We start from the raw sequence: 189,288 nt of genomic DNA on the forward strand, positions 1-189,288 counted from the left end.
AGGTCGGCGAGCGCGTGCTGGGCACCACCACCGTGGCCCAGGACGGCACCTGGAGCGTGCAGGTCGAGAACAGCAACGCCCTGGCCACCGGCCCCAACGCCATCGTCGCCGAGGAACGCGACCCCGCGGGCAACCCCATCAACAGCGCGCCATACACGGTCACCGTCGACTCTGACGCACCGGTTCAGCCGCCGGCGCCGGAGGTCTTCGACGATCAGGGCGAAGTACAGGGCCTCCTGAGCAATGGCGACACAACGGACGACGCGCGGCCCGAATTCAGGGGTACAGGCAACGCGGGCGACACCATCACTGTCCTGGACGGCGACGTGATCATCGGCACGGCCACCGTGGATCCAGATGGCGCCTGGACCATCACGCCGACGAGCGACCTGTCGAACGGAGACCACAGCTTCACCACCGTGGTGACGGATGCCGCAGGAAATCCGAGTCAACCCAGTCAGGCAGTGGATATCACCATCGCGACTGGCCCAACCACTGCGCCACAGATCACCGGCCTTGTAGACGACATCGACCCGGTCACCGGCAGCATCGCCGCGGGTGGCGCCACCAACGACACGCAGCCACAGATCAACGGCATCGGCAATGCCGGGGAAGTCATCACGGTGCGCGAAGGCTCCGAGACTCTCGGCTCCGCCACCGTACAGCCGGATGGTACGTGGAGTGTCACGCCTGAATTCGAACTGTCAGACGGCCTGCACTCGATCACGGCGACGGCTCGAAATGCTGCAGGCAATACGAGCGAGTCCAGCGCAGCGGTCGAATTCACCGTGGATACGCAGCCGCCGCCGTCCGGCTCGGCGGCCATCACTGGCGCGCTCGACGACGTTGATCCGATCACAGGTGCGCTCAGCAGCGGCGACAGCACCAATGACACCACGCCGACATTCCAAGGCACTGCGGAGCCTGGCGACACGGTCCGTGTCTACGACGGGGGGAATTACCTCGGCGAAACTCAGGCCAGCCCGGATGGGGCGTGGACATTCACACCGCCTGAACTTGCCGAAGGGCTGCACGACATCACGATCATCGCTCTCGATGCCGCCGGCAACCCGGGGCCGGAATCGGCGCCATTCGAAGTCACCATCGACACCCAGGCACCGGCCTTTGTGTCAATCGACGACGTGTACGACGACGCAGGCCTGACGCACGGCACTGTCGCACCCGGCGGCTACACCGACGACAACACGCCCAGGATCAGTGGCTCCGGCGAGGCCGGCAGCGTTGTCGTGGTGCAGTTCAGCGACGCGGCCGGGGTTCACTCGCTCGGAAGCACCACCGTATCGGCAAACGGAAGCTGGAGTCTGCAGGTCGAGCAGGCGCTGTCGGATGGTTCGGTCCAGTTCGTGGCGATTGCCACGGACTCTGCGGGCAACCCGACCCAAAGCGCCGCGTACGCGATCAATGTGGATACTGCCGCCATCAGCGCGCAGGCCGCGATCGACCTGGACACGGCCAGCGACAACGGCGTCAACGCAACGGACAACATCACCAGCGTGACCAACCCGCTGATCAACGGCACGGTTTCCGGGTTGAATGAGGCCGACATGGCAGAGGTCAATGCTGGCTCGGTCAACGCAACGCTGTTTGATGACGTCAACAACAACGGCATGCTCGATGCGGGCGACACCGTGTTCGCTGACAACATAGCCGTCTCGGCCGCCGGCTCCAATGGCGCTACGTTCAGCCATGCGTTGCCATTGATGCCCGATGGCACATACAACCTCAAATCCGTTCTGGTCGACTCGAGCGGCAATCAGTCGGACGCCGCACTGCTGGACGACAACCCGGCCGCACGTCTGGTGATCGACCGCGATCAGGCTTCTTCGGGCGTGGGCACGCAAGCGGACGACGGCCTCGGCTGGGACATGACCTCCGCGGGCGACTTCAACGGCGACGGTTTCGAGGACTTCCTCGTGTCGGCGCCGCACATGCAGCGCGGCTCCGAGGGCGGAGGGGCGAACTCAGACTTGTATCTGGTCTACGGCGGGGTCGAGGGTCTGCCGTCGCTGTCCGACATGGACAACTTGACGCCAGACCAGGGCATCCGCATGAACAACGCGGGTGTGACCTCAGATATCGGCAAGACGGGCATCAACATCAACCAGATGGGGGACATCAACGGCGACGGCTACGACGACATCATCATCGGTGGTCACCGGGAAGATTCCGCCTACGTCCTCTTCGGCCGTGAGACGGGGACGTCGCAGATCAACCTGGGCAGCATCTTTGCATCCGGCGCCAACGCCAACGGCTTCCGCTTCGGCTGGGGCGGCGCCTGGACAGCCGACGGCGCATCAGGGGGCGACATCAACGGCGACGGCTACGCCGATATCCTCGTGACCGAATCCTCCGGCAACACCATGTATGTGCTCTACGGCAACGCCGCGGCCGCAGGTACCGGGACCTGGGCCCACAACTATGAAGTGCGAGGCGACGGCCTGTACAACCACACGACAGGCCAGAAGGTCACCAGTGGCGCGTCCTTCATCTCAAGCCCTGGCGGCAACAGCAGCTTCGCCGACCACCTGAACATGGTGGGCGACGTCAACCACGACGGCTATCAGGACTTCATCATGACGTATCCGGACCAGGCCGCCGATGGGAACACCTATGCCGGCAACGCCTACCTGGTATGGGGCTCCGCGCAGCAATTGCCCGCTTCCATGCAGCTGACGGACTATGCCAACATCGGCATCCGCATCGGCGGCGCCGAGCACGGCGAGCAACTGGGTGACATCGTGCACGACCAGGGCGGTGCGGCGCACGGCAACGGTGTGTTCGGCGCCACCAACACGGTGGCCGAACTCGGCGACATCAACGGCGACGGCATCGCCGACTTCGCCATCGGCTCGCCGGGCTGGGGCGACAACCAGAACGACGACGGCATGGCGCCGGGACGCACCTACGTGGTGTTCGGCAAGTCGGGCAGCTGGAGCGATTTCAACCTCGATTCGCTCAACGGAACCAACGGCTTCACCCTCAGCTCTTCGGGCCTGGGTACCAACCCCAACCTGGGCAACGGCGTGCGCGGGGCCGGTGACGTCAATGGCGACGGCCTGGACGACTTCCTCATGGGCGCGCCCAATGCCGACACCAAAGGCCTGACCGACAACGGCGCAACCTACCTGGTGTATGGCCGTGCCGGTGGCTACCAGGCAGACATGGATCTCGAAGCCCTGGTGGCCAGCGGCCTGGCGCGGCGCTGGGATGGGGACGCCGAGCGCGACTTCTCCGGCACCAACGCGGCCATGGGCGACTGGAACGGGGACGGCCTGGCCGACATCGGCATCTCCAGCTGGGAGAGCGATGACGGGGCGCCGGACGGCGGCCGCTATGACATCTACACCGGAGAGGTCGGCAACCTCACGCAGGCGTTCACGGTCGCAGACGACCAGATCAGCGCCACCGCGGGGGTCGACCGGCTCAGCGGCGGTGTGGGCAACGACACGCTCAGCGCCATCGGCGCGGGCGACGTCGCCTACGGAGGCGCCGGTGACGACGTGATCGGCATCGTCAGCGACGGGTTCGCCCGCGTCGATGGCGGGCTTGGCATGGACACCCTCGTGTTCAGCGGCTCGGGCATGAACGTCGACCTCTCGGCACTCGGGCTGAAGGTGCAGGGCTTCGAGAAGTTCGACCTCGGCACGGGCGCCAACCGGCTGTCACTCGACGTCACCGATGTCATCGAGCATGGCGAGCACAACCTCGCCCTGCAGGATGGCAAGGTGCAAATGCAGGTGGACGGCGATGGCGGCGTACTGAGCCTGTCGACCGCGGACGGCTGGACCAATGCCGGCACGGCGAGCGTCGACGGCGCCCAGTACAGCGTCTACACCAGCGGCAATGCCGAGTTGCTGGTCGAGGACAAGGTGCAGGTGGCAATCCTGTGACTTTCAAACGGGGAGAATGAAAAATTGGCACATACAGATATTGATATTGCCGCTGGCCTCGGGCACGTCGGCGCCGAGCTCGATTTCGACTTGTCCGGGTTGTTCGACTCGATCGGACTGGGCAGCGAAATCACCAGCGGCCCGATCGACATCACGGCAGGCGACTCCGGCTTCGATCTCGACCTGTCCGGCCTGTTCGACTCTGTCGGCCTGGGCGGCGACACCACCAGCGGCGCCGGCTCGGTTGACGTCGCAGCCGACGACGCCGGCTTCAACCTCGACCTGTCTGGCTTGTTCGACTCTGTCGGCCTCGGCGGCGACAGCACCAGCGGTGCCGGCTCGGTCGACGTCGCAGCCGACGACGCCAGCTTCAACCTCGACCTGTCCGGCCTATTCGACTCTGTCGGCCTCGGCGGCGACAGCACGGTTGATCTCGGCGCCCTCGAGGATCTGATCCCCACCGACTGCGCGTGCGCCGACGTGTTGCCGTCGCTTGGGGCGTCGGACTTCGACATCGACCTGTCCGGCCTGTTCGAAGCAGTGGGCCTGACTGGCGGAAGCACCGACAGCACCGCGGGTTCGGACTCCATGCTGTTCGACGCATCAGCCATGAGCATCGACCTGACCGCGCTCCTCGGCTCGGGCGACATCGCCATGCCCGGTGGACAGCATGCGTCGCAAGGCAGCGAGACACAGGGCAATGGCCGCGCGAGCCTGCCTTCCTGGAGCGACTGGGCCAGCTTCGGCGCAGGCTTTGCCTCTGGCACGAGTTCCGAACTGCCGGTCGAAGACACCGTCCAGTTGGCAATCCTGTAGGCCCGCCATCTCCCGGCACACGCAGGCGCCGAGGAGATGAGTGCGCCTTGCCGCGGCCCTACGGGGCCTGCGTCACCTTCCAGCGGCCCGCCGCAATTGGGTCGGCGACGAAGAACGGCAAGCTTGCTTCCCAGTGGCCATCCTGGACCGAAGAACTGTAGTCACACACCATTCGGTCCTTCTCATCCAGCACGGTCCATTGCTGAGCTTCGCCATCGGCCTTCTTGCTGGTCCCCCGAATGCGCTTGAATCCAGTGTTGCTGCCCACGTGAAACGAGTCGGTATGCCACCGAACCGGCGGATGGGCGGGAAACGGCTGGGCGTCGTGAAAGCCGAAAAGCTCGTCATGGCTCAGCAAACTCTGGCGCAAGGTCGGCCAGACTGCCTCGCGCAGGAAGATCTGATCGACAAAGCGGGTCAGGTCACGCTGCCTGGCCAACCAGCTATTCATCAACGGCAGCAACGGCGGAAGAACGCCGCGGCAACCACCCCAGAGCCCGGCGAGGATCAGCTCGGTGTGCGTGAAGTAGTCGCGCATATGGTGAAACCAGAAGTGACTTTCCGTCCATGCCTGAACCGCTGCCTGCTCGCGTTCCGAAAGCAACGCGTCCGCGTCCCTCACGAGAAAACGAGACACCCGAGGGTCGTCCGCAACCAGAAAGCGCCACATCAGCGGATGGAGGCCGCACGCCCGTTGACCAGTCATGTCAACGACCTGGGCCCCCGCATCCCGCAGGCGCCGGCGTACAGGGGCCGGTACTGTGTCGTCGAGATAGACGCGACAGCGCCAATGCGGAAACAGATCGGCGGCAACCTCCACGTTCTTCACGGCCGGCTCGCAGTAGCGCGGACTTCCGCCGAACAGCGTGTACGAGATGATGTTGCGCTCGGCAGCGTCGGCCTCGAATGGTGGCGGGGCGCGCAAGATCGGGCTGGCGGGGCCTCCCCGCAGGCGGGCGTCGGCCTGGTCGAGCGACTCCTTGCCGAAACGGCGGACATCGTCCGGCCGGTTCAGCCAGCCGCAGGTCTCCGCCAGGCCGTCCAACCAAGTTTGACCAGGCTGCACGCGACCGGCGTTCGCCGCGTAGACGCGAAGGTACACCTCGCGCGCCTCCTCGTGCCGACTCTGCCGCAGCAAGGCAAACGCATAGTCCGCCATCACGCCGATGTTGCCGGCCTGAACCTTCAGAACGGCCTCGGCCGCCTGCGCCGCCGTTGCGTAGTCTTCCCTGGCCGTCGCCTCGACAAAGCGCCGCCTGTGCATCTCGAACTCGCGTGCAAACTTCTCTGACGGCCCGACGGTCTTGCGCAAGCCGGCGCGCTTCTTCATGTGCATGCCGCCCCTCCTCCTTCGCGGCTCATCATAGGGCGCGAAGCCATCCGGTCCTCACGCTGTCTCATACAGCCATCCCCAAGGGAACAACGATGCCACACATCTCCGTGGTCATGCCCATCTACAACGGAGCGCGCTATCTCAGGGAGGCCATCGACTCCATCCTGACGCAGCACTTCAAGGACTTCGAACTCATTGCGATCGACGACGGCTCGACGGACAGATCCGCCGAGATCGTCAGCTCGATCAAGGACAGTCGCGTCAGGCTTGTCGCAATGCCCGGCAACTCGGGCACCGCGGCGGCAACCCGACGCGGGCACGAGGTTGCGCAAGGCACATACATCGCGCACATGGACCAGGACGACATCGCGCCTGCCTACCGGCTTCAGGCACAGATCGACTTCTTCCGCGCGAACCCGGGAATCAAGTTGCTCGGCGGCATGGTCGAGTGCTTTGGCACAACGCAGGCAAGGATCCTGGCACCCGAAGACGACGCCACGATCAAGGCCCAACTTCTCGTCGGCGTCCAGAACATCATCAACCCCACGGCCATGTTCCGCCGTGAGCTGGTCAAGGAGTCAGGGCTGCGCTGCGATCCGTCCAGGTGGTGGGCGTTCGACTGGAACTTCTTCGTCGACGCCATGTTTGCACACGCCAGGTTCGCCAACCTGCCGCGGCCTCTCGTGCACTACCGTCTTCACGCCGGGCAGCAGTCGAGGGACCTGATGTCCATCCGGACCATCCTTTCGGCCGTCAGGAAACGGGTGATGGCCAAGTTCTTCCCTGCGCTGAGCGAGGCCGACATGGATCTGCTCGAGCCCCTGCTGCAATGGTCGAGCCCACCGGGCGTTGCGTTCGAGCGGCTGCAGGCCGGCCTTGCGGTCATTCCGAAGGCGATGGCGTGCGGAACATCCGAGTTCGGAGAGAACACCCGGCGGGTCCGGCACTACCTCGCCGCCTGCCAGCAGCGGTGGCAGGCGGCCATGCAAAGGCATGCCGGCTGAATCCGGCGTCCTCGATCAGATCTTCCCCTTGGCCCGCAGGCGGCTCAGGGTTTCTGCGGAGAGATTCAGGTACGACGCCAGTTCCTTGCGCGGAATGCGCTCGGCCAGTTCCGGGTGCTTGCGCATGAACCGGTGCACGCGCCCGGGCGCGTCGAGCAGGTGCAGCGTGATGGTGTGGGCCATGATTTCGCTCATGCCCTTCATCACCGCGTACTCGAAGTGCTCCTTGGCGTCCGGATGGCGGTTGAGGAAGGCGATCCATTCCTTCAGCGGCAGCGTGGCCACCCGCGCCTTGGTCACGCAGACGATGCCGTAGGGCGTGGGCGTGCCCAGCCGCAGCGCGGCGTAGCTGGTCTCCATGTCGTTCTCGTCGGCGAAGCGCAGGATCATCTCCTTGCCCTCCGGGTTGCTGACCACCCGCTTGAGGATGCCGTCGAGGATGAAGTACTGGGTCATGTCGCGCACCCCCTGCAGCAGCAGGAAGTCGCCCTTGTTGCCATCCACGACTGTCAGGTGGCCTTCCAGTTCGGCGCGCTCGCTGTCGCTCAGGTCCTTGAGCACTACGTTCTCCCGGAGCTGGAGGCGAATGATGTTTTTCTCCGGGTGGTTTTCCAGCAACGTCATTTCTGTCTTACTGCCTTGCACGACGGGCCGCGGGGCGCCCGCATCGTTTTTGCGAAAGTTGACCGAGGTCAACGCCCCGAGGGGACGCCGCGAATCATAGTCGTGGCTCGGGCTTCGCCCACCCCTCGACAAGCAAGAAGGAGAGACATGTCTTCCGTCACCGACCAGCAGCCCGCGACGCTCGACCCGGCGATCGCACGCGCCATCAAGAGCATTGCCAGCGATACGCCCGAGGCCGAGACCACGGACGGGTTCCACCTGGTCCTCGATGCGCTCAAGCTCAACGACATCGACACCATCTTTGCGCTGCCCGGCATTCCGATCACCGACCTGACGCGCATGGCGCAGGCCGAGGGCTTGCGCGTCATCTCCTTCCGCCATGAGCAACATGCCGGCAACGCCGCCGCTGCGGCCGGCTTCCTGACGCAAAAGCCCGGCATCTGCCTGACGGTCTCGGCGCCGGGCTTCCTGAACGGCCTCACGGCCCTGGCCAACGCCACCACCAACTGCTTCCCGATGATCCTGATCTCGGGTTCGTCGGAGCGCGAGATCGTCGACCTGCAACAAGGCGACTACGAGGAAATGGACCAGCTGGCCATCGCCAAGCCGCTGTGCAAGGCCGCCTTCCGCGTGCTGCATGCGCAGGATATCGGCGTGGGCATCGCGCGCGCCATCCGCGCCGCGGTCTCGGGCCGGCCGGGCGGCGTCTACCTGGACCTGCCGGCCAAGCTGTTCGCCCAGACCATGGACGCCGTGGCCGGCAAGCAGTCGCTGATCAAGGTGGTCGATCCGGCCCCGCGCCAGATCCCGGCACAGGATTCGGTCAAGCGCGCCCTCGATCTGCTCAAGGGCGCCAAGCGCCCGCTGATCCTGCTGGGCAAGGGCGCCGCCTATGCCCAGGCCGACGCGGACATCCGCGCCCTGGTCGAGACCTCCGGCATCCCGTACCTGCCGATGTCGATGGCCAAGGGCCTGCTGCCCGACACGCACGCACAATCGGCCGCCGCCGCCCGCTCGTACGTGCTGCAGGAAGCCGACGTGGTCCTGCTGGTCGGTGCGCGCCTGAACTGGCTGCTCTCGCACGGCAAGGGCAAGACCTGGGGCGCCGACAAGGGCGCCAAGCAATTCATCCAGATCGACATTGCACCGACCGAGATCGACTCCAACGTGGCCATTGCCGCCCCGGTGATCGGCGACATCGGCTCGTGCGTGGCGGCGCTGGTGGCAGGCATGGGCGGCAACTGGGCCAAGCCCCCGGCCGACTGGACCGGCGCGATCGCCGAGCGCAAGGAAAAGAACCTGGCCAAGATGGCCCAGCAACTGGCGGCCCGGCCGTCGCCGATGAACTTCCACAGCGCGCTGTCGGTCATCCGCGACCAGGTCAAGGCCCGGCCGGATGCGATGTTCGTCAACGAAGGCGCCAATACGCTCGACTTCGCCCGTTCCATCGTCGACATGTATGAGCCGCGCAAGCGGCTGGACGTCGGCACCTGGGGAATCATGGGCATCGGGATGGGCTTCGCGGTGGCCGCAGCGGTGGTCACCGGCAAGCCGGTGATCGCGGTCGAGGGCGACAGCGCATTCGGCTTCTCCGGCATGGAAGTGGAGACGATCTGCCGCTACAACCTGCCGATCTGCATCATCGTGTTCAACAACAACGGCGTGTACCGCGGCACCGACGTCAACCCCAGCGGTACGCCGGACGTGGCTCCCACCGTGTTCGTCAAGGGCGCGCGCTACGACAAGATGATGGAGGCGTTCGGCGGCGTTGGCGTGCATGCCACCACCGCCGACGAGCTGCAGAAGGCCTTGGCCGAGGCCGTCGCCTCCGGTCGTCCGACGCTGATCAACGCCGTGATCGACGAGACCGCCGGCACCGAAAGCGGCCGCATCACCAGCCTGAACCCGGCCACGGCCAAGAAGAAGGCATGAGCCCGGCCCGATCCAGCATCTGATCCCGACACATACACATCCAAAGACAACCCAGGCAACCCAGGAGATACGCACATGAGCAACAAACCTCTCGACGGCATCAAGATCATCGACTTCACCCACGTGCAGGCCGGTCCGGCATGCACGCAGATGCTGGCCTGGTTCGGCGCCGACGTGATCAAGGTCGAGCGTCCGGGTGCTGGCGACGTGACCCGCAGCCAGTTGCGCGACATTCCCAACGTCGACGCGCTGTACTTCACCATGCTCAACAGCAACAAGCGCTCCATCACCCTGGACACCAAGACCAAGGAAGGCAAGGAAGTGCTGGAGAAGCTGGTGCGTGAATCCGACGTGCTGGTGGAGAACTTCGGCCCCGGCGCGCTCGACCGCATGGGCTTCACCTGGGCCCGCATCCAGGAACTGAACCCGAAGCTGATCCACGCCTCGGTCAAGGGCTTCTCGGAAGGCCACCACTACGAGGACCTGAAGGTCTACGAAAACGTTGCGCAGTGCGCCGGCGGCGCCGCCTCCACCACCGGCTGGTGGAAGGGCGAGAACTCGGTGCCGACCATCTCGGCGGCAGCGCTGGGCGACTCCAACACCGGCATGCACCTGGCCATCGGCATCCTCACGGCCATCATCGGCCGCGAGAAGACCGGCAAGGGCCAGAAGGTGGCCTGCTCGATGCAGGACGCCGTGCTCAACCTGTGCCGCGTGAAGATGCGCGACCAGCAACGCCTGGAGAAAGTCGGCTACCTGGAGGAATACCCGCAGTACCCGCACGAGATGGAAGCCTTCAAGGACAAGGTCACGCCGCGCGGCGGCAACGCCGGCGGCGGCGGCCAGCCGGGCTGGATCCTCAAGTGCAAGGGCTGGGAAACCGACCCCAACGCCTACATCTACTTCACGGTGCAAGGCCACGCCTGGGAGCCGATCTGCGACGCGCTGGGCAAGCCCGAGTGGAAGACCGATCCGGACTACACCACCGCCCAGGCCCGCCAGCCGCACATCGAGCAGATCTTCGCCACCATCGAAGACTTCATCAAGGACAAGACGAAGTTCGAAGCCGTGGACATCTTCCGCAAGTTCGACATCCCCTGCGCTCCCGTGCTGTCGATGAAGGAACTGCTTCGCGACGAGTCGCTGCGCAAGAGCGGCTCCATCGTGGAAGTGCCGCACAAGGAGCGCGGCAGCTACTTCACCATCGGCAGCCCGATCAAGTTCTCGGATCTCAAGCCCGAGGTGACCGCATCGCCCCTGCTGGGCGAGCACACCGACGACGTGCTGGCCGAACTGGGCTACAGCAAGGAACAGATCGCCAAGATGCACGAAAGCAAGATCGTCTGATCCAGTTGCGCCGGGCCCCCGGCGGCCCGGCAGGGCCGGCCGCGCGGGTAAACCCGACGCAACATTTGAGGTGAAATGTGGCCGGTAGCGCGAAGACGAGAGTCTTCGGCGCGCCGGCCATTTTTTTGCCCCCCGGAGAAGGACATGAGCGAACCCACGCAAGTCAACAACAACAAGAAGCTTCCGGCGATCGACCTCGCGCAACTGGTCGAAGGCGCAGGCGATGCGATCGTCGTGTGCGACGCACGCGGGGACATCATCCTGTGGAACCCTGCCTGCGAACGCATTTTCGGTTTCTCGCGCGAAGAGGCCATGGGCCGCTCGCTCGACCTCATCATCCCCGAGCGCCAGCGTCAGCGCCACTGGGACGGCTATGTCAAGACGATGGAGACCGGCGTCACGCGCTACGGCACCACCTTGCTGAAGGTGCCGGCGCTGCACAAGGAAGGCCGCCCGCTGTCCATCGCGTTCACCGTGTCGCTGCTGCATGGCGGCGACGGCAAAGTCAGTGCCATCGTCGCCATCGTGCGCGACGAGACCGAGCGATTCCAGGAAGAGCGCAAGTTGCGCGCCCGGGTCGCCGAAGCCGAGAAGATCATCAATTCCACAGGAGATGCTCGATGAGCAAGGCTTTGGAGGGTGTCCGCATCCTCGATTTCACGCACGTCCAGTCCGGGCCGACGTGCACCCAGTTGCTGGCCTGGTTCGGCGCCGACGTGATCAAGGTCGAACGCGCCGGCGAGGGTGACGCGACGCGCGGGCAGCTGCGCGACATCCCGGGCGCCGACAGCCTGTACTTCACCATGCTCAACCACAACAAGCGGTCGATCACGCTGGACACCAAGAAGCCCGAGGGCAAGAAGGTGCTGGACCGGCTGATCAAGACCTGCGACGTGCTGGTGGAGAACTTCGCCCCCGGCGCACTCGACCGCATGGGCATCACGTGGGAGCACATCCACGAGATCAACCCGCGCATGATCGTGGCGTCGGTCAAGGGGTTCGGTCCGGGCAAGTACGAGGACTGCAAGGTCTACGAAAACGTGGCGCAATGCGCCGGCGGCGCCGCCTCCACCACCGGCATGGAAGATGGTCCACCGATGGTGACCGGTGCACAGATCGGCGACAGCGGTACCGGCCTGCACCTGGCGCTGGGCATCGTCGCGGCGCTGTATCAGCGCACCATGACCGGCCGCGGGCAGAAGGTCCTGGCGCCGATGCAGGACGCCGTGCTCAATCTTTGCCGCGTCAAGCTGCGCGACCAGCAGCGGCTGGAGCGCACCGGCACCATGCACGAATATCCGCAGTACCCGGACGGCCGTTTCGGCGACGCCGTGCCGCGCGCGGGCAACGCGTCCGGTGGCGGCCAGCCCGGCTCCATTCTCAAGTGCAAGGGCTGGGAGACCGATCCCAATGCGTACATCTACTTCATCACCCAGGGCGCCGTGTGGCCGGCCATCTGCCGGGTGATCGGCGAAGAAGGGTGGATCGACGACGAGGCGTACGCCACACCCCAGGCCCGGCTACTGCACCTCAAGCCGATCTTCCGCCGCATCGAGCAGTGGACCATGACCAAGGACAAGTTCGAGGTCATGGAAATCCTCAACAAGCACGACATCCCTTGCGGGCCGATCCTGTCGATGAAGGAGATCGCCGCCGACGAGTCGCTGCGCGCAAGCGGCACGCTGGTCGAGGTGGACCATCCCACCCGCGGCAAGTATCTGACGGTGGGCAACCCGATCAAGCTCAGCGACAGCCCGACCGAGGTGACCCGCTCGCCGCTGCTGGGCGAGCACAACGAAGAGGTGCTGGGCCAGTTGGGGTACAGCGCCGAAGAAGTGGCCCGGTTGCGCGAACTGAGCGTCATCTGAGCCGACGCGGACGGCACGCCGGCGGATGGCCGGAGCCGTCCGCTGCGCCGGGCTGGCGCCGTGCCGAAGGCCGGGAGCCAGGGATTGCGCCGCCCGAAAATGCATCAGTAATCGTTGATGCATTGCATAAAAACATTTGACTGTTATTTATTGATCAAGGCTTCGAAGATTCCTTCCGTGCCGCCGCTTTGCCGCCTTTCCAAGGCCATCGACCACCACCCCGCGGCACCCAAGCACAAGGAAACCTGGCCATGCACAACGATCTGCCCGCCCAATACCTCGACGCCGAACTGGACCGCAATGCCTACAACGCCGCCTTCAACGAACTGGGCCTGCGCTGGCACTGGTGCGGCGACGTCTACGGCCAGCTGCTGCGCGAACGCAGCGACGCCGGCGCTCGCATCCGGCTGTACCTCGAGAGGCACCAGCCGCATCTGCTGCGCGCCTACGACGCCGATTTCCTCAGCGCCGTGATCGAGGAGAAGGCGGCGGCGCACAAGCGCCGTCTGGGCGGCACCGGCGCGATGGTGTCTCCCGCGTGGTTCGACTGGGCCGAGACGCTGGGGCGCGAGATCGGCGTGTGACGCCGGCTGCGACCGACCAACCACCTCAAGGAGACACACGCGTGCGCATCGAAGATTCCACCACCCTCGCCTCCGGCACGGCCTCGGTCCGCGCCGGCGGGCGGCCGGAGCCTGGCCCGGTGCGCCACTGGTTGCGCTTCATGCACGCCGGCCGCCAAGGCTTCGGCCAGCTGCATGGCAACACCGTCCATGAATGGCGCGGCGACATGTTCGGGGCCTGCGAGGCCACCGGCACCATCATCGCCCTGGCCGAACTGCAGCCGCTCACGCCGAGCCAGCCCAGCAAGGTCATCGCGCTGTGGAACAACTTCAAGGCGCTGGGCGAGAAGCTCTCGTTGCCGGTGCCGGCGGAGCCGCTGTACCTGCTCAAGACACCGAACAGCTATCTGCCGCACGGCCGGGCCATCCGCGCCCCGCGCTGCGCCGGCAAGGTCGTCTACGAGGGCGAACTGGGCATCGTCATCGGAAAGGCCGCCGGCGGCGTGACAGAGGACGCGGCGCTGGACCACGTGTTCGGCTACACCTGCGCCAACGACGTGACGGTGGCCGACATCCTCAACCGTGACGCCTCCTTCGCCCAGTGGGTCCGCGCCAAGGGCTTCGACACCTTCTGCCCGATGGGCCCGGTGGTCGCCACCGGGCTGGATGCCGCGCAGTTGCGCGTGGTCACCCGCCTCAACGGCGAGGTTCGCCAGGACTACCCGATCAGCGACATGCGCTTCTCCGTGGCGCAACTGGTCAGCCTGATCTCGATGGACATGACGCTGCTGCCTGGCGACGTCATCCTTTGCGGCACCTCCGTCGGTGTCGGCTCGATGAAGCCGGGCAGCCAGGTCGAGGTGGAGATCGCCGGCATCGGCTGCCTCGCCAACCCTTACGCACCCGCCGGCCCCGCGCCGGCCGCACCCGACATCAACTACCTGGAACCACCATGAAGATTGCAGTCATCGGCGCCGGCGCCATCGGAGGACTGGTCGGCGCCAAGCTGGCCCTGGCCGGAGAAGAAGTGAGCCTGCTGGTGCGAGCCCGCCACGTGGAAGCCATTCGCAGGCAGGGCTTTCGCCTGATGCACCCGGATGGCACCGAGGAGGTCGCGCGCGAGCTGCGTGTGACCGAGAGCTACGCCGAGGCCGGCGTGCAGGACGTGGTCATCCTGGCCATGAAGGCGCATCAGGTGCAGGAGGTGCTGCCGCAACTGCCGCACCTGCTGGGGCCCGATACCGTGATCGTGCCGATGCAGAACGGCATCCCCTTCTGGTATTTCAGCCGCCACGGCGGTCCGCACGAGGGCGCGGTGGTGCGCAGCGTCGACCCCGACGGCGAGCTCCTGAGCGCCATCGATCCGGCGCGCATTCTCGGCTGCGTGGTCTACCCGGCCTCTGAATTGGTCTCCCCCGGCGTGGTCAGGCACATCGAGGGCGAGCGCTTTCCGCTGGGCGAGCTCGACGGCAGTCTCAGCACGCGCGCCCAGCGCGTGTCCGACGCCTTCACGCGCGCAGGTTTCAAGTCGCCGGTCCTGGACAACATCCGGGCCGAGATCTGGCTCAAGCTGTGGGGCAACCTCACCTTCAACCCGATCAGCGCGCTGGCACACGCCACGCTGGTGGACATCTGCCAATACCCGCTCTCGCGCGAGCTGGCTGCCGACATGATGCGCGAAGCGCAGGCCGTGGCCGGCAAGCTCGGGATCGAATTCCGCGTGACGCTGGACAAGCGCATCGCGGGTGCGGAAAAGGTCGGCAAGCACAAGACGTCGATGCTGCAGGATGTCGAGGCCGGTCGGTCGCCCGAGATCGACGCGCTGGTCGGATCGGTGGTCGAGCTGGCGCGCCTGACCGACACGCCAACGCCGCATATCGACACGGTCCATGCACTGGTCAAGTTGCTGGCGCGCAGCATGGAAACCGAAAAGGGGCAGGTCAGGCTGCGCGCGGTCGCCTGAGGCAATTCCCGGCAAGAAGGTTCGCGCCGGCGCGGCAGACGCGTCGGCGCGAAATCGGGACGAAATTCGGCCATTGAAGAATGGCGCCGATGGTCAAGGCAACTACTCAGAAGTCAGCACGGGCGGCAACGCCCTCGTCCAAACAAGCATCCGCCGGCAACACGCGGTCACCAGCGTCCAGATCGACGTACACGCTGCTCGACCCGCCCTCGCGCCAGGCAACCAGGCAAACGAGCGGGGCACCCCAGCGGCGGCAGGAGCGCTCACCCCTTCTCGACAGATCCAGCGAGCGACCCAGGGCATTTCTCAACCTGGGCGGCTCGACGCGCCATGTGGACGCGGCGATCAACATTCCTGGGAAACTCGATCCATGGGGATCCGTGGCTGGCGGCGTGCTGGCCGCGTTCAGCGGCGGTCGAATCCCGAAGGCGCCGTTCGGAGCGGTTGCACGACCTCGGCCGGCCTTGTCCACGCTTGCGCCCTCGCCCTCGCCCGCACGAGCCAGTGGCGCGACTGCGCAGGGCGCCGCACAGCCCTTGTCGCAAGCCACCCGAGGCCATGGTGCGCCTGCGCCGGGTGCGGCGTCATCCGTATCACGAGGTGCAGCCAGGGCGCCCTCGCTGTCCGGATCCATCCCGCCGCGAGCGCACACGCTCGCGTCACCGCTGCGTGACGGCTATCAGCAACTGGGAGATCGGATCAGGACGCCGGCCGGCGCCGGCGCGAACCCCTTGTCGATCAGGACCGATGCGGGTCGGTGGACACCAGCGGTCAACACCTACAACCTCGAGAACGACGCCCGGCTCCACACGTTCAAGGGCGGCTACCTCGCACTCGACCCGGGGAGCGGCAAGGCGCCGCAGATCCAGGCGCCGCTTCGAGGCAACCTGGACGTGCCAAGAACGCGCGAGGCATCGCCCAAGATCTATGCCGCTGGACAAGATTGGCCCGCAAGCGCAGACAAGGTCGCGGTGCTCGGTGATGGCACGTTGCAGGCACTCAGGCAGAACTCCCGTTTCTCCCGCGAATTCGTGGACGTTGCGCCTTCGGTCCGACATGCCGCCGCAGGGGAGGCCTCGCCACCGCCAGTGCAGGCCGAACAGGAGCAGATCCGGACGGCGCCCGCCGGCTATCAGGGCCTCAAGGGCGGAGCACCTCCCGATCGCCTGCCGGACGGGCGGATTCCCGCGGAGCAGCCGTTCCCGCAGTTCAGGCCGGCCGAAAGCAGGCATCTCTACAGGCTCTACGACGAACAGATTCCCAGGGAAAGCCCGGACTCCTCCGCGGCCAGTTCCGATGAGGAAGACGCGCCGGGCATCGCTTCGTTCGGCGCGGACTTCAACAGGGAGCGCATGAACGAATCCCTTGATTTCCGGACGTACCTTGCGCTGAAAAGGTACTCCGTCTACTCGCATGCCATGAACGCGGAACTGAGCGCGGGCCAGGCAACGCCGGAAACCCGGTCCATCGCGCGGGAACTCGACCGCGCCATCGATCGGGGAATCGAGCTCGGCTACGGCAATGACGCGGGCACGGTCTACCGAGGCCAGAGCACGCCTGCCGATCAATACGGGAAAGTACAGACGGCAGCCGGGACGCCGACAGACATTGCAGCCGGAACCTACTATCGGCCTGACCAGTTCCTGAGCACTTCGCAGAATGCAAGAACGGCTGCCGCCTTCTTCGGCGAACCCGAGGAAATGGCCAGGGCTGGCAGACGCAACTATTTCCTGAGGATCCAGGCCGACAAGGACCAGGGCGTGAACCTGTCCGACATCCTGGGCGAGCGCAACAGCGAGAGCTCGGAGCGGGAGATCCTGTTTCCCCGCAACTCGCAGCTCTACGTCAAGAGCGTCTTCAAGAACCAGCGCCTGCCCAACGAAGACCGTGACATCGCGGATGTCGTGGATGCGGATATGCAGAAGTTCGAGTCGCTCTGATGCCCCGCCCGGAGCGGGGAGCGCCAAGCAAAAAGCCACCTCGGAGGTGGCTTTTGCTGGTCAGCGAACGCTGAAGAATCTGGAGCGGGAAAGGAGGCTCGAACTCCCGACCTCAACCTTGGCAAGGTTGCGCTCTACCAACTGAGCTATTCCCGCGTGAGCCTCGAATTATATGCCAAAAAAAAGGCCGCCCGGAGGCGGCTCAAAAACCCCAGCAGAAAAACTTCGCTACTCGAGCAGGCCGGCAAGTTCCAGGCCCTTGCGGCCGTCCGGATGCCGGCAGTCGATGGCCTCGAACTCGTTGACGTTGTCGATCTCCGTGCCCATGGCGATGTTGGTCACCTTCTCCAGGATCACCTCCACCACCACCGGCACCCTGTGCTTCTGTGCCAGCGTGCGGGCCTCGGCCAGCGCGCCGCCGATCTTTTCCGGGTCGGTCACGCGCAGCGCCTTGCAGCCCAGGCCTTGCGCAACCGTCAGGTGATCCACACCGTAGTGGCGCGTCACCGGATCGTCCACGTTCTGGTTGTCGAAAGCGAGCTGGACGCAGTAGTCCATGTCGAAGTTGCGCTGCGCCTGGCGGATCAGTCCCAGGTAGCTGTTGTTCACCAGCACGTGCACGTACGGCAGGTGGAACTGGGCGCCCACCGCCAGTTCCTCGATCAGGAACTGGAAGTCGTAGTCGCCCGACAGGCCCACCACGGTGCGGGTCGGGTCAGCCGCCACCACACCCAGCGCCGCCGGCAGCGTCCAGCCCAGCGGGCCGGCCTGGCCGCAGTTGATCCATTGGCGCGGGCCGTAGACATTGAGGAACTGAGCGCCCGCGATCTGCGACAGTCCGATCGTGCTGACGTACGTGGTGTCGCGGCCGAAGGCGGCATTCATCTCCTCGTAGACGCGCATCGGCTTGATCGGCGTCTCGGTGAAGTGGCTCTTGCGGCCCATCAGCCGCTTGCGCTCGGCGCAGCGGCCGGCCCAGTCGCCCCAGTCGGGCAGGCGCCCGTCGGCCCGCATCTCGGCGGCCACCTGGACGAACAGTTCGAGCGCGGCCTTGGCGTCGCTCACGATTCCCAGGTCGGGATTGAACACCCGGCCAATCTGCGTGGGCTCGATGTCCACGTGCACGAAGCGGCGGCCCTTGGTGTAGACGTCGATCGAACCGGTGTGACGGTTCGCCCAGCGGTTGCCGATGCCCAGCACGAAGTCGCTCGCCAGCATGGTGGCGTTGCCGTAGCGGTGGCTCGTCTGCAGGCCGCACATGCCGGCCATGAGCGGGTGGTCGTCCGGAATGGCACCCCACGCCATGAGCGTGGGGATCACCGGAATGCCCGTCAGTTCGGCCAGTTCCACCAGCAGGTCCGACGCGTCGGCGTTGATGATGCCGCCGCCGGCCACGATCACCGGCTTGGCCGACGTGGCCAGCATCTCCAGCGCCCGCTCGATCTGCTTGCGCGACGCCGCCGGCTTGTACACGGGCAGCGGCTCGTAGCTGTCGATGTCGAACTCGATCTCGGCCATCTGCACGTCGAAGGGCAGGTCGATCAGCACCGGCCCGGGACGGCCCGAGCGCATGAGGTGGAATGCCTGCTGGAAGGCGCGCGGCACCTGCGCCGGTTCGCGCACGGTGACGGCCCACTTGGTGACCGGCTTGGCGATGGATTCGATGTCCACCGCCTGGAAGTCTTCCTTGTACAGCCGCGCACGCGGCGCCTGGCCGGTGATGCACAGGATTGGGATGGAATCGGCCGACGCCGAGTACAGGCCGGTGATCATGTCGGTGCCGGCCGGCCCGGAAGTGCCGATGCACACGCCGATGTTGCCCGCCCGGGCGCGGGTATAGCCCTCGGCCATGTGCGAGGCCGCCTCGACGTGGCGCGCCAGGATGTGGCTGATCGACTGGCGTTCGCGCATCGCCGAGTACAACGGGTTGATTGCGGCGCCCGGCACGCCGAAGGCTTGGGACACGCCTTCCTTTTCCATCACCAGCACCGCCGCCAGGGCGGCTTTCATCTTGGCCATCGCGTGTCTCCTTGAGCAAGTTGCGTTGGAGCGGATGGTCGCGTCAGCAGCCCGGTCGCGGTAGCCGGGAGGCGCGCATAACGTCTATTCCCTGGCGGAATGGGAAGGCGGGATCAGTGCGGAAAATCCAGCGGCACGATCTGCGCGATCAGCGCCGTGCCATTGGCCAGCAGGAAGTCCTTGAAGGCCTGCGCGACCGGCGGCAGGCGCTTGGTGCGCCGGTGCACCACGTACCAGTTGCGCATCAGCGGAAAGCCCTCCACGTCGAGCACGCAGAGGCTGCCGGTGCGCAACTCCAGGCTGATGGTGTGGGCCGACATGAAGCTCAGGCCCATGCCCGCGATCACCGCCTGCTTGATGGTCTCGGTGCTGCGGATCTCCATGGCCACGCGCAGTTCGGGCAGGTGCTCGCCGAAGCCTTCCTCCATGGAGTTGCGCGTGTCGGAGCCCTTCTCTCGCACGACGAAGGGCTCGAGCATCAGCCGCGTCATCGTGACGCGGCGCTGCCCGGCCAGCGGGTGCGTCGGCGCGGCCGCGATCACGTAGGGATGCGGCGCGAACGGCTGGTTGATGGTGTCCATGTCGGTCGGCGGGCGCACCATGATCGCCAGGTCGGTCTGGTTCTCGCTGATGTGGCGCAGCAGCTCGGCCCGGTTGTGCACGGTGAAGTTGAGCGTCACGTCGCGGTGCCGCCCGGCGAACTCCACCAGCAGGCGCGGGAAGAAGTAGTCGCCCGCGCTGATCACCGCCACGTTCAGCTTGCCGCCCGAGACACCGCGGTACTGCGCCATCGCCGCCTCGGCCGCCTCGAACTGGCCGATGATCGCCCGGCTGATCGCCAGCAGTTCGCTGCCTGCCGGCGTCAGGTAGATCTTCTTGCCGAACTGCTCGAACAGCGCATTGCCCGCGTGTTCTTCCAGCTTGCCCACTTGCGTCGACACGGCCGGCTGCGTCAGGTGCAGCTCCTCGGCCGCGCGCGAAAAGCTCAGATGCCGCGCCACGGCCTCGAACACCTTCAACTGGCGCAGCGTCGCGTGCTTCACAGCGTCAGGATGGTGCAGCCGGTGGTCTTGCGGGCCTCGAGGTCGCGGTGTGCCTGCTGCACGTCTTCGAGCGCGTAGCGCTGTGCGATAGGGATATGCACCGCACCGCTGCCGACCACCTCGAACAGGTCGTTGGCCATGGCCTGCGTGCTTTCGCGCGTGGCCAGGTGGGTGAACAGCGTGGGGCGCGTCATGTAGAACGAGCCCTTGGCCAGCAGCCCCATGTCGATCGGCGGCACCGGGCCCGAGCCGTTGCCGAAGACCGCCAGCAGGCCTAGCGGGCGCAGGCAATCCATGGAGCCCTGCCAGGTGTCCTTGCCGACCGAGTCGTAGACCACCTTCACGCCCTTGCCGCCGGTGATCTCCTTGACCTGTTCCGCAAAATTCCCGGTGCTGTAGTTGATGCAGTGCGCGGCGCCGTGTTCGAGCGCCAGCTTGCACTTGGCATCGCTGCCGGCGGTGCCGATCAGCTGCAGACCCAGCGCCTTGGCCCACTGGCAGGCGATCAGCCCGACGCCGCCGGCCGCTGCGTGGAACAGGATGTGGTCGCCCGGCTGCAGGCCCTCGGCGGGCAATGTCTTCTTGAGCAGGTACTGCGCGGTCAGGCCCTTGAGCATCATCGCGGCGCCGGTCTCGAAATCGATGGCGTCGGGCAGCCGGCACACGCAGCGCGCCGGCATCACGCGCAGCTCGCAGTACGCGCCGGGCGGCTGGCTGGCGTAGGCCACGCGGTCGCCACGCTTGAGGTGGGAGACACCCTCGCCCACCGCCTCCACCTCGCCCGCGGCCTCCATGCCCAGTTGCAGCGGCAGCGGCAGCTTGTACAGGCCGCTGCGCTGGTAGGTGTCGATGAAGTTCAGGCCCACCGCGTGGTGGCGTACGCGGATCTCGCCGGGCCCGGGTTCTCCCACGTCGACCTCGACCAGCTTGAGTTCTTCCGGACCGCCGTTGCGGTCGATTCGGATGGCTTTGCTTTTCACTTCTGATATCTCCTGGCTTGGGTTCGAATGCACACAACGGAGCATCCTGCCATCAATCGGCCGCGCCCGCTGCGCACGCCGGCCGCCCGGGGCAAACCCGGCAATGCGCACGGCTGTCGCATAGGCGATACGAAATCCGGGTAACCCCGTCTGCAGCGCTGCGGCGGCGAGCCTACGCTCGGCGCGCCGCCTGCGGCCCGCCAAGTCGGGCCACGCGCAGCAGCATCCAACAAAAAAGGCAGCCACCCGACATCCGGAGAAACAACACCTTGAACAAGATCCGTCCCACTTTGATGGCGCTGGCCATCGCCTCGCTGGCCGCATGCGGCGGCGGCCATTCTTCCGCACCCGCGCCGGCACCCGCCCCGGCCCCTGCGCCCGCCCCTGCCCCCGCACCGGAGGAAAAGCGCGCCCAGGACGATCGCAGCTTCGCCCCTGCGCCGGCAGCCGCCAATGCCACCACGTTCGATGCCCTCGCGCCGGCTGCCGGCGACACCGTGGACATGAGCACCACCAGCCGCTGGGCCGGCGTGCTCGACGGCGCGCTCTACCGCGTCGAGGTGCCGGCCAACTGGAACGGCAAGCTGGTGATGTACGCGCACGGCTACGTCGGCAAGGTCAGCGAACTGGTGGTCACGAATCCGTCCATCCGCCGCCACCTGATCGAGCAGGGCTACGCCTGGGCCGCTTCGAGCTACAGCAGGAACTACTACGACGTCCGCGCCGGCATCGAGGACACCAACGCGCTGGCGCTGGCCTTCAACAATATCGCCGCAGCCAACGGACGCCCTCTCGCGGCACCTGGCAGGACCTACATCATCGGCCACTCGATGGGCGGCCACATCGCCGGCGCCGCCGTGGAGAAGGAAACGCTCGCCAACGCCAACCACAAGGTGAGCTACGCCGGCGCCGTGCCCATGTGCGGCGTGATGGGCGACACCGACCTGTTCGACTACTTCGCCGCCGCGCAGCTGACCGCGCAGGCGCTGACCGGCTACGCGTCCCGGCCAATGACCGATTGGGCAAGCATCCAGAACGCGGTGCTCGGCCAGCTGTTCGTCTTCGGCGCCGGTGGCAGCATCACCCCGGTTGCCGGTGCCGGCTACGCCTACTACGGCGTACTGCAGAACCTCACCGGAGGCCCTCGCCCGCTGTTCGATGTCGGCCTGACGCAAGGCCAGTCGTTCACGGCCCCGATCGGCGTGTTCGGCGGCGACGGGACCATCGACGGCATTCTCAACAGGAACGTGCTGGACACCAACCGCTTCGTCTACGACACCGGCGACGCCAACGCCTCGGCGCAGCTCAATGCCGGAGTGCAGAAGGTCACCGCCACGCCCGATGCGAACCGCCTGCGCACCGACGGCCTGCGCTGGATTCCCAAGGTCAACGGCGAGTTCAGCGTGCCGGTGGTCACCCTGCACACGCTGGGCGACCTGTTCGTGCCCTTCAGCATGGAACAGGTCTACCGGCAGCGCGCCCAGGCCCACGGCAGCGACGGCTGGCTGGTGCAGCGCGCCATCCGCGGCATCACGCATTGCGACTTCACCGTCGCCGAGCAGGTCAAGGCGTTCGACGACATGATCGCGTGGGAACAGAACGGCACGGCGCCCGCCGGCGACGACGTGCTCACGCCGGCGACCGTGGCAGCCCCTGCCTATGGCTGCCGGTTCAGCATCGATGCGCTGGGCCCGGACGACGTCCAGACACCCGGCGCCACGACCCGCCCGCTGATCGTGGGCGCTGGCCTGAACAACGTCTGCCGCCCGCCGGTCTGACGACGTCCGCTGCCAACGAAAAGGGCCGGTTCGCACCGGCCCTTTCTTGTTCGGCGCCCCTCCCGATCGCGGCAACGCGCGGCCCTCAGGGCTGGCTGGCAAGCGGCAAGGTGACAATCAAGCGCGCCCCGGTCCCGGCAGCATGCAGCGGCGGCGACGCCGCGTCGATCGCAATGTCACCGTGGTGCGCCTGCGCGATCGCAGCACACTCGACCAGACCGATCCCGATGGCGCCGGCCTTGGTCGACTGGAATGGCTGAAACGCGCGTTCCCGCTCCTGCGCGGTGAGGCCAGGCCCGCTGTCGCATACGGTCACGCGGCAGAACCGGGCATTGCACTCGGCCTCGATCGCCACCCGGCGCATGCCACGAGGCAGCGGCACAACGGCGTCCACCGCATTGCGCAACAGGTTGCTGAACAGCTGCTCGAGCAGCATCGCATCGGCCTGCAGGACGATCGGCTCGGACGGCAGGCGGATATCGATGACCACGCCCGCGCCTTCGAGCCGCCCGCGCTCGAGCCGGCAAACGCTGGCGATCACTTCCTGCATCGTCACGGCCTTGACCTGCATCGGCTGCTTGCGGACCAGCGTCCGCAGCCGCTGCACGAGTTCGCCGGCACGCGCGGCCTGGTCAGCCGCCGCGCGCAAGGTGGCGCGAAGGCTCGCAAGCGACTCCCGGGTTGCAGGATTGGGGTTGTCGAGCATCCGCAGTGCCGCCTGGCTGTAGCCGACGACCGCGGTCAGGGGCTGGCCCAGTTCGCGAGCGATGCCCGAGCCCAGTTCGTCGAGGCTGTGCGCGCGCGTGGCTTCGGCGCGCCGCTGCGTCGCAGCCAGGTCGCGCTCGGCCAGCGCCATGCGCTGCTGCGCCTGCCACCGCACCCTGTGCGAGCGACGCAGCGCCAGCGCGCCGGCGCCGCCGCCCCATACCAGCACCGTCCACACGGCGCTCCAGAGCAGCCACGAACCCCAGTCGAAGTCATGCCAGGCGGGACGTGCGCGCAGTTCGAGCGCGAAAGGCTGCTGCTGCGACGCCAGCGTTCGGCGCAGCGCGAGTTCGGGCAGCGGCATCTGCCAGCGCGGTCCCGGGGCCAGACGGGCAGCGTCGCCGAACTGGCCGATCAGCGACGCGCCCGCATCCTTGGCCTCGCGGTGCCGAAGCGTAAGCAGCACGGCCGGCGACATGTGCAGCCCGGCGAACAGGCGATCCGATCGAATCAGCAACGAGACCAGATGCTCCGGCCCCTGCCGTGCTGCGCTGCCGGCGCCGCCTCGCCCGCCGTCCGCCGACAACGTCAGGGCGCGCAGGAAGATGTAGCCGCGCCCGCCCTCGACAAGGTCGAACGGCAAGGTGGACGCCGACACCTTGCGCAGGTGCGACTGGTCGATCGCGCCACGAAAGCGCGCATCGTCATGGATGTCGTAGCCGATCACGTCCTGGGCCTCGGGCAGTTCGGGCGCCATGAAGCTCACGGGGTAGTAGAACGGGCGCTCGGGCGAATCGCGCCAGCGGCGACTGCCATCGAAATCGAAATCGTGGATCCGCACGGGACGCCCCATGCGTTGACTCATGACGGTCTCAAATGCGAGCCGCCGGGCCAGCGTCACGCGCGGCTGGTAGCCGATCGTGTGCACATGGTGGTAGCGCTGCAGCACCTCGTTGGCATAGCGGCGCAGTTCGACGAATTCCGCGTCACGGCTGGATCGAAGCAGGGCCACCAGGCCGTCGAGCAAGGCCTCGTTCTGATCGAGGCGCTGCGCCACCATCGCGGACGCCGCGTCGAACTCGGCCGCGAAGCGCGCATGCTCGCGCTCCACGAAGCGCGTAACCTGCCAGGCAGTGCCCAGCGCCGCGCCGACCAGCCACAAAAGCGCCGCAAAAGCGATCGACGCGATGCGTCCGCGCCGACGGAATGCACCTGCGAACCAGTCGGCGGGAAGCGGCATTGCGGGGACGGTCGTGCGGATAGGCCAGGAAGGACATTGACTGTAACCAATCCTTGCAAGCCCCGGGCGGCCCCGTATCGCGGCGGCTGTGCCTAGTACGTTCCCGGGTACGCCCCGCCATCGGCCAGCACGTTCTGGCCCGTCATGTAAGCCGCATGGACGCTGCACAGGAAGGCGCAGATGGCACCGAACTCCTCGGGCGTGCCGAAGCGGCGCGCCGGGATGGTCTTCTTGCGCGCCTCCTGGATCGCCTCGATCGGCTGACCGGTCTTCTTGGCCGCGCCGATGGCGGTGTTGCGCAGGCGATCGGTGTCGAAGGAGCCGGGCAACAGGTTGTTGATCGTCACGCCCTGGCTGGCGATGCCGCTGCGCGCCACGCCGGCGACAAAGCCGGTCAGCCCGCTGCGCGCCCCGTTCGACAGGCCGAGGATGTCGATTGGCGACTTGACCGAACTCGACGTGATGTTGACGATGCGGCCGAACCCGCGCTGCGCCATGCCGTCCACGGTCGCCTTGATCAGTTCGATGGGCGTGAGCATGTTGGCGTCGACCGCCTTGACCCAGGCATCCCGGTCCCAGTCGCGGAAGTCGCCGGGCGGCGGGCCGCCGGCGTTGGTGACCACGATGTCGAAGTCGCGCTGGACGCCGAATACCGCCGCGCGCCCGGCTTCGGTGGTGATGTCGGCCACCACGGCCTGCACCTGCGCGCCGCCGGTCGCGGCGGCGGCCAGGCGTTGCGCCGCGTCGTCCAGGGCTTCCTGCCCGCGCGCGACGACGAGGACATTCACACCCTCCTTCACCAGCGCCAGCGCGCAGCCGTAGCCCAAACCCTTGCTGGCGCCGCACACCAGCGCCGTCTTGCCTGCAATGCCCAGATCCATGTCGAATACCCCCTACAACTCGAGAATGAACAGAAGAACGAAATGCGCCGGGCTGGCCCGTGGACTCAGCGCCCGGCGCGCGTGAAAACGAAAATGCCCGCGATGACCAGCAGCGTACCCGCGGCAATCCAGGCGCTGAAAGGCTCGCCGAGGATGACCACACCCATGAGGATGGTGGACATCGGCCCGACCATGCCGGTCTGCGCCGCCATCGCCGGGCCGATGCGCTCGATCGCCATCATCACCATCAGCACCGGCACGGCCGTGCACAGGCTGGCATTGAGCACCGACAGCCACACGACCTGCGGCGCCACGTGAAGCACGCTTGCGGCCGGGCGCAACAGCAGGTACTGCGCAATGCACAACAGGCAAGCCACGCTCGTGGCCAGCCCCACCAGCCGCATCGATCCCAGGCGCTTGACGAACTCGCCGCTGCCCACCATGTAGACCGCGTAGCTCACCGCGCTCAGGAAGATCAGCAACGTGCCCCAGGCGGTCTCCCAGGTGGCGCCGGCCGTCGCCTCGTGGCCGAAGACCAGCAGCACCCCGGCATAGCTGATCGCCATGCCCAACACCTGGCCGCGCGTGATGCGCCTGCGGTAGACCACCCAGCCGAACAGCAGGACCAGCGTCGGGTTCAGGTAGAGGATGAGCCGCTCCAGGCTCGCGGTCACGTAGGCCAGCCCGGCAAAGTCCAGGAAGCTCGCCAGGTAGTAGCCCGAAAACCCGAGCCCCAGAACCCCCATCCAGTCGCGCCGGGTCAGCGCCGGCTTGCCGCGGCCGGCCCACCAGGCCATGGCCGCGAACAGCGGCAACGCGAACAGCATGCGCAGCATGATCAGCGTCACCGCGTCCACGTCGTGGCGATAGGCCAGCTTGACGATGATCGCCTTGCCGCTGAACGCGATCGCGCCGAGCGTGGCCAGTACCAGCCCGGGCCCCAGCCGCTTGCCTTCCGCCGGCGCCGGGACCGATGCCATCAATACCCTGCCGCCTGCCCGTCGCGGCGCGGATCGCTGGCCGCGACATAGCCTTCGACTGCCGGATCGCCAGCGCGCCAGATGAACTGGCCGGCACCGAAGTCCTGGTACGAGTCGTTGATGACTTCGACCTGGTGGCCCATGCCCTGGAGCGCCGCCACCGTGTCGGCGCGCATTGCCGCCTCGGCGTTGATCTCCAGCCCGGCGTTGAAGCGCCAGCGCGGCGCATCGCACGCGGCCTGCGGGTTCTGTCCATAGTCGAGCATGCGCACGAGGGTCTGCATATGGCCCTGCGGCTGCATGTTGCCGCCCATCACGCCGAAGCTCATCACAGGCTGCCCGTCCTTGGTCAGGAAAGCGGGGATGATGGTGTGGAAGGGCCGCTTGCCGGGCGCGACCTGGTTGGGCCCGGGCCTGAGGCTGAAGCCGTGGCCGCGGTTCTGCAGGCTGATGCCGAACTCGGGCTCGACACAGCCCGAGCCGAAGCCCATGAAATTGCTCTGGATGAAGCTGACCATCATGCCGCTCTCGTCGGCGGCCGTCAGGTAGATGGTGCCGCCCTTGACCGGATTGCCGGGTGCGAACGGCTGCGCCTTCTTCATGTCGATCTGGCGCGCGCGCGACGCGAGGTAGGCATCGTCGAGCATCTGTTCGGTGGTCAGCGCCATGGCCGAGCGTTCGCCCACGTGGTGGTAGACGTCGGCGAAGGCGAGTTTCATTGCCTCGATCTGCACGTGCTGGGAGGCAGCCGAATCCACCGGCATCGACGCCATGTCGAATTTCTCGACGATGCCCAGCGCGATCAGCGCGGCGATGCCCTGGCCGTTGGGCGGAATCTCGTGCAACGTGTGGCCGCGGTAGTCGCGCGAGATCGGCTCGACCCACTCGGGCTTCCAGGCCGCCAGGTCACCGGCCTTCAGGCTGCCGCCATTGGCCGCGGAGAACTTCTCCAGCGCCTGCGCGATCTCGCCGCGGTAGAACGCCTCGCCCTTGGTCGCTGCAATGGCCCGGAGCGCGCGCGCCGCCGCCGGAAAGCGGAACAGCTCGCCCACTTCGGGCGCGCGGCCCCATGGCAGGAAGGCTTCTGCAAAGCCCGGCTGCGACCGCAGCAGCGGTGTGGCCGCGGCCCACTTCTCCTGCACCACCACCGGCATCAGGTAGCCGCGCTCGGCAATGTCGATCGCCGGCGCCATCAGGTCCGCGAAAGGCAGCTTGCCGAAGCGTTCGGACAACGCCATCCAGCTGCCCACGGCGCCCGGCACGCTGACCGAGTCGATGCCGCGCTGCGGTGGCGCGCTCGCATCGTCGCCATATTTCTTGCCGAAGTACGACGGCGTCCATGCCTGCGGCGCACAACCGGAGGCATTGAGGCCGTGCAGCCGCTGGCCGTCCCACAGGATGCAGAAGGCGTCGCTGCCCAGGCCGTTGCTGACCGGCTCGACCAGCGTCATGACGGCTGCTGTGGCGATCGCTGCGTCCACCGCGTTGCCGCCTTGCTGCAGCATGCGCAGGCCGGCTTGCGCGGCCAGCGGATGGGAGGTGGACACCACGTTGCGGGCAAAGACCGGCAGCCGGGTGCTGGTGTAGGGGTTGGCGAAGTTGAAGTTCATGCTTGCGTTCTTCATTCGTTGGTGATCTTGCGATCGGTGATGATCTTCTTCCACTTGGCGGTGTCCTGCGCCTGCAGGCGCGCCAGGTCCTGCGGCGTGCCGCTGGTCGGCTCGATGCCCAGGCTGGAGAGCTTGGCCTGCATCTGCGGGTCGGCGAGGGACTCGTTGGCCGCCTTGTTCACACGGGCCACGATGTCGGCCGGCAGGCCCTTGGGCCCGTACAGGCCGAACCAGGTGTTCGACTCGAAGCCCGGCAGCGTCTCGGCGATTGCCGGGAGATCGGGTGCCAGCGGGCTGCGCTTGAGGGAGGTCACGCCCAGGGCGCGCAGCTTGCCGTCGCGCACGTGCGGCATGCCCGTGGGCAGCGAATCGAACAGCACGTCCACCTTTCCGCTGATCAGGTCGGGAATGGACAGCGCCGTGCCCTTGTACGGAATGTGCGTGACGAACACCCCGGCCTCGGACTTGAACAGTTCGGCCGTCAACTGGACGATGGTGCCGATGCCGCTGGATGCGTAGTTCAGCTTGCCCGGGTTCTTCTTGGCGTAGTCCACCCACTCGCGCACCGACCTGGCCGGCGAATCGACCGGCACCAGCATGATGCTGGGCGCGTCTCCGACGTGGGCAATGGGGGTGAAATCGGCCACCGTGTCGTACGGTGTCCTGGTGATCAGCGGGCCGATGGCGTGGGTGCTGGTGGTGGCCAGCAGCAGGGTGTAGCCGTCCGGCTGGGCGGTGGCCGCCGCCGCCGAGCCGATGGCGCCGCCGGCGCCCGGCTTGTTGTCCACCACGATGGTGGCGCCGAGCTTTTCTGACAGCTTCTGCGACAGGGTGCGGGCGAACAGGTCGGTAGCGCCACCGGCCGGAAACGGCACGACCAGCCGGATGGGGCGAGCGGGGTAGGCCTGCTGCGCCTGCACGGCCTGCAAGGGCACGGCGGCCAGCGCCGCAAGAGCGAGGGTTGCGGCGACGACACGGCGTTTGTTCATGGCGCGAATCTCTCGACTGATTGAACGATGATGGAACGAAAAAGCAGGAACGGCACCCGCTATGGGGTGCCGTTCCTGGCGACTCAATCGTAACGAAGAAAGAGGGCAGGCGCCGTCAATCCTCCACGAATGCCTCCTGGCGCTTGGCTTTCACCGCGGGGAGCAGCACGATGACCAGCAGCAGCAAGGCGGCGGCCAGCAGGCCGGCCGAGATCGGCCGCGTGACGAAAACGCCCCAGTCGCCGCGCGACAGCAGCAGCGCCCGGCGCAGGTTTTCCTCCATCATCGGCCCCAGGATGAAGCCCAGCAGCAGAGGCGCCGGCTCGCAGCCGAGCTTGTAGAACGCATAGCCCACGAAGCCGAAGATGCCCACCATCCAGATGTCGAACGTGTTGTTGTTGGTCGAGTACACGCCAATGGCGCAGAACAGCACGATCGAGGGGAACAGGAACCGGTAAGGCACCGACAGCAGCTTGATCCACAGGCCGATCAGCGGCAGGTTCAGGATCACCAGCATGGCGTTGCCCAGCCACATCGAGGCGATCAGGCCCCAGAACAGTTCGGGGTTGCTGGTCATCACCTGCGGGCCCGGCTGGATGTTGTGGATGGTCATCGCGCCCACCATCAGCGCCATCACGGCGTTGGGCGGAATGCCCAGCGTCAGCAGCGGGATGAACGAGGTCTGCGCGCCGGCGTTGTTGGCCGACTCGGGCGCGGCCACGCCGCGGATGTTGCCCTTGCCGAAGGGCACTTCGCCCGGACGCAGCTTGGTCTTCTTCTCGATGGTGTAGGCCGCGAATGCCGCCAGCAGCGCGCCGCCGCCGGGCAGGATGCCCAGCGAGGAACCCAGCGCCGTGCCGCGAAGCACCGCCGGCAGCATGTTGCGGAAGTCCTCCTTGGTCGGGAACAGGCCGGTCACCTTGGCGGTGAACACTTCGCGGTCCTCCTCGGGCTGCGACAGGTTGGCGATGATTTCGCCGTAGCCGAACACGCCCATGGCGATGGCCACGAAGCCGATGCCGTCGGTCAGCTCGGGAATGTCGAACGAGAAGCGCGCAACGCCGGAGTTGACGTCCGTGCCGACCAGCCCCATGAGCAGGCCGAGCACGATCATGGCCACTGCCTTGAGCAGCGAGCCCGACGCCAGCACCACCGCGCCGATCAGGCCCAGCACCATCAGCGAGAAGTACTCCGCCGGGCCGAACTTGAAGGCCAGCTCGGTCAGCGGGGGAGCGAAGGCGGCCAGGATCAGCGTGCCGACGCAGCCGGCGAAGAACGAGCCCAGGCCGGCGGCCGCGAGCGCGGGACCCGCCCTGCCCTTGCGCGCCATCTGGTAGCCGTCGATCACGGTGACCACGGACGACGACTCGCCGGGCAGGTTGACCAGGATGGCCGTGGTGGAGCCGCCGTACTGCGCACCGTAGTAGATGCCGGCCAGCATGATCAGCGCCGACACCGGGGGCAGCGCATACGTCGCCGGCAGCAGCATGGCGATGGTGGCGACCGGGCCGATGCCTGGCAGCACGCCGATCAGCGTGCCCAGGATGCAGCCGACCAGGCAATACAGCAAGTTGACGCCGGTGAAGGCGACGCCAAAGCCGATGGAGAGGTTGTGGATCAGTTCCATGGTGTTCGACTCAACCGGTAATGAAGGTGGGCCACACCTGGATCTGCAGCTTCAGGGCCCAGATGAAGGCGACATAGCTGCCGACGGCCAGCACCGTGGCCAGGCCGAGCACCGAGGGCAGCGCATGCTTGCTGCCGGCCTGCGCCGCGATGATCACCAGTGCATAGATGGCGATGATCAATCCCATGGCCGGCACCCCGAAGCTGGGCAGCCCGCCCAGCAGCACGCCGAAGGCCAGGTTCGCGCCCAGGATGTAGAGGACCTGCTTCCAGGCCCATTTGCCGATGGGCTCGCCGTCGTCGGTCTGGACCGTCAGGCCGGTGAACATGATGGCCAGCCCGATGATCGCCATCAGGATGCCCAGCATCAGCGGGAAGTAGCCGGGGCCCATGCGCGCTCCCGTGCCCACGTTGTAGGTGGTCGCGCCCCAGGCGAAGGCCACGCCGACCACGGTGAACATGAGGCCCGAGAAAAAGCCCTTCTGACTCTTGATTTTCACGAAAGTCTCCTCGATCGAAAGTCGAATGAAAGTCTTCGACCGAGCGGGATTCTGGGGGCTGCCCGAAGGCGCCTCGATGTGGATTCCACCTAGCGCGCAGCCAGGGTATGTCCCTAGTTCAAAACCGCGATCTCATGCTTCCAGCGGGGGCGTCGCGCCGAGCACTTCCTCGATCGTGGTCAGGCCCTCGGCCACGCGCAGGGCGCCGGCCAGCCGCAGCGGGCGCATGCCATCGGCGACCGCCTGGCGCCTCAATTCGGCCATGTCCGGCTCCTTGTGGACCTGGCTCTTGAACGCCTCGCTCACGGTGAGCAACTCGTACAGGCCCATGCGGCCGCGGTAGCCGGTCATGCGGCAGTCGACGCAGCCGACCGGACGGTAGGCGCGGACCGCGCCGGTGATCTGCCATGGCGAGACGAAGGCCTCGAGTTGCTCGCGTCCGAGTTCCTCGTCGGGCTTCTTGCATTGCGGGCACAGGGTGCGCACCAGCCGCTGCGCCAGCACGCCGAGCAAGGTGGCATTGACGAGATAGCCCGGAACGCCGAGCTCCATCAGGCGCGTGATGGCGCTGGGCGCGTCGTTGGTGTGCAGGGTGCTGAACACCAGGTGGCCGGTCAGGGCCGCCTGCACCGCCATCTCGGCCGTGGCCAGGTCGCGGATCTCGCCGACCATGATGATGTCCGGATCCTGCCGCATCAGCGCGCGCAGGCCCTCGATGAAGCCGAAGTCCAGTTGCGGCTGGACCTGCGTCTGGTTGAACGAGGGCTCGATCATCTCGATCGGGTCCTCCACGGTGCTGACGTTCACCTCTTCGGTGGCCACCCGCTTGAGCGTGGAATAGAGCGTGGTGGTCTTGCCCGAGCCGGTCGGCCCGGTCACCAGGATGATGCCGTGCGGACGCGCCACCAGTTGCTGCCAGCGCTTGGCGTCGTGCTGCACGAAGCCGAGCTCGTCCAGGCTCTTGACCGTGGTGTCGGGGTCGAAGATGCGCATGACCATCTTCTCGCCGAAGGCGGTGGGCAACGTCGACAGGCGCATCTCGACCTCGTCGCCGCGCAGGTTGCGCGTCTTGATGCGGCCGTCCAGCGGCCGGCGCTTCTCGACCACGTCCATGCGGCCGAGCAGCTTGATGCGCGCGATCATCGCGGCCATCACCCCGGGCGGCATCTGGTAGGCCGGATGCAGCACGCCGTCGATGCGAAAGCGGATCACCCCCTGGTCGCGCCGCGGCTCGAGGTGGATGTCGCTGGCCCGCTGGTCGAAGGCGTATTGCCACAGCCAGTCGACCACCTGCACCACGCTCTGGTCGTTGGCATCGAGCTGCTTGTTGCTCTTGCCCAGCTCGACCAGTTGCTCGAAGCTCGCCGACGTGGCCGCGCCGCCGGCCTTCTGCGCCGCGCGCACCGACTTGGCCAGCGCATAGAACTCGGCCGTGTAGCGCTGGATGTCGGCCGGGCTGGCCACGACCCGACGCACGCTGCGGCGCGACTGGCGTTCCACCTCGCCGACCCAGTCGGCGATGAACGGTTCGCTGGTGGCCACCACCACCTCGGTCGGCGTGACCTGCACCGGCAGCACCTTGTGGCGCTCGGCATAGGCGGCGCTCATGGTGTCGGCCACCTTGCCCACGTCGACCTTGAGCGGGTCGATGCGCAGGTAAGGCAGCCCGGCGCGCGCAGCCAGCCACTCGGTGAGCATCTCGACGTCGAGCGTCTTGCCGTCGGCCTGGCGCGTCATGGCCACGGCCGCCAGGCGCACCAGCGGCGTCTGCCGGCTTTCGGCGCGGGCGCAGCGGGCGATCGTGCGCTGCGCCTCGGCCGGCGAGATGACGCCGTCGCTGGCCAGCCACTCGATCACGCTGCGCAGCTCCAGCGGGCCGGCCGGTGCGGCGGCGGAAAGGGACGTGGCGGAGGCGCTCATTCGTGAAGGGACGCTACGGCTTCAGGGCCTTGAACACCCGCAGCCACTTGGTTGCGGGCAGGCCCCAGCGAGTCTGTATGGTTTGGGCGCGCTCGGCAAGGCCGGCACGGTCGAGCCGCAGGGGCGTGCGCTGGGCCAGCACCACCGTGTTGCCTTCGCGCGTCGGGCGGAAGGCCCACACCGCGTCTTCGCCGAATGCCGCCACGATGTGCGCCAGGCTGCGCTCGTAGCTGGCGTCGCGGCCGAACAGGTTGACCGTCATCGCGCCATCCTCGGTGAGCACCGCGCGGCAGTCCCGGTAGAACGCCTCGCTGTCCAGGACCGGCGCAGCGGCCTCGTGGTCGTAGAGGTCGACCTGCAGCGCGTCGACGCTTTCCTGCCAGCGGGCCTGGCGGATCTCGACGGCGGCATCGGCGATCACCACCTCGAGCTTGCCGTCTTCCGGCGGAAGCTTGAACCAGCCGCGGCAGGCTGCCACCACTTGCGGATTGAGCTCGACCGCGGTGGTGCGCATGCGCAACTGCTTGCGGCAGAACTTGGTCAGTGCCGCGGCGCCCAGTCCCAGCTGCATGGCGTGGCGGCGCATCACCGACGACGGCTCGACGAACAGCAGCCAGGCCATCATGCGCTGCACGTAGTCGAGCTCGATCTCGAAGGGGGCGTCCAGCTTCATCGACCCCTGCACCCATTCGGTGCCCAGGTGCAGATAGCGCACGTCTCCCCAATCGGAGAAATTGACTTCGGGAAGGATCGGTTTCATGAAGTTGGCCGCTGATAATACCGCCGCCTTGCCGACCCTCCGGCGTCGGCGCCGGCACTGCGGCCGCGGCCCGGGGGCTTCGGTCTTCCTTCAATGCACGCCGGGTCCATTCGCGATGGCGTGCCACAGGGGTACTTTCGATGATGAACACGGAAGCAATCTGGACCTTCATCACCACGCAGGGCGCCAGCTTCGGCCTGAAGGTGATCGGCGCGCTGGTCGCCTGGGTGATCGGCCGCTGGCTGATCGGCATGGCGCAGCGGCTGGTGACATCGGCGCTCACGCGCGGCGGCAAGATGGACGCCACGCTGAGCAAGTACCTGGTCTCGATCCTGGGCGTGCTGCTCAATATCGTCCTGATCCTGGCGATCCTGGACATGTTCGGCGTGCGCACCACCTCCTTCGCGGCCTTGCTCGCCGGCGCTGGCCTGGCCATCGGCACCGCGTGGGGCGGCCTGCTCACCCACTTCGCAGCCGGCGTCTTCCTGCAGGTGATGCGGCCGTACCGCGTCGGCGACTACATCTGCGCCGGCGGCGTCACCGGCACCGTTCGCGAGCTGGGACTGTTCGGCACCGTGCTCGTCACGCCCGACAACACCTTCACCCTCGTGGGCAACAACAAGGTGCTGTCGGACAACATCCAGAACTTCAGCACCCTGCCCTTCCGGCGCGTCGACGCGGTGGCCAAGGTTGCCAACGGCGTGGACGTCAACCAGGCGATCGACCTGCTCAAGGCAGAACTGGCCAGGATCCCGAACGTCTCGGCCGAGCAGCCGCCGGACGTGGAAATCCTCCAGTTCACGCCCGAAGGCCCGCTGCTGGCCGTGCGGCCCTACACGCACACCGACCATTACTGGCAGGTGTACTTCGACACCCATCGGGCGGTGGTGCGGGTGTTCGGCGCTGCCGGCTATCCGACGCCCGAGCTGCCGGTGGCGCATCGCACCATCGGGCCGGCGCAGGCGGCCTGACGCGGACGGCGCACGGCGCCCGAAAAAAAGCCCGCCGGCGGCGGGCTCCTTCCTGCGCGGGCAAGCGCCTACTGCTTGCCGGCCGCCTTGGCGGCTTCGTTCTGGGCCGTGCCGGGAATGTGCTCGCCGATCTTGTCGCCCGCCTTGCGCGTACCGTCGGCGGCCGCGCTGCCGGCTTCGCCGACGGCATGGGTCGCCTTCTTGGTCCCGCTCTTGGTGGCATCCCACGCCTTTTCGCCGGCGTTCTTCGTGGCCTTGGTGGCCTTCTTGGTGCCGCTCTTGGTCGCGTCCCAGGCGTCTTCGCTGGTGTCCTTGGTCTTGTCCCACACCTTGCCGCTCGTGTCCTTGGTGGCATCCCAGGCCTTCTCGCTGCCGCTCTTGGTGGCGTCCCAGGCCTTCTCGGCCGAGTTCTTTTCCTGTGCCACGGCGGGGGCCGCCAGCGCAGCGAGCGCACAAGCCAGGGCAATGGTGTAGCGGTGACGATGGATACGGATCATTCGGAAAGTCCTTGCTTCTATCTGATTGATGGGTGATGCGCGGCGCCCGCCCGCGGGCCGCGTCGCGCCATCCCAGACGCTAGCATGACACCGAATCGGCCCGATCTGCACCGGCCGGGCACGGCGGCACCACTGTCCTACGCCAGTTGTGGGCGATCGTCCGACAGTTCGGCCAGCGCAGCCAGTCGCGGCAGCGCGGCGCGCGCATTCGCGGTGGTGGCGCGCGCCAGAGACTCCACGGCAATGCCGCGCAGGGCGGCCACGTGCTGCGCGATGCGCGGCAGTTCCGCCGGTTCGTTGCGCCCCTGCGCACGGCCCTGGGCCCGCTGCGCCTCGGTGGCATACAGCCAATGCGGCGGAATGTCGGGCGAATCGGTCTCGAGCACCAGGGCCGACAGCGGCAGCCCGGTGGCCAGCCTGCGCAGCCGCAACGCGCGATCGAATGTCACGGCGCCGCCGAAACCCAGGTGCAGTCCCAGGTCGAGGCAGGCCTGCGCCTGTTGCTCGCTGCCGTTGAAGGCATGGGCGATGCCCTGCCAGGGCCGTCCGCCGCCGGCCTGGCGAAGCCGGCGCAGCACCGGGTCGACCGAGCGGCGCACGTGCAGCAGCACCGGCAGCCCGTGGCGGCGCGCCAGCCGCAGCTGCGCCTCGAACAGCGCCTCCTGCCGGCCCGGCGCCATGCCCTCCACGAAATAGTCCAGGCCTATTTCGCCGACGGCCACCAGGCGCGGGTCGTCGCGGCGTGCGCCGAGCTCGGCGTCGAGGCGCTCCAGGTCGCCCGGCTGCGCCTGGTCCGCGCACAGCGGATGGATGCCCAGCGCGTAGGCGTCGCCCTGCGCGTGGGCCAGTTCGCGCACGGTATCGAAGTTGAAGGCGGCCACCGCCGGAATGACGCACAGGGCAACCCCCTGGCGCGCCGCGCGCGCGCGCATCTCGGCCCGATCGGGCTCGAATTCGGGCGCGTCCAGGTGGCAATGCGTATCGACGAAGACGGCCATCCGGCAATCATGCCCGACGTGATGCATCCGCGCGCAAAGCGTGCTACCGTGAACCCCGAAAGTCGTCTTTTTCAAGCGATGGAGGTACCCGATGCGCAGGCCCGCCTTGTACAGTCGCTCGCCCCAGGCGACTGCCGCGCCGCCCGCTGGGCACGATGCATCATCCGCGCCGGATGACCAGGCGCCCCCGGGCGGGCAGACCGGCGCCGAGGCGCCCGGGAAGGCCGCCGCACCGCGTCGGCACCGCCGCTGGCTGGCACCCCTCGCCGTCGTGGTCCTGATGGCCGCCTCCGCCGGCGGCAGCTACCACTTTCTCGCGCGTCCGGCCGGGCACACGCTCACGCAAAAGGACATCGACGCGGCGGTGCTGCGCACGCTGCGCACCACCTCGCTGCCGTCCGCCGCGGCGCGCGCGGCCGACATCATCCGCCCCTCCGTGGTCGAAGTGACCGCGCTCGGCCCGCAAAGCGCGGCGCCCGAGCCCAAGGCCGGCAAGAAGGCGCGCCCCTCGGACAAGCGCGGCGCCAAGGAACGCACCGCCAAGGCGCCCCCCAAGGAGCCCCCGTCGGCCAAGGACGCTCCCAAGGAGCCGGCCGAGAACCAGCAGGCAGCCAAGGAGCCGGAGGAAGGCGAGATCGAACGCGGCGTGGGCACCGGCGTGGTCATCGTCGACAAGGGCGTGATCCTCACCAACCTGCACGTCGTGGCCGGCGCCGAGAAGATCCGCGTGACCTTCGCGGACGGGCTGGAGTCCCCCGCGACCATCATCGGCCTGCAGCCGGAGAACGACCTGGCCGTGCTGCAGGCCCAGAAGATCCCCGACGACCTGGTGGCCGCCACCATGCGGTCCACCGCCGACCTCGCCCCGGGCGACAACGTCGCCGTCGTGGGCTTTCCATTCGGCATCGGGCCGTCTGTTTCGGCCGGTGTCGTCTCCGGCCTGAACCGTTCCTTCCGCTCGCCCGAGGGCAAGCAGGAATTGAGCAACCTGATCCAGTTCGACGCCGCGGCCAACCCGGGCAATTCGGGCGGACCACTGGTCAACATGGACGGCGAGGTGCTGGGCATCGTCACCGCCATCCTCAATCCGACGCAGCAGCGCACCTTCGTCGGCATCGGCTTCGCGGTGCCCATCGAGAACGCCGCCACCGCCGCCGGCACGCCGCCGTTCTGACACCGCATCCACCGACCAGCACCCGAGAAGGCCCCGCATGAGCACAGAAGAGAACCCCAACGCCTCGTCCGCCGCCGAAGCCGCGGCCTCCGCCGCGCGCAGCAGCGAACTCGTCGAGCAGATCCTGTACGAGGTCAAGCGCGTCGTGGTCGGGCAGGACCGGTTTCTCGAGCGGGTCATGGTGGCCATGCTGGCCGAAGGCCACCTGCTGGTCGAGGGCGTGCCCGGGCTGGCCAAGACGCTGACGGTCAAGACGCTGGCGGACACCCTGCGCGGGAGCTTCAAGCGCATCCAGTTCACGCCCGACCTGGTGCCGGCCGACCTGGTCGGCACGCGCATCTACAACCAGAAGACGGGCGATTTCAGCACCTCGCTCGGCCCGGTTTTCGCCAACCTGCTGCTGGCCGACGAGATCAATCGGGCGCCGGCCAAGGTGCAGAGCGCCCTGCTCGAGGTGATGCAGGAGCGCCAGGTGACCATCGCCGGCGAGACGCACAAGGTACCGCGCCCGTTCCTGGTGATGGCCACGCAGAACCCGATCGAGACCGAGGGCACCTACCCCTTGCCGGAGGCGCAGGTCGACCGCTTCATGATGAAGGTGCTGGTGGACTACCCGACCGACGAGGAGGAATTCGTCATCGTCGAACGTGTCATCGGCCCGCCGATCATGGCCAACGCCATGGCCGATACCGTGGTCCTGGCGCAGTTGCAGGCGCACGCGCGCCGGGTCTATGTCGACCCCTCGCTGATCCAGTACGCGGTGCGGCTGGTGTCGGCCACGCGCGCGCCCGAGCGGCACGGGCTCAAGGACATGCAGCGCTACATCACCTACGGCGCCAGCCCGCGCGCCAGCATCAACCTGACCGAGGGCGCACGCGCGCTGGCGCTGCTGCGCGGGCGCAGCTATGCGCTGCCCGAGGACATGACGGCGCTGGCGCCGGACGTGCTGCGCCATCGCGTCACGCTGTCGTACGAGGGGCTGTCCGACGGGCTCACGCCGGACGGCATCATCGACCGCATCATGCGCGCCGTGCCGGCCCCGTCGAAGGTCATGGAATATGACAAGCTGGTGGCGTAGGCGCGACCGCGCCGCGAACGACGCGCAGGCGCGCGAAGCCGCGGCTGCGGCAGGGGTCGAGCATGCGTTGCGTCGCCTGGAATGGACCGTCATCCGCCGCCTCGACGGCCTGTTGCAGGGCGACTACCGCACGCTCATGCGCGGCACCGGCCTGGACCTGGCGGACCTGCGCGAATACCAGCACCACGACGACGTGCGCCACATCGACTGGAACGTCACGGCGCGGCTGCAGGTGCCGCACGTGCGGGTGTTCACCGAAGACCGCGAGATGGCCGCCTGGTTCATCCTCGACCTGAGCCGCTCGGTGGACTTCGGCTCCGGGACGCGGGCCAAGCGCGAGATCTCCGCCGGCTTCGTCGGCGTGCTGGCGCGCCTGCTCACCCGCCACGGCAACCGTGTCGGCGCCATGCTCTACGGCAACAGCGTCGAGGCGGTGATCCCCCCGCGCGTCGGCCGCCCCCACGTGCTCCACCTGATGCATTCCATACAGGCCGGCGCCGACACTGCGCAGGCGCGCGCCCGCCAACGCGGCGGCGCCGGCGGCACCACGCGGCTGGGCGACCTGCTCACTGCCGCGGGCACCGCCATGCGCAGGCGCTCGACCGTCTTCGTCGTCTCCGACTTCCTGAGCGAACCCGGCTGGGAACACCCGCTGGGCCGGCTGGCGCAGCGTCACGAAGTGGTGGCCGTGCGCCTGTTCGATCCGTTGGAGCTGGACCTGCCGGACCTTGGCCTGGTGCCCCTGACCGATGCCGAGACGGGCGAGCAGCTGTGGGTGGACACGCACGACCCCGGCTTTCGCCGGCGGTTCTCGAAGCTGGCGCGCGAACGCGAGTCGCATCTGCGCGAGGCGCTGGGCCGCGCCGGCGTGGACACGCTGGAGCTGTCCACGGCCGATGACCTGGTGCATGCCATCGTGCGCTTTGCCGACCTGCGCAAGCGCCGCGTTCGCGCCGGCTCCGTCCTTGCTACTGCGGTGGGAACATGAACTTCCTCTGGCCCCAATTCCTCTGGCTGCTGTTGGCCGTGCCGCTGCTGGTGGTGATGTACTTCTGGCTGTTGCGGCGCAAGAAGAAGATGGCGATCCGCTACGCCAGCCTTTCCATCGTGCGCGAGGCGATGGGGTCGGGTCAGGCGTTCAGGCGGCACCTGCCGCCGCTGCTGTTCCTGCTGGCCATGATCGCGATGCTCCTGGGCTCGGCGCGGCCGCTGGCGGTGGTGACGCTGCCGTCGAACCAGCAGACCATCGTGCTGGCGATCGACGTCTCGGGCAGCATGCGCGCGGCCGACGTCCAGCCCAGCCGGCTGGAGGCCGCGCAAGCGGCCGCCAAGAGCTTCATTGCCGACCTGCCGCGTACCGTCAAGGTCGGCATCGTGGCGTTTGCCGGAAGCGCGCAGGTGGCCCAGTTGCCGACCACCAACCGCGACGACCTGGTCGCGGCGATCGACTCCTTCCAATTGCAGCGCGGCACCGCCACCGGCAACGGCCTTGTGATGGCGTTGTCCACGCTGTTCCCGGACGCGGGCATCGGCATCGATGACTTCGCGCCGCAGTCCTTCAAGCGGGGCGTGCCGATCGAGCAGGCCGGCAAGGAGCCGAAGAAGGAATTCAAGCCGGTGGCGCCGGGCTCCTACACCTCGGCGGCGATCATCATGCTGACCGACGGCCAGCGCACCACCGGCGTCGACCCGTTGGACGCGGCCAAGATGGCGGCCGACCGCGGCGTGCGCGTCTATACCGTGGGCGTGGGCACGGTCGACGGCGAGACCATCGGCTTCGAAGGCTGGTCGATGCGCGTTCGGCTCGACGAGGACACGCTCAAGGCGGTGGCCAACAAGACCCAGGCCGACTACTTCTACGCGGGCACCGCGGACGACCTCAAGAAGGTCTACAACACGCTCAGCTCGCGCCTGACCGTCGAGAAGAAGGAAACCGAGGTGTCATCCCTCTTTGCGCTGGCTGCGGCCGCACTGGCGCTGCTGGCGGCGGGGCTTTCCCTGCTCTGGTTCAACCGGATTCTCTGATCCCCGGGCTGCCCTGCCTCGCAGGGCCCCTCCCTCCTGGGCGATGGCTGCGAAGAGAGTTCGTCTCGCTTGCCTCGAAGACAATCGTGCTCTGCTTTTTTCCACTTGGAGACCGGATGTTTGATCTTTCAGGGAAGGTGGCGCTGGTCACCGGCGGCAACGGCGGCATCGGCCTGGGAATGGCCGAGGGACTGGCCCGGGCGGGAGCGCGGGTGGTGGTGGCGGCACGCCATGCCGGCAAGTCGGCCGCGGCCGTCGAGGCGCTGCGCGCGCTGGGCAGCGACAGCCTGGCGCTGGGCGTGGACGTGACGGACGAAACATCCGTGGCCGCGCTGTTCGAGCAGGTCGACGCGCGCTGCGGGCGGCTCGACATCCTGGTCAACAACGCCGGCACGACGGTGCGCAAGCCGGTCGACCAGCTCGCCCTTGCCGAGTGGCACCAGGTGATGGACACCAACCTCACCAGCGCCTTCCTGTGCTGCAAGGCCGCGCATCCGCTGATGAAGCGCGGCGGCGGCGGCAAGATCATCAACATCGGCTCGATGATGTCGATCTTCGGCGCCTCCTACGCGCCGGCGTATGGCGCCAGCAAGGGCGGCGTGGTGCAACTCACGCGCGCCATGGCCGCGTCGTGGGCGGTCGACGGGATCCAGGTCAACGCCGTGCTGCCCGGCTGGATCCAGACCGAACTCACGGACGGCGCACGCGCGCAGGTCGAAGGCCTCAATGAACGGGTGCTGGCCCGCACCGCCGCCGGCCGCTGGGGCCAGCCACGGGATCTGGCGGGCATCGCGGTGTTCCTGGCCAGCGGGGCATCGGACTTCATCACCGGCACCGCCATCCCGGTGGACGGCGGGTATTCGATCGCCGCCTGACCGTTACAGCACCAGCCGATAGCCCACGGCCGTCTCGGTCAGCAGGTGGCGCGGCTGCGCTGGGTCCACCTCGAGCTTGCTGCGCAGGTGGCCCATGTAGACGCGCAGGTAGTGGCTTTGCTCGCCGTACGCCGGCCCCCAGACCGCATGGAGCAGCTGGCGCTGCGTGAGCACGCGGCCGGCGTTGGCCACCAGCACCGACAGGAGCCGGTACTCCGTGGGCGTCAGGTGGACCTCCTGGCCGGCGCGGCGAACGAGGCGCGCGCTGCGGTCCATCTCGATGGCGCCCTCGCCCTCGCCGAACCGGAACGCCGCCTCGGACGCTGCCGCGCCTTCGCCGGCCACGCGCGGCCGCCGGAGGTTGGCACGTACGCGGGCCAGCAGTTCGCCGGTGCCGAAGGGCTTGGTGAGGTAATCGTCGGCGCCGGCGTCCAGCGCGGCGATCTTGTCCGACTCGTCCGCACGGGCCGACAGGATGATGATCGGCACGGCGGACCAGCCACGCACGTCGCGGATCAGCTCCACCCCATCGCCATCGGGCAGGCCCAGGTCCAGCACCAGGAGATCGGGCTGGCGCGTGCCGGCGGCGACCAGGCCGTCGCGCAGCGTACCGGCTTCGTGCACATGCCAGCCCTCGGCCTCCAGCGCCGAACGCACGAAGCGACGGATCTGCGGCTCGTCTTCGATCACGATGGCGGTAGGTTCGCGGGCGGTCATGTGGGGTCGGGTTCAAGCGGGTCGGGCAGGGGCGGCGGCTCGCGGCGCGGCAGTGTCACCGTGAATTCTGCGCCGCCGCCCTGCGCATCGGGCTGTGCGTTCGCCGCGGCGATCTCTCCGCCATGGGCCTGGACGATGGCCTTGCAGATGGCCAGGCCCAGGCCGACGCCGGGCGTGGCGGACTCGGCCTGGCCGCGCGTGAACTTGTCGAACAGCACCTGCTCCCGCCCGCGCAGATGCGCCGGCAGCCCGGGTCCATGGTCGCGCACGCTGACCTGCAGCGCCTGCGGCAAGGCGCGGGCCGACACCACGATCGGCGGCGCGCCGTAGCGCGCGGCGTTTTCCAGCAGGTTCACCAGCACGCGTTCGACCAGCACCGCGTCGAACTCCACCAGCGGCAAGCCGGGCGGCAGGTCGGTCCGCACCGCCAGCCCGCCCAGCGCCGGCTCGGCAGCGCGGATGGCGGCGCCCACCACCTCCTCGACCGACTGCCAGTCGCGCCGGAGGTTCACCGCGCCACCCTCGAGCCGCGCCATGTCCAGCAGGTTGCCCACCAGCATGCCGAGCGCCTGGGCCTGCGCCACGATGGCGCGGGCCACGCGGGCCTGCTCATCCGACAGCGGGGGCGACAGCGCGTGCATCGACTCGGCCAGGCCGATCAGCGCCGTCAGCGGCGTGCGAACGTCGTGGGAGATCGCGCCCAGCAAGGCGTTGCGCAGGCGCTCGGACTCGATGTCCAGCACAGCCTGCTGGGCCACGTCCACGTAGTGCACGCGTTCGACGGCAATGGCGATCTGGCGCGCCAGCGTCTCCAGCTGTTGCGCCTGCTCGGGAATGAGCAGCCAGCGCGGCCGCGCCGGCCTCAGCGCCAGCACCCCGCGCACCCGCATCGGGGCGGCCAGCGGCACGTAGTGCCAGGGCTGGGCCGCCAGCGTGGCGGTGGCCAGGCCGGCGCTCTGTCCGTGGCGGAAGGCCCAGTCGGCGACGCTGAAGTCGAAGCCGGCCGGCGGATCGGCGGGCGGCGCCAGCCGGTCCTGCGCATCGGTCAGGAGCACCAGCGCCTGGCCGCCGAAATGCCGCTGCACCGCGCTCGCGCCCAGGCTCGTGACCTGACCGGCCTCGAGCGCGGCGGAAAGTTCACGCGTCAGCTCGAACAGCGACTGGGCGCGCCGTTCGCGGCTGGCCGAAACGCCGGCCGCGAAGCGCAGGCCGGCCGTGAGCTGGCCCACCAGCAGGCCCACTCCCAGCATGACGGCGAAGGTCAGCAGGTATTGCACGTCGCTGACGGCAAAGGACGACGTCGGCTGCACGAAGAAGAAATCGAACGCGATCACGTTCAGCGCCGCGGCCAGGGCGGCCGGACCGCGTCCGAAGCGCCAGGCGACCCCGACCACGCCAAGCAGGTACAGCATGACGATGTTGCTCAGTTCCAGCACGCTCGACAGCGGCGCCGCCAGCAGCGTCAGCGCCACGCTGCTGGCCACTGCGCAGGCAAAGCCGGGCCAGCGCGCCGGCGCACGCTCGTCGCCTTCCTCGGCTCCGCCGCGCGTCGGCGGCGAGCCCGGTGGCGCGGACGACAGGCGGCGCACACTGTCGGTGGGCGCGATCGAGATCAGGTCCAGCCCCGGCGCCGCCCGCGCCACCTGGCGGGCCAGGGATCGGCGGAACGGATCGAACCAGCGGCGCCATCCACGCCGGGGGACGCCGCGGCCCAGGACGAGCGTTGCGCAATTGAGCCGCTGGGCCTGCGCGGCCAGGGCGGGCGCGATCTGCTCGCCGGTGAGCACCGCCGTCTCGGCGCCCAGTTCCTGCGCCAGCCGAAGCACGGCCAGGATGCGGTCGCGCGCGGCGGCCGGCAGGCGTGCGAGGCGCGGCGTCTCCACATAGGCCGCATGCCAGCGCACGTTGAGCTGTCCGGCCAGCCGGGCGGCGGCGCGCACCGTCGTCGCGGCGCCCTCGTGCCGGCCGATGGCCACCAGGATGGCGCCGGACGTGTTCCATGCGGGCGGCGGAACCGCGTCGCCATTGCGGCCGGGCGCGCCGGACTGCTCGATGCGCCAGCCACGAACGTCGTCCTCGACATGTTCGGCCGTGCGACGCAGGGCAATCTCGCGCAGTGCGATCAGGTTCCCTTTGCGAAAGAAATTCCGGGCCGCCCGCTCGGCCTGCGGCGGCAGGTAGACCTTGCCGGCGGCGAGCCGCGCCGCCAGTTCGTCCGGCGTCGCGTCGACCAGGATGACCTCGTCGGCTGCGTCCAGCACGCCATCGGGCACGGTCTCGTGCACGCGGATGCCGGTGATGGCGCCCACATTGCCGTTGAGGCTCTCGAGGTGCTGCACGTTGAGCGCCGACCAGACGTCGATGCCGGCGGCCAGCAGTTCCTCGACGTCCTGCCAGCGCTTGGCGTGGCGCGATCCCGGCGCGTTGCTGTGGGCCAGTTCGTCGACCAGCAGCACCTGGGGATGCCGCGCCAGCGCGGCGTCGAGGTCGAATTCGTGCAGGACGCGATCGCGGTAGGGCACGTCGCGCAGCGCCAGCGCGGGCAGGCCGTCGAGCAATGCGGCAGTCTCGGCGCGCCCGTGCGTCTCGACCACGCCGATGAGCACCTCGCGGCCGGCCGCACGTTCGCGCTGCGCGGCGCTGAGCATGGCCCACGTCTTGCCGACGCCGGCGTTGGCACCGAAGTAGATGCGCAACCGGCCGCGCCGTGTCCGCGCCTCGTCCGCGCGCATCTGCGCCAGCAGCGCGTCGGGGTCTGGGCGGACGTTGTCTTGCATCGGGCGCGCAGGTTAGCGCATCGGCTGCGGCGCCGGGCGGGGGCCGCCCTGGCGCGGTTCGTCCGCCTTGGCCGCCGCATCCAGCGCCAGGTTCAGCGCCAGCACGTTCACGCGCGGCTCGCCCACCAGGCCGAACAGCAGCGGCTGCTCGGTGTGCCGCAGCACCAGGCGTTCCACCTGCTCCTGTGAAAGCCCGCGCAGCCGGGCCACGCGCGGCGCCTGGTAGAGCGCCGCGGCGGGACTGATGTGCGGATCCAGTCCACTGGCCGATGCGGTGACGAGGTCGGCCGGCACGGGCGCGTCGTTGCCGGGATCGGCCGCGCGCAGGGTCGCCACCCGCTCCTTGACCGCGTCCACCAGCGCCGGATTCAGCGGCCCGTCGTTCGAGCCCGACGATGCGGCCGCGTTGTAGGGAGTCGGCGCGGTGGCCGAGGGGCGACCCCAGAAGCGCGCCGGGTCGCGGAAGTCCTGGCCGATCAGCGCCGAGCCGACCGGCTGGCCGTCCTTCGTCACCAGGCTGCCCGCGGCCTGCGCGGGAAAGACCGTCTTCGCCACGCCGGTCACGGCCAGCGGATAGACGAGGCCCGTGAGCACGCTCAGCGCGATCAGCAAGGCGATTGCGGGCCGCAGGATGGGTGTGGTTGCGTTCATGACGCGATTCCTTTCAGGCAAGGCCTGTCGCGACGAGCAACAGGTCGATGAGCTTGATGCCGACGAACGGCACCACCAGGCCGCCCAGGCCGTAGATGGCAAGGTTTCGGCGCAGCAGCGCGGCGGCGCCCACGGGCCGGTAGCGCACGCCCTTGAGCGCAAGCGGGATGAGGAAAACGATGATCAGGGCGTTGAAGATCACCGCGCTCAGGATCGCCGACGACGGGCTGGCCAGCCGCATCACGTTGAGCTGGGCCAGTTGCGGGTAGGTGCTCACGAAGATCGCCGGGATGATGGCGAAGTACTTCGCCACGTCGTTGGCGATGGAGAAGGTGGTGAGCGAGCCGCGCGTCATCAGCAGGGCCTTGCCGGTTTCCACCACCTCCAGCAGCTTGGTCGGATCGGAGTCCAGGTCGACCATGTTGCCGGCCTCCTTGGCGGCCTGGGTGCCGCTGCCCATGGCGACCGCCACGTCGGCCTGGGCGAGCGCGGGCGCATCGTTGGTGCCGTCGCCGGTCATCGCGACCAGTCGGCCCTCGGCCTGGTACTGGCGGATCAGCTTGAGCTTGTCCTCCGGCGTGGCCTCGGCCAGGAAATCGTCCACGCCGGCCTCGGCGGCGATGGCGGCGGCCGTCAGCCGGTTGTCCCCGGTGATCATGACGGTGCGAATGCCCATGCGGCGCAACTCGGCAAAGCGCTCCCGGATGCGCGGCTTGACGATGTCCTTGAGCTCCACGATGCCGAGCACGCGCGAACCCTCGGCCACCGCAAGGGGCGTGCTGCCGCGGCGGGAGACCTCGTCGGCCGCCCGCGCCGACTCCGGCGGCAGGTGCCCGCCGAGCGCCTCGACGTGGCGACGCAGGGCGTCCACCGCGCCCTTGCGCAGCGGCACCGGCTCACCGGCCAGGTCGAGTGCGGCGGCGGGCAGGTCGGCGCCGCTCATGCGCGTCTGGGCGGTGAACGGCACGAACACGGCGCCTTCCACCGGCTTCGCTTCGAGGCCTTCGCGCCGCGCCAGCTCGACGATGCTGCGCCCCTCGGGCGTTTCGTCGGCCAGCGACGCGAGCTGGGCGGCATGCGCCAGCCGCGCCCGGCTGACGCCCGGTGCCGGCAGGAAGGCGGCGGCCTGCCGGTTGCCAAGCGTGATGGTGCCCGTCTTGTCCAGCAGCAGCACGTCCACGTCCCCGGCGGCCTCGACGGCACGGCCGGAGGTCGCGATCACGTTGGCCTGCATCATGCGGCTCATGCCCGCCACGCCCACGGCCGACAGCAGGCCGCCGATGGTGGTCGGGATCAGGCACACCAGCAGCGCCACCAGCGCGGTGAGCGAGACCACAGTGCCCGCGCCGGAGACCTCGACGCCGAACATGGAGTACGGCAGCAGCGTGGCCGTGACCACCAGGAACACGATGGTCAGTGCCACCAGCAGGATCGACAGCGCGATCTCGTTGGGCGTGCGGCTGCGCCGGGCCGCCTCGACCATGCCGATCATGCGGTCGAGGAACGACTCGCCCGGGTTCACCGCGACACGCACCACCAGCCAGTCCGACAGCACGCGCGTGCCGCCGGTGACGGCGGAGAAGTCGCCGCCCGACTCGCGCACCACCGGCGCCGATTCGCCGGTGATCGCGCTTTCGTCCACCGAGGCGACGCCCTCGATCACCTCGCCGTCGAGCGCGATCATGTCGCCGGCCTCGACCAGTACCACGTCGCCCTTGCGCAGCTCGGTCGCCTGCACCGGTACGAAGCCGGAGTCGCGATGCCCGCCCTTGAGCTTCTTGGCCCAGGTGTCCTTGCGCAGCCCGCGCAGCGACGCCGCCTGCGCCTTGCTGCGCCCTTCGGCCAGCGCCTCGGCGAAGTTGGCGAACAGAACGGTGAACCACAGCCACACGGCCACGGCCAGCACGAAGCCCGAACGCACTGCCGTGTCGGCCGGAAAGTTGAGCGAATGCACCCACAGCAGCGTAGTGAGGATGCTGCCGATGTAGACGACGAACATCACCGGGTTGCGCCACTGCACCCGCGGGCTGAGCTTGACGAACGCACCGGCCAGCGCGGGCCCGAGCAGCGCCGTGTCCAGCAGGGAAAGGGTTTTCTTCTTCGAGGTCATGCGCGCTTCACTTCCAGAGCATCAGGTGCTCGACGACAGGCCCCAGGGCCAGGGCCGGCACGTAGTTCAACAATCCCACCAGCAGCACCGTGCCGATGAGCAACAGCACGAACAGCGGCCCGTGCGTGGGCAACGTGCCCGCCGTCACCGGCACGCGCGGCTTGGCCGCCAGCGCGCCCGCCATGGCCAGTACCGGCACGATCACCGCGAAGCGGCCCAGCCACATCGCCACGCCGAGCAGTGCGTTGTAGAAAGGTGTGTTGGCCGACAGGCCTGCGAAAGCGCTGCCGTTGTTGTTGGCGGCCGAGGTCAGCGCGTAGAGGATCTCGGAGAAGCCGTGCGCCCCGGGATTGGCGATGCCCGCCCTGCCCTGCGCGGCAATCACGGCAACGGCAGTGCCCAGGAGCACCAGCAGCGGCGTCACGAGGATGATGATGGCGCTGACCTTCATCTCGTAGACCTCGATCTTCTTGCCCAGGTACTCCGGCGTGCGGCCGATCATCAGGCCGGCGATGAACACCGCCAGAACCGCGAACACCAGCATGCCGTACAGGCCCGACCCCACGCCGCCGAACACCACCTCGCCCAGCTGCATCATCACCAGCGGCACCATTCCGCCCAGCGGTGTGAACGAGTCGTGCATGGCCACCACCGCGCCGCAGGACGCGGCGGTCGTCACCACCCCGAACAGGGCCGAGGCGTTGATGCCGAAGCGAAGCTCCTTGCCTTCCATGTTGCCCATCGACGGATCGACGCCCAGCGCCACCAGCAACGGGTTGCCGGCGCTTTCCGCCCAGGTGGCAGCAACCACGGCCACAACGAAGATCAGGGTCATCGCCGCCAGGATCGCCCAGCCCTGCCGGGTGTCGCCCACCGCCCGGCCGAAAGCCAGGCACAGCGCCGCCGGGATGGCGAAGATGGCCAGCATCTGCACCAGGTTGGTCAGCGGCGTAGGGTTCTCGAAGGGATGCGCCGAGTTGGCATTGAAGAAACCCCCGCCGTTGGTGCCGAGCATCTTGATCGCCTCCTGCGAGGCCACCGGGCCCATGGGCAATTGCTGGTGGACGCCGGCAGCCAGCGTCGTCACGTCACGGTAGGGATCGAAGTTCTGGATCACGCCCTGCGAGACGAAGAACACCGCCAGCCCGAAGGCAATCGGCAGCAGCACCCACAGCGTGATGCGCGTGAGGTCGGCCCATGCATTGCCGATGGCGCCAAGGCGCGGCGCGCCGGCGCGACCTTCGCCGCGCGCGGCGAAGCCGCGGATCAGTGCAAAGGCAACCGCGATGCCGGTGGCGGCGGACAGGAAGTTCTGCACCGCCAGCCCCAGCATCTGCGTGAGGTAGCTCATGGTGCCTTCCCCTGCGTAGCCCTGCCAGTTGGTGTTGCTCACGAAGCTGATGGCCGTGTTGAACGCCGAATCCGGCGACACGGCTCCCATGCCCGCAGGATTGAGCGGCAGCACGCCCTGGGCGCGCTGCAGGGCGTAGAGCACCACGGCGCCCAGCACGTTGAAAGCCAGCAGGGCCAGCGCATAGTCGCGCCAGCCCATCGACGTGCCTGGCTGCACGCCGGCAAGCCGGTACAGCGGCGCTTCGACGCGCTGCATCCAGCGCGGCAGACGGCCGGCGATCAATGCCGCCAGGCCGCGGCCCAGCGGCCAGGCCACAAGGCCCAGCAGCAGAAGGAACAAGGCCAGGAGGCCCCAGGCGCGGGCGTCCATGGTCAGAACTCCTCGGCGCAGATCAGCGCGAACACGAGGTAGGCCAGCAGCAGAATCGCCAGCAGTGCACCCAGCCCGTAGAGAGCCTCCAAGGGAATCATGGCCGCTCTCCCCGCGGCCCGCCGAGGCGATCGAGCCCTGCTGCCAGTGCCGCGACGAGCAGCCAGAGCATTGCCAGCACGGCAATCCAGACGATATCCATTCAACTCACCTGCCATTCGAAAGAACATGGCAGCGAGTCTGCGGAGTACCGCATCAAGATGTCGCAGAGACTGGCGGCGCCGGCGTAAAGAAAGTGTCAATGCCGGCGCGGCGCCGACGCCGCGCCGACGGCAGTCAGTCCGCCAGCCGCCCCGCCGTCAGCCGCAGCACGCGGTCGCAACGCGCAGCCAGCGACTCGTCGTGGGTCACCACCACGAAGGCGGTGCCGCGCTCGTGCGCGAGCTTGAGCATCAGCGCGAACACGGTGTCGGCGGTGCTGCGGTCCAGGTTGCCGGTGGGTTCGTCGGCCAGCACGCAGTCCGGGCCGGTGACCAGGGCGCGGGCGATGGCGACGCGCTGGCGCTCTCCGCCCGACAACTCGGCAGGCCGGTGCGCCAGCCGCTCGCCCAGGCCGACCAGCGTCAGCATCCCGGCGGCCTGCTGGCGCGCCTGCGCCGTGGGCATGCGGCGGATGCGCAGCGGCATGGCGACGTTGTCCAGCGCGCTGAATTCGGGCAGCAGGTGGTGGAACTGGTAGACGAAGCCCAGGTGCAGATTGCGCAGCCGGCCCTGCTCGGCGGCGTCCTGGCGCGCCATGTCCTCGCCATGCAGCTCGACGCTGCCGGCGGTGGGACGGTCCAGGCCACCCATGAGGTGCAGCAGCGTGCTCTTGCCCGAGCCGGAGGCGCCGACGATGGCGAGCGTCTCGCCCGCATGCACGTCCAGGTCCACGCCGTGCAGCACGGTCAGGTCGATCCGTCCTTCATGGAAACGCTTGGTCAGGCCGCGCACGCGCAGGACGGCGCTGCCGCCGTGGGCCTCGGCCTGCGCCGCCGCCTGTTGCAGCATGGCTTCCTCATTCATAGCGCAGCGCCTCCGCCGGATTGACGCGGCTGGCGCGCCAGCTCGGATAGAGCGTGGCGAAGAAGGCCAGGATCAGCGAGATGACGGTGATGGGAACGATGTCCGAGGACTGCGGATCGCTGGGCATGCGGTTGATGAGGTAGATGTCCTTGGGCAGGAAGCTGGCGTGGAAAAGGCGCTCGAGCGCCGGCACGATGACGTCGATGTTGCAGGCCACCAGCAGCCCCAGGCCGAGGCCGGCCAGCGTGCCGATGACGCCCACCATCGCCCCCTGCACCACGAACACCCCCATGATGCTTTTCGGAGTGGCGCCGAGCGTGCGCAGGATGGCGATGTCGGCGCGCTTGTCGGTCACCGTCATCACCAGCGTCGAGACGAGGTTGAAGGCCGCCACCGCGACGATCAGCGTCAGGATGATGAACATCATGCGTTTTTCGACCTGGACGGCGGCGAACCAGGTCCGGTTCTGGCGCGTCCAGTCGCGGATCAGGAAGTTGCCGGGCAGCGTGCCTGCAAGTTGGTCGGCCACCTCGCGCGCCTGGTTCAGGTCCTTGAGCTTCAGGCGCACGCCGCTGGGGCCCTCCAGGCGGAACACCTTGGCCGCGTCCTGGTCGTGGATCATGGCCAGGCTCGAGTCGTATTCGTAGTGGCCCGTCTCGAAGGTGCCAACCACGGTGAACTGCTTGAGCCGGGGCACCACGCCGGCCGGCGTGACCTGCCCGCCGGGCGCGATCAGCGTGACCGTGTCGCCCTCGCGCACGAACAGCGAGCGCGCCAGGTCGCTGCCCAGCACGATGCCGAAGCCGCCGGGCACCAGGCGCGACAGGGCGCCCTTCTGCGCCGTCGTCGCCAGGTCGGTGACCTCGGGTTCGAGCGCGGGATCGATGCCTCGCACCAGTACGCCCTTCATGTCTTCGCCGCGCGCGAGCAATGCCTGCGTGGCGATGAAGGGAGCCACGCCGACCACCTGCGGGTTCTTGCGGGCGTCCTGCATGACCGCGCCGATGTCCTGCAGGGCCTGGCCGTCGGGCGAGAGGATCTCGATATGCGAGACCACGCCCAGCATGCGGTCGCGCACCTCCTTCTGGAAGCCGTTCATCACCGAGAGCACGATGATCAGCGCCGCCACGCCCAGCGCGATGCCGAGCATCGACACGCCGGAGATGAAACTGATGAAGCCATTGCGCCGCGTGGCCCGGCCGGCACGCGTGTAGCGCCAGCCGAGTTGCAGTTCGTAGGGAAGTTGCATAGAGACTGGAAATCGGCTCCGCCGGTGCAGGCCGGACGAGAGCGCGGAAGGGATCGATCGGCCGGATTGTGGCATCGAGTCGACAATAGCCCCATGTCCGTGTCAGAACCCGTCCGCCATGTCATCGTCCCCTTTGCCGGCCGCCAGTCGCCGGGATGCCGAGCGGCGCTGGCACAACTGAGCCTGCCCCGGCTTGGGAAACTGCTCGCGAGAATGCAGCCGGTGCAGGAGGATGCGCAGGACGAGGGCACCCTGTCGCCGCCGCACGAACGCGCGCTGGCCGCGGCGCTGGGCCTGCCGGCGCCGGACGGCGCCATTCCGTGGGCCGCCCGGCAGGCGCGGCTGCAGGGCCTGCCGCCCTTGCCGCCCGGCCAGGGCTGGAGCCTTGTGACCCTTTGCCATTGGCAGGTGGGCATCGATGACGTGGCGCTGGGCGATCCGCGCGCGCTGGTCATCGAGCCGGACGAGTCCGACGCGTTGCTGGCCGTCCTGCAGCCTTTTTTCGCCGAGGACGGCATCGCCCTGCATGCCGGACCCCGGCCCGGGCAGTGGCTGGCCGGCGGTGCGCTGTTCGACCACCTGCCCACGGCGTCGATCGATCGCGCCGTGGGGCGGCCGATCTCCGAGTGGTCGCCCCTGACCGACGCCGCGCGCCCGCTGCGTCGCCTGCAGAACGAAACACAGATGTTGCTCTACACCCATCCACTGAACGAGGCACGCACGCAGCGGGGCCTGCCCCCCATCAATTCCTTCTGGGCCAGCGGCACCGGCACGCTGCCGGACGACACGGCGCCCGCCGGGCCGGCGCCCGCGGTAGACGACCGGTTGCGCGGCCCCGCGCTGATCGACGACGCGCCGGGCTGGGCCGAGGCCTGGCAGGCTCTGGACTCCGACGTGATGGCGTCGCTGCTGACCGATCTGGAAGCCGGCGCGCAGGTGCGGCTGACCTTGTGCGGCGACCGCGCCGCGCGCAGCTACGCGGCGCGCCAAGGCGGCGGCCTCGGCATGCTCGCCCGCCGGCTGCTCGAGCGCCTTCCTGCGGCGGCCGCCGTGCTGGGGGACCTATGAGCCGGGAGACCGCTGCATGAGCGGCGCCATGAAGATCTCCGCGCGCGAAGTGCCGCCCCGCAGCGCCTGGGCCCTGGAGCAGGCCGGCGTCCACCCGCTGCTGGCGCGGCTGTTCGCTGCGCGCGGCGTGAACGGCCAAGACGACCTGGACGACACCCTGGCCCGCCTGCTGCCGCCGGACACCCTGCGCGGCACGCGCGAAGCCGCCGTGCTGCTGGCCGACGCCGTGGCCGCAGACCGCCGCATCTGCATCGTCGCCGACTACGACTGCGACGGCGCCACCGCCTGCGCCGTGGCGCTCCGGGGCCTGCGCCGACTCGGGGCGCGTCAGGTCACGTACCTGGTGCCCGACCGCGTGGTCGATGGCTACGGCCTGACACCGAGCATCGCCCGGCGCGTCGCCGAGCGCGGTGCCGACCTGCTCGTCACCGTCGACAACGGCATCGCCAGCGTCGACGGCGTTGCGGCCGCACAGGCGCTGGGGCTGTCGGTCCTGGTGACGGACCATCACCTGCCCGGTCCGGAGCTGCCGGCGGCCGACGTGCTGGTCAACCCGAACCATCCGGACTGCGGCTTCGGCAGCAAGTGCATCGCCGGCGTCGGCGTGATGTTCTACGTGCTGCTGGCGCTGCGCGCCGAACTGCGCGCGCGCGGCGCCTTCGACGCCGCGCCTGCCGCGCCAGCGGGCGGGACACCGGTCGCAGGCCGGCCGCAGCCGCGGCTGGACGACCTGTTGCCGCTGGTGGCGCTCGGGACCGTGGCCGACGTGGTGCGGCTGGACGCCAACAACCGCCGACTGGTGGCGCAGGGCCTGCGGCGGATCCGCGCCGGCGTGCTGCCGCCCGGGTTGGCCGCGCTGTTCAGGGTGGCCGGCCGCACGCCGGCGGCGGCCACCACCTTCGACTTCGGCTTCGCGCTGGGCCCGCGCATCAATGCCGCCGGCCGGCTGGCCGACATGACGCTGGGCATCGAATGCCTGTCCACCGACGATGCAGCGCGCGCCGAGGAACTGGCCCGCATGCTCGACGAGATCAACCGCGAGCGCCGCGGCATCGAAGGCGAAATGCGCGAACAGGCATTGCTCGTGGCCGAACGGATGTTCGCAGACGACCAGGCGCCGCCGGCGGCGATCACCGTGTTCGACCCCGAGTTCCACGAAGGCGTGGTGGGCATCGTCGCCTCGCGCATCAAGGACCGATACCACCGGCCCACCTTCGTCTTCGCCGCCAGCGGCGCCGAGGGCAAGTCCGGCGAACTGAAAGGCTCGGGCCGCTCGATCGCCGGCTTCCACATGCGCGACGCGCTCGACCTGGTGGCCAAGCGACACCCCGGGGTGCTGCTTCGCTTCGGCGGTCACGCCATGGCGGCCGGCTGTACGCTGGCGCGCGACCGGCTCGGCGAATTCCAGTCCGCATTCGCCCAGGTCGCGGCCGAATGGCTGGACGCCGCAACGCTCACCCGGCGGCTCGAAACCGACGGGCCGCTGGCCCCCGAATACCTGCGCATCGACCTGGTCGACACGCTGCAGCGCGAGGTCTGGGGCCAGGGCTTCGCGCCGCCCACCTTCAGCGAAGAGGTGGAGGTCCTGTCACAGCGCCTGCTCGGGGAAAAGCACCTGGCGCTGAAGCTGCGGCACCAGGGCCGGCCGGTCGATGGCATATGGTTCGGCCATACCGAGCCGCTGCCGCCGCGCGTGGTGCTTGCCTACAGGCTGGAGGCCGACGAATGGCAAGGCGTGCGGCGCGTGCGCTTCATGATCGAGGGCGCGGAACTGCCGGCCACCGGAACCACTCAAGGACACAAGCGATGAAGACCTTTGACACCTGCCCCGTCCATCCGCGGCGCCTGCTCCGCTCGCCCACCGCCATGGCCCTCGCTGCCGCCGCCGCGGTGGCGCTGAGCGCCTGCGGCACGAACGGCTCGCCGGCCGCGGACGCGGGCCTGGGGCCGGCGGTCCGCTTCGTCTGCAACGACACCCCGCCGTCGACGATCGTGGCGCGCTATCGCCAGCCCGACGCATCGTCGATGACGCTCAGGCGCGCCGACAGCGTCGCCGAACTGCAGCGCCAGCCGGCCGCGAGCGGCGCGCGCTACGAAGGCGCCAACGTCCAGTTCTGGGAACACCAGGGCGAAGTGCAGTTGCGCTGGGGCCCGAACGCGATGCCGCTGCGCTGCGTGCGCCAAGGCTGAGGGGCCGACATGGCAGTGGGTTGGTATTCCGTCCTCAAGATGGTCCCCTGGACCGAAGTCATCAGCAACGCGCCGCAGATTGCCGAGACCGCGAAGAAACTGTGGGGCAACGTCGCCAGGAAGGCACCGGGCACGGCCGGGGGCGGCGAGGACGCTCCGCCCCTGTCGGCGCCGCGCACGCCCGAGGCACGGCTGGCGCACCTGCAGGCCCGCCTGGACGCAAGCGACGCAGCACTGGAAGAACTCCACCGGCAGATGGTCGAGTCCACCGCCCTGATCGATACCCTGGCCAGCCAGAACGCGCTGCTCATCCGGCGCGTAGAGGCCAATCGACTCCTGGTGCGCTGGCTGCTCGGCGCCGTGCTGGTGCTCGGCATCGCCGCCGTGAGCGCGCTGTGGATGGTGCTGGCCGCCGCCGGTTGACGGCCTCAAGTGCATGCGGCGCGGCGGCCGCGCCTGTTCGTCAACGGCGCGGCGTCAGCCGCTCCCCAGGCAGCAACTCGTAGGGCGGTGTCCAGCCGGGCAGCTGCTGCTGCAAGCGGTCGAGCCATCGCGCCATGGCCGGAAAGTCGCGGCCGATGTCGTAGCCGCTCTCCTCGGCCGGAAAGTACAGGTAACCGGCCAGCGACATGTCCGCGATCGTGGGTTGCCGGCCCACCAGCCAGTCTTGCGACGCCAGGTGCTTCTCGACGATGGAGAAGGCGCTGTCGATCCGGCCCTTGAGCCAGCGCTCCACCGCCGGGTCAGGTGCCGAGGGCGCGAAGGACTTCAGAAAGCGCCAGGTCGCCAGGAAACTCGTGAACTTGTGATTGTCGAAGAACAGCCAGCGCAGCGCTTCGTCCTGCTCGTCCTCGGTCGCACCGCCGTAGGCGCCGTGCCTGCGCGCCAGGTGGACGAGGATGGCGCCGGACTGCGTGCGCCTGCGTCCGCCCTCATCCTCGAGCACCGGCACTTCGCCCATGGCGTTGTTCGCCTGGCGCCAGGCGTCGGTGCGCGTGAGCCCGCCGACGAACTCGCCGAACGGCACATGGACCGGCGTCCAGGGCTGCCCCAGGGCTTGCAGCATCATCGCCACCTTGTAGGTGTTGCCCGATTGGGCGAAGCCGTGCAGCTTGTACATCTGTTTCGTTCCTCTTCTCGTGGTCAATGGGGTTGCGGCGGTCACGCCGCCGGCGCGGACAGCTTGAGCTTCATCCCTTCGTGCGTGGCGACGAAGCCCAGCTGCTCGTAGAAACGCAGCGCGTCGGGCCGCTGCTTGTCGGTGGTCAACTGCACCAGATGGCAGCCGCGCTCGCGTGCCCGGGCGATGGCCCACTCGAACAACCGGCGGCCCACGCCGGCCGAGCGCCAGGACTCGTGCACGCGCACGCCCTCGATGGTGGCGCGCCAGCCGCCCTGGTGCGTGATGTAGGGCGTGCAGGTCAGCTGCAATACGCCCACGACCTGGCCGTCCCCGCCCTCGGCCACGACGAGCTCGTTGTTCGGATCGCGCGCGATCGCCTCGAACGCACTCAGGTAGGACGGCGGCAGCGGGTCCTCGAGACGCTCGCGCTGCGCCCCGAGCGGGTCGTTGGCCAGCATGGCGACGATGGCGGGCAGGTCGGCGGCCGTGGCGCCGCGAAAGCGAAGCGTCTGGGACAACATCCCGCGATCGTACGATCAATGCGGCCGGCGCGCGGCGAACGGCTCAGATCTCGAAACCGGGCTGCAGTTCGCGCAGCTTCCTGATGGCCACGCCGGCCGCCGCGGTGCGCGTCTCCACGCCCAGCTTGACGTACACGCGCTCGAGGTGCTTCTTGGCCGTCGCCGGGCTGCTTCCGATGATCTCGCCGATGTCGCGGTTGGTCTTTCCCTTGATCACCCAGTACAGCACCTCGGCCTCGCGCGGCGTGAGCTTGAGCGCCAGGCTCATGGTCTCGATCACCGAGCTGTCGGAGGATTCGCGCAGGATCAGCAGCCACTCGTCGTGGCCCTCGTCGTGGGCGGTCTGCTGATGCAGCCGGATGCTCAGGCTGGCGCCGCCCTGCGCCATGACCAGCGGCGGCGGCTCGAGCTGGCGCTGCACCGCGTCGTCGAGATGGCGACGCAGCCAGTCGAGCACGGCCTGCGGCGCGTCGGGCGCCTGCGTGCCGCAATAGCGCAGGAACAGGTCGCGCGCCAGGCCGGTCTGCCAGATGATGCGGCCCTGCGGCCACTGCACGGTGGCACTGGCATAGCCGAAGGCGTCCAGCGCGTTGCGCGCCTGTCCAGCCTGGCGCGCCTGCTGGCGCGACGCGCGCGCGCCCTGCAGGTGCACGTTCATGCGGGCGAGCACTTCCTTGGGCTTGATCGGCTTGGTCACGTAGTCGACACCGCCCGCCTCCAGCGCGGCCACCAGGTGCTCGGTCTCGGTCAGCCCGGTCATGAAGATGATGGGGATGGCTGCGGTGGCGGCGTCGGCCTTCAGGCGACGGGCGACCTCGAAGCCGTCCAGGCCCGGCATCATGGCGTCGAGCAGCACGATGTCCGGTCGCGCCTGCGCCGCGCGCGCCAGCGCCTGCTCCCCGTTCGTGGCCACCAGCACGGTGTAGCCCGATTCGTCCAGCGCGTCATGCAGCACGGCCAGGTTGTCGGGCACGTCGTCGACGATCAGCACCAGGTCGCCGCCGTCTGCGCTTTCGCGCAGGCTGCGGGCAAGCGACGGAGCTTCGGTGGCGGGCGGCGGGGCGTCGTGCGTCATCATCGGTGGGCGGATTCGCTGTGTTCGCCGGACTCGGCCAGCGAGCGGCTGAGCGCGTCCAGGTCGAAGCGGCGCGCCAGGGCGCGCTGGCGTTCGGTCCAGGCGACGCACTCGGGCTGGGCCCGGTCGATCTCGTCGAGCTGCGTCATGATGCCGCGCAGGTAGCCCAGTCCGACGGCTTCCTCCAGCCGGCGGATGTGGCCGGCGTCCGGGACCTGCAACGGCGCCGCCGCGGCATCCTGCGCCGAGGCGCCGGCATGCACCGGCTCGGCGGTCCAGGCCAGCGCCAGGCGCTGTTCCAGCCAGTCGAGCAGCTCGGTGTGGCGCACCGGCTTGACGAAGAAGTCTTCCGGCGTGATGCCCACGTCGTTCTCGAGCCGCTTGTCGAAGGCGTTGGCCGACACGATGGCGATTGCGGTGCGGTCGAGCCCGAGCTTGCGTGCGCGGCGGATGGTCTCCCAGCCGTCGATGCCCGGCATGGCCAGGTCGACGAACATGGCGTCCGGCCGCAGGCCGGCGGCCACCAGGTCGAGCGCGTCGTGGCCGCTCGCCGCGGTCCGGATCTCGAAACCCAGCGGCGCCAGCACGTCGACCAGCAACTGGCGGTCGGCCTCCTCGTTGTCGACCACGAGGAGTTGCCGACGCGCCCCCAGGTAGCCCAGTCGTGCCGCCGCCGTGGCCGGGCGCGACGCGCCGGGCTCGGTCGCCCGCGCGTCGTGCAGCCGCGGCAGGAACAGGCGCACGCGGAACACCGAGCCCTCGCCCGGCGTGCTGCGCAACGACATCTCGCCGCCCATCAGGTCGGTCAGCATCTTGGCGATCGTCAGGCCGAGGCCGGCGCCACCGACGGCGACACCGGCCCCGCGCGCGAATGGCTCGAACACGCGCTGGACCTCGTCGGCCGACATGCCGGGGCCGGTGTCCTCGATCTCGAGCGCCGCGAACTCGCGCGCGTAGCTCAGCCGGAACACGACATGGCCGCGCGTGGTGAACTTGATGGCGTTGCCCAGCAGGTTGATCAGGATCTGCCGCACGCGCTTCTCGTCCGCGCGCACCACTTCCGGCAGCGCGCCGGAGGGCTCGAAGCGAAAGGCCAGCCCCTTGTCCTCGGCCTGCAGCTCGAACATGTCGGCCAGTGCCTGCATGGTCTGCGCGAACGGCATGGGCCGGGCGTGCAGCGTGAGCTTGCCGGCCTCGATGTGGGCGATGTCCAGCGTGCCCTCGATCAGCTGCAACAGGTGCTCGCCGCCGCGCTTGATCACGGCCACGGCCTGGCGGCGGTGCGGGGGCACGGCCTGGTCCTCGCCCATCAGCTGGGCATAGCCCAGGATGCTGTTGAGGGGCGTGCGCAACTCGTGGCTGATGGCGCTGATATAGCGGCTCTTGGCCTGGTTGGCGGCATCGGCGGTGCGCTTGGCGGCCTGCAAGGCGCGGTCGGTCTCGCGGTGCAGCTCGATCTCGCGCATCAGCAGGAGCGTCTGCCGGTTGGATTCTTCCTGCGCCACCTTCCGGCTCTGGTGCGCCAGCACGAGCCACCAGGCGACGATGCCCGCGATCAGCAGCACCGCCATCGAAGCCTTGAGCATGCCGGCCCGCAGCGCCTGCGCCGCGATGTCCGCCGCGCCACCGTCGACCAGCGCGCGCAGCTCCTGCCGGTACAGCACGCCGAATACCGCCGCGAGCAGCGGCACGATCACCAGCATGAGCAGCAGGAAGTGCCCCAGCCCGGTGTCGAGGTAGCGCCAGCCGCCCCGCGGCAGCACCGCGCGCAGGACCGCCGACCATTGCGCCGCCAGGCTCGCATGCGGCTTGCACAGGTCGCCGCAGCGCGCGTCGAGCGTGCAGCACAGCGAGCAGATCGGCCCCTGGTAGGCCGGGCAGTGCGCCATGTCCGGGCCCTCGTACGTGCGCTCGCAGATCACGCAGCGCTGCAGGGCGCCCGGGCCCGCGCCGTTGCCACGTGGGGCCCGGTTGACCGCGACGGCGGCCGGTCGCGGATCCTCCGTCCGGGCGAGGTAGTAGCGGCCGCGCGTGGCCCACGCGATGAGCGGCGCCGCCACGAAGGCCGTCCCCAGCGCGATGAGCGCCGAGAACGCCTGCGCCAGCGGCCCGAAGGCACCGAGGTAGGCCACGATCGACAGCAGCGACGCCAGGGCCATGGCGCCCACGCCGACCGGGTTGATGTCCCACAGGTGCGCCCGCTTGAACTCGATGCCCGGCGGCGACAGGCCCAGCGGCTTGTTGACGACCAGGTCGGCCACCACCGCCATCATCCAGGCGATCGCGATGTTGGCGTACAGCCCGAGCACGTCGCCCAGCGCCTCGAACACGTCCATCTCCATCAGCATGAAGGCGATCAGCGTGTTGAAGACCACCCAGACCACGCGGCCCGGGTGGCTGTGCGTCACCCGCGAGAAGAAATTGCTCCACGCCAGCGAGCCGGCATAGGCATTGGTCACGTTGATCTTGAGCTGCGAGATGACCACGAACAACGCCGTTGCCCACACCGCCCAGGTGTAGTTGGGAAAGACGTACTCGTAGGCGGCCAGGTACATCTGGTTCGGGTCGACCGCGCGCTCGGGCGGCACCATGTGCGAGATGGCCAGGTAGGCCAGCAGCGCGCCGCCCAGCATCTTGGCCACGCCCAGCAGGACCCAGCCCGGCCCGCCGGCCAGCACGCCCAGCCACCAGCGGCCGCGGGTGGCGCGGGTTCGCGCCGGCATGAAGCGCAGGTAGTCGGCCTGCTCGCCCATCTGCGTGATCAGCGCGATGCCCACCGTGAGCGCCGCACCAAAAAGCGGCAGCTGGAAATCGGGCGAGGCGCTGTGCGCCCCGTTGTAGTGCGTGATGCCGTCGAACGCACCAGGATCGCGCAGCAGCACGTAGCAGAACGGCACCACCAGCATCAGCAGCCAGACGGGCTGTGTCCACAACTGCAGGCGGCTGATGGCCGACACGCCGTGCGTGACCAGCGGGATCACCACCAGCGCGCAGACCAGGTAGCCCCAGGCCGGCGGAATGCCCAGGGCCAGCTCCAGGGCGTAGGCCATCACCGCCGCCTCGAGCGCGAAGAAGATGAAGGTGAAGCTCGCGTAGATCAGCGAGGTGATGGTCGAGCCGATGTAGCCGAAGCCCGCCCCGCGCGTCAGCAGGTCCATGTCCACGCCGTAGCGCGCGGCATAGACGCTGATGGGCAGGCCGGCCAGGAAGATGATCAGCCCCGTGCACAGGATCGCCCAGAACGCGTTCATGAACCCGTACTGCACCAGCAGCGTGGCGCCCACCGCCTCCAGGATGAGGAACGAAGCGGCGCCGAACGCCGTGTTGGCCACGCGCCATTCGGACCACTTGCGGAAGCGCTGCGGCGTGAAGCGCAGCGCATAGTCCTCCAGCGTCTCGCTGGCCACCCAGCTGTTGTAGTCGCGCCGCACCTTCACGATGCGCTGCGGCGCCTCCGGCGCTTCGGGAGCGGCGGCCGAGCCGGGGGCGGGTGTCGAGGCGGACGTGGTCACGGTCACATTGGGTGCAACACTCGTGCCGGGCGGCATGATCGTTGCAAACTATGTGTCAACCGTTGATAGTCGAGCCCCATGGAACTGACGCCCCGAGAAAAAGACAAGCTGCTGATCTTCACCGCCGCCCTGCTGGCCGAACGCCGCCGGGCCCGCGGCCTCAAGCTCAACTATCCCGAAGCCGTGGCCCTGCTTTCGGCCGCCGTCATGGAGGGCGCGCGCGACGGCCGCAGCGTGGCCGACCTGATGAGCGAGGGCCGCACGCTGCTGTCCCGCGACGACGTGATGGAGGGCGTGCCCGAGATGCTGCCCGACATCCAGGTCGAGGCGACCTTTCCGGACGGCACCAAGCTGGTGACGGTCCATCAGCCCATTCCGTGATTTCCGCCTCCCGCCCCGCCGCGCACCGGACCGCCGGCCGGCGAGCGGGCCAGCCGCAACCTTGAACAAGCCCTGACCATGACCCACCGCACCGCATTCCGTACCCTTGCCGCGCTCGCCGGCCTCGCCGCCTCGTCGCTCGCCCTCGCCCATCCCGGCCACGGCCTCGAAGGCCCCCACTGGCATGCCACCGACGCTGCGGTCTACCTGGCCCTGGCGCTGGCGGTAGGGGCCGCCGTCTGGTTGGGCCGCAAGTGAGCGGGGCCGAACGGACATGATTCCCGGCGAACTGATCACCGACGGCGGCGAGCACACCCTGAACCGGGGCCGCCGCGTGCTGACGCTGGTGGTGCGAAACACCGCCGACCGGCCGATCCAGGTCGGCTCCCACTACCACTTCGCCGAGACCAACGGCGCGCTCGACTTCGATCGCGAGGCCGCGCACGGCATGCGGCTGAACATCGCGTCGGGCACCGCGGTGCGCTTCGAGCCCGGCCAGCAGCGCACGGTCGAACTGTGCGACTTCGGCGGCGCCCGCGTCGTCTACGGCTTTCGCGGCCTGATCCAAGGAACCCTCTGATGGCAACCATCTCCCGGCGCGCCTACGCCGAGATCTTCGGCCCCACGGTGGGCGACCGCGTCCGCCTCGCGGACACCGACCTCCTGATCGAGGTCGAGGAAGACTACACGCTGCGTGCCGGCGGCTACGGCGAAGAGGTGAAGTTCGGCGGCGGCAAGACCATCCGCGACGGCATGGCGCAGGGCCAGCGCGCCCGGTCCGAGGGCACGGCCGACACGGTCATGACGAACGCCCTGATCCTCGACCACTGGGGCATCGTCAAGGCCGACATCGGACTTCGCGACGGGCGCATCATGGCCATCGGCAAGGCCGGCAACCCGGACGTGCAGCCCGGGGTGGACATCGTCATCGGCCCCGGCACCGAGATCATCAGCTGCGAGGGCATGATCGTCACCGCCGGCGGCATCGACAGCCACATCCACTTCATCTGTCCACAGCAGATCGAGGAAGCGCTGGCCGCCGGGATCACCACCATGCTCGGCGGCGGCACCGGCCCGGCCACGGGCACCTTCGCCACCACCTGCACGCCGGGGGCCTGGCACATCGAGCGGATGCTGCAGGCGGCCGAGGCCTTCCCCATGAACCTGGGATTCCTGGGCAAGGGAAACGCCAGCCTGCCGCAGGGCCTGCACGAGCAGATCGAGGCCGGCGTGATCGGCCTGAAGCTGCACGAGGACTGGGGCACCACCCCGTCGGCCATCAGCAATTGCCTGGACGTGGCCGATGCCACCGACACCCAGGTCGCCATCCACTCCGACACGCTCAACGAATCGGGCTTCGTCGAGGACACCATCGCCGCCGTGGGCGGGCGCGCCATCTGCGCCTTTCACACCGAGGGCGCCGGCGGCGGCCACGCGCCGGACATCCTCCGGGTGGTGGGCGAGGCCAACTTCCTGCCGTCGTCGACCAACCCGACGATGCCCTACACGGTCAACACGCTGGACGAGCATGTCGACATGCTCATGGTGTGCCATCACCTGGACGCCGGCATCGCGGAAGACCTGGCATTCGCCGAGTCACGGATCCGCAAGGAGACCATCGCGGCCGAGGACATCCTGCACGACATGGGCGCGATCAGCATGATGAGCAGCGACAGCCAGGCCATGGGCCGCGTCGGCGAGGTCATCCTGCGCACCTGGCAGACGGCGCACAAGATGAAGCAGCAACGCGGCACACTGGCGGAGGACAGCGAGCGCAACGACAACTTCCGCGCCAAGCGGTACGTGGCCAAGTACACGATCAACCCCGCCATTGCCCACGGCATCGCCCACGAGGTGGGCAGCATCGAGGTCGGCAAGTGGGCCGACCTGGTGGTATGGAAGCCGGCATTCTTCGGCATCAAGCCCTTCACGATCGTCAAGGGCGGCGCCATTGCGCTGGCGGCGATGGGCGATCCGAACGCCTCGATCCCGACGCCGCAGCCGGTGCACTACCGCCCGATGTTCGGCGCCTTCGGCGGTGCGCTGGCGCGGGGGTCCCTGACGTTCGTATCGCAGGCGGGGCTGGATGCCGGCATTGGGGAGCGCTTCGGGTTGGCCAAGACCCTGAGCGCGGTGCGCAACATCCGCGGAGTGCGCAAGAAGCACATGGTGCACAACGGATTGACGCCGGCCATGGAGATCGACGCGCAGACCTACGCCGTGCGCGCCGATGGACAGTTGCTGACCTGCGAGCCGGCCAAGGTGCTGCCCATGGCGCAGCGCTACTTCCTGTTCTGAAGCCTCAGCGCTCGACGGCCGGCTGGACGATGACCTCGACCCGGCGGTTGGGCGCGTTGCACTCGATTCGCGAGCGGGTCGCGGGGCCGGCGCCGCAGTCGGTGACGGGCTCGCGGCTTCCGACGCCTTCGGCCCGGATCCACTCGGACGTGACGCCGCTGCTCACCAGCACACGCCGTACCGATTGCGCGCGTTCGCGTGAGAGTACGAGGTTGGAAGATGCGCGCCCGATAGGGTCAGCGTGGCCGCGTACCGAGATATTCAGCGGGCCTTCGGCGGCCTTCTCGCGGATCTCGGCGCCCAGGCGCCCGATTTCGGCGCGGCCTTCTGCCGTGATGGCCGCGGAGTCGCCTCTGGCAAAGTCGAACAGCACGTCGGACTTGAGCGTGTAGATGGTGCGCTCGGCCTCCGGCTCGCAGGGCATCACGGCCTGGGCCCGGTTGACCACGAAGCGAAGCTCGCGCATGTCGGCCAGCATCGGTTCCATTTTTTCGCGGCCGTAAGGCACCAGTTCGCCGGCGCCACCGTCGGAGACGGCGACGAAATAGGTGTTGCCGCCCTTGAGCTCAACCTGCGTCCTGGGATGCGCCTTGCCCGCGAAGAAGGGCTCGTCGCCGACATAGGCCTCGATGTTGTGCTGGCCCGGCGCCACGCAGAAGCGGGTGTAGGTGCCCGGCAGCAGGGCGGTGTTGAGCGAACCGTCGATATAGACATGCGCTCCCTGCCGCGCAGCCGGGTCGCCCGGCGGAAGGCTCTTGCGCATGACCACCAGCTGGGCCTGGCCTTTCGCAACCCCGGGCACGGGGTGGTATGCCGCGCCTTGGCTCAGATCGACCGCTTGCGCATGGCACAGGCCGGACGCCCCCATGCACACGGTGGCCGACGCCAGCAAGACCGCGGCCCGGGTCCGGGACGCCAGCTTTCCTGTGGACATATTGAATTTCAGCATATTTGTTAAATCCGGAGTGCCAATTGGCGACATTTATCAAAACAAATCAACCACCCATGGCGATCAATAGGCAAACAAATATATCGACTATCGGCGCAACCGGGCGTGATTCATTTCACCCAATCACGTCATTAGAATCAATTCAATGCGCAAATCAATATTGATTTTTCAAACCTGATTTCTTTGTCAAACCGACGATGGAAAGTCGGCCCGCATCGCGACCGGCGGCACGTCACGAGGACACTCCCCGATGGGCGCGGTAATTGCAGTGACAATCCGGGCAACCTCGATCACTTTCATCGTCGCGCGGCGCCGACACGCCGCCGCCCACATCACTTCGCGCTCCTGCCCATGCTCACCGCCAACAAACTCGTTCCCCAAGGTCGCGGCCTCGCCCCGGTTCTCCTCAGGCGCGCCGCCACCGTGGAACTGGACTGGGACATCCGCCAGAAGAGCCGCTTCGACTGCACCGACTCGCAAGGCCGGCGCCTGGGCGTGTTCCTGTCCCGGGGCGCCTGCGTGCGGGGCGGCGACGTGCTGGTGGCCGAAGACGGGTCGCTCGTGCGGGTGGTGTCGGCGCCTCAGCCGGTACTGGTGATCACGCACTGCCCGCAGCACGGCACGCCCTTCGACCTGACGCGCGCGGCCTATCACCTGGGCAACCGGCATGTGCCGATCGAGCTCAGGCCCGACCATCTGAAGATCGAGCCGGACCACGTGCTGGCCGACATGCTGCGCGCCATGCACCTGATCGTGCGGGAGGAAAGCGCCGCTTTCGAGCCGGAAGGCGGCGCCTACGGGGCCAGCGCCACCGGCCACGGCCACGGCCACGGCCATCAGCACGAACACGGCCACAGCCACAGCCACGATCACGGCCACGATCACAGTCATTCCCATTGACCCTTCGCGATGACTCCCGCACCCAGCGATCCCGCCAGCCTGCTGCAGCTCATCTGGTTGGCCTCGCCGGCGCTCCCGGTGGGCGGTTTCGCCTATTCGGAAGGCCTGGAATCCGCCGTTGAACTGGCCGGCGTCTCCAGCGAGTCCGCAGCCGCCGACTGGCTGGACGACCAGTTGCACCTGGGCCTGGCACGCGGTGACCTGGCGGTGCTGGCGCAGGCCATCGCCGCATGGCGCGCCGCCGACCACGCGCGCATCGCCGCCCTGAACGACTGGGTGCTGCAAACCCGCGAATCGGCCGAATTCCTGCTGCAGACACAGCAGATGGGCCGGTCCTTCGTCGAGTGGCTGAAGCTGCACCACGAGGACGCGGCCGACGTGTTCGGCGCATTGCCGGCGAGTTATCCGGTGGCTTTCGCCTTCGCCGTGGCCCGCACGAGCGCCAGCGTGCGCGACGGCTGCCTGGCCTTCGCATTCGGCTGGGCCGAGAACATGACCGGTGCCGCCGTCAAGGCGGTGCCGCTCGGGCAGGGTGCCGGCCAGCGCATCCTGGCACGCCTGGCCGCGGTCATTCCCGCTGCGGTCGAGCACGCCATGGGGCTGTCCGACGACGAGCGGCAGGCGTTCACGCCGATGCTCGCCGTGCTGTCGTCCCGGCACGAAACCCAGTATTCACGCCTTTTCAGAAGCTAGTTCCAGATCCTCCGCCACACGACCATGAGCGCCGCCCTGCACCACATTCCCCATCGCACCAAGAACCTGCCGCCGCTGCGCGTGGGCATCGGAGGCCCGGTCGGCTCGGGCAAGACCACCCTGCTCGAGATGCTGTGCAAGCGCATGCGCGAGCAGTACGACCTGGTGGCCATCACCAACGACATCTACACCAAGGAAGACCAGCGCCTGCTCACGGTGGCCGGCGCGCTGCCGGCCGAACGCATCATCGGCGTGGAAACCGGCGGCTGTCCGCACACCGCCATCCGCGAGGACGCGTCGATCAACCTCGAGGCGATCGATCGCATGCTGGCCACCTTCCCGGACGCCGACGTGGTCTTCGTCGAGAGCGGCGGCGACAACCTCGCCGCCACCTTCAGCCCCGAGCTGAGCGACCTGACCATCTACGTGATCGACGTCGCCGCCGGCGAGAAGATTCCGCGCAAGGGCGGCCCGGGCATCACCAAGAGCGACCTGTTCGTCATCAACAAGACCGACCTGGCCCCGTACGTCGGTGCCGACCTGTCGGTAATGGAAGCCGACACGCAGCGCATGCGCAAGAACCGGCCGTACGTGATGACCAACCTGAAGACGCAGGACGGGCTCGACCAGGTGATCGCGTTCATCGAGGAACGCGGCATGCTGCGCGAGTAGCGCTACAGCGGCAGGGCGGTCGTGCGCTTGATGCTCTCGAGCACGAAGCTCGTCTTGCAGTCCTGCACGCTGGGGTGCTTGAGCAGGGTGTCCATGACGAAGCGCGAGTAGTGCGCCATGTCGGCCACCATCACGCGCAGGAGATAGTCCATCTCGCCGGTGAGCGAGCTGCATTCGACCACTTCGGGCCAACCCTGCACGCTGGCGCGAAAGGCGTCCATCGGGCTGCGCTTGTGGGTTTCGGCATGCTTTTCCAGCCGGACGTTGATGTAGGCGGTCAATGCCAGGCCGACCCGTTCGGGGCGCACCAGCGCCACGTAGCGGTCGATCACGCCCGACTCCTCCAGCCGCCGCACCCGCCGCAGGGTGGCCGAAGGCGACAGGCCCACCCGCTCGGCGATCTGCTCGTAGGTGGCGCGCCCGTCCGCCTGCAGCAGTTCGAGCACGCGGAGATCCAGTCGATCGAGTTCGGTTTGTGCGTTCATTCCACTGATTTTGCAGGTTTCCTGCGCGCAGGGCCGCTCGGCAGCCGAAATATGCATCAAGCGTGCTTGAGGAATTCGTAGCATCCCATCTCATCCAACCCTCTCAATCCCCACGCTCAAGCGCCCCACCGGAGACACATATGGCCGATCTTTTCGACAACCCCATGGGCCTGCAAGGTTTCGAGTTCGTCGAGTTCGCCTCGCCCACGCCCGGCATCCTGGAGCCGATGTTCGAAGCCCTGGGCTTCTCGCTGGTGGCGCGCCACCGCTCGAAGGACGTGGTGCTCTACCGCCAGGGCGACATCAACTTCATCGTCAACCGCGAGCCGCACAGCCCGGCTGCGTATTTCGCCGCCGAGCACGGACCGTCGGCCTGCGGCCTGGCCTTCCGCGTGAAGGATTCGCACAAGGCCTACGCCCGCGCGCTCGAACTGGGCGCCCAGCCGGTCGAGATGGCCACCGGCCCCATGGAGCTGCGCCTGCCGGCGATCAAGGGCATCGGCGGCGCGCCGCTGTACCTGATCGACCGCCATGAAGACGGCAAGTCCATCTACGACATCGACTTCGAGTGGGTCGAAGGCGCCGACCGCCGCCCGCCGGGCCACGGCCTGTCGGTCATCGACCACCTGACCCACAACGTCTATCGCGGCCGCATGGCCTTCTGGGCCGGCTTCTACGAGCGGCTGTTCAACTTCCGCGAGATCCGCTACTTCGACATCCAGGGCGAATACACCGGGCTGACGTCCAAGGCGCTGACGGCGCCGGACGGCAAGATCCGCATCCCGCTGAACGAGGAATCGTCCAAGGGCTCCGGCCAGATCGAGGAGTTCCTGATGCAGTTCAACGGCGAAGGCATCCAGCACATCGCGCTGCTCACCGACGACATCCTGGGCACCATCGACAAGCTGGGCCTGGCCGGCGTGCCGCTGCTGGACGCGCCCAACGAAATCTATTACGAGATGCTGGAAACCCGCCTGCCCGGCCACGGCCAGCCGGTGGCCGAGCTGCAGGCGCGCGGCATCCTGCTCGACGGCACCACCGAAGGGGGCACGCCGCGCCTGTTGCTGCAGATCTTCTCCAAGCCCACCTTCGGACCGGTGTTCTTCGAGTTCATCCAGCGCAAGGGCGACTACCGCGACGGCTTCGGCGAAGGCAACTTCAAGGCGCTGTTCGAGTCGATCGAGCGCGACCAGATCCGCCGCGGCGTGCTGCAGACCGCCTGAGACCGAGGCTGCGCCGTGTCAACCCAGGACACCAGCGTGAGCCCCGAGGCCGGCAGCGACGCCAAGACGCTGCACGGCCTGGCCGGCGGCGCGCAGCCGGCGCGTGCCGACTGGACCATCGACCAGGGCTGGGAACGCTACACGCCCGCCGAGCACGCCGTCTGGAAGACCTTGTTCGAGCGCCAGACGAAGCTGCTGCCGGGCCGTGCCTGCGACGAGTTCGTCGCGGGCATGGAGAGCCTGCCGATCGGCCCCGAGCAGATTCCCGACTTCCGCCGCCTGTCCGACGTTCTGATGCAGCGCACCGGCTGGCAGGTGGTCGCGGTGCCCGGCCTGGTGCCCGACGAGGTGTTCTTCGACCACCTGGCCAACCGGCGCTTTCCGGCCGGGCAGTTCATCCGCAGGCCGCACGAGCTCGACTACCTGGAAGAGCCGGACGTCTTCCATGATGTGTTCGGCCACGTGCCGATGCTGATGAATCCGGTGATCGCCGACTACATCCAGGCCTACGGCCGGGGCGGCCTGCGGGCACGCGAGCTGGGCGTGCTCGACAAGCTGGCCCGGGTGTACTGGTACACGGTGGAGTTCGGCCTGGTGCAGCAGCCCGACGGCGTGCGCATCTATGGCGCCGGCATCGCATCTTCCTATACCGAGAGCGTCTTCTCTCTGGAGAGCGCTTCGCCCAACCGCATCCGCTTCGAGCTCGAGCGCGTCATGCGCACCCGCTACCGCATCGACGATTTCCAGGAAAGCTACTTCGTCATCGACAACCTCGATGCCCTGCTCGAACTGGCGCACATCGACTTCGCGCCGCTGTACGAGCGCATCGACGGACTGCCCGACCACGAGCCGGGCACGGTCCTGGAGACCGACCGGCTGGTGTCCCGCGGCACCGGCTCCTATCACAAGGCTCGCACCGCCGAGCGAAGCACGCAGGCTTGCCAATGAACAACCAGGTCGTACTCGTCACCGGCGCCGCCGGCAATCTCGGACGCGCGGTGGCGCAGGTCTTCGCCGCGCGCGGCGCGCGCCTGGCCCTGGTGGGCCGGCAGGTCGAGCGCCTCGCGTCGACCTTCGGCCCTGAAACCGATGGACAGCGATTCGTGGCCGCCGACCTGCTCGACGCACAGGACGCGCAGGCCGCCGCCGACGCGGTTCTCGAGCGATTCGGCCGCATCGACGTGCTGTGCAACCTGGCCGGCGGCTTTCGCATGGGCACGCCCGTGCACGCCACCGAGGCGCACACCTGGGACGCGATGTTCGGCCTGAACATGCGCACCATGCTCAACATGGCCCAGGCCGTCGTGCCCGTGATGCAGCAGCAAGGCGGCGGCAGGATCGTCAACGTGGGCGCGTTCGCGGCGCAGCGCGGGCTGGCGAACATGGGCGCCTACATCGCATCCAAGAGCGCGGTGATCCGCCTGACCGAGTCGATGGCCGCCGAACTTCGCAGCCAGCGCATCAACGTCAACTGCGTGCTGCCGACCATCATCGACACGCCGGAAAACCGCGCCGACATGCCCGACGCCGATCCCGCGCAATGGGTGGCGCCGGCCGACCTGGCCGAGGTGATCGCCTTCCTGGCCTCGCCCGCGGCGCGCGCCGTGCACGGCGCCGCGCTACCGGTCACCGGGCTGAGCTGAGGGGCTCGGGCGCCTTCTGCCCGGCCAGGTCGACCCAGCCGCCGCCGATCGACTTGTACAGCTGGGTCGCCTGCAGCAGCACGTCGGCTTGGCTTTGCGACAGCTGCAGCTGGGCATTGAAGAGGCTGCGCTCGGCGTCCAGCACCTCCAGGTAGCTGGTGTAGCCACCGTCATAGCGCTTGCGCGCCAGCCGCGCATAGTTGGCCAGGGCCTCGGTCTGCTGCTGCGCGGCGTCGCGCGCCAGCTGCGTCTGGCGCACGCCCGTTAGCGCATCGTCGGTCTCGCGGAAAGCCGTCTGCACCGCCTGCCGGTAGTTGGCCACCGACACGCGCTGCGCCGCTTCGGCGCTTTGCACCTGGCCGGCGATGGCGCCGGCGGTGAAGATGGGCAGGCTGATGTCCGCGCCGTACGTCCAGGTGCGGGCGCTGCCGCTCCACAGGTCCGACAGCGAACGGCTGGCCGAGCCGAAGGCCCCGGTCAGCGAGATGCTGGGGAAGTACGCCGCCTTGGCCGCGCCGATCCGCGCGTTGGCCGCCACCAGCTGCTGCTCGGCCGCGAGCAGGTCGGGGCGCCGCTCGATCACCTGCGACGGCAGCCCGAACGGCACCGGCGGCATGCGCAGCGCCTGGATCGCCAGTCCGCGCGCGATCGGCCCCGGGTTGCGGCCGACCAGCACCGACAACGCGTTTTCCTGCTGCACGGCCTGCTGCTCCAGCTGGCGCTGCGTGCGCAGCGCACTCGCGTATTCGGAGCTCGCCTGGTTGACCTCGAGGTCGGACACCACGCCGCCCTGGCGCCGGCGCTGGAACAGGCGCAGCGTGTCCTCGCGCAGCCCCACGGTGGAGCGGGCGACCTCCACCTCGCGGTCCAGGTCGCGTAGCCGCACGTAGCCGGCGATGACCGCCGCCACCACCGACAGCACCGTGGCGCGCCGGGCTGCCTCGCTGGCGTTCAGTTCGGCGGCCGCCGCCTCGGTCAGGCGACGCGTCCGCCCGAACAGGTCGATTTCCCAGCTCGCCAGCAGGCTGGCCTGGAACGCGTTGTACGGGTTGGCGCCGGGTGCCGGACTGATGGTCTGCCCGCTCGCCCGCGTGCGGGCGCCCGAGACATCGGCACCCAGCTGCGGAAAGAGCTGCGCACGGGTGGTGCCCAGCGCGCCATAGAACTGGTCGACGCGTGCCGCGGCGGCCACGACGTCCTGGTTGCCCGCCAGCGCCTCGTCGATCAGCGCATCCAGCTGCGCGTCGCCGAACTGCTGCCACCACGCGCTGTCGGCCGCGCTTGCGCTGGCTGCGCCGGCATCGGCCGCGGCACGAAAGCGATCGGGCACGGTCAGCGTCGGCCGGGCATAGTCGGGCCCCAGCGTGCAACCGCAAAGCAGCAGGGCCGCGACGAGCGCGGCGTGCACGGCCCCGACCGGGCGCCGTTGCCCGGGCCGGTCACCGCGGCGCATGGTCCGCCTCTGCATCTGCCGCCGCGTCGCCCGCAGGCCCGGCTGCCGCGCCTTTCCTTCTGGCCCCGCGCTCGCTCAGGGTCTGCAGGCCCCAGAAGAACATCGGAATGAAGAAGATCGCGATCGCCGTGGCGCCCAGCATGCCGCCGATCACGCCGGTGCCCAGCGAATGCCGGCTGGCGGACGATGCGCCGCTGGCGATCGCCAGCGGCACGCAGCCGAGGATGAACGCCAGCGACGTCATGATGATCGGCCGCAGGCGCAGCCGGGCCGCGCCGATCGCGGCGTCGTACGGCGACATGCCTTCCTTGTGCTGCAGCTCCACCGCGAACTCGAAGATCAGGATGGCGTTCTTCGCCGCCAGCGCGATCAGCACGGTCAGGCCGATCTGGAAATACACGTCGTTCTCCGTGCCGCGCAGCCAGATCGCGACGATGGCGCCGAACAGCGCGAACGGCACGGCCAGCAGCACGCCCAGCGGCAGCGTCCACTTCTCGTACTGCGCCGCCAGGATCAGGAACACCATGACCAGCGCGAAGCCGAACACCAGGCCCGCGGTCGAACCGGCCGACTTCTCCTCGTAGGCCTGGCCCGACCAGGCAAATGAAAAGCCTTCGGGCAGCACCTCGCGCGCGACCGCCTCCATCGCGTCGAGCGCCTGACCCGAGCTGTAGCCCGGCGCCGGCCCGCCCGAGATCTTGGCCGCCGGGTAGTTGTTGAACCGGGTCACCAGGTCGGCACCGACCACGTAGCGCGTGCTCGCCATCGCCTTCAGCGGCACCATCTCGCCGCCGTGGTTGCGCACGTACATGTTCTGCAGGTCTTCCGGCTTGGTGCGGTAGTCGGGCTCGGCCTGCAGGATCACCTGGAACAGCCGGCTGTTCTTCGGGAACTGGCTCACGTAGAGCGAGCCGAACAGCGTCTGCAAGGTGCTGTAGACGTCCTGCACCGGCACGCCCAGGCTCTCGGCCTTGTCGCGGTCGACGTCCACCAGCAACTGGCGCGATCGGGTGTTGATGGTGGAGTTGACGCCGCGCAGCTGCGGCCGCGCATTCGCCTTGGCGATGATCTCGCGCGTGAGTTCCTCGAGCCGCTGCAGCGGCGCGTCGCCTTCGCTCTGCACCCAGAACTCGAAGCCGCCGGTGGTGCCCAGCCCGGGGATCGAGGGCGGGTTCACCGGGATCATCACCGCTTCCTGGTCCTTGGCGAATTCGCGCGCGGCGTCGTGGATCAGGGCGTCCGCCTTGTCGGATGCCGCCTGCCGCTCGGCGAATCCCTTGAGCGCCACGAACAGGAGGCCCGCGTTGGACTTGAGCTGCGAGTCGATCAGCGAGAAACCGGGCACGGTGGCCACCGACTGGACGCCGGGCTGCTGGCTGAACCATTTCTGCGCCCGGTCGGTCGCAGCTTCGGTGCGGTCCAGGCTGGCCGCGTCCGGCAGGATGGCGGCGGTGAAGATGTAGCCCTGGTCTTCCACCGGCAGGAACGAACCCGGCACGCGCTTGAACAGGCCGAGCATGATCACCACCATGCCCGCGATCAGCAGCAGCGACACGGCCGCGCGCCGGATCGCCAGCTGCGTGCTGCGGCTGTAGCCTTCGGTCACGCGGTCGAAGCCGCGGTTGAACCAGCCGAAGAAGCCCTTCCTGCCATGCTCGCTGCCCGGCGGGTGCGGCTTGAGCAGGATGGCGGCCAGCGCCGGCGACAGCGTCAGCGCCACCACGCCAGAGAGCACCACCGACACCGCGATGGTGACCGCGAACTGCTTGTACAGCTGCCCGGTGATGCCCGACAGGAACGCCACCGGAATGAACACGGCGCACAGCACCAGCACGATCGCCACCACCGGCCCGCTCACCTCGTCCATGGCGCGCTTGGCCGCGGTCTTCGGGTCGAGCCCGAACTCGCTCATGTTGCGCTCGACGTTCTCCACCACCACGATGGCGTCGTCCACCACGATGCCGATGGCCAGGATCATGCCGAACAGCGTCAGCATGTTGATCGAGAAGCCCATGGCCGTCATGCCGATGAAGGCGCCGACGATCGACACCGGCACCGCCAGGATCGGCACGATGGTGGCCCGCAAGCTCTGCAGGAACAGGAACACCACCAGCACCACCAGCACCAATGCCTCGAAGAAGGTGTGCACCACCTCGTTGATGGACTCCTTGACGAACTCCGTCGTGTCCAGCGCGATGTCGTAGTCCAGCCCCGGCGGAAAGCTCTTCTTCATGTCCGCCAGCGCCGTGCGCACGTCGGTCGCCACCTGCAGTGCGTTGGCGCCGGGCTGCTGGTAGACGGCGATGAGCGTCGCGGTCTTGCCGTTGTAGCGCGAGCGGATCGAATAGTCCTTGGCGCCCAGTTCGGCGCGGCCGATGTCCTTGACTCGCACGATGGCGCCGGTGCCGGCCTGCGCCCGCAGGATGATATTGTCGAACTGGGCCGGCTCGGTCATTCGGCCCGATGTCGCGACCGGAAAAGTCTGCTGCACCGGCGCCGCAGTCGGCGATGCGCCGAGGCGCCCGGCCGCGTATTGCTGGTTCTGCGCCGCCACCGCCTGCTGCACGTCGGTCGCCGTCAGTCCCAGGCTGGCCATGCGGTCCGGCTTGAGCCAGAGGCGCATCGCGTAGTCGGGCGCACCGAAGATCGAACTCTGGTTGGCGCCCGGGATGCGCTTGAGCGTGTCGAGCACGCTCATGTTGGCGAAGTTGGCGACGTAGGTCGCGTCCAGGCTGCTGTCGGGCGAGTAGATCGCCACGATCATCATGAAGGCCTGCGACTTCTTGGCCACCGACACGCCCTGCTGGCTCACCGCCGAGGGCAGCGTCGGCAGCGCCAGGTTGACGCGGTTCTGTACGTCCACCTGCGCCAGCGACGGGTCGGTGCCGATCTTGAAGTACACCGACAGCGTCATGTTGCCGGTCGAACTCGAGGTCGAGTTCATGTACATCATGTTGTCGGCGCCATTGACCTGCTGCTCGATCGGCGCGGCCACGTTCTGCGCCACCACCTCGGCACTGGCGCCGGGGTAGGAGGCGGTGACCGAGATCTGCGGCGGCGTGATCTCCGGGAACTGCGCGATCGGCAGGTTGGCCATCGCCACCGCCCCGGCCAGCACCAGGATGATGGAGATCACGGCCGCGAAGACCGGCCGGTCGATGAAGAAGTGCGCGATCTTCATCAGGCCGCCGCCAGCGCGATGTCGACCCGGCGCGCCTGCACCGGTGCCTGGCCACCGGTGATGTCGGCCGGCTTTCGCAGCTCGATGCGGCCGGCCGGCACCCCGGCGGCTACCAGTGCGTCGCGCACCGCCTGTGCGCGCTGCCTGGCCAGCGCCCGGTTGCGCCGCGCGCTGCCGGTGCTGTCCGCGTAGCCCTGCAACGTGACGCGCAAGTGCGGCTTTGCCTTCAGTTCGGCGGCCAGCGCCGCCAGCACGGCGCGGCCGGTGGCGTCCACCCGGGCACGGTCGGAGTCGAAGTACACGGCGCGCGGCGCCGCGCCTGCAGGTGCGGGCGCGCCTGGGGTTGCCGCGCTTGCGCCAGTCGCGCCAGCTGCTCCAGTCCCAGTGGTCGCCGCGGGCGCGCCTCCCGAAGATCCCGCGGATGCCGTTGCCGCGGCATGCGCCGCGGTCCCCGCGCCCGCTGGTGCGGAAGCCGGCGACGCGGCGGCGGCGCCGCCGGCGGCGGGCGCGGGCAACGCCTGCGCAGGGACCTCCTTCGCCTGCACCGCCATCCCGGGCGCCAGCCGCATGAAACCATCGACCACGACGCGCTCGCCGTCCTTGAGGCCTTCGCTCACCAGCCACTGGTCACCCAGCCAGTCGCCGGCCACCACGGGCCGCTGGTTCGCCTTGCCGTCGGCATCGACCACCCAGACGAACTGGCCGCGCGGCCCTTCCTGCACGGCGCGTTGCGGCACGGCAATGGCCCCCGGTCGCGAGAAACCGATCACGTTGACGCGCACGAACTGCCCGGGACGCAGCTGGCCGTCGGGGTTTGGCAGCTCGGCACGCAGGAGGAAGGTGCCCGTCTCCTGGCTGAACGCGGCGTCGGCGAAGGTGATGCGGCCCTTGGCCGGAAACACCGAGCCGTCCGCCAGCACCAGCTCCACCCCGTAGCGGTCACCCGGCGCGGGCGTGAGCAGGCCCCTCTTCACCTCGTCCTTCACGCGCAGGCTTTCGTTTTCCGAGAGGCTGAAGTTCACCCGCATCGGGTCGAGCCGGGCCACGTAGGTCAGCAGGCTGTTGGATGCACTGACGTAAGCCCCCTCCTGCACCTTGGCGAACGAGCTGAGGCCGGCCAGCGGCGACGCGATGGTGGTGTAGCCCAGGCGAAGCTGCGAGTCGGTCACCTTGGCGTTGGCCGCCTCGACGGCCGCGGCCGCGGCCTGCGCCTGCCCCGTGGCGTCGTCGAGATCCTTCGCCGCGAGCGCGTTGTCCGCCACCAGCGGCTTGACCCGGGCCAGGTTGGCACGGGCGGTGGTCAGGCGCGCCTGCTGCTGGGCCAACTCGGCCCGGGCGGCCTGCAGGTCCGCCTCGAACGGCTTGCGGTCCATGAGGAACAGGGGCTCGCCCGGCTTGACGAAGCTGCCCTCGCGGTAGACGCGCTTTTCCAGGAAGCCGTCCACGCGCGCCCGGATCTCGACCTGCTGGGCGCTCTCTGTCTGGCCGACGAACTGGAAGGTCACCGGCAGGGTCTGCGCCTTGACCGTCAGCGCCGAGACCGCTGCCGCACCCGGCCCCGCGGCCGCAGGCGCCGGCTCCTTCGAGCACGCGGCCACCAGCACCGCCAGCAGGAGCACAGCCGTCCCCAGGACAGGCCGTGCATCGACCGCTCCGACTCCTGCGGAAAACATCATCCTGACTCCTCTCGGCCTGTACGCCGGGCTGACTCTTTCACATGATGCAAACGCTCGCGCGAGTCTAATTGTCATTTGTCCGTTCCGTGCGGGCTTGCCGCTGCGTCGGGTCGGCGCGACACACCCGCCCTCTCCGGGACTTGCCATGCGGCACCCCAACGCGTGTAATCGGCGCCAGCGATTACAGGAGAACGCCCTTGCCTGATCGATCAGCCCTGCGCGGATGGCCTGTCTGGCTCGGCCTTTCGGCCCTGGCCGGCGCCGCGCAGGCGCAAGGCAGCAGCGTCACCGTGTACGGCGTGGCAGATGCCTACCTCACTGGCATCTGGGGCGGAGCAGGCAGCATCACCCAGCTGCAGTCCGGCGGCCTGTCCGGCTCGCGCCTGGGCTTTCGCGGGCGCGAAGACCTGGGCGGCGGGCTGTACGCCAACTTCGTCCTCGAAACGGGCCTCAACATGGACGACGGCACCTACGGCCAGGGCGCCGTGTTCGGGCGCCAGTCCTTCGTCGGCGTGGGCTCGACGTCCCTGGGCGCGGTCACGCTGGGACGCCAGTACACGGGCTTCTGGCACGTCACCGACGAATTCAGCGAATTCTCCAACTCCGGCAACGGCCCGAGCAGCGCGGTCATCGGCGGCTTCGGCGGCTACGAGCCGGTGCGCGGCTCGCTCGACAGCGGCACCGGCAACGGCGGCCCGGCGCGGCTCAACAATGCCGTCAAGTACGAGTCTCCGGTATGGGCCGGCTTCCGCTTCGGCATGCAGGGCGGCTTCGGCGAGGTGGTCGACGACGCCAGCGGCAACCGCGTGCTCGACGCCTACGCGCGCTATGCGCAAGGCCCGGTCGACATCGCCGCGGCCTACGTGGACGACCGCGGCGGCAGCGTGCTGCCCGACGCCGCTCGGCGCAGCTACATCGTGGCGGCGGCCTACAGCTTCGGCAACCTGAAGGTGCGCGGCGCCTATCTCGAGGTCGATGACCGCAGCAGCTTCAACCAGGACGGTTCGGGCTGGTGGGTGGGCGCCGACTATCGCCTGGGCACCAGCCTGGTGAAGATCCAATACGTGGTCAATGCGCCCAGCTACGTCAGCGACGCGCACACCCAGGGCATCGGCCTGGGCTACGAATATTCGCTGTCCAGGCGCACCACCCTCTACACCTCGGTCAGCTATTTCAAGAACGACGTCAACGCCGGCCTGGGACGCGCCTCGTTCACCATTCCCAGCGGCCTGACCACCACCGCCGACAACGACCTGACGCAGTGGGTCGGCGGCATGCGCTTCACCTTCTAGCTTCGCCTTCCTCTTCCTGTGACTCAGCCCACGGGCCGGCAGGCGGCGCGGACGATGCGCTCGGTCGGGTTCGGACTCATGCCGCGGAACGCCATGGGCTGCGGATTGCCCCGGTAGTCCTGCTTGCGCAGGACCGCGCCCTGCCACAGCGGCGCCTCGTAGAACGCGATCTCCAGGTACTGGGCGCGCCCGGCACGGCAGTCGAAGCGCACCAGCGCATGGTAGGACCGGTAGGGCACGCCGTCCCAGCTGCGGCGCTCGTGCGCACGGTTGACGCGCAGCGCCATCACGCGCCCCTGCTCCTCGGGAGCAAAGTCGGACAACTCGACCTGCACCGTCTCGGCCCGCTCGTTGGCCGGATCGCCAGCGACGGTGAACCAGGCCGGCGGCTGTGGGGCGCCGGGCTGCGGCTGCGCCATGGCGAAACTCGCGCCGGCACAGCACGCAACCATGCCCAGCCAACCCGCGAATGCTTTGATCTTGCCGACGACCACAAATTTCCTCGCTTCTCTTGCGCCAAATTCTAGGTGGCGCCGTTTCGTTTCCTGACAGTGATTGCGGCCATTCGATGCGCAGGAACAACGATCGTCAGCCGCGCGGATCTTGCCGAAGCACGCCATGCAGCGCCAGGCGCGACTGCCGCGCCAGCGCCTGCAGGTCGGGGCGCCCGACCGCGCCGATGAAGGCATGGGCGAACATGCCGTAGAGGACGGTATGGCCGACCCGCGCCAGCTCGCGCAGCCGCGGCGGCGGCGGTGCATCGTCCGCGGCAGCCAGGGCAGCGGCCCAGGCGTCGACGAAGCGCTCGTACATGCGGCGATAGGCCTCGGCGCCCGAGAGGTGCCGCTCGAGCAGGTAATGACTGCCCCATTGCGCGGGGTGGGCGCGATGCGCCTCGACCATCGCATCGACGATCGTCCCGGCCATGGACGCCATCGACGCCCCGGCGTCGGCCTGCGCCGCGTCGCGCAGGATGGCCAGCAAGGCCTTCGAGCGCATGTGCAGGCACACCCTGGCCAGGTCTTCCTTGCTCGCAAAGTACTCGTAGAAACTGCCCAGGCCCGTCCCGGCCACCAGCGCGATCTCGCGGATGGTGATGGCGCCGTAGTCGCGCTCCTCGAGCAGGCGCACGAAGGCCTCCTGCAATGCGTGCGACGTCTGCAGAGCCCGGGACTGGCGCGGCCGGCGTCGCGCCGTGCTCGCGCTCTTCCTAGAATCGGGACCGGACTGCCGTTGCACCATGCGCGCATTCTGGACGAGGCCGGCATCCATAGCGTCCGCCCTCGTCTCGACCCACCCGAGCCGGCACGCCCCCGGACCAAGACATGACCCCATACGACAAGAACGAATCGTCCAGCGAACCCATGCCGACCGCGGTGTTCACGCGCGAGGGCGAAGACCGGTGGCAGGCCAGCGTGCTGGCCCGCGGCCCCTGGGACCCGCGCGCACAGCATGGCGGCGCCCCGTGTGCGCTGTTCGTCCACGTCGCGCAGCAGGCCATGGCCGAGCCGGGCTGGCAACTGGCCCGGCTCACGGTCGAACTGATCCGTCCAGTGCCGTTGGGCGCACTGCAGACGCGCTGCACGCCGCAGGCGGCACGCTCGACTGCCCGGGTCGGCATCGACCTGCTGGCCGGCGACACGCTGGTGGCGCGCGCCCATGTCCTCATGCTGCGCCAGCAGGACGTGCCCCTGCCCGAAAGCGCGCCCGGCTGGCAACCCGACCGGCTGCTGCCGCCGCCGGCCGGATGCACGCAGCGCCTGAGCATCCCGGGGCTGCCCGAAGGCGTGTCGTTCTACGGCAGTGTCATGGACATCCGGGTCGCGCAGGGCGATCCGCTGCAGCCCGGCCCCGGCGCGGCCTGGTTCCGCACCGTGCTGCCGCTCGTGCAGGGGCAACCCGATTCGCCCGCCATGCGCGCGGTCGCGGCGGCCGACTTCGGCAATGGACTGAGCTGGGTGCTGCCTGCCGAACGCTACGTGTTCGCCAATGCCGACATCAGCGTCCACCTGTTTCGACAGCCCGATGGCGAATGGATCGGCGTGCAGGCGCAGACGCAGATGGACGCAAGCGGCGCCGGCACGACGCTGTCCAGGCTCTACGACGAGCGAGGCAGTATCGGAGTGGCCATCCAGACCCTGGCGCTGCGCGCGCGCTGAGGCTCGGCGGGGCGCCTATAGCGGCTGGATCACCGCCAGGATGTTGCCTTCGCTGTCCTTGAACCAGGCGGCCCTGGCGCCGCCGGCGGTATAGATGCCCTGTCCGTCGTCGCCGGGCATCCCGGGATAGCGCTCCAGGGTGACGCCGCGCGCCGCCAGGTCGGCCACCTCCCGCTCGATGTCGCCCACCTCCCAGAACGCCTGGCTGGCCTTGGAAGTGCCGGCGTTCGGCGTCGGATAAAGGAAGCAGGCGGTGCCGCCGGCGAACTCGTAGGTCACGCCGCCGGCGATGTCGCGCGCGGGCTTGAGGCCCAGCTTGCCTTCATAGAAGCGGCGCGCCCGTTCGACATCCTGCGCCGGGAGGTAGGAGTACATCAATGCGTCTTGCAGCATGCGGTTCTCTCCGGTCCAAGCCCCCGAAGGGACGGCATGCCATTGTGGACGTCCGGCCGCGGCCGGCGGCGCCGGGGCGGCCAAGCCCCTTTGCCCGGTGGAGGAAGCGGCGGCGGATCAGCCGCGGCTGGGAATCACCAGGCCGCGCTGCACGGCCGGACGCGCCGCGAACACGTCCAGCACGCGGTTGACCTCGGCGAAGTCGGCGAAGCCCACCAGGTCGCCCGCGCCATAGAAGCCCACCAGGTTGCGCACCCACGGGAAGATGGCGATGTCGGCAATCGTGTAGTCATCGCCCATGACCCAGGCGCGGCCCTTGAGGTGCGCGTCCAGCACACCCAGCAGGCGGCGCGACTCGGCGACGTAGCGGTCGCGCGGGCGCTTGTCCTCGTAGTCCTTGCCGGCGAACTTGTTGAAGAAGCCCACCTGGCCGAACATCGGGCCGATGCCGCCCATCTGGAACATCAGCCACTGCACCGTCTGCCAGCGCGCCGCTGGGTCGGACGGCATGAGCCGGCCGGTCTTGTCCGCCAGGTACAGAAGGATTGCGCCCGATTCCCAAAGCGCCAGCGGCTTGCCACCCGGCCCGTCGGGATCGATCAGCGCCGGGATCCTGTTGTTCGGGTTGAGCGAGAGGAACTCGGGCGAAGTCTGGTCGTTCTTGCCGAAGTCGACCAGATGCGCCTCGTACGGAAGGCCGGTTTCCTCCAGCATGATCGACGCCTTGACGCCGTTGGGCGTGTTGAGCGAATACAGCTGCAGGCGCTCGGGATGAGCGGCGGGCCACTTGCGGGTGATGGGGAAGTCGTCGAGAGTCTTGAATGTGATGCTCATGGGCCGCATTCTGACCCACCGGCGGCGTGGCGCGCAAAATCGAAGGCACGGCGCCCACCTGGCGGCGGCCTGACCTGGGGAACGCATGCTTGTGGTTTGCGGCGAGGCACTCATGGACGTCTTCGTCGCCGGGGACACGTCCACCGGAATGGCGCTGGACGCGCGCGTCGGCGGCTCGCCCTTCAACGTGGCGATCGGGCTCGCGCGCCTGGGCCAGCCGGCAGCCTTCTTCGGCGGCCTCTCCCGCGGCGCCCTGGGCGAGCGGCTGGCGCAGGCACTGCGCGAAGAGGGCGTGCACTGCGCGTCGCTGGCGCGCCTGGACGCACCCACGACGCTGGGCCTGGTGGAACTGGACGCGCAGGGCGTACCCAGCTACAGCTTTCGCGGCCAGGCCTGCGCCGACCGCCTGCTGGAGCCGAACGCCCTGGCGCTCCTGCCCGCGTACATCAGCGCCGTGCAGGTGGGCTCGTACGCGACCGTGGTCGAGCCCATCGCGTCGACAGTACGCGCCTTGGTCTTGCGCGAGCGCGGACGCTGCCCGGTCTGCTACGACCCCAACGTGCGCCTCGACGTCGAGCCGGACATCGCGCGGTGGCGCGAGGTGCTGCACTGGATGATGCCGCGCTGCGACCTGCTCAAGCTCAGCGAGGAAGACCTGGCCCTGCTGCGGCCGGGCCTGGCGCCGACGTCCTTCGCCGGCGAGGCGCTGGCCGCCGGCGTCGGCCTCGTGGTCGTCACCAGCGGTGCCGGCGGCGCCGCCGGCTGGTCCCCGGTCGGTGAAATGCAGGTGCCGGCGCACCCGGCGGCGGTGGTCGATACCGTGGGGGCGGGCGACAGTTTCCAGGCAGCCCTGCTCGCCTGGCTGGGCGAAAGCGGCAAGCTCCAGCGCGACGAGCTGCACGCCCTCGCCTCCGCCGAGATCGGCGAGGCCCTGCGTTTCGCTGCCGCGGCTGCCGCCATCACCTGCGCGCGGCGTGGCGCCGACCTGCCGCGGCGCACGCAACTGCCCTGAATCGCCGCTGCCGGCCGATGGCCCCGCGAAGCGCCCGGCGCGCCATCAGGGCGCCGGCTCGCCCTCGAGCACGGCGGACGGCGCCGCGCCCGTTGCGTCGCCCCGCGGTTCGGCGCCGCGACGCACACGCTCGGGCGCGAAGTAGATCGCGGTCCAGCCCGCGTCGAGCTTGAACGGCTGCTCGCTCGAATAGATGCGGAATGCACCGCTTGGCGTGATGCCGCCCAGCAGCCACCAGTCCTCGCCCAGGGTGCCCATGCGCTCCTTGAACTCGTTCCAGCCCCAGGCATAGGTGAAGTTCGATGTCTGGATGGTCCAGCCCTGCCGAAGACGCCAGTCCAGCGAGTGATAGGTCGCCTCCTCGTTGAAGGCGAAGTAGCCGCGCGTCTGGATCGGCACGCGCCGCGACGCCTTGTCCGTCAGGTAGTGGATCGCCAGCTGGAACGTGCGGTGGTGTCCCACGCGCCGCCCGTGTCCCTTGCAGACGAGCGCGTTGTAGGAGTCGTTGTCGGTGGCGCACAGGACGTAGCTCAGGTGCTGCACCTCCATCACTTCCTCGGCATGTTCCGACAGGAACTCGCCATAGAACACCTCGATGCCGAGCATGCGAGCGTCCTTGAGCTGCTCGTAGTCCCGGTCGACCAGCAGCACCTCGACCTTCAGCCGCTGCAGCGCCTTGGCGAAGGCGCAGGTCCAGGGCGAGGCGCCGACGATCAGCAGGCCCGAATCGGACTTTGCAGCAAGGCCCAGCCTGCGCGCCATGCGCCCCAGCGTCAGGCCGTGCGCCAGCACCGTGACCATGACGATCAGGAACGTCGCCGGCAGCAGCTTCTGCGCGTCCGGGTAGCCGGCCTTGACCAGCGCCGGCCCGAAGATGCCGGCGGTGGCCACCGCCACGATGCCGCGCGGCGCGATCCAGGCCAGCAGCTTCTTGTCCTCGACGCGCATCGGCGCGCCCAGCGTCGCCAGGCCGATGGACAGCGGACGCACCACGAACAGGACGACCAGCACGAAGCCGACGATGCGCCAGTCGATCAGCATCAGGTCCTCGGCGAGCAGCTGGCCCGGGATGACGATGAACAGCACCGACAGCAGCACCACCGTCAGGTTCTCCTTGAAGCGCTGCAGCGACTCGCGCTCCATCAGTTCCATGTTGCCGATCACCAGGCCCATCAGCGTGACGGCGAGCAGCCCGGCCTCGTGCTGCACCCGGTTGCTCGCCCAGTAGGCGGCCAGCACCAGCACCATCAGCACCGGTGCCTTGAGATGTTCCGGCGCGCCGCCGCGCCTGTAGATCCAGCCGATCAGCCAGCCGCCCAGGCCGCCGAAGATGAGCGCCGCGCACACCGCCAGCGCCACGCCCTTGAGCGTGGCGACCATGCCGCCGCCGATGGTGAAGTACTGGAAAGCCAGCACGGCCAGCAGCACGCCGATCGGGTCGTTGACGATGCCTTCCCACTTGAGCAGCGCGGCCGACTCCTTGTTGAGCCTGGCCTGGCGCAGCAGCGGCAGGATCACGGTCGGGCCGGTCACCACCAGGATCGCGCCCAGCACGATCGCCACCGGCCAGTGCAGCCCGCCGACATAGTGCGCCGCCAGGCTGCCGAACAGCCAGGCCAGCGGCGGCCCCAGCACCGTGAGCCGCCCGATGCCGCGCCCCACGCGCCTGAACTCGTTGACCTTCAGGTCCATCCCGCCCTCGAACAGGATGATGGCCACGCCCAGCCCGATGAGTTCGCTCAGGTCCTCGGGGGCGATGGACAGCTTGACGATGCCGCCGACCGGACCGAGCAGCAGGCCGACGGCGATCAGCACGACGATGGACGGCAGGCGGACTTGCGCGGCCAGCCACTGACTGGCCAGGCCGGCACACAGGACGATCAACAACAGGGTGGCTGAATGCACGGCTTGGCTTTGTCGAGCGGTGGGGCGCCGATTGTCGCCGCTGCACGGGAAAGAAATAGACACAATCCGGCGAGAATGCGCCGAGCGTTTACCTTCGAAAGGCGGCCACGCGTGCCCGAAATCCTGCCCTGCCAGTACCAAGCCGTACCCGCCCTGCCCTTCACCGGCGCCAGGGGGGCGTTCGCCGGGCTGCGCCGGATCGTTGCGGTGGCCATGCTGCTGGCAATGCTGGTGGCGGGATGGCCGGCCCGGGCGCAGGGCGAAGGTGCGGCCGGCCAGGCCGCCTCGGCGCCGGTGCGGGCGCCGGTCCCGGCGCGGATCAGCGTGCTCAACCGCCACGTGGTCACGCTGCGCAGCGACTTCCTGGGCAACTCGCCGCAGGACAGGGCGCGGCGTGCCGAGGAAGTGATCGGGGACGTGCTCGATCGCGGCGGCCCCGGGACGGTCAGCGTGCAAGGGCAGCCGCAAGGCAAGGCCATGATGATCGACGGCAGCTTCGTGTTCCTGCTCACCCCCGGCGATGCCGATGCCGTGGGCGGGCAGACGCCGGAGGCCCAGGTCGCTTCGGCGCAGCAGGCGCTGGAGCAGGCCATTGCGGCAACGCGAGAGTCGCGCGACCGGGGGCGCCTGATGTGGGCCACGGTGCACGCGGTGACCGCCACTGTCATCTTCGCGGTGCTCGTGTGGGGCCTGATGTGGCTGCGCCGCAAGCTGGTCGTGCACACCACCCGCCTGCTGGCAGCCAAGACGGCTGGCGTGAAACTGGCCGGCCTGCCGCTGTTCCGGTTCACCCGGCTCTACGAGATGTCGAGCATCCTGGTGCGCCTGGTGGCCGGGGTGGTGCTGGCGGTGCTCAGCTACGAATGGCTGGCCTACGTGCTCAAGCGCTTTCCCGTCACGCGCCCTTGGGGCGAGCAGCTGGGCAGCTTCGTCTTCGGCGTGGCACGGCGCATCGGCGGCGGCATCGTCGACGCCCTGCCCGACCTGTGCGTGGCGCTGGTCATCTTCGCGCTTGCGCGCGGCGTGGTACTGACCATGCGGCCCGTATTCCACCGCGTCGAGCAGGGCCGCAGCGCGCTCGGCTGGCTCGACGCCGACCTGGTCGCGCCCACGCGGCGCATCTTCGAGATCGTGGTCTGGCTGTTCGCCATCGCCATGGCCTATCCGTACCTGCCGGGCTCGCAAAGCGATGCGTTCAAGGGCATCTCCGTGCTGATCGGCCTGATGGTCACGCTGGGCGGCTCCAACCTGGTGGGCCAGGCCGCCAGCGGCATGATCCTGATGTACTCGCGCACCGTGCGCGTGGGCGAGTACGTGCGCATCCAGGAACAGGAAGGCACGGTCGTCGACCTGGGCACTTTCACCACGAAGATCCGCACCGGCCTGGGCGAGGAAATCACCTTCCCCAACGCGGTGATCATGGCCAACGTGACCAAGAACTACTCGCGCACCGTGCGCGGCACAGGCTATATCCTCGACACCACCATGACGATCGGCTACGACACGCCGTGGCGCCAGGTGCAGGCCATGATGCTCGAGGCGGCGCGCCGTACCGAAGGCGTGGTGGCAGACCCCGCGCCGCAGGTCTTCCAGACCGCGCTGCAGGACTACTACGTGGAATACCGGCTGGTCTGCCAGGCCATCCCGACGCGCCCGCGTCCGCGCGCCGAAGCGCTGGCGGCGCTGCATGCCAACCTGCTGGACGTGTTCAACACGCACGGCGTGCAGATCATGTCGCCGCATTATCTCGGCGACCCGGCGGACGTGAAGGTCGTGCCGCCGGAAAACTGGTGGGCCGCACCTGCCGCCAGGCCGCCGCAGCGCGAAGGCACCAGCGCTTCGTGACGACGGACACCGCACGCTTCGTCGCCGACGTATCGACCAATCGGCACAACCGCGCCATCCTGGACCGCTGGGAAGACCTGGCATTGCCAGACGGATGGCTGGTCGCCGGCTGCCTGTTCCAGACCGTATGGAACCTGCAGGCCGGGCGCCCGCCGGAGGCCGACATCAAGGACTACGACCTCTTCTACTTCGACGCCGAAGGACTGAGCGAAGCAGCCGAGCAGCGCACCCAGGCCCGGGTTCAGGCCGTGCTGGACGACCTGGGCATTGCCGTCGAGGCGACCAACCAGGCCCGGGTGCACCTCTGGTACGAGGCGCATTTCGGCCAGCCGTACGAGCGGCCGTTGCGCAATGCGCGCGAAGGCATCGAGCGCTTCCTCGTGCCGGCCACCTGCGTGGGCATGCGGCCCGGCGAGGTGTATGCGCCGTACGGACTCGATCTGCTGTACGACGGCCGGCTGGGCATGAACCCGCTGGTGCCGCACCGCGCCCTGTTCGAGCGCAAGGTGGCGTCCTATCGGGCGCGCTGGCCGGCGCTGCAGGTGATCGCTCCGGCGGCCTGACATGCCACCGGCCCGGCCACGGCGTCAGTTCGCCGGCACGGCCTGGCCGACGGTGGCCGAAGGCGGGTCGTCCGAGGCCTGCCCCGTCGGCAGCAGGTCGCCCCACTGCGCGGCGCTTTGCGACAGGCCCTTCATGAGATCGTCGGCCATGGCTTCGAGCAGCCGCGTCTCGCGCCGGTCCAATTGGCGCGGCTCCTGGTCGAGCAGGCACAGCGTGCCCAGCACGAAGCCTGCGCTGTCGCGCAACGGCGCGCCGGCATAGAAGCGGATTCCCTTGGCGCGCAGCGCCTTGTTGCCGGCAAAGCGCAGGTCCTTGGTCACGTCGGGCACGACCATCGTGCGCATGCTGGTCACCACGTGCCCGCACAGCGACGAAGCGCGCGGCATGGCCAGGTCGTCGCCGCGCGCGCGCACGGCATGCCCCGCTTCGGTCGAACGCAGCGCGCCGTGCGCTCCGGCGACCGTCTGCGTGTCCTTCTCGATCAACGACACCATCGCAAGCGGCATGTCGAAGATGTCGGCCGCGCGCTGGGCGGCGGCGTCGAACAGCAGGCGCGCACGCGGATCCCGCGCGCCGCTGGCGTCGAGCGCGGCAAGGCGCTCGACGTCCTCCTCGGGCACGATCGCCTCGAGCACGCTGTCGCTCAGCTGCTCGCCCAGCAGCTCGGCGATCCGGACCACCGCCTCGTCGACCGAGCCGACCACGGCGTCGGCCCCGAGCAGGTCGGCATCGCCCGCCTCGGCGGCCGGCGGCGCAGCGTTCCACAATCCCAGCACCACCTTCAACTGCGGCCAGCGCCGGCGCAGACGCCGGCAGAAGCCGCGCGCAGCCACCTGCGGCTCCGGACTGAAGTACGACAGGCAGACGCACTGCACGCCGTCCAGGTCGAGGCCGGCGACGTGGTCCGCCGTGACCACGGCCGGTGGCCGGTGCGTGGAGGGATGGCCGGCCAGCGACAGCGCATGCGCGCACATGCGCGCGGCCAATCCGTCGATCTCCCATTTGCCGCCGATGCACACCACCTGCACCGGCGCACCGGCGGCGGAGTTGGCGGGAAACTGTTCCTGCATCTCGTCGATCAACGCGTCCATGCCGGTCACCACGCGGTGGCGATGCTCGGCGGTGGCCACGCTGCTGTGGTCGCTCGACGCCATGCGCAGCACACCCAGCCCGGTCTCGGCGTAGAACGCGGTGGGGTTGTCGTCGGTCACCTGCTCCACGGCGAGCTCGCTGGCTTCGTCGATGTCGCCGGCGATCAGCCGCTGGTAGAGGCGCGTGCGCAGGTCCAGCACCGGCTGGCTGCCCAGCAGCACGTCGAGAAAGCGCAGTCGCGGCAGGTGGCGGCCGAACACGAGCAGGCAGACCGTCAAGGGCGTGGACATGATCAGGCCCACCGGGCCCCACAGCGCGGTCCAGAACGTGGCGGCCACGATCAACGACATGGCCGACAGCCCGGTGCTGTGGCCGTACAGCCATGGCTCGATGATGTTGTTGCTCACCAACTCCAGCACGACGATCAGCGAGATGGTCCACAGCACCATGCTCCAGCCCGGGTCGACCGCCACCGCCAGGGTGATCGGAAAGGCCGCCGAGATGACCGGACCGAGATACGGCACGAAGCGCATGACCGCGGCGACCGCGCCCCATAGGATTGCGCCCGGCACGCCGATGAGCCACAGGCCGGCGGCCATCGGCACGCCGTACGTGAGGTTCACCACCAGCTGCATCGTCAGGTAGCGGCTGATGCGCCGGCTCGCCTCGTCCATGGCGTCGGTCGATCGGTGCAGGCTGCCGCCCAGCAGCCGCACCAGCCGGTCGCGCAGGTCCAGCCGGTCGAGCAGGATGAGCACGACGAACACCAGCACGATGCCCAGGTTCACCAGCGGCCCGCTGCCCGCCTCGATCACCCGCGCCGCCTGCTCGAATGGCGTGGGCTGGCGCGGCTCGACCTGCACCCGCTGCGGTGGCGGCGGGCCTTCGGACTTCTTCGCCGGCGGCGAGGCCTTCTCGACCTCGTGCTTGACGGTATCGATGGTCTTCATCGCGCCGTCGAACATGCCCGGACGGTCGACGCTCTCGCGCAGGTCGCGCATCTTGAGCCTGATGTTGCTCTGGTAGGTGGGCAGCTGCGAGCTCAGCGCGCTGACCTGCATGCCGAGGAACAGGCCGCCCAGCGCCAGCACCACCAGGCACATCCCCACGACCATCACGACGGCCGGCGCGCGCGGCAGGCCCCAGCGGCGCAGCCGCACCACCAGCGGATCGAGCACGAACCCGAACAGGAAGGCCAGTGCCAGCGGCACCAGGATGATGCGGCCGAAGTACAGCGCCGCGATGATCAGCGCGCCGGTCATCAGCGCGATCACCAGCTTGAGTTCCGGCAGCAGCGACAACAGCGCCGGGGCGGTGCTGGCGGCCGGCAGCAGCGCATCGAAGCCGCTCGCGGAGGCTTCGCTGCCGCTCGATGCTTGTTGCCGGCCGTGCGGCGGCTCGGCCGGCGCCTGTGTGGCCTCTCGCGTGGTCATCGGCCTTCAACGCCGGGCAAGGCAGCGTTCAATGAAAGAACAGCGCGATCAGGATGATGACCGGGATTGGCACACCCAGAAAGAAAAGCAGAAGCGAACGCATGCGGATCTCCTGTCGTTGTTCATCAAGTAAGCAGGTGCGGCCCGACGCTCAAGCGTCGCGCCGGCGGCCGCCATAGGTGGCGGCAAGGCTGGCGACGAAGGCGCCGACGAAAAGCGACACCACCAGCCACAGCGCTGCATAGGCAGAGGCCTTGCGCGCGGCGTCGGCCGCCTCGCGGGCCTTGGCTTGCGCCTGCTGCAGCTCCGTCTGCGCCTTCGCGTAGACCACCTGCACGCGCTTGTTGGCCTCATCCTGGCTCAGTCCGGTGCGTTGTGCAACAAGCTGGGCCACGCGATCTGCGTCTTCGGCCGGCAAGGCGTCGTGGCGCAGGCCGTTGAGGAAGATGCGGCCGACCTCGGCGCCGTTGGCCGCGGCGTCAGGGGTCGGCGCGGCAGCCGTTTGCGAGGCCGGGTCGCGACGGAACAGGGCGTCCGTGTAGTAGCCGAGCATGCCGGCGCCTTCCTCGCTGCCCTGGCTGCCGCCCTTGGTACTTGCGGCTGCCGCAGCGCCGCCGGCGCCGGCCGCTGCGGCGGCACCCCCGGCGATGGTGGCTCCGGCACGCGCGCCCGCTCCGGCGATGGCGCCGACGGCCGAGCCCAGTACCGCGGCAGTGAACAGCGTGGCGACGCTCCATGCCAGGAAACCGTGCGCGGTGTCGCGGAAGTACACCTCGTCGACCTGCACGCCGGACCAGCGGCCGCGCAGCCGCCCGGCAAGATAGCCGCCCACGCCGGAAGCGGCCAGCTGCGTGAAACTCAGCCATCCGATCGCCGCCGCGCCGATCGCGGTCGCCCCGGCGCCCTGGCCGGACCAGGGGCTGACGGTCGTCAGCCCGAGCCCGGTGCCGAGCAGGAGCAGGATCAGCGACAGCGCCGCCGCACCGGCGGCGCCGGCAAGGATGGCGCCCCAGGAGACGCCGCTCGCCAGCGCGTCGGCGTCCAATTGCAGCGGCTGTGCTTCCACACCGTAAGGCGGGCGGCCGACGCGGGCGTTGTCAGTATTGAGTGCCACGGCTGATGCTCCTTGTTGTCTGGCAGCAGCAGTTTGGTTGCGACATGTCGCCGCGGCGGTAGGCCGCTTCGCCGACGCCGCGTAGTCCGCGTGCTCGCCGTCGGCCCGGGCGCCCCGCGTGCGCCTCAGGCGCTGCCGAGCAGCACCAGGCCGGGAAAGTGCGTCAGCGCCCGCGCCAGCGGCAGGACAGAGCCCGCGGGAACGAGCTGCATCGTCAGGCAGTCGCGCAGGCCGGTTTCGCGCAAACCGGGCTCGTCCGGCAGCAGCACGCACGTGTCGCCCCAGGCCGCATCGCCGCGCCAGACCGGTGACGGCAGTTGCGCGGACGGCGCGGCCACCGCCGCAGCCAGGCGCCCGAACAGGCGGGCGACGACGACCACCATCACCTGCTCGCGATGCCGGCGCATGTAGGCGATCACGTGCCGCGCCCTCGCCCCGCGGACCTCGAGCGGCTCGTAGCTGCCGTACAGGAAGAGATCCGGCGCCAGGCGATGCAGCTCGAGCAGCCGCCAGACCGCCCACAGCTTTGCGCGGCCGTCCCCGGCGGCATCGACCAGCCCGGCCACTGCGCGCGGCAGTTCCTGCGGCGCCTCGGCCAGGGCCTGCAGCTGTTGCAGTGCCAGGTCGCGGGCGCGGTAGTCCACCGGGCGGCGATTGTCCGGGTCGACCAGGCTGCGCTCGATCAGCTCGCAGCCCTGGTACACGTCGGGCACGCCCGGCGCGGTGAACTTCAGCAGGGCCAGGCTCAGTGCGCCGAGCGCCGCGAAGGGATCGAGACGGTCGACGAAGTCGCCCAGCGCGCGCCGGAAGCCGTCCGGCCCGGCGCCGTCCAGCGCACCGCGCACGAACGTCTCGAGCGCCTGCTCGTAGTCGGCATCCGGCCGCGTCCAGCTGGTGGCGCTCTTGCCTTCGCGCGCAGCCTTGTGCATGTAGGCCACCATGCGCGCGGCGAAGTCCTGCGCGTGCGCGCCGCCCGCCGGCAGTGCGCCCACCGCGGTCTGATAGAACAGGTACTCGTGCGCGGGGGAGACACCGGTCGACAGCGGCCCATTGAGCGTGCGCCAGTGCTGCACCGCGGCACGCCAGGGCTCGGCGAACTCGGACAGCAGGTCGATGCGCAGCCGCACGTCCTCCGACCGCTTGTTGTCATGCGTGGACGTCGCCAGCATGGTGTGCGGCCAGCGGCGCTGGCGGTCCAGGCTTGCGATGTGGAAGTCTTCGACCGTCATGCCGATCTCGTCCGGCTCGCCGCCGACCTCGTTGAGCGAACTGAGCGGAAAGTAACGATAGAAGGCGGTGTCCTCGACCCCCTTGGCGGCCACCGGCGCGCTGTACTGCTGGAAGCGCCGCGCAAAGCGGCGCACCGCCGCCAGCAGGTCCGCCGGCACGCCGGGCAGCAGGCGCCCGAGCAGCGCCTCGCGCAGGAAGGACCACAGCGCCGCATCGCTGTCGGGCAGCCGGGCGCGGGCACCGTCGACGGCGGCTTCGACCATTCGCACGTCCTGGGCGCTGGCCGTCTCGCCGTTGTAGGTGCGGTAGACCGGCATTGCCGCCGCCACCGCGGCGATCGCCGCACGCAGGCCGTTGAGCGTGTGGTCGCGGGTGCGCCGGTCGGCCTTGGCAATGCGGTGAAGCGCGGTGGCCAGCACCTCCAGGTCGGCCGCCAGCGTGGTGGTTGCCACCGTCAGCCGCGACGCGTACACGACCTCGTCGAACGGCTCGTCGTGGCCGGTGAAGTCGCGCCACAGCGCGCGCAGCGCGGGGGCCGCCTCGTGATCCACCAGCACGCCGTTGGCGACATTGGCGAAGCGGTAGCCGGTGGTGCCGTGGATCGGCCAGGCGCGCGGCACGTCCTCGCCTGCCGCGGCGATCTTCTCGGCCACCACGTACAAGGCATCGGCCGGCGCACCGGCCGCGTGGCGCCGCGCCGCGAAGCCGGCCTGCAGGCGGGCGAAGTAGGTCGCAGGGTCGAGCAGCCCGTCGGGGTGATCGATCCGCAAGCCGTCGACCAGGCCCTGCGCCGCAAGGTCGAGCGCCAGCGCGTGCGAGGCCTTGAACACGTCCTCGCGCTCGGTGCGCAGCGCCGCCAGCTCGTTGACGTCGAAGAAGCGCCGGTAGTTGATCTCGTCGGCGGCGCAGCGCCAGTGCGCCAGGCGCCAGGCCTGCGCCTCGAACAGCGCATGCAGCGCGTCGCGGTTATCGGGGGCGTTGAAGGCGGCCAGGGCCTCGTCCAGAGTCGAGGACATGACCTCCTCGTCGGAAGCGGCCGCCTGCAGGTGGCTGGGCACGCTTTCGGGCGACACGGGAACCCGGTGCTCGAAGTACCGCACCAACCAGCGGCCCGGCGCGCCGCCGGCTCCTCGCTCGTGCGCCAGCACCAGCTCGCCGCGCTCGAGCACCTGGCCGTAGTCGTCGCCCAGGATCGGCAGCAGCACCTTGCCGGTCAGGCCCGGGGTGGCAGCCGCCCAGTCGATGTCGAAATACTCCGCATACGGCGAAGCCATGCCCTTTTCGAGCACATCGTTCCACCACGCGTTGTCCGCGCCGAGCACGCCCATGTGGTTGGGAACCAGGTCGAGCAGTTGCCCCATGCCATGCGCCTGCAGGACATCGCACAGGCGCTGGTAGCCGGCCAGGCCGCCCAGCTCGGGGTTGATCTGGTCGTGCGCCACCACGTCGTACCCATGCAGGCTGCCGGCACGCGCGCGCTGGATCGGCGAGCAATAGACATGGCTGATGCCCAGCCGGTCGAGGTACGGCACGATGGCGCAGGCGTCGTCGAAGCCGAAGTCCTTGTGCAGTTGCAGGCGGTAGGTGGCGCGGGGGATGCGCGAGCGCGTGCGCGCCGGCCGCTCGGCGGCGACCGCATCGCAGATCTGCCGCGCCAGCGGCGATTGCCAGACGCCCTGCACCTCCAGCGCGTACTTGCGCCGCCAGTTGGGGTGCTGGTCGACGGTGCCGGGCAGGTTGGCCTGCTCGCCCTGCCCCAGCAGGTCTTCCAGCTGGACCATCATCAGCGCCGATGGCGCGCGAGCCAGGAAGGCATGGGCGGCCGCAAGGCGCGCGGCCGTGGCGGCGTCGGTGGCGGCATCTTCCCCGGCAGTCGCCTCCGGCGGCCCGGGCAATCCGAGGATTTGCGCGAGCTGCGTCCTGTCGCGCGCGCGCTCTTCCAGCGCCTGCTGCAGCGCGGCGGCGTCGCCGCCCATGCCGAGCTGGCCGCGCAGGTGGACGTCGCCGGCATCCCACCAGCCGGCAAAGCTCGGCAGGTCGTGCGTGCTCACGGCCACCACCGCCTCGCGCGGGTAGTCCTGGGGCCCCAGGAATCCGCCGTGCGCGTCGCGCTGGAAGTACAGCAGGCGGTACGACAGCACGCCGTGTCGGTGCATCGCCTCGCGCATGGCGTCGGGCACCGTGCCGAGGTCCTCGCCGACCACCAGGCAGTGGTGCCGCCGGCTTTCCAGCGCCAGCACGGCCAGCAGCTCGTCCAGCGGATAGCGCACGTAGGCGCCGTCGGAGCCGCGGCCGCCCGAGGGAATCCAGAACAGCCGCATGAGCATCATGACGTGGTCGATGCGCAGCGCGCCGGCGCCGCGCATGTTGGCGCGCAGGGCCTCGATGAACGCGGCATAGCCGGTGGCACGCAGCCGGTCGGGCCGCAGCGGAGGCAGGCCCCAGTCCTGGCCCTGCAGGTTCAGCAGGTCAGGCGGGGCGCCGATGCTGGCGTCCAGGGCAAAGCTGTGCGCATGGCGCCAGGCGTCGGAGCCGCCCCGGTCGACCGAGACCGCCAGGTCGAGGTACAGCCCCACCGGCATGCCGACGGCGCGGCAATGCCGCCCGACGGCCTCCAGCTGGCGCGCAGCCTGCCATTGCAGGTACGCGAAGTACTCGATGCGCGGCGCATGCTCGCGCGCGAACGCCTGCAGCGCGTCGCCCGTCGGGTCCTGCCACGCTTGCGGCCACGCAGGCCAGCCCCAGACGGACGCGTCCTGCCGGTGCAGGTGCGACTGCACCGCCTCGAACAGCGCATGCTGGCGCAATGCGTCGCCGCCGGTCTCGCAGAAGGCGCGAAAGGCCTGCACTTCGTCATCGTCGTCGGCCCGCTCGCGAAAGCGCGCATGCAGCAGGGCCAGCACCTCGTGCTTGGCGGCGGAGACGCCGGCGTAGTCGACCAGCGGCGCGGCGCGCAGTTGCGCCAGGCGCGACTGGAAGCCGGGCGAGCGCACCAGCTGCCGCGCAGCCTGGCAATCCTGGAAGTCCGGCAATGCCTCCACGTCGATGTAGAGCACGTTCAGCTGGGCACGCGACGACGGGCTGTAGGGGCTGGCATGCACCGGGTTGTGCGGGAACAGCGCGTGCAGCGGGTTGAGCCCGAGCATGGCGGCGCCGGCCTGCGCCGCGCGGGTGGCGAAGGCCTTGAGATCGCCCAGGTCGCCGATGCCCCAGTTGCGCGGCGAGCGCAGGCCATAGAGCTGCAGGGCCACGCCCCAGAGCCGCCCCCCACGCACCAGTACCTCCGGCTGGTGGCAGGTGGCCGGCGCGCAGATCAGCAGCGTGGAGCCGGGCTCGCCCTGCAGCGTGAGGCGGTGGTAGCCCGCCGGCAACGCCAGCTCGATGCGCAACTGCCGGTTCGCCGCGCCGGCAGGATCGCCCGTCTCGGCCTGGGCGCTGCCGGCGTGCTCGCCGCCTTCTTCGAGCGCAATGCGCCAATGCAACGCCTGCCCGTCGCCCGCCGCGCGCAGCGGCACGGCGAAGGCCGCGTCGCCCAGCGGCACGACATGCACCGGCGGCAAGGTCAGCGCATCGGCCTGCGCCTCGGCGGCGCCATCGCCGCCGGCGCCGGCGTCGGCGAGCAATCGCCGCAGCGAAGCGGCCGGCACGTCATGCCGCTGGCCCCAGATGTCGTCGTAGAACAGGTCGATGCCGTGCCTTGCGCTCAGCCGGCGCAGTGCCTCGTCGGGCGGGTCGTCGTCATGCATCTTCCACACAAGCATAAACAGCGCCCGATGGCAGATCGAGCGTCTGCGCCGCCTGGTCGCCACCGGCAATGCCGATGCAATGGACGGCGCGCCCCGGCGGAAGTGACGCGCGCCGGGGCCGCACATCGAGATTGGCGAGCAGGTGCAGCCGCACCGGGCGGGCGGCGCCACCGAGCGCCCAGCTCACGCGGATCACGCCGTCGCGGCAGCCGTGGTCCAGCGCACGGCTGCCGCCCGCCAGGTGGGGAAAGATGGCCGTGCGCCGCGTGGAGAGCAGGTCGCGCGTGTGGCGCAAGGCTTCGGCATGAGCCGGCGCGGTCCGTTCATCCCAGCGCAGCTTGGAATCGAGGAACGTCTGCTCGGCGTTCGGGTCGGGAATCGCCGCCCGGGCGGCGTCGCCGGCGAAGGCCGCAAAGCCAGCAAACTCGGCGCGACGCCCCGCCGACACCGCCTCGCCCAGCGGCGTGCCGCCGAAGTCGCAGAAGTAGAGGAACGGCGTCGATGCCGCCCATTCCTCGCCCATGAAGAGCATCGGGACATGCGGGGACAGCAGCACGCAGGCGCGGGCGGCCAGCACGCGCGCCGCATCCGCCAGGGCGTCGATGCGCTCGCCCATCGCGCGGTTGCCGACCTGGTCATGCGTCTGCAGATAGGAGACGAACGCGTCGAGCGGCAGGCCGTCGCAAGGTTGCCCGCGCGGCTCGCCGCCACGGAAGGCGGACGGCTCGCCGGCATAGACGTAGCCGCGCGCCAGCGCCAGGGCGAAGCGGTCGAGCGGGCCGTCGGCAAAGTCCAGGTAGTAGCCGTCCGCCTGTCCGGTCAGCACCACGTGGGCGGCATGGTGCAGGTCGTCGTTCCATTGCGCGGTGGCCGCGCGCGGGCGATTGCCGGCGTCGCGCGCCAGTCGCTGTGCCTGGTTCAGGTCGTTCTCCAGCACCACGTGCAGCGCCCTCTGCCGGCCGGGTCCCTGCCGGATCGCCGTGCAGATTTCCTCGACGATGGGCGTGGCCGAGTCGTCGCGTATGGCGTGCACCGCATCCATGCGCAGGCCGTCGAAGCGGAATTCCTCGATCCAGTAGAGCGCGTTGTGGACGAAGAAATCGCGCACGGTGCGCGAGGCCGCGCCGTCGTAGTTGATCGCCGCGCCCCAGGGCGTCTGGTGCGCCGGGTTGAAGAAATCCGGGCAGTAGGCATGCAGGTAGTTGCCGTCCGGCCCGAAGTGGTTGTAGACCACGTCGGCCAGCACCATCATGCCCAGGCCGTGCGCCGCATCGATGAACCGCTTGAGCTCGTCGGGCGTGCCGTAGCCCGACTCGGGCGCGAACTGCAGCACGCCGTCGTAGCCCCAGCCGCGCGAACCGGGAAAGTCCGCCAGGGGCATCAGGCCGATGACGGTCACGCCCAGGTCCGCCAGTTCGGGCAGCCGGGCCTGCGCCGCCGCGAAGGTGCCTTCGGGCGTGAAGCAGCCCACGTGCAGCTCGTAGATCACCGCTTCTTGCCAGGGTCGGCCGCGCCAGCCGTCGTCGTGCCATTCGCAGGCGAGCGGATCGACCACCCGGCTGGGGCCGTGCACGTCCGCCGGGTTCCAGCGGGACGCGGGATCGGGCACGCGCAAACCATCGGGCAGCCGGAATCGGTAGTCGTCGCCGGCGGCGGCCTCCTGCACGGCCGCCTCGTGCCAGCCGTCGGCGCGGCCTTGCATCTGCACGGAATGCCAGGGCCCGTCCTCGCCGCGCCTGTGCTCGAGCACGAGCGCCGTTGCGCCGGGCGCCCACAGGGCGAAGCGCACACCGCCGGCGTCCAGCACCTCGGCGCCGAAGGGCATGCGGTGCCGGTGCCTCACGGCGCCGCCCCGGCGGCCTTGCTGCGGAACAGCACGAGCGAGCGGCCCTGCACCGGATAGGCGCCTTTGGGCGCCGGCGCTTCGGGACCGTCCTGCGCCGTGTCGACCAGGCGCACCCAGCCGTCGGGCCGCGGCGGCAGCGTGAAGGGCACGGCCTCGTGGTAGGCGTTGAGCAGCAGCAGGAAGTCGTCGTCGCTCTGGTGCTCGCCGCGCTGCCCGACGTCGATCAGGCCCGAGCCCGAGAAAAGCATGCCGAGGCAGCGCACGTGCTCGCCTTCCCAGTCGGCCGGGATCATCTCCGGGCCGTCCGGGCGCAGCCACAGCACGTCCTTGGCCTGGCTGTCGTCCTCGAGCTTGCCGCGAAAGAAGCTGCGGCGCCTGAAGGACGGATGCCGGCGCCGCAGCCCGATGAGCCGGGCGACGAAGTCGTGCAACGCCTTCGCCTTGTCGTCCAGCGCCCAGTCGATCCAGGACGTCTCGTTGTCCTGGCAGTACACGTTGTTGTTGCCGCCCTGGGTGTTGCCCAGCTCGTCGCCGGCCAGCAGCATCGGCACGCCCTGCGACAGCAGCAGTGTGGCGAGGAAGTTGCGCTTCTGCTGCTCGCGCAACGCGTTGACCTGCGGGTCGTCGGTCGGCCCTTCGGCGCCGCAGTTCCAAGACAGGTTGTTGCTGTTGCCGTCGCGGTTTTCCTCGCCGTTGGCCTCGTTGTGCTTGTCGTTGTAGGAAACCAGGTCGGCCAGGGTGAAGCCGTCGTGGGCGGTGATGAAGTTGATGCTCGCGTTGGGCTTCTTGCCCGACCAGCCGTAGATGTCCTGCGAGCCGGCCAGCCGGTTCGCCAGTTCGCCCACGATGCCGGCGTCGCCCTTCCACCAGCCGCGCACGCCGTCGCGGTAGCGGTCGTTCCATTCGGCCCAGCCGGCCGGGAAGTTGCCCACCTGGTAGCCGCCGTGGCCGAGGTCCCAGGGCTCGGCGATGAGCTTGACGCAGCTGAGCGTCGGGTCCTGCCGGATGGCGGCGAAGAAGGTGCCCAGGTTCTCCACCTTGCCGGCCTCGCGCGCCAGCGCCGAGGCCAGGTCGAAGCGGAAGCCGTCGACGTGCATCTCCTCGACCCAGTAGCGCAGCGAGTCCATCACCATCTGCAGCGCCCGCGCATCTTCCAGGTTGACCGTGTTGCCGCAGCCGGTGAAGTCGTCGTAGTAGCGCGGGTTGGGCTGGTTGAGGATGTAGTACGACGCGTTGTCCACGCCGCGCATCGACAGCGTCGGCCCCAGGTGGTTGCCTTCGCAGGTGTGGTTGTAGACCACGTCGAGGATGACCTCGATGCCTGCCGAATGCAGGCTCTTGACCATCGTCTTGAACTCCTTGACCTTGCCCGAGGCGCTGTAGCGCGGCTCCGGCGAGAAGTAGTTCAGGGTGTTGTAGCCCCAGTAGTTCTGCAGGCCCTGCTCGGCCAGGTGCCGGTCGTTGAGGAAGGCGTGCACCGGCAACAGCTCGACCGTCGTGACGCCCAGACGCTGCAGGTAGTCGATGACCGGCTGAGTGCCGAGCCCGGCATACGTGCCTCGCAGCGCCTCCGGCACCTCCGGGTGCCGCATGGTGAAGCCGCGCACGTGCAGCTCGTAGATCACCATGTCCTGCCATGGCACGGACGGGCGCTGGTCGTCACCCCAGGTGAATGCCGGCTCGAGCACGCGGCTCTTGGGCATGTACGCCGCGCTGTCGCGCCGGTCGAAGGAGAGGTCCTCCCGCTTGCTGCCTACCGAGTAGCCGTAGAGGGCGTCGCTCCAGCGCAGCGCGCCGACGGTGTCCTTCGCGTAGGGGTCGAGCAGCAGCTTGTGCGGGTTGAAGCGAAAGCCCTCCTCCGGCTTGTAGCGCCCATGCACCCGGTAGCCGTAGGCCTGGCCCGGCCGCGCCTGCGGGAGGTAGCAATGCCACACGTCGTTGGTGCGCTCGCGCAGCACGATGCGCTGGCGCTCGTGCCGGCCCTTGTCGTCGAACAGGCACAGCTCGACCTTCTCCGCGTGCCGCGAAAACAGGGCGAAGTTGACGCCCTGGCCGTCCCACACCGCGCCCAGCGGGTACGGGCGTCCGGGCCAGACCGTGTCGGCCGGTGGCGAGCCGCGGCGGCTCATGGGTGCGCCCGATCCTGCGGGTCGTCGGAGCGGCGCGGCCAGGCGGCCGGCGGGGCGCCGGGCGGCCTCGGATAACTCGGCTGCCCGGGCGGCACCGGCGGCGCGATTCCGGTCATGCCGGCCGATGGCGGCACCTCGGACGCGGCGGCATCGGCACGGCCGGGAACGGCGCCGCCCGCCACGGCGCGGGACGCGGTCGCGTTGGGCGCCAGGCCGCGGCGCGGGCCTTCGCGCGGCCACCAGCTCTCGATGCGTTCGGCCGCCCATGCCTTGCCGGCCAGCCCGAAGGCCAGCGCCAGCGCGAACACCACGCCGCCGAGGATGATGAGGAAGCTCTGGCGCACGATGTCGCCGCCCACGCGCAGCTGGTCGAGCGCGATCAGCACCACGAACAGGAGGATGGCGCCCTGTGCCACCTTGCCCAGCAGCAGGCCGTCCTGCATGCCGGCGTTGCGGCTGTAGGTGGTGACCGCGTCGCCGACGAAGCGGGCGAAGTACGCGCCGAAGGCCAGGATCAGCAAGGCGACGAACACGTTCGGCACGAACCACAGCACGCGGCTGAGCAGGTCGGTGACGTAGCTCAGGTCGAGCGTGTTGAAGGCCACGATGAGCGAGGCCAGGATGATCAGCCAGTAGGCCAGCACGCCGAACAGCGCGCTGGTGTCCGAGACCATTCCGCCCTGGCGCAGGAACGTGTCGATGCCCGCGCGCGCGGTCAGCACGTGGAAGTTGACTGCGCGCAGCGCCCGGATGGTGGCGAAGCGCACCGCCTTGGCCAGCAGCCAGCCGAGCACCACGATGAGTACCGCCACCAGCAGGCGCGGGATGAAGGCACCGATCTGGAACAGGAAGGCGCGCAGCGGCTCCAGATGGATGGACAGGTTTTCCATTTCGGCTCTCTCCTCTCAGGCACGATTGGCCAGCGCCAGGATGCCCTGCAGAGGCACTGTCACCCAGTCCGGTCGATTGTTGATCTCGTAGCGCAGCTCGTACAGCGCCTTCTCCAGCTCGAACAGGCCGAGCAGCTGCCGGTTCACCGCGCCAAGATCCGGCGACAGCGCCTCCGAATAGCCCGCCAGGAAGGCCGCCAGCACCTGCGATTCCCACCGCGCCGCGGCCGCGCCCAGGCGCACCAGTTCGTCCGCGTTCTGAGCCGCGCGGCGCAGCGCGCTCCAGCGCGCGTAGTCGAAGGAGCGCAGCATGCCGGCCACGTCGCGCAAGGCGCAATGCTTGGCGCGACGCTCCTCCAGGGGCCGCGCCGGTTCGCCTTCGAAGTCGATGATGAAGAAGTCGTTGCGCGACACCAGCACCTGTCCCAGGTGATAGTCGCCGTGATAGCGGGTGCGGTAGAGCGGCCCGTCCGGCAGGCGCATCTCCTCGATGAAGGTGTCGATCGCCGGGGTCAGCGCCAGCAGGCGCTGCACGTCTTCGCGCGCCGCCTCGGGCAGCCGGCCGGAGTTGTCGCGCAGCATGGCCAGGGTGGCCTGCACGTCCTGGCGCACGGTGTCGCGCAGGGCGTCGAGTTCGCCCGCCTCCATCGGCTCGGGGTCGAACGCCGGGTCGCCGGTACGCGTGGCCAGCGCGTTGTGCATCTGCGCCGTGCGCTGGCCGAGGATGTTGACCAGCGCGAGGAAGGCGCCGTGCTCTTCCGGGTGCGGCACGCCGTCGCCCTGGCGCAGTTCGCTCAGGTAGCGCTCGAGGTAGTCGAGCGTGTAGGTCCAGCCGTCGCCCTGATTGGGCACGTAGGCCTGCAGCAGCGCCAGCGTGCTGACCACGCCGTCCTCGCCCGTGTATTCGATGGCGCCCAGCACCGGCACGCTGTTCGGGAAGCCGGCCACCTCGGTCAGGAAGCGGCCCATTTCCAGTTCCGGATTGACCCCGGGGCGGATTTGCCGGTAGGCCTTGAGAAAGAGCGACTCGGCCAGCATCACCACCGTATTGCTCGACAGCGCCGTGGGCGCGCTGACCGGCAGGGCGGCGGCCGCGTCCGCGTCCAGCGCCTGCCCGCGGCGCGTGGCGCGGAAGTGCACCGTCCCGTGCGCCGCCGGCACGCTGCGCCCGCGGATGATCGCTGCAACCGCGGCGCGGCAGAAGGCCTCGTCGAACATGGCGTCGCCCATCAGGCCGACGTTGGCCTGCTGGCGGATCTTGGCGATGGCCGCGCGTTCGAGCCCCTTGGTGCGCTCTTCCTCGGTCTCTTCCCAGGCGATCGCCAGCGGCATGAAGTAGGTGGCGGCTTCGGGCGGGCCCTCGAGGTCCAGCAGCGGCAGCATCCACTGCCTGCCCTGCTCCTCGAAGATGGCGCTGTCGCGAAGGGCGGCACGGGTGATGACCGCGCCCTTGGTCGCGTACCAGCGCTGGACCTGGATGTGCGGCGGCAGCGTGTCGCGCTCGAACTGCTGGCGCAGACGGTCGGCGAAGCCGATGCGCCAGGGCATGACCTGCTCGCGGAACAGGCTGGTCCAGCCGTCGAACAGCACCAGCACCGGACGGTCGCGCAAGCCCACGCTTTCCTGGTGCCAGCTCGGCAGCGGTGCCTCTTCGGCCAGGCGGAACCAGTAGAAGCCGCGTGACGGCAGCGTGAGCAGGTAAGGCAACTCGCCCACGGGCGGGAACGAGGTGCGGCCCATCATCTCGACCGGCACGCGCCCCTGCCATGGCGACAGGTCGAGCTCCACCGGCTGCGCCGCGCGCGAGAGGTTGAACACCGACAGGATGACGTCGCCGTCGTGCTCGCTGATGTAGGCCAGGATCTTGCGGTTGCCCGGCTTGAGGAACGTACGGCGCCCGCGGCCGAAGGCGCGGCTGGTCTTGCGCACCGCCAGCATGCGGCGCGTCCATTGCAGCAGCGAGCTCTTGTCGCGCAACTGCGCCTCGACGTTGGTCGCCTCGTAGCCGTAGATCGTGTCCATGATCGGCTGCAGGTACAGCCGCTGCGGGTCGGCGCGGGAGAAGCCGGCATTGCGGTCCGGGCTCCATTGCATCGGCGTGCGCACGCCGTTGCGGTCGCCCACGAACACGTTGTCGCCCATGCCCAGCTCGTCGCCGTAGTAGATGATGGGCGAGCCCGGCATGGACAGCAGCATGCTGTTCATCAGGCGGATGGCGTCCTTGTCGTTCTCCATCAGCGGCGCCAGGCGCCGCCGGATGCCCAGGTTGATGCGCGCCTGCATGTCCGCCGCGTAGGTCGTGTACATGTAGTCGCGCTCGCGGTTGGTCACCATCTCCAGCGTCAGCTCGTCGTGGTTGCGCAGGAAGATGGCCCACTGGCAGCCCTCGGGAATGTCCGGCGTCTGCTGCAGTATCTCGACGATCGGGTCGCGGTCTTCCTGGGCAATGGCCATGTACATGCGCGGCATGAGGGGGAAGTGATAGGCCATGTGGCACTCGTCACCCTCTCCGAAGTACTCGCGCACGTCCTCGGGCCACATGTTGGCCTCGGCCAGCAGGAATTTGTCCGGGTAGTTGGCGTCGATGGCGGCGCGCAGCTTCTTGATGACCTCGTGCGTCTGCGGCAGGTTCTCGTTGCTGGTTCCGTCGCGCTCGATCAGGTAGGGAATGGCGTCCAGCCGGAAGCCGTCCACGCCCATGTCGAGCCAGAAGCGCATGACGCGAAACACCGCCTCGAGCACCGCCGGGTTGTCGAAGTTCAGGTCGGGCTGATGGCTGAAGAAGCGGTGCCAGAAGAACTGCTTGGCAACCGGGTCCCAGGTCCAGTTGGACTTCTCGGTGTCGGTGAAGATGATGCGCGTGCCCGAATACAGCGTGTCGGTGTCGCTCCACACGTAGAAGTCGCGCTCGGGCGAGCCCGGCGGGGCGTTGCGCGCCGCCTGGAACCACGGGTGCTGGTCCGAGGTATGGTTGATGACCAGCTCGATGATCACGCGCAGGTCGCGCTTGTGCGCTTCCTGTAGCAACTCCCTGAAGTCGTCCAGCGTGCCGTACTGTGGGTTGACCGCCTCGTAGCCCGAGATGTCGTAGCCGTCGTCGCGCAGGGGCGACGGATAGAACGGCATCAGCCAGATGGTGTTGACGCCCAGGTCGCGGACATAGTCCAGCTTCTGCGTCACGCCCTTGAAGTCGCCGATGCCGTCATCGTTCGAATCGAAGAACGCCTTGACGTTGAGCTGGTAGATCACCGCATCGCGATACCACTCGGGATCGCCCGCGGTGTTGATCTCGGTGGTCTCCAGGGCAAGGCGTGGCAGCGGCGCGCTCATGAAGATCCCTACAGGTAGTAATCGAAATCGCGCTCGTCGCGCAGGTGCCTGCGCAGCACCATCACGTGCGCGGGCAGGCGCGGTTCGAGCCGCACGAAGTGATGCCGGCCGCGCCAGGCGAAGCGCTGGTCGGTCAGCAGGTCATGCATCTGGAAGGCCTCGTCGTCTTCCATGTCGAACTCGCTCGGGTCCAGCGCCAGCCAGCCCTGTTGCGCGTTGTGCGGATCCAGGTTGACCACGGTCACCACCACGTCGCGCCCGTCCGGCGACTGCTTGAGGTAGGCGATGAGATGCTCGTTGTCGATCGCCAGGAAGCGCAGGCTCCGGTTGGCCTGCAGCGCCGGGTGCGCGCGGCGGATCTCGTTGACGCGCGTGATGAGGGGGCGCAGCCCGGCCTCGGGGTCCCAGTTCCAGTGGCGCAGCTGGTATTTTTCGGAGTCGAGGTATTCCTCGCTGCCCGGCCCGCGCGGCAGGTGCTCGAACAGCTCGAACGCCGGCCCGTAGATGCCGTAGCTGGCCGCGAGCGTCGCGGCCAGTACCAGGCGCGACTTGAAGGTCGCCTCCAACCCGCTCTGCAGGCTCTCGTGCAGGATGTCCGGCGTGTTCGGCCAGACGTTGGGGCGGAAGTAGTCGATGCCGGGCGCCTCGGTCAGCTCGGTGAAGTAGCGCGTCAGCTCTTCCTTGCTGTTGCGCCAGGTGAAGTACGTGTACGACTGCGAATAGCCGAGCTTGGCCAGGCGGTGCATGACCTTCGGGCGGGTGAAGGCCTCGGCCAGGAAGATCACGTCCGGGTGCTCACGCTTGACTTCACCCACCACCCATTCCCAGAAAGTGAAAGACTTGGTGTGCGGGTTGTCCACGCGGAACACCTTCACGCCCTGCGCGATCCAGTGGTCCAGCACGCTCTTGAGCTCCTGCCACAGGCCCTGCCAGTCGTCCGTCTCGAAGTTGAACGGATAGATGTCCTGGTACTTCTTGGGCGGGTTCTCGGCGTATTGCACGGTGCCGTCCGGGCGCCAGCGGAACCACTGCGGATGCTCGCGCACGTAGGGGTGGTCGGGCGCGCACTGGAAGGCGATGTCCATCGCCATCTCCATGCCATGCGCGGCCGCATCGGCCACCAGCGCCCGGAATTCCTCCAGCGTGCCCAGCTCGGGCAGGATGCTCTTGTGCCCGCCCTCCTGCGCCCCGATCGCCCACGGGCTGCCGACGTCGCCCGGCTCGGTGGACAAGGCGTTGTTGCGGCCCTTGCGCTGCTCCCGGCCGATGGGATGGATCGGCGGCAGGTAGACGATGTCGAAGCCCATGGCTGCGATGAGCGGCAGGCGCTTGGCAACGTCCTGCAGCGTGCCGTGGCGTCCCGGGGTGTCGCCCGCCGAGCGCGGGAACAACTCGTACCAGCTCGAAAAGCGCGCGCGCACGCGCTCGACCACCAGCGGCAGCTCGGCGGCATGGCGCACCTCTAGGCTGCGGTCGGGATGGCGGCGCGCGGCGTCGGCGCGCTGCTCGTCCAGAGCCAGCGCCTTGAGGACTTCGGCGTCAACCTCCGCATCGGCCGCATCGGCCTCCAGCGCCTGCGCCCAGTCGGCCAGCACGCGGGCATCGGCACCATCGGCCGCACGGCCGGCGGCCGCCCTGATCTCCTGCGCGCCGACCCGCGCGGCGATGCGGATGTCGTCCGGGTCGACGCGCCGCTCCAGCTCCTCGTGCCAGGACTCGAACGCGTCCACCCATGCCACGACGGTGTAGAAGTAGCGCCCCGGCGCTGGCGCGACGAAGCGCGCATGCCACTCGTCGTTGTAGCGCAGCTTCATCGGAATCTCTTCGCGGCGGCTGGCGCCCTCCTTCCACCATTGCAGCATCACGCGTGGCACGTCGTGCCCGTCGGTGAAGACGTGCGCCTCGATCACCACTGCTTCGCCCGTGACCCGCTTGACCGGGAACCGGCCGCCGTCGACGACCGGCAGCACCGCGTCGACCACCGCGCGGGCGCGGCCGGCGTGGGCGTCGGCATGAATGGAAGGAGCTCGCACCTCGCCCGCCTCGTCTGCGGGCGCACCGGCGATGACGCCACGCAGGAAGGACAGTCCCTTAGACATCGGCATCCCTCTTGAGATAGATCGCCGCCAGTGGAGGAAGGGTCAGGCTCAGCGCATGCCCGTGGCCGTGCGATGGCAGCGGCGCCGCGCGCACGGCGCCCAGATTACCCCAACCGGCACCGCCGAAGCTACTGGCGTCGCTGTTGAGGATCTCGCGCCATGTGCCGCCGCGCGGCACGCCCAGCACATGGTTGCGGCGCGGCTGGGGCGTCAGGTTGAGCACCACCAGCACCGCCTGGCCGTCGCGCGACTTGCGCAGGAACGAGGCAACACCGGTTTCGCGGTCGTTCGGGTCCACCCACGCGAAGCCCTCGCCGGCGAAATCCAGCTCGTGCAGCGCCGGTTCCTGCCGCAGCAGCCGGTTGAGCTCGCCGACCAGGTGCTGCAGGCCGCGGTGCGGCAGTTGCTCGGTCACCCACCATTCGAGTTCGCCGTCGTGGGTCCATTCGCGGCGCTGGCCGAACTCCCCGCCCATGAACAGCAGCTTCTTGCCCGGGTGGGCCCACATGTACGCCAGCAACAGCCGAAGGTTGGCGAACTGCTGCCACGTGTCGCCGGGCATCTTGTTGATGAGCGAGCCCTTGCCGTACACCACCTCGTCGTGCGAGAGCGGCAGCACGAAGTTCTCGGAAAAGGCATAGACGATGGAGAAGGTCAGCCGGTCGTGGTGATGCCGCCGGTACAGCGGGTCCTCGCGGAAGAACGCCAGCGTGTCGTGCATCCAGCCCATGTTCCACTTCATGCCGAAGCCCAGCCCGCCCATCTCGGTCGGCCGAGACACGCGCGGCCAGGCGGTCGATTCCTCCGCCACCGTGAAGGTGTCCGGAAACTCCCGGTAGACGGCGCGGTTGAGCGTCTGCAGGAAGTCGATGGCTTCGAGGTTCTCGCGCCCGCCGTGCCGGTTGGGAATCCACTCGCCCTGCCCGCGCGCGTAGTCCAGGTAGAGCATGGAGGCAACCGCATCGACGCGCAGGCCGTCGATGTGATAGCAGTCGAGCCAGAACAGGGCCGACGAGATCAGAAAGCTGCGCACCTCGTCGCGGCCGTAGTTGAAGATGGCCGAGTTCCATTCCGGGTGAAATCCCTGGCGCGGGTCCTCGTGCTCGTACAGGTGCGTGCCGTCGAAGCGCGCCAGCCCGTGCGCGTCGGTCGGGAAGTGCGAGGGCACCCAGTCCAGGATCACGCCGATGCCACGCTGGTGCAGGTGATCGACGAAATACATGAAGTCCTGCGGCGTCCCGTAGCGCGCGGTCGGTGCGAAATAGCCGGTAGTCTGGTAGCCCCAGGAGCCGTAGAACGGATGCTCGGTGATCGGCATGAGTTCCACGTGCGTGAAGCCCAGGCCGGCCACATAGTCGGCCAGCTGGTGCGCCAATTCGCGGTAGGTCGGAATGCGTCCGTCCGGACGCCGCCAGGAGCCGGCATGCACCTCGTAGACGGCCATTGGCGCGTCCAGCGCGTTGGCCCGTGCGCGCCCGGCCATCCAGCCCTGGTCGTTCCAGTCGTACTCCAGCCCCCAGGCGCGGGATGCGGTGGCCGGCGCGTCCTCGCTCAGAAAGGCCACCGGATCGGCCTTCTCCATCACCTCGCCGGTGCGGCTGCGGATGCGGTATTTGTAGGCTTGGCCGCGCCGCGCGTGCGGGCAATGCGCCTCCCACACGCCGGTGCCGTCCTGGCGAGGTCGCATCGCGTCGGCCTGCTCGTCCCAAGCGTTCCAGTCGCCGATGACGTTGACGGCTTCGGCGTTCGGCGCCCACACCGCGAAGTCGGCGCCCTCGCCTTCGGGCGCCAGGTGGCAGCCGAGCTGGCGGTACAGCCGCGCGTGCGTCCCTTCGCGCAGCAGATAGGCATCGGTCTCGCCGAAGGCAGCTCGCCTTGGCTGAGGCTTGAGAAGGGACGGCGTGGACACCCCTCGTTTCTAGGGCCGCCACGTCCGGCGCGGCGCAGGACGTTCATTGCGACCGGTTGTCGGACGTTGTCGGTGGTCGTAGGCGGCCACCGACGTCGTCAGTCGGCAAAGTCCGACAGCGCACAAACGTGACAGGTGGATCACTTGAGCCTGGAGCGCACCAGTGAAGTGCGATCCCGCCAATGGAGACAACGATGCCTGAAGCCATCTATTGCTATGACGTCGCCTGCGTACGGTTTGCCGTCCACCTCGACAACGGGCGGCGCGTCGTGGCGCAGATCGAGGAAGACGCCCTGCGTGACCATTTCGGTGCACGCGGCGGCGGCGACGACCTGCTCGAGACCTACTACGACAACGCCGGGCAGATCGAGGCGCTCGCGCTGCAGAAGCTGCACCACAAGCCGCGCGGGCCGGTGGTTCTGACCACAAGGGATTTCGCCCCGGTCGATCTGCCCGTGATCCGGGCGGCGGCGCAGGCGTAGCGCCGGCGAGCGGCGCCGGGCTCAGGCCACGGCGGCAGTGCGTACCCGGCGGATACCCATCGCCTCCAGGGTGTCGGCCACCGCGGCGACCGCCCCGGGAATGCCGGCCTCCCCGAAGTGGCCCATGCAGCCGACCCGGAAGGTCTCGACCTGCGTCAGCTTGCCCGGGTAGAGGATGTAGCCGCGCTTCTTGACCTCGTTGTAGAAGGTCTTGAAGTCGTACGCGGGGTCCTCCGGCGCATGGAAGGTCACGATGATCGGGGCCTGGATCGACGGGTCGAGGTAGGTACGGAAGCCCAGCTCGGCCAGGCCGGCGATCAGCGCCTGGCAATTGCGTGCATAGCGTGCCCCGCGCGCCGGCAGCCCGCCTTCCTCGACGTACTGCGCGATCGCCTCGTCGAGCGCCGCGACCACGTGGGTCGGCGGCGTGAAGCGCCATTGCGTGGTCTTGCCCATGTAGACCCATTGGTCGTACAGGTCCATGGCCAGCGACGCGCTGTTGCCCTCGCAGGTCTCCAGCGTGCTGCGCCTGACGATCACGAAGCCCATGCCGGGCACCCCTTCGAGGCACTTGCCGGACGCGGCGACCACAGCGTCGAACGGCGTCTTGCGCGCGTCGATCTCGAGCGCGCCGAAGGAGCTCATGGCGTCGACGATGAGGCCGCGACCGTGCCGCGCGGCCACCATGGCCACATCGTGCAGCGGGTTGAGCACGCCGGTGCCGGTTTCGCAGTGCACCAGCGCCACGTGCGTGATGGTCGGGTCGGCGGCCAATGCGCGATCGACGTCCGCCGCCTGGACCTGGCGGTCCTCCGGGTAGTCGATGGTGGTGAGCTTGCGGCCCAGCACCTTGCAGATGCGCGCGATGCGCTGGCAGTAGGCGCCGTTGTTGGGCACCAGCACGTGGCCGTCACGCGGCACGACCGTGCCGATGGCCGCCTCCACCGAAAAGGTGCCGCTGCCCTGAAGCGGCACGCATTCATGCGTGGCCTCGCCATGGACGATGCGCAGGATCTGTTGGCGCACCCGCGTGGTGATCGCATTGAAGTCGCCGTCCCACGAGCCCCAATCGCGCAGCATGGCCGCGCGCGTGCGGTCGGAGGTGGTCAGCGGACCGGGCGTGAGAAGAATCGGTGAACGGGACGTTTCCATGAGGTGGCTCCGGATCGATGGGTGATGTTGGGACAGGGCGGGTCAGCCCCGGCTCAGGTTGCGCCAGGCCTGCGTGCGCGAGAGAAGCACACGCGTCAGAAGCGAGTACAGGATGCAGACCACGGTCGAGGTGACGACGATCAGGCTGGCCAGCGCCGCGGCCGGGCCGATGTCGCCGGCGTCGTCCATGTGCATGATCGCCACCGACGCCAGGATGGTGTCAGGCGAATACAGGAAGATTGCGCACGACAGGCTGGCCATCGAGACCACGAAGTAGTAGCGGCCGATGTCCAGGATGGCCGGCAGGCACACCGGCACGGTGACCCGCACGAAGGTCTTGAAGAACGGAACCTTGAGCGATGCCGAGACCGCCTCGAACTCGTTGTCGATCTGCTTGAGCGCCGTCACGGCCGTCAGGTGGCTGGACGTGTAGTAGTGGACGATCATCGACAGCACGAGAATGGCCATCGTCTGGTAGAGCACGTTGAGCGGATTGGCCGGGTGATTGAAGAACATCACGTACCCGAGCCCGAGCACCAGCCCCGGCACGGCCATGGAGAGCATGGCCATCAGGTGCATCGCGCGCTTCATCATCGCCATGTGGCGGGTCTTCTCGACCAGGTAGGCCCCGACGAAGACGATCAGCGAGCCGCACACGGCGGTCGAGAACGCGAGGACCAGGCTGTTGGTATATGCCGCGGCCATGTCGCTTTCGATCAGCGCGAAGCGGTAGTGCCTGAGCGTGAAGGTCAGGTCGTACGGCCACAGCTTGATGACCGACGTGTAGACCGCCATGCCGATGGTGGCCAGCAACATGGCGCACACCACGACGCAGAACACCGCCAGTGCAGAGTCGGCCAGCGGACGGGGCTTGGGCAGGTGCGGCACCGAACGCGCGGTCAGCTGCGCCTTGAGCTTGCGCCGCACCCGGTAGTCGATGACGAACGAGACGATGGACGGCACCAGCAGGAGCAGGCCCACGACGGCACCCATCGAGAAGTTGTGCTGGCCCACCACCTGCTTGAACACGTCGACCGCCAGCACGTTGAAGTTGCCGCCGATGACCTTCGGCGCGCCGAAGTCGCTCACCACGTACGTGAAGACGACGGTGACGGCGCTGATGAGCCCGTATTTGCACGAAGGCAGCGTGATCGTGGTGAACTGCCGCCAGCCCGGCGTGCGCAGTGCAGTCGCGGCTTCGTAGAGCCGCCCGTCGGCCAGCGACAGCGCGGTGACCAGGATCATCAACGCATGCGGGAAGGTGTTGTAGATCTCCGCCAGGATGATGCCCGGGGCCCCGTAGATCGAGGCACCGCCGAGCAGGAACTTGAGCGCGCCCTGGTTGCCGAACCACTGCACGAACGAAATGGCCGAGAGCAGCGAAGGCGCCAGCAGCGGAATCAGTGCGACCAGCCTGAACGTGCCCTTGAACCACGCCGGCAGGCACGAGCGCGTGAGCGCGTACGCACAGACGAAGGCGGCCGGCACCGAGATGGCGGCCACCACCGTCGCCACCCAGATCGAGTTCCACGCCGCGCGCAGCAGGCTCGGCGTATGGAAGTAGGTGACGAAGTGGCCAAGGCCGACGAAGTTGCCGTCCTTGTCCAGCACCGCATTGACCAGGATGGTGAACAGCGGCGCCATGAGAAACACGGCGAGCAGCGCCATGACGCACAGCAGCAGGGCGCGCGCGATCACCTCGTCGCGGCTCCAGTGCATGGAGGCACGCTGCGGTAGCGCCGGCGTGGCGGCAAGCGGGCGGGCCAGCGTGTTCATGCTGCCGGCTTCCTGTCGCAGAAGGCGCGGATGCGGTTGGCCCGCAGCGCGATCTCGATGTGGTTGCCTTCGCGCACGTCCAGGTCATGCAACTGGTTGAGCGAGAAATGCAGGCCCAGGCTCTGGCCGTGCAGCGCCTCGGCACTCACCTCCGCAATGCACAGGCCGCCGAGAAACTCCACCTTGTTGACCATCACCCGCATGCGGTTGGGCGTGTCCGGGGCGATGTGCTCTGCAATGCGGTCTTCCGGGCGCAGGTACAGGTTGACCGCGTCGCCGACCTCGAAGCCGCTGTCGCAGGCATCGCATTGCAGTTCCATGTCGCCGACGCGGAACAGGTTGTTCCCGAGTGCGTGGCCGCGCAGTACGTTGACCTTGCCCACGAAATCGGCAACGAACGGCGTGGCCGGCCGCTCGTAGATGTCCATCGGCGTGCCCACCTGCTCGATGACGCCGTGGTTCATGACGACGATCCGGTCGGCCATCGACAGCGCCTCTTCCTGGTCGTGCGTGACCATGATGGTCGTGATGCCCACCTGCTTCTGCAGCCGGCGGATCTCGCCGCGAAGGCGGACCCGCTCCAGCGCGTCGAGTGCCGACAGCGGCTCGTCGAGCAGCAGCAGGCCCGGGCGCGTGGCCAGGGCGCGCGCAAGCGCCACGCGCTGCTGCTGCCCGCCGGACAGCTGGCTCGGGTACTTCTCGCCGGAGGTCGGCAGCCCGACGAGTTGCAGCAGCTCGGCCACGCGCGCCTTGATTTCCGCCTTGCCGGCCTTGCCGTTGGCCAGCCCATAGCCGACGTTCGCCGCAATGGTCAGGTTGGGAAAAAGCGCGTACGACTGGAAGACGATGCCGTAGTCACGCTTGTCGGCCGGCAGCCAGGACACGTCCCGGCCGTTCTGCAGGATCTGGCCGGCGGTCTGCGTCTCCAGCCCGGCGATGATGCGCAGCAGGGTCGTCTTGCCGCAGCCGGAAGGGCCGAGGAAGCAGAGCATCTCGCCCGGCTTCACACGCAGATGGACGTCGCGCAACGCGCTGAAGGCTTCGAAGTCCTTGCGGATCCCGATGACCTCGAGCGCCGCGGCGGCTGGCGTACCGGGAGCGAGGTACGTGGCTTCTGTCATGTCCATTGGCTTGATCCATCGCGGGTTGATCGGCGGGGCGGCACTGCTCGTGCGCTCAGTTCGACTTGGCTTCCGCCTTGCCTTCGTAGCGCTTGCTCCATTCGGCCAGGATGCGCTCGCGGTTCTTGGCGGACCAGTTCAGGTCGTTCTTGGCCAGCAGCTTCTCGTAGTTGTCGGGAATGCCTTCGAGCTTGCTGGCCACGCCCGGGTAGGCCACCACCGCCCACCAGTTGGCCGTGATCTCGTTGGCCTGCTTGCTCGCCATCCAGTCGGCCAGGCGCTTGGCCTGCGCCATCTTCTTGGTGTTCTTCATGATGCCGGTCGCCTCGATGTCCCAGCCCAGGCCCTCGCTCGGGAAGATCAGCTCCACCGGCGCGCCCGACTTCTTGACCTGGTGCGCCCGGAACTCGAACGAAATGCCGATCGGGAACTCGCCCGCGCCCGCCTGCTTGCACGGCTTGGAGCCCGAGTGGACGTACTGGGCAATGTTCTCGTGCAGGGCGTCCATGTACTTCCAGCCGTCCTTCTCGCCCCACATCTGCAGCCAGGCGGCCACGTCGAGGTAGCCGGTGCCGCTGGAGGCGGGATGGGGCATGACGATGGCGCCCTTGTAGACCGGGTTGGCCAGGTCCTTCCAGCTGGTGGGCTTGGGCAGGTTGCGCTTCTTGGCCTCGACCGTGTTGAAGCACACCGTGGCGGCCCACACGTCCATGCCGACCCAGGCCGGCGGACGGGCCGTATCGGAATAGGCCGGCGTGAGTTCCTTGAACCCCTTGGGCTCGTACGCCTCGAGCATGCCCTCCTGTTCGAGCAGTGCAAGACTGCTGGCGGCCAGGCCGGCCACCACGTCCGCTTGCGGATTGGCCTTCTCGGCCAGCAGCTTGGCGGTGACGATGCCTGTCGAGTCGCGCACCCAGCGGATCTCGATGTCCGGGTTGGCCTTCTCGAAGCCGTCCTTGTAGAGCTTCATGGCGTCGGTCTCGAGCGCCGTGTAGACCAGCAGGGAGGTTTTCTGCTGCGCCGCCGCGCTGCCGACTACCAGGGCCAGCATCGATGCGCATAGCACCGAGACCAGGGGACGAATACCGTTGAGAGCTTTCATCGTTCAGTCCTGTTGGAAATGGGATCGAAGGTGCAACTTCCGGGCCCAAGCGCGACTTTTCGTGCTTTGGTAGAACTCAATGTAGATCGTCGCCTGATCACTGTCAACGGTGGATTGTTGACAGTTGGCAATTTCCGACCAACAATACTCACCATGACACCCAGCAAACCCGACGCCCTCGCCTTCATGCAGTCCAACTCCCTGCCGATGCTGGTGCAGGAGGAAATCGAGCGGCTCATCATGACCGGCGCACTGGCCGTCGGCAGCCGCGTCAACGAGAGCGAGTTGGCGCAGCGCCTGGGCACCAGCCGCGGCCCGATCCGCGAGGCGCTGCGCGCCCTGGAAGAAGCCGGCCTGGTGCGCAACGAGAAGAACCGCGGCGTGTTCGTGCGCGAGATCTCGGTCGAGGAAGCCGACGAGATCTATGAATTGCGCGAGGCGCTGGAAGAGATCATCGGCCGGCGCGTGACGCGCGCCATCAGCCGGGAAGGCCTCGACCGCCTCAAGGGGATGCTCAAGGCCATGAAGAGCGCCGCCAAGGCGCAGGACATCGAGCAGTACGCGCAGCTGAACCTGCAGTTCCACGAGATCCTGCTCGAAACCTCGGGCAGCCAGAAGCTCGTCGAGACGTACAAGCGCCTGATCAAGGAGCTGCACCTATTTCGCATGCGGGCCCTGGACAGCGGCGGCGGCCTGCGCGTCTCGGCCGACGAGCACCAGAGCATCGTCGATGCCATTGCGTCGGGCGACGCCGAACGCGCCGGCCGGGTGATGCGCCAGCACGTGGCAGACAGCCGTGGCCGCATGCACAAGGCACTGGACCGACCCGACGAGGCCGGCAGGAACACATCCAACCACCAAGGAACATCCAAATGAATTCCCAGCCCATTGAAGTCAACGCCAGGCTCTACCGCTGGATGGAGCGGCCCGTGGTCGTGGTCTGCGTCGACGGGTGCGAGCCCGCCTACCTGGACGCCGCCATCGACGCCGGGGTCGCGCCTTATCTCAAGCGCATGATGCAGACCGGCGCCAGCCTGCTGGCCGATTGCGTCGTGCCGTCCTTCACCAACCCGAACAACCTGTCGATCGTCACGGGCGCGCCACCCGCGGTTCACGGCATCTGCGGCAACTACTTCTTCGACCGCGAGCTGGGCCAGGAAGTGATGATGAACGACCCCAAGTACCTGCGCGCAGGCACCCTGCTGGCGGCCTTCGCGGACGCCGGCGCCAAGGTGGCCGTCGTCACCGCCAAGGACAAGCTGCGCAAGCTGCTGGGCAACGACATGAAGGGCATCTGCTTCTCGTCCGAGAAGTCGGACCAGGTCACGCAGGAGGAAAACGGCATCGAGAACGTGCTCGACCTCGTCGGCATGGCCGTGCCCTCGGTCTACAGCGCCGAACTGTCGGAATTCGTGTTCGCCGCGGGCGTCAAGCTCATGCAGACCCAGCGGCCGGACATCATGTACCTGTCGACCACCGACTACGTGCAGCACAAGGCCGCGCCGGGCAGCCCCGCGGCCAATGCGTTCTACGCGATGATGGACGGCTACCTCGCCCAACTCGACGAGATGGGCGCCACGATCGTGCTGACCGCCGACCACGGCATGAACGACAAGCACGACTCGCAGGGCAAGCCCAACGTCATCTACCTGCAGGACGTGCTCGACGAGTGGTACGGCGCCGAGGCGGCGCGCGTCATCCTGCCGATCACCGACCCCTACGTGGTTCACCACGGCGCCCTGGGATCGTTCGCCACCGTCTACGCCCCCGACGACGCCACCGCCGCTCGCTGGATCCAGCGCATCAAGGAGCTGCCCGGCATGGAACTGGTGCTCTCGCGCGCCGAGGCCGCGCTGCGATTCGAGCTGCCGGCCGACCGCATCGGCGACATCGTGGTCGTGAGCGAGCGCAACACGGTCATCGGCACGTCCGCCAGCCGGCACGACCTGTCGGCGCTCGAGGTTCCCCTGCGCTCGCACGGCGGTGTCTCGGAGCAACGCGTTCCCCTGATCTGCAACCGGCCGGTCGCCGGCATTGCCAGCAACCGGCGCCTGCGCAACTTCGACGCCTTCGACCTTGCCCTGAACCACGCCCAGTGACCCGAGAGGAAACCACGTCCATGAGCCAGCCCATGCCCAAGCCAGCCGAGATCCACTGCGAAGCGCTTCGCATCGCCGGCGAGCGCGTCTTTCGCGACGAGGTGATCGAGGTCACCTACCCCTACACCGGCGAAGTGATCGCCACCGTGCCGAAGGCCACGCTCGAAGACGTGCGCCGCGCCTACCGCATCGCACGCGACTACAAGCCCACCCTGACGCGCTACGAGCGCTACAAGATCCTGATGCGCGCCGGCGAGATCATCGCGTCGCGCCTCGACGAGATCTCGCGCACCATCACGCTCGAATCGGGCCTGTGCCGCAAGGATTCGCTCTACGAGGTGGGCCGCGCGTCGGACGTGCTGCTGTTCGCCGCGAACCAGGCCCTGGTCGACGACGGGCAGGTGTTCTCCTGCGACCTGACGCACCACGGCAAGAGCCGCAAGGTCTACACCATGCGCGAGCCGCTGCAGGGCGTGATCACCGCCATCACCCCGTTCAACCACCCGCTCAACCAGGTCATCCACAAGGTGGCGCCGTCGATCGCGACCAACAACCGCATGGTGCTCAAGCCCAGCGAGAAGACGCCGCTGACCGCCTTCGTGCTGGCCGACATCCTCTACGAAGCCGGCCTGCCGCCGCAGATGCTGTCGGTCATCACCGGCGACCCGCGCGAGATCGCCGACGAGATGCTGACGCACCCGGACGTCGACCTTGTCACCTTCACCGGCGGCGTGGCGATCGGCAAGTACATCGCCGGCAAGTCGGTCTACAAGCGCCAGATCCTGGAGCTGGGCGGCAACGACCCGATCATCGTGATGGAAGACGCCGACATCGAGGAGGCCGCCACGCTCGCGGCCAGCGGCTCGTACAAGAACTCCGGCCAGCGCTGCACCGCCATCAAGCGCATGCTGGTGCACGAGGCCGTGGCCGACCGCTTCGTCGCGCTCCTGGTGGAGAAGACCAAGGCCCTGAAATACGGCGACCCGATGGACGGCGCCAACGACATGGGCACGGTCATCGACGAGGCCGCGGCGATCCACTTCGAGTCGGTGGTCAACGAAGCCATCGCCGGCGGCGCGACGCTGCTGGCCGGCAACGTGCGCCGCGGCGCGCTCTACTCGCCTACGGTGCTCGATCACGTCGACCCCGAGATGACGGTGGCCAAGCACGAGACCTTCGGCCCGGTATCGCCGGTCATCCGCTTCAAGGACATCGACGACGCGATCCGCATCTCGAACGGCACCGCCTACGGCCTGTCGTCCGCGGTGTGCACCAACCGCCTGGACTACATCACGCGCTTCATCCGCGAACTGAACGTCGGCAGCGTCAACGTGCGCGAAGTGCCGGGCTACCGGCTCGAGCTGACGCCCTTCGGCGGCATCAAGGATTCGGGCCTGGGCTACAAGGAAGGCGTGCTGGAGGCCATCAAGAGCTTCACCAACACCAAGACCTATTCCCTGCCCTGGTAACCATGAGCCTCACCATCGACGACATCGTCCGCGTTTTCGAGGCCAAGGGCCACGAGCAATACGACGGCGAACCGGTCACGCAGCTGCAGCACGCGCTGCAAAGCGCCCATCTGGCGGAGCAGGCCGGTTCGGCCAGCGCGCTCATCACGGCGGCGCTGCTGCACGACCTTGGCCACCTGCTGCACGACTTCGGGGCAACGCCGTCGAAGCAGGGGCTCGACGACCTGCACCAGTACCGCTGCCTGCCTTTCCTGCGCGCCACCTTCGGCCCGCAGACGCTCGAGCCGATTCGCCTGCACGTCGACGCCAAGCGCTACCTGTGCGCGGTCGCCCCCGGCTACTACGACACGCTGTCGGCCGACTCGCGGCGCAGCCTGGTGCTGCAGGGCGGCGTGTTCGACCAGGCGCAGGCACAGGCGTTCGGCGCCCTGCCCTTCGCGCAGGACGCCGTCGACCTGCGGCGCTGGGACGACGCCGCCAAGTCGGCCGACGCGGTCGTTCCGCCGCTGGCGCATTTCGTGCGCCACATGGAGCGCAGCGCCGCCGCTGCCGCCCCAGCCCTGGCACAGGCCACGTAGGAACAGGCGTGCGACCCTTCTGGATCGAGCAGGCGCTCTTCAACGATGGCGGGCTGGCGCCGGCGCTGCAGGGCGCGCAACGGGCGGACGTCTGCATCGTCGGCGGGGGCTTCACCGGCCTGTGGACGGCGATCCAGGCCAAGCGCCAGGACCCGGCGCTGGACATTGCCATCGTCGAGAGCGACCTGTGCGGCGCCGGCGCCAGCGGCCGCAACGGCGGCTGCATGCTGACCTGGTCGGCCAAGTTCTTCACGTTGCGGCGGCTGTTCGGCGAAGCCGAGGCGATCCGCCTGGTCAAGGCATCGGAGGCCGCGGTCGGCCACATCGCGGACTTCTGCCGTACCCACGACATCGATGCCGAGCTGCGCATGGACGGCACGCTCTACACCGCCACCTCGCAGGCGCAGGTGGGGGTGCTCGACCCGGTGATGCGGGCGCTGGAAGCGTGCGGCATCCACAGCTACTTTCCGCTGCCGCCCGACGAGGTGGCGCGGCGCTCGGGCTCGGCGCGCAACCTCGCCGGCGTCTTCTCGCCGACGGCGGCGACGGTGCACCCCGGCAAGCTGGTGCGCGGCCTGCGCCGCGTGGCGCTGGCCATGGGCATCCGCATCTACGAGCGCAGCCCGATGGTCGACCTGGCCACCGGCTACCCGGCCGTCGTGCGCACGCCGTGCGGCAGCATCGAGGCGCGCAAGGTCGTGCTGGCCCTGAACGCGTGGATGGCCAGTACCTTCGCGCAGTTCGAGCGGACCATCGCGATCGTCTCCAGCGACATGGTGATCACCGAGCGCTGCCCCGACCTGCTGCGCGAGAGCGGCCTGGTCGACGGCGTGTCCGTGCTGGACTCGCGCACCTTCGTCTACTACTACCGAAGCACGGCCGACGGGCGCATCATGCTCGGCAAGGGTGGCAATACCTTCGCGCGCGGCGGGCGCATCGCGCCGGTGTTCGACCAGCGCTCGCCCTACGAGGCGGAGCTGACGCAGGCACTGCGCGACTTCTTCCCGGCATTGCGCGACACGCCCATAACGGCGAGCTGGAACGGCCCCTCCGACCGCTCGGTCACCGGCTTCCCGTTCTTCGGAAAACTCGACGGCGCGCCGCACGTGAGCTACGGCTTCGGCTACTCGGGCAACGGTGTCGGGCCGAGCTACATGGGCGGGCAGATCCTCTCGTCGATGGTGCTCGACCAGGACAACGAATGGACGCGCAGCCCCCTGACGCGCGGCCCGCTGGGCCACTTTCCGCCCGAGCCGGTGCGCTACGTCGGCTCGATCGTGGTGCGCAACGCGATCCGCCGCAAGGAGCGCGCGGAAGACGACAACCGCCGGCCGTGGTTCGTCGACACCATGCTGAGCAAGTTCGCCAACGCGGCGGGCAAGGCCGACAAGGCCTGAGGCGCGGTCGCGGCAGGGCGCGGCGACCAGCGCCTATCAGGTCGCCGCGCGCAGGCGGCTGGCGGCCAGGCGCAATTCCGGCAGGAAGCTCGTGACGGCCATCTCGCAGGTGAACTGGCCGCTGGGCAGGCTCACGTTGAGCGCGGCAATGGTGGCGCCCTGCTGGTCGCGCACGGGCACCGCCAGGCCGCAGATCGCCTCGTCCAGTTCGCCGTCGACCCAGGCATAGCCCTGCGTCCGCACCTTGAGGAGTTCATCGCGCAGGCGCGACGGCTCGACGATCGTCGCGTTGGTGCGCCGCTTCAGCGTGGCATGAGACAGGTAGTCGTCCATCTCCTGGTCCGGCAGGCTTGCCAGGAGCATGCGCCCCATCGAGACCAGGTGGGCCGGCAGGCGGCTGCCCAACGACGGGCTCATCGGCAGGATGCGGCTCGCATGCTGGCGCTGGACGTACACGATGTCCTCTCCGTCGAGCACCGACATTGCGCATGACTGCCTGATGCGTGCCATCAGTTCCTCCAGCGTCGGCTGCGCCTCTCGCCAGTAGGGCAGCGAGGACAGGTATGACAGGCCCAGGCGCAGCACGCGCGGCGTCAGCCAGTAGCGCTTGCCGTCGGTGCGCACGAAATTCATGTCGATCAGCGTCATCAGGAAGCGCCGCACCGCGGTACGCGGCAGTTCCACCGCCTCTGCGATCTCGGCCAGGTTCTGGTGCGTCGAACTCTCCCCCATTGCCTCGATGACGCGCAGGCCGCGCGCAAAGGTGCGCACGAACGATTCGCTTTCGGGTGTTGCCATGTGCAAGTGCTCCGCGTGCGCCTTGACAGTGCAGGCGCACGATTCAATAATGACCATCAGGCGGACATAAATGTCCGCTAGGCGGTCATTCTACGCGAAGGCCGATGGACATGCAACCACCCGCAAACGAAGTGAAACCATGACTGAGCAAGCATTCGAGACAGACTTCTGGAAGGACGCGCAGCTGCGCAAGACCTGGGACGAGATCATCCCTGGCGAGCCGCGCAAGACGATTCCCTACACCCTCACGCTCGAGGCGATCCAGAAATACTGCCGCGTCGTCGGCGACATGCATCCGCTGTACTTCGACGAGGAATTCGCCAGGAAGAGCCCGTACGGCGGTCTCATCGCGCCGCCGGCGATCCACATTCTCCTGATGTTCTCCTGCACGCCGGCGGACGACTGGATGCGCACGCCAGGCACGGTCAACGCGGGGCAATCCTGGAGCTACAACATTCCGGCCCGCCCGGGCGACACGATCCGGCTCGAGGCGCGGGCACTGGACAAGTTCATCAAGCGCGACCGGCTCTTCGTCGTGCATGACAACGTCTTCTTCAACCAGCACGACGAGGTCATCTGCTCGGGCCGCGGCTGGACCATCCGCCCCATGTAAGCCATCGCGAGGAACCACACCATGACCGCATCGTTCGACACCCTCAAGCCCGGCCAGACCATCGAAGGCTCGCCCTTCTCGCCCACGCGCGAATCCATCCGCGAGTTCTGCGAGGCCTCGCTCGACTACAACCCGCTGCACCTGGACGACCAGTACATGAAGGGCAGCTTCGGCAAGACCCAGTTCGGCGGAATCATCATGCACGGCATGAACAACTTTGGCGTGATCACCAGGATGCTCACCGACTGGCTGTACCCGCAAGGCGGCATGCAGCGCCGCCTGGAAACGCGCTGGAAGGCGCCCGTCAAGCCGGGCGACACCATCGTGCCCATCGCCACCGTCAACGAAGTGCGCACCACCGAGCACAGCCGCTGGGCCACGCTCGACGTGCAGGTACGCAACCAGCGCGGCGAGACGGTCGCCGTGGGCGAAGCCATGGTCGAGTTCCCGGCCAGCGCCTGAGCCGCAGGACCGCCCTCTACGACCCGCACCCCATAACAGGAGACATCCATGCGAATCGCAACCTGCCTGCGGACTTGGGCGCGCGCGGCGTGCGCCGCGGTCCTCGCCGGCGCGTCACTCGCCGCGCCCATGGCCAGCCTGGCCCAGCCCTTCCCGACCCAGCCCGTGAAGATCGTCGTGCCTTTCCCGCCCGGCGGCACCACCGACATCCTGGCGCGCCAGCTTGCCGCCGAGCTGTCCAGGCAATGGAACCAGCCGGTGCTGGTCGACAACCGCGCCGGAGCCAGCGGCACCATCTTCACCGAGCAGCTGACCCGAACGGCGCCGGACGGCTACACGCTGATGCTTACCGCCACGCACCATGTCATCAACCCCGGCCTGTACAAGAACCTGCGCTACGACACGCGCAAGGACGTGACCTCGCTGGCACTGGTGGGCGCGGTGCCCAATGTGCTGGTGGTCAATCCGGCGTTTCCGGCCAGGAACGTCAAGGAACTCATCGCGTACGCCAAGGCACGCCCCGGCCAGGTGAGTTTCGGCTCCTCCGGCACGGGGGGTGCCAACCACCTGTCGGGCGAACTCTTCAAGTCCATGACCGGTGTGAACATGGTGCACATCCCGTACCGTGGCGCGGCGCCGGCCCTGAACGACTTGCTCGGCGGGCAGATCCCGGTGATGTTCGACTCGGTTCCCGGGGTGCTGCAGCACATCCAGGCGGGCAAGCTGCGCGCGCTGGGCGTCACATCGCTCAAGCGGTCACCGGCGCTGCCTGACGTGCCGACGCTGGACGAAGCCGGCGTGAAGGGCTTCGAGGCCACCGCCTGGTTCGGGCTCTACGCACCCGGCGGCATGAAGCCGGAGCTCGCGAACAGGATCTCGGCCGACGTGCTCAAGGCACTGAGCAGTGACTCCATTCGCAAGGATTTCGCGCAACTGGGTGTCGAGCCCGGGACCATGACGCAGCCGCAGTTCGCCGCCTTCGTCGACGCCGAGATCACCAAGTGGACGCGGGTGATCGACGAAGCCCACGTCAAGATCGACTAGGAGCCCGTCGTGCCCGTACACCAACAGCGGCCAGCCGGCCCAGGCGCCTTGTCCCACCTGCGCGTGCTCGACCTGTCGCGCGTGCTGGCTGGGCCGTGGTGCACCCAGAACCTGGCCGACATGGGCGCCGAGGTGATCAAGGTGGAGCGCCCCGGCGCCGGCGACGATACGCGCGGCTGGGGCCCGCCCTGGGTCGTAGGCGGCGAGCGCGACGGCGCGACCACCGATTCCACCTACTACGCGGCCGCCAACCGCGGCAAGAAGTCGGTCACGATTGACATTTCCAAGCCTGCAGGGCAGGCGCTGGTCCGCAGCCTGGCCAGGGAGAGCGACGTGGTGATCGAGAACTACAAGGTCGGCGACCTGAAGCGTTACGGGCTCAACTATCCGAGCCTCTCGGCGATCAACCCAAGGCTGGTGTATTGCTCGATCACCGGCTACGGACAGGACGGGCCGAGCGCGCACAAGCCGGGCTACGACTTCGTCTTCCAGGCCATCGGCGGGCTGATGAGCATCACCGGCGAGAACGACGCCTTGCCCGGCGGCGGGCCGCAGAAGACAGGCATCGCCATCGCGGACGTGATGACCGGCATGTACGCCACCATCGCCATCTTGTCGGCGCTGCAGCATCGCACGGTGTCCGGCCGGGGCCAGTACATCGACATGGCCCTGCTCGACTGCATCGTGGCGCTTGGCGGCAACCAGGTCACGGGTTACCTGGCGAGCGGCAAGGTGCCCCACCGTTACGGCAACGCGCATGCCAGCCTCGTGCCCTACCAGGTCTTCGCGGTGCAGGACGGAGAGATCGTCGTGGCAGTGGGCAACGACAAGCAGTGGCAGCAATACTGCGCGGCGATCGAGCGGCCGGACCTCGCTGCCGACCCGCAATGGCACAAGGTGACCGGCCGGATCACGGGGCGCGAGACACTCATTCCCGAACTGGCGCGAACCATGCTCGAACGGCCCGCCGACGAATGGATCGAGCGCCTGGAGGCGCGCGGCGTGCCTTGCGGAAGGATCAACGACTATCGCCAGGTGTTCGAGGATCCGCAGGTGCGGCACCGCGGACTTCGCGTCGACATTCCGAGGGCGGATGGCGGCAGCGTATCCACCATCGCGAGCCCGCTGCGCCTGCAAGGTACGCCACCCACCTACGACCGGGCCCCGCCGAGCCTGGGGGACGCTACCGATGCCGTCCTGCGCGACCTGTTGGGCTGCAGCCTCGACGACCTCGCCGGCCTGCGGCGGGACGGGGTGATCTGAACGGCGCCGCGCCGTTTCGGTTTCGTGCCCCCGGCGGGCATGGCGCCAATCACCCGCCGATGCCGGGGTCGGCGCAAGGGGCGCTGCACTGACCGCAAGATGCGGCCCATGGAGCCCCCGCCAAACGCCGACGAAGTGCGCCAGAGGATCGACTCGGTCTACCGCACCGAGGGCCGGAGAATCTTCGCCACCCTCGTGCGGCTCCTCGGCGACCTCGACCTGGCCGAGGAGGCCCTGCACGACGGATTCCGTATCGCGCTGGAGCGCTGGCCGACCGACGGGGTGCCGGACCATCCACGCGCCTGGATCGTGTCGGCCGGCCGCTTCAGGGCCATCGACGGACTGCGGCGCCGGACGCGATTCGCGCCGCCGGACGAGGCCGAGCAGGCCATACAGTCGGCAGCCGACCCGGCGCCCGCCTGGGACGCCGGCGGCAGCTTCGACGACGCGCTGGAAGACGACCGCCTGCGCCTGGTCTTCACGTGCTGCCATCCCGCGCTTGCACCCGACGCCCAGGTGGCGCTGACCCTGCGCGAGGTGTGCGGCCTCACCACCGAAGCCATCGCCAGCGCCTACCTGGTGTCCGCGCCCGCCATGGCCCAGCGGATCGTGCGCGCCAAGGCGCGCATCCGGGAAGAGCGCATCCCCTACCAGGTGCCCGCACTGGCCGAACTGCCGGGCCGCCTCGAAGCGGCGCTGCGCGTGATCTACCTGGTGTTCAACGAAGGCTATGCCGCCTCGGACGGCGTATCGCTCACCCGCCCGGACCTCTCCGGCGAAGCGATCCGCCTGGGGCGCCTGCTCGTCGACCTGCTGCCCGAGCCCGAGGCCATGGGCCTGCTCGCGTTGATGCTGCTGCACGAGTCGCGCCGGGCCGCGCGCGCCTCGGCGTCGGGCGAACTCGTCTTGCTCGACGAGCAGGACCGTGGCCGGTGGGACGCCGCCCTCATCGCCGAGGGCAGCGCGCTGGTGCGACGGGCCCTGGTCTCGCGCCGCTTCGGGCCGTACGCCGTGCAGGCCGCGATCGCCGCCGTGCATGCGCAGGCCCCCGATGCCGCCGCCACGGACTGGCCGCAGATCGCCGGCCTGTACGACGCATTGCTGCGGCTCGAGCCGACACCGGTGGTCGAGCTCAACCGGGCGGTGGCAATCGCAATGCGCGACGGGCCGCTGGCCGGTCTGGCACTGATCGACGAACTGCTGGCGCGTGGCGCCTTGGCCGGCTATCACCTTGCGCATGCGGCGCGCGCCGACCTGTGCCGCCGCCTCGGCCGGCGCCACGAAGCCCGCGAATCGTATGAACGCGCGCTCGCCATGACACGCCAGCAGCCCGAACGCGCCTTCCTGGCCAGGCAGCTGAACGCCCTGGGCGCGGCCGGGGCCGCATCCTGATACAAACTTTCGGCATCGGCGCTGTCGAAAATCGCGGGGGCCGTTCGACCAGTGATGTCGTCCAAGGATGCGACGTCCATCACTTCATGGAGATGCCATGCGATACCTCTGCCTCGTTCACTTCGACGAACGAATGCTCGACACGCTCCCGCCCCACGAGCTCGCCACCCTGGAACATGATTCGCGCGCCTACAACGAGGAGCTGCGAGCGCGCGGGCAACTCGTGGCCGCGCATGCGCTGCAGCGCGCAAAGGCCGCCAAGGTGGTGAAGCTGCGCGCCGGCCGGGCGTCCTGCGTGGACGGGCCTTTCATCGAGACCAAGGAACAGCTGGGCGGCTTCCTGCTCATCGACGTGGCGGACCTCAATGCCGCGATACAGGTCGCGGCGCGCACGCCGATGGCACGTTACGGCAGCATCGAGGTGCGCCGGGTCGCCATCGTGGAGAGGATGGCGCCATGAGATACCTATGCCTGATCTATTGCAGCCAGGCGCAGATGGCTGCCGACGTGCCTTCGGAAGACATGGCGGCGTTCGTCAATGCGCACCTCGACTACGACGACGCACTGCGGATGGCCGGGCAACTGGCAGCGACCGAGGCGCTGGAGACCGCAGACAGCGCGGCAGTCGTCCGAGTGCGGCAGGGCAAGGTGTGGGTGACCGACGGCCCGTTCGCGGAAACCAGCGAGCTCCTCGGCGGCTTCTATCTGGTCGATGCCGCGAGCGACGACGAAGCCGTGCGCATCGCCGCTGGCATTCCCTCGGCGCGCATCGGCAGCATCGAAGTGCGGCCGGTGGCGCCCATGGAACATGGTCCCTGGGAGCGCTCGCCATGAGCGTCGCCGCGTCCCCCAAGGCTGGTGTGCGCGAATGGATCGGACTGGGCGTGATCGCCCTGCCCTGCATGATCTATTCGATGGACCTCACGGTGCTCAACCTGGCGGTGCCGCACCTGAGCGCGGCGCTGCGCCCGAGCAGCGCCCAGATGCTCTGGATCGTCGACATCTACGGCTTCGTCCTGGCCGGCTCGCTCATCACCATGGGCACCCTGGGCGACCGCATCGGGCGGCGAAGGCTGCTGTTGATCGGCGCGCTGTGCTTCGGCCTCGCCTCGGTGCTCGCCGCCTTCTCCACCAGCGCCGTGATGCTGATCGCGACGCGGGCATTGCTCGGCCTTGCTGGCGCCACCCTGGCGCCGTCCACGCTCTCGCTGATCCGGAACATGTTCCTGGACGACCGGGAGCGCAGCGTCGCCATCGGCGTGTGGATCGCCAGCTTTTCCGTTGGCGGCACCATCGGCCCGCTGGTCGGCGGTGCGCTGCTGGAGCACTTCTGGTGGGGCTCGGTGTTCCTGGTCGGCGTGCCGGTGATGGTGCTCCTCCTGTTGCTGGGTCCCCGGTTGCTGCCCGAGTACCGTGATGAGGCGGCAGGCCGGCTCGACCTGGTGAGCGCGGCGCAATCGCTGCTGGCGGTACTGGGCGTCATCTACGGTCTCAAGCGCATAGCCGAAGGCGCCGCAGGCATTCCCGCATTCGCCGCCATCGTGCTGGGTCTGGCCATCGGCGTCGCTTTCGTACGCCGCCAACGCAAGCTGCCCGATCCGCTGATCGATCTGCGTCTGTTTCGCTCTCCGACGTTCCGCGCGGCACTGACGATCAACACGCTGGGCTTTTTCGTGGCCTTCGCGTCATTTCTCTTCGTTGCGCAGTACCTGCAGCTTGTGCTGGGGCTCGGGCCACTGGAAGCAGGCCTGTGGACCGTGCCTTCGGGCATCGCGTTCGCCGTGGGCTCGACGGTGGCACCGCGACTGGCGCGCAGGCAGCCCGCCGGCAAGGTGGTGGGCGGCGGCCTGCTCCTGGCCAGCGCCGGCTTCGCGCTGATGGCACAGGCGTGCCGCTGGAGCGAAGGCCCGGCGCTGCTGGTCGCCGCCTACGCGCTGCTGTCGCTGGGGCTGTCCTTCGTGTTCACGCTGGCGGTCGACCTGATGGTCGGCGCCGCGCCACCCGAGCGCGCCGGTGCCGCGGCGGCCATCCAGGAGACCAGTTCCGAGATGGGTGGGGCCCTTGGCATCGCGCTGCTGGGCAGCGTGACCGTGGCAATCTACCGGCGAACGCTGGGCGAGCACCTGCGAGGGAGTGGCGTGCCGGTGGATGCGCTGGACGCCGCGCGCGCCAACCTGGGCGTGGCAGCGGACACCGCTGCGGGCCTGCCCGCGGCGGCGGGTTCGGTGCTGCTCGACGCCGCGCGCGACGCATTTTCGGCGGCGTTCTTCACCACCGCCAACATCAGTTCCGCCGTCGCGCTTGCCGCAGCGCTGCTGGCGGCGCTCTTCCTGCGCGGACCGGGGCAGCGGAGCGCAGTTGCCGCAAATTCCGGGATGCCGCAGCAACGCGGCCAATGACAGACAGCGCGGCAACGACGGACATCCGCGATCCGCGCCGGCAGGCGATCAGGCCCGCATGTCCAACCCGCGCCATGCCTCGAGCACGTCCACCTGCTTTTGCAACCACTCGGCAGGTACCGAACTCGTTCCCCAGTGGTGCAGTCGACCGGCTGCCTCGCCAAGGTTCCACAGGTGGCGAAGCTGCAGGAACAGTGGCAGCGCAGCCAGGTCACGCTCGGATATCTCGCCGCCACCCGAGCGATAGCCGCGCAGGTAGTGCGCCCACCGCTCGCGCAACACGTCGTCGGGCTCCTTCAAACCCTTGCGGAAGAGGTACGACCATGGCAGCACGCTCAGGTCGTACGCCAGAAAGCCAGGCCCCGCGTCGTCGAAGTCGAAGAAAACAGTCGTCTTGTGGCCGGCCGCGTCCGTGCTCACATGGTTGTTGAAGCCATGCGTATCGCCATGGCAGACCACGCGCGAAAGCCCGCCTTCGGCCTCGGCCAGCTCCGAAATGAGCCGGTGCACCAGGCGCCGGTACGCTTCCAACAGATCGTCTTCCAGTCCCGGGTAAGCCTCCAGATAGCCCAACGTCTTCAGGGCCAGATGCGGGCCATCGAGCACGTAGCGGCTTTGCGGCCCGACGTAGTCGCGTGCTGCCGCATGAATGGTGGCCAGCATCCTGCCGGTCAACTCGAAGTCGTCCAGCGTGTCGGGAACGACGCCGTCCGCGAAACGGAACAGCGCCAACGCGCGCGCGCCTTCGGGAAACGCCAGGCCGATGTGCGCGCGTCCATCCGTCGCCGGCACGGGCGCCGCAACCCCCGCGCCCTTGGCTGCCAGGTGTGCCAGCAGCGCGACCTCGAAATCGACGTTGAAGCCACCGCGCGGCCGGATCGAGTACAGGCGCGCCACATACCGGCTTCCGTCAGGCGACCGCAGCGCATAGCTGTCGTTCAGCCCGCGACGCACCATGTGGCATTGCTGAACCTGAACGCCATGGTGCCGCGCGACCCAGCGAGCAACCGAGGCGGCAGCAGCGGTCGTGTGCGTAGGGACGAGCTCGTCGCCATGTTCCTGCCGATCGGTCATCGCGCAATGTCGTTGGATGGCGGCCTCGCAGGCCGAAGACGCCGCTCGCGTGAGCGACGGGAAGGGGATGAGGTAACGGCGCGATTGTGCCAAGCACTGCGCTGGCTTGGCTCGAACTCGCAATCACGGCTTGGAACCGACCTTGCTCGCACGTCCATTTACTTGCGCAAATGCTCAAGTAAGTATTGGACAAGGAAGCGGTCGACACTTTGCTGACCGATCCACGTGTGAAGGCTGTCAGGTTCGTCGGTTCGACGCCGATCGCAGAATATGTGTACACCACCGGCAGCGCACACGGCAAGCGGGTGCAGCACTCGGTGGCGCAAAGAACCACGCGGTGGTCATGCCCGACGCCGACATCCCGAACGCGGTCAACGCACTGATGGGCGCAGCCTACGGCTCGTGCGGAGAGCGCTGCATGGCCGTGCCGCTGGTGGTGGCGGTGGGCGACGCCACAGCCGATGCGATGGTGCAAGGACTCAGTGCCGAAATCGCCAATATGAAAGTCGGCCCTGGCAGCGATGACGGCAACGACATGGGGCCGCTGGTGACCCAGCCGCATCTGGAAAAGGTCCGGTCCTTCATCGAGGCCGGCGTGAAAGCTGGCGCCAAGGTGGTAGTGGACGGCCGCGACGTGCAAGTCGAAGGCCACGAAGGCGGCTACTACCTTGGTCCATGCCTGTTCGACCAGGTGAAGCCCGGAATGTCGATCTATCGGGACGAGACAACGTGCCGCTGCCGGTACCGGTCGCCTATCATCCCTTCGGTGGCTGGAAGCGATCGCTCTTCGGCGACCTGCACGCCTATGGCCCCGACGCGGTGCGCTTCTACACCAAGCGCAAGACCGTGACGCAGCGCTGGCCCTCGGCGGGTGTTCGCGAAGGTTCTGTTTTCAGCTTCCCGTCCAACAGCTGAGACGGGGCGTGCGCCGCGGTCGGACGACGAGCCGGCCGAGTCAAGCGCCCGCAAAGCCGCTATGTAGAATGACCGCAGGGTGTTGGCTGCGTGTTGCAGTCAACAGGTTCATGCGCTGGTCGGGCCGCCGCGCGAGGCTTTTGCGACCATGAATCGACACCCTTCTCGGCAGACGCTGCCGCGCGCCCAACTGTTGGCCGAACGCGCTTTTGCGACGCTCGACCGCTTTCTTCATATCGAGGCCGTCAGCGGCATCGTGCTGCTGATTGCAGCTGCAATTGCCCTGATCTGGGCCAATTCTTCACTGGCCCCAAGCTACCACGCGCTTTGGCACACGCCGCTGTCCATCGGGCTCGGCAGTTGGGTGTTCTCCCAATCGCTGCATTTCTGGATCAACGACGGGTTGATGACTATTTTCTTCCTCGTCGTCGGGATGGAGATCCGTCGCGAGATCCACGAAGGCGCGCTGAGCAATGCGAAACAAGCGGCCCTCCCCATGGCCGCCGCCGTGGGCGGCGTCGCGGTCCCTGCGCTGCTCTATCTGGCGCTGAACGGAGAGCCTCCGCGCCAGAATGGCTGGGCCGTTCCCACCGCGACCGACATTGCGTTTGCCGTCGGCGTGCTGGCGTTGCTTGGTCGATCCATTCCCGGCAACGTGAGAGTCTTCCTGCTTGCGCTGGCAATCATCGACGACATCGTGGCCGTGCTGATCATCGCCTTCTTCTATTCGGGAGGCCTCGACTACAGCGGGTTCGCCGTGGCGGCGGCCGGCATTCTGATGGTGCTGAGCCTGCAGCAGATGGGAATCGGCTCGGCCTACGCCTATGTAGTGCCAGGCGCGGTAATCTGGATCGGTCTGTTGATGACCGGCGCGCATCCAACGCTCGCTGGCGTCGTGCTGGGACTGATGACGCCGGTGCTGCCCGTTCGCATGCGCGAACGCCCGCTCGACGTGGTCTCCCGCATCGCTCAGGACCTACTCGGCCGCGACGGCGATGCCGCAAGAGACACTGCCCTTCTCGCTCACCCCCTTCGACAGCTCCGTGTTGCCCAGCGCGAGTTGCTGCCGCCCGTGGTGCGGGTGCAAATGGCACTGCACCCTTGGGTCGCCTTCGGCGTCATGCCGCTGTTCGCACTGGCCAATGCCGGGGTCAGCCTGGGCGGAATCGACCTGTCGGCAGAGGGACCGCAATGGATCGTGGCCGGGGTCGCGCTGGCTCTGGTCATCGGCAAGCCGCTGGGCGTGGTCGGAGTCAGCTGGCTCATGGTGCGGCTGGGCTTGTGCCGACTTCCGCCAGGCGTGTCCTGGGGCGGCATCTGTCTGATCGGGCTGCTGGCGGGCATCGGATTCACCATGTCGATCTTCATCGCAATGCTCGCCTTCGCCGACGAAAGCCGTCTGGGGGCAGCAAAGCTCGGCGTGTTGCTGGGCTCCCTGATCGCGGCGGTGCTGGGCCTTGGCTGGGGTGCGGTGTACGTGAGACGGCTGCGGGTGCCCGCCGTTACGTCGTAGCGGCAGGTTTGCCCTGCGCACCGCTGAGAGATCTGATCTGCTTGGCCTTGAGCTGGCGCATCAAGTCGTGGCGGAGAGTGTGAGATTCGAACTCACGGACGCTTTCACGTCGGCAGTTTTCAAGACTGCTGGTTTAAACCACTCACCCAACTCTCCGGATGCACGGCAGCTGTGGCCGCGCAGGCCTGGATTTTAGTCGGTAAGCGCGGACCGACCTCAGGCCCCGGCCAAGCCGCCGGCTCGGCCGCAGCCGCTTGCGCTGGTCACGCCGCGTCGGGCAGGAACATCTCCTGCAGGTCGCTGAGAAAATCGAAGCCCCGCTCGGTGGGCCAGGCGCGCCACAGGTCGCGCGCCAGCAGGCCTTTTTGCTCGGCCCGGTCCAGCGCGCGCTGGATGGCGGTGATGGCCAGGCCGGTGCGCTCTCCGAAGTTGGCGAACGAGAAGCCCTCCTTCAGGCGCAGTGCGTTGAGCATGAACTCGAACGGCAGGTCCGCCAGGGCCACGTCGTCGCTTTGCGCCACGGCGTTGCCGGCCAGCGCGTTGTCCATGTACAGGCGCGGGTCGCGAAAGCGCACCTGGCGGACGATCCGGTGCGCAAAGCTCAGCTTGCCGTGCGCGCCGGCGCCCAGGCCGAGGTAATCCCCAAACTGCCAGTAATTGGTGTTGTGCCAGCAGCGGTGCCCCTCGCGCGCATAGGCCGACACCTCGTATCGCGCCATCCCGGCGGCCGCGGTCGCCTCGCTGATCTGGTCCAGCATCGCGTAGGCCTCGTCTTCCGGCGGCAGGTTCTGGGGCGGGTACTTCGCAAAGTAGGTGTTGGGCTCGAGCGTGAGGTGGTAGACCGACAGGTGCGGCGGCGCCAGCGCCAGGGCCTGCGCGAGGTCGGCCTTCAGGTCGGCGCTGGCCTGGCCGGGCAAGGCATACATCAGGTCGATGTTGTAGGTGTCGAAGGCGGCGGCCGCCTCCTGCACCGCGGCGATGGCCTGGGCCCGGTCGTGCACCCGGCCCAGCGCCTTCAAGTGCGCGTCGTTGAAGCTCTGCACGCCGATCGAAAGGCGGGTGACGCCGGCGGCGCGAAACGCCCTGAACCGGTCGCGCTCGAAGGTGCCGGGGTTGGCCTCCAGCGTGATTTCGCAGTCGGGCACCAGCTTGAGCCGGGCGCGCAGCTCGCCGATCAGCCGGTCGATGCCTTGCGGCGAGAACAAACTGGGCGTGCCGCCGCCGATGAAGATGCTGTGCACGCTGCGGCCCCACACCAGCGGCAGGGCTGCATCGAGGTCGGCCACCAGCGCATCCAGGTAGCGGCCCTCGGGCAGTGCGTCGGATTCGCCTTCGGCACCGCCGGCACGGGCCTTCCATTCGTGCGAGTTGAAGTCGCAGTAAGGGCACTTGCGCAGGCACCAGGGCAGGTGAACGTACACCGACAGCGGCGGCAGCGCCGGCAATTGCAGCGGGCCGGGCCGCATCTGGTGCAGCACGTCGTTGGCCAGCGGCGCGCCGGCGGTTCCGGCTGGCGCGATCGGAATGTTCACGAGCGCCCCGGAAGCAGCGTCGTCCAGCGCTCGCGCATCAGAGCCAGCATGGCGCGCGCGGCCTGCCCGCGGTGGCTGTGGGCGTTCTTGGTCTCGGGAGCCAGTTGCGCGAAGGTCTTGCCGAACTGCGGCAGGAACATCACGGGGTCGAAGCCGAAGCCGTTGTCTCCCACCGGCGCCGCGGCGATCTGCCCGGCCACGCGACCGCTGGCGATCAGCGGCTCGGGGTCGTCATGGCTGCGCAGCGCGACCAGTGTGCTGACCAGGGCGGCGCCGCGGTCCGCCCGCCCCTGCAATTGCTCGAGCAGGGCCCGCACGTTGTTGGCGTCGCCCTTGGCATAGCCGAACTGCGTGGCATAGAAGGCGGTGTCCACGCCCGGCAGGCCGCCGAATGCGTCCACGCACAGGCCGGCGTCGTCGGCCATGGCCGGCAGGCCGGTGGCCGCGCTGGCATGGCGTGCCTTGGCCAGCGCGTTTTCCACGAAAGTGCGGTGCGGCTCCTCGGCCTCGCCCACGCCCAGCTCGGATTGGCGCACCAGTTGCACGCCCAGCGGCGCGAAGAGCTGCTGCAGTTCGGCGAGCTTGCCGGCGTTGTTGGAAGCCAGAACGAGTTTCATCTCCGGACGCCTCGCAATGCCCTGCCGCTACTTGACCAGGGGCGACTGCAGCGCCTGGGTCTGCAGCTCGACCAACTCGCCGATGCCCTTCTCGGCCAGGGCCAGCAGCTGGTTCATCTCGTCGCGCGAGAAGGCGGCGCCTTCGGCCGTGCCCTGCACTTCCACGAAGTGGCCGGCGCCGGTCATGACGACGTTCATGTCGGTGTCGCAGGCCGAATCTTCGGTGTATTCGAGGTCGAGCAGCGGCGTGCCCTCGACGATGCCGACCGACACGGCGGCCACGTGGCCGCGGATCGGCGTGGCGGCGATGCGGCCGTCGGCCAGCAGGCGGCTGACCGCGTCCTGCGCCGCCACGAAGGCGCCGGTGATAGCCGCGGTGCGGGTGCCGCCGTCGGCCTGCAGCACGTCGCAGTCGAGATGGATGGTGCGCTCGCCCAGGGCGGCCAGGTCGAACACGGCGCGTATGGACCGGCCGATCAGGCGCTGGATTTCCTGCGTGCGGCCGCTCTGCTTGCCGCGCGCGGCCTCGCGGTCGCTGCGGGTGTGGGTCGAGCGCGGCAGCATGCCGTACTCGGCGGTGACCCAGCCTTCGCCACTGCCGCGCTTGTGCGGGGGCACCCGCTCCTCGACCGAGGCAGTGCACAGCACGCGGGTCTGGCCGAACTCGATGAGTACCGAGCCTTCGGCATGGATGGTGAAGCCACGGGTCATGCGCACGGGGCGCAACTGGTCGGCGGCACGGCCGCCGCTGCGGATGAATTCGCTCATCTTGATGTCCGATGAAAAAAGGTTGGCCGTTCAGGCCTTGCGTGCGGCCGAACGGCGGATGGCTTCGTTGATCTCGGCGATGGAACGCTCGATGGCGTCCTCGTCCATGTCGGCCACCTCGCTGTCGGCCGGCATGCCGGCCTGGATGGTGGACGCGAACACGCCTTCGCTGATGCTGTCGGTGGACACGCCCCGCTCGGCGCCGGTGGCGTCGGGCGTCTCCCATTCCAGCGCGATCATGGTGACATTGTCGCCGTTCGCGCCGCCGCGCCGCAGCGCCATCTCGACCAGCTCCGGTGCGGCGTCCGCCACGGGGCGGGTGGCCAGGATGCTGACGATCTGCATTTCGTCCATCACCCCCCACAGGCCGTCGGAGCACAGCATGATGCGGTCGCCCTGCTGAAGCGTGACCGGATCGGAAATGTCGAAGACCGGCGTGGAGGGCGACCCCAGGCAGGTCAGCAGCAGGTTGCGGTTGGCCGTCTCGAATCCCGGAACCGCGCGCGGCCGCTCGGCATGGGAATGGTCGCGTGTGCGCGTGAGCATCTCGCCCTCGCGTACCAGGTAAAGGCGCGAATCGCCGCAATGGATCCACTGCGCCGTGGTGCCCTGCAGCACGGCCGCCACCACCGTCGTGCGCGGGGTGTCGAGCATGCCCTTGTTGCCGGCGTAGCGCATGATCTGCTGGTGCGCATGCATGACGGCAGTGGTCAGGAACGCCTTGACGTCCTTGAGCGTGGGCCGGGCCTCGCGCTGGTAGAGCGCCGCGATGGTCTGCAGCGCCAGTTGCGCCGCCACCTCTCCCTCGGGATGTCCTCCCATGCCGTCGGCCAATACGAAAAGGCCCGATTCCCGCGTGTAGCAATAGCCCATGCGGTCCTCGTTCTTGAGACGACCGCCCTTGCGGCTGACCTGGAAGACGGAAAACTTCATGGGACCTCGGTGACGGGCCGGTGGGCGGGGACGGGACCGCGCCGCTGCGGGGCTGCCATGGCGCTTTCGCCGCGGAATGCCTTCATGCGGGGCGGGTGGTGGGCGCGGCTGCCTTGGGCAACGGCTTCTTGTCGGGCGAGCGGATGTTGTCGATGGACAGCCGCACCTTCTCGCCCATGGTGAGCTTGGTGTAGCGCCGCTCGCCTTCGCGGCTGAGCTCCTTCTGCAGCGCGAACACCGACTGCGGACGCGACAGCGGGTCGAGCGACATGCACCACTCGACCACCTCGATCAGGTTGTCGGAATACACCCCGCGCAGGCGGGACAGCGACAGCGACAGGCGGTCCTTCTCGATGCGCTGCGGCGCGTCGCTCGGCGGATAGCCCTGCATGCAGGCGTAGATGCAGGCGCCGATGGCGTAGATGTCGGTCCACGGGCCCATGGACGAGTCGCGCCGGTACATCTCGGGCGCCGCGAAGCCGGGCGTGTACATCGGGCGGATGAAGTTGCCTTCCTTGCTGAGCACCTCGCGCGCGGCGCCGAAGTCGATCATCACGGCGCGGTCGTCGTCGGTGACGAAGATGTTGGCCGGCTTGATGTCCAGGTGCAGCATCTTGTGCTGGTGCACGATGCGCAGCCCGCGCAGGATCTCGTCGAACAGCGAGCGGATGGTCGACTCGCGGAACACCTTCTGCTTCTTCAGGTCGCGCGCGGTGACGATGAAGTCCTGCAAGGTGGCGCCTTCCAGGTAGTTCATCACCATGTAGACCGTCTCGTTTTCCCGGAAGAAGTTGAGCACGCTCACCACCGACGAGTGGGAGATCTGGGCCAGCGAGCGACCTTCCTCGAAGAAGCTCTTGAGGCCCAGGCGGTACAGCGAGAGCTTTTCCGGCGGCACCACCGGCAGCAGTTCGCCGGCGCCGCGGGTGGCCAGGGACGACGGCAGGTATTCCTTGATCGCCACCTGCTGGCCCGAGCTGTCGACGGCCAGGTACACCACGCCAAACCCACCCGCCGACAGGCGCCGCACGATGCGGTAGCCGCCGATCATCGTGTCCGGCAGGAGCGGCGAAGGTTTGACCTTTGACATAATCCGGGAGTTTCGCCCGAAGGCGAGAGTGCGGCAAGCAGACGACGTTGCCGGCGCCCTTCGTGCATGCAACGGAACAACACTGCGCGACAGCAGAAAGGTGCGATGCCAGTTTACAGCATGACCGGCTACGCAAGTGGCCAAGCCGGGGTCGGCGCCAGCAGCGCGGAAGGCGAAGCGCGAGCGCAGGCGACGGGCCGCCTGGGCCTCGAGATCCGGTCCGTCAACAGCCGCTTCCTCGACCTCGGCTTCAAGTTTCCGGAAGAGCTGCGCCCGTACGAGGCCGCCCTGCGCGAACTGCTGGGCGACAAGCTCAAGCGCGGCAAGGTGGAGGTGCGCGGCACCGTCGAGAGCAGCGCCCCCGGCGGCCTGGCCGACCCCTCCCCCCGGCTGCTGCAGCGGCTCAACGCCTTGCAGGACAGCGTGCGCGCCTGGCTGCCCGGCGCGCGCGAGCTGAGCGTCGCCGACGTGCTGCGCCTGGCCGGCAGCGAGAGCGCCGCCGGCAACGACTGGGGCCCGGTCCTCACCAGCCTGGCCGTTCAGGTAGCCGACGACCTGGTCGCTGCCCGCGCCCGCGAGGGCGAGCGGCTGGCCGGCATGCTGGCCGACCGCGTCTTCCAGCTGCGGCGCCTGGCCGAGCAGGCCGCGCCACTGGTGCCGCAACTGGTCGAGCAGCAGCGCAACCGCTTCCTCGAACGCTGGCAGGACGCCATGGGCCTGACCGGCGGCGCCGCCGCGCCCGAGTCGGCCCAGGAACGCGCGCTGTCCGAGGCCACCGCCTTCGCCATCCGCATCGACGTGGCGGAGGAGCTCAACCGCCTCGTGGCCCACCTGGACGAGATCGACCGGCTCATCAAGAAGGGGGGCGAGATCGGCAAGCGCCTGGACTTCCTGATCCAGGAACTGCACCGCGAGGCCAACACCCTGGGCTCGAAATCGGCCACGCTGGAAATGTCACGTATCGGCGTCGACATGAAGGTGCTGATCGAGCAGATGCGCGAGCAGGTGCAGAACATCGAGTGAGGATTCAGGGCCGCACATGTCGTCCGCCCTTCATCCATCAGAGCCGGGCATGCATCCAGCAGGACGTGGACGGGGCCGCTGCTCGGTCGTTTCGTTTATTGCGATTTTCGTTTGTTTCGAATAGGATCGCCCGCATCCCTTTGCAGATGCAGGAAGTCCATGTCCCCCGCCGCCCTTGTCAATGTGTCGCTGCCCGTCGAGCGTGAGGTTCAGGCCGCCCTGGAAGGACGGCGAGCCTTGGCCGCCTTTCTGGCCACGCGCCTGGAAACGCAGCAGATCCAGATCTTCGACGACAAGAACCAAGCCCATCGGGTGGAGTTGCCCACGTCCGCACTGCGCCTGCTGGTGGACATCCTGGCGGAACTCGCCGAAGGCAACGCCGTGAAGGTTGTGCCAGTACACGCCGAACTCACCACACAGGAGGCCGCCGACATGCTCAATGTGTCCCGGCCACACCTGGTCAAGCTGCTCGAAGAGGGTGCACTTCCCTTCCACAGGGCTGGCAAGCATCGGCGCGTCCGCTTTACCGACCTGATGCAGTTCAAGGCCCAGAGAGATCAAGCCAGCGAAGAAGCCATGGCGGCATTGGCGAAGCAGGCTCAGGAACTGGGCATGGGCTACGAATGAGGCAGTCGCCGTTCACGGCCGTCTATGACGCGTGCGTGTTGTACCCGGCACCGTTACGGGACTTTCTCATGTGGCTTGGTCTTTCCGGCCGTTTTCGAGCACGTTGGAGTACGCAGATCCACGAGGAATGGAAACGCAACCTGTTGATCAACCGCCCTGACCTTCGCCCGGATCAGGTTGACCGCACATCGACATTGATGAACATGGCCATCCCGGATGGCCTTGTCTCGGAGTACGAAGCGCTAATCGCCGGATTGCACCTGCCAGACCCACACGACCGCCACGTCCTGGCCGCGGCCATCCGTTGCGGCGCCAGCGTGATCGTGACCTTCAATGAGAAGGATTTTCCGCAGGCAGCGCTCGCGCCCTTCGGCATCGAGGCACAGCATCCCGACTTGTTCATCGATTACCTGTTCGACCTGGATGCGGCCGCAGTCGTATCGGCCGCGCAGAAACAGCGGGCGCAGTTGAAGAGCCCGCCGCTGGATGTGGACCGCTACCTTGACGCGTTGCTGCGCCAAGGTCTGGTTCAGACCGTCAAGGCACTTTCGACCTATCGGGCCATTCTCTGACGAACCTATTCGTCCGGTCCGACTGGGCGGTACCCATAGGCCCACGTCCCGCATACCGTTGGCCATGAGGCGTGGCTGTAACGGTAGACATTCGGCGACAGTTCAGGCGTCGAAAACAGGTCGACGCTTCCACCGCATTTTCAGATTCTTCGGGTCGACTCCGTTGCGCGCCCGCCTAGGCTTCTGGCAGGAAGCGACTGCCCCTTCCTTTGCCCAGAACTAACCAGTATCCGAGAGGCTTCATCTGCACGCCAATGCCGCCCCGGTCCTACCCGCAACGGCCAGTGCGGTGACCACAAGCCACCTTCCCTGCAACGGACCAACTATTTGCCTAACTCAGGGAAGCCCGAAGTGATCAGGGACCTTTCAGGTGTCGACGTCCTCGCGTTTTCGGGCGGCGGGAACCGCTGCTTCTGGCAAGCCGGGGTGATGGCCCGCCTTCTTGAGAAGGGTATGGCTTTGCCCGCAACGCTGATCGGCACTAGCGCCGGTGCAGCCATCGCAGCATCGTGTATGACAATCGGACCGGAAGCCGCGCTTGACACCTGCATGCGCCTATTCGCAAAGAACAGGCGCATGTTCCACTGGCCTGCGATCGCCCGGATGAAGCTGCACTTCGCCCACCAGCAGACTTATCCGGATTGGATCGCCTCCATCGTCAACACCGACACTTTCCCCGACTTGCAACAAGCGAAGCGAAAACTGCTGGTCGCCGTGTCGCGGTCCGCCATGTTGCTTGGCAAGCATGTAAGCATCGCCGCAGCCACGCTGGCCTACATCGTAGACAAGAAAATCGTACACAGCATCCATCCGCGGCTTCCCCGCTACCTCGGCCTGCAGCAGCAGTTCTACGAGCTCCAGCAGTGCACGTCCGTGCAGGCGGCACAGGCGTTGCTCAACGCTTCAGCCGCCGCTCCGCCGCTTACGCGCCCGGTGCTGCTTGACGGCCGGTGGGCGCTCGACGGAGGCTACGTCGACAATGCGCCGCTCCCCCGGCTGAGAGCCGAGGAGCAGGTGCGCACCTTGGTCCTGCTGACCCGTCACTACCCACGCCGCCCTGAGTTCTTCTGTCAGCACGGCCGCGTCTACTGGCAGCCGAGCCAGCGGATTCCGGTGTCTACCTGGGACTGCACGATCAAGTCAACGGTGCAGGACGCATTCAACCTGGGCTATGCCGATGCGCGCCGATGCCTCGGCGCCACTGCCAACTGACCTGCGCGGCGCGGCGCGGCACGGCGCGGAGACGGATTGGCACGCCGTCTTCGTGGTTGTGCCGGCGACGCCGAGGCGTTGCGAAGTCGCCCCGTGACAACCACCTGGCGACGACCTCGCTCAAGCGATTTGGGCCCGAACGGTTCGCTAAAATGGCCCGCTGCTCATGTTTGGGCAGTGGCTACCGCGCATTCCACGCCGACAGGGGCCATTTCTTGGTGCATACGCAGGCGCGCTCGAAAAGGCGTTGCGACGTGAAGATCCATAAGAACCAAACGCTTGGCGACTATCCCGCGCTTCAGGTGCAGAACATCGAGTAAAACCGGCCATGGACTATCCCGGCAACATCTTCGTGGTGGCGGCGCCAAGCGGCGCCGGCAAGTCGAGCCTGGTCAAGGCGCTCATGGAGCTCGACTCGGCCGTCCACCCTTCCGTCTCGCATACCACCCGGGCGCCGCGCGGCCAGGAAAAGCACGGGCGGGAGTACTTCTTCGTGTCCGCCGGCGAATTCGACGCCATGGTCGATTCCGACGGTTTCGTCGAATGGGCGCACGTTCACGGTCACCGCTACGGCACCTCCAAGAAGGCCCTCGAGGACCGCGTCGCACAGGGCACGGACATCGTGCTGGAAATCGACTTCCAGGGCGCGCTGCAAATCCGCAAGACCTTCGCCCACGCCGTCCTCATCTTCATCCTGCCGCCGAGCTGGGAAGAACTGCGCTCGCGCCTGGAGCGGCGCGGCGAGGACACGGACGAGGTCATTGCCCTGCGCTTGAAGAATGCCGCCCACGAGATGGCCCGGGCCAGCGAGTTCGACTACGTTATAATCAATGAGGTATTTGAGCGCGCGATTTTCGATCTCAAGGCGATCGTGCACGCGCAGCGGCTCCGATATGCCGCCCAAAGGCGCCTGCGCCGCGACACCTTCGCCGCGCTGAACATTCCCTGACGACCACCACCCGAAAGTTCACCCGATGGCCCGCATCACTGTCGAAGACTGCCTGCAGAACATTCCCAACCGCTTCCAGCTGGTGCTGGCGGCCACCTACCGCGCCCGCATGCTGAGCCAGGGCCATGCACCCAAGATCGAGAGCAAGAACAAGCCCGCCGTGACCGCCCTGCGCGAAATCGCGGACGGCAAGGTCGGCCTGGAGATGCTCAAGAAGGTCCCGGGCTGATCGCCCTGGCCAGCCGCCCCAGCGCGGCTCGGCGCACCCCGTCCGGCATGGGCGGGTTACTTTGCGCAACAAGAAAGGCACCCGCTCAGGTGCCTTTTTTCATGTGTAGGCACGCACTTGCAAGGCACGAGCTAAAGTCGAGGGGATGAGCGCGGTCGTCCAACCCAAGCCAGAGCATCCGTCCAGGGGTCGCAGCCCCTCGCCGGCCGCGCTCAATGCTGCGGCCGCGAGCTTCGCCGCGCTCACTGCCAACCTGGACTACCTGGGGCCCGACGACACCGAACTGGTCCGCCGGGCGTACCGCTTCGCGGACGAGGCTCATCTGGGGCAGCTGCGCAACAGCGGCGAGCCCTACATCACCCACCCGATCGCCGTGGCGGCCCAGTGCGCCGAGTGGAAGCTCGACGCGCAAGCCCTGATGGCCGCCCTGCTGCACGACGCCATCGAAGACTGCGGCGTGACCAAGGTCGAGCTGATCGAGCGCTTCGGCGCACCGGTGGCCGAGCTGGTGGACGGGCTGACCAAGCTCGACAAGCTGCAGTTCAACACGCGCGAGGAAAGCCAGGCCGAATCCTTCCGCAAGATGCTGCTGGCCATGGCGCGCGACGTGCGCGTCATCCTCATCAAGCTGGCCGACCGCACCCACAACATGCGCACGCTGGACGACGTGCCGCGCGAGAAATGGGGCCGGATCTCGTCCGAGACGCTGGAAATCTACGCCCCGATCGCGCACCGCCTGGGGCTCAACCAGACCTATCGGGAGTTGCAGGAGCTGTCGTTCCAGCATTTGCTGCCCTGGCGCCACCGTGTCCTGTCGAAGGCCGTGGCCAAGGCCCGAGGCCGGCGCCGCGACCTGATCCACAAGGTGCAGCGCGAGGTGGAGTCGGCCTTCGAGACCGCCGGCATCGACGTGCGCATCGCGGGGCGGGAAAAGACGCTCTACTCCATCTATCGCAAGATGCAGGACAAGCACCTGAGCTTTGCCCAGGTGACCGACATCTACGGCTTCCGGCTCATCCTGCCGACGGTGATCAACTGCTACACCGGCCTTGGCATCCTGCACCAGATGTACAAGCCCCTGCCGGGCAAGTTCAAGGATCACATCGCCATTGCCAAGGCCAACGGCTACCAGTCGCTGCACACCACGCTGGTCGGCCCGTCGGGCGTCAACGTCGAGTTCCAGCTGCGGACCGAGGCCATGCACATCGTGGCCGAGTCCGGCGTGGCGGCACACTGGCTCTACAAGACCGTCGACCCGGCGCCGGGCAACGACCGCCTGGGCACCAAGTGGCTGCAGTCGCTGCTCGACATCCAGGACGAGACCCGCGACGCCGCCGAGTTCTGGGACCACGTCAAGGTCGACCTGTTCCCCGACGCGGTCTACGTGTTCACGCCCAAGAGCCAGATCCTCGCGCTGCCGCGCGGCGCCACGGTCATCGACTTCGCCTACGCCATCCACTCCAACGTGGGCGACCAGACCTCCGGCGCGCGCATCAACGGCGACCAGGTGCCGCTGCGCACCGAGCTCAAGAACGGCGATGTGGTCGAGGTCATCACCTCTCCCAACGCTTCGCCCAACCCGGCCTGGCTCGGGTTCGTGCGCACGGGCCGGGCGCGCTCGAAGATCCGCCACTACCTCAAGACGCTGGCGCAGGCCGAGTCCGAGCAGCTCGGCGAGCGGCTGCTGGCGCAGGCGCTGCGCGCCGAAGGCCTGCGCAACGCGCCGGAGAACGACGAGGCGCACCAGGCCATGTGGGACAAGCTGCTGCGCTTTACCGGCAACCGCAGCCGCGCCGAACTGCTCACCGATCTCGGCCTGGGCCGTCGCATCGCCACCATCGTGGCCAAGCGGCTGATGGCGCTGCTGGCAGAGACCGGCGAGAAGCCCGACGCCCTCATGCTCAGCCGCGAGCGCTTCACCGCGCACGAGACCGTGTCGCAGGGCGCCGTCATGCTCGACGGCAGCGAGAATTCATCGGTACGCTTCGCCCAGTGCTGCCGCCCGGTGCCGGGCGACGAGATCGTGGGCTACCTGGGGCATGGCGAAGGCCTGGTGGTCCACACCGCCGACTGCGGCGTGGGCCAGCGGCTGCGCCACCGCGACAGCGAACGGTTCTTCGCCGTCGAATGGGCCGACGAGCCGGTGCGCACCTTCGAGACCGGCGTGCTCGTCACCGCGCGCAACGACAAGGGCGTGCTGGCCCGCGTGGCGGCCTCGCTGTCGACGGCGGAGGCGGACATCACCCACGTGGAGATGTCCGAGGAAGCGCCGCAGGACTCCACCGACCTGCGTTTCGTCATCGCCGTGCGCGACCGCACCCACCTGGACGCCGTCATGCGCGCGGTGCGCCGCACCCCGTCGGTGCTGAGCGCCAAGCGCATCGTGCCGGCACCGTGAGCCGTCCTGCCGCGGCCGGCCTCAGCCGGCGGCAGGCGGCGGGTAGTCGACCGCCAGCACCTCTATCTCCTGGGTTCCGGCCGGCGTGACCAGCTTGACCAGGTCGCCCACGCGCGCCTTGAGGAGCGCCCGGGCAATCGGCGATATCCAGCTCACCTCGCCCTTGCTACTCTCGGCCTCGTCGATGCCGAGGATGGTGATGGTGCGCTCTTCCCCCTGTTCGTCCGCGTAGGTGACGGTGGCGCCGAAGAACACCTGGTCGCGGCCATGGTGCACCGACGGGTCGGTTACCTCGGCGATCTCCAGGCGCTTGGTCAGGAACCGGATGCGCCGGTCGATCTCGCGCAGGCGCTTCTTGCCGTACAGGTAGTCGCCGTTCTCGGACCGGTCGCCGTTCTTGGCCGCCCAATGCACCGCCTCGACCACTTTCGGCCGTTCCTCGTCCATCAGCGTGAGCAGTTCGGCGCGCAGGCGCGCATAGCCCGCCGGGGTCATGTAGTTGCGCGCACCGGCCGGGACAACGGGTGCGCCGGCGCCGTCGTCCGCGTCGTCGTCGTCAGAGTCGCTTTCGCGGGTGAATGCCTTGTTCATCGATGGCGTGGCGGACTGCCGCCTGCGCTTGTTCCGGGGAAGCAGCCAATGATAGGCGCGCGGCCGCCGAGGCGTTGGCTTGCATGGCCTGCAGGAACCCCTCCAGGACGGCATTGGCCGGCCCCTCGCGCCAGACGCAGCGCGCCTCGGAGCGCGACGCCACCGACTCGAGCGGCCGAAATACCGCGCCGCGCAGCAGCGCGCGCCGCATCGCGTCGGGCACCAGCGCCACACCCATGCCCTGCGACACCAGCGAGACCACCGACAGCCAGTGCCGCACCTCGTGACGCAGCTCGGGCCTGAAACCCGCGTCGGCACAGATGGCAAGGATGCGCTCGTAGTAGTCCGGCGAGACGCTGCGCGCGAACAGCACGAACGGCTCGCCCCGCAATTGCGCCGGCGCGATGCTGCGGCGCCGCGCCAGCCGGTGCTCGGCGGGCAGGCAGGCGACGAAAGGCTCGGAAAGCAGCAGCGCGTGGCGCAACCCGGCCGGCACGCGATGCGTGTGGACGAATCCGACGTCGAGCTGGTCGTGCAACAGCTGCCCCAGCTGCTCGGCGGAATTGAGCTCGGACAGTGTCACCCGCACCGCCGGATGCTGCGCCTGGAACCTGCGCAGCGCCTGCGGCAGCCCGCGGTAGAGCATCGCCCCGACAAAGCCCACCCGCAGGCGGCCGGCCAGCCCCTGCGATATGTCGCGCGCCTCCAGCGCTGCCTCTTCCGCCTGGCGCAGGAGCCGCCGCGCCGACTGCTGCAGCGCCTGGCCCGCCGGCGTCAGCCGCACAGCCTTGCTGTTGCGCTCGAACAGCTGCGCGCCCACGGATTCTTCCAGCTGGCGGATCGCCACGCTCAACGGCGGCTGAGAAATGGCCAGGCGGGCGGCCGCCCGGCCGAAGTGCAGTTCCTCGGACAGGACGACGAAGTAGCGCAGGTGGCGAAGTTCCATGGCCGTCAGTCTGAGCGATAGCCAGATCAAAACAAACAAGAGGTATTTGATATTGGACGCGAATTGTTGAGGCTGCGAGGATCGGCCGCAAGAAAAGGAGACACGCATGCCCAGCACCACCAGCGTCCATGACGCCTGCGCCGCAGCCGGCGATGCCCACCCCGTGCCCGACCGCCATGGCCAGAACCTCTATACCGGCGACCTGGAGTTCCAGAAGCTGCTTGCGCTGTATCTGCCGGCCGACCTGCTGCGGCACCTTCAGCCGCACCTGGAGCGCCTGGGCAGCCTTGCGGGCGGACCGCTGGACGACCTGGCCAACGTCGCCGACCACCATCCGCCGGAGCTCGAGCACCGCACCCGCACCGGCATCGACGCGCAGCGCATCGTCAAGCACCCGGCCTACGTCGAGATGGAACGGCTGGCCTTTGCCGAATTCGGCCTGGCCGCCATGTCGCACCGCGAAGAGACGCTCGGGTGGACAGGCCGCATGCCGCCCATCGTCAAATACGCACTGACCTACCTTTTCGTGCAGGCGGAGTTCGGCTTGTGCTGCCCGGTCTCGATGACCGACTCGCTCACGCGCACGCTGAAGAAGTTCGGCAGCCCGGAGCTGACCCAGCGCTTTCTGCCGCGGCTGTTGTCCACCGATTTCGACGAACTGGCGCAAGGCGCCATGTTCATGACCGAGCAGGCGGCCGGCTCGGACATTGCTAACACGCAGACCCGCGCCTGGCGTGACGACGCGGGGCAGTGGCGGCTGGCGGGCGACAAGTGGTTCTGCTCCAACCCCGACGCCGACTTCGCCATGGTGCTGGCCCGCCCGGACGACGCGCCGGCCGGCATGAAGGGCGTGTCGCTGTTCCTGCTGCCGCGCCGTCTGGACGACGGCAGCCCCAACCACTACCGGATCGTGCGCCTGAAGGACAAGCTGGGCACCCGTTCGATGGCCAGCGGCGAGATCCGGCTCGACGGCGCCGTCGCCCACCTGGTGGGCGAGCCCGGCCGCGGCTTCGTGCAGATGGCCGACATGGTCAACAACTCGCGCCTGTCCAATGGTGTGCGGGCAGCCGGCCTGATGCGCCGGGCCGTCGCCGAGGCCGAATTCATCGCCACCGAGCGCCGCGCCTTCGGCAAGCGCCTGGCGGACATGCCGCTCATGCAGCGCCAGCTCGACAAGCTGCGCCTGCCTGCCGAGCAGGCGCGCACCATGGTGTTCCAGACCGCGATGGCGCTGGCCCGATCCGATGCGGGTGAGCCGGGCGCCTACGCGCTGCTGCGCATCCTCACGCCGCTCATCAAGTTCCGCGCCTGCCGGGACGCCCGCAAGGTCACCGGCGACGCCATGGAAGTGCGCGGCGGCTGCGGCTACATCGAGGAATGGAGCGACCCGCGCCTGCTGCGCGACGCGCACCTGGGCTCGATCTGGGAAGGCACCAGCAACATCGTGGCACTCGACGTCATCCGCGCCATCCGGCGCGAGGACTCGCTGGCCGCGCTGCAGAAGCATTTCGGCACCCTGCTCGACGAGGCGCAGGTGCGCGCCGCCTTTGCCGCGGCGTTGCGCGACGCCCTGGCCCGCGCCTGCGCATTGGCAGACCAGGTTGCCAAGGACGCGAACGGCGGCGGCGACGTGCTGGCCCGCCAGGCCGCTTCCGCCCTCTACCACTGCTGCAGCGCGATCGCCATGGCGTGGGAAGCGGGCCGGACCGGATCGGCAGAGCGGCTGCGCTTCGCGCAAGGCGTGCTGCTGCACCGCGTGATGCCGCGCGACCCGCTCCAGCCCGAGGCAACGCCGGCCGGCTGGAACTGAACCCGCAGGCACAAGACCGGCCTGCCCCCTGATCCCGAAAAACGACACGACTGGAGACAACCTACATGCGACTCATCACCCGATTGATCCTCGCCAGCGCCGCTGCGCTGCCGCTGCTGCCCCTGGCCCATGCCGACGCCTTTCCGGACAAGCCGGTATCGCTGGTGGTGCCCTTCCCGCCGGGCGGGCCGACAGACGCCATGGCGCGCACCCTCGCGGCCGAACTGAAGGACACGCTCGGCCAGCCGGTGATCGTGGAGAACCGCGCCGGCGCCGGCGGCAACATCGGCGCCGAATACGTTGCCCGCTCCGCGCCGGACGGCCAGACGCTGCTGTTCGGCACCTCGGGCCCGCTGGCCATCAACGCCAGCCTGTACCGCAAGATCAACTACGACCCGAGCACCAGCTTCACGCCGGTGATCCAGGTCGGCCACCTGCCCAACATCCTGGTGGTGAACCCCGCCGTACCGGCCAAGGACGTCAAGGAGCTGGTCGCCTACGCCAAGTCGCATCCCGGCAAACTGAGCTACGCATCCTCCGGCAATGGAGCCTCGTCGCACCTGGCCGGCGTGATGTTCGGCACCGTGGCCGGCGTCGACATCCTGCACATTCCGTACAAGGGCACCGGCCCAGCCCTGAACGACCTGCTCGGCGGCCAGGTCAGCATGAGCTTCACCGACGTGCTGACCGCCATGCCGTACGTCAAGGCCGGCAAGCTGCGCGCCCTGGGCGTGACGACTGCCGCCCGTTCCCACGCGCTTCCCGACGTACCCACCGTCGCCGAACAGGGCTACCCGGGCTTCGACGTGAGCGTGTTCTTCGGCATCGTGGCGCCCGCGGGCACGCCGGCCGACCGCGTTGCCAAGCTCAACAAGGCATTCGCCGACGTGCTCGCCTCACCCAAGGTCAAGGCCTTGTTCGATGCACAGGGGCTCGAGCCGCCGCCGGCCACTACGCCAGGCCAACTGGCCAAATTCATCGCGCAGCAGAAGGCCATGTGGGCGGACGTCGTCAGGCAGTCCGGCGCACACCTGGACTGAGCGGCATCACCGGCAAGACACGCAGGCAGGCAAGACCATGACATCCGCACTTTCCGCCGGCGCCCTTGCCGGCATCCGCGTCCTCGATCTTTCGCGCGTGCTCGGCGGCCCGTACTGCGGCCAGATCCTGGGCGACCACGGCGCCGACGTGCTCAAGATCGAGCCGCCGCAAGGCGACGACACGCGTGCCTGGGGCCCGCCCTTCGCCAAGGACGGCGTGGCTTCCTATTACATGGGGCTCAACCGCAACAAGCGCGTCCAGCACCTGGACCTTGCCAGCGAGGAAGGCCGCGCCGCACTGATGGCCCTGCTGCCCGAGGCGGACGTGCTGGTCGAGAACTTCAAGACCGGCACCATGGAGCGCTGGGGCATCGGCTACGAGACGCTGTCGCAGCGCTATCCGCGGCTGGTGTGGTGCCGCGTCTCGGGCTTCGGCGCCGACGGCCCGCTCGGCGCCCTGCCCGGCTACGACGCGGCAGTGCAGGCGATGACCGGCATCATGAGCATCAACGGCGAGGCCGACGCCGGCCCGTTGCGCGTCGGGCTACCGGTGGTCGACATGGTCACCGGCCTGAACGCCACCCTCGGCGTGCTGCTGGCGCTGCAGGAACGCACGCGCAGCGGTCGCGGGCAACTGGTGGAGGCCGCGTTGTACGACAGCGGCCTGTCACTCCTGCATCCCCATGCGGCCAACTGGTTCACGGACGGCAAGGTGCCGCAGCGCACCGGCAACGCGCACCCGAACATCTACCCGTACGACGCCTTGCGCACAGGCAGCGACCCGATCTTCCTGGCCGTGGGCAATGACCGCCAATTCGCCAGCTTCTGCCAATGCGTCGGCGTGCCAGAGCTGGCGCAGGACGCACGTTTTGCGGAAGCGCGCTCGCGGTCGGTCAATCGCGCCGCACTCAAGCAGGCGCTCGAGGACGTGCTGCAAGCCTTTGACGGGCGCACGCTGGTCGACACGCTCATGGCGCAGGGCGTGCCGGCCGCACCGGTGCTGCCGGTCGACGCGGCGCTGTCGCATCCGCACACGGCGCACCGCGGCATGGTGGTGGAAATGGCAGACGGCTATCGCGGCATTGCCTCGCCCATCAAGCTGGCACGCACGCCGGCGAGCTACCGCCACGCGCCGCTGACGCCGGGCGCGCAGTTCGAGCCGCTGGACTGACGCAGCGCGCGGCGCCGCTCATCAGCGCCGCCAGCCAGCACATACCCGGTATCACGAAGACAAGGCCGCCCGACGGGGCAGGCCTTGCAGCTTCGTCCATCGAACAGGCAAAAGAAAAGGGACTGCCTCTCGGCAGTCCCTCAAAGGTTTTGGTGCGGCTGGCAGGAATTGAACCCACGACCCCTTGGTTCGTAGCCAAGTACTCTATCCAACTGAGCTACAGCCGCCAAAGACATAGAGTATAGCACGAAGATTTCGGCTCTTTCAACGTGGCCTCATGAACTTTCTTTCGCCGCCACGCAGGCACCTCATGGTCAGCGTCGCCACGACGCATCAGTGGCCGCCGCGACCCCGAAAACGAAAACCAATTTCCTCATAAGCGTTACTTAGTTCCTAGGTGCCCTCCCAGGCCATGGATAGATTCGCCTCCACGTGCAGGAAATTTCTTAGGACTTATTCGGGAAGAAGAATCAACATGCCGCGACTCATCATCTTGACCAAAGGCAGCCGCATCCGCCAGGTAACCGTCAGCGGGCGCCTCACCACCATCGGCCGCAGCGACGGCAACTCGCTGGTGATCGAGGGCGACCGCGTCAGCCGCCAGCATGCCGTCATCGACTGGGATGGCGACAACTACGCCGTCATCGACGCCGGCAGTCGCAACGGGACGTTCGTGAACATGCAGAAGGTCTCGCGGCAGACGCTTCGCAACGGCGACACGATCACCATCGGCGACTGCGAGATCCGCTTCCTGTTCGACACCCGCCCGCTGAGCGACGTCGACGCCCTGCGCCTGGTGACCATTCCCGGCAGGCTGGTCGACCTGGATGCCTTGAAGCCGCCGCCGGCCAAGCGCCACGCGTTCGCCTGAGTCGGAACAAAACAACGCGGCGGCCGGTGGGCCGCCGCGCTGGTCAAGGAATGGGGTGCTGGTAGGCCGTGCTGGGCTTGAACCAGCGACCAACGGATTATGAGTCCGCTGCTCTAACCAACTGAGCTAACGGCCCGAGCGGCGGCCATTCTACTTTCGGTGGCTGAGCGCATTGCTCACCAGGCGCGACGTGATGTCGACGATCTGGATCATCCGCTCGTACGGCATGCGCGTCGGGCCGATCACGCCCAGGGTGCCGACCACCTGGCCGTCCACCTCGTACGGCGCGCTGACGACCGACAGCTCCTCGTACGGCACGACCTTGCTCTCGCCGCCAATGTAGATGCGCACGCCCTCGGCCCGGCTGGAGACGTCGAGCAACCGCATGAGCTGCGCCTTCTGCTCGAATAGGTCGAAGGCGCGGCGAAGCTGGTCCAGGTCGCCGGAGAAATCGCTCACCGACAGCAGGTTGCGTTCGCCCGAGACCACCACCTCGTCTTCCTCGCTCAGCACCTCGCTGCCGACCTGCACGGCCGCTTTCATGAGCACCGCGATCTCGCCGCGCAGCGTCTCGATCTCCGACTGCAGGCGCTCGCGCATCTGCTCGATCGACAGGCCTGAATAATGGCTGTTGAGGAAGTTGGATGCCTCGACCAGCTGCGACTGGTTGAAATCCACCTCCGGGAAGATCACCCGGTTTTGCACGTCGCCGTCGGGCGAGACCAGGATGACCAGCAGCCGCCGCTCCGACAAGCGCAGGAACTCGATGTGCCGGAAGGTGGCCGCGCGCCGTGGCGCCATGACCACGCCGACGAACTGCGACAGGTTCGACAGCAGGCTGGCGGCGTTGGCGATCACCCTCTGCGGCTGGTCGGCCGCCAGCGTGGGCGCCGGTGCCGCGAGTTCGTCACGCTGAGCGGTCAGCATGGTGTCGACGAAAAGGCGGTAGCCGCGCGCGGTGGGAATGCGGCCGGCGGATGTGTGCGGGCTGGCGATCAGGCCGTGCTCTTCCAGGTCCGCCATGACGTTGCGGATCGTGGCGGGGGACAGTTCCAGGCCGGGTACCCGCGACAATGTGCGCGAGCCTATCGGCTGGCCGTCAGCGATATAGCGCTCCACCAGGGACTTGAGCAAGAGGCGTGCGCGATCATCCAGCATGGTTGCTCCATTTTAGTGATGTAATTTCTTGTATGACCCCGCGCTTTCGGCATGTCGCACTCATCGGCAAATACCAGGCCCAGGACGGTGCGCGCGCGTCCGGCGGCGCTCCGCCGGACCAGGTGCTTGACGGCATCGGCCGTTTCCTTCGCGCCCAGGGCTGCGCGGTGTCCATCCAGAAATGCGCGCTGGACGGCTGCGACGACGCAGGCTATCGCCAGCTCACGCTGGAAGAGATCGGCCGCGAATGCGACCTGGTCCTGGTGGTCGGGGGCGACGGCACCATGCTGGGCATCGGCCGCCTGCTGGCGCCGTACGGCGTGCCGCTGATCGGCATCAACCGCGGCCGGCTGGGCTTCATCACCGACATTCCGCTCGACGGCTATCCCGAGACGCTGGCGCCGATGCTCAACGGCGAATACGAGGAAGAGCAGCGCAGCCTCATGCTCGCGCAGGTGATGCGCGACGGCCAGCTGGTGTTCGAGGCGTTGGCCATGAACGACGTGGTGGTCAATCGCGGCGCCACTTCCGGCATGGTGGAGCTGCGCGTGTCGGTGGGCCGGCATTTCGTCGCCAACCAGCGTGCCGACGGGCTGATCATCGCGTCCTCCACCGGCTCCACGGCCTACGCGATGTCCGCCGGCGGACCCATCCTGCATCCGGCGGTGTCGGGCCGCGTGATGGTGCCGATCGCGCCGCACACCCTGTCCAACCGCCCGATCCTGCTACCGGACGACGAGGAAATCACCATCGAACTGGTCGCCGGGCGCGACGCCAGCGCCAATTTCGACATGCAGTCCCTGGCCACGCTGGCCCACGGCGACCGCATCATCGTGCAGCGTTCCGGCCTGAGCGTGCGTTTTCTGCACCCCAAGGGCTGGAGCTATTTCGACACGCTGCGCAAGAAACTGCATTGGAACGAGGGAGGCTCCTGACTTGGCCCTGCGACGGATGACGCTGCGCGACTTCGTGATCGTGCGCACACTTGACATCGACCTGTCCGACGGCTTCAGCGTCCTCACCGGCGAGACCGGTGCCGGCAAGTCGATCCTGATCGACGCGCTGCAGCTCGCGCTCGGCAGCCGGGCCGACCCCGGCGCCGTGCGCGAAGGCGCGCAGCGCCTGGACGTCAGCGCCGAGTTCGATGCCGACCCGGCACTCGCGCCGTGGCTCGAGGAAGGCGGGTTCGACGGCGCCGCCGGCGAGACCGAGAACCTGCTGCTGCGTCGCACGGTCGACACGCAGGGGCGCAGCCGCGGCTGGATCAACGGCGCTCCGGCCACGGCGGCCCAGTTGCGCGAACTGGGCGACCGCCTGCTGGACATCCACGGCCAGCACGCCTGGCAGAGCCTGACGCGGCCCGATTCGGTACGCCACCTGCTAGACGCCTACGCCGGCGCGCGCCAGGACAAGCTCGAAGGCCCGTGGCAGGCCTGGCGCCAGGCCATCGCCGCTCTCGAATCCGCCCGGCAGGCGCAGGACACGCTGCAACGCGAGCGCGAGCGACTGCAGTGGCAGATCGGCGAACTGGCCAAGCTCGCGCCGGCGGAGGATGAATGGGACGAACTCTCGTCCAGCCACGCGCGCATCTCCAACGCCCAGTCGCTGATCGAGGCGGCCGAAGGCGCGCGCCAGGCGCTGGAGGACGACGAGCAAGGCGCGCTGTCGGCGCTGCACCGGGCCGTCGGCCTGCTGCAGGCGAGCGAGCATATCGAGCCCGAGTTCAAGGCCCTGGCCGAGGTGCTCGCCTCCAGCGTGGCACAGGCATCCGACGCGGCGCACAGCCTGAGCAGCTACCTGCGCCATGCCGACACCGACCCCCAGCGCCTGGCCGAGCTCGACGCCCGCATGGGCCAGTGGATGTCGCTGGCGCGCCGCTACCGCCGCACGCCCGCGGAATTGCCGGCGCTGCTGGCCGGCTGGCAGGACGAACTCAAGGCGCTCGACGCCGCCGCCGACCTGGCCACGCTCGAGCGGACCGAACAGGCGGCGCGCGAGGCCTACATGAAGGAAGCACGCGCCCTTTCCAGGACGCGGCAGGCGGCGGCGCCCAAGCTGGCCGACGCCATCACGCAGGCGATGCAGGGACTGGGCATGAAAGGCGGCCGCTTCGAAGTCAGCCTCGCACCGCTGCCCCAGCCCGGCCGGGCCGGCCTGGAGGACGTCGGCTTTCTCGTGGCCGGGCACGCCGGCAGCACGCCGCGCCCCATCGGCAAGGTGGCATCGGGCGGGGAGCTGTCGCGTATCGCGCTGGCCATTGCCGTCACCACCAGCCGGCTCGGCCAGGCCCGCACCCTGATCTTCGACGAGGTCGATTCGGGCGTCGGCGGTGCCGTGGCCGAGACCGTCGGGCGCCTGATGCAGCAGCTGGGCCGCGACCGACAGGTGCTCGCCGTCACCCATCTGCCGCAGGTGGCTGCCTGCGCCGATCATCACCTCTACGTCGCCAAGCGCGACACCGCGCCCGAAGCCGGCACCCGGAAACCACGCGGGGAACCCCGAACCGAAAGCAGTGTCAACATCCTGCAAGGCGATGCACGCGACCAGGAAATCGCCCGCATGCTGGGCGGCGAGCGCGTCTCGGCCACCACCTTGGCGCATGCACGCGAAATGCTGGGCAGAAAGCCCACCGAGCCCGCGCGCGCCGCCTGACCGGCCCGCGCCCGAAAGACCTGAACGACCCCGCTGTCCCCGATCGTCCGAATGAGCCAGGAAGTCATCCTCATCACCGGCATGTCCGGTTCCGGCAAGTCCGTCGCGCTGCACGCCCTGGAAGACGCCGGCTACTACTGCGTCGACAACCTGCCGCCCGAACTGCTGGCGCCGTTCGTCGCGCTGGACCGGCCGCACCAGCCACGGCGCGTCGCCATCGCGATGGACGTGCGCAGCGGCGAGTCGTTCCCGCTCATTCCGCAGCAACTCGCAGCCATGCGCCAGCAAGGCGTGGTGCTGCGCTCGCTGTTCCTGGACTCGACCACCGACGCATTGGTGCGCCGTTTTTCCGAAACCCGCCGCCGCCACCCGCTGTCCAGGCAAGAGGCCGCGATCGAGGGGCCGGAGCGCCATCGCGCGCTGGTCCAGGCGATCGAGCTCGAGCGCGAGCTGCTGGCCGACCTGCGCGACGGCGCCGACATCATCGACACCAGCCTCATCCGCTCGTCGCAACTGCAAAGCTACATCAAGGACCTGGTCGCCGCACCGCACAGCGCGCTCACGCTGGTGTTCGAGTCGTTCGCCTTCAAGCGGGGCGTGCCGCTGGACGCCGACTACGTGTTCGACGTGCGCATGCTGCCCAACCCGCACTACGTGCCGACGCTGCGACCGCTCACGGGCTGCGACGCGCCGGTCGCGCAATGGCTGCGCGAGCATGACGAGGTGCTGCGCATGTACGACGACATCGAGGGATTCCTCGGGCGCTGGCTCGACGCCATGTCGCGCGACCACCGCAGCTACGTCACGGTGGCCATCGGCTGCACCGGCGGCCAGCATCGGTCGGTATTCCTGGTCGAGCAGCTGGCGCGCACTTTCGGGGCCCGGTGGGCCACCATCAAGCGGCACCGCGAACTCGAGACGATCGGCTAGGACCGGTCGCCGTTCTGCAGCGCGTCCAGCAGGCGGCGCACGGGCGCCGGCAAACCAAGCGCAGCCCAGGCCCGCGCATCGAACCAGCCGCCGCTCGACGAGACCGGCGCGGCTTCCGGCGATTGCGGCAGCGACAGCATCACCGGATGAAGGTGCAGGTCCTTGTGCGTGAGCACATGCACGAAGGCGGGCGCGTCATGAAGCGGCAGATCGCGCCACGGCTCGGCCAGCGCTTGCGCCAGGGCCTGCCGGCTGTCGAAGGCCGGCAGCGCGTACAGGCCGGCCCAGATGCCGCGCGCCGGGCGCTTCTCCAGCCAGACGCGCCCTCCGGCGTCGCGCGCCTGCAGCAGCCACAGCGACTGCGCCGTGCGCTTGAGCTTGCGCGTCTTGAGCGGCAGCCGCGACTGCCAGCCGCGTTCGCGCGCCACGCAATCCGTGGCCACCGGGCACTCGTCGCAGGCCGGTGCGCGGGGCGTGCAGACCGTGGCGCCCAGATCCATCAGCCCTTGCGTGTAGCCGGCGATCGCCTCGGTCTGTCCTGCCGGAGGCAGCAGTTGCGTCGCCACGTCCCACAACGCCCGCTCATTCGCCCCCGACGCCAGGTCGGCCTCGAAGCCGAGCCAGCGCGCCAGCACCCGCTTGACGTTGCCGTCCAGGATCGCGACCCGCTCGCCGAAGCAGAAGGCGGCAATCGCCGACCCGGTGGAACGGCCGATGCCCGGCAGGGTGGCCAGGTCGGCGGCGCTGCGCGGAAAGGCGCCGCCGAAGCGCGTCATCACCTCCTGCGCGCACCGGTGCATGTTGCGCGCCCTGCTGTAGTAGCCCAATCCGCTCCAGAGGCCCAGCACGTCGTCCTCGTGCGCGGCGGCCAGATCGGCCACCGTCGGAAAGCGCGACAGGAAGCGGTCGAAGTAGCCGAGCACGGTCGACACCTGCGTCTGCTGCAGCATGATCTCGGACAACCAGACGCGATATGGGTCGCGCGTGTTCTGCCACGGCAGCGTGCTGCGGCCGTGGCTGGCCTGCCAGCGCACGACCCGCGTGGCGAAGTCCTGCGATGCCGCCTGCGCCGGGCGTGGCGCGGCGGCGCCCGTGCGCGCCCCCGGTGCCGTCAAGCGACCCGCAGCTCCGGCCGGGCGCCGGCTCCGGCGCGCGACTCCTGGCTCGTCAGCAATGCGGTCAACTCGTCCAGCCGCGCGCCGAGCTGCTTGAGCGACGCCTCCTGCGTGGCGATCTCGGCCAGCCGCTCCTCCAGATTGCCGGCGGCACCCTGGATGCGCTCCATCGCCTCGATGCGCTTGCCGTAGTTGCGGCGGCGCTCCTTGAGCTGCGCGTCGAGCTGCGCACCCGCGCCCTTGCTCCAACGCTCGACCTCGGTCATGGCCGCCTCGTTGACGACTCGCAGGCGGCTGGCCAGGGCGCGCACCAGCTTGTCGCAGAAGTCGGCCTGCGCCAGCTTGAGCACGTTGCCCACGCCCAGGTACTTCAGGTGGCTTTGCTCGATCTGGCTGAGCTGCCTGATGAAGCCCGACAGGTCGGGCTCGGCCGGCGCCAGCAGCGAGAACCCATGCTCGGCGTTGAGCTGGCGGAACGTGGCATTGAGCATGGCCTGGATCTCGGCCGTGGTCGCCTGCACCTCGCTCAGGTTGCCGCGCAGGGTGTCGAAGGTCTCGCCGTACACCTTGCCCAGGCTCAGCTTGATGCCCGGCCGCTTGAGCGCCGCGGCCAGTCGCCCCATGTCGGCCTTGAGCGCCGTGCTGCCGAGCACCGCATACACCTCGCGCAGCAGCTTGCTCTGCACCGAGCGCAGCGCCAGGATGCGCGAATTGCTGTTCTCGAACTCCGATTGCTCGCCCTCGATGCGCGCGCGCATGTGGCGGATCACCGTCCCGTTCTTGCCGCGCAGGCCATTGAGCTCGAGCGCCTGCTCCGACAAGTCGCGCGCACGCACGCTCAGCAGTCGCTGCGCCTCGTTGCGCAATGCGGCGATGCCGTTCTGCACGGCCAGGCGCAGCACGGCTTCACGACGCCCCAGCAGTCCTTCGCTGAGCACGTTCTCCAGCGCCGGCAGGCGGCTGGCCTCGAGCAGCGGCTGGTCGCGCCGTATCTTGGCTTGCAGCGCCTTTTGCGCCGACACCGGCAGCACCTGCGAGCGCGGCACGTCCAGCACCTTGGCCGACGCGGCGCACTGGCGCTCGAGCTGGCGCTCCACCTCGGCCGGGCTGTTGAGGATGTCCCACAGCGTGTCGATCTTGTTGAGCACCACGATGCGGGTGTCGCGCCCCTCGCCTTCCGTGATCAGGTGTTCGCGCCACATGGACAGGTCCGAGCGGGTCACGCCGGTGTCCGCGCCCAGGATGAACACCACGGCGTGCGCCTGCGGGATCAGGCTGACCGTCAACTCGGGCTCGGCCCCGATGGCGTTGAGGCCGGGCGTGTCCAGGATCACCAGGCCCTGCTCGAGCAACGGATGCGGCATGTTCAGGACCGCATGCCGCCACCGCGGAATCTCCACGCGCCCCTGGGCGTCGGGTACCGGGTTGTCCTCGGGCGAATCGTCGCTCCAGAAGCCCAGCTCGCGCGCACGCGCCAGCGGCACCCACTCGACCTCCGCCACCTTCTGCATGGTCTGCGCCAGCGATTCGGCATTGCGCACGTCGATCGGCAGTTGCGTCCACAGGTCCGGTGATTCGCGCCAGAAACTCAGCGCGTGCGGCTCCAGGCGGGTGTCGATGGGCAGCAGGCGTAGGCTAGGCGGCAAAGACGCGTCGTAGCCCAGCTCGGTCGGGCACATGGTCGTGCGCCCGGCGCTGGCCGGCATGATGCGGCGCCCGTAGCTGGCGAAGAAGATCGCGTTGATCAGTTCGGACTTGCCGCGCGAGAATTCCGCGACAAAGGCCACCATGACCTTGCTGGTGCGCAGCTGCGCCTCCAGTTCGCGCAGGCGGTCCTCGACCGCCGCGTCCAGCAGCTCGTTCTCGTGCAGCCAGCCCGCCAGCCACTTGAGGCGGTGGGCGATATTGCGCCGCCAGGTCCCGTGCTGGTCGAACTGCTGATTGAAGGATGGGGTCAAGGGGTGGCCAGTAAAAATGTAAACGGCAACTTACAAAATATAGCACCCGGTGTCTCTACCGGATAGGCAGTAGGCCGATCGGCCGGCGTCCGTTGTATTTGCGCCCGCGTCCACCCACCGATGTAGGTGGCCTACGACTTCTGGCAGTGCGGGCAGTAGAAAGTGGAACGCTGCCCCTGGCGCAGTTGCCGGATCGGCGTGGCGCAGACGCGGCACGGTTCGCCGGCCCGGCCGTAGACCATGGCCTCCAACTGGAAGTAGCCGCTGGCGCCGTCCACGTTGGAGAAGTCGCGCAAGGTGCTGCCGCCGCGTGCCACGGCGCGTGCCAGTATGGCGCGCACCGCATCGCGCAGGCGCGCAGCCCTCGGCCGGCTGATCCGCGCTGCGGCCAGCGTGGGCCGGATGCCGGCCGCGAACAATGCCTCGGACGCATAGATGTTGCCCACCCCCACCACCAGTTCTCCCGCCAGCAGCACCTGCTTGATCGGCGCCTGGCGGCGGCGCAGGCCGGCATGGAAGGCATCGAGTGCGAAGTCCTCGCCCAGCGGCTCCACGCCTAGGCCGCCAAGCAGCTTGACCGCTTGCGGCGCGCTGTCCGAATCCGCGTAGACCACGGCGCCGAAGCGGCGCGGGTCGTTCAGGCGCAGCACGCCGCGGCTCGTCAGCAGGTCGAAGTGGTCATGCGGCCCCGGCGGCGGCAACTGCTCGGAAAAGCGCAGGCTGCCCGACATGCCCAGGTGCAGCAAGAGCACGCCGCCCGGCGCCAGGTCCACCAGCAGGTACTTGCCGCGCCTGCGCACACCCTGCACGCTGCGGCCGGCCAGCGCCTCGGGCACGATGGCCAGCGGCCAGCGCAGCGGCTTGCCCAGGCGCACGCCGTGCACCTGCGCACCGGCGATGCGGTCCGCAAAACCCAGACGGGTGACTTCGACTTCCGGCAGTTCAGGCATATCAGGAAAAAAAACGCCGCGGCGACTTTGCAACGAAGGACACGCGGCACGGCGGCGTGCATGGCCGGCAACATCAGCAGTAAACCGCCTTGGATTATTATGGTTCGATGACTTTCCCGCCCCGCCGACTCCGCCTTGCGGCGGTCGCGTTGCTCTCCCTCAGTGCCTGCGCCCAGCACGCCCCTCCACCAGCCCCGGCCAATCCCCCCGCGCCCCCCGCTGCGGCGACCGCGGCTGCAACTGCGCCGGCCAACGATTCCAAGGCAGCCTCGACGAAGGATGCGCCGCAGCAGTCCCGCATGACGGCCCAGACCTTCTACGAGGTGCTGGTCGGCGAGCTGTCGCTGCACTCGGCCGAGCCCGGTACCGGCTTTCGCCTGCTGCTCGACTCGGCCCGCCGCACCCGCGACCCGATGCTGTTCCAGCGCGCCACAGAAGTGGCGCTGCAGGCGCGTGCGCCGGACGCCGCGCTGGAGGCCGTGCGCGCCTGGAAGGAAACACTGCCCGACTCGCACGAGGCACGCCGGCTCGAACTGCAGATCCTGATCGCCCTCGGCCGGCTGTCCGAGACGCCCGAGCCGCTCAAGGTCGAACTTGCCGATACGCCGCTGCCCGAGCGCCCGGCGCTGATGAACATCTTCGCCAGCACCTACGCGCGCGCCAGCGACAAGAAATTGGCCGCCGCCATGCTGGAACAGGGCATGGCGGACCAACTCAAGGACCCCAAGACGGCGGCGCCGGCCTGGGCCGCCGTGGGCCGGGTGCGGCTGGCGGCCGGCGACGAGGCCGGCGCCCTGGAAGCCGCGCGCCAAGGCTACCAGGCCGATCCGAAGGCCGACGGCCCGGCGCTGCTCGCGCTCGACCTGACCGAGGCCGGCACCGACCAGGCCGATGCCCTGCTGCAGCAATACCTTTCTGGCAAGGACGCCAGCATCAACGTGCGCGGCGCCTATGCCCGGACGCTGGCCCAGGCCGGGCGCTACGACGACGCCAGCCGCCAACTGGTCGCCCTGACCGAGCAGTATCCGGAACAGGCCGAGGCCTGGCTTCTGCTCGGCACGCTGCAGGCGCAGGCGCGCAAGGCCAACGAGGCGGAGGCCTCGATCCAGCGCTATCTCGCGCTGTCGGCCAAGATGCCTGACGGCCCGCCGCGCTCGCGCGGCGAAGCGCAAGCCTACTTCGTCCTGTCGCAGCTGGCAGAACGACGCAAGGACTACGCCGCCGCGCTGGGCTGGCTGGACAAGGTCGACAGCCCGGACGACGTGAGCACCACCCTCCTGCGCCGGGCGGCGCTGCTGGCGCGCCAGGGCAAGCTCGACCAGGCGCGCGCGGCCATCGCCGAACTGCCGGACGACACCGCCGAGCAACAGCGCCAGAAGTTCCAGGCCGGCGTCCAGTTGCTGCGCGAGGCCGGCAAATACCAGGAGGCCTACGACATGCTGGCCAGGGCCAGCGCAGCGGCGCCGCAGGATCCCGACCTGATCTACGACCAGGCCATGGTCGCCGAGAAGCTCGATCGCATGGACGACATGGAGCGCCTGCTGCGCAAGCTGATCGCCATGGACCCGAAGAACCACAACGCGTACAACGCGCTGGGCTATTCGCTGGCCGATCGCAACATTCGGCTGGACGAAGCGCGCACGCTGATCGTCAAGGCCGTGCAGCTGTCGCCGGATGACCCGTTCATCGCCGACAGCCTGGGCTGGGTGGAGTTCCGCCTGGGCAACAACGCCGAAGCCATACGCATCCTGGAAGCGGCCTACAAGAAGCAGCCCGACCCCGAGATTGCCGCCCACTTCGGCGAAGTCCTGTGGTCCAGCGGCCAGCGCGACCGCGCCATGACCGTCTGGAAGGCCGCGCTGGCGGTCGACAGCAACAACGAAACGCTGCGCGAGACGCTCAAGCGCCTGCGGGTCAAGCCGTGACGGCTGCGCCGTCGAGGCGCCGCGCACTGCTCGGCGCCCTTGCATGGACGACTGCCGCCACCGCGAGCGGGCTGCTCGCAGGCTGCGCCGCCCCGGCGGCACCCGGGGCCGCCGCCGCCCGGGCAACGGGCCACTGGAGCGGGCGCATGGCACTGCGGGTCGACGGCGAACCGCCGCAGAATTTCTCGGCCTTCTTCGATCTGCGCGGCGACGCGAATGCCGGCGAACTGCGGCTGACCAGCCCGATCGGCAGCACACTGGGCCTGGCGCGCTGGTCACCCGGCGAGGCGGTCCTCGAAGACGGCAGCCGCTCGCGCCGCTTCGACTCTGCCGAGGACCTCCTCAAGGCGGCCACCGGCGCCGCCATTCCCCTGGACGCGCTGTTCGGCTGGCTGGCCGGCCAGAGCCGGCCGGTGCCGGGTTGGCGCGCCGACCTGGGCCAGTTCGACGCCGGCCGCATCAACGCCTGGCGCGACACGCCGCAGCCACGCGCCGAACTGCGCGTCATCTTCGAGCGCCCCTGAGCTGCCGCGCCATGAAGGCCCTGTACGACCTGCCGGCACCGGCGAAGCTCAACCTGTTCCTGCACGTGACCGGCAGGCGCGCTGACGGCTATCACCTGCTTCAGTCGGTCTTCATGCTGATCGACTGGTGCGACACCCTTCATATGGAGTTGCGTCACGACGGCACCTTGTCGCGCGAAGACCTGGAGACGCCGCTGCCCGCGGACGACCTCGTGCTGCGGGCCGCGCGCGCCCTGCAGCCCCTGGCGCCCCCGGGATCGGGCGCCCACATCGCGATTGCCAAGCGCATCCCGGCCCAGGCCGGCATGGGCGGCGGCTCGTCCGACGCGGCCACCTGCCTGCTGGCGCTCAACCGGCTGTGGCAGCTGAACCTGCCGCTGTCCAGGCTCGAGGCCATCGGGCTGCAACTGGGCGCCGACGTTCCCTTTTTCCTGCGCGGGCACAATGCCTGGGTCGAAGGTATCGGCGAGCAGATCACGCCCATCGCGCTTCCCGCGGCCGACGTCGTCGTGGTGCATCCAAGCCGCGGCATCGACACCAGATCAATTTTTGTTGCGCCGGATCTTGAGCGCGCCACAACGCCTGCTATAATCTCTGGCTTTGCTGCATGCGGCGAACAAGACGGGCAAGGCCAGTTGGCAATGTTCGGTTTTGGGCGCAACGACTTGCAGCCGGTTGCCCAAAGGCTTTGCCCCGAGGTTTCCCAAGCCATCGAATGGCTGGGTGCCAAGGGCCTCAAGGCCCGGATGACCGGCTCGGGCAGCGCTGTCTTCGCACCAGTGTTGGTGCCGGGCGGCGGGCACGCAGCAAGGCTGCAGGAAGCAGACCTGTCCGATGCGCCGCAAGGCTGGACGGTTCGCCAGTGCAGAAATATGTCGGTCCATCCCCTGGCCGGGTGGGCAGACAGCGACAATTCATAGGTCGCCGGCATTGCTCTTCGGAGCGGCGCCGACGTCCCGTGTAGGGGAGTCGCCAAGTTGGTTAAGGCACCGGATTTTGATTCCGGCATTCGAGGGTTCGAGTCCTTCCTCCCCTGCCAAATACGCTAGTCAAGACCCACGTCCAGCCCCTCCGGGGCCCATCACTCGCACCGCCGGAACACGCACATGCAGGCTTCGCATCCTGATTTCATGGTCTTCACCGGCAATGCCAATCCAGGTCTTGCCGCCGACATCGCCCAGAACCTGGGCACGACGGTGGGCGCCGCCCGCGTCGGGCGCTTCTCCGACGGTGAGGTCACCGTCGAGATCAACCAGAACGTTCGGGCCCGTGACGTCTTCGTGGTGCAGTCCACCTGCGCCCCGACGAACGAGAACCTGATGGAATTGCTGATCATGGTCGACGCGCTCAAGCGCGCCTCGGCCGAGCGGATCAGCGCCGTCGTTCCCTATTTCGGCTATGCCCGCCAGGACCGCCGCCCGCGCTCGTCGCGCGTGCCGATCTCGGCCAAGGTCGTGGCCAACCTGCTGCAGACGGTCGGCGTCAGCCGGGTCCTCACGATGGACCTGCACGCCGACCAGATCCAGGGCTTCTTCGACATCCCGGTCGACAACATCTATGCCTCGCCGGTGCTGCTGGGCGACCTGCGCGCACAGAACTACGAAGACCTGATCGTGGTCTCGCCCGACGTCGGTGGCGTGGTGCGGGCCCGGGCCCTGGCCAAGCAGCTCAACACCGATCTCGCCATCATCGACAAGCGCCGCCCGAAGGCGAACGTGAGCGAGGTCATGAACGTCATCGGCGAGATCGACGGCCGCAACTGCGTGATCATGGACGACATGATCGACACCGCCGGCACGCTCGTGAAGGCGGCCGAAGTGCTCAAGGAGCGCGGCGCCAAGTCGGTCTACGCGTATTGCACCCACCCCATCTTCTCCGGCCCTGCCATCGAGCGCATCACCCAGTCGGCGCTCGACGAGGTGGTGGTGACCAACACCATTCCGCTGTCCGACGCGGCCGCGGCCTGCGGCAAGATCCGCCAGCTGTCCGTCGCCCCGCTGATCGCAGAGACGATCCAGCGCATCGCCAAGGGCGAGTCGGTCATGAGCCTTTTCTCGGAGCAGGAAAACCTCTTCTGAACGAAGAGGCGTTCGCTCCAGCCAGCGGGCTTGCATGTTTGCAAGCCCTTTTTCAACTTGGCGCCGCACTGGTCGCGGTCGGCGTCCCTAGGAGTCAGTCATGAAATTCGTCGCTTTTGAGCGCGCCAAGCAGGGTACGGGTGCGAGCCGCCGTCTGCGCACTTCCGGCAAGACGCCGGGCATCGTCTACGGTGGCGAAGGCCAGCCGCAGCTGATCGAGCTCGATCACAACGCCCTGTGGCACGCCCTCAAGAAGGAAGCGTTCCACTCGTCCATCCTCGAGATGGACCTGAACGGCAGCGTGAGCAAGGTCCTGCTGCGCGACGTGCAATACCACCCGTTCCGGCAGCTGATCAACCACGTCGATTTCCAGCGCGTCGACGCCCGCACTCGCATCACGGCCAAGGTGCCGCTGCACTTCAAGGGTGAGGAAGAGTCCGAAGCCGTCAAGCTGCATCACAACCTGGTCAACCACGTGATGACCGAAATCGAAATCAACTGCCTGCCGGCCGATCTGCCCGAGTTCATCGAGATCGACCTGGGCACGCTGACCGCCGGGGCCACGATCCACGTGAACGACCTGAAGCTGCCCAAGGGCGCGAAGTTCGTCAGCCACGGCAAGGTCAACCCGGTGGTCGTGTCCGCCGTGGCGCCGCGTGTCGAGGAAGAAGCCGCGGCCGAAGGCGCTGACGCCGCCGCAGCAGCGCCCGCTGCCGCCGACGCCAAGCCGGCTGCCAAGGCCAAGAAGTAATTCTTCGCGCCTTTCTCCGCATCGAACGGCCCGCCCTGTGCGGGCCGTTTGTCTTTGTGCACGGGCTGGATAATCGACGCATCATGATCAAGCTCTTCGTCGGCCTGGGCAATCCCGGCCCGGAATACGAGGCCACGCGCCACAACGCCGGCTTCTGGTGGATCGACGCGCTGGCGCGCGATTGCAAGGTGTCGCTGGTTCCCGAGCGCGGCTACCACGGCCTGGTCGCGCGCACCGTCATCGGCGGCCAGACAGCCTGGCTGCTCGAGCCCCAGACCTTCATGAACCTGTCGGGCAAGTCGGTCGCCGCGCTGGCGCGCTTCTACAAGATCGCGCCCGAAGAAATCCTGGTCGTGCACGACGAACTCGACCTGCTGCCGGGCCAGGCCAAGCTCAAGCGCGGCGGCAGCCATGCCGGCCACAACGGCCTTCGCGACATCCATGCCCAGCTGGGCACCGGCGACTACTGGCGGCTGCGGCTGGGCATCGGGCATCCCGGCGCCCGGTCGGAAGTGGTCGGCTGGGTGCTCAAGAAGCCGCTGCGCGAGCACCACGAGGCGATCGAAGAGGCCATCGACCGCTCGCTGCGCGCGGTTCCCCTGCTGGTGGCCGGTGAAATGGACAAGGCAACCGTGCAGATCCACACGAGCAAGCCGCCGCGTCCGAAGCCGCCGAGAAAGCCCGCCCCCGAGAGCGCGCCCGCCGCCCCAGAATAGGTGCCTGCGCGCGGCCCCTGCGGCAGCGTGCGTGCACAAGAAGATTCAGGGAGAAGACAGCATGAACCGGCCGACGCACGGCCGGCTGGCGCGTTCGCTCGCGCTGGCCGCCTCCAGCTTCGCCTGCGCCGCACCGGCGCCGGCAGACACGACGATCTGGCGTTGTGGCAATACCTACTCCGACATCCCCTGCGCGGGCGGCGCCACCGTCGAGACGCCTGCGGGGCCCAGCGCCGAGCAGCGGCGCCAGGCCGACCAGGCCACGCGGCGCAACCAGGCCGCGGCCGCGCGCATGCAACGCGAGCGGGTGCGCCTGGAAGCGGCGGGCGCCCGTCGCGGGGCGCTGGTGATCGGCCCGGCCGCCAGGACGCCTCCGTCCGCCAAGAAGGACAAGCCGCCAGCCAAGGCCGCCAAGCCGCGCCTGCACAGCCACAAGGACGACTTCGTCGCCACCCAGCCGTCGCCGCCAGGGGCGCCAGCGAGGAACAAGAAGAAGAATTGAAGCCGCGGCCGCGTGCCCGCAAAGGGCCGCCGCCTCAGCCGCCGGGCGCGCCGGTGTCTGCCTGCGCTGCGGCCTTGGCCTGCGTCAGGCGCTGGAATTTCTGCCACAGCGTCTCGCGCGACTCCACGTGCTGCGGATCCACCGGGATGCAGGCAACAGGGCAGATCTGCACGCATTGCGGCTCGTCGAAGTGGCCGACGCACTCGGTGCACTTGCGCGGGTCGATCTCGTAGATCTCCTCGCCCATCGAGATGGCGTCGTTCGGGCACTCGGGCTCGCACACGTCGCAGTTGATGCACTCGTCGGTGATCATGAGGGCCATGCCGCGATTATCGGCGCCCGGCCGCCACTGCGCGCGACGGCGGCGGGCAAGTCCCCGCCCGGGCTGCGTGCAATCCCCGGGCCTGCTTATTGCTCGCCTCGGTTATGCTGCGGCCCGCCCTATGAGTCTGTTCCTGTTCAAGCGCGTCCTCACGCTGATTGCCACGCTCATCGCCACCTCGGTCATCGTCTTCCTCGTACTGGAGGTCCTGCCGGGCAATGCGGCGCAGATGCTGATGGGCCCCGACGCCTCGCCCGACGCGGTGGCGGCGCTGGCCACCAAGCTGGGCCTGGACCAGCCGGCCTGGGCGCGCTACTGGCACTGGGCCGGCGGCCTGCTCACCGGCGACCTGGGCAACAGCTACGCCTACGGCTCGCCGGTATCCGACCTGCTGCTCGAGCGCCTGTCGCTGACCATTCCCCTGGCGGTGATGGCCATGCTCTTCACCACCGTGCTGGCGCTCATCGTCGGCGTGACGGCCGCGGCCCGCCACAACAAGCTCGGCGACGTCGGGCTGATGGGCCTGGCGCAGGTGGGCATCGCCATTCCGAACTTCTGGTTCGCCATCCTGCTCATCCTGGTGTTCTCGGTGAAACTGCAATGGTTCTCGGCCGGCGGCTTCGACGGCTGGGGCGAAGGCATCGGCGCCGGCCTGAAGGCCCTGCTGCTGCCGGCGCTGTCGCTGGGCGTGGTGCAGGCGGCGATCCTGGCGCGCATCACGCGTTCGGCGGTGCTGGAGGTCATGCGCGAGGATTTCGTGCGCACCGCCCGCGCCAAGGGCGTGACGCAGCGCGCCGTGCTGTGGCGACACGTGCTGCGCAACGCGATGATCCCGGTGATCACCGTGATGGGACTGCAGTTTTCCGAACTGCTGGCCGGCACCATCGTGGTGGAGAACGTCTTCTACCTGCCGGGCCTGGGCAAGCTGATCTTCCAGTCGATCGCCAACCGCGACCTGATCGTGGTGCGCAACTGCGTGATGCTGCTCGCGGCCATGGTGGTCATTGTCAATTTCGTCGTCGACGTGCTCTATGCGGTCATCGACCCACGCCTGAAGGCGAGCGACCTGTGAGCAGCATCCTTCCCGTGGGCGCGGCGGTTGCCGCGCCCGGCTTCCGGCAACGCGCCCTGCGCCACCGCAGCTTCGTCATCGGCGCGGTGCTCACGGCCCTGCTGCTGCTGGCTGCCGGACTGTCCTACGTGTGGACGCCCTGGTCGCCGTACGAAATGGACATCGCCGCCAAGCTGCAGCCACCCAGCTCGGCGCACTGGCTCGGCACCGACGTGTACGGCCGCGACGTCGCATCGCAGCTGCTGGTGGGCGCCCGCGCTTCCATCCTCGTGGGAGTGATCGCGGTCGGCATCGGGCTGGTGGTCGGCACCGCGCTGGGCCTGCTGGCCTCGGCGCGCCGCGGCTGGATCGAGGAAGGCATCATGCGCCTGACCGACTTCTCGCTGGCCTTCCCGGCCATCCTGTCGGCCATCATGATGACGGCGGTGTTCGGCCCGGGCATCGTCAATGCCATCGTCGCGATCGGCATCTACAACATTCCCACCTTCACCCGCATCACCCGCGCCTCGGCCAACGCCGTGTGGTCGCGCGAGTACGTGGCCGCTGCCCGCGCCAGCGGCAAGGGCACGCTGGCCATCACGCTGGCCCACGTGCTGCCCAACATCTCCGCGGTGCTGATCGTGCAGAGCACCATCCGCTTCGCCATCGCGATCCTGGCCGAGGCGGCGCTGTCGTACCTCGGCCTGGGCACGCAGCCGCCGCAACCCTCATGGGGCCGCATGCTGTCCGAGGCGCAGTCGATGATGTGGCAGGCGCCTTTGCTGGCGGTGTTTCCGGGCGTGGCCATCGCACTGGCCGTGCTGGGCCTGAATTTGCTGGGCGACGGCCTGCGCGACCTGCTCGACCCCCGCCTGGCCCGGGAGCGCTGACGCATGGCATTGCTTGAAGTCGACGATCTGCACATCCACCTGCGCACCCCGCGCGGCCCGGCCGAGGCGGTGCGCGGCGTCGGCTTCTCGCTCGAGCGTGGGCAGACGCTGGGCATCGTGGGCGAGTCAGGTTGCGGCAAGTCGATCACGGTGCAGGCGCTCATGGGCCTGCTGCCGCCGGCCGCGCGCGTGACCGGCAACATCCGGTTCGACGGCCGGGAGCTGGTCGGGCTGCCCGAGCGCGAGATGTGCAAGCTGCGCGGCGACCGCATCGGCATGATCTTCCAGGAGCCGATGACCGCGCTCAACCCGGTGCACACCATCGCACGCCAGGTGGCCGAGCCGCTGCGGCTGCATCGCGGCCTGTCGGCGCGCGCTGCGCGCGACGAGGCGCTGCAGCTGCTCGAGCGGGTCGGCATCCCCGACGCGGCCGCGCGGCTGGACGCCTACCCGCACCAGTTCTCGGGTGGCCAGCGCCAGCGCATCGGCATCGCGATGGCGCTGGCCTGCGGGCCGGACCTGCTGATCGCCGACGAGCCGACCACCGCGCTGGACGTCACCATCCAGAAGCAGATCCTGGAGCTGATCCAGGGCCTGGTGGCCGAACGCGGCATGTCGCTCATTCTCATTTCGCACGACCTGGGCGTGATCGCACAGAGCGTCTCGCACATGCTGGTCATGTACGGCGGCACCATCGTCGAGAGCGGCCCCACGGCCGAGGTGTTCGCGCGCCGCTCGCACCCCTACACGCAAGGATTGTTCGCCGCACGGCCCGCGCTCGGCGCACCGCGCGGCACGCGCCTGGCCACCATCCGCGGCAGCGTGCCGGAGCTGGTCGACCTGCCGCCGGGCTGTCCCTTCGCCGGCCGCTGCGGCTTCACCATCGAGGCCTGCCATGCCACGCGGCCGCCGCCGGAGACGGTCGGCCCAGGCCACGTGGCGCGCTGCATACGCCTGGACACGGTACGCGCAGCGGAGGTCGCGCAATGAGCGCCGCCCTGCTCGAAGTGCGCGACCTGGTGCGCCACTACGCGCTGCCGCGCGAAAGCCTGTTCTCGCCTGCGCCGCTGGTCAAGGCCGTCAACGGCGTGAGCTTCGTGCTGCAGGCCGGACGCAGCCTGGGCATCGTGGGCGAATCCGGCTCGGGCAAATCCACCATCGCACGGCTGGTGATGGCCCTGGACCACCCCACGTCCGGCAGCGTGCAACTGCTCGGGCGCGACCTCCACCGGCTGCCGCGCGAAGCGCTGCGGACCGCGCGGCGCGACATCCAGATGGTGTTCCAGGACCCGTACGGCTCGCTGGATCCACGCCAGACCGTCGAGCGCATCGTGGCCGAGCCGCTGGCCGCCCTGTCGGATGCCAGCCGCGCCGAGCAACGCGAACGCGCCGCCGAATCGCTCTCGGCCGTCGGCCTGCGCGCCACCGATCTGCACAAGTACCCGCACGAATTCTCCGGCGGGCAGCGCCAGCGCATCGCCATTGCGCGCGCACTCATCACGCGGCCACGGCTGATCGTCGCCGACGAACCGGTGAGCGCGCTCGACGTGTCGGTCCAGGCCCAGGTGCTCAACCTGATGCAGGACCTGCAGCAGCAGTTCGGCATCAGCTACCTGCTGATCAGCCACGACCTCGCTGTCGTCAACCACCTGTGCGACGACGTGTGCGTGCTGCACCGCGGCCTGGTGGTCGAACGCGGAGCGCCGGCCGACCTGTTCGCGCACGCCGAGCATCCGTACACCCAGGCCCTGCTGGCGGCGGTACCGCGCGCCGAACCGCCGCCGACGCGCAATATGTTGTAACTTCACCCGGTTGCCCACGGGCTTCCGACTTCCCTCTCCATTCGAAGACTTCCGGAGTTCATGCCATGTTGAAACGCCGCACCCTTCTTTCCACCGCCGCGCTCGGCAGCCTGTCGCTGACCGTTCCGCAGGCCTTCGCGCAATCTGACAAGACCGCGATGGTGCTGGGCATGACGCTGGAGCCGCCAGGCCTGGACCCGACCGTCAACGCGGCCGCCGCCATCGGCGAAGTGGTGCTCTACAACGTGCTGGAGACGCTCACCAAGATCAACCCCGACGGCAAGGTGACGCCCCTGCTGGCCGAGAGCTGGGAGGTCTCGCCCGACCTGAAGACCTACACCTTCAAGCTGCGCCGCGGCGTCAAGTTCCAGAACGGCGAGCCTTTCAACGCGCAGGCCGTCAAGTTCTCCTTCGACCGCGCCGGCGGCGAGAAGAGCACGAACAAGGACAAGCGCACCTACGCCAAGCTCAGCACGCAGGCGACGGACGACTACACAGTGGTCGTGATCAACAAGGACATAGACCCCAACCTGCCCTTCCTGCTGGGGCAGCCCACGGCGGTCATCGTCGAGCCCAAGAGCGCCGACGGCAACGCCACCCAGCCGGTGGGTACCGGCCCGTACAAGCTGCAGAACTGGGTCAAGGGCTCGTCGCTCGTGCTCACCGCCTGGGAGGGCTTTCGCAATCCGGCGGCCATCAAGCTCAAGCGGGTCACCTTCCGCTTCATCTCGGATTCGGCCGCGCAGGCCTCGTCGCTGCTCGCCGGCGACGTGGACGCGTTTCCACAATTCACCACCCGCGCGGTCGCGCAGTTCAAGGGCAACCCGCGCTACCAGGTGATCCTGGGCGGCTCGCGTGCCAAGACCATCCTGTCGATCAACAACAAGCACAAGCCGCTGGACGACGTCCGGGTGCGCCGCGCCATCGCCGCGGCCATCGACCGCAAGGCGGTCATTGCCGGCGCCGCCGACGGCTTCGGCGTGCCCATCGGCAGCCACTACGTGCCCGATGCGCCCGGCTACGTCGACACCACCGGCATCAACCCCTTCGATCCCGAGAAGGCGAAGAAGCTGCTCGCCGAGGCCGGCGTGAAGGCGCCGCTGGAGCTGACCATGACGCTGCCACCGCCGCCGTACGCGCGCCAGGGCGGCGAGGTGATCGCAGCCATGCTGGCCAAGGTCGGCATCAACGTGAAGCTGCAGAACGTCGAATGGGCCCAGTGGCTGAGCGGCACCTACGGCGGCGGCCACAACTACGACCTGACCATCGTCTCGCACGTCGAGCCCTTCGACCTGGACAACTACACCAAGCCCGACTACTACTGGGGCTACGACAGCAAGGCGTTCCGCGACCTGTACGACAAGATCATGACCTCCAGCAGCGAAGCCGAGCGCAACAAGCTGCTGGGCGATGCCCAGCGCATGATCGCCACCGACTCGGTCAACGCCTTCCTGTACCAGCCGCAGTTTCCCACCGTGGCCAAGAAGGGCGTCAAGGGCCTGTGGACGTCGAGGCCGATCTTCTGCAACGACCTCTCCTCATTGAGCTGGTGAGGCCCGACGTGCATGCATGGAGTGCGACCGACCTGGTCGCGGGCTACGGCCAGGGCCGGCTGTCGCCGGTCGAGGTGACGCAGGCGGTGCTCGACCGCATCGAACGCTGGGAGCCGCACGTGCAGGCCACCTGGCTGCTGCGGCCGGATGCCGCGCTCGAGCAGGCGCGGGCCTCCGAGGCGCGCTGGCGCGCCGGCCGGCCGCTGGGCCCGCTGGACGGCGTGCCGCTGAGCATCAAGGAAAACATCGCCACCCGCGGCGACCCGATGCCCGCCGGCACCGCCGCGGTGGACCTGCAGCCGGCAGCGGCCGACGCGCCGCCGGCCGCCCGCGTCAAGGAGTCCGGCGCCGTGGTCGTGTGCAAGACCACCATGCCCGACTACGGCATGCTGTCGTCGGGCCTGTCGAGCTTTCACCGGCTGGCGCGCAACCCGTGGAACCTGGCGCGCACGCCGGGCGGATCGAGCGCCGGCGCCGGCGCCGCCACCGCGGCCGGCTACGGCCCGCTGCACCTGGGCACCGACATCGGCGGCTCGCTGCGGTTGCCGGCGAGCTGGTGCGGCATCTTCACGCTCAAGCCGAGCCTGGGCCGCATCCCGATCGACCCGCCCTACATGGGGCGCGCCGCCGGCCCGATGACGCGCACGGTGGCCGACGCCGCGCTGGCCATGCAGGTGCTTTCCCGGCCGGATGCGCGCGACAGCATGAACCTCCCGCCGCAGGACATCGACTGGGGCAGCGTCGCCGGCACCGCGCCCGAGCACCTGCGCGGATTGCGCTTCGGCCTGCTGCTCGACGCCGGCTGCGGACTGGCGGTGGAGCCCGAAGTGCGCGCCGCCGTCGAACAGGCCGCGCGCTGGCTCGAGCAGGCCGGCGCCATCGTCGAGCCGATGCAGCCGTTCATGTCGCAGGCCATGCTCGACGGCATGGACCACTTCTGGCGCATGCGCTCGCTGATCGACATGCGCGCCCTGCGCCCCGAGCAACGCGCCAAGGTCCTGCCCTACATCCGGCAGTGGGCCGAGAGCGCCTCAGAGTTCAGCGGCGAACACGTGTTCCGCGGCTTCAGCCAGTTCCACGCGACCCGCGTCGCGGCGGTGGCGGCCTGCGCGCGCTTCGACTACGTGATCTCGCCGGTGTCGCCCAACATGCCCGCGGCCGCCGAACTGCCCTCGCCCACCAACGACCCGCTGCGGCCACTGGAGCACATCGGCTTCACCGTGCCGTTCAACATGTCGGAGCAGCCGGCGGCATCGATCAATTGCGCGTACGACGTCGACGGATTGCCGATCGGCCTGCAGATCGCCGGTCAGCGCTTCGACGACCTGGGCGTGCTCAGGGTGGCCCGGGCGTTCGAGCAGATCCGTCCGCCCCAGCGGCCCTGGCCGGAGCCGCCGGCAGACTAGGCCTTGCCTTCGTATGCCGCCTGCAGCGCGGCGATGTCGAGCTTGATCATCTTCATCATCGCGTCGGCGGCGCGCTTGCCCTTGGCCGGATCGGGGTCGTTCATCATGTCCACGAGGGCCGTCGGCGTGATCTGCCAGGCCACGCCGTAGCGGTCGCGCAGCCAGCCGCAGGCCTCGGTCGATCCGCCGCCGGCGAGCAGCGCGTCCCAGTAGCGGTCGATTTCCTCCTGCGTCTCGCAGTTCACGACCATGGAGATGGCATGGTTGAACTGCTCCTGGTGCGCCGCGCTCATGGCCGAGAACGACTGGCCGAACAGGACGAAGTCCACCACCTTCACGCTGCCCGCCGGACCGCTCGGCGACTCGGTCGGCATCGTCACCACCCGCGTGATGCGCGAATCCGGGAAGATGGAGACGTAGAAGTTGGCGGCTTCCTCCGCCTCCTTGGCGTACCAGAAAAACGGCGTGATCTTCTGCATGGCTCGGTCCTCGGTGAATGAACGGGGAGCGCCATGGTGCCACCGTTGCCCCTGCGCAGCCACCCACGGCGCAGGACTGCAAGAATGTGCGGAGGCATCAGGTGATCGCCATATTCCTGCAGGAGAAGCCGCATGAACGGTCCCGACCCGAACAATCCGCACCCGATGGAGGGGTTTGCCCAAGTCTGCTTCATCAAGAACACGGTGCGAAATCCGAACATCATCGTGGGCGACTACAGCTACTACGACGACCCGGAGGACTCGGAGAACTTCGAGCGCAACGTGCTCTATCACTACCCGTTCATCGGCGACAAGCTGATCATCGGGAAGTTCTGCGCCTTCGCGCGCGGCACGCGCTTCATCATGAACGGCGCCAACCACAAGATGGCCGGCATCTCCACCTACCCGTTCCAGATCTTCGGCGGCGGGTGGCAGAAGGTCATGCCGGGGCCGGGCGACCTGCCGTACAAGGGCGATACCGTCGTCGGCAACGATGTCTGGATCGGGTACGAGGCCCTGGTCATGCCAGGCGTTCGCATCGGCAACGGTGCCATCGTCTCGTCGCGATCGGTCGTCGTCAGCGACGTGCCGCCCTACGCCATCGTCGGCGGCAACCCGGCGCGGGTGCTGAAGGAGCGCTTCGCGCAGGAGACGGTCGCCGTGCTGGAGTCGATCGCCTGGTGGGACTGGCCGATCGACAAGGTGACCCGCCACCTCGCGGCGATCGTCTCGGGCAATGTCGAAGCACTTCGCGCCTGCAGCCGCGAGGACTGATCCGCCGTCGGCCGGCACAATGCCCCCATGCACCAGGACTGCCTCGGCAACCCGCTCACGCTGCACGATCCGGCGAGCCTCGCGCCGCTCAACGACTTCGTCGAGGGTTTCATCGCCAGCGAAGCGCGGGCGGCCAACCTGCTCGCCGCAGCCGGAGACGACAGCCCCATCGTGCAGGCCTGCTGCGCCGCCTTGCACCTGTTCGCCGAATCGGCCGACGCGGTCGCCAACGCCCGGCCTTTCCTCGAACGGGCACAGGCCGGCGCGGCGCGCAGCACACCGCGCGAGAGGCGCTTCATCGCCGCTGTCGCCGCGTGGGCCGAGGGCGACCTGGCGCGGGCGGTGACGCTGCACCAGGCGCAGGCCGAGGAGTTTCCGCGCGACCTCGCGTCGCTCAAGCTGGGCCAGTACCACGCCTTCAACCTCGGCGACGGCCCGGCCATGCTGCGCATGGCGCTGACCGCGCGGCCCGCGGCGGCCGACGTGCCGTACGTGCACGGCATGGCCGCCTTCGGCTTCGAGCAGTGCCATCGCCTGCGCGAGGCGGAGGCGGCCGCCCTTCGCGCCATTGCCATGTGCCGCAAGGAGCCCTGGGCGCACCACGCGCTGGCGCACGTCATGCTCACCGAGGGCCGGCTCGACGAAGGCCTGGCCTTCATGCAGGAGATGAGCGACAGCTGGACCGGCCTGAACTCCTTCATGCTCACGCACAACTGGTGGCACGTGGCGTTGTTCCTCATCGACCTGGGCCGCGAGGACGAGGCGCTCGCGCTCCATGACAGCCGCGTCTGGGGCGTGGAGAAGGCCTACTCGCAGGACCAGATCGGCGCCGTGTCGCTGCTGGCGCGGCTCGAACTCGCCGGCGTCGCGGTGGGTGCCGCGCGCTGGCGCGAACTGTCGCACTGGCTGGCCCCGCGCCAGCAGGACCACGTGCTGGCCTTTCTCGACCTGCAGTATGTCTACGGCCTGGCGCGCGCCGGGCGGCCCGAGGCCGACGTGCTGATGGCGAACATCGAGCGCTTCGCGCCCGGCGCGCCGCCGTCCCAGCGGCCCACCTGGACGGACGTGTGCGTCCCCGCGGCGCGCGGCCTGCTCGCGCATGCCCGTGGCGACTGGCGCACCGCCATCGACGAACTGGGCCGCGCGCTGCCGCGCCTGGCGAGCATCGGCGGCAGCCATGCCCAGCGCGACCTGTTCGAGCAGATCCGGCTCGACGCGCTGATGCGCAGCGCGCGGCCGTCCGACCTGGCCAGTGCGCAGGCGGCGCTGCAGCAGCAGCTCAACGGCCAACCGCAGTCGCGCCGGCTGGCGCGCCAGGCCGACGCGGTCTACGCTGCCTTAGGATTGCCCGCCAGCGGCGGCGGTACGTAGCGCTTCTGGTCGTAGACCGGCTGCGGCGGCAGGTCGAGCAGGTGGCGCGTGTCGGCCCACTCGACCACCTCGATCCGGGCCGGATCCGCGGCGTCCGGCAGGCGGATGCGGTTGAAGCCCGCGTTGGGAATGTCGCTTTGCCGCGGGCCGCTCAGGCCCAGGCCGCGCGCGGTGCGCCACACCATGTCGAGCACGCCGCCGTGGGTGAACACCAGCACGGTCTGTCCCGCGTTCTCGCGGGCGATGTCGCCCAGCGCCGCCAGCACACGTGCATGGAACTGGCGCGCGGACTCGCCCTGCGGCATGGCCAGGTCTTCCTCGAACCTGAGCCAGTCTTCCCACGCGCGCGGATGCTGCAGCCTGATCTCGTCGGCCTTCATGCCCTCGACCGCGCCGAAGCTCTGCTCGCGCAGGGCAGCGCTGGTGTTCACCGGCAACGAAAGTTCGAGCGACGTGGGCGCCGCCGTCTGCTGGCAGCGCATCAGGTCGCTCGACACCAGGCGCTGGGCCTGCTCGCGGGCCATGCGAAGGCCCAGGCGGCGCGCCTGCTCGTGGCCAATGTCGTTGAGGGGAACGTCGATGTGGCCCTGGAACCGCAGCTCGCGGTTCCAGTCGGTCTCTCCGTGCCGGATCAGGATGAGGTCAGTGGACATAGCGTGTGTTCGCATTGTCCACGGGCCCGGGTCAACCGCATGACGATTCCCACCGCCGCGCCCGGGCATGGGCCGTGTCTGTGGCTCGCACGCACCACATGGCACATGGCGGCGGGGACGGGCGTGCGGCGCCTCAGGTGCGCGCGTCCATCACCAGCTGGGTCTGCGTCACCACCGCGCACAGGCGGCCTTGCTCATTGCGGATGAAGGTCTGCCACACCTGCGTGGTGCGGCCCTTGTGCAACGCCACGCTCTCGCCAGTGACCGTGCTGCCGGCCGGCGCGCCGGCGATGAACTTGGTGCTCGAATCGGTGGTGGTGGTCATCTTGCCCGGCGGCAGGTTGATCACCGTGCCGACCGCGCCCAGGGTGTCGGCGAAGGCCATGTAGGCACCGCCGTGCAGGATGCCGCCGGCGGTGCAGAGGTCGGGCCGCACCTGCAGGCTGGCGACTACGCGATCCGGCTCCAGCACCGAGATCTGCACGCCCATCAGGCCGGGAAACAACGGACGCAGGCGCTCCTGCATTGCCTGGACATCGATCATCGCGGGTCCTCTCGGTCGGTCGGAATATTTCTCTCTACTGCAGCGTGAACTGCGTCGCCAACAGCAATTGGGCGCCCCTGATCTTGTCGCGCACCAGCGTGCGCACCGTCCAGACGCCGGTCGGGTCGCCCTTCTGGCCCTGGAAGCCGAGCACCGGCGTCGCCAGGTACAGGCTGCGCGGCCCGCCAGACACGGCGCCGCGCAGGCAGGCGATGTCGTTCTGGCGCAGGGCCGCCTGGCCATCGGGCTTGAGCACCTCGACGGCGCATCCGACATCGGCCTGCCCATCGCGCAAGGCCGGATTGCCCAGCACGATCATCACGAACACCTTCTGGCCGCGCTTGACCACGCTGGCTTCGCGAAAGCTCGGTCCGGCACCGGACGGCTTCTCCCACTTCTGCTTCCAGTCGGCGTCCGGCGTCACCAGCAGCCAGCTGCCGAAGCCGCCGGCGCTCTTGCGATTGGGCAGGTCGGGAACGGCGCGGCCGCTGCCATCCTTCCAGAAGGCGTCCGCGGGCGCGTCCGATGCGGCCGGCGCCGGTGCGGCAGGCGTCGGCGCAGCAGCCGCTGGCGCAGCGGGCGTGGCGGCCGGCGCGCCATCGGCCTTGCGCACGCCGCCGTCCTGCGCGCATCCCGCCAGCAGCATGGCGAGGATGAACAGGGCGGCGATGCGTCTCATGGTGTCTCCGGCTCCAACAGGTCGACCGAGCATAGCCCGTCCCCGGCCCGCGGGGCAGGTGCCCGTGGCCGCGCAGCCCCTGCGGCAGGCCGGCAGCGACGGAACTTGCGGCGTTATCCGACACGTTCTGACACGAATTTCGGGCAATCTTGCCGGGTTTTGCTCGCCAACCCTGCCCGATGAAGAAAAATTCCGCCGTCGAACAACGCGACTTCCAGCGCCTGCTGCGTCGCAACATCCTCTTGCCGATGGTCGGCGGCGTCGTCGGCGCCGTGGTTTTCGTCGGGCTGATCGTCTATTTGCTGTCGCTCATCAACTGGGTGGAGCACAGCGACCGGGTCACGCGCACGGCGGCCGAGGTCCAGCGGCGCATGTCGGACATGGAAGCGGGCATGCGTGGCTACGTGATCAGCGGCGACGTCGCCTACCTGGAGCCGTACGAAAGCGCGCAGCCGCGGATCGAATCCGACCTGGGCATGCTGCGCGGACTGGTCTCGGACAACGTGCAGCAGGCCGAGCGCGTCGAGCGCATCCGCGCCATCTCCCAGGCATGGCAGGAGTTTGCCCGCAGCACCATCGAGCTGCGCCGCACCGGCGGCGATTCCGCCAGTGCCGTCGGGCGCGGGCGCGGCAAGCGCCTGACCGACGACCTGCGCGAGGAATTCACCGCCTTCATGGACAGCGAGCAATCGCTGCGCAGCCTGCGCAGCGAGCAGGCCAACCGGACGGCCATCTGGGTGGTCGGCCTGTTCGTCCTGCTCACGCTGGGCAGTACCGGGCTGCTGGCCGTGTTCGGGCGGCGCCAGTTGCTGACCCTTTCGCAGAGCTACGACGCGGCACTGAGGGAACAGGCCGAGCAGTCCGAGGAATTGCAGCAACAGGCCTGGATGCGCGGCGCCCAATCCGAGCTGGCCACCGATCTTGCCGGCGAACTGGCCGGCGCCGAGATCGGCCGCAAGTGCCTGGTCTTCTTCTCGCGCCAGCTGGGCAGCCAGGTCGGCGCGCTCTATCTTCGCGAGCGTGGGGGCATGCTGCGCCGCAGCGCCAGCTACGGCTTCTCGGAAGAAGCCGAGGCACGCCCGCAGGTCTTCAGCGCCGACACCAGCCTGCTGGCGCGCGCTGCGGCCGAGCGGCGGCTGATGAGCATCGACCCGGTAGACGCCGACTATCTGCGCGTGAACACCGGCCTGGGCCAGATGTCACCCAAGGCAGTGGTGCTGCTGCCGGTGTCGCACGAAGGCGTGGTCAACGGCGTCATCGAGCTGGGCCTTTCCGCCAGCCTGGGCGAGCGCGAGGAAGCCCTGCTGCGCATGGTCGAAGGCACCATCGGCAGCTCGCTGTCGGCCGCCATCTACCGCGAGCAGCTGCAGAGCGTCCTGGCCGAAACCCAGCAGCTCAACGAGGAACTGCAGGTACAGCAGGAAGAGCTTCGCACCGCCAACGAGGAGCTGGAAGAGCAGTCGCGCGCCCTGCGCGCCTCGCAGGCCCAGCTGGAGAACCAGCAGGCCGAGCTCGAGCAGACCAACAACCAGCTGTCCGAACGCACCGAAGCCCTGGATCTGCGCAACGCCGCGCTGCGCCGCGCCCAGCAGGACCTGGAGGAACGCGCCACCGAACTGCAACGGGCCAGCCGCTACAAGTCGGAATTCCTGGCCAACATGTCGCACGAGCTGCGCACGCCGCTCAACAGCGCGCTGATCCTGGCGCGACTGCTGGCGGACAACGCGCCCGGCACGCTCACCCCGGAGCAGATCAGGTACGCCGAGTCGATCTACGGCTCGGGCAACGACCTGCTCACGCTCATCAACGACATCCTGGACATCGCCAAGGTGGAGGCCGGCAAGCTCGACCTGGCGATCGAGCCGTTGCCGCTCGACGCGCTGGCACAGCGTCTGCGCGGCACGTTCGGGCCGCTGGCGGAAAAGCGCGGCCTGACGTTCCGCATCGAGCGTCGCGCGGATGCGCCGGCGTCGCTGGAGAGCGACCGCCAGCGCCTGGAGCAAGTGCTGCGCAACCTGCTGTCCAACGCCGTCAAGTTCACCGAGCATGGCGAGGTGTCGCTCACCATCAGCGCCGCGGGCGACGGCGGCGCCCGCTTCGACGTCACCGATTCGGGCATCGGCATCGCACCCGACCAGCAGGAGGCGATCTTCGAGGCCTTCCACCAGGCCGACGGCACCACCAGCCGGCGCTACGGCGGCACCGGTCTGGGGCTGTCGATCTCGCGCGACCTGACGCAGTTGCTGGGCGGCACGCTCACGGTCACCAGCACGCCCGGCCAGGGCAGCACATTCAGCCTCGTCCTGCCGGCACGCGCACCCGAAGCCACGGGCCTGCCGCCGCCGGCGCGGACGCCGGCCACCTCCGCGCCGGCCGCGGCCCCGTCCGCGAAAGCACAGTCCGCGCGCGACGCCGCGTCCCATGCCGCCTCGCATCATGCGGCGGCTGCGCCTCCCGCGGCGCCGGCGCCGCTCGACTTCGAGGACGACCGCGCCCTGCCGGCCGACGACACGCGCCGCGTGCTGGTGATCGAGGACGAGCCGCAGTTCGCGCACATCCTCTACGACCTGGCGCACGAACGCGGCTACCGCTGCCTGGTGGCGCAAGGCGGCGCCGACGGCATGGCGATGGCCATCGAGCACCGCCCGGACGCCATCCTGCTCGACATGCGCCTGCCCGACGGCCCCGGCCTGGGCGTGCTCGAGCGCCTGAAGAACGATCCGCGCACGCGCCATATCCCCGTGCACATCGTCTCCGCGCTGGACAGCTCCGAGGCGGCGCTGCACATGGGCGCCATCGGCTACGCGCGCAAGCCCACCACGCGCGAGCAGCTGCACGACGTCTTCCGCCGGCTGGAGGACAAGCTGGCGCAGAAGGTCAAGTCGGTGCTCGTGGTGGAAGACGACCCGCTCCAGCGCGAAGCGGTGATGAAGCTCATCGCCGACGAGGACGTGCACATCACCGCCGTCGAATCCGGCGAGGAGGCGCTGGCCCTGCTGCGCGAACGCGTGTTCGACTGCATGGTCACCGACCTGCGCCTGTCCGACATGCAGGGCAGCGAACTGCTCAAGCGCATGTCGACCGAGGAGATCGTCTCGTTCCCGCCGGTGATCGTCTACACCGGCCGCAACCTCACGCGCGACGAGGAAATGGACCTGCTGCGCTACTCGCGCTCCATCATCATCAAGGGCGCGCGTTCGCCGGAACGCCTGCTCGACGAGGTCACCCTCTTCCTGCACAAGGTGGAGTCCGACCTGTCGAGCGAACGCCAGCGCATGCTGCGCGCCGCGCGCGGGCGGGACCGCGTGTTCGAGGGCCGGCGCGTGCTGCTGGTGGACGACGACGTGCGCAACATCTTCGCGCTGACCAGCGCGCTGGAGCAGCGCGGCGCCGCCGTGGAGATCGGCCGCAACGGCCGCGAGGCGCTCGAGAAGCTCGACCAGGTGCCCGACATCGACCTGGTGCTGATGGACGTGATGATGCCGGAGATGGACGGCCTCGAGGCAACCCGCCGCCTGCGCGCGGACCCGCGCTTCGCCAAGCTGCCCGTGATCACCGTCACCGCCAAGGCCATGAAGGACGACCAGGAGCAGTGCCTGGCCGCCGGCGCCAGCGACTTCCTGGCCAAGCCGGTCGACCTGGACCGCCTCTTCTCCCTGCTGCGCGTGTGGATGCCGCGCATGGAGCGCCTCTGATGACCTCCGCGCAGGACCCTCGCGGATTCCGCCGCGATGCCGGCGCCGCCGAGCCGGCGTCGGGCCTGGTGCCGGGTGCCGCACACGCGCCCGACGCGACGCCCGGCGCGCTCAGCGCCGGGGACATCGAGCTGCGCCTGCTGATGGAGGCCATCTACCTGCGCTACAGCTACGACTTCCGCGACTACACCGGCGCGTCGCAGAAGCGCCGGGTGGCCTATGCGCTGGGCCAGCTCGACCTGCCCAGCATCTCGGCCCTGCAGGAGCGCGTGCTGCGCGAGCCGGCGATGTTCGCCCGGCTCCTGCAATACCTGACGGTGCCGGTCAGCGAGATGTTCCGCGACCCGGCGTATTTCCTGGCGTTGCGCCAGCAGGTGGTGCCGCACCTGCACACCTACCCGTCGGTGACCGTCTGGGTGGCCGGCTGCAGCACCGGCGAAGAGGTCTATTCGCTGGCCATACTGCTGCGCGAGGAAGGCCTGCTCGAGCGCACGCGCATCTATGCCACCGACATCAACCCGGAGTCGCTGGCGCAGGCGCGCCAGGGCATCTTCCCGCTCGACGCAGTGCGACGCTACACCGCCAACTACCAGCGGTCGGGCGGCAAGCGGGCCTTTTCCGACTACTACACCGCGGCCTACGACGCCGCCCGATTCGACCCCACCCTGTGCGCCGACGTGATCTTCGCCGACCACAGTCTGGCCACGGACAGCGTGTTCGCGCAGACCCAGCTGGTCAGCTGCCGCAACGTGCTGATCTATTTCAACCGCGCGCTGCAGGACCGTGCCCTCGGGCTCTTCCACGAGTCGCTGTCGTACCGCGGCTTTCTCGGCCTGGGCTCGAAGGAAAGCATCGACTTCTCCAACTGGTCCGGCCATTTCGACACGCTGGCGCGGGCCGAGCGCATCTTTCGCAAGGCGTCATGAACGCAGACCTGCAGGCGCGCATGCGCGCCATCGAACTGGTGGCGATCGGCGCATCGGCCGGCGGCGTGGATGCGCTGCTGACGCTGCTGGACGACCTGCCGGCGCGCTGGCGGCTGCCTGTGGTCGTGGTGCTGCACCTGCCCGAAGGACACGAGAGCCGCCTGCCCGCCCTGTTCGCCGACCGCACGCGGGTGAGCGTGCACGAGGCGCGCGACAAGCTGCCCATCGAACCGGCCACGTTGTACTTCGCCCCGGCCGGTTATCACCTGTCGGTCGAGCGCGAGCGCTGCTTTTCGCTCAGCTGCGAGCCGCCGGTGCTGTTCTCGCGCCCGTCGATCGACGTGCTCATGGTCTCCGCGGCCGATGCCTATGGCCCTGCCCTGGCCGGCCTTTTGCTGACCGGGGCCAACGAGGACGGCGCCGAGGGCATGCGCCAGATCGGGCGCGCCGGCGGCCTGACCGCCGTGCAGGACCCCGACACCGCCGCCTCGCCCTGCATGCCGCGCGCCGCACTGGCCCTGCGGCAGCCGGACATCGTGCGTCCGCTGGCCGGCCTGCGCGAGTTTCTGATGGACATGGATGATGCAAATGCCCAATGACGTCGAAAGCAAGCTGCTGATCGTCGACGACCTGCCGGAGAACCTGCTGGCGCTGGAGGGGCTTGTGCGCGGCCACGGGCGGCTGGTCTACAAGGCCCAATCCGCCGAGGAAGCGCTCGGACTGATGCTGGCGCACGAGTTCGCGCTGGCCATCCTGGACGTGCAGATGCCCGGCATGAACGGCTTCGAGCTGGCCGAGCTCATGCGCGGCACCGAGCGCACCCGGCACATCCCCATCATCTTCGTGAGCGCGGCCGGGCGCGAGATGGACTACGCCTTCAAGGGCTACGAGAGCGGCGCGGTCGATTTCCTGCAAAAGCCGCTCGATCCCCACGTGGTGGCCAGCAAGGTCAACGTCTTCGTCGAGCTGTACCGGCACAAGAAGGCGCTGCGGCGCGAGATGGAGGCCATGGCCAAGCTGCACCGCGAGCAGGAGGCGCTGGTGGAGCAGCTGCAGTGCACCCAGCGCGAACTCGAGCGCGCGGTGCGCATGCGCGACGACTTCATGTCCATGGTCTCGCACGAGCTGCGCACGCCGCTCAACACGCTGTACCTGGAGACGCAGGTGCGAAAGCTGCACCTGAGCAAGGGCAACACGGTGCACTTCGGCCCGGACCGGCTGCCAGCCATGATCGAGCGCGACCAGCGCCAGATCCAGAGCATGGTGCGCCTGATCGACGACATGCTCGACGTGACCCGCCTGCGCAGCGGTTCGCTGACCATCCAGCCCAAGCCGACCGACCTGGCGGCATTGGCACGCGCGGTGGTCGAGAACCTGGCCCAGCAGGCCGAAGCCGCCGGATGCACCGTCAGCCTGCACGCGCCCGCCCACGTGCCGGGCAACTGGGACGAATTCCGCATCGAGCAGGTCGTCACCAACCTCCTGACCAATGCGCTGCGCTATGGGGGCGGGCAGCCGGTGAAGATCGAGGTGCGCACCGCCGGCGGCGCGGCCGAGCTGTCCGTGCGCGACCACGGCATGGGCATCGCGCCGGAGGACCAGCAGCGTATCTTCGAGCAGTTCGAGCGCACCGAGGCCAGCCGCGGCAAGGCAGCCGGCCTTGGCCTGGGCCTGTACATCACGCGCCAGATCGTTCTGGCGCACGGCGGGCAGATCGACCTGCAGAGCGCGGCCGGCGCCGGCGCCACCTTCCGGGTGCGGCTGCCGCTGGTCGGCGCGCCGCCGGTCCCCGCCGCGCCTGCACCCGAGCCAGCCGCCCAAATGGCGCGCCAGCCGGAGCAGCAAGAGTAGGCAACATCCTACGTCGACGCGGGACGCACACGCCTACACTGGTTCGATCCATGAGCCTGAATGTCCTGATCGTCGACGACAACGCCGCTGCGGCGGACCTGCTGCAGGAGTTGCTGCAGTTGCAGGAGCACACCGCCCGGTGTGCCTATACCGGCCAGCAGGCGCTGGACGTGGCCGCCGACGGCGACTTCGACATCGCCCTGGTCGACCTGACCCTTCCCGACATGCCCGGCACGGTCGTCGCGCGGCGCCTGCGGGCCGAGCCCGAGAGCGGGCGGCCGATGCTGGTCGCGGTGTCCGGCTATGCCGCGTCGGAGTCGACACAGGGGCTGTTCGACTATCACCTGCAAAAGCCGATCGACTTCGAGGCGCTCGACCGCATCCTCGCCAGCGCGCGCTGACCTGCCTGCGCAGCGGCGCAATCGGCGCTAACCTGCCGGCATGAACGAGACTCCTTCTCAATCGCGCGCCGCAGCCCGGCCTGGCGCGCAGCCTGGCGACGACGCCGCCACCCATCTGCTGCTGCGGCGTGCCGAACTGGCCGCCTGCATCGAGCGCCTGGCGCCGGGTGAAGGTGCCCAGGCCACCGCCATCGAGCGCCTGAAGCTGATCCGCGCCTCGTCCTGCGGTGAGTTGAGCCACACACTGCACGATCCGGCCATCTGCCTGCCGGTGCAGGGCCGAAAGCGCGTGCTGCTGGGCGACGAGCTGACGATCTACGACACCGAGGAATTCCTCGTTGTCTCGCAGGACGTGCCGATCTCCAGCCAGGTGATCGACGCCTCGCCGCAGGCGCCCTACCTGTGCGTCAAGCTGTGCTTCTCCCCCGGCGAGGTGGCCCAGCTCATGCTGGAACTCGGGCGCGACGCGGCTGCGCCGCTCACCGCCGCTCCCCACGCGCCGAGCGCGCGGGCGCTCTACACCGCGCCGACGACGCCGGACCTGCTCGACGCGGTGCTGCGGCTGGTGCGCCTGCTCGACACGCCGCAGGACATCGCCATCCTCGCCCCGCTGGCGGTGCGCGAGATCATGTACCGCCTGCTCACCGGCGCCGAGGGTTGGCGCCTGGCCCAGATCGGGCGCCCCGACGGCCAGGCCCCGCGCATCACCGAGGCGATCGCCTGGCTGCGCACGCACTACCGGGAGCCGCTGAAGATCGACCGGCTGGCCGGCAGCGTGCACATGAGCGGCTCCTCGCTGCACCGGCACTTCCGCGCCGTCACCGCGATGAGCCCGTTGCAGTTCCAGAAGCACCTGCGCCTGCAGGAGGCGCGCCGCCTGATGCTGGTCGAAGGCGCCGATGCCACCAGCGCTGGCTACCACGTCGGGTACGAGAGCGCGTCGCAGTTCTCGCGCGAATACGCCCGGATGTTCGGCACGCCCCCGGCCCGCGACATGCGGCGCATGCGCCAGGACGCGCTCGGCGGCGCCCGCTGAGGGCCGGCGCGGCAGGATCGGGCAAGAACAGGCGCGTATCGGGCTAGCGTCTCGCACCCTGGACGGCGCACACTGGCCGGCGGGCAGGACGCCGCCGCGCCTCGCCCGAATCCCCGTGTTCCGCTTAGAAAGAAGCCACACCATGCGCCTCAAGCCGCTCGGCCGTACCGGCCTTTTCGTTTCAGAACTCTGCCTCGGCACCATGACCTTCGGCGGTCAGGGCGAGATGTGGGGCAAGATCGGCCAACTCCAGCAGGCCGATGCCGACCGGCTGGTGGGCCGCGCGCTCGACGCCGGCATCAACTTCATCGACACCGCCAACGTCTATTCCGAGGGCCAGTCCGAAGTCATCACCGGGCAGGCGTTGCGCAACCTCAACGTGCCGCGCGAGAACGTCGTCGTCGCCACCAAGGTGTTCGGCGAGACCGGCACCGCCGCGGCCAACTCGCGCGGCATGTCGCGCTACCACATCATGGACGCGGTCAAGGCCAGCCTCAGGCGCCTGCAGCTCGACCACATCGACCTCTACCAGATCCACGGCTTCGACCCGGCCACGCCGATCGAGGAGATGGTGCGCGCCATGGACACGCTGGTGCAGCAGGGCCACGTGCGGTACGTCGGCGTGTCCAACTGGACGGCCTGGCAGATCGTCAAGGCCCGCGGCATCGCCGAGCGGCTCGGCGCCGAGCCGATCCAGTCGCTGCAGGCCCACTACACCATCGCCGGACGCGAGCTCGAGCGCGAACTGGTGCCGATGATGCAAAGCGAAGGCGTCGGCCTCATGGTCTGGAGCCCGCTGGCCGGCGGGCTGCTGTCGGGCAAGTACGCGCGGGCGCAGGAAGCCGGCAGCGCCGAGGCCGGCAGCCGGCGTGCCAGCTTCGATTTCCCGCCGGTCAACCGGGATCGCGCCTTCGACTGCATCGACGCGATGCGCGGCATCGCGGAGGCCAAGGGCGTCTCGGTGGCGCAGGTGGCGCTGGCCTGGCTGCTGCACCAGCCGGTGGTCAGCACCGTCATCATCGGCGCCAAGCGGCTCGAACAGCTCGACGACAACCTGGCGGCCACCAAGGTGTCGTTGTCCGCCGACGAACTGGCCGTGCTCGACAAGGTGAGCGCGCTGCCGCCCGAGTATCCGGGCTGGATGCTGGCGCGCCAGGGCGACGTCCGGCGCGCACAGATGGCGGCGGCTCGTCCGGTGTGACGCGGGCGCGTGCGGCGATCGTGGGCGAGAATGCTCGCCCTTTGCACAGGAGTCCCCGCATGAAGAAGGCGCAGGCGGCCGAAGCCGCGAACGCATCGGTGTCGATCGACAGGAAGATCGCCGAACTCGGCGACTGGCGCGGCGAGACCTTGGCCGCCATGCGGCGGCTGATCCACGAGGCCGTCCCCGACGTCGTCGAGGAGCTCAAGTGGATGGGCACGCCGGTCTGGTCGCACGCCGGCATCCTCTGCACCGGCGAGACCTACAAGGCCAAGGTGAAGCTGACCTTCGCCAAGGGCGCCTTGCTGGCCGACCCGGCCGGCCTGTTCAATTCCAGCCTGGACGGCAACGTCCGGCGTGCCATCGACATCGGCGAGGGCGAATCGGTCGACCCCACGGCGTTCAAGGCGCTCATCCGCGACGCCGCACGACACAACGCCGCCGGCACCGCGGCCAAGGCGCGCCGGGGCAGCAGGTAATTTCGCGATGGACAAGGGGCCGGGCCACTGCCATAGTGGCCGCGGCACCGGCGCGCAGGCCCGTCCAGCCGGCGCACCGGTCATCGGCTCACCGACCCTTGCAGGGAGTGAAGACCATGCGTGACCTCGACGCCTTGCGCGATGCCCTGGCAGGCGGCGGCCCGGCCGCCCTGCTGGCGTTCCTGAACGACGGCGTTGCACATCGCTACACGGCCGTCTACCGCTTCGACGGCGACCTCCTTCGCAACGTGCTGCTGTGCGACAAGCGGGGCCTGATGACGCCGGAGTTCCTGCTGGCGGTGCCGTTCAAGCACAGCTTCTGCCAGTTCGTGCTGCGCGACCAGGCCTTCCGCACCGAGGACTCGCGGCAGGACAGGCGCCTGGACGGCAACCCGTACCAGGGTGTCGTCGTTTCTTATCACAGCGTCCCGCTGACCAGCGACACCGGCGCGCTGTGGGGCACGCTCAGCCACTTCGACATGCAGCCGCACACGCTGCCGGACGAGGAGTTCGCGCTGCTCGAGCACGCGGGGCGCCTGCTCGGCGGCCATCTCAAGGCGCTCGACCGCTAGCGCGCCTGCGCGCATCCGCCTGCGCGACAGTCGGGTGTCATGCCAGCCCGAGGCGCCTGGCCAGTCGCCCCAGGTTGGCGCGATCCATTCCGAGTTCGCGCGCCGCTGCCGCGCGATTGTTGCCGTGCGCGGCCAGCGCGGCGCTGACGCGTTCGCGCTCGAACCGGGCGACCGCCTCGCGCAACGGCAGGTCGCCGGCACCTGTCGCGCCCGCCGGCTCGGCGGCGCTCGAGGGTCCGGCATGGACGTCGGCGCCGGCGTCGACCAGGTCGAAGTCCTGCGCGCCAAGGCCGAGGATGCGCGGCCGCTGCGCGTGCCGCCCCAGCGCCTTGAGCACCGCGCGGCCGAGCAGGTGCTCGAGTTCGCGCACGTTGCCGGGCCAGTCGTGGGCCAGGAGCGCCGCCTGGGCGGCAGGCTCGAGCCGGAGGCCGCCGAGCCCGAGGCGCGAGCGGTTCTCCTCCAGGAAGAAGCCGGCCAGCAGCAGCACGTCGCGCCCGCGCTCGCGCAGCGGCGGCACGTGCAGCGGGTAGACGCTCAGGCGATGGTAGAAGTCCGCGCGCATGCGGCCCGCCTTCACCTCGTCGGCCAGATTGCGGTTGCTGGCGGTGATCAGCCTCACGTCGACGCGGTGCTCGCGGTCGGAGCCCAGGCGCTGCAGCTGGCCGTTCTGCAGCACCCGCAGCAGCTTGGCCTGCACCGGCATCGGCAATTCACCGACTTCGTCGAGAAACAAGGTGCCGCCGTCGGCCAGTTCGAACTTGCCGGGCCGCTCGCCGACCGCACCGGTGAAAGCGCCGCGCACGTGGCCGAACAGCTCGCTTTCGACCAGCGTGTCGGGCAGCGCCGCGCAGTTCACGCTGATCATCGGGCGCGCGGCGCGAGCAGAGCCGGCGTGCAGCGCCTCGGCCACCAGCTCCTTGCCCACCCCCGTCTCGCCCTGGATCAGCACCGGCAGGTCGCCGCCGGCGACGAGCGCGATTTCCTTGCGCAGCCGGCGCAGCGCCGGGCTGCGGCCGAACATGGTGCGCGCGCGCGGCGCTGCGGCGAGGCGATAGCCCTCCGCGCGCAGGCTCTCGCGTTCGGCACGCGACTGCAGCTGCTCCATGCGCGCGGCGACGCTGACGGTGGCCGCGGCCAGGCTGCCGAAAGACTGGAGCACCTGCAGGTCGAGGTCGGAGAAGCGATCGGGCGTGAGCGCGTCGAGCGTGAGTACGCCCCAGGGCCGGTCGTCGACACGGATGGCGCAGCCCATGCAGTCGTGCACCGGCAGGTGCCCTCGCATGCCTTCGACCAGGCCGTCGTACGGATCGGGCAGCGGGCTGTCTGCGGCGAAACGCACCGGCGCTTCGCTGTCGAGCAGCGCCGCAAGTCGGGGATGGTCCACCACCCGGAACTGGCGGCCAAGCGCATCACCGCTCAGGCCGTCCATGGCCAGTGGCACGAGGACACCGTCGTCCAGCCTCAGCAATGCCGTGGCATCGCATGGCAGCAGCAGCCGCAGTGCCGCCAGCAGGCGCCGATAGCGCTCCGCGCTCGGCAGGTCGCGCGCGAGATCCGCCACCAGTGGAATGACCGCCAGGAGCAATGGATTTGTAGTCATGGTGACTCGTATTGTGTCGAATTGACCCGATTTTCTGCGGGTCGAAATGACTACGATGCGGCTAAGTCGTTGATTCCCTTGGCCAACCAGCCTGGAACGGGACTTGCGCTTGCAGGCCATCACTTCACGTCGAGGGCTTCCCAATGCTGACTGCGCAACAGAAATCGATCATCTCCGCCACCGTGCCGCTGCTCGAGACCGGCGGCGAGGCGCTGACCACCCACTTCTACAAAATCATGCTGGGCGAGCATCCGCAGGTGCGGCCGCTGTTCAACCAGGCGCACCAGGCCAGCGGCGAGCAGCCGCGTGCGCTGGCCAACAGCGTGCTGGTGTATGCGCGCAACATCGACCGGCTGGAGGCATTGGGGCCGCTAGCGTCCCAGATCGTGAACAAGCACGTGGCACTGCAGGTGCTGCCCGAGCACTATCCGATCGTCGGTGCCTGCCTGCTGCGCGCCATCCGCGAAGTGCTCGGCGCGCAGGTCGCCACCGACGAGGTCATCGCGGCCTGGGCGGCCGCCTACGGACAGCTCGCCGACATGCTCATCGGCGCCGAGCGCCAGGCGTACGACGCCAGGGCAGCGGCACCCGGCGGCTGGCGCGGCGCGCGCGCATTCGAGGTGGTGCGCCGAGAGGCCGAGAGCGAGGAAATCACGTCCTTCTACTTCGCGCCGGCCGACGGCCAGCCGGTACTCGCCTTCGAGCCCGGCCAATACATCGGCATGCGGCTGGAAATCGATGGCCAGGAGATCCGGCGCAACTATTCGCTGTCGGCGGCGCCCAACGGCAGCACGTACCGCATCAGCGTCAAGCGCGAGCCGAATGGCCTGGCGTCCAACTACCTGCACGACAGCGTCCAAGTGGGCAGCCGAGTCGAGCTGTATCCCCCGTCGGGCAACTTCACCCTTGCACCGGGCGAGAGGCCGGTGGTGCTCATCAGCGGCGGCGTCGGCATCACGCCGACGCTTGCAATGCTCGAACAGGCGCTGGACACCTCGCGCCCGGTACATTTCATCCACTGCGCACGCTCGCGCGGCGTCCACGCGTTCCGGCAGAAGATCGACGCGCTGGCGCAAAAGCATGCGCAGCTCAAGCGCTTCTACTGCTACGAGCAGGCGCCGGACGGTGTCGACACGAGCGGCGCGCCGCATGCCGTCGGCCAGATCGATTCGCAGACCCTGGCCGGCTGGCTGCCGGCCGCGCCCGAGGACGTCGACGCGTACTTCCTCGGCCCCAAGCCCTTCATGAAACAGGTGCGCTCGTCACTTCGCACACTGGGCGTGCCGGATGCACAGATGCGCTGGGAATTCTTCGGACCCGCATCCGCGCTGGAATGAGACCGCTGCGGCGTCGCGCAGTGCGCGGCGCCGCCACCGGCGATCAGTCGGCGTAGACGCCGGCGGCCTTGATGACCGGGCCGAAGCGCGCCACCTCGGACTGGACGAACTTCTTGTGTTCGGCCGGCTCGACCCGCTTGTCGTTGACCACCACCGCGCCCAGGCCCTCTTCCTTCTTGATGAAGTCCGGGTCCTTGAGCGCCAGCTTCAGCGCGTCGTTGATCTTCTTGAGCACCGGCGCCGGCGTGCCCTTGGGCGCGTACAGCCCGTGC

Annotated in this window: 162 protein-coding genes, 5 tRNA genes and 1 pseudogene; 93 read left to right on the plus strand and 75 right to left on the minus strand. The window is 68.7% G+C overall.

Going from position 1 to position 189,288, the window contains the following annotated elements; all coding sequences use genetic code 11:
• Positions 1–14: 14 nt before the first annotated feature.
• Together VES41_RS01040 and VES41_RS01045 are read left to right on the plus strand one after the other, a co-directional pair.
• Positions 15–3,911 (plus strand): Ig-like domain-containing protein, encoded by a 3,897-nt coding sequence (locus tag VES41_RS01040; RefSeq protein WP_324811857.1) that lies wholly within the window; start codon positions 15–17, stop codon positions 3,909–3,911.
• A 24-nt stretch (positions 3,912–3,935) separates the two neighbouring features.
• Positions 3,936–4,727 (plus strand): hypothetical protein, encoded by a 792-nt coding sequence (locus VES41_RS01045; RefSeq protein WP_324811860.1) that lies wholly within the window; start codon positions 3,936–3,938, stop codon positions 4,725–4,727.
• A 58-nt stretch (positions 4,728–4,785) separates the two neighbouring features.
• Here VES41_RS01045 and VES41_RS01050 read toward each other — a convergent pair whose 3' ends face one another.
• A complete protein-coding gene (locus VES41_RS01050) occupies positions 4,786–6,063 on the minus strand; it encodes a tetratricopeptide repeat protein (protein WP_324811863.1) in 1,278 nt (425 codons plus the stop codon).
• Between the two features lie 89 nt (positions 6,064–6,152).
• Here VES41_RS01050 and VES41_RS01055 point away from each other — a divergent pair, with 89 nt between their 5' ends.
• Positions 6,153–7,064, plus strand: coding sequence for a glycosyltransferase family A protein (locus tag VES41_RS01055; protein WP_324811865.1), 912 nt, complete (start codon positions 6,153–6,155; stop codon positions 7,062–7,064).
• Between the two features lie 15 nt (positions 7,065–7,079).
• On the opposite strand, the gene VES41_RS01060 is transcribed toward VES41_RS01055, so the two are convergent.
• Positions 7,080–7,688 (minus strand): Crp/Fnr family transcriptional regulator, encoded by a 609-nt coding sequence (locus VES41_RS01060; protein WP_324811868.1) that lies wholly within the window; start codon positions 7,686–7,688, stop codon positions 7,080–7,082.
• A 147-nt stretch (positions 7,689–7,835) separates the two neighbouring features.
• On the opposite strand from VES41_RS01060, the gene oxc reads away from it, so the two are divergent.
• The 8 genes from oxc to VES41_RS01100 all read left to right on the plus strand — a co-directional run bounded on the left by oxc (position 7,836) and on the right by VES41_RS01100 (position 17,301).
• The gene (gene oxc, locus VES41_RS01065) at positions 7,836–9,620 is read left to right on the plus strand and encodes an oxalyl-CoA decarboxylase (protein WP_324811871.1); all 1,785 of its coding nucleotides are present in this window, start codon (positions 7,836–7,838) and stop codon (positions 9,618–9,620) included.
• Positions 9,621–9,695: 75 nt separating this feature from the next.
• On the plus strand, positions 9,696–10,967 hold the full coding sequence (frc, locus tag VES41_RS01070; RefSeq protein ID WP_324811873.1) for a formyl-CoA transferase: 1,272 nt from the start codon (positions 9,696–9,698) through the stop codon (positions 10,965–10,967).
• Positions 10,968–11,111: 144 nt separating this feature from the next.
• On the plus strand, positions 11,112–11,591 hold the full coding sequence (locus tag VES41_RS01075) for a PAS domain S-box protein (RefSeq protein WP_324811875.1): 480 nt from the start codon (positions 11,112–11,114) through the stop codon (positions 11,589–11,591).
• Positions 11,588–12,835 (plus strand): formyl-CoA transferase, encoded by a 1,248-nt coding sequence (frc, locus tag VES41_RS01080; protein WP_324811877.1) that lies wholly within the window; start codon positions 11,588–11,590, stop codon positions 12,833–12,835. Before VES41_RS01075 ends, frc (VES41_RS01080) begins: the two co-directional genes overlap by 4 nt.
• Before the next feature lie 251 nt (positions 12,836–13,086).
• Positions 13,087–13,419 carry a hypothetical protein gene (locus VES41_RS01085; RefSeq protein ID WP_324811879.1) on the plus strand — a complete coding sequence of 111 codons (333 nt, stop codon included), beginning with the start codon at positions 13,087–13,089 and terminating at the stop codon, positions 13,417–13,419.
• Positions 13,420–13,538: 119 nt separating this feature from the next.
• Entirely contained in the window at positions 13,539–14,354 is an 816-nt protein-coding gene (locus VES41_RS01090) for a fumarylacetoacetate hydrolase family protein (protein WP_324812243.1), read from the plus strand.
• Positions 14,351–15,361, plus strand: a complete 1,011-nt coding sequence (locus VES41_RS01095) for a 2-dehydropantoate 2-reductase (protein ID WP_324811881.1) — start codon at positions 14,351–14,353, stop codon at positions 15,359–15,361. The genes VES41_RS01090 and VES41_RS01095 overlap by 4 nt, the downstream gene beginning before the upstream one ends.
• Positions 15,362–16,092: 731 nt before the next feature.
• On the plus strand, positions 16,093–17,301 hold the full coding sequence (locus tag VES41_RS01100; protein WP_324811884.1) for an ADP-ribosyltransferase: 1,209 nt from the start codon (positions 16,093–16,095) through the stop codon (positions 17,299–17,301).
• Positions 17,302–17,381: 80 nt separating this feature from the next.
• On the opposite strand, the gene VES41_RS01105 is transcribed toward VES41_RS01100, so the two are convergent.
• The 4 genes from VES41_RS01105 to VES41_RS01120 all read right to left on the minus strand — a co-directional run bounded on the left by VES41_RS01105 (position 17,382) and on the right by VES41_RS01120 (position 21,343).
• Positions 17,382–17,457: transfer RNA gene (locus VES41_RS01105), tRNA-Gly, on the minus strand.
• A gap of 72 nt (positions 17,458–17,529) precedes the next feature.
• Positions 17,530–19,320: a glyoxylate carboligase gene (gcl, locus tag VES41_RS01110; RefSeq protein WP_324811888.1), complete on the minus strand. Its 1,791-nt coding sequence runs from the start codon at positions 19,318–19,320 to the stop codon at positions 17,530–17,532.
• A 113-nt stretch (positions 19,321–19,433) separates the two neighbouring features.
• Positions 19,434–20,363: a LysR family transcriptional regulator gene (locus tag VES41_RS01115; RefSeq protein WP_324811891.1), complete on the minus strand. Its 930-nt coding sequence runs from the start codon at positions 20,361–20,363 to the stop codon at positions 19,434–19,436.
• The gene (locus VES41_RS01120) at positions 20,360–21,343 is read right to left on the minus strand and encodes a quinone oxidoreductase family protein (protein ID WP_414718981.1); all 984 of its coding nucleotides are present in this window, start codon (positions 21,341–21,343) and stop codon (positions 20,360–20,362) included. Before VES41_RS01120 ends, VES41_RS01115 begins: the two co-directional genes overlap by 4 nt.
• A 293-nt stretch (positions 21,344–21,636) precedes the next feature.
• On the opposite strand from VES41_RS01120, the gene VES41_RS01125 reads away from it, so the two are divergent.
• Positions 21,637–23,121 carry an alpha/beta hydrolase gene (locus VES41_RS01125; protein ID WP_414718988.1) on the plus strand — a complete coding sequence of 495 codons (1,485 nt, stop codon included), beginning with the start codon at positions 21,637–21,639 and terminating at the stop codon, positions 23,119–23,121.
• Positions 23,122–23,206: 85 nt separating this feature from the next.
• Here the strand turns inward: VES41_RS01125 and VES41_RS01130 are convergent, their stop codons facing one another.
• The 9 genes from VES41_RS01130 to VES41_RS01170 form a co-directional block, all read right to left on the minus strand.
• Positions 23,207–25,066, minus strand: a complete 1,860-nt coding sequence (locus tag VES41_RS01130) for an ATP-binding protein (RefSeq protein WP_324811898.1) — start codon at positions 25,064–25,066, stop codon at positions 23,207–23,209.
• Between the two features lie 92 nt (positions 25,067–25,158).
• The gene (locus tag VES41_RS01135; RefSeq protein ID WP_324811901.1) at positions 25,159–25,947 is read right to left on the minus strand and encodes an SDR family oxidoreductase; all 789 of its coding nucleotides are present in this window, start codon (positions 25,945–25,947) and stop codon (positions 25,159–25,161) included.
• Between the two features lie 65 nt (positions 25,948–26,012).
• Positions 26,013–26,927 (minus strand): DMT family transporter, encoded by a 915-nt coding sequence (locus VES41_RS01140; protein WP_324811903.1) that lies wholly within the window; start codon positions 26,925–26,927, stop codon positions 26,013–26,015.
• A complete protein-coding gene (locus VES41_RS01145) occupies positions 26,927–28,537 on the minus strand; it encodes a gamma-glutamyltransferase family protein (protein ID WP_324812246.1) in 1,611 nt (536 codons plus the stop codon). The genes VES41_RS01140 and VES41_RS01145 overlap by 1 nt, the downstream gene beginning before the upstream one ends.
• Positions 28,538–28,548: 11 nt before the next feature.
• Entirely contained in the window at positions 28,549–29,526 is a 978-nt protein-coding gene (locus VES41_RS01150; RefSeq protein WP_324811906.1) for a tripartite tricarboxylate transporter substrate binding protein, read from the minus strand.
• A gap of 115 nt (positions 29,527–29,641) precedes the next feature.
• Positions 29,642–31,153, minus strand: a complete 1,512-nt coding sequence (locus tag VES41_RS01155) for a tripartite tricarboxylate transporter permease (RefSeq protein ID WP_324811911.1) — start codon at positions 31,151–31,153, stop codon at positions 29,642–29,644.
• A 10-nt stretch (positions 31,154–31,163) separates the two neighbouring features.
• A complete protein-coding gene (locus VES41_RS01160; RefSeq protein ID WP_324811913.1) occupies positions 31,164–31,652 on the minus strand; it encodes a tripartite tricarboxylate transporter TctB family protein in 489 nt (162 codons plus the stop codon).
• A gap of 132 nt (positions 31,653–31,784) precedes the next feature.
• Positions 31,785–33,572 (minus strand): GspE/PulE family protein, encoded by a 1,788-nt coding sequence (locus tag VES41_RS01165; RefSeq protein ID WP_324811915.1) that lies wholly within the window; start codon positions 33,570–33,572, stop codon positions 31,785–31,787.
• Positions 33,573–33,585: 13 nt separating this feature from the next.
• Positions 33,586–34,332: a spermidine synthase gene (locus VES41_RS01170; protein ID WP_324811918.1), complete on the minus strand. Its 747-nt coding sequence runs from the start codon at positions 34,330–34,332 to the stop codon at positions 33,586–33,588.
• Positions 34,333–34,475: 143 nt separating this feature from the next.
• On the opposite strand from VES41_RS01170, the gene VES41_RS01175 reads away from it, so the two are divergent.
• Positions 34,476–35,303 carry a mechanosensitive ion channel family protein gene (locus tag VES41_RS01175; RefSeq protein ID WP_324811921.1) on the plus strand — a complete coding sequence of 276 codons (828 nt, stop codon included), beginning with the start codon at positions 34,476–34,478 and terminating at the stop codon, positions 35,301–35,303.
• 68 nt (positions 35,304–35,371) lie between these two features.
• Here VES41_RS01175 and VES41_RS01180 read toward each other — a convergent pair whose 3' ends face one another.
• The gene (locus VES41_RS01180; RefSeq protein ID WP_324811924.1) at positions 35,372–35,800 is read right to left on the minus strand and encodes a hypothetical protein; all 429 of its coding nucleotides are present in this window, start codon (positions 35,798–35,800) and stop codon (positions 35,372–35,374) included.
• A gap of 137 nt (positions 35,801–35,937) precedes the next feature.
• Positions 35,938–36,798, minus strand: a complete 861-nt coding sequence (locus VES41_RS01185; RefSeq protein WP_324811926.1) for a TatD family hydrolase — start codon at positions 36,796–36,798, stop codon at positions 35,938–35,940.
• Between the two features lie 91 nt (positions 36,799–36,889).
• Between VES41_RS01185 and VES41_RS01190 the strand changes: the two genes are divergently transcribed.
• The 5 genes from VES41_RS01190 to VES41_RS01210 all read left to right on the plus strand — a co-directional run bounded on the left by VES41_RS01190 (position 36,890) and on the right by VES41_RS01210 (position 41,950).
• On the plus strand, positions 36,890–37,972 hold the full coding sequence (locus tag VES41_RS01190; protein ID WP_324811928.1) for a trypsin-like peptidase domain-containing protein: 1,083 nt from the start codon (positions 36,890–36,892) through the stop codon (positions 37,970–37,972).
• A 37-nt stretch (positions 37,973–38,009) separates the two neighbouring features.
• Positions 38,010–39,050 carry an AAA family ATPase gene (locus VES41_RS01195; RefSeq protein ID WP_324811930.1) on the plus strand — a complete coding sequence of 347 codons (1,041 nt, stop codon included), beginning with the start codon at positions 38,010–38,012 and terminating at the stop codon, positions 39,048–39,050.
• Positions 39,031–40,038, plus strand: a complete 1,008-nt coding sequence (locus tag VES41_RS01200; RefSeq protein WP_324811933.1) for a DUF58 domain-containing protein — start codon at positions 39,031–39,033, stop codon at positions 40,036–40,038. Before VES41_RS01195 ends, VES41_RS01200 begins: the two co-directional genes overlap by 20 nt.
• Positions 40,035–41,075, plus strand: a complete 1,041-nt coding sequence (locus VES41_RS01205; protein WP_324811936.1) for a VWA domain-containing protein — start codon at positions 40,035–40,037, stop codon at positions 41,073–41,075. The genes VES41_RS01200 and VES41_RS01205 overlap by 4 nt, the downstream gene beginning before the upstream one ends.
• A 116-nt stretch (positions 41,076–41,191) precedes the next feature.
• Positions 41,192–41,950 (plus strand): SDR family NAD(P)-dependent oxidoreductase, encoded by a 759-nt coding sequence (locus tag VES41_RS01210; RefSeq protein ID WP_324811939.1) that lies wholly within the window; start codon positions 41,192–41,194, stop codon positions 41,948–41,950.
• A 3-nt stretch (positions 41,951–41,953) separates the two neighbouring features.
• On the opposite strand, the gene kdpE is transcribed toward VES41_RS01210, so the two are convergent.
• The 8 genes from kdpE to VES41_RS01250 all read right to left on the minus strand — a co-directional run bounded on the left by kdpE (position 41,954) and on the right by VES41_RS01250 (position 52,242).
• Positions 41,954–42,667, minus strand: a complete 714-nt coding sequence (gene kdpE, locus VES41_RS01215; RefSeq protein WP_324811941.1) for a two-component system response regulator KdpE — start codon at positions 42,665–42,667, stop codon at positions 41,954–41,956.
• Positions 42,664–45,444, minus strand: a complete 2,781-nt coding sequence (locus VES41_RS01220) for a DUF4118 domain-containing protein (RefSeq protein WP_324811944.1) — start codon at positions 45,442–45,444, stop codon at positions 42,664–42,666. Before VES41_RS01220 ends, kdpE begins: the two co-directional genes overlap by 4 nt.
• Positions 45,445–45,456: 12 nt before the next feature.
• A complete protein-coding gene (kdpC, locus tag VES41_RS01225) occupies positions 45,457–46,095 on the minus strand; it encodes a potassium-transporting ATPase subunit KdpC (protein WP_324811946.1) in 639 nt (212 codons plus the stop codon).
• A 13-nt stretch (positions 46,096–46,108) separates the two neighbouring features.
• Entirely contained in the window at positions 46,109–48,205 is a 2,097-nt protein-coding gene (gene kdpB, locus VES41_RS01230; RefSeq protein WP_324811949.1) for a potassium-transporting ATPase subunit KdpB, read from the minus strand.
• Positions 48,206–48,212: 7 nt separating this feature from the next.
• On the minus strand, positions 48,213–49,928 hold the full coding sequence (gene kdpA, locus VES41_RS01235) for a potassium-transporting ATPase subunit KdpA (RefSeq protein ID WP_324811952.1): 1,716 nt from the start codon (positions 49,926–49,928) through the stop codon (positions 48,213–48,215).
• Positions 49,929–49,930: 2 nt separating this feature from the next.
• On the minus strand, positions 49,931–50,029 hold the full coding sequence (locus VES41_RS01240; RefSeq protein WP_324811954.1) for a potassium-transporting ATPase subunit F: 99 nt from the start codon (positions 50,027–50,029) through the stop codon (positions 49,931–49,933).
• Positions 50,030–50,264: 235 nt separating this feature from the next.
• The gene (gene lolD, locus VES41_RS01245) at positions 50,265–50,978 is read right to left on the minus strand and encodes a lipoprotein-releasing ABC transporter ATP-binding protein LolD (RefSeq protein ID WP_324812248.1); all 714 of its coding nucleotides are present in this window, start codon (positions 50,976–50,978) and stop codon (positions 50,265–50,267) included.
• 7 nt (positions 50,979–50,985) lie between these two features.
• Complete coding sequence (locus tag VES41_RS01250; protein ID WP_324811957.1) at positions 50,986–52,242, minus strand: lipoprotein-releasing ABC transporter permease subunit; 1,257 nt, start codon at positions 52,240–52,242, stop codon at positions 50,986–50,988.
• Positions 52,243–52,335: 93 nt separating this feature from the next.
• Between VES41_RS01250 and VES41_RS01255 the strand changes: the two genes are divergently transcribed.
• Genes VES41_RS01255 through VES41_RS01270 form a run of 4 tightly spaced genes read left to right on the plus strand, consistent with a single transcriptional unit; the run spans position 52,336 to position 55,923 of the window.
• Entirely contained in the window at positions 52,336–53,310 is a 975-nt protein-coding gene (locus VES41_RS01255; protein ID WP_324811960.1) for a hypothetical protein, read from the plus strand.
• Positions 53,311–53,338: 28 nt separating this feature from the next.
• Complete coding sequence (gene recJ / locus VES41_RS01260) at positions 53,339–55,120, plus strand: single-stranded-DNA-specific exonuclease RecJ (RefSeq protein ID WP_324811962.1); 1,782 nt, start codon at positions 53,339–53,341, stop codon at positions 55,118–55,120.
• Positions 55,117–55,500, plus strand: a complete 384-nt coding sequence (locus VES41_RS01265; RefSeq protein WP_324811965.1) for an MliC family protein — start codon at positions 55,117–55,119, stop codon at positions 55,498–55,500. Before recJ ends, VES41_RS01265 begins: the two co-directional genes overlap by 4 nt.
• Before the next feature lie 9 nt (positions 55,501–55,509).
• A complete protein-coding gene (locus tag VES41_RS01270; RefSeq protein ID WP_324811968.1) occupies positions 55,510–55,923 on the plus strand; it encodes a hypothetical protein in 414 nt (137 codons plus the stop codon).
• A 40-nt stretch (positions 55,924–55,963) separates the two neighbouring features.
• Here the strand turns inward: VES41_RS01270 and VES41_RS01275 are convergent, their stop codons facing one another.
• The 4 genes from VES41_RS01275 to VES41_RS01290 are packed head-to-tail and all read right to left on the minus strand — an operon-like array spanning position 55,964 to position 61,767.
• The gene (locus VES41_RS01275; protein WP_324811970.1) at positions 55,964–56,620 is read right to left on the minus strand and encodes a glutathione S-transferase family protein; all 657 of its coding nucleotides are present in this window, start codon (positions 56,618–56,620) and stop codon (positions 55,964–55,966) included.
• 41 nt (positions 56,621–56,661) lie between these two features.
• Complete coding sequence (locus VES41_RS01280) at positions 56,662–57,141, minus strand: GNAT family N-acetyltransferase (protein ID WP_324812251.1); 480 nt, start codon at positions 57,139–57,141, stop codon at positions 56,662–56,664.
• Positions 57,142–57,187: 46 nt separating this feature from the next.
• On the minus strand, positions 57,188–58,222 hold the full coding sequence (locus tag VES41_RS01285; protein WP_324811972.1) for a response regulator transcription factor: 1,035 nt from the start codon (positions 58,220–58,222) through the stop codon (positions 57,188–57,190).
• Complete coding sequence (locus VES41_RS01290; RefSeq protein ID WP_414718982.1) at positions 58,219–61,767, minus strand: ATP-binding protein; 3,549 nt, start codon at positions 61,765–61,767, stop codon at positions 58,219–58,221. Before VES41_RS01290 ends, VES41_RS01285 begins: the two co-directional genes overlap by 4 nt.
• Positions 61,768–61,809: 42 nt before the next feature.
• On the opposite strand from VES41_RS01290, the gene VES41_RS01295 reads away from it, so the two are divergent.
• The 4 genes from VES41_RS01295 to ureC all read left to right on the plus strand — a co-directional run bounded on the left by VES41_RS01295 (position 61,810) and on the right by ureC (position 64,410).
• Positions 61,810–62,112 (plus strand): urease subunit gamma, encoded by a 303-nt coding sequence (locus tag VES41_RS01295; protein ID WP_324811977.1) that lies wholly within the window; start codon positions 61,810–61,812, stop codon positions 62,110–62,112.
• Positions 62,113–62,190: 78 nt separating this feature from the next.
• The gene (locus tag VES41_RS01300; RefSeq protein WP_324811979.1) at positions 62,191–62,370 is read left to right on the plus strand and encodes a hypothetical protein; all 180 of its coding nucleotides are present in this window, start codon (positions 62,191–62,193) and stop codon (positions 62,368–62,370) included.
• Positions 62,371–62,386: 16 nt separating this feature from the next.
• The gene (locus tag VES41_RS01305) at positions 62,387–62,692 is read left to right on the plus strand and encodes an urease subunit beta (protein ID WP_324811981.1); all 306 of its coding nucleotides are present in this window, start codon (positions 62,387–62,389) and stop codon (positions 62,690–62,692) included.
• Positions 62,692–64,410, plus strand: a complete 1,719-nt coding sequence (gene ureC, locus VES41_RS01310; RefSeq protein WP_324811983.1) for an urease subunit alpha — start codon at positions 62,692–62,694, stop codon at positions 64,408–64,410. Before VES41_RS01305 ends, ureC begins: the two co-directional genes overlap by 1 nt.
• Positions 64,411–64,414: 4 nt before the next feature.
• Here the strand turns inward: ureC and VES41_RS01315 are convergent, their stop codons facing one another.
• Positions 64,415–65,344 carry an OmpA family protein gene (locus tag VES41_RS01315; RefSeq protein WP_324811986.1) on the minus strand — a complete coding sequence of 310 codons (930 nt, stop codon included), beginning with the start codon at positions 65,342–65,344 and terminating at the stop codon, positions 64,415–64,417.
• Between the two features lie 366 nt (positions 65,345–65,710).
• Between VES41_RS01315 and ureE the strand changes: the two genes are divergently transcribed.
• From ureE to ureG, 3 genes are read left to right on the plus strand one after another with little or no spacing between them, the layout of a single operon-like run.
• The gene (gene ureE / locus VES41_RS01320) at positions 65,711–66,259 is read left to right on the plus strand and encodes an urease accessory protein UreE (RefSeq protein ID WP_324811990.1); all 549 of its coding nucleotides are present in this window, start codon (positions 65,711–65,713) and stop codon (positions 66,257–66,259) included.
• 9 nt (positions 66,260–66,268) lie between these two features.
• Positions 66,269–66,952 (plus strand): urease accessory protein UreF, encoded by a 684-nt coding sequence (locus VES41_RS01325; RefSeq protein ID WP_324811993.1) that lies wholly within the window; start codon positions 66,269–66,271, stop codon positions 66,950–66,952.
• 24 nt (positions 66,953–66,976) lie between these two features.
• A complete protein-coding gene (ureG, locus tag VES41_RS01330; RefSeq protein WP_324811995.1) occupies positions 66,977–67,624 on the plus strand; it encodes an urease accessory protein UreG in 648 nt (215 codons plus the stop codon).
• Positions 67,625–67,626: 2 nt separating this feature from the next.
• On the opposite strand, the gene VES41_RS01335 is transcribed toward ureG, so the two are convergent.
• On the minus strand, positions 67,627–68,109 hold the full coding sequence (locus tag VES41_RS01335) for an Lrp/AsnC family transcriptional regulator (protein WP_324811998.1): 483 nt from the start codon (positions 68,107–68,109) through the stop codon (positions 67,627–67,629).
• Between the two features lie 140 nt (positions 68,110–68,249).
• Between VES41_RS01335 and hppD the strand changes: the two genes are divergently transcribed.
• The 3 genes from hppD to VES41_RS01350 are packed head-to-tail and all read left to right on the plus strand — an operon-like array spanning position 68,250 to position 70,975.
• The gene (gene hppD / locus VES41_RS01340) at positions 68,250–69,332 is read left to right on the plus strand and encodes a 4-hydroxyphenylpyruvate dioxygenase (protein WP_324812000.1); all 1,083 of its coding nucleotides are present in this window, start codon (positions 68,250–68,252) and stop codon (positions 69,330–69,332) included.
• 15 nt (positions 69,333–69,347) lie between these two features.
• Complete coding sequence (phhA, locus tag VES41_RS01345) at positions 69,348–70,280, plus strand: phenylalanine 4-monooxygenase (RefSeq protein ID WP_414718984.1); 933 nt, start codon at positions 69,348–69,350, stop codon at positions 70,278–70,280.
• Positions 70,271–70,975 carry an SDR family NAD(P)-dependent oxidoreductase gene (locus tag VES41_RS01350; protein WP_324812003.1) on the plus strand — a complete coding sequence of 235 codons (705 nt, stop codon included), beginning with the start codon at positions 70,271–70,273 and terminating at the stop codon, positions 70,973–70,975. Before phhA ends, VES41_RS01350 begins: the two co-directional genes overlap by 10 nt.
• Here the strand turns inward: VES41_RS01350 and VES41_RS01355 are convergent.
• The 3 genes from VES41_RS01355 to VES41_RS01365 are packed head-to-tail and all read right to left on the minus strand — an operon-like array spanning position 70,959 to position 77,282.
• Entirely contained in the window at positions 70,959–72,428 is a 1,470-nt protein-coding gene (locus tag VES41_RS01355) for an efflux transporter outer membrane subunit (protein WP_324812005.1), read from the minus strand. The two genes, VES41_RS01350 and VES41_RS01355, sit on opposite strands and share 17 nt — an antisense overlap.
• A complete protein-coding gene (locus VES41_RS01360) occupies positions 72,415–75,609 on the minus strand; it encodes a multidrug efflux RND transporter permease subunit (protein WP_324812007.1) in 3,195 nt (1,064 codons plus the stop codon). The genes VES41_RS01355 and VES41_RS01360 overlap by 14 nt, the downstream gene beginning before the upstream one ends.
• Positions 75,609–77,282 (minus strand): efflux RND transporter periplasmic adaptor subunit, encoded by a 1,674-nt coding sequence (locus VES41_RS01365; RefSeq protein WP_324812009.1) that lies wholly within the window; start codon positions 77,280–77,282, stop codon positions 75,609–75,611. Before VES41_RS01365 ends, VES41_RS01360 begins: the two co-directional genes overlap by 1 nt.
• A gap of 200 nt (positions 77,283–77,482) precedes the next feature.
• Between VES41_RS01365 and VES41_RS01370 the strand changes: the two genes are divergently transcribed.
• Positions 77,483–78,577, plus strand: coding sequence for a porin (locus VES41_RS01370; protein WP_324812011.1), 1,095 nt, complete (start codon positions 77,483–77,485; stop codon positions 78,575–78,577).
• Positions 78,578–78,600: 23 nt separating this feature from the next.
• On the opposite strand, the gene VES41_RS01375 is transcribed toward VES41_RS01370, so the two are convergent.
• Positions 78,601–78,996 carry a surface-adhesin E family protein gene (locus VES41_RS01375; protein WP_324812014.1) on the minus strand — a complete coding sequence of 132 codons (396 nt, stop codon included), beginning with the start codon at positions 78,994–78,996 and terminating at the stop codon, positions 78,601–78,603.
• Positions 78,997–79,165: 169 nt separating this feature from the next.
• Positions 79,166–79,708: a helix-turn-helix domain-containing protein gene (locus VES41_RS01380; protein WP_324812016.1), complete on the minus strand. Its 543-nt coding sequence runs from the start codon at positions 79,706–79,708 to the stop codon at positions 79,166–79,168.
• Between the two features lie 194 nt (positions 79,709–79,902).
• Between VES41_RS01380 and VES41_RS01385 the strand changes: the two genes are divergently transcribed.
• Positions 79,903–80,736: a thioesterase family protein gene (locus VES41_RS01385; RefSeq protein WP_324812019.1), complete on the plus strand. Its 834-nt coding sequence runs from the start codon at positions 79,903–79,905 to the stop codon at positions 80,734–80,736.
• Between the two features lie 15 nt (positions 80,737–80,751).
• On the opposite strand, the gene VES41_RS01390 is transcribed toward VES41_RS01385, so the two are convergent.
• Together VES41_RS01390 and VES41_RS01395 are read right to left on the minus strand one after the other, a co-directional pair.
• A complete protein-coding gene (locus VES41_RS01390) occupies positions 80,752–81,129 on the minus strand; it encodes a VOC family protein (RefSeq protein ID WP_324812022.1) in 378 nt (125 codons plus the stop codon).
• A gap of 117 nt (positions 81,130–81,246) precedes the next feature.
• Positions 81,247–81,963: a glutathione S-transferase N-terminal domain-containing protein gene (locus VES41_RS01395; RefSeq protein WP_324812024.1), complete on the minus strand. Its 717-nt coding sequence runs from the start codon at positions 81,961–81,963 to the stop codon at positions 81,247–81,249.
• Positions 81,964–82,048: 85 nt separating this feature from the next.
• Here VES41_RS01395 and VES41_RS01400 point away from each other — a divergent pair, with 85 nt between their 5' ends.
• Positions 82,049–82,975 carry a carbohydrate kinase gene (locus VES41_RS01400; protein WP_324812027.1) on the plus strand — a complete coding sequence of 309 codons (927 nt, stop codon included), beginning with the start codon at positions 82,049–82,051 and terminating at the stop codon, positions 82,973–82,975.
• A 45-nt stretch (positions 82,976–83,020) separates the two neighbouring features.
• On the opposite strand, the gene VES41_RS01405 is transcribed toward VES41_RS01400, so the two are convergent.
• Positions 83,021–84,880, minus strand: coding sequence for a sodium:proton antiporter (locus VES41_RS01405; protein WP_324812030.1), 1,860 nt, complete (start codon positions 84,878–84,880; stop codon positions 83,021–83,023).
• 111 nt (positions 84,881–84,991) lie between these two features.
• On the opposite strand from VES41_RS01405, the gene VES41_RS01410 reads away from it, so the two are divergent.
• Positions 84,992–86,725 carry a mechanosensitive ion channel family protein gene (locus VES41_RS01410; protein ID WP_324812032.1) on the plus strand — a complete coding sequence of 578 codons (1,734 nt, stop codon included), beginning with the start codon at positions 84,992–84,994 and terminating at the stop codon, positions 86,723–86,725.
• Positions 86,722–87,288 carry a nucleotidyltransferase family protein gene (locus VES41_RS01415; RefSeq protein ID WP_324812035.1) on the plus strand — a complete coding sequence of 189 codons (567 nt, stop codon included), beginning with the start codon at positions 86,722–86,724 and terminating at the stop codon, positions 87,286–87,288. Before VES41_RS01410 ends, VES41_RS01415 begins: the two co-directional genes overlap by 4 nt.
• Positions 87,289–87,312: 24 nt before the next feature.
• On the opposite strand, the gene VES41_RS01420 is transcribed toward VES41_RS01415, so the two are convergent.
• The 9 genes from VES41_RS01420 to glgB all read right to left on the minus strand — a co-directional run bounded on the left by VES41_RS01420 (position 87,313) and on the right by glgB (position 108,107).
• The gene (locus tag VES41_RS01420; RefSeq protein WP_324812038.1) at positions 87,313–89,814 is read right to left on the minus strand and encodes an AI-2E family transporter; all 2,502 of its coding nucleotides are present in this window, start codon (positions 89,812–89,814) and stop codon (positions 87,313–87,315) included.
• 151 nt (positions 89,815–89,965) lie between these two features.
• A complete protein-coding gene (locus VES41_RS01425) occupies positions 89,966–90,928 on the minus strand; it encodes a hypothetical protein (RefSeq protein ID WP_324812041.1) in 963 nt (320 codons plus the stop codon).
• Between the two features lie 125 nt (positions 90,929–91,053).
• A complete protein-coding gene (gene treY, locus VES41_RS01430; protein WP_324812044.1) occupies positions 91,054–95,904 on the minus strand; it encodes a malto-oligosyltrehalose synthase in 4,851 nt (1,616 codons plus the stop codon).
• The gene (gene treZ, locus VES41_RS01435) at positions 95,897–97,729 is read right to left on the minus strand and encodes a malto-oligosyltrehalose trehalohydrolase (protein ID WP_324812046.1); all 1,833 of its coding nucleotides are present in this window, start codon (positions 97,727–97,729) and stop codon (positions 95,897–95,899) included. Before treZ ends, treY begins: the two co-directional genes overlap by 8 nt.
• Before the next feature lie 14 nt (positions 97,730–97,743).
• Positions 97,744–99,879, minus strand: coding sequence for a glycogen debranching protein GlgX (gene glgX, locus VES41_RS01440; protein ID WP_324812047.1), 2,136 nt, complete (start codon positions 99,877–99,879; stop codon positions 97,744–97,746).
• Positions 99,876–100,769, minus strand: coding sequence for a mechanosensitive ion channel family protein (locus tag VES41_RS01445; RefSeq protein ID WP_324812050.1), 894 nt, complete (start codon positions 100,767–100,769; stop codon positions 99,876–99,878). The genes glgX and VES41_RS01445 overlap by 4 nt, the downstream gene beginning before the upstream one ends.
• Before the next feature lie 15 nt (positions 100,770–100,784).
• A complete protein-coding gene (treS, locus tag VES41_RS01450) occupies positions 100,785–104,099 on the minus strand; it encodes a maltose alpha-D-glucosyltransferase (RefSeq protein ID WP_324812052.1) in 3,315 nt (1,104 codons plus the stop codon).
• Positions 104,100–104,107: 8 nt separating this feature from the next.
• Entirely contained in the window at positions 104,108–106,198 is a 2,091-nt protein-coding gene (locus VES41_RS01455; RefSeq protein WP_324812054.1) for an alpha-1,4-glucan--maltose-1-phosphate maltosyltransferase, read from the minus strand.
• Positions 106,191–108,107, minus strand: coding sequence for a 1,4-alpha-glucan branching protein GlgB (gene glgB, locus VES41_RS01460; protein WP_324812056.1), 1,917 nt, complete (start codon positions 108,105–108,107; stop codon positions 106,191–106,193). Before glgB ends, VES41_RS01455 begins: the two co-directional genes overlap by 8 nt.
• A gap of 194 nt (positions 108,108–108,301) precedes the next feature.
• Between glgB and VES41_RS01465 the strand changes: the two genes are divergently transcribed.
• A complete protein-coding gene (locus tag VES41_RS01465; RefSeq protein ID WP_324812059.1) occupies positions 108,302–108,589 on the plus strand; it encodes a DUF1488 family protein in 288 nt (95 codons plus the stop codon).
• Positions 108,590–108,610: 21 nt separating this feature from the next.
• Here VES41_RS01465 and VES41_RS01470 read toward each other — a convergent pair whose 3' ends face one another.
• Genes VES41_RS01470 through VES41_RS01485 form a run of 4 tightly spaced genes read right to left on the minus strand, consistent with a single transcriptional unit; the run spans position 108,611 to position 113,740 of the window.
• Positions 108,611–109,741, minus strand: coding sequence for a 2-aminoethylphosphonate--pyruvate transaminase (locus VES41_RS01470; RefSeq protein WP_324812061.1), 1,131 nt, complete (start codon positions 109,739–109,741; stop codon positions 108,611–108,613).
• Between the two features lie 42 nt (positions 109,742–109,783).
• Positions 109,784–111,517 carry a putative 2-aminoethylphosphonate ABC transporter permease subunit gene (locus VES41_RS01475; RefSeq protein ID WP_414718986.1) on the minus strand — a complete coding sequence of 578 codons (1,734 nt, stop codon included), beginning with the start codon at positions 111,515–111,517 and terminating at the stop codon, positions 109,784–109,786.
• Positions 111,514–112,644, minus strand: coding sequence for a putative 2-aminoethylphosphonate ABC transporter ATP-binding protein (locus VES41_RS01480; protein ID WP_324812063.1), 1,131 nt, complete (start codon positions 112,642–112,644; stop codon positions 111,514–111,516). Before VES41_RS01480 ends, VES41_RS01475 begins: the two co-directional genes overlap by 4 nt.
• Positions 112,645–112,693: 49 nt before the next feature.
• Positions 112,694–113,740: a putative 2-aminoethylphosphonate ABC transporter substrate-binding protein gene (locus tag VES41_RS01485; RefSeq protein WP_324812066.1), complete on the minus strand. Its 1,047-nt coding sequence runs from the start codon at positions 113,738–113,740 to the stop codon at positions 112,694–112,696.
• 153 nt (positions 113,741–113,893) lie between these two features.
• Between VES41_RS01485 and VES41_RS01490 the strand changes: the two genes are divergently transcribed.
• From VES41_RS01490 to VES41_RS01510, 5 genes are read left to right on the plus strand one after another with little or no spacing between them, the layout of a single operon-like run.
• Complete coding sequence (locus tag VES41_RS01490; protein ID WP_324812068.1) at positions 113,894–114,616, plus strand: phosphonate utilization associated transcriptional regulator; 723 nt, start codon at positions 113,894–113,896, stop codon at positions 114,614–114,616.
• Entirely contained in the window at positions 114,613–115,839 is a 1,227-nt protein-coding gene (gene phnA / locus VES41_RS01495) for a phosphonoacetate hydrolase (protein WP_324812071.1), read from the plus strand. The genes VES41_RS01490 and phnA overlap by 4 nt, the downstream gene beginning before the upstream one ends.
• Positions 115,840–115,871: 32 nt before the next feature.
• Positions 115,872–117,308 carry a phosphonoacetaldehyde dehydrogenase gene (gene phnY, locus VES41_RS01500; protein ID WP_414718987.1) on the plus strand — a complete coding sequence of 479 codons (1,437 nt, stop codon included), beginning with the start codon at positions 115,872–115,874 and terminating at the stop codon, positions 117,306–117,308.
• A 2-nt stretch (positions 117,309–117,310) separates the two neighbouring features.
• Positions 117,311–117,886: a phosphonate degradation HD-domain oxygenase gene (locus VES41_RS01505; protein WP_324812076.1), complete on the plus strand. Its 576-nt coding sequence runs from the start codon at positions 117,311–117,313 to the stop codon at positions 117,884–117,886.
• Between the two features lie 8 nt (positions 117,887–117,894).
• Entirely contained in the window at positions 117,895–119,283 is a 1,389-nt protein-coding gene (locus VES41_RS01510; protein WP_324812078.1) for an FAD-dependent oxidoreductase, read from the plus strand.
• A gap of 36 nt (positions 119,284–119,319) precedes the next feature.
• On the opposite strand, the gene VES41_RS01515 is transcribed toward VES41_RS01510, so the two are convergent.
• Positions 119,320–120,081 carry an IclR family transcriptional regulator domain-containing protein gene (locus VES41_RS01515; protein WP_324812080.1) on the minus strand — a complete coding sequence of 254 codons (762 nt, stop codon included), beginning with the start codon at positions 120,079–120,081 and terminating at the stop codon, positions 119,320–119,322.
• 139 nt (positions 120,082–120,220) lie between these two features.
• On the opposite strand from VES41_RS01515, the gene VES41_RS01520 reads away from it, so the two are divergent.
• The 8 genes from VES41_RS01520 (at position 120,221) to VES41_RS01555 (ending at position 127,254) form a co-directional block, all read left to right on the plus strand.
• Positions 120,221–120,694 carry a MaoC family dehydratase gene (locus VES41_RS01520; RefSeq protein ID WP_324812081.1) on the plus strand — a complete coding sequence of 158 codons (474 nt, stop codon included), beginning with the start codon at positions 120,221–120,223 and terminating at the stop codon, positions 120,692–120,694.
• 21 nt (positions 120,695–120,715) lie between these two features.
• Positions 120,716–121,156, plus strand: a complete 441-nt coding sequence (locus tag VES41_RS01525) for a MaoC family dehydratase (protein WP_324812083.1) — start codon at positions 120,716–120,718, stop codon at positions 121,154–121,156.
• A gap of 48 nt (positions 121,157–121,204) precedes the next feature.
• Entirely contained in the window at positions 121,205–122,200 is a 996-nt protein-coding gene (locus VES41_RS01530) for a tripartite tricarboxylate transporter substrate binding protein (protein WP_324812086.1), read from the plus strand.
• Positions 122,201–122,209: 9 nt separating this feature from the next.
• On the plus strand, positions 122,210–123,463 hold the full coding sequence (locus tag VES41_RS01535; RefSeq protein ID WP_324812089.1) for a CaiB/BaiF CoA-transferase family protein: 1,254 nt from the start codon (positions 122,210–122,212) through the stop codon (positions 123,461–123,463).
• A gap of 108 nt (positions 123,464–123,571) precedes the next feature.
• Complete coding sequence (locus VES41_RS01540; protein WP_324812092.1) at positions 123,572–124,855, plus strand: RNA polymerase sigma factor; 1,284 nt, start codon at positions 123,572–123,574, stop codon at positions 124,853–124,855.
• A 97-nt stretch (positions 124,856–124,952) separates the two neighbouring features.
• Positions 124,953–125,315, plus strand: a complete 363-nt coding sequence (locus VES41_RS01545; RefSeq protein ID WP_324812094.1) for a YciI family protein — start codon at positions 124,953–124,955, stop codon at positions 125,313–125,315.
• Positions 125,312–125,689, plus strand: a complete 378-nt coding sequence (locus tag VES41_RS01550; protein ID WP_324812096.1) for a YciI family protein — start codon at positions 125,312–125,314, stop codon at positions 125,687–125,689. The genes VES41_RS01545 and VES41_RS01550 overlap by 4 nt, the downstream gene beginning before the upstream one ends.
• A complete protein-coding gene (locus tag VES41_RS01555; RefSeq protein WP_414718989.1) occupies positions 125,671–127,254 on the plus strand; it encodes an MFS transporter in 1,584 nt (527 codons plus the stop codon). Before VES41_RS01550 ends, VES41_RS01555 begins: the two co-directional genes overlap by 19 nt.
• A 48-nt stretch (positions 127,255–127,302) precedes the next feature.
• Here the strand turns inward: VES41_RS01555 and VES41_RS01560 are convergent, their stop codons facing one another.
• A complete protein-coding gene (locus VES41_RS01560; protein WP_324812101.1) occupies positions 127,303–128,328 on the minus strand; it encodes a phosphotransferase enzyme family protein in 1,026 nt (341 codons plus the stop codon).
• A 188-nt stretch (positions 128,329–128,516) separates the two neighbouring features.
• Between VES41_RS01560 and VES41_RS01565 the strand changes: the two are divergent.
• A pseudogene (locus tag VES41_RS01565) lies at positions 128,517–129,243 on the plus strand (aldehyde dehydrogenase family protein); the annotation flags it as partial.
• Between the two features lie 148 nt (positions 129,244–129,391).
• Entirely contained in the window at positions 129,392–130,756 is a 1,365-nt protein-coding gene (nhaA, locus tag VES41_RS01570) for a Na+/H+ antiporter NhaA (RefSeq protein WP_324812103.1), read from the plus strand.
• A gap of 68 nt (positions 130,757–130,824) precedes the next feature.
• Here nhaA and VES41_RS01575 read toward each other — a convergent pair.
• The 6 genes from VES41_RS01575 to VES41_RS01600 all read right to left on the minus strand — a co-directional run bounded on the left by VES41_RS01575 (position 130,825) and on the right by VES41_RS01600 (position 135,696).
• Positions 130,825–130,912, minus strand: a tRNA-Ser gene (locus VES41_RS01575).
• Positions 130,913–131,019: 107 nt separating this feature from the next.
• A complete protein-coding gene (hemW, locus tag VES41_RS01580; protein ID WP_324812106.1) occupies positions 131,020–132,288 on the minus strand; it encodes a radical SAM family heme chaperone HemW in 1,269 nt (422 codons plus the stop codon).
• Positions 132,285–132,905 carry an RdgB/HAM1 family non-canonical purine NTP pyrophosphatase gene (rdgB, locus tag VES41_RS01585; protein WP_324812108.1) on the minus strand — a complete coding sequence of 207 codons (621 nt, stop codon included), beginning with the start codon at positions 132,903–132,905 and terminating at the stop codon, positions 132,285–132,287. Before rdgB ends, hemW begins: the two co-directional genes overlap by 4 nt.
• Before the next feature lie 27 nt (positions 132,906–132,932).
• Complete coding sequence (gene rph, locus VES41_RS01590) at positions 132,933–133,673, minus strand: ribonuclease PH (RefSeq protein ID WP_324812111.1); 741 nt, start codon at positions 133,671–133,673, stop codon at positions 132,933–132,935.
• A 30-nt stretch (positions 133,674–133,703) separates the two neighbouring features.
• Positions 133,704–134,606 carry a PP2C family serine/threonine-protein phosphatase gene (locus VES41_RS01595; protein WP_324812114.1) on the minus strand — a complete coding sequence of 301 codons (903 nt, stop codon included), beginning with the start codon at positions 134,604–134,606 and terminating at the stop codon, positions 133,704–133,706.
• An 82-nt stretch (positions 134,607–134,688) separates the two neighbouring features.
• A complete protein-coding gene (locus VES41_RS01600; protein WP_324812116.1) occupies positions 134,689–135,696 on the minus strand; it encodes a serine/threonine-protein kinase in 1,008 nt (335 codons plus the stop codon).
• A gap of 105 nt (positions 135,697–135,801) precedes the next feature.
• On the opposite strand from VES41_RS01600, the gene VES41_RS01605 reads away from it, so the two are divergent.
• The 7 genes from VES41_RS01605 to VES41_RS01635 all read left to right on the plus strand — a co-directional run bounded on the left by VES41_RS01605 (position 135,802) and on the right by VES41_RS01635 (position 142,706).
• Positions 135,802–136,719 (plus strand): YicC/YloC family endoribonuclease, encoded by a 918-nt coding sequence (locus VES41_RS01605; protein ID WP_324812118.1) that lies wholly within the window; start codon positions 135,802–135,804, stop codon positions 136,717–136,719.
• A gap of 159 nt (positions 136,720–136,878) precedes the next feature.
• Positions 136,879–137,346 (plus strand): helix-turn-helix domain-containing protein, encoded by a 468-nt coding sequence (locus tag VES41_RS01610; RefSeq protein WP_324812120.1) that lies wholly within the window; start codon positions 136,879–136,881, stop codon positions 137,344–137,346.
• Complete coding sequence (locus VES41_RS01615) at positions 137,343–137,918, plus strand: PIN domain-containing protein (protein WP_324812122.1); 576 nt, start codon at positions 137,343–137,345, stop codon at positions 137,916–137,918. Before VES41_RS01610 ends, VES41_RS01615 begins: the two co-directional genes overlap by 4 nt.
• 351 nt (positions 137,919–138,269) lie before the next feature.
• Positions 138,270–139,130 (plus strand): patatin-like phospholipase family protein, encoded by an 861-nt coding sequence (locus tag VES41_RS01620; protein WP_324812124.1) that lies wholly within the window; start codon positions 138,270–138,272, stop codon positions 139,128–139,130.
• Positions 139,131–139,458: 328 nt separating this feature from the next.
• Positions 139,459–140,079, plus strand: coding sequence for a guanylate kinase (gmk, locus tag VES41_RS01625; protein ID WP_324812127.1), 621 nt, complete (start codon positions 139,459–139,461; stop codon positions 140,077–140,079).
• 25 nt (positions 140,080–140,104) lie between these two features.
• On the plus strand, positions 140,105–140,308 hold the full coding sequence (gene rpoZ / locus VES41_RS01630) for a DNA-directed RNA polymerase subunit omega (protein WP_286658459.1): 204 nt from the start codon (positions 140,105–140,107) through the stop codon (positions 140,306–140,308).
• A gap of 145 nt (positions 140,309–140,453) precedes the next feature.
• Positions 140,454–142,706: a bifunctional (p)ppGpp synthetase/guanosine-3',5'-bis(diphosphate) 3'-pyrophosphohydrolase gene (locus VES41_RS01635; protein ID WP_324812131.1), complete on the plus strand. Its 2,253-nt coding sequence runs from the start codon at positions 140,454–140,456 to the stop codon at positions 142,704–142,706.
• 21 nt (positions 142,707–142,727) lie between these two features.
• Here the strand turns inward: VES41_RS01635 and greB are convergent, their stop codons facing one another.
• Both greB and VES41_RS01645 read right to left on the minus strand, forming a co-directional pair.
• Positions 142,728–143,297 (minus strand): transcription elongation factor GreB, encoded by a 570-nt coding sequence (gene greB, locus VES41_RS01640; RefSeq protein WP_324812134.1) that lies wholly within the window; start codon positions 143,295–143,297, stop codon positions 142,728–142,730.
• Positions 143,263–144,243 carry a LysR family transcriptional regulator gene (locus VES41_RS01645; protein WP_324812136.1) on the minus strand — a complete coding sequence of 327 codons (981 nt, stop codon included), beginning with the start codon at positions 144,241–144,243 and terminating at the stop codon, positions 143,263–143,265. The genes greB and VES41_RS01645 overlap by 35 nt, the downstream gene beginning before the upstream one ends.
• Before the next feature lie 106 nt (positions 144,244–144,349).
• On the opposite strand from VES41_RS01645, the gene VES41_RS01650 reads away from it, so the two are divergent.
• From VES41_RS01650 to VES41_RS01660, 3 genes are all read left to right on the plus strand, one after another.
• Positions 144,350–146,053 (plus strand): acyl-CoA dehydrogenase family protein, encoded by a 1,704-nt coding sequence (locus VES41_RS01650; protein ID WP_324812138.1) that lies wholly within the window; start codon positions 144,350–144,352, stop codon positions 146,051–146,053.
• A gap of 65 nt (positions 146,054–146,118) precedes the next feature.
• Positions 146,119–147,093 carry a tripartite tricarboxylate transporter substrate binding protein gene (locus VES41_RS01655; RefSeq protein WP_324812140.1) on the plus strand — a complete coding sequence of 325 codons (975 nt, stop codon included), beginning with the start codon at positions 146,119–146,121 and terminating at the stop codon, positions 147,091–147,093.
• Between the two features lie 37 nt (positions 147,094–147,130).
• Positions 147,131–148,264: a CoA transferase gene (locus VES41_RS01660; RefSeq protein WP_324812143.1), complete on the plus strand. Its 1,134-nt coding sequence runs from the start codon at positions 147,131–147,133 to the stop codon at positions 148,262–148,264.
• Between the two features lie 150 nt (positions 148,265–148,414).
• Here the strand turns inward: VES41_RS01660 and VES41_RS01665 are convergent.
• Positions 148,415–148,491: transfer RNA gene (locus VES41_RS01665), tRNA-Arg, on the minus strand.
• 248 nt (positions 148,492–148,739) lie between these two features.
• On the opposite strand from VES41_RS01665, the gene VES41_RS01670 reads away from it, so the two are divergent.
• Positions 148,740–149,135: an FHA domain-containing protein gene (locus VES41_RS01670; protein WP_324812145.1), complete on the plus strand. Its 396-nt coding sequence runs from the start codon at positions 148,740–148,742 to the stop codon at positions 149,133–149,135.
• A 59-nt stretch (positions 149,136–149,194) separates the two neighbouring features.
• Here the strand turns inward: VES41_RS01670 and VES41_RS01675 are convergent.
• Positions 149,195–149,271 (minus strand) — tRNA-Ile (locus tag VES41_RS01675).
• A 14-nt stretch (positions 149,272–149,285) separates the two neighbouring features.
• Positions 149,286–150,293 carry a heat-inducible transcriptional repressor HrcA gene (hrcA, locus tag VES41_RS01680; protein ID WP_324812147.1) on the minus strand — a complete coding sequence of 336 codons (1,008 nt, stop codon included), beginning with the start codon at positions 150,291–150,293 and terminating at the stop codon, positions 149,286–149,288.
• Positions 150,294–150,325: 32 nt separating this feature from the next.
• On the opposite strand from hrcA, the gene VES41_RS01685 reads away from it, so the two are divergent.
• From VES41_RS01685 to rapZ, 3 genes are read left to right on the plus strand one after another with little or no spacing between them, the layout of a single operon-like run.
• Positions 150,326–151,228, plus strand: coding sequence for an NAD kinase (locus tag VES41_RS01685; RefSeq protein WP_324812148.1), 903 nt, complete (start codon positions 150,326–150,328; stop codon positions 151,226–151,228).
• Position 151,229: 1 nt separating this feature from the next.
• Complete coding sequence (gene recN, locus VES41_RS01690; protein WP_324812151.1) at positions 151,230–152,945, plus strand: DNA repair protein RecN; 1,716 nt, start codon at positions 151,230–151,232, stop codon at positions 152,943–152,945.
• 51 nt (positions 152,946–152,996) lie between these two features.
• Positions 152,997–153,875: an RNase adapter RapZ gene (rapZ, locus tag VES41_RS01695; protein WP_324812153.1), complete on the plus strand. Its 879-nt coding sequence runs from the start codon at positions 152,997–152,999 to the stop codon at positions 153,873–153,875.
• Here rapZ and mutY read toward each other — a convergent pair.
• The 3 genes from mutY to mutM form a co-directional block, all read right to left on the minus strand.
• Complete coding sequence (gene mutY / locus VES41_RS01700; protein ID WP_324812156.1) at positions 153,872–154,990, minus strand: A/G-specific adenine glycosylase; 1,119 nt, start codon at positions 154,988–154,990, stop codon at positions 153,872–153,874. The two genes, rapZ and mutY, sit on opposite strands and share 4 nt — an antisense overlap.
• Entirely contained in the window at positions 154,987–156,948 is a 1,962-nt protein-coding gene (locus VES41_RS01705) for a dynamin family protein (RefSeq protein ID WP_324812159.1), read from the minus strand. The genes mutY and VES41_RS01705 overlap by 4 nt, the downstream gene beginning before the upstream one ends.
• 131 nt (positions 156,949–157,079) lie before the next feature.
• Positions 157,080–157,898, minus strand: a complete 819-nt coding sequence (gene mutM / locus VES41_RS01710; protein ID WP_324812162.1) for a bifunctional DNA-formamidopyrimidine glycosylase/DNA-(apurinic or apyrimidinic site) lyase — start codon at positions 157,896–157,898, stop codon at positions 157,080–157,082.
• A gap of 299 nt (positions 157,899–158,197) precedes the next feature.
• Here mutM and VES41_RS01715 point away from each other — a divergent pair, with 299 nt between their 5' ends.
• The 8 genes from VES41_RS01715 (at position 158,198) to VES41_RS01750 (ending at position 164,394) form a co-directional block, all read left to right on the plus strand.
• Entirely contained in the window at positions 158,198–159,823 is a 1,626-nt protein-coding gene (locus tag VES41_RS01715) for a tetratricopeptide repeat protein (protein ID WP_324812164.1), read from the plus strand.
• Between the two features lie 146 nt (positions 159,824–159,969).
• Positions 159,970–160,347 (plus strand): lipoprotein insertase outer membrane protein LolB, encoded by a 378-nt coding sequence (locus VES41_RS01720; protein WP_324812167.1) that lies wholly within the window; start codon positions 159,970–159,972, stop codon positions 160,345–160,347.
• An 11-nt stretch (positions 160,348–160,358) separates the two neighbouring features.
• Positions 160,359–161,267, plus strand: a complete 909-nt coding sequence (ispE, locus tag VES41_RS01725; RefSeq protein ID WP_324812169.1) for a 4-(cytidine 5'-diphospho)-2-C-methyl-D-erythritol kinase — start codon at positions 160,359–160,361, stop codon at positions 161,265–161,267.
• 42 nt (positions 161,268–161,309) lie between these two features.
• Positions 161,310–161,386, plus strand: a tRNA-Gln gene (locus VES41_RS01730).
• A 67-nt stretch (positions 161,387–161,453) separates the two neighbouring features.
• A complete protein-coding gene (locus VES41_RS01735; RefSeq protein WP_324812172.1) occupies positions 161,454–162,425 on the plus strand; it encodes a ribose-phosphate pyrophosphokinase in 972 nt (323 codons plus the stop codon).
• A 100-nt stretch (positions 162,426–162,525) separates the two neighbouring features.
• Positions 162,526–163,176, plus strand: a complete 651-nt coding sequence (locus tag VES41_RS01740; protein WP_324812175.1) for a 50S ribosomal protein L25/general stress protein Ctc — start codon at positions 162,526–162,528, stop codon at positions 163,174–163,176.
• Positions 163,177–163,259: 83 nt separating this feature from the next.
• On the plus strand, positions 163,260–163,892 hold the full coding sequence (gene pth, locus VES41_RS01745) for an aminoacyl-tRNA hydrolase (protein ID WP_324812178.1): 633 nt from the start codon (positions 163,260–163,262) through the stop codon (positions 163,890–163,892).
• Between the two features lie 61 nt (positions 163,893–163,953).
• Positions 163,954–164,394, plus strand: a complete 441-nt coding sequence (locus VES41_RS01750) for a hypothetical protein (RefSeq protein WP_324812181.1) — start codon at positions 163,954–163,956, stop codon at positions 164,392–164,394.
• Between the two features lie 34 nt (positions 164,395–164,428).
• On the opposite strand, the gene VES41_RS01755 is transcribed toward VES41_RS01750, so the two are convergent.
• A complete protein-coding gene (locus VES41_RS01755) occupies positions 164,429–164,716 on the minus strand; it encodes a YfhL family 4Fe-4S dicluster ferredoxin (RefSeq protein WP_324812184.1) in 288 nt (95 codons plus the stop codon).
• Positions 164,717–164,837: 121 nt separating this feature from the next.
• On the opposite strand from VES41_RS01755, the gene VES41_RS01760 reads away from it, so the two are divergent.
• From VES41_RS01760 to VES41_RS01785, 6 genes are all read left to right on the plus strand, one after another.
• Entirely contained in the window at positions 164,838–165,788 is a 951-nt protein-coding gene (locus VES41_RS01760) for an ABC transporter permease (protein WP_324812187.1), read from the plus strand.
• Positions 165,785–166,657, plus strand: coding sequence for an ABC transporter permease (locus tag VES41_RS01765; RefSeq protein ID WP_324812190.1), 873 nt, complete (start codon positions 165,785–165,787; stop codon positions 166,655–166,657). The genes VES41_RS01760 and VES41_RS01765 overlap by 4 nt, the downstream gene beginning before the upstream one ends.
• 3 nt (positions 166,658–166,660) lie before the next feature.
• Positions 166,661–167,647 (plus strand): ABC transporter ATP-binding protein, encoded by a 987-nt coding sequence (locus VES41_RS01770; protein WP_324812192.1) that lies wholly within the window; start codon positions 166,661–166,663, stop codon positions 167,645–167,647.
• Positions 167,644–168,459 carry an ATP-binding cassette domain-containing protein gene (locus tag VES41_RS01775; protein WP_324812195.1) on the plus strand — a complete coding sequence of 272 codons (816 nt, stop codon included), beginning with the start codon at positions 167,644–167,646 and terminating at the stop codon, positions 168,457–168,459. The genes VES41_RS01770 and VES41_RS01775 overlap by 4 nt, the downstream gene beginning before the upstream one ends.
• A gap of 65 nt (positions 168,460–168,524) precedes the next feature.
• Positions 168,525–170,012, plus strand: coding sequence for an ABC transporter substrate-binding protein (locus tag VES41_RS01780; protein ID WP_324812196.1), 1,488 nt, complete (start codon positions 168,525–168,527; stop codon positions 170,010–170,012).
• An 8-nt stretch (positions 170,013–170,020) separates the two neighbouring features.
• Entirely contained in the window at positions 170,021–171,418 is a 1,398-nt protein-coding gene (locus tag VES41_RS01785; protein WP_324812199.1) for an amidase, read from the plus strand.
• On the opposite strand, the gene VES41_RS01790 is transcribed toward VES41_RS01785, so the two are convergent.
• The gene (locus VES41_RS01790; RefSeq protein ID WP_324812202.1) at positions 171,415–171,897 is read right to left on the minus strand and encodes a VOC family protein; all 483 of its coding nucleotides are present in this window, start codon (positions 171,895–171,897) and stop codon (positions 171,415–171,417) included. The two genes, VES41_RS01785 and VES41_RS01790, sit on opposite strands and share 4 nt — an antisense overlap.
• A 132-nt stretch (positions 171,898–172,029) precedes the next feature.
• On the opposite strand from VES41_RS01790, the gene VES41_RS01795 reads away from it, so the two are divergent.
• Together VES41_RS01795 and VES41_RS01800 are read left to right on the plus strand one after the other, a co-directional pair.
• Positions 172,030–172,671, plus strand: coding sequence for a Vat family streptogramin A O-acetyltransferase (locus VES41_RS01795; protein WP_324812205.1), 642 nt, complete (start codon positions 172,030–172,032; stop codon positions 172,669–172,671).
• A gap of 27 nt (positions 172,672–172,698) precedes the next feature.
• Positions 172,699–174,042 (plus strand): tetratricopeptide repeat protein, encoded by a 1,344-nt coding sequence (locus VES41_RS01800; protein ID WP_324812208.1) that lies wholly within the window; start codon positions 172,699–172,701, stop codon positions 174,040–174,042.
• Here the strand turns inward: VES41_RS01800 and VES41_RS01805 are convergent.
• The 3 genes from VES41_RS01805 to VES41_RS01815 form a co-directional block, all read right to left on the minus strand.
• Entirely contained in the window at positions 174,000–174,695 is a 696-nt protein-coding gene (locus VES41_RS01805) for a histidine phosphatase family protein (RefSeq protein ID WP_324812210.1), read from the minus strand. The two genes, VES41_RS01800 and VES41_RS01805, sit on opposite strands and share 43 nt — an antisense overlap.
• Before the next feature lie 133 nt (positions 174,696–174,828).
• On the minus strand, positions 174,829–175,239 hold the full coding sequence (locus tag VES41_RS01810; RefSeq protein ID WP_324812213.1) for a PaaI family thioesterase: 411 nt from the start codon (positions 175,237–175,239) through the stop codon (positions 174,829–174,831).
• Between the two features lie 34 nt (positions 175,240–175,273).
• The gene (locus VES41_RS01815; protein ID WP_324812214.1) at positions 175,274–175,918 is read right to left on the minus strand and encodes a hypothetical protein; all 645 of its coding nucleotides are present in this window, start codon (positions 175,916–175,918) and stop codon (positions 175,274–175,276) included.
• 179 nt (positions 175,919–176,097) lie between these two features.
• On the opposite strand from VES41_RS01815, the gene VES41_RS01820 reads away from it, so the two are divergent.
• From VES41_RS01820 to VES41_RS01860, 9 genes are all read left to right on the plus strand, one after another.
• The gene (locus tag VES41_RS01820; protein WP_324812217.1) at positions 176,098–179,613 is read left to right on the plus strand and encodes a response regulator; all 3,516 of its coding nucleotides are present in this window, start codon (positions 176,098–176,100) and stop codon (positions 179,611–179,613) included.
• Positions 179,614–179,756: 143 nt separating this feature from the next.
• Positions 179,757–180,539 carry a CheR family methyltransferase gene (locus tag VES41_RS01825; protein WP_324812260.1) on the plus strand — a complete coding sequence of 261 codons (783 nt, stop codon included), beginning with the start codon at positions 179,757–179,759 and terminating at the stop codon, positions 180,537–180,539.
• Positions 180,536–181,138, plus strand: a complete 603-nt coding sequence (locus VES41_RS01830) for a chemotaxis protein CheB (RefSeq protein WP_324812219.1) — start codon at positions 180,536–180,538, stop codon at positions 181,136–181,138. The genes VES41_RS01825 and VES41_RS01830 overlap by 4 nt, the downstream gene beginning before the upstream one ends.
• A complete protein-coding gene (locus VES41_RS01835; protein WP_324812221.1) occupies positions 181,128–182,390 on the plus strand; it encodes a hybrid sensor histidine kinase/response regulator in 1,263 nt (420 codons plus the stop codon). The genes VES41_RS01830 and VES41_RS01835 overlap by 11 nt, the downstream gene beginning before the upstream one ends.
• Positions 182,391–182,440: 50 nt before the next feature.
• Positions 182,441–182,791, plus strand: a complete 351-nt coding sequence (locus tag VES41_RS01840) for a response regulator (protein ID WP_324812223.1) — start codon at positions 182,441–182,443, stop codon at positions 182,789–182,791.
• A gap of 40 nt (positions 182,792–182,831) precedes the next feature.
• Positions 182,832–183,827, plus strand: a complete 996-nt coding sequence (locus tag VES41_RS01845) for an AraC family transcriptional regulator (protein ID WP_324812226.1) — start codon at positions 182,832–182,834, stop codon at positions 183,825–183,827.
• A gap of 142 nt (positions 183,828–183,969) precedes the next feature.
• The gene (locus VES41_RS01850) at positions 183,970–185,028 is read left to right on the plus strand and encodes an aldo/keto reductase (protein WP_324812228.1); all 1,059 of its coding nucleotides are present in this window, start codon (positions 183,970–183,972) and stop codon (positions 185,026–185,028) included.
• Between the two features lie 59 nt (positions 185,029–185,087).
• The gene (locus VES41_RS01855; protein ID WP_324812230.1) at positions 185,088–185,507 is read left to right on the plus strand and encodes a DUF1801 domain-containing protein; all 420 of its coding nucleotides are present in this window, start codon (positions 185,088–185,090) and stop codon (positions 185,505–185,507) included.
• 116 nt (positions 185,508–185,623) lie between these two features.
• The gene (locus VES41_RS01860) at positions 185,624–186,079 is read left to right on the plus strand and encodes a GAF domain-containing protein (RefSeq protein WP_324812233.1); all 456 of its coding nucleotides are present in this window, start codon (positions 185,624–185,626) and stop codon (positions 186,077–186,079) included.
• A gap of 37 nt (positions 186,080–186,116) precedes the next feature.
• Here VES41_RS01860 and norR read toward each other — a convergent pair whose 3' ends face one another.
• Positions 186,117–187,679, minus strand: a complete 1,563-nt coding sequence (gene norR, locus VES41_RS01865; RefSeq protein WP_324812235.1) for a nitric oxide reductase transcriptional regulator NorR — start codon at positions 187,677–187,679, stop codon at positions 186,117–186,119.
• Between the two features lie 143 nt (positions 187,680–187,822).
• Here norR and hmpA point away from each other — a divergent pair, with 143 nt between their 5' ends.
• On the plus strand, positions 187,823–189,016 hold the full coding sequence (hmpA, locus tag VES41_RS01870) for an NO-inducible flavohemoprotein (RefSeq protein ID WP_324812238.1): 1,194 nt from the start codon (positions 187,823–187,825) through the stop codon (positions 189,014–189,016).
• 43 nt (positions 189,017–189,059) lie between these two features.
• Here hmpA and VES41_RS01875 read toward each other — a convergent pair.
• On the minus strand, positions 189,060–189,288 hold a 229-nt coding region (locus VES41_RS01875; protein WP_324812241.1), incomplete at its 5' end, for a tripartite tricarboxylate transporter substrate-binding protein.

The organism is Variovorax sp. (genome assembly GCF_035634955.1).
Lineage (GTDB): Bacteria > Pseudomonadota > Gammaproteobacteria > Burkholderiales > Burkholderiaceae_C > Variovorax.

What these genes read in the sequence shown, in the direction of transcription:
- VES41_RS01335 (WP_324811998.1), bottom strand. Translation starts at nt 68,109, where the DNA reads ATGAACGCACAAACCGAACTCGATCGACTGGATCTCCGCGTGCTCGAA.
- VES41_RS01155 (WP_324811911.1), bottom strand. Translation starts at nt 31,153, where the DNA reads ATGGAACTGATCCACAACCTCTCCATCGGCTTTGGCGTCGCCTTCACC.
- pth (WP_324812178.1), top strand. Translation starts at nt 163,260, where the DNA reads ATGATCAAGCTCTTCGTCGGCCTGGGCAATCCCGGCCCGGAATACGAG.
- VES41_RS01365 (WP_324812009.1), bottom strand. Translation starts at nt 77,282, where the DNA reads ATGTTTTCCGCAGGAGTCGGAGCGGTCGATGCACGGCCTGTCCTGGGG.
- gmk (WP_324812127.1), top strand. Translation starts at nt 139,459, where the DNA reads ATGGACTATCCCGGCAACATCTTCGTGGTGGCGGCGCCAAGCGGCGCC.
- treS (WP_324812052.1), bottom strand. Translation starts at nt 104,099, where the DNA reads ATGAGCGCGCCGCTGCCACGCCTTGCCCTGGAGACCACCGAGATCAAC.
- rph (WP_324812111.1), bottom strand. Translation starts at nt 133,673, where the DNA reads ATGAGCGAATTCATCCGCAGCGGCGGCCGTGCCGCCGACCAGTTGCGC.
- VES41_RS01395 (WP_324812024.1), bottom strand. Translation starts at nt 81,963, where the DNA reads ATGAGCATCACATTCAAGACTCTCGACGACTTCCCCATCACCCGCAAG.
- VES41_RS01505 (WP_324812076.1), top strand. Translation starts at nt 117,311, where the DNA reads ATGAGCCTCACCATCGACGACATCGTCCGCGTTTTCGAGGCCAAGGGC.
- VES41_RS01735 (WP_324812172.1), top strand. Translation starts at nt 161,454, where the DNA reads ATGCAGGCTTCGCATCCTGATTTCATGGTCTTCACCGGCAATGCCAAT.
- VES41_RS01550 (WP_324812096.1), top strand. Translation starts at nt 125,312, where the DNA reads ATGAGATACCTATGCCTGATCTATTGCAGCCAGGCGCAGATGGCTGCC.
- VES41_RS01390 (WP_324812022.1), bottom strand. Translation starts at nt 81,129, where the DNA reads ATGCTGCAAGACGCATTGATGTACTCCTACCTCCCGGCGCAGGATGTC.
- VES41_RS01265 (WP_324811965.1), top strand. Translation starts at nt 55,117, where the DNA reads ATGAAGACCTTTGACACCTGCCCCGTCCATCCGCGGCGCCTGCTCCGC.
- VES41_RS01740 (WP_324812175.1), top strand. Translation starts at nt 162,526, where the DNA reads ATGAAATTCGTCGCTTTTGAGCGCGCCAAGCAGGGTACGGGTGCGAGC.
- VES41_RS01475 (WP_414718986.1), bottom strand. Translation starts at nt 111,517, where the DNA reads ATGAACACGCTGGCCCGCCCGCTTGCCGCCACGCCGGCGCTACCGCAG.
- ispE (WP_324812169.1), top strand. Translation starts at nt 160,359, where the DNA reads ATGAAGGCCCTGTACGACCTGCCGGCACCGGCGAAGCTCAACCTGTTC.
- norR (WP_324812235.1), bottom strand. Translation starts at nt 187,679, where the DNA reads ATGACTACAAATCCATTGCTCCTGGCGGTCATTCCACTGGTGGCGGAT.
- hppD (WP_324812000.1), top strand. Translation starts at nt 68,250, where the DNA reads ATGGCCGATCTTTTCGACAACCCCATGGGCCTGCAAGGTTTCGAGTTC.
- ureC (WP_324811983.1), top strand. Translation starts at nt 62,692, where the DNA reads ATGGCAACCATCTCCCGGCGCGCCTACGCCGAGATCTTCGGCCCCACG.
- VES41_RS01830 (WP_324812219.1), top strand. Translation starts at nt 180,536, where the DNA reads ATGAACGCAGACCTGCAGGCGCGCATGCGCGCCATCGAACTGGTGGCG.
- VES41_RS01465 (WP_324812059.1), top strand. Translation starts at nt 108,302, where the DNA reads ATGCCTGAAGCCATCTATTGCTATGACGTCGCCTGCGTACGGTTTGCC.
- VES41_RS01275 (WP_324811970.1), bottom strand. Translation starts at nt 56,620, where the DNA reads ATGTACAAGCTGCACGGCTTCGCCCAATCGGGCAACACCTACAAGGTG.
- ureE (WP_324811990.1), top strand. Translation starts at nt 65,711, where the DNA reads ATGCTCACCGCCAACAAACTCGTTCCCCAAGGTCGCGGCCTCGCCCCG.
- kdpE (WP_324811941.1), bottom strand. Translation starts at nt 42,667, where the DNA reads ATGACCGCCCGCGAACCTACCGCCATCGTGATCGAAGACGAGCCGCAG.
- VES41_RS01205 (WP_324811936.1), top strand. Translation starts at nt 40,035, where the DNA reads ATGAACTTCCTCTGGCCCCAATTCCTCTGGCTGCTGTTGGCCGTGCCG.
- oxc (WP_324811871.1), top strand. Translation starts at nt 7,836, where the DNA reads ATGTCTTCCGTCACCGACCAGCAGCCCGCGACGCTCGACCCGGCGATC.
- VES41_RS01315 (WP_324811986.1), bottom strand. Translation starts at nt 65,344, where the DNA reads ATGTCCACAGGAAAGCTGGCGTCCCGGACCCGGGCCGCGGTCTTGCTG.
- VES41_RS01860 (WP_324812233.1), top strand. Translation starts at nt 185,624, where the DNA reads ATGCGTGACCTCGACGCCTTGCGCGATGCCCTGGCAGGCGGCGGCCCG.
- VES41_RS01075 (WP_324811875.1), top strand. Translation starts at nt 11,112, where the DNA reads ATGAGCGAACCCACGCAAGTCAACAACAACAAGAAGCTTCCGGCGATC.
- gcl (WP_324811888.1), bottom strand. Translation starts at nt 19,320, where the DNA reads ATGGCCAAGATGAAAGCCGCCCTGGCGGCGGTGCTGGTGATGGAAAAG.
- hmpA (WP_324812238.1), top strand. Translation starts at nt 187,823, where the DNA reads ATGCTGACTGCGCAACAGAAATCGATCATCTCCGCCACCGTGCCGCTG.
- VES41_RS01445 (WP_324812050.1), bottom strand. Translation starts at nt 100,769, where the DNA reads ATGGAAAACCTGTCCATCCATCTGGAGCCGCTGCGCGCCTTCCTGTTC.
- VES41_RS01780 (WP_324812196.1), top strand. Translation starts at nt 168,525, where the DNA reads ATGTTGAAACGCCGCACCCTTCTTTCCACCGCCGCGCTCGGCAGCCTG.
- VES41_RS01385 (WP_324812019.1), top strand. Translation starts at nt 79,903, where the DNA reads ATGACCCCATACGACAAGAACGAATCGTCCAGCGAACCCATGCCGACC.
- VES41_RS01835 (WP_324812221.1), top strand. Translation starts at nt 181,128, where the DNA reads ATGCCCAATGACGTCGAAAGCAAGCTGCTGATCGTCGACGACCTGCCG.
- VES41_RS01615 (WP_324812122.1), top strand. Translation starts at nt 137,343, where the DNA reads ATGAGGCAGTCGCCGTTCACGGCCGTCTATGACGCGTGCGTGTTGTAC.
- VES41_RS01800 (WP_324812208.1), top strand. Translation starts at nt 172,699, where the DNA reads ATGCACCAGGACTGCCTCGGCAACCCGCTCACGCTGCACGATCCGGCG.
- kdpA (WP_324811952.1), bottom strand. Translation starts at nt 49,928, where the DNA reads ATGGACGCCCGCGCCTGGGGCCTCCTGGCCTTGTTCCTTCTGCTGCTG.
- VES41_RS01485 (WP_324812066.1), bottom strand. Translation starts at nt 113,740, where the DNA reads ATGAAAGCTCTCAACGGTATTCGTCCCCTGGTCTCGGTGCTATGCGCA.
- VES41_RS01325 (WP_324811993.1), top strand. Translation starts at nt 66,269, where the DNA reads ATGACTCCCGCACCCAGCGATCCCGCCAGCCTGCTGCAGCTCATCTGG.
- VES41_RS01605 (WP_324812118.1), top strand. Translation starts at nt 135,802, where the DNA reads ATGCCAGTTTACAGCATGACCGGCTACGCAAGTGGCCAAGCCGGGGTC.
- kdpB (WP_324811949.1), bottom strand. Translation starts at nt 48,205, where the DNA reads ATGACCTCGAAGAAGAAAACCCTTTCCCTGCTGGACACGGCGCTGCTC.
- VES41_RS01210 (WP_324811939.1), top strand. Translation starts at nt 41,192, where the DNA reads ATGTTTGATCTTTCAGGGAAGGTGGCGCTGGTCACCGGCGGCAACGGC.
- VES41_RS01480 (WP_324812063.1), bottom strand. Translation starts at nt 112,644, where the DNA reads ATGGACATGACAGAAGCCACGTACCTCGCTCCCGGTACGCCAGCCGCC.
- VES41_RS01290 (WP_414718982.1), bottom strand. Translation starts at nt 61,767, where the DNA reads ATGCCGCCCGGCACGAGTGTTGCACCCAATGTGACCGTGACCACGTCC.
- VES41_RS01125 (WP_414718988.1), top strand. Translation starts at nt 21,637, where the DNA reads ATGGCGCTGGCCATCGCCTCGCTGGCCGCATGCGGCGGCGGCCATTCT.
- VES41_RS01140 (WP_324811903.1), bottom strand. Translation starts at nt 26,927, where the DNA reads ATGGCATCGGTCCCGGCGCCGGCGGAAGGCAAGCGGCTGGGGCCCGGG.
- rapZ (WP_324812153.1), top strand. Translation starts at nt 152,997, where the DNA reads ATGAGCCAGGAAGTCATCCTCATCACCGGCATGTCCGGTTCCGGCAAG.
- frc (WP_324811873.1), top strand. Translation starts at nt 9,696, where the DNA reads ATGAGCAACAAACCTCTCGACGGCATCAAGATCATCGACTTCACCCAC.
- phnY (WP_414718987.1), top strand. Translation starts at nt 115,872, where the DNA reads ATGCCCAAGCCAGCCGAGATCCACTGCGAAGCGCTTCGCATCGCCGGC.
- kdpC (WP_324811946.1), bottom strand. Translation starts at nt 46,095, where the DNA reads ATGAACGCAACCACACCCATCCTGCGGCCCGCAATCGCCTTGCTGATC.
- VES41_RS01300 (WP_324811979.1), top strand. Translation starts at nt 62,191, where the DNA reads ATGACCCACCGCACCGCATTCCGTACCCTTGCCGCGCTCGCCGGCCTC.
- VES41_RS01085 (WP_324811879.1), top strand. Translation starts at nt 13,087, where the DNA reads ATGCACAACGATCTGCCCGCCCAATACCTCGACGCCGAACTGGACCGC.
- VES41_RS01775 (WP_324812195.1), top strand. Translation starts at nt 167,644, where the DNA reads ATGAGCGCCGCCCTGCTCGAAGTGCGCGACCTGGTGCGCCACTACGCG.
- VES41_RS01545 (WP_324812094.1), top strand. Translation starts at nt 124,953, where the DNA reads ATGCGATACCTCTGCCTCGTTCACTTCGACGAACGAATGCTCGACACG.
- VES41_RS01810 (WP_324812213.1), bottom strand. Translation starts at nt 175,239, where the DNA reads ATGATCGATGTCCAGGCAATGCAGGAGCGCCTGCGTCCGTTGTTTCCC.
- VES41_RS01515 (WP_324812080.1), bottom strand. Translation starts at nt 120,081, where the DNA reads ATGGCAACACCCGAAAGCGAATCGTTCGTGCGCACCTTTGCGCGCGGC.
- VES41_RS01805 (WP_324812210.1), bottom strand. Translation starts at nt 174,695, where the DNA reads ATGTCCACTGACCTCATCCTGATCCGGCACGGAGAGACCGACTGGAAC.
- VES41_RS01175 (WP_324811921.1), top strand. Translation starts at nt 34,476, where the DNA reads ATGAACACGGAAGCAATCTGGACCTTCATCACCACGCAGGGCGCCAGC.
- VES41_RS01850 (WP_324812228.1), top strand. Translation starts at nt 183,970, where the DNA reads ATGCGCCTCAAGCCGCTCGGCCGTACCGGCCTTTTCGTTTCAGAACTC.
- VES41_RS01200 (WP_324811933.1), top strand. Translation starts at nt 39,031, where the DNA reads ATGACAAGCTGGTGGCGTAGGCGCGACCGCGCCGCGAACGACGCGCAG.
- phnA (WP_324812071.1), top strand. Translation starts at nt 114,613, where the DNA reads ATGAATTCCCAGCCCATTGAAGTCAACGCCAGGCTCTACCGCTGGATG.
- VES41_RS01165 (WP_324811915.1), bottom strand. Translation starts at nt 33,572, where the DNA reads ATGAGCGCCTCCGCCACGTCCCTTTCCGCCGCCGCACCGGCCGGCCCG.
- glgX (WP_324812047.1), bottom strand. Translation starts at nt 99,879, where the DNA reads ATGAGCCGCCGCGGCTCGCCACCGGCCGACACGGTCTGGCCCGGACGC.
- rpoZ (WP_286658459.1), top strand. Translation starts at nt 140,105, where the DNA reads ATGGCCCGCATCACTGTCGAAGACTGCCTGCAGAACATTCCCAACCGC.
- VES41_RS01190 (WP_324811928.1), top strand. Translation starts at nt 36,890, where the DNA reads ATGCGCAGGCCCGCCTTGTACAGTCGCTCGCCCCAGGCGACTGCCGCG.
- VES41_RS01420 (WP_324812038.1), bottom strand. Translation starts at nt 89,814, where the DNA reads ATGACCACGCGAGAGGCCACACAGGCGCCGGCCGAGCCGCCGCACGGC.
- VES41_RS01170 (WP_324811918.1), bottom strand. Translation starts at nt 34,332, where the DNA reads ATGAAACCGATCCTTCCCGAAGTCAATTTCTCCGATTGGGGAGACGTG.
- VES41_RS01470 (WP_324812061.1), bottom strand. Translation starts at nt 109,741, where the DNA reads ATGGAAACGTCCCGTTCACCGATTCTTCTCACGCCCGGTCCGCTGACC.
- lolD (WP_324812248.1), bottom strand. Translation starts at nt 50,978, where the DNA reads ATGCTGCAACAGGCGGCGGCGCAGGCCGAGGCCCACGGCGGCAGCGCC.
- VES41_RS01795 (WP_324812205.1), top strand. Translation starts at nt 172,030, where the DNA reads ATGAACGGTCCCGACCCGAACAATCCGCACCCGATGGAGGGGTTTGCC.
- frc (WP_324811877.1), top strand. Translation starts at nt 11,588, where the DNA reads ATGAGCAAGGCTTTGGAGGGTGTCCGCATCCTCGATTTCACGCACGTC.
- VES41_RS01655 (WP_324812140.1), top strand. Translation starts at nt 146,119, where the DNA reads ATGCGACTCATCACCCGATTGATCCTCGCCAGCGCCGCTGCGCTGCCG.
- VES41_RS01720 (WP_324812167.1), top strand. Translation starts at nt 159,970, where the DNA reads ATGGCACTGCGGGTCGACGGCGAACCGCCGCAGAATTTCTCGGCCTTC.
- VES41_RS01240 (WP_324811954.1), bottom strand. Translation starts at nt 50,029, where the DNA reads ATGATTCCCTTGGAGGCTCTCTACGGGCTGGGTGCACTGCTGGCGATT.
- VES41_RS01790 (WP_324812202.1), bottom strand. Translation starts at nt 171,897, where the DNA reads ATGCAGAAGATCACGCCGTTTTTCTGGTACGCCAAGGAGGCGGAGGAA.
- treY (WP_324812044.1), bottom strand. Translation starts at nt 95,904, where the DNA reads ATGCATGACGACGACCCGCCCGACGAGGCACTGCGCCGGCTGAGCGCA.
- VES41_RS01855 (WP_324812230.1), top strand. Translation starts at nt 185,088, where the DNA reads ATGAAGAAGGCGCAGGCGGCCGAAGCCGCGAACGCATCGGTGTCGATC.
- VES41_RS01055 (WP_324811865.1), top strand. Translation starts at nt 6,153, where the DNA reads ATGCCACACATCTCCGTGGTCATGCCCATCTACAACGGAGCGCGCTAT.
- VES41_RS01490 (WP_324812068.1), top strand. Translation starts at nt 113,894, where the DNA reads ATGACACCCAGCAAACCCGACGCCCTCGCCTTCATGCAGTCCAACTCC.
- VES41_RS01670 (WP_324812145.1), top strand. Translation starts at nt 148,740, where the DNA reads ATGCCGCGACTCATCATCTTGACCAAAGGCAGCCGCATCCGCCAGGTA.
- VES41_RS01560 (WP_324812101.1), bottom strand. Translation starts at nt 128,328, where the DNA reads ATGACCGATCGGCAGGAACATGGCGACGAGCTCGTCCCTACGCACACG.
- VES41_RS01375 (WP_324812014.1), bottom strand. Translation starts at nt 78,996, where the DNA reads ATGGCGCAGCCGCAGCCCGGCGCCCCACAGCCGCCGGCCTGGTTCACC.
- treZ (WP_324812046.1), bottom strand. Translation starts at nt 97,729, where the DNA reads ATGCCCTTCGGCGCCGAGGTGCTGGACGCCGGCGGTGTGCGCTTCGCC.
- VES41_RS01255 (WP_324811960.1), top strand. Translation starts at nt 52,336, where the DNA reads ATGTCCGTGTCAGAACCCGTCCGCCATGTCATCGTCCCCTTTGCCGGC.
- VES41_RS01815 (WP_324812214.1), bottom strand. Translation starts at nt 175,918, where the DNA reads ATGAGACGCATCGCCGCCCTGTTCATCCTCGCCATGCTGCTGGCGGGA.
- greB (WP_324812134.1), bottom strand. Translation starts at nt 143,297, where the DNA reads ATGAACAAGGCATTCACCCGCGAAAGCGACTCTGACGACGACGACGCG.
- VES41_RS01305 (WP_324811981.1), top strand. Translation starts at nt 62,387, where the DNA reads ATGATTCCCGGCGAACTGATCACCGACGGCGGCGAGCACACCCTGAAC.
- VES41_RS01650 (WP_324812138.1), top strand. Translation starts at nt 144,350, where the DNA reads ATGCCCAGCACCACCAGCGTCCATGACGCCTGCGCCGCAGCCGGCGAT.
- VES41_RS01760 (WP_324812187.1), top strand. Translation starts at nt 164,838, where the DNA reads ATGAGTCTGTTCCTGTTCAAGCGCGTCCTCACGCTGATTGCCACGCTC.
- VES41_RS01145 (WP_324812246.1), bottom strand. Translation starts at nt 28,537, where the DNA reads ATGAACTTCAACTTCGCCAACCCCTACACCAGCACCCGGCTGCCGGTC.
- VES41_RS01270 (WP_324811968.1), top strand. Translation starts at nt 55,510, where the DNA reads ATGGCAGTGGGTTGGTATTCCGTCCTCAAGATGGTCCCCTGGACCGAA.
- mutM (WP_324812162.1), bottom strand. Translation starts at nt 157,898, where the DNA reads ATGCCTGAACTGCCGGAAGTCGAAGTCACCCGTCTGGGTTTTGCGGAC.
- VES41_RS01050 (WP_324811863.1), bottom strand. Translation starts at nt 6,063, where the DNA reads ATGCACATGAAGAAGCGCGCCGGCTTGCGCAAGACCGTCGGGCCGTCA.
- VES41_RS01195 (WP_324811930.1), top strand. Translation starts at nt 38,010, where the DNA reads ATGAGCACAGAAGAGAACCCCAACGCCTCGTCCGCCGCCGAAGCCGCG.
- VES41_RS01455 (WP_324812054.1), bottom strand. Translation starts at nt 106,198, where the DNA reads ATGTCTAAGGGACTGTCCTTCCTGCGTGGCGTCATCGCCGGTGCGCCC.
- VES41_RS01520 (WP_324812081.1), top strand. Translation starts at nt 120,221, where the DNA reads ATGACTGAGCAAGCATTCGAGACAGACTTCTGGAAGGACGCGCAGCTG.
- VES41_RS01845 (WP_324812226.1), top strand. Translation starts at nt 182,832, where the DNA reads ATGAACGAGACTCCTTCTCAATCGCGCGCCGCAGCCCGGCCTGGCGCG.
- VES41_RS01840 (WP_324812223.1), top strand. Translation starts at nt 182,441, where the DNA reads ATGAGCCTGAATGTCCTGATCGTCGACGACAACGCCGCTGCGGCGGAC.
- VES41_RS01185 (WP_324811926.1), bottom strand. Translation starts at nt 36,798, where the DNA reads ATGGCCGTCTTCGTCGATACGCATTGCCACCTGGACGCGCCCGAATTC.
- VES41_RS01130 (WP_324811898.1), bottom strand. Translation starts at nt 25,066, where the DNA reads ATGCCGCTTCCCGCCGACTGGTTCGCAGGTGCATTCCGTCGGCGCGGA.
- rdgB (WP_324812108.1), bottom strand. Translation starts at nt 132,905, where the DNA reads ATGAAACTCGTTCTGGCTTCCAACAACGCCGGCAAGCTCGCCGAACTG.
- recJ (WP_324811962.1), top strand. Translation starts at nt 53,339, where the DNA reads ATGAAGATCTCCGCGCGCGAAGTGCCGCCCCGCAGCGCCTGGGCCCTG.
- ureG (WP_324811995.1), top strand. Translation starts at nt 66,977, where the DNA reads ATGAGCGCCGCCCTGCACCACATTCCCCATCGCACCAAGAACCTGCCG.
- VES41_RS01295 (WP_324811977.1), top strand. Translation starts at nt 61,810, where the DNA reads ATGGAACTGACGCCCCGAGAAAAAGACAAGCTGCTGATCTTCACCGCC.
- VES41_RS01770 (WP_324812192.1), top strand. Translation starts at nt 166,661, where the DNA reads ATGGCATTGCTTGAAGTCGACGATCTGCACATCCACCTGCGCACCCCG.
- VES41_RS01750 (WP_324812181.1), top strand. Translation starts at nt 163,954, where the DNA reads ATGAACCGGCCGACGCACGGCCGGCTGGCGCGTTCGCTCGCGCTGGCC.
- VES41_RS01825 (WP_324812260.1), top strand. Translation starts at nt 179,757, where the DNA reads ATGGAGGCCATCTACCTGCGCTACAGCTACGACTTCCGCGACTACACC.
- VES41_RS01715 (WP_324812164.1), top strand. Translation starts at nt 158,198, where the DNA reads ATGACGGCCCAGACCTTCTACGAGGTGCTGGTCGGCGAGCTGTCGCTG.
- VES41_RS01150 (WP_324811906.1), bottom strand. Translation starts at nt 29,526, where the DNA reads ATGAACAAACGCCGTGTCGTCGCCGCAACCCTCGCTCTTGCGGCGCTG.
- VES41_RS01600 (WP_324812116.1), bottom strand. Translation starts at nt 135,696, where the DNA reads ATGTCAAAGGTCAAACCTTCGCCGCTCCTGCCGGACACGATGATCGGC.
- VES41_RS01060 (WP_324811868.1), bottom strand. Translation starts at nt 7,688, where the DNA reads ATGACGTTGCTGGAAAACCACCCGGAGAAAAACATCATTCGCCTCCAG.
- hrcA (WP_324812147.1), bottom strand. Translation starts at nt 150,293, where the DNA reads ATGCTGGATGATCGCGCACGCCTCTTGCTCAAGTCCCTGGTGGAGCGC.
- VES41_RS01095 (WP_324811881.1), top strand. Translation starts at nt 14,351, where the DNA reads ATGAAGATTGCAGTCATCGGCGCCGGCGCCATCGGAGGACTGGTCGGC.
- VES41_RS01400 (WP_324812027.1), top strand. Translation starts at nt 82,049, where the DNA reads ATGCTTGTGGTTTGCGGCGAGGCACTCATGGACGTCTTCGTCGCCGGG.
- VES41_RS01530 (WP_324812086.1), top strand. Translation starts at nt 121,205, where the DNA reads ATGCGAATCGCAACCTGCCTGCGGACTTGGGCGCGCGCGGCGTGCGCC.
- VES41_RS01635 (WP_324812131.1), top strand. Translation starts at nt 140,454, where the DNA reads ATGAGCGCGGTCGTCCAACCCAAGCCAGAGCATCCGTCCAGGGGTCGC.
- VES41_RS01285 (WP_324811972.1), bottom strand. Translation starts at nt 58,222, where the DNA reads ATGATGACGCACGACGCCCCGCCGCCCGCCACCGAAGCTCCGTCGCTT.
- VES41_RS01180 (WP_324811924.1), bottom strand. Translation starts at nt 35,800, where the DNA reads ATGATCCGTATCCATCGTCACCGCTACACCATTGCCCTGGCTTGTGCG.
- VES41_RS01360 (WP_324812007.1), bottom strand. Translation starts at nt 75,609, where the DNA reads ATGAAGATCGCGCACTTCTTCATCGACCGGCCGGTCTTCGCGGCCGTG.
- VES41_RS01645 (WP_324812136.1), bottom strand. Translation starts at nt 144,243, where the DNA reads ATGGAACTTCGCCACCTGCGCTACTTCGTCGTCCTGTCCGAGGAACTG.
- VES41_RS01610 (WP_324812120.1), top strand. Translation starts at nt 136,879, where the DNA reads ATGTCCCCCGCCGCCCTTGTCAATGTGTCGCTGCCCGTCGAGCGTGAG.
- nhaA (WP_324812103.1), top strand. Translation starts at nt 129,392, where the DNA reads ATGAATCGACACCCTTCTCGGCAGACGCTGCCGCGCGCCCAACTGTTG.
- VES41_RS01820 (WP_324812217.1), top strand. Translation starts at nt 176,098, where the DNA reads ATGAAGAAAAATTCCGCCGTCGAACAACGCGACTTCCAGCGCCTGCTG.
- VES41_RS01595 (WP_324812114.1), bottom strand. Translation starts at nt 134,606, where the DNA reads ATGAAGTTTTCCGTCTTCCAGGTCAGCCGCAAGGGCGGTCGTCTCAAG.
- VES41_RS01525 (WP_324812083.1), top strand. Translation starts at nt 120,716, where the DNA reads ATGACCGCATCGTTCGACACCCTCAAGCCCGGCCAGACCATCGAAGGC.
- VES41_RS01355 (WP_324812005.1), bottom strand. Translation starts at nt 72,428, where the DNA reads ATGCGCCGCGGTGACCGGCCCGGGCAACGGCGCCCGGTCGGGGCCGTG.
- VES41_RS01250 (WP_324811957.1), bottom strand. Translation starts at nt 52,242, where the DNA reads ATGCAACTTCCCTACGAACTGCAACTCGGCTGGCGCTACACGCGTGCC.
- VES41_RS01755 (WP_324812184.1), bottom strand. Translation starts at nt 164,716, where the DNA reads ATGGCCCTCATGATCACCGACGAGTGCATCAACTGCGACGTGTGCGAG.
- VES41_RS01660 (WP_324812143.1), top strand. Translation starts at nt 147,131, where the DNA reads ATGACATCCGCACTTTCCGCCGGCGCCCTTGCCGGCATCCGCGTCCTC.
- VES41_RS01220 (WP_324811944.1), bottom strand. Translation starts at nt 45,444, where the DNA reads ATGCAAGACAACGTCCGCCCAGACCCCGACGCGCTGCTGGCGCAGATG.
- VES41_RS01135 (WP_324811901.1), bottom strand. Translation starts at nt 25,947, where the DNA reads ATGGATCTGGGCATTGCAGGCAAGACGGCGCTGGTGTGCGGCGCCAGC.
- VES41_RS01685 (WP_324812148.1), top strand. Translation starts at nt 150,326, where the DNA reads ATGACCCCGCGCTTTCGGCATGTCGCACTCATCGGCAAATACCAGGCC.
- VES41_RS01540 (WP_324812092.1), top strand. Translation starts at nt 123,572, where the DNA reads ATGGAGCCCCCGCCAAACGCCGACGAAGTGCGCCAGAGGATCGACTCG.